The following is a 164,251-nucleotide window of genomic DNA, read 5'->3' as shown; positions in this document are numbered from 1 at the left end:
AGCGAAATAAAGGAGGAGCCGAAGGCGGGGGACATTCGCGGAGGGGAGTACCCGGTGGCCTTTGCACAAGCCCTGAACAGCAGCGCCCCGAACCAGCAACAGTCCCAAAAAGAAGCGCGGCCTCAGCGATTCGCTTCCAGAATCCACCCCACAGCCTTCTCGGCCATCATCAGCGTCGGGCTGTTCGTGTTGCCACTCGTAATGGTCGGCATCGCACCCGCGTCGACCACTCGCAGCCCCTGCACACCACGCACGCGCAGCTTCGAGTCGAGCACCGCCATCGGGTCGCCGTCGGCGCCCATCTTGGTTGTGCCCACCGGATGGAAGATCGTGGTTGCGATGTCGCCGGCGAGGCGCGCCAGGTCTTCATCGCTCTGGTACTGAACGCCGGGCTTCCATTCCTCTGGCTTGTACTTGGCGAGTGCGGGCTGCGATGCAATGCGGCGCGTTACGCGCAGCGAATCGGCCGCCACCTTGCGGTCTTCATTGGTGCTCAGGTAGTTGGGTGCAATGGCGGGCGCGTCCTGGAAGCGCGGACTCTTGATGCGCACGGTGCCGCGGCTCGTGGGGTTGAGGTTGCACACGCTCGCGGTAAAGGCCGGAAAGCTGTGCAGCGGCTCGCCGAAAGCGTCGAGCGACAGCGGCTGCACGTGGTACTCAAGATTGGGCCACTCATGCTCGGGCGAACTGCGCGTGAAGGCGCCCAACTGCGACGGCGCCATGCTCATCGGCCCGCTGCGCTTCATCAGGTATTCAAGGCCGATTTTTGCCTTGCCATACATCGACGACGCCAGCACATTGAGCGTGGGTGCGCCGTTGATCTTGTAGACCGCGCGAATCTGCAAATGGTCTTGCAGGTTGGCACCCACGCCGGGCGCGTCGACCACCACATCGATGCCATGCTGGCGCAGCAGCTCGGCCGGGCCGATGCCCGAAAGCTGCAGGATTTGCGGCGAGCCGATGCTGCCCGCGCAGAGCACCACTTCGCGCGTGGCATGCGCGGTGATCATCTCGTGGCCGTCCCACACCTGCACGCCGGTGCAGCGCTGGCTGCCGTCGGGCTGGGTCTCGATGATCAGCTTGGAGACGTGCGCATTGACCCACATCTCGAAATTGGGCCGGCCGTAGCACACGGGCCGCAAGAACGCCTTCGCCGTGTTCCAGCGCCAGCCGTTCTTCTGGTTGACCTGGAAGTAGCCAACGCCTTCGTTGCTGCCGCGGTTGAAGTCGGTGCTGTGCGGAACGCCAGCCTGCACGGCGGCTTCGGCGAACGCGTCGAGGATGTCCCAGCGCAGGCGCTGTTTTTCCACGCGCCATTCGCCGCCGGCGCCGTGCAGCTCGTCGGCGCCGAGGTAGTAGTCCTCGTGCTTCTTGAAATCGGGCAGCACGTTCTGCCACTTCCAGCCGTCGTCGCCCGTGAGCTGCGCCCACTGGTCGTAGTCGCGCGACTGGCCGCGCATGTAGATCATGCCGTTGATGCTGGAGCAGCCGCCCAGCGTCTTGCCGCGCGGGTAACGCAGCGTGCGCCCGTTGAGGCCCGCGTCGGGCTCGGTGCTGTAGAGCCAGTCGGTGCGCGGATTGCCGATGCAATACAGGTAGCCCACCGGAATGTGGATCCAGTGGTAATCGTCCTTGCGGCCGGCCTCGATCAGCAGCGTGCGCTGTTGCGATTTGCGGGTCAGCCGGTTGCACATCAGCGCGCCGGCCGTGCCGCCGCCGATGACGATGTAGTCGAATGTGTTGTCGCTCATGGCGCCTGCTTGTCTCCGGGGAACGATATTTTTGATGCTCATGGGCCCCGCGCGGGCCTCTTGGGCAAGTTTCGCCCAAGCTGCCGGCAAAAAGCCAATGATTTCGGCGTTGTTGGCTTATAAATCGTTCTTATATGACTGCCGCCGCCCTGGACCTCCAGATCTTGCGCGCCTTCGTGCTTGCGGCGCGCGAGGGCAGCGTGTCGCGCGCCGCCGAGCGGCTGCACCTGACGCAGCCCGCGGTGAGCCTGCAATTGAAGCGCCTGGCCGAAGAGACCGGGCTCCAGCTCTTCACGCGCACACCGCACGGGCTGGCGCTCACTGCCGACGGGGCCGCGTTGCTGCCGCAAGCCGAGCGCGTGCTTTCGGCCGTGGGCGACCTGCAGCAGGCCGCGCGCAACCTGCAGGGCACGGTGCGCGGGGCGCTGCGCATCGGCACCATCCTCGACCCGGAGTTCACCCGGCTTGGCGTGTTCCTGCGAGAGCTTGTCGAATCCGCGCCGCAGATCGAGACCGAGTTGCGCCACGGCATGAGCGGCACCGTGCTGGCCCAGGTGCTGCGCGGCGAGCTCGACGTGGGTTTTCATCTCGATACGGATGACGATGGCGAGGCCGCCGCGTCGCCGCTGCTCGCGGCACGCACGCTCACCCGCTTCACCTACCGCGTGGTCGCGCCCGCGGGCTGGGGGCCGCAGGTGCTGGGCCGCGACTGGAAAGCACTGGCCGCCTTGCCGTGGCTGGGCACGCCGCCGGAATCCGCGCACCACCGGCTGCTCAACAAGGTGTTCGGCCCGCTCGGGCTTTCGCCGCGACGTGCGGCGCTGGTGGACCAGGAAGCCTCGATGCTCGACCTGCTGAAGTCCGGCGTGGGGCTGAGCCTGCTGCGCGACTCCATCGCCATCCGCGAGAGCCAGTCGCACGGCCTGGTGATGGCCGACCGTGTGCAGCTCGACTGCGCGCTGCGCTTTGTCTCGCTGGCAGCCCGGCGCAACGAGCCGGTGATCGCGAGCGCGTGGAACGCTTTGGCGCGGGCCTGGAACTGACCGGAAAAAGGACACGCGTGGCCATTCGAACGGCGTTCCGCCCTACGCAAAGCACCGGCGCGGCGTACGGGAAAAGCCGATTCATCCGGTTACGATGCGCCCTTTCCGACCGCTTCTTTTTTCTTACTTCGCCCTGCCCCGCCGCACCATGCCCATAGCAACTTCGCCTGCCGACGACGCATCCGCCGCCGACAGCGTGTTGCCGCGTGTCGAGCAGCGCGAGCAGGACGGCCGCAGCTGGACCGTGGCGCGCGGCCGATGGACCACGCTGGCCATCTCGTCGCGGCCCGCGTGGCAAGCCCTCGAAAAAGACCTGGCAGGCGCACCGCCGTCGGACGACCGCGCCTGGGACCTGCGCCCCATCGAGCAGCTCGACCACATCGGTGCGCAGCTGCTGTGGGAACACTGGCGGCACGACTGGCCGGCCACGCTCGAGATGTCGCCGCAGCACAAGGCGGTGCTCGACCAGGTCGCCCAGTACACGGTCGGAACGCCCGAGGAGCCGCCGCCCACGCTGGCCGAGCGGGTGCGCCATTTCTCGCACACCGGCGCGCGCGCGCTCGAAGTGATGCGCGATTTCGTAGGGCTGGTCGGCCAGCTCGCACTCGACGTGGGTACGCTCCTGCGCGCGCCGCACCGCGCGCCCTGGCGCGATTTTTCGGGCCACCTTTACCAATTCGGCGCCACGGCCTTGCACATCACTGCGCTGGTGGGCCTGTTGATCGGCGTGGTGCTGGCTTACCTGATCTCGCAACAGCTTCGCCAGTACGGCGCCGAGGCTTTCGTGGTCAACATCCTCGGGCTGTCGCTGATCCGCGAACTCGGGCCGGTGCTGGCCGCGGTGCTCATCGCCGGGCGCTCGGGCTCAGCCATCACCGCGCAGATCGGCGTGATGCGCGTGACCGAAGAACTCGACGCCATGCGCGTGATGGGCATTCCGCACGGCTTCAGGCTGGTGATGCCGCGCGTGCTGGCGCTCGCCATCGCGATGCCGCTGATCAGCCTGTGGACGTCGATGGCGGCGCTTGCGGGCGGCATGCTGGCGGCTGATGCCGCGCTCGACATTTCACCGGCCTACTTTCTATCGGCACTCCCTCGCGCGGTGCCGATCGTCAATCTCTGGCTCGCGCTCGCCAAGTCGGCGGTGTTCGGCATCTTGATTGCGCTGATCGGCTGCTACTTCGGCATGAAGGTGAAACCCAACACCGAGAGCCTGGGACGCGGCACGACCTCGTCGGTCGTGGCCTCGATCACAGCGGTGATCCTGGTCGACGCGTTGTTCGCGGTGCTGTTCAAGGGAGTCGGGTTCAGAGCATGAGCGATCCGAACAACGTCGTCGACATCAGCAAGCTCTGGACGGTGTTCAAGAATGCCGAGGGCGAGCACGTGGTGCACCGCGACCTCGACCTGCACATCGGGCGCGGCGAAGTGCTCTCGCTCGTGGGCGGATCGGGCACCGGCAAGACGGTGCTGCTGCGCCAGATCCTCGGGCTCGAAAAACCGTCGAAGGGCACGGTCGAGGTGCTGGGCCGGGCGCCCGGCGAACTCAGCGCCAAGGGCGCGGCCAACGTGGGCATGCTGTTCCAGCACGGCGCGCTGTTCTCGGCCTTCAGCGTGCTCGAGAACATTGCCTTTCCGCTGCGCGAGCTCAAGCTGCTGCCCGACGAGTTGATTCGCAACGCGGCCCTGGTCAAGCTGCAGATGGTGGGCCTGCAGCCGCGGCACGCCAACATGAGCCCGGCCGACCTGTCGGGCGGCATGATCAAGCGCGTGGCGCTGGCGCGCGCGCTCATCATGGACCCGCCGCTGCTGCTGCTCGACGAGCCCACGGCCGGCCTCGACCCCGAGGCCTCCGACAGTTTCTGCGATCTGCTGCGCGGCCTGCACCGCGAACTGGGCCTGACGGTGGTCATGGTCACGCACGACCTGGACACGCTGTTCGACCTGAGCACCCGCATTGCAGTGCTGGCCGACCACAAGGTCATCGTCAGCGGCTCGGCGCGCGAAGTCATTGCGTATCCGCATCCGTTCATTCATGAATATTTTCTGGGAGGGCGCGGCCAGCGCGCCTTGGAGGCCCTGCATGACAAACCCTCCAACGCCGCGCCGCCAACTGCCGGCGCGGCCCACTGAAAGGTAGCCACACCATGGAAAACAAAGCCCATGCCCTCGCCGCCGGCGCCTTCGTGCTCGGCCTCATTGCCGTGCTCGTGGGGCTGGTGGTCTGGTTCACGCGCGACAACACCGTGCGCAACATCTACGAGCTCTCCACGCGCGATCCGGTCAGCGGCCTGCAGCCGCAGGCGATGGTGCGCTACCGGGGCATCGCGGTCGGCAAGGTGACCTCGATCGACTTCGACCCCAAGACCAAGGGCAACGTGCGCGTGCGCATCACGGTCGACCAGCGCGTGCCGCTCACCACGTCGAGCTTTGCCACGCTGAGCTACCAGGGAGTGACCGGCCTGGCCTTCATCGCGCTGGACGACAAGGGCGAATCGAACGTGGTGCTTGCGCCCAACAACGACGACCCGCCGCGCATTCCGCTCAAGCCCTCGATGCTCGCGCAACTGCAAGACCGCGGCGAAGCCATCATCAACCAGATCGACGAAGCCACGAAACGCGCCAACCAGCTGCTCGGCGACGGCAACCAGAAGCGGGTGGCCGATGCGCTGGAGAACATTGCAGCGGCGTCGTCTAGCGCCAACACGCTGCTCAAGCAGCTGGACAACACGGTGAAGACCGGGCTCAACCCGACGCTCGCGGCGCTGCCCGGCACGCTGTCGTCGGTAAAGACGGCGGCCGGCGATGTCTCGCGCGTTGCCAACAATTTCAACACCACGGTGAGCCGGCTCAATGCGCCCGAAGGCCCGATCGAACGCCTGGGCGACGGCACCAAGGCGCTGGCGCAGGCGGTCGACTCGTTCAACTCGGCCACGCTGCCGCGAGTGAACCGGGTGGCCGACGACACCTCGCGCGCGGTCCGCCGGCTGGGCCGCGCGGCCGACGGCATCAACGACAACCCGCAATCGCTGCTGTTCGGCAATGGCGGCACCGCGGCGGGGCCGGGCGAACCGGGCTTCTCCGCGCCGCCCGCCACCAACTCGCTGGGACGCCCCTGAAGTGATGACCATGAACAAGAACGCCATGCACTCCCGTCCATCCCACGGTCTTGGCCTGGGTTCCGTCCTGACACTGGGCCTTGCGCTGCTGCTTGCCGGCTGCGGCGCGCTGCCCGACAAGCCCGCGCGCGCCACGCTGTACGACTTCGGGCCCGGCATTGCCGCGCCGGCCGCGGCAGCCAATCCACCCGCTGCCGCGCTGCCCACGCTGGCGCTGGCCGAAATCGAGAGCAATGCGCGGCTCGACGGCACGCAGATTCTTTACCGGCTCGGCTATGCGGACGCCAACGAGCTGCGACCCTACGGCCAGTCGCGCTGGAGCCTGCCGCCGGCACAGCTGCTGCGCCAGCGGCTGCGCGATGCGCTCTCCGAACGGCGCACGGTGCTCGGCCCCGAAGAAAGCGCCACCATCGCGCGCACCGAGGGCCGCGTGCCCGACACGCTGCGCATTTCGCTCGACGAGTTCAGCCACTACTTCGAATCGGCGGGCAGCAGCGTCGGCTTGGTGCGCCTGCGGGCCACGCTGATCCGCGGCACCACGGGCGGCGACCGCGTGCTCGGCCAGCGCACCTTCACCGTGCGCCGGCCGGCACCGAGCGCCGACGCGCCCGGCGGCGTGAAGGCGCTGGCCGCAGCCACCGATGCCGCCGTGGCCGACATCGTGCAGTGGGTCGACCAGCAGCCGCGGCAGTAAGCTCTGTTTCGACTCGACGCCACCTACCAATAACCCCGAGGAGACCTCACCATGAACGCAACACGCATCGCCGGCATCCTGCTCATCGTGGCCGGCATCGCGGGCCTCGGGCTCGGCGGCTTCAGCTTTACCAAGGAAACGCATCAGGCCAAGCTCGGCCCGCTGGAGTTCTCGGTGAAGGAGAAGCAGCAGGTCAACTTCCCCGCCTGGGCGAGCGTGGCCGCCATCGTGGTGGGCGGCGCGCTGGTGCTGTTCGGCGGCAAGAAGAGCTGATCGACATTCAGGCCGGCGAGCCGCCGAGCCCCGCCAGCAACTGCGGCAGCAGGGTTTCGGATGGCCCGCGCAAGACCACGGCCGCCGCATCGTCCAGATGCGGCAACGGCTCCATGTTGAGCGTGATCAGCCGGCTGCCGTGCGACGCCGCCATCTGCGGCAGTTCGGCCGCCGGATACACGACGGCCGTGCTGCCGACCACCATGAACACGTCCGACTCCTGCGCGGCCGCCTGCGCGTCGAGCAGCACGCCCTGGTTCAGCATTTCCCCGAACATGACCACGTCCGGCCGGGCGCGCGAGGCGCAGCGCATGCAGCGGTGAAAGGGCCACGGCCCCTGGCGGTTGCCGCAATGGTCGCAGCGCCATCGGCGCAGCGAGCCGTGCAGTTCGAGCACATCGAGCCCGCCGGCCAGCGTCAGCAGCCCGTCGACGTTCTGCGTGATGAGGCGCGTGGCGGGCCGCAGCCGCTGCAGCAGCGCAAGCGCGGTATGCCCCGGGTTCGGCTGCGCGTCCTCCACCGCGGACAGCCGCCGCGACCAGAAGCGCGTGAATCCCGCCGGGTCGCGCTGCAGGTCTTCGGCATGCGAGTACTGCAGCGCGTTCTGGTTCATCCAGAGTCCGTCGCTGTCGCGATAGGTCGGAATTCCGGAGGCCTTTGAAAGGCCGGCGCCAGAGAACACGACGATGCGCCGGGCGGCGCTCAGCAGGGCAATGGCGGATTCGATCGGGGGAGTGGAAGACGAAGCGGTGATATCCAGGCTCATGGGTCCAGGTGTGCGGAAGCGTTTCTTCCGGCCGACGTTGCGCCCAGCCGCTCGGAGACCGTGCCCGCGCAGGCCTTGAGGGCGCGTGCGATTTCGCCGTCCCAGGCGGTGTCGAAGATGGCGGCCGGGCCGATGGCCGTGACCGAGAGCACGATGGCACCCGTGTGGTCGAACACCGGTGCCGCCATGGCGCTCACGCCTTCGATCACCTCGCCTTCCGAGCGGCTGATGCCGTGCACGCGCACTTCCTGCAGCTGGCGCTCGAATTCGTTCCACGACGGCAGGGGCGGCTGCGGCGGCATGCCAGCCGGCGGCGGCTGCTCGCCCGCCTTGCGCTGCTTTTGCCGCTGGCGCTCGGCGTCGAGCAATTGCTTGACTGTTTCGGCCTCCAGGTAGGCGGCGAACACGCGGCCGGAGGCCGTGTTGGTGAGCGAAAAAACCGTGCCGTGCCGCATGTTCACATGCACCGGCGAGGGCGATTCGGCCGTGCGCACGATGGTTGCGCCGCGTGCGCCCCACACCGCCAGCGCCACCGTGTGGCCGATGCGCTGCGCCAGTCCGGCGATGAGCGGCGTTGCAATGTGCACCGGGTCGGCTTGCTGAAGGCTGATGAGCCCCAGTTGCAAGGCCAGCGGGCCGAGCAGATAGTGGCCGCTGGCGCGGTCCTGCTCGATCAGGCCCAGCCGCCCGAAGCTCACCATGTACGGGTGGGCCTTGGCGGCCGTCATGTCGGCTTCCCGCGCCAGGTCTTTCAGGGCCATCGGCCGGCCGTGGTGCACCAGCGCGCGCAGCAGCTGGCCGCCCACCTCGATGCTCTGGATGCCGCGCTGGGCGGCGCGGTCGGTCTCATTGGCTGCCATGGCCGCCTTGGCGTCTGATTGTTCGTTCATGAAGAAGGGATTAGACATTAACTGATCTCGGGCTTACACTTCAGAAATTCGTTAACCGCAAATTCGTTTGCTTTAGACGAATCAAAATTTCGATCCACCCGACGGAGACACACGATGAGCCAAGCCAAGAAGTTCGCCAGCCAGGCCGACATGGAAGAAAAGAAGATCACCTTCAGCCAGATCTCGGAACACGCCTGGGCCTACACGGCCGAGGGCGACCCGAACACCGGCATCGTCATTGGCGACGACTGCGTGCTGGTGGCCGACACCCAGGCCACCCCCGCCATGGCGGCCGACGTAGTGCGCCGCATCCGCGAGGTGACCGACAAGCCCATCAAGTACGTGGTGCTGACGCACTACCACGCGGTGCGCGTGCTGGGCGCGGCCGGCTACGGTGCCGAGCACATCCTGGCTAGCCAGGACACGCGCGACCTGATCGTGGAGCGCGGCGAGGCCGACAAGGCCAGCGAAATCGGCCGCTTTCCGCGCCTGTTCCAGAACGTGGAAACGGTGCCTCCGGGCCTGACCTGGCCCACCATGACCTTCACCGGCAAGATGACGCTGTGGCTCGGCAAGCTCGAGGTGCAATTGATCCAGCTCGGCCGCGGCCACACCAAGGGCGACACGGTCGTGTGGCTGCCCGAGGAACGCACGCTGCTGTCGGGCGACCTGGTCGAGTTTGGCGCCACGCCGTACGCGGGTGACGCCTACTTCAAGGACTGGCCGCAAACGCTGGACAACATCGCCGCCCTCAAGCCCGCGGCGCTGGTGCCGGGCCGCGGCGCCGCACTCACCACGCCGGCCCAGGTGGCCGAGGGCCTGACCGGCACGCGCAACTTCATTTCCGACGTGTATGCGAGCGTGCAAGAGGGCGTGAAGGCCGGGCGCGACCTGAACACCGTCTACAAGAACACCTACGCCAAGCTCAAGCCCAAGTACAGCCAGTGGGTGATCTTCGACCACTGCATGCCGTTCGACGTGAGCCGCGCGTACGACGAAGCTTCTGGCCATGCCGATCCGCGCGTGTGGACGGCGGAGCGGGACATCGAGATGTGGAAGGCGCTCGAAGGCTGAAGTCCCGAGTCACGGAGACAAACGTGATCGACTATCAAAGCCTGCGCTTCGACTACAAGCGCCACGCCGACCAGGACGCGCCCTCGCCCGCCCGTCACCCGGTGGTCGTCGTCGGCGCCGGCCCGGTCGGCCTCACGCTGGCCATCGACCTTGCATTGCGCGAAATTCCCGTGGTGCTGCTCGACAACGAGAACACCCTTTCCAGCGGCTCGCGCGCGATCTGCTTTGCCAAGCGCACGCTCGAGGTGTTCGACCGCCTCGGCTGCGGCGACCGCATGGTCGGCAAGGGCGTGTCGTGGCATGTGGGCCGGGTGTTCTTCCACGACGAGCAGGTCTACAGCTTCGACCTGCTGCCCGAACCCGGCCACGAGCGCCCGGCCTTCATCAACCTGCAGCAGTACTACGTCGAGGGCTACCTCGTCGAACGCGCCGCAGCGCTGCCGCTGATCGACCTGCGCTGGAACAACAAGGTCACAGGCATCGAGCAGAACGACGAAGGCGCCGTTCTCACCGTGGAAACGCCCGAAGGCGACTACCGGCTGCAGGCGGGCTACGTTGCGGCCTGCGACGGCTCGCGTTCCAACGTGCGCCAGATGCTGGGCCTCGAAGCCAAGGGCCGCACCTTCCGCGACCGCTTCCTGATCGCCGACATCACGATGGATGCGCATTTGCCGACCGAGCGCCGCTTCTGGTTCGATCCGCCGTTCCACCCGGGCCAGAGCGTGCTGCTGCACAAGCAGGCCGACGGCATGTGGCGTGTCGACTTCCAGCTTGGCTGGGACGCCGATCCGGTGGAGGAGCGCAAGCCCGAGAACATCACGCCGCGCGTGCGCGCACTGCTCGACAGCATCGGATTCGAAGGCGTGCAGTTCACCATCGGCTGGGCCAGCGTCTACACCTTTGCGTGCCAGCGCATGGAGCGCTTTCGCCATGGCCGCGTGCTGTTTGCGGGCGACTCGGCGCACGGCGTGTCGCCCTTTGGCGCGCGCGGCGCCAACTCGGGCGTGCAGGACGCGGACAACCTTGCGTGGAAGCTAGCGGCCGTGCTCCAGGGCGAGGCACCCGATGCGCTGCTCGACAGCTACGCGAGCGAGCGCGAATTCGCGGCCGACGAGAACATCCGCAATTCCACGCGCGCGACCGACTTCATCACGCCCAAGAGCGAAGTGAGCCGCCTGTTCCGCGACGCGGTGCTGGAGCTGACGAAGCGCCATGCCTTCGCGCGCACGCTGGTCAACAGCGGGCGGCTCTCGGTGCCGGCGGTGCTGCGCGACTCGCCGCTCAACACGCCCGACGCCGATATCTTTGCCGGTGCGATGGTGCCTGGCGCCGCAGCGGCCGACGCCCCCGTGGTGCGCGCCGACGGCAGCAGCGGCTGGTTGCTGCGCGAATGCCATGTGGCGCAGTTCACGGCGCTGGTTTTCGGCCAGGGCGAAGCCGCCGAGCGCAGCCTGCAGGCGCTGAGGGCATGCGACTTTCCGCTGCACGTGGTGCGCGTGAAAGCCGCTACAACCGAAGGCGAACTCGCGACGCAACGCTACGACGCGCTACCCGGCACCGTGTACCTGCTGCGGCCCGACCAGCATGTGTGTGCGCGCTGGCGGCAACCCACGGCGGGGAACATCCGCGCGGCCATCGACCGCGCACTGGCAAAGGGATGAGCAGCACCATGCAACCACATCTGATCACCACGCCGAATCTCGAGGCGCCCGACGATTTCTACGAGGCGCTGATCGAGGCCCACCAGGGGCTTTCCACTGAGGAGAGCCATGCCTTCAACGCACGGCTCGTGCTCGTGCTGGCGAACCACGTCGGCTCGCTGGCCGTGCTGCGCGAGGCTTTCGAGGCCGCGCGCGACAGCTGAACACCTACCGGCGCCATCGCCCTGATTTTCGAAAAGAGAACACCATGACCCATCCAACCGCCAGTGCCGAACGGCGCTACCAGAGCGGCTTCGGCAACGAGTACGCCTCCGAAGCCGTGGCCGGTGCCCTGCCCCAGGGCCGCAACAACCCGCAGCGCGCCCCGTTCGACCTTTACACCGAGCTGCTCTCGGGCACCGCCTTTACCGCGCCGCGCCATGAAAACCGCCGCACCTGGCTGTACCGCCGCCAGCCCTCGGTGGTGTCCGGCCGCTACCAGCCGTATGCCCAGCCGCACTGGACCACCGGCGCGGACCGCGAGATCGCCTTGCCGCCCGAGCCGCTGCGCTGGCATCCGATGCCGCTCGACGGCGCGGCCGATGTGGACTTCATCGACGGCATGCACACCATTGCGGCCAACGGCGATGCGGAATCGCAGGTCGGCATCGGCTCGCTCATGTACCTTGCGGGCCGCTCGATGGAGAAGCGCGCCTTCGTCAATGCGGACGGCGAGATGCTCATCGTGCCGCAGCAGGGCCGCCTGGTCATCACGACCGAGCTCGGCGTCCTCGACGTGAAGCCCGGCGAGATCGCGGTGCTGCCGCGCGGCATGGTGTTCAAGGTGGCATTGCCCGACGGAATCTCCCGGGGCTATGTCTGCGAAAACTATGGCGCACATTTCCGCCTGCCCGAACTCGGCCCCATCGGCTCGAACGGGCTGGCCAATGCACGCGACTTCCAGGCGCCCGTGGCGGCCTTCGAGGAAGACGGCGGCGCCTACGAGCTGGTGAAGAAATTCGGCGGCCGCTTCTGGAAGGCGCCGACCAGGCAGTCGCCCTTCAACGTGGTCGCCTGGCACGGCAACCTGGCGCCGCTGAAGTACGACACGGCCAATTTCATGGTGATCGGCTCCATCAGCTTCGACCATCCCGATCCGTCGATCTTCACCGTGCTCACCTCGCCCAGCGACACGCCGGGCACCGCGAATTGCGATTTCGTGATCTTCCCGCCGCGCTGGATGGTGATGGAAAACACCTTCCGTCCGCCATGGTTCCACCGCAACCTCATGAGCGAGTTCATGGGCCTGGTGCTCGGCGAATACGACGCCAAGCCGGGCGGCTTCAAGCCCGGCGGCGCGAGCCTGCACAACTGCATGGTGCCGCACGGGCCCGACGAGGAAGCCTTCGACAAGGCCACGCACACCGACCTGAAGCCGCACAAGCTCGACAACACGCTGGCCTTCATGTTCGAGAGCCGCTTGCGCTTCATCCCCACGAACTTCGCGCTGCAGAGCCCCGCGCTCGACACCGACTACGCCGATTGCTGGGCTGGCCTCAAGGACCAGTTCAAGCCCTGACGGCCGACGAACAAGCGCCACATCCAAAGAAAGACATTCCATGACCATCGCACTCAACGCCACCCACGACCCGAAGCTGCGCAGCTGGGTTGCCTCGGCCAATGAAGCCGGCTGCGACTTCCCGATCCAGAACCTGCCCTTCGGCCGCTTTCGCGCGGCGGGCAGCAGCGAGGCTTTTCGCATCGGGGTGGCCATCGGCGACCAGGTGCTCGACCTGAAGGCCGCAGGCCTGGTCGATACCGACGACATGAACGCGCTGATGAACGCCAGCGTGAAAGACCGCCAGGCGCTTCGCGCGGCCATCTCGGCGGGCCTTGCGGAAGGCAGCGGCAAAGAGGCCGCATGGTCGAAGGCGCTGCTGCCTCAGGCCCGGGCCGAGCTCACCGTGCCCTGCCGCATTGGCGACTACACCGACTTCTACACCGGCATTCACCACGCCACCACCATCGGCAAGCTGTTCCGCCCCGACCAGCCGCTGATGCCCAACTACAAGTGGGTGCCCATCGGCTATCACGGGCGTGCGTCGTCCATCGGTGTGAGCGGCCAGGTCTTCAAGCGCCCCCAGGGGCAGACCAAGGCGCCGGATGCTGCAGAGCCGAGCTTCGGCCCTTCGAAGCGGCTCGACTATGAGCTGGAACTGGGTTTTCTGATCGGCCGCGGCAACGCACTCGGCGAGCCGATTGCCATCGGCGAGGCCGAAGAGCACCTGTTCGGCGTGACGCTGCTCAACGACTGGTCGGCGCGGGACCTGCAGGCCTGGGAATACCAGCCGCTCGGCCCGTTTCTCGCGAAGAACTTCGCCAGCACGCTGTCGCCATGGATCGTGACGATGGAAGCACTGGCGCCGTTCCGCGCCAGGTTCGAGCGGCCCGCGGGAGACCCTCAGCCGCTGCCTTACCTCGATGCGCCCGCGAACCGCGAAAGCGGCGCGCTCGACGTCACGCTCGAAGTGCTGCTGCAGACCGCAAAGATGCGCGCCGCGGGTGAAGCGCCCGCGAGGCTCACGCGCGGCAACACCACCGAAGCCGCCTACTGGACGGCCGCGCAGCTTGTCACGCACCACACGGTGAACGGCTGCAACCTGCAGCCCGGCGACCTGCTGGGCTCCGGCACGCTCTCGGGCCCCAAGCCCGACGAAGCCGGCTCGCTGATGGAGCTGACGCTCGGCGGCAAGCAGCCGATCACGCTGCCCAATGGCGAGAAGCGCACGTTCCTTGAAGACGGCGACACGCTGGTCATGCGCGGCTACTGCGTGCGTGAGGGCGCGATTCGCATCGGCTTGGGCGAGGTCAGCGGCACGGTGGCTGAGGCTTGAGGTGTTGTCCCCTCTCCCCCTGGGAGAGGGCTAGGGTGAGGGCTGTCGGCCTCACAACATCGCGCGGGCCCGACTGCCGCTTGCCCTCACCCCAACCCTCTCCCAGAGGGAGAGGGAGAGAGACCATCAAGGCGCGGCCGCGGCGGTCCCGGCCACCGGCCAAGCCACTTCACTCGCCACGCGCGGCTTGCCGATCGGCGCGCCGGCCTTGCCGATCCTGACGGCGGCCATGTCGGCCTCGCTCGGGTACTGGTCCATCAACACGTAGTCGAACACGCGGCGGGCAATGGGCGCCGCGGCGCCGGCACCCCAACCGGCGTTCTCGACGATCACCGCCACGGCGATCTTCGGGTTGCTGACGGGTGCAAACGCCATGAACAGCGCGTGATCGCGCTGATGCTCTTCGAGTGCGCGGGCGTTGTACTTGGTGTTCTGCGCCTGGGTCACGGCCTGCGCGGTACCCGTCTTGCCAGCCGCCTGATAGCCCGCGCCGGCAAACACGCTGCGCGCCGTGCCGCTGGTGACCACGCTGGTCAGGCCTTCGCGAATCACAGCGACGTTGGCCGCGGTGTAGCCCAGGTTCTCGGCCGGCGGCTGCGGCAGCGGGGCCACTTCGCCGCTGACGGTGTTTCGCGTGGCCAGCACCAGATGCGGTTTGCGCTTCAGCCCGCCGTCGGCCACGATGGCCGTGGCCTGCGCGAGCTGCAGCATGGTGAAGGTGTTGTAGCCCTGTCCGATGCCCAGCGAAATGGTTTCGCCCGCGTACCACTTCTTCTGCTCGGGCCGCTTGTAGGCGTTGCGCTTCCACTCGGTGCTGGGCAGCACGCCGCGCACCTCGCCGCCCAGGTCGATGCCTGTGAGCTGCCCGAAGCCCAGCGGCTTCATGAAGTCGTGGATCAGGTCCACGCCCATCTCGTTGGCGAGCGAGTAGTAATAAATGTTGCTCGACACCTGGATCGAACGCCGCATGTCGACGCCGCCCAGGTTGCCTTCGGGGCTGCCGAAGCGGTGGCCGCCGAAGTTGAAGTACCCCGGGTCGTTCACCACCACGCTGGCGCCGCGCTTGCCGGTTTGCAATGCGGCCAGCGCCATGAAGGGCTTGTAGGTGGAGCCGGGCGGGTAGGTGCCGCGCAGGGCCCGGTTGAGCAGCGGCTTGTCGAGCGATTCGCTGAGCTCTTTCCAGCTTTCGGTGTCGATGCCTTCAACGAAAAGGTTGGGGTCGAAGGTCGGCTTGCTCACGAAGGCCAGCACCTCGCCGGTCTTGGGGTCGATGGCCACCAGCGCGCCGCGGCGGTCGCCGAACATGTCTTCGACCAGCTTCTGCAGCTTGATGTCGAGCGACAGCATCACGGTGTTGCCCGGCGTGGCTGGATGGCTGGCAAGCCGGCGCACCGCGCGGCCGCCGGCCGAGGTTTCCATCTGCTCGACGCCGGTCTGGCCGTGCAGCGTTTTTTCGTAGCTTTGCTCGATGCCGAGCTTGCCGATGTAGTCGGTGCCCTTGTAGTTGGCCTGGTCTTCCTCGGCCCAGTCTTCCATCGCGGTCTTCTCGCGCTGGTTGATGCGGCCGATATAACCGAGCACGTGCGAGGCGACCTCGCCGTGCGGATAGTTGCGGAACAGCCGCGCCTTGATTTCCACGCCCGGAAAACGGTAGCGCTGCGCCGCGAAGCGGGCCACTTCCTCGTCGCTCAGGCGGGTGCGGATCGGAATGGAGTCGAAGCTGCGAGAGTCTTCGCGCAGGCGCTTGAAGCGGCGGCGGTCTCGCGGCGAAACCTCGAGCACCTGGGTCAGGGCGTCAATGGTCTCTTCGACGTCGCCCACCTTGGAAGGCGTGATCTCCAGCGTGTAGGCCGAGTAGTTGGAGGCCAGCACGATGCCGTTGCGGTCGAGGATGAGCCCGCGGTTCGGCACCACCGGCACGATGGCCGTGCGGTTGCTCTCGGCCTGCTCGGCCAGGTCGTCGTGCCGCACCACCTGCAGATAGAACAGCCGTGAGCCCAGCAGCCCGAAGGCGAAGAGCACCACCATGCCGATCACGATCACGCGGCGCTTGAAGCGCGCGAGGTCGGCGGCAACGTTGCGGATTTCGGTCATGGCGGCGTGAGCTTAGGCGCGTGCAAGTGCGTTGGCAAATGCATAGAAAGGTGGACTGCCAGGCTTAGAGGGGACGGTTCTCGTCGGGTTCCGGCGTGCGGCGCTGGGGCGCCAGCAGCAGCGCCGTTGCCAGCGGCCACAGCGCGGCCTCGATCACCGGGGAGGCCAGCACCCACCAGCCCGGAAAGATGCCGCCGCCGATCATGCGCGTCACCACCTCGATGAACTGCGACAGCGCAAAGAGCGGCAGCACCTGCAGCGCCTGCGACGCCACCGGATACCAGAGCAGGCGCCGGTGGATGGTGATCGCAAAGAAGCCCAGCGTGGTGTAGGACAGCGCATGCTGGCCCAGCATGGACGCCTGGTGCACGTCCATGCACAGCCCGAAGACGAAGGCCGCGCCAATGCCCACGCGCATCGGCTGGTGCACGCCCCAGAACACGATGGCCAGCGCGAGCAGGTCGGGCATCCACGCGGCGCGGCCGATCGGGATCATGTTGATGAGCAGCGCCACCACCAGGCTCGACCACATGAAGAGCGGGCTGACGGGCAGCAGCAGCTGCTGTTGGCCGGGGCGTTTGATCATCGGGCGCGCTCCGCGGCTTTCTTGTCGGCCTTGTCCGCCTTGGCGGCGGGCTTGGGCTCGGGCTTCTTGCCGCGCGCGGGAGCGGCCGGCGCTGGCGGTGCCGCGGGCGCCCCCGTGGGCGCCAGCACCAGCACGTAGCGCGCGGCCGTCACGCGGGCCAGCGGAACGCAGTAGATGCGCGCAAAGGCCGAATCGGCACGGCGCTCTATGCGTTCGATCTTGGCGACCGGCAGGCCGGGCGGATAGACGCCGTCGACGCCGCTGGTGGAGAGCAGGTCGCCCTCCTGCAGGTCGGCATTGGCGGCCATGAAGCGAAGCTCCAGCCCCGAGCCGTGCGCCGAGGCGTCACCGAAAGCCACGCTGCGCACGCCGGTGCGGGTGTTCTGCACGGGAATGGAAAGGTCGCGGTCGATCACCAGCGTGACCTCGCTCGTGAAGGGCAGCACCTGCGTCACCTGGCCGAGCACGCCGTCCGCGTCGATCACCGGCGAACCGGGCGCTACGCCGTGCGTGAGCCCCTGGTCGATGACGATCTTGCGCGTGTAGGGGTCGGCGGCGTCGTAGAGCACCTCGGCGGCGCGGCCCGGCGCCTGGGTCGTCTGGCGCAGTTCGAGCAATGCGCGAAGGCGCGCGTTGTCTTGTGCGAGCGTGTCGGCCTGGCTTGCACGCTCGGCCTGCTGCATGAGCGCCTTGCGGGCTTCTTCTTCGTTGCGCTGGGCCGTTTGCAGGTCTTCGAAGTAGCGGCTGCCGCCCACCACGAACTGCACCGGCTTGAGCGCGAGCCACTGCACCGGATAGAGCACCGCGCCGACGGCCGCGCGGATCGGCTGAACCAGATGGAAGCGCGCGTCGGCCACCATCAGGAACAGCGAGAGCGCACCGAAGAAAATCAACTTGCTCAGGGCCGACTGCCCCTGGTTGAACAGGGGCGGGGCTGTGCGATCGAGCGTGCCCAAGGGCATGGTTCAGGCCTGGCTGTGCAACGTCAGATGGCAAAAAGGCCGGCCTGCACAAGCAGGGCCGGCCGATGATGACAGTGGCGCATTCACTCGCTCGTGAAGATGCTTCCCAAGCGGTCCATGCGCTCGAGAGCAATGCCGCAGCCGCGCACCACGCAGGTCAGCGGGTCTTCGGCCACCAGCACCGGCAGGCCGGTTTCCTCGGCAAGCAGGCGGTCCAGGTCGCGCAGCAGTGCGCCGCCGCCGGTCAGCATCATGCCGCGCTCGGCGATGTCGGCGCCCAGTTCGGGCGGCGTTTGCTCCAGCGCGTTTTTCACGGCCGAGACGATGTTGTTCAGGGGGTCGGTCAGGGCTTCCAGCACTTCGTTGCTGCTGATGGTGAAGCTGCGCGGCACGCCTTCGGAAAGGTTGCGGCCCTTGACTTCCATTTCCTTGACTTCGGAGCCGGGGAAAGCCGAGCCGATGTTCTTCTTGATGACTTCGGCCGTCGGCTCGCCGATCAGCATGCCGTAGTTGCGGCGGATGTAGTTGATGATGGCTTCGTCGAAGCGGTCGCCGCCCACGCGCACGGAGCCCTTGTAGACCATGCCGCCCAGGCTGATGACGCCCACTTCGGTGGTGCCGCCGCCGATGTCGACCACCATCGAGCCTGAAGCCTCGCTGACCGGCAGGCCCGCGCCGATGGCCGCGGCCATGGGCTCTTCGATGAGGTAGACCGATGTAGCTCCGGCGGCTTCGGCCGCGTCCTTGATGGCGCGGCGCTCGACCTGGGTGGAGCCGCAGGGCACGCAGATGATGATGCGCGGGCTCGGCGTGAGCAGCGTGCGCGGGTGCACCATCTTGATGAACTGCTTGATCATCTGCTCGGTGATCACGAAGTCGGCAATCACGCCGTCCTTCATCGGGCGGATCGCCTCGATGTTGCCGGGCACCTTGCCCAGCATGGCCTTGGCTTCCCGGCCGACGGCCTGGATCACCTTCTTGCCGTGGGGACCGCCTTCGTGGCGGATGGCGACCACCGAGGGTTCGTCCAGCACGATGCCCTTGTTACGGGCAAAGATCAGTGTGTTGGCGGTGCCGAGGTCGATCGCGAGGTCGGTGGAAAAATACCGACGGAAAGCTCCAAACATGTGCGGAATCCTCTGGAGCACGCCTGCGCGTCGGCAAGTCGTCGCTCTCTGTTTTTTGGTCGTTTGACGGGGTGGATTGATCGTTTTTGGCGCAAAAGCCGGCGTGTTCGCGGGGGTTGCGGCAAAGGCGGGATAATACCTGAATCCCCCTCTGAATCCCGTGTCAGCACCCTCTCCGGCGTGCGAATACTCCCGGTTTTCCAGCCATTTCGACCCATGTCACTTTCCGCTTCAGATATTGCACGCATCGCCTCGCTGGCGCGGCTGCAGCTTGCTTCCGACGAAAGCGAGCGCATGCTCAGCCAGATTAACGGCTTTTTCGATTTAGTCGAACGTATGCGTTCGGTCGACACCGCCGGCGTCGAGCCGCTGGCCCACCCGGTGGCTGCCATCGAGGACATCACCCTGCGTTTGCGCGACGACGTGGTGAGCGAACCCGACAACCGCGAAGCCAACCAGAAGAGCGCCCCGGCCGTCGAAGCCGGCCTGTTCCTCGTGCCCAAGGTGATCGAATGAGCGGCGATTTGCATCAGATGGGCGTGGTCGCCCTGGCCAGGGCCCTGGCGGACCGCAAGGTTTCGGCCGTCGAGGCCTCCCAGGTTTTTCTGGGCCGCATGAAGGCCCACGAGTCTCTCGGCACCTTCGTGGATGTGAACGAGGACGTCACGCTGGCCCAGGCCCGCGCGGCCGACGCGCAACTTGCCACCGGCAACGCCCCGGCGCTGGCCGGCGTGCCGATTGCGCACAAGGACATTTTCGTCACCACCGATTTCGCCACCACCGCCGGCTCGAAGATGCTCGCGGGCTACCGTTCGCCCTTCGATGCGACCGTGGTGCGCCGCCTGGCCGAAGCCGGCGCGGTCACGCTGGGCAAGCTGAGCTGCGACGAATTCGCCATGGGCTCGGCCAACGAGAACGTGGCCGTGCCCGCCGTCGGCCATGACAAGGCCGTGCCGGTGCAAAACCCCTGGAACCGCGAGCGCATTCCGGGCGGCTCCTCGGGCGCCAGCGCGGCGGCCGTGGCGGCCCGCTTGGCGCCCGCGGCCACCGGCACCGACACCGGCGGCTCGATTCGCCAGCCGGCCTCGTTCTGCGGCATTACCGGCATCAAGCCCACGTACGGCCGCGCGTCGCGCTACGGCATGGTGGCGTTCGCATCGAGCCTCGACCAAGCCGGCCCCATGGCCCGCTCGGCGGAGGACTGCGCACTGCTGCTGTCGGCCTTCTGCGGCCCCGACCTGGACCGCGACTCCACCTCGCTCGACAGGCCCGCCGAAGACTTCAGCCGTTCGCTGAACGACTCGCTCGAGGGCCTGCGCATCGGCGTGCCGAAGGAGTTCTTCGGCGAAGGCGTGGCGCCCGGCGTTCGCGCCGCCGTCGATGCGGCGCTGGCGCAATACGAGAAGCTCGGCGCCAAGCGCGTCGAAGTGAGCCTGCCGCGCACCGAACTGTCGATCCCCGTGTACTACATCCTGGCCGCGGCCGAGGCGTCGAGCAACCTGAGCCGCTTCGACGGCGTGAAGTTCGGCCACCGGGCCAAGCAGTACAAGGACCTGGGCGACATGTACGAGCGCACGCGCGCCGAAGGCTTTGGCGACGAAGTGAAGCGCCGCATCATGATCGGCACCTACGTGCTCTCGCACGGCTACTACGACGCCTACTACCTGCAGGCGCAAAAGGTGCGCCGCATGATCGCCGACGACTTCCAGCAGGCCTTCAAGCAGTGCGACGTGATCGCCGGCCCCGCCGCGCCGACCACCGCCTGGAAGATCGGCGAGCATGGCGACGACCCGGTGGCCGACTACCTGGCGGACATCTTCACGCTGCCCGCCTCGCTAGCCGGCCTGCCCGGCATGAGCGTGCCCGCGGGCTTCGATGACAGCGGCATGCAAGGCTCGAAGCAGGGCATCGGCAAGCCGATGCCCGTGGGCCTGCAGCTGATCGGCAACTACTTCGGCGAAGCGAAGCTGCTGAACGCGGCCCACCGCTTCCAGCAGGCCACCGACTGGCACACGCGCACGCCGGAGGGCTTTTGAAATGAGCGAGACCGTGAACACCTTCGAAGCACAACAACAAGGCCGCCCGACCGGCCCGCTGGTGCGCGGCTATGAAGTCATCATCGGCTTCGAGACGCATGCGCAGCTGTCGACGAACAGCAAGATCTTCAGCCGCGCCTCCACCGCCTTTGGCGCCGAGCCCAACACGCAGGCCTGCGCGGTGGACCTGGCGCTGCCCGGCACGCTGCCCGTGATGAACAAGGGCGCGGTCGAACGCGCCATCAAGCTGGGCCTGGCGCTCGGCTCGCACATTGCGCCGCGCAGCGTCTTCGCGCGCAAGAACTACTTCTACCCCGACCTGCCCAAGGGCTACCAGATCAGCCAGTTCGAGATTCCGGTGGTGCAAGGCGGTTCGGTGTCGTTCTTCCTGGGCGAAGAAAAGAAGACGGTGCGCCTGGTGCGTGCCCACCTCGAGGAAGACGCGGGCAAGTCGCTGCACGAAGACTTCATCGGCCAGAGCGGCATCGACCTGAACCGCGCCGGCACGCCGCTGCTCGAAATCGTGACCGAGCCCGACATGCGCTCCACCGCCGAGGCCGTGGCCTATGCGCGCGAGCTGCACAAGATCGTCACGTGGATCGGCATCTGCGACGGCAACATGCAGGAAGGCAGTTTCCGCTGCGACGCCAACGTGTCGGTGCGCAGGCCCGGCGAAAAGCTCGGCACGCGTCGCGAGATCAAGAACCTGAACAGCTTCAAGTTCATGCAGCAGGCCATCGACTACGAGATCCGCTGGCAGATCGAGGAGATCGAAGACGGCCGCAAGATCGAACAGGCCACCGTGCTGTTCAACCCCGACACGGGCGAGACGCGTGCGATGCGCGCCAAGGAAGACTCGGCCGACTACCGCTACTTCCCCGATCCGGACCTGCCGCCGCTGGTGATCGCGGCTGACTGGATCGACCGGGTGCGTGCCACCATGCCCGAGCTGCCGCGCGCCATGGCCGAGCGCTATGTGCGCGACCACGGCATGTCGGAATACGACGCGGCGCAGCTCACGCAGAGCCCGGCGCTCGCGCGCTACTTCGACGACGCGGTGAAGGCCGGCGCAACGCCCAAGCTTGCAAGCAACTGGATCACCGGCGAAATGGCGCGCCGCCTGAACGCGCAGGAAATCGGCATCGAAGCCGCTCCGGTCACCGCTCAGCAGCTGGCCCAGCTGGTGCAACGCGTTGCCGACGGCACGCTGCCGAACAACGCGGCCCGGCAGGTGTTCGATGCGCTCTGGACTGGCGACGGCAGCAATGTCGACGCCATCATCGAGGCCAAGGACTTGAAGCCGATGAACGACACCGGCGCGCTCGACAAGATCCTGGACGAGGTGATTGCCAAGAACCAGAAGAACGTCGACGAGTACCGCTCTGGCAAGGAAAAGGCCTTGAACGGCCTCGTGGGCCAGGTGATGAAGGCGAGCGGCGGCAAGGCGAACCCCGCCCAGGTCACCGAACTGCTCAAGGCCAAGCTGGCCTGACTGGCTCCCTCTGGCGGCGGGCTACTTGTTCCCGCCGTTTTGAGGCGACCAGATCTGCTTGAGCCGCGCGCGCTCTTCGTCGAAGCGCGCGTTCACGCGCTTCTTCTCGTCTTCCTGCTCGCCGATGAAGCGGTTCTGCACCGCCACGCTCTGCGCGTTGTCTTCGAGCTTGCGGCGCACCGCGCCCGGCGCCTTGCTGATGTCGTGCTTGTAGAACTCAAGCTCTTCGTCGATCTTCTTGCGGTCTTCGGCAAGTTCAGCCAGGCGCTTCTGCGCGGCCTGGATCACCGCGTCGATCTGCACCAGCGCCTCCTTGCGCTCCCGTTCGTGCACAGTCACGTTGGGGTAGCGCACCAGCAATGCACGTTCGCGCCGGCGCTCGTCGATCAGGCGCGCGGCTTGCAGCGCCGCCTCGCGGGCCCGGTCTTCGCGCTCGGCCAGTTCTCGCGCGGTGTAGGTCGGTTCGATCTTGCGGCGGGTGGTGCCGCTCGGGCTCAGTTCGCGCTGCTCGCGGTCGATGCATTCGGCAATCGGCCGGTCGGCCGTGAGCGTGCGGCCGCGGGCGTCGGTGCAGGAATAGATGGCAGCCGGCGCCGGCGCGGGCTGTGCCGGCACCGCCACGGGCAACAGCGCCGCCGCGAGCGGCAGCAGCAGCGGCAACACCGCGGTGGCGAACGGCCGGGCCGCCTGGTCGAACTTGCGCACGGGCATGGCGGTGGCCTCAGTGAGCGCCGTAGCGGGCGCGGTAGGCAAGAACGCGCTCGCGATGCGCACCCAGGTCGGCGGCGGCGTTGCCCGACAGGTAGTTCAGCAAATCGTCGAGCGTGGCGATGGCCACCACCTGGAGGCCCAGCTGGTTGCGCACGTACTGCACCGCGCTGTGATCCACATCCACGCCGTTTTCGGTGGCCTTCTCCTGCCGGTCGAGCGCAATGGACACCGCGTGCGGGGTGGCGCCGGCGGCTTCGATGGCCGCAATCGATTCGCGCACCGCGGTGCCGGCCGACATCACGTCGTCGACGATGAGCACGCGGCCCTTGAGCGGCGCACCCACCAGGTTGCCGCCTTCGCCGTGGGCCTTGGCTTCCTTGCGGTTGTAGGCAAAGGGGTAGTTGCGCCCGCGCCGGGCCAGTTCGGCGGCCACCGTGGCGCCCAGCGGAATGCCCTTGTAGGCGGGGCCGAAGATCATGTCGAACTCGACACCGCTTTCGATCAGCCGGTCTGCATAGAATCCGGCGAGGCGCGCGATCTTGGCGCCGTCGTCGAAGAGGCCCGAATTGAAGAAGTAGGGGCTCAGTCGGCCGGCCTTGGTCTTGAACTCGCCGAAGCGCAGCACGCCGGAGTCGAGTGCGAACTGGACGAAGTCCTGCGCAACCGCACTGCTTTCCACACCATCTACAGCCATCGGAATTTCCTTGTGTTCAAACTAACCAGCCTCAATCTCAATGGCCTGCGTTCGGCCGCCACGAAGGGGGTGGCGGACTGGGTGGCCGAACTTGCGCCGGATTGTATTTGCATGCAGGAGATCCGGGTGCAGGCCAGCGACATCGAAGGCCGGTTCGAAGAAATGGCCGGTCTCAAGGGCTATTTCCACTTTGCCGAGAAAAAAGGCTACGCCGGCACCGCCATCTACACCAAGCACGCGCCAAGCGCCGTGGTCGTGGGCTGGGGCGACACCGAATTCGATGCCGAGGGCCGGTACCTCGAACTGCGCTTCGACACGCCCAAGCGCAAGCTCTCGATCATCAGCTGCTACTTTCCGAGCGGCAGCTCGGGCGAAGAGCGGCAGGAGGCCAAGTTCCGCTTCCTGAAGGGCTTCTTCCCGCACCTGGTTGCGCTCAAGAAAGAGCGCGAGTTCATCCTCTGCGGCGACATCAACATCGCGCACAAGGAAATCGACCTCAAGAACTGGCGCGGCAACCAGAAGAACAGCGGCTTCCTGCCCGAAGAACGCGCCTGGATGACCCGCCTGCTCGACGCCGGCACCGACGGCGCGGGCCTGGTGGACGTGTACCGCATGCTCAAGCCCGAGACCACGGCCGAGGCCTACACCTGGTGGAGCAACCGCGGCCAGGCCTATGCCAACAACGTGGGATGGCGGCTCGACTACCACCTGGCCACGCCGGCGCTCGGCGCGCTGGCGCGCAACGAGCAGATCTACAAGACCATCAAGTTCAGCGACCACGCGCCGATCACGGTCGACTACGACTTCACGCTGTAGCCGGGGCCCGCTTCAGCGCGTCGCCGTCTTTCCGGCATGCCGCGCCAGGTGCACCTGGTGCAGCGTGATCTTGCGCACCTCGGCCTGGCTGGTCTCGATGTGCGCGCGCAGCAGCATCGCGGCCTGGTCGCCGCGGTTGGCGCGAACGGCCTTCAGGATCTTGGCGTGCTCGTCGTAGGTGGCGTCGATGCGCGGCTGCTGCGTGAAGTCGAGGCGGCGGATGATGCGGATGCGGTCGGTCACGTCGCCATGAACGCGCGCCATCTCGGCGTTGCCCGCGGCAGCTACCAGCGAGCAATGAAAGGCCTCGTCCCATTGCGCCACCTGGGCGGTGTCGCTGCTGCGCTGGGCCGCGGGCACTAACCAGATGTCGGCCAGCGCCTCGAGCAGGCTGCGGTCGACGCGGCGGTCGGCCTCGCAAAGGCGATGCACGGCCGTGGTCTCGAGCACCATGCGCAGGTCGTAGAGCTGCTCGAACTGGTCGAAGTCGAAAGGCAGCACGCGCCAGCCGCTTCGGAACAGCACCTCGACGAAGCCCTCTTGCTGAAGGCGGAAAAGCGCCTGCCGCACGGGCGTGCGCGAAACGCCGAGCCGCTCGCTGATCTCGTTCTCGGTGAAGCGGTCGCCCGGCACGAGGATGAAATCGGCCACGTCGCGCTTGAGCTGCGCGTACACCTCGTCGGCGCGCGTGCGAAAAGCGGTTTCGCCGGCGGCGGAGACGGCGGATACCGGCGAGGCGGGGCGGGAACGAACAGTAGACACGTGGGGAATATTAGTCGCTGTCATTGCCCACCGCGAAGCGCAGCCAGCAGCGCCGTGCTCGGCGCGGTCCAGCCGACGATGCCGCCCTGGGCGCGAACCATGTCGAGCGTGGCAATCTTGAAGGCCGGAAAGTAGCTTTCGGTGCAATCTTCGAGCAGAAGGCAGTCGTAGCCGCGGTCGTTGGCTTCGCGCATGCTGGTCTGCACGCACACTTCGGTGGTCACCCCGCCGAACAGCAGGTGCGTAATGCCGCGCGCTTGCAGCAGTTCATGCAGGCCGGTAGCGTAAAACGCGCCCTTGCCGGGCTTGTCGATGACGATTTCGCCTTCGATCGGAGCCAGCGCGTCGATGATCTGGTTGCCCGGTTCGCCCGCCACAAGGATGCGGCCCATCGGACCTTCGTCGCCGATGCGCAATGCCGGGTTGCCGCGGTTGCGTTTGGCAGGCGGGCAATCGGAAAGATCCGGCTTGTGCGCCTCCCGCGTGTGCACCACGAGGCCGCCGACTTCCCGCCAAGCCTGCAAAGCCGCTCTTGTCGCCGGAACAATCGCTTCGAGCAGGGTCACATCGTTGCCCAGCGTTTCACCGAAGCCGCCGGGTTCGATGAAGTCGCGCTGCATGTCGATGAGGACCAGCGCGGCGTTCTTGATCCCAAACTCGTAGGGGAAAGGAGCAGCTTCTTCTATGCGCATGTTGTGCCTCGGATGTCTTGATGCACGGGGTGCGGCGACGGGCAAACACTCCACCGCACACCGAGCGGCCTTCCGATGAACAGCAGGGCACTCATGCCACAGCCTCCGAGGGCTCATGATGCCCGCCGCCCATGTGCGCCCCGATCACATGCCTTTCAGCGCCCGCGGCCAAAGTCTCGAACACGATGCGCCCTTCGCTCATCACGACGATGCGATCGGCCAGTTCCAGCAGTTCGTCGAGATCTTCACTGATGAGCAGCACCGCACCGCCCTTTTCGCGCACCTGCACGATGCGCTCATGAATCTCGGCCACGGCCGCAAAGTCGAGCCCGAAGACCGGATTGGCGGCGATCAGCACATTGATGTCGCCAGCGAGTTCACGCGCCAATACCGCACGCTGCACGTTGCCGCCCGAAAGGCTGCGAATCGGCGCGCCCTCGCCTTGGGTCTTGACGCCATACTCGGCAATCCACTCTCGCGCCCGATTGCGCCAGAAGGGAAAGTTCAACAGGCCGCCTCGCGACAAAGGCGGCCTGTCGAAATCGCGCAGCGCCATGTTCTCCGCCACGCTGAGATCTCCCACGCAGGCATTGCGCAGCGGCTCCTCGGGCAGGCTGCGTACCTTGAGTTTGCGGTTCTCTCCGCGCCGTGCGCTGTACGGCTGGCCCATGACGCTCACCTTGCCGGCAAGCCGCGGCCGCTGCCCGACAAGGGCCTCGACCAACTCGCGCTGCCCGTTGCCCGAGACGCCCGCCACGCCGAGGATTTCGCCCGCGCGCACCGAAAGCGCCAGGTCGTGCAGCGCCAAGGTGCCCCGGTCGCCCTGGGCCCGGAGACCTTCGACCTTCAATGCAATGGGCGCCGCAGTGGACACGGGTTTTCTGGCAACGGGCGATGCAGCCGGTGCGGGGGAAGCCTCGGCATCCTCGCTGCCCATCATGGCCCCTGCTAGCCGCGCCGGGCTCGTGTCCGCCACGCGGCAATGGTGCACCGCCTTGCCGCGGCGCAGCACCGTCACGCCGTCTGCATAGGCCATGACCTCGCGGAACTTGTGCGTGATGATGAGCACGGTGCACAACCCGCTGCGCGCGAACTCGCGCACATGGCCCAGCACCTCGTCCGCCTCCTGTGGCGTCAGCACCGAGGTCGGTTCATCGAGAATCAGGAGCCGCGGCTTAAGGTACAGCTGCTTGAGCAGTTCGAGCTTCTGTTTTTCGCCCGCGGCAAGCTCCGAAGGCCGCGCGTCCAGGTCGAGGCTGAAGGGCGTGGTCGCAAGAAAATCCTTCAGCTCCGCGCGCTTGGTTTTCCAGTCGATCAGCGCCGGCGTCTTGCCGCCCGCGAGCAGCAGGTTCTCGGCCACCGTCATGCCCGGCGCAAGCGTGAAATGCTGATAGACCATGCCGATGCCCAGCGCGCGCGCCACGATAGGGTTGGCAATATCCTGCTCGCGCCCGTCGATCAGGATGCTGCCCTCCTCCGCGCGCTGGAAGCCGGCCACGCATTTCACCAGCGTGCTCTTGCCCGCGCCGTTTTCGCCGAGCAGCGCATGCACCGTGCCGGGTTCCACGCGCATCGTCACGCGGTCCATCGCGGTGAAGCTGCCGAAGCGCTTGGTCAGCTCGTACGTGTCGAGCGCGAGTGCGCCGCTGCCGCCCGGAAGGGCGCCAATCGCGTGGGGCGCGGCGCTCATGCGTGCATCACCCAAGCGTGGCCAGCAGCTGCCGCGAGGTGGCGTGCGCGCCGAACACGCCCCCCTGCATCGTGATCATCTTCAGCGCCGCCAAGTGATTGCCGTGGTCGGTGGCGGCCGTGCAGTCGGACAGCAGCAGGCATTCGAAGCCGCGGTCGTTGGCGTCGCGCATGGTGGTGTGCACGCACACGTCGGTGGTGATGCCCGCAAGAATCAGGTTCTCGATGCCGCGCGTGCGCAAGATCAGTTCGAGATCGGTCGCGTAGAACGATCCCTTGCCGGGCTTGTCGATCACCACCTCGCCAGGCAGCGGCGCGAGTTCGGGAATGATCTCCCAGCCCGGCTCGCCGCGCACCAGGATGCGCCCGCACGGCCCGTCGTCGCCAATGCCCACGCCGCCGGCGCCAATCTGCCGCGAGCGCCAGCGCTTGTTGGCGGGCAGGTCCGCCAGGTCGGGCCGGTGGCCTTCGCGCGTGTGAATGATGTGAAAACCCAGCGGCCGCATTGCCGCGAGCGTGCGCGCGATAGGCTGGATCGGCGCCTGCACCAGCGAGAGGTCGTAGCCCATCACGTCCACGTAGCCGCCCTTGCCGCAGAAGTCGGTCTGCATGTCGATCACGATCAACGCGGTGTTGTCGGGCCGCAATGCGCCGTTGTAGGGCCAGGCATAGGGTTCGGCCTCAACGTGGCGGCCAGTTGTCGTTGTCATGGCGTTCAGTTCCTTGTCGATGAAAGTTCGCCGGGGCTGCCAAGTGCCGTGCTGCCGGGCTTGCAGGTGAACACAAGAATGACCAGCGTGAGCACGTAGGGCACGGTGTTGAACAGGTGATAGCCCCAGCCGATGCCGATGGACTGCAGCGCGGGCCCGATGGCCCCCGCGCCGCCGAAGAGAAACGCAGCGCCCACGCAGCGCAGCGGGCTCCAGCGCGCAAAGATCACGAGCGCCACCGCAATGAGGCCCTGGCCGCTGGAAATGCCTTCGTTCCAGCTGCCCGGATAGAACAGCGTGAGCGATGCGCCACCAAGCCCGGCGATGAAGCCGCCCGCCGTCGTCGCCGCGATGCGCAGGCCCGAGACCGAATAGCCGAGCGCGCGCGTTGCCTGCGCCGAATCGCCGGCCATCCGCACCAGCAGGCCGGCGCGTGTGCGCGCAAAGCCCCACCAGAGCAGCACGGCCAGCGCCACGCCAATGGGCACCAGCGCGTTGAGTTGCAGCGCCGAACGAACCACCGTGTTGTCGCTCCAGAAGCCCAGCGGTATGGCGGGAATCTGCGGCGCCTGCGGCTGGATGAGCGGCTTGCCAAGGTAGAAGGCGAGCCCCGTGCCGAGCAGCATCAGGGCGATGCCGGTGGCCACGTCGTTCACGCGGTCGAGCGAACACAGCAGGCCGTGCAGCAGCGCAAGCGCCGCGCCCGCCACCGCGCCAATCAGCACGCCGAGCCAGGCCGAATCGGTGAGATAGGCGCCGCCGAAGGCTGCCATGGCCGACAGCACCAGCACGCCCTCGAGCCCCAGGTTGATGCGCCCCGACTTCTCGGTCAGGCATTCACCCAGGCTCACGAAGAGAAACGGTGCCCCCACGCGCAGCGCACCGCCGACGATGCCGGCCACAAGCGCGATCCACTGATCCACCGTCATGCCGGGCTCCCCGAAGCACGGAGCACGCGGGCGCGCAACGCGCTCCAGTCGATCATGCGCAGGCCCTCGCTCGCAAGAATGAGCACGAACGCAATGCCCTGCAGCACCAGCACCGATGCATCGGGCAAGCCGAGCCGCCGCTGCAACAGGCTGCCCGCCGCGCCGAAGCCGCCGAACAGGATGGCCACCGGCACGATGGCCGCGGGGTTGTGCCGCGCGATGAACGACACCAGGATGCCCGCATAGCCGTAGCCCGCGATCAAGGAGGCATTCGCGTTGGTGTGAACCGCCGCCACCTCGACCGCGCCCGCGAGCCCCGCGCAGGCACCGCCGAGCGCGCAGGCGCCGAGGATGAGCCGTGTGGCCGGCAGCCCCACGAGCTGCGCCGTGCGCGGATTGCCGCCCACCACGCGCACCGAAAAACCCGAGGCGGTGGCGCGCAGCCACCACGCGAGCCCAAGGCAGGCGACCACGCCGATCACGAAGCCCCAATGCACGTCGGAGCCACCGATACCGCCGATCAGCAACCCCTCGTTCAGCGCATGCGTCGACGGCTTGTTGAGGCTGGCCGGGTCGCGCAGTGGCCCTTCGACCAGGTGCTTGAAGATGCCGATGGCGATGTAGGCCAGCAGCAGGCTGCTGATGGTTTCGTTGATGCCGCGGTACTGGCGCAGCCAGCCCGCAAGGGCGATCCACAGCGCCCCGGCAAGCGCGCCCGCAATGCACACTGCCGCCGTGCCCACGATGTTGCCCGGCAGCGGCAGCGCATGCGCGAACGCCGCCGCGGCCAGGCCGCCGAGCACCAGCGCGCCCTCCCCGCCGATGACGATGAGCCCCGCCCGCGCCGGCAGCGCCACGCACAGCGCGGTGAGCATCAGCGGCGCGGCTCGCTGCAAGGTGTTCTGCCACGAGAACCAGTCGCCGAACGCGCCCTTGAAGAGCGTCGCCCAGACCTCCACCGGATCGACGCCGGCAAAGGCCACCAGCACGCCGAAGAGCAGCAGCGCCGCCGCAATGGCGAACACCGGCAGGGCGAATTCCTTGAGCGCGTGGCGCATGGTGAGGATGAACCCGGAATCAGGCCGAGCCGATCACGCCTTCGACCAGGTAGTTCATCTTTTCCAGTTCCAGGTCGGTCTGCTTCAGCACCTTGCCGGCCGGGACCACGACGGCGCCCTTGTTGTCCTTGATGCCGTCCTTGAAGATGTCGAAGGTGCCGGCGATCATCCTGGCCTTGATCTCGTCGGCCTGCTTCTTTGCAGCGTCGAGCACCATGGGGCCGTAGGCGGACATCTTCACGTAGCCCTCCTTCAGGCCGCCGCGCAGGAAGTTCGGATGCGGCTTGCCGCTTTGCGCCGCCTCGATGGCCGCCTTGTAGGCCGTGAGCCAGTTCCACTCGGCACCGGTGAGGTACGCATTGGGCGCCAGCTTGGCCTGGCTCGCGTGGTAGCCGCAAACCATCTTGCCGCGCTTGGCCGCCGTCTCCACCACCACCTTGGGGCCGTCGACGTGCATGGTGAACACGTCGCAGCCCTGGTCGGCCAGGCTGTTGGTGGCCTCGGCTTCCTTCACGGCCATCGACCAGTCACCGGTGAAGATCACACTGCACGTGATGTTCGGCTTGACCGAGCGCGCGCCGAGCGTAAAGGCGTTGATGTTGCGCAGCACCTGCGGAATGGGCTTGGCGGCAACGAAGGCGATCTTGTTGCTCTTGGTCATGTGCGCGGCAATCACGCCGTTCAGGAACTGGCACTCGTCGATGTAGCCGAAGAAACTGCCGGCGTTCTTCGGGTGCTTGCCCTCTGTCCAGAGGCCGCCGCAGTGCGAGAAGCGCACGTCGGGGTTCTTGGGCGCCACGGCAAGGATGTGCGGATCGAAGTAGCCGAACGACGTGGGGAACAGCAGCTTGGCGCCGTCCTGCGAGATCATGCCGGTCATGGTCTTCTGCACGGCGGCGGTCTCGGGCACGTTCTCTTCTTCCACCACCTTCACTCCGGGTAGCTTCTTTACTTCGGCCGCCGCCATGGCGTGCGCCTGGTTGTAGCCGTAGTCGTCGCGTGCGCCGACGTAGATCACGCCGACTGTCAGCGGCTTGGCCTGTGCGTCGGCAAGGGCACTCCAGCCTCCAAGGGAACCGGCAGCGCCGAGCGCGGCCAGGGATTTGAGGGACTCGCGGCGATTGATGGGGCTGGTCATGGCGTTCTCCGGTCTTGGATACAAGGTGGGGTGCAAAAAATGTGCCTGTGTGTTCAGTCGATCAGGCTCACGTGCGCGGCGGCCACGCGCCAGCCATCGGCGGTGCGCAGCCAGGTCTGGCTCTGGCGGCCGGTCTGGCGGCTGCCTTCGCGACGGAACTCGGTATTGGCGGTCGCCAAGTCGCGGCCGTAGGTGGTGATGACAGTGCGCAGCAGCTCGCGCGGCGGGCTCTGCACCGGCAGCGACGCGCGAAAGGCGCTGATGGCCGCATGGCCGTAGTGGTTCTCGGCGTAGCCGTAGCGCAGCGTGTGCGGGCTGTTCCAGAACAGCTCGTCGAGCACATCGCGGCGGTTGGTCACCAGCGCCTCTTCGTAGCGCGCGAACACCGCGGTCACTTCGGCAAGCACTTCGGGGATGTTGATTTCCAGGGTCATCTGCGCACCTCGCGTTGAAAGATGTCGAGGCTGAGCTTCTTCATTGCAACAAAGCTCTCGGTGCTCAGCGTCTCGACCGTGCGCGGCCGTGCATCGCCGTAGCGCAGAATCTCGGCCACCTTGGTGGGCCGCTTGGTCAAAAGCAGCACCTCGTCGGCCAGGTACACGGCCTCTTCCAGGTCGTGCGACACCAGCAGCATGGTGGTGCCGGTCTGCATGAACACCTCCTGCAGCTTCTCGCGGATGAAGAGGGTCATCTCGAAGTCGAGCGCGGAGAACGGCTCGTCGAGAAACAGCACCTCGGGGTTGGGCGCAAGCGCCCGCATGATCGACGCGGTCTGCTGCTGGCCGCCCGAGAGCTCGTACGGAAAGCGCTTCAGGTCGAACTTGACGTCGAACGACGCCACCAGCTCTTCCATGCGCCGGTCGACCTCGGCCTTGCTGCGGCCTTCGAGCTTCAGCGGGTAGGCGATGTTGTCGATGGTGCGCATCCACGGGAACATCGCCTCGCGGTAGTTCTGGAACACGTAGCCGATCTTGGTGTCCTTGCGCTGCTTGCCGTCGAACAGGATTTCGCCCGCATCGATGGGAATGAGCCCGGCGATCATGTTGATGAGCGTGGACTTGCCGCAGCCGTTCGGGCCGAACACCGAAACGATCTTGTGCTTGGGAATGTCGAGGTCGAAGTTCTCGTACAGCGGCCAGCCCGCAAAGTACTTGGTCAGGCCGCGAATGGTGATGTGCGTGCCGGCCGGGCCCGGCTTGAACACGGGCTTGGGCACGTCGGCATACACCGGGCCGTTGACGACGATGTCGGGTGTCACTTTCATCGACCGCTCCAGTGCACGATGCGGCGCTCGGCCACAAGAAAAAGAATGTTGAGTGCATAGCCCAGCGCACCGGCGGCAAGAATGGCCGCGTACATGCTCTTCACGTTGAGCACCTGCTGCGCGTCGATGATGCGGTGGCCAAGGCCCGTGTCAGAGCCGATGAACATCTCGGCCACGATGACGATCACCAAGGCCATCGACACCGCCGAGCGCAGGCCCACGAAGCTGGGCTGCAGGCTTTCCCACACCAGCACGTCCTTGAAGATCTGCCAGCGCGAGGCGCCCATGACGCGTGCCGCCATCACGCGCTGCTTGCGCGCATTGATGACGCCGTAGGCACTGTTGAACACCACGATCAGCAGCGCGCCAAAGGCCGCGATGGCCACCTTGTTGACGTCCGACACGCCGAAGATCAGCAGGAACAGCGGAATGAGCGCGGACGAAGGTGTGGAGCGGAAGAAGTCGATCAGGAACTCGACGCTGCGGTAGGCCTTCTCATTGCTGCCGAGCAGCACGCCCAGCGGCACGCCGACCACCGCCGCAATCAGGAACGCCTGCAGCGTGCGCCACACGGTCATCGCAAAGTCGGTGAGCAGCGGCCCGCCCGCAAGCCCGGTGATCAACGCCGCAACGGTGTCGGCGGGCGTGGGCAGCAGGATCGGCTTGATGAAGCCGAGCCGCACCGCCAGGTCCCACACGATGAACAGCACCACGGGTCCGATGAAGGGCAGCAGCCGGTCGCGCAGTGGCGGCTTGGGCATGGCCGTAGCCGTGGCTCCGGCGGCGGGCGGCGTCCACGGCGCGGCCGTGGTCGTGCTTGCGTCGGCCATGGTCAGGCCTTGTAGAGCAGGCCGTCCACCAGCACCTTCTTCTCGAAGATGCCTTTCTCGGTGAACAGGTCGTAGAACTTCTGGAAGTACGCCACGTCGCTCGGCTTGAACTCGTTGTAGAGCATGTACGACGCGAGAGGCACTTCGGCCGTGAGCTTGCCCTCGATGGCGGTGTAGCCCTTCATGTGCTGGCGGGCGTCGTCGGGCTTGGTGCGCACCAGCTCGACGCCGCGCGCGTAGGCGGCGATGTACTTCTTGGCGACTTCCGGGTTCTTCTTGATGAACTCGCTGGTGAGGCTGGCCGCGCCGCCGTGCCACGGCGCCATCGGATCGCCCAGGATGTACCTGGCGACCACGCCGGCCTCGATGACACGCGTGGTGCCGTTCATGCGGCCCACGGTGCCGGTGGGCTCCAGCGTGTAGCAGGCGTCGACCTGGCCCGCGACGAGCGCGGCCACGTGCTGGCCGATGGGCAGCTCGCTCACCGTGGCGCCCTTGGCGCCCGCGCGTTCGAGCATGGTCTTGCACAGGGTCACGTTCTGGATGCCGGGGCCCGAAGCGATCTTCTTGCCGGCCAGCTCGGCCATGGTCTTGATCGGGCTGTCCTTGGCGACGATGAATTCGTCGAGCACGAACTTGGCGTTGCTCGGGTTGGTGCAGAAGATCTTGAAGAGGCCCGGCTGCGCGATCTCGCCGATGGCGAGGTTGGCCGAGCCCGTGCCGTTGGAACTGCCGTCGCAGCGGCCCGCCAGCATGCCTTCCATGACCTGCTGCGCGCCCGCGAACTTGAGCGGCTCCACGTCGAGGCCCGCTTCCTTGAAGTAGCCACGGTCCACCGCGGCAAAGAACGGCAGGCCCGCGGCCACCGGCCAGAAGCCGATGCGGATCTTCGGTGCGGCTTGCGCACGCACGATGGCCGGCGCGGCCAGCACGGCCAAGCCCGCTGCGCCGGCTTGCAACAACTGGCGGCGCGACGCGGCGGCGGGCGATTTTTCAGGGATGCTCATGAAGACTCCTCGATCGGTCAGGTTGAAATGGCTTGGGAAGAAACGGTGCGGCTCGCGATGTAGGCACGCCAGCCGCCGTGGTGGCTCACGTCTTCGGCGTCGGCCAGCGCATGGCCTTCGCAGATGAAGCCGTGCACCCAGCTGCCGTCGGCAAGCTCCACGCTGCCGAGCCCCAGCGGAGGCGGAATCAGGGCCAGGAAGCTGCCGACCTGCGCAACCGGAACCGACCACACCTCGAGTGCGATGGCGCTACCGCCGCCTGCGCTGCGCTGCAACCCCGGCTTGGGCGGCACGGTGCCGGGCAAGGCGTGGAGCCGGTAGCGTGGCGCGGTGGTCGTGGCACGCAGCAGCGTGGCGCCGCGGTCGGTGAGTTGGCTGTTGAGCGGCATGCCCGAAAGGTGTGCGCCGACGACGGCGATGGGCATCGTCTGCGCTTGCGAGACGCCAAGGCCCGCAATGGCGCGTGGCTCTGGCAGCGGCAAGCCGGTGGCGCCCTGCGACAGGCCGGTGGCGTGGTGATAGCGCTGGCCCAGATCGGCCAGCGCAAGATCGCTGCCGCAAGGGCCGATCAGCGTGATGCCGAACGGCAGGCCATCGGCACGCAGCGAACTCGGCACCGAGATGGCGGCGTAGTCCAGCAGGTTGACGAAGTTGGTGTACGCGCCAAGATTGCGGTTGAGCACGACCGGGTCGGCGCGCATCTGGTCGCGCGTGTAGTGCGTGGGCGCGGTCGGCACCAGCAGCACGTCGATGCCACGCCACATCGGCTCGACCTGTTGTGCGAGCGCGCGCAGTCTTGTCTGCGCCTCGAATACGTCGGCGGCGCTGTAGCCGCGGCCGCTCTCGAGAATGCCGCGCACCGGTTCGATGACCTGGGAGCCGTGCGCATCGAAGAACCCGCGCACCGCGGCATAGCGCTCGGCCACCAGTGCGCTTTCATAGAGCAGCGCGGCGGCCTCGGCCAGAGGGGCGAAGGGAATCGTCACGGGTGTGCCGCCGAGCGCCACGAGCCGCGCCTGTGCGTCGCGGAAGGCCGCTTCGGCCTCCACGTCACCGAAGAAGCTCAGCGTATCGGGCACGCCGAAGCGGAATGCCGACGGAAAGGGGTCGCTCCGCAAGGCAAGTTCGCGCGAATAGGGATCGCGCGCATCCGGGCCCGCGGCCGCAAGAAGCACGTCGACAGCCAGGCCGACCGTGCGCGCGAAGATCGACACGCAGTCCGCGCTCTGCGCAGCGGGCACCACACCAAAGGCGCTCAGCAAGCCGCGCGAGGGCTTGATGCCGACGATGTTGTTGAGCCCGGCGGGCACGCGGCCCGAGCCGGCCGTGTCGGTGCCGAGCGCAAAGTCGACCTCACCCGCGGCCACCACATAGGCCGAGCCCGAACTGGAGCCGCCCGAGACATAACGCGGGTCGAAGGCATTTGGCACTTCGCCATAGGGAGAGCGCGTGCCGTTCAGGCCGCAGGCGAACTGGTCGAGATTGGTCTTGCCGAGAAGCGATGCACCGGCATCGAGCAGTTTCTGCACCACGGCCGCGTGTGCCGAGGGTTTGCGGTCGAAGGCCGGACAGGCGGCGGTCGTGGGCACGCCGGCCACGTCGATGTTGTCCTTGACGGCAAAGCGCAGGCCGGCGAGCGGGCCTTTTCCCGTATCCGCGCCGGGCACGGGCCGAGGGAAGCGCGCGATCCACGCCGCGGCGGCCGATCCGTTTTCTTCATGCACCATATCAAAGCATCCAAACTTGTGTACAAGTCGAGATGCAAGCAGTGTGCCAAGGCGATCGGAGGTCCCGTTCAGCAGATTTTGTTCAGGGGGGTTTGCCCCCTCTCCCTCTGGGAGAGGGTTGGGGTGAGGGCTGCGTGCGGCCGATGAGGCGCGGCTGTTATATGAGGCCCGCTGCCCTCACCCCTGCCCTCTCCCAGAGGGAGAGGGAGTAATACACCAGCCCTACCCTTTGCCAGGGACAGGGCGATACCTCAGCTCCGCTTGGCTTCGCGGTAGAGCTTTTCCACCTTCGGCAGGTTGGCTTCGAGCTTCTGGATGCGGTCCGGCCCGCTCGGGTGGGTCGACAGAAAACTCAGCCCGCCCTGGTTCTTGGACGCCGTGGCCATCTTCTTCCAGAGCGACACCGAGGCCTGCGGGTCGTAACCGGCGCGCGCCGCCAGCTCCAGGCCGACGAGGTCGGCCTCGGTCTCATCGCTGCGGCTGAATTTGAGGGTGATCAGCTGCGTGCCGGCGCGGGCCGCCAGGTCGCCCATCTGGCCCAGGCCCAGCAGCTGCGCGCCGATGGAGAGCGCAGCGCCGGTGCCGGCGCTCTTGGCCATGCGCGCGCGCGCATGCTCGCGCAGCGCATGGGCCATCTCGTGGCCCATCACCATCGCCACCTCGTCGTCATTGAGCTTGAGCTGCTCGAGGATGCCGGTGAAGAAGGCGATCTTGCCGCCCGGCATGCAGAAGGCATTGATCTGCTTGCTGCCGATGAGGTTGACCTCCCACTTCCAATCGCGCGCCCGCGTGTTCCAGGGCGTGGCGAACGGAATCAGCCGGTTGGCAATGGTGCGCAGCCTTTGCAGCTGGGCGTTGCCGTCGCCCGCGAGCGCACCCTTGGCGCGCGCCTGCGCGAGCAGTTGCCCGTATTGCTGGACGCCGGCGGCCTCGATCCGGTCGGCCGGCACCAGGTTGCGCGCCACGGATGCATTGCCCACGTTGACCTGCGCCAGCGCCGGCCCCGTCAGTGCCACGCCAGCCGCGGCAAGCAGGAAGGCCCGCCGCGGCTGCCAGGCCGAGGAACGGGAGACTGAAGAAGCCGTGGAAGGAAGAAGGAGCTCGCATCGTGTGCACATGCGCGGATCATAGGAACAATTGCCGACAAAAAGACGGCTCGGCGCACGGCGCGCCCTCATGGACAATCCGGGGTTCATGTCTGCCCAGCCCGCCGAAACCTCCACCGCCTCTTCCCTGCCCTGGCGCGACGCGCTGAAGGTCTATCTCGAGCCTGCCACCCTGCGCATGCTGGCGCTCGGCTTTTCCGCCGGCCTGCCGCTGCTGCTGGTGCTGGGCACGCTGAGCTTCCGGCTGCGCGAAGCGGGCATCGACCGCACCACCATCGGCTACCTGAGCTGGGTGGGCCTGGCCTACGGCTTCAAATGGGTCTGGGCACCGCTGGTCGACCGGCTGCCGCTGCCGCCGCTCACCACGCTGCTGGGGCGCCGGCGCGGCTGGCTGCTGCTGGCGCAGGCGCTGGTGATCGTGGGGCTGATCGGCATGGCGCTCAACGACCCGCGCCACGGCCTCGCGCCGCTGATCTGGTGTGCCCTGCTGGTGGCTTTCGGCTCGGCCACGCAAGACATTGCGCTGGACGCGTTCCGAATCGAATCGGCCGAAACCCGGAAGCAAGCCGCGCTCGCCGCCGCCTATCAAACAGGCTATCGCCTCGCGATGATCTGGGCGGGCGCCGGCGTGCTGTGGGTGGCGGCCTGGGCCGAGGTGGCGCCGGTCGCAGGCGTCACGGGTGTGGCGGCCTACCAGAACGGCGCCTGGAAAACGGCCTACCTGGTCATGGCCGCCTCGATGGCGGTCGGCGTGCTCACGGTGCTGCTCTCGCCCGAGCCGGCGCGGCGCGTGCTGCCCAAAGCAAAGAACGCGGCCGAGTGGCTGCAGGGCGTGCTCATCGAGCCCTTTGCCGACTTCATTCGCCGCTACAAGTGGCAAGCCGCGCTGATCCTCGCGCTGATTGCCATCTACCGCATCAGCGACGTGGTGATGGGCATCATGGCCAACCCGTTCTACGTGGACATGGGCTTCACCAAGGACGAGGTGGCCACGGTCAGCAAGATCTACGGCGTGGTGATGACGCTGGTGGGCGCCTTTGTCGGCGGTGTGCTGTCGATGCGACTGGGCGTGATGCGCGTGCTGATGCTGGGCGCGGTGCTCAGCGCCGCCAGCAACCTGCTGTTTGCCTGGCTGGCCTCGCGCGGGCACGACCTCACGGCGCTGATTGCGGTGGTGTCGGCCGACAACCTGGCTGGCGGCATCGCCTCGGCGGCGTTCATTGCCTATCTCTCCAGCCTGACGAACATCAGCTACTCCGCCACGCAATACGCCCTGTTCAGCTCGTTGATGCTGCTGCTGCCGAAGTTCATTGCCGGCTACTCGGGTGTTTTTGTCGATGCCTACGGCTACGCCCCGTTCTTTACCGCCACGGCCCTGCTGGGGGTGCCGGTGCTGCTGCTGGTGGCCTTGGCCGCCCGAATCACCACGACCATAGCCCCTGCCGAGCGTCAATAGAGCACGGGCCCTATAGGAAAACAGCTGACGCTGGGGGCCCCGCACAACTGGTAGGCTTTCACTTTCCGGTTACCTTTCGCATCGCTTTCAAAGCGATTACCTTCGCCCGAAACCCACAAGCAACGTGCCGCCCCGCATTTCTCCCCTTCAGATCAGCGCCTTCACGGCCACTTCGGCCGTCGGTGTCGGCAAGGAGCCGCTCGCCGAGGCGCTCGCGCATTCGCGCAGCGGCTTGCGCGCCAACGATTTCGGCGATGCGCCGCTGCCCACCTGGATCGGCCGGGTCGACGGGCTCGAAGACATTCGCCTGCCCGAAGACCTCGCCCCCTGGGACTGCCGCAACAACCGGCTCGCCTGGCTGGGCCTGCATGCCGACGGTTTTCCCGAAGCCGTGGCAGCCGCGCGGGCCAAGTACGGGCCTTCGCGCATCGCGCTGATCCTGGGCACCTCCACATCCAGCATCGGCGAAACCGAACTGGCCTACACCCAGCTCGACGCCGACGGGCTCTTTCCCGTGAACCAGCGCCGCCCTGCGGTGCACACGCCGCATTCGCTGGCCATGTTCGTGCAGCAGGTGCTCGGGCTCACCGGCCCCAGCGAGACGATTTCCACTGCCTGCTCATCGAGCGCCAAGGTGTTCGCCTCGGCCGAGCGGCTGATCCGCCTCGGGCTGGCCGATGCCGCCGTGGTGGGCGGGGTCGACACGCTGTGCGGCAGCGTGCTGTTCGGCTTCAATTCGCTCGAACTGGTGTCCAGCGAGCCCTGCCGGCCTTTCGACGCCGGCCGCAAGGGCATCAGCCTGGGCGAGGCGGCCGGCTTTGCGCTGGTGGAGCGCGTGCAGGACGACGCAGCCGCGCCGCTGCGCCTCCTCGGCTACGGTGAAGCGAGCGATGCGCATCACATGTCGACGCCGCACCCGGAAGGCCTGGGCGCCGAACGCGCGCTCGACGAAGCGCTGGCACGCGCGGGCCTGGCGCCCGACGCCATCGACTACATCAATATGCACGGCACGGCGAGCCAGAAGAACGACGAGGTCGAAGGCGCGCTGGTGGCGCGCCGCTTCCCCGCCACCACGCACGCCAGTTCGACCAAGGGCTTCATGGGCCACACGCTGGGCGCGGCGGGCATCGTCGAATCGGTAATCAGCCTGCTGGCCATCGAACGCGGGTTGATGCCCGGCACCGTGAACACGAACGAGCTCGATACCGGCTTCGGGCCGCAGATCAAGCTGGAGCCCGCGCACGGCGAGGTTCGCTACGCGCTGACCAACTCCTTCGGTTTCGGCGGCAACAACTGCTCGCTGGTGTTCGGCAAGGCGGCCCGATGACCGCCGCGAACCAGGCTCCGAAGCCGCCCACCCTCTACATCGAAGGCCCGGCCTTCTGGACGCCCACGCTGCCAGGCTGGGAGGCCGCCCGCGCTGCCTTCCGCGGCGAAGGCACGCTCACTGATCCACCGGCCAAGCGCCCCTCGCCGCAGGTGCTGGCGCCGGCCGAGCGCCGCCGCGCACCCGATACCGTCGCTCTTGCGCTCGAAGTGGCGGCCGCGTCGATGGCAGGCGCGGGCCGCAATGCGGCGGACGTGCCCTGCGTGTTCGTCTCGGCGCACGGCGATCTTTCGATCAACGACTACATGTGCAGCACGCTCGCGACCGACCCAACGGTGCTGTCGCCCACGCGTTTTCACAACTCGGTGCACAACGCGGCCGTGGGTTACTGGACCATCGGCACGGGCTGCATGGCGGCCAGCAATTCGGTTTCAGCCTACGAGAACAGCTTTGCCGCCGGCCTGCTCGAAGCGGCGGTGCAATGCGCGGCCGACCACTCGCCGGTGCTGCTGGTGGGCTACGACACGCCCACAGTGGGCGCGCTGACCTCGGTAACCGACAGCCAGGGCCTGCTGGCCGTGGCGCTGGTGATTGCGCCCGAGCGCACCGAGCGCACCGTGGCGTCTTTCGACTGGTCGACGGAGAGCGGCGACGGCAGCGCGCCGGCGCCCCTGTCGGACGCCGCAAAGACGCTGGCGCACATCAACCCGATGGCGCATGCGCTCGGCCTGTTCGAATCGCTGGCGCGCGTGGCGGACGACGACCCGCCCGGGCCGCTGGACCTGCCGCTTTCTTCCACCCTGGCGCTGCGGTTGCAACTGCAGCGGGTCCGGGACTGAAGTTCCATGACCGGCACTGCGCATACATGTGACGCAGTGATCATGGGCGGCGGGCTCGCGGGCCTCACTCTGGCGCTGCAGCTCAAGCAGCGCTTTGACGACATCGACGTGCTGGTGCTGGAGCGGCGCAAGCACCCGGTGCCGCACGCGGCCCACAAGGTGGGCGAGTCGTCGGTGGAAATCGGCGCGCACTACTTCGACACGGTGCTCGGCCTCAAGCCGCACATGGACAGCGCGCAACTGCGCAAGTTCGGCTTTCGCTTTTTCTTCAGCGAGGGCCGGCGCGACATCGACCAGGTTACCGAGATCGGCGCGAGCCGCTACCTGGCGGTGCCCAGCTACCAGATCGACCGCGGCATCTTCGAGAACTATCTTGCCCAGGAGGCCGTTCGGCGCGGAGTGCGCTTCGACGATGCCGCGCTGGTGCGCCGCGTCGAACTGGCTTCGGACGCCAAGGCGCCGCATCGCATCGAATGGTCGCGTGGCGACCAGACGCACAGCGCCCAGGCGCGCTGGATCATCGATGCCTGCGGGCGGGCCGGGCTGCTCAAGCGCAAGCTGGGGTTGGCCGAGCCCAACGGGCACGACGTCAACGCGGTGTGGTTTCGCATCGGCGAGCGCATTGCCATCGACGACTGGAGCGACAACTCCGACTGGCAGGCGCGCTGCGATCCCCGCGCACGCTGGCTTTCGACCAATCACCTGTGCGGCGCCGGGTACTGGGCCTGGCTGATTCCGCTGGCTTCGGGTTCGCACTCGGTGGGCATCGTGGCGGACCCCAAGCTGCATCCGCTGGACACCATCGACACCTTCGAGAAAGCGATGCAGTGGTTTGCCGCCTACCAGCCGCGGCTGTATGAAGCGCTGGACGGCAAGCGGCACCTGCTGCAGGACTTCGCCTTTCTCAGGCACTTCTCGCACGGCTGCAAGCAGGTGTTCTCGGGCCAGCGGTGGGCGCTGACGGGTGAGGCGGGGCTGTTTCTCGACCCGTTCTATTCGCCGGGCAGCGACTTCATCGCGATCAGCAACACCTACATCACCGACCTGGTGGCGCACGACCGCGCGGGCCGCTCGGTGGAAGCGCGCGCGCAGCTGTACGACCAGATCTACCACTCGTTCTACGAGAGCACGCTGGCGCTCTACCAGGACCAGTACCCGCTCTTTGGCGACCCCGAGGTGCTGCCGGTGAAGGTGATATGGGACTACGCCTACTACTGGGGCGTGCTGTCGCAGATCTTCTTCCAGCAGCGGCTCACCGACCTGATGCTGCTTGGCAGCCTGAAGGAAGAACTGCAACACTGCCAGCGCCTGAACCTGGCGGTGCAGCAGCTGCTGCGCGCATGGTCCGCCGCAAGCGCCAGGCGCAACGCCCCGGTGCTGCTCGACCAGGCCGCAATGCCGTGGTTCGCCGAACTCAACCGGAGCCTGAAGGACCCGCGGCTGGACGATGCCGGGTTCAAGGAGCGCATCCGGGCCTCCACGGCGCAGCTGCGGCAGCTTGCACGCGAAATTCTCGAGCGGGCGCGGGCCGACAATACGGACCTGGGCGATTGCGCCCTGCCCGCTATCCTCGAAGAAAACATGTCGTCGCCGCCCGCACGCGCGGAAAGCGGCGCTATGCTTTTCGCAGCGCTTCCGGTTGACCACCGGGAGCCGCGTTTACCCAACTTTACGGAGCGTTCAAGCCCCGTTGCCCCCCGTGCACGACCATGAAGCGCATGAGCACCCCCCAACTTTTGATGATCGAAGACGACGCCCGCCTGGCGCAGATGGTAGGCGAATACCTGACGCAGTCGGGTTTTCTCTTCACCCATGCCGGCGACGGCGCCAGCGGCCTCGAGCAGCTGCAGCAGCACGCGCCCGACCTGGTGATTCTCGACCTGATGCTGCCCGACACCGACGGCCTTGAAATCTGCCGCCGCATCCGCTCGCTGCCCGCGCCGGCTTCGAAGGTGTCGGTGCTCATGCTCACCGCCAAGGGCGACCCCATGGACCGCATCATCGGCCTGGAGATCGGCGCCGACGACTACCTGCCCAAGCCTTTCGAGCCGCGCGAGCTGCTGGCGCGCATCCGCGCGGTGCTGCGCCGCCGCAGCGAGAACAGCGCCGACACCGAAGCCAGCACGGTGATGCGCTTCGGCACGCTCGAGATCGACCGCAATGCGCGCACCGTGGCGGTGGGCGGTGCGCTGGCCGACCTCACCTCCTACCAGTTCGACCTGCTGGTGGCCATGGCCGAGCGCGCGGGCCGCGTGCTCACGCGCGACCAGATCATGGAAGCCGTGCGTGGCCGCGAGCTCGAAGCCTTCGACCGCTCGATCGATGTGCACATGGGCCGCATCCGCGCCGCCATCGAGGTCGACGCCAAGAACCCCAAGCGCATCCTCACGGTGCGCGGCGTGGGCTACGTGTTCGCCAAGCAGCAGGACTGACCGGCCGATGCTGCGCAGCCTGTACTCACGCCATCTCTACGTCCGCATCTGGCTTGCGGTGGTGGGCGGCGTCGTCATCTTGACGCTGATGGCCAACTGGATCGTGCGCGAAGCCGCGGAGGCCGAGCGCGAGCGCCTGGCACCGGTGCCGCGCAACGTGGTGGTGCTCGATGCGCAAGACCGCACCATCGGCAGCGGCAAGGCGCTGCGCGTGCCGGGCCAGGGGCTGGAGTTCGATGTGACGCTGAGCGACGGCAAGGCCATCACGCTGCGCGTGGCGCCGCGCGACCGGCCCACCGGCACCGGCGGGTTCGCGCCCTGGCGCACGCCTTTCGGGCTGGGCTGGATGATTGCGCTCGTGGGCATTGCCGTGGCGCTGGGCGTGTACCCCATCGTGCGGCGCCTTACCCAGCGGCTGGAGACGCTGCAGCGCGGTGTGCAACGCTGGGGCGAAGGCGACCTTTCGGTGCGCGTGATCGAAGAAGGGCAGGACGAAGTGGCTGATCTCTCCAAACGTTTCAACGCATCGGCCGAACGCATCGAAAAACTGGTGCGCTCGCACAAATCGCTGCTGGCCAATGCATCGCACGAGCTGCGCTCGCCGCTCACCCGCATCCGCATGGGCCTGGAACTGATGGGCGACCGCCCGAGCCCCGCGGCGCGCGAGGAAATTTCGCGCAACATCGGCGAGCTCGACCAGCTCATCGACGAGATCCTGCTGGCCAGCCGGCTCGATGCGAGCGAGGCCGACATGGGCACCATCGAGGCGGTCGACCTGACCGGGCTCGCGGCCGAGGAGTGCTCGCAGGTGAATGCCGAGCTCGACCTGGTGGAAGGCACCGACAACGCCAGGCTCACCGTGCCGGGCGTGTCGCGCCTGCTGCGCCGGGCGATCCGCAACCTGCTCGAGAACGCGCGCCGCTATGGCAACGGCGACATCAGGGTGGAGCTCGGCAGCGCCAACGGCTTTGCCACGGTGCGCGTCACCGACCGCGGCCCGGGCGTGCCGCCTGCCCTGCGCGAACGCATCTTCGAGCCCTTCTACCGGCTGCCCGGCGCCAGCGAGCGCAACGGCGGCGTCGGCCTGGGGCTTGCGCTGGTGAAGTCGATTGCCGAGCGGCACGGCGGCAGCGTGCGCTGCGAAGACGGTCCGGAAGGCGGCGCGAGCTTCGTGATCCGCTTGCCAGCGGGCGCGCCCGCGCACTGAACCCGCCTTCCGGCGGCGGGCCGGGGCAAGTCAGGTGGGGGCCGCCCTGCCCCACCTAAAATCCCGCCCCTATGCAGAGATCGCACATCGTCAGGCCCGCGGCCGCGTTCTGGGGGCTGGTGGTGTTCATGCCCGTCGGCGTCACCTACCTTTCGGCCTTGCTGTTGCTCGCCACCATGCTGGTGGCCGGCAGCTACCGCGAGCGTTATGAGCGGCTGCGCGCCAACCCGCTGTGGTGGCCGCTGGTGGCGTACCTGGGGTGGACTTTCATCGTGCTGGCCATCGGGCCGCACTACCCCGAGACCGGCTCCAACCTCTTCCACGGCCTGCGCATCGGCATCACCATCTTGATGGCGCTGGCGCTCACGCGCGAGGAGGCGATCTGGGCGCTGCGCGGCTTCCTGCTGATCGCGGCGCTGAACATCGTGCTGATCGTCGCGTTCTACGCCACAGGCTTTCCTATCTGGTCGCCGCTGCGCGCGGTGGTCATGGAGGTGGGCAACAAGTCGATCAGCAACGCGCTGCTTTTCAGCGTGGTGGCCTCCACCGCTGCGGTATGGGGCATTGCGCAGATTGCCGCGCACAGGCCGCTGCGTGCCGTTCCCGCCTTTGTGCTGGTGCTCGGCCTGGGCCTGGTGGTGGCGCTGCCGCTCACCTCGCGCACCTCGGTGCTCGCGCTGATGCTGGTGATTCCGGTGGTGTGCATCCACCAATGGCGCAGCCACCTGAAGATGCTGGTGAGTTCGCTGGTGCTGGGCGCCGTGGTGCTGGCCGCCGCGCTCTACCAGTTGCCGCAGCTGCAACACAAGGTCGAGACCGGCATCGAGGAAATCGAAAAGGCGCAGGCCGGCGCGGTCTTCAAGGGCAGCTGGGTCATTCGCTACTACATGTACCGCGACACCGGCCTCATGATCGCCGACCGGCCGCTCACCGGCTGGGGCATCGGCGGCTGGACCGACCAGTGGCACAAGCGCGGACCGGCGATGTTTGCGGATTCGAACATGCCGCACAACGACTTCCTGTGGGTCGGCGCGCAGGGCGGCCTGCCGGCCTTGCTGAGCCTGCTGGTGATCATGGTGGGCGCCGTCTGGCAGGCGTGGAAGCGGCCCGACATTGCGGGCCGCTACGCGTTGGCGGCCACGCTGATCGCATTGATCGCATCGAGCGTGAATTCGGCCGTGCGCGATGCGCAGATCGGCCTGGCGCTGCTGTGGATTGCGATGGTGTACCTGCGGCTTGCGCAGGAACCCCGGAGCGTCCAGCCCTGGAACGACTTGTTGCCGGGAAGCCGCATGGCAGCGGTGCCCGAGGCTCCCGCTTCCAGCTAGATCGCTATCGGATAGCGGCCGCGCTCAGTGCCGCGACGACACCGTCTCGCCCGCCTTCAGGCGGTAGACGGTGCCGCAGTACGGGCACTTGGCCTCGCCGGTGCGCGCCACATCGAGGTACACCTTGGGGTGGGTGTTCCAGAGCTTCATGTCGGCCTTGGGGCTGGGGCAGAACACGCCGCCCTGGTGGTTGAGCTCCTTGGCCAGGAGTTCGACGACTGCGTTGGTAGACATGTTTCTCAGACTTTCGTGAGCCAGTGGGCGTACTTGGGGTTCTTGCCGTTCACGATGTCGAAGAAGGCCGTCTGGATCTTCTCGGTGATCGGGCCGCGCGAGCCGCCGTCGCCGCGATTGCCGATTTCCACGCGGTCGAGTTCGCGGATGGGCGTCACTTCGGCCGCGGTGCCGGTGAAGAAGGCTTCGTCGGCAATGTAGACCTCGTCGCGCGTGATGCGCTTTTGCACCAGTTCGAGCCCCAGGTCCTTGCACACGTGCAGGATGGTGTTGCGGGTGATGCCGTTCAGCGCGCCGGCCGACAGGTCGGGCGTGTAGACCACGCCGCCCTTCACCACGAAGATGTTCTCGCCCGCGCCTTCGGAGACGAAGCCGTTCGCATCGAGCAGCAGCGCCTCGTCATAGCCGTCGTCCAGCGCTTCCATGTTGGCCAGGATGGAGTTGGTGTAGTTGCTCACCGTCTTGGCCTGCGTCATCGTGATGTTGACGTGGTGGCGGGTGTAGCTGGAGGTCTTCACGCGGATGCCGCGCTTCATGCCCTCTTCGCCCAGGTAGGCGCCCCACGACCAGGCCGCCACCATGGCGTGCACCTTGTTGCCCTTGGGGCTCACGCCGAGCTTTTCGGAGCCGATCCAGATCAGCGGGCGCAGGTAGCAGCTTTCGAGCTTGTTCTCGCGCACGACCTGTTTCTGGGCTTCGTTCAACTGTTCCTGCGAGAAGGGGATCTTCATGCGCAGGATCTTGGCGCTGTTGAACAGGCGCTCGGTGTGCTCGGCCAGGCGGAAGATGGCTGTGCCTTCGGCCGTCTTGTAGGCGCGCACGCCCTCGAAGGCGCCGCAGCCGTAGTGCAGCGTGTGGCTCAGCACGTGGATCTTGGCGTCGCGCCAGTCCACGAGTTCGCCGTCCATCCAGATCTTGCCGTCACGGTCGTCCAGCGAGGGGGGGATCGAGCTCATTTCCTGATTCCTTTGGGGGGGCAGCTGTGTGGGGAGCGACCCGGGAGTCGCAAAAGCTTTCGATTTTACGGCGCCCGGCGGAACGGGGTGCCCGACAATGGCGGGTTGTCCAAACCAGTGGAAAAAGGGTTTCCGTGTCCGTATTCAAGAACGTCATCGTCTATCGCATCGAACCTGCCTGGTCCCAAACACTGACCGAGATCGAAGAAGGCCTCGGCAAGCAGCGCTTCGAACCCTGCGGCCCTTCGCAGGAAAAATCCGCCGGCTGGGTGGAGCCCCGCGGCGAAGCCAACGGCCCGCTGGTCGAATCCATCGGCGGCCAGTGGCTGGTCGAATACATGATCGAGAGCAAGCAGGTGCCCGGCTCCGTGGTGCGCCGCAAGCTCGACGAGCGCTGCGCGCAGATCGAGGCCACCACCGGACGCAAGCCCGGCAAGAAGGAAAAGAAAGAGCTCAAGGAAGACATCACCCTGGAGCTGCTGCCCATGGCCTTCACGCGCAGCGCGCGCGTGGCCGTGTGGATCGACCAGGCCGAGCGCCGCCTCGTGATCAACAGCGCCAATGCCGCCCGCGCCGACGAAGTGGTGACCAGCCTCGTGAAGTCGCTCGATGGCTTTGCCGTGGCCCTCATCAACACGCAGATCGAGCCCGCCGCGGCCATGGCCAACTGGCTGCTCACGCAGGAACCGCCGGCCGGCTTCACCATCGACCGCGAGTGCGAGCTCAAGGCGTCGGACGATTCCAAGGCCGTGGTGCGCTACGCCAAGCATCCGCTGGACATCGAGGAAGTGCAAAAGCACATCACCGACGGCAAGCGCCCCACGCGCCTGGCGCTCACCTGGGACGACCGCGTGTCCTTCGAGCTGACGCACGGCATGCTGATCCGCAAGATCGTGTTCCTCGAAGGCACGGGCGACGGTGCCTCGGGCGGCAAGAAGGAAGACAACTTCGACGCCGACGTGGCCATTGCCACCGGCGAGCTCGGCCAGCTGGTGCCGGCGCTGCTCGATGCATTGGGCGGCGAAGCAGCCTTCAGCGGTGCGCCGACCGATGCAGCCCCCAAGGCTGCTGCGGAGGCCCCCACGACCACCACCCCGGCGGACGCCGAGGTCGAGGAAGACGCGCCCTTCTGACCTGGCGGCGCCTCGCGGCGGCTCAGCCAGCCGTGTTTTCTTCGGAAGACGGAGCGACGTCAGGCTCCGCCTCAGGGCGCGTCAGCGTCCAGCTTTGCAGCTTGCCGCCGTTGAACACGGCGTCGACGTATGAGCCGCCCGTATCGGTCCACCGATAAAGCTCGGGCTGCTCGTCCTGCGGCGAGCGCAGTTCGCCAAGCGCGCGCGTCATGGCAATCACGTGCATCAGTGTCACGCCCTTCTTGAGCTTGGCGTTGAGCATCACCGAGCTTGCGACATAGCCGACCGGGCGATCGGCCGCGCGCTTGAGCACCTGCATGGCGCGGGTGAAGTGCATCAGCAGGAACATCACGATCACGCCGCCCGCCAGGGCGACGCCGCCCCATCCGCCGCTGCGCCAGGCCAGCCCTAGAAGGACGATGGCGCCCACGGGCACCAGCAATTTCTGGAAATTCATGGCGCGCATTGTCGCCGCGCGGCGGCCTGAGCCCCGCGGGCGTCATTCGAAAGTACGCATGTGAATCGGGGGCGATTTTTCGCCGCACTGGCACGGCCGGCGGCAGTAGCGGCCGTGGCTACCGCCGGGCGCGCGGCGCGGTACTCGCCCTGAAAAGCACCCGGCGCGGTGGCGTCAGGCGGCACATTTCATCTCACGGGCATCAGCCCGGGCCACTGAAAAGCGTATGAGCATTCCCCGATCCGTCACATTCGTTCGTCTCAGCCTTTGCGCCGCACTCACGGCCACCGCCCTCAGCGGTTGCTACGTGGTGCCGCTCGGACAACCCGCTCCCGCGGCGCCGCCTTCGCAGGCCTATGCCGTGGCACCGGGCCCGGTGGCGCAAAGCTTCAGTGCGCGGCTGTATCCGTCGAACGCCGAAGCGGCGCGCTACGGAACCATTGCAGGCACGGTGACCAACGACATGAACGGACGCGGACATTTCAACGCGCTGATCGGCAATGAGCAGTTTCAGGGAGAGGCGACCCGGGTTGCGGGCTCGCGAGGTGCCGGCCTGGCGAACGCCAGCGGCAATCGCGGCGGCAACCTGAGTTGCCAGTACACGATGAACTCGGCCACGTTGGGCAGCGGCCAATGCGTGCTCAACGGCGGACCGGCGTTCACGATGCACATCGGGGGGTAGGGAGGGTGGCCCGGCGCGTCACTGGCGCGCCGGGCATTTTTTTCCCCGAGGATCAATCGAGGCGGCGGACTACGTCCATCGCCTCTTCGATGCGTTCGACGGCGTGGATGGTCAGGCCTTCGATCTCCTTCGTGCCCTTGCGCGGCGCATTCGCCTTGGGCACCACGGCCACGCTGAAGCCCAGCTTGGCCGCTTCGCGCAGGCGCTCCTGCCCACGCGGCGCGGGGCGCACTTCACCCGCCAGCCCGACTTCTCCGAACGCGATGAAGCCCTTGGGGAGCGGCTTGCCGCGCAGGCTCGAGGTAATGGCGAGCATCACGGCCAGGTCGGCCGCGGGTTCGCTGATGCGCACGCCGCCTACTGCGTTGACGAACACGTCCTGGTCCATGCAGGCCACGCCCGCATGACGATGCAGCACGGCCAGCAGCATCGCGAGGCGGTCGCGGTCAAGCCCCACTGAAAGGCGGCGCGGGCTGGGCCCGCCGTTGTCGACCAGCGCCTGAATCTCCACCAGCATCGGCCGCGTGCCTTCGAGCGTGACCAGCACCACGCTGCCGGGCACCGGCTCGGCATGCTGGCTCAGGAAGATCGCGCTCGGGTTGGTCACACCCTTCAGGCCGCGCTCCGTCATGGCGAACACGCCGATTTCGTTCACGGCGCCAAAGCGGTTCTTGATGGCCCGCACGAGGCGAAAGCTCGAATGCGTATCGCCCTCGAAGTACAGCACCGTGTCCACCATGTGCTCGAGCACGCGCGGGCCGGCAAGCGCGCCCTCCTTGGTGACGTGGCCCACCAACACCACCGCCGTGCCGCTGGTCTTGGCAAAGCGCGTGAGGTGCGCCGCGCATTCGCGCACCTGCGCCACGGAACCGGGTGCCGAAGTGAGCTGGTCGGAATACACCGTCTGGATCGAGTCGATCACCGCAATGGCGGGCCGGTTGGCATCGAGCGTGGCGATGATCTTTTCAAGCTGGATTTCGGCCAGCACCTGCACCTGCGAGTGGTCGAGCCCGAGCCGCTTGGAGCGCAGCGCCACCTGCGCGCCGCTTTCCTCGCCGGTAACGTAGAGCGCGTTCTGCCCCGCGCGCTGCAGCGCATCGACGGCCTGCAGCAGCAGCGTCGACTTGCCGATGCCCGGGTCCCCGCCGATGAGCGTGACGCCGCCCGACACGATGCCGCCGCCCAGCACACGGTCGAGCTCGTCGAGCCCGGTGGGCGTGCGCGCGACGTCGGTCGCTTCTATTTCAGACAGCGTGGCGAGCTCGGAGACGCCCGCGAGCGCGGTGTACTGCGTGCCGAAGCGGTTGTTGGCCGGGCCGGTGCTGCCCGCCACTTGCTCGATGAGTGTGTTCCAGGCGCCGCAGCTCGGGCATTTGCCGAGCCACTTGGGGCTGGTGCCGCCGCATTCGCTGCAGACGAAGAGAGATTTTTCCTTGGCCATGCGTTGAGTTTAGGTGTCCGCACAAACCCTGATGGAAAACCGCTAGGAAAGAAAAATCGAATCATTTAACATGTTAACTAATTTGACGAGGCACAGCTCTTGAGCACCACCTTCACTCACCGCAACTTGCCGCGCCTGCTGCTGCAGGCCCGCGAAGCCGTGATGGCCCACACCCGGCCCAGCCTGCGCGAGCACGCGCTGTCCGACCAGCAATGGCGCGTGCTGCGCGTGCTCGGTGAGCACGGCGCCGTCGAAACGGGCCACGTCGCGCGAGAGGCCTTCATCCTCGGCCCCAGCCTCACGGGCGTGCTTGCGCGCATGGAGCGCGACAAGCTCATCAAGCGCAGCCGCGACCCCGCAGACCAACGCCGCACCGTGGTCGAAGCCACCGCGCACGGAATGAAGCTGGTGAAGAAGCTGTCGTCGAGCATCGAGGCGCACTACCAGTGGCTGGAGCAGTCGCTGGGCAAGACCAAGCTGACGCAGCTGTACGGGCTGCTGGACGAACTGATCGCGCTGGAGCAGCCCGAATGACCTCTTCTCCTTTCCTGCCCACCGGCACGGTGTACGGCACGCTGCTTAACTTTCGCGCGGAAGTCGAAGCGCTCGCCTCGCAAATGACACAGCCGCCGTACAAGGCACCGCCGAAAGCGCCGGTGCTCTATGTGAAGACCGCCAACACCTGGAGCCCGCACGGCAGCGCGATCACCGTGCCTGCATCGGTGCCCGAAGTGGAGATCGGCGCGAGCATCGGCATGGTGATCGGCGCCGAAGGTGACATCGAAGGCTTCGTGCTGATGAACGACCTCTCGATTCCGCATGCGAGCTTCTTTCGCCCGCCGGTGAAGTTCAAATGCGTCGACGGTTTTCTTGGCATCGGCCCGGCGCTGCGCGATGCGCAGGAAGTGGCCGACCCGGCAAACTTTCGCGTCGAGGTGCGCATCAACGGCGCGCTCAGGCAGTCGATCGACTTCTCGCTGCTTGTGCGGCCGGCCCAGCAACTGCTTGCCGATGTGGGCGAATTCATGACGCTCGCACACGGCGACGTGCTGCTGCTGGGCTGCGACGCGGGGCGGCCGCTGGCGCACGCGGGCGACCGCATCGAAATTTCTTCGCCCGGCTTCGAGACATTGATCAACACGCTGGTGCAGGAGACCGCCGCATGAAGCACGCACGCGTCATCTTCGAAGGCCGCGAGCACACCGGTGTCGCCCACGAATTCGGCGGCCAGCCCGACGCGGCCGTGCGCCTGGACGACGGCCGCGTCGTGCCGCAAGAGCAGCTCACCTGGCTGCCGCCGCTCGCACCCACGGCGCGGCCCCGCACCATCCTCGCGCTGGGCCTCAACTACGCCGACCACGCGAAGGAGCTCGAGTTCAAGGCGCCCGAAGAACCACTCGTGTTCGTCAAGGGCCAGAGCACGCTCATCGGCCACCGCCAGCACACGCACCGCCCGAGCGGCGTGCAGTTCATGCACTACGAATGCGAGCTCGCCATCGTGGTCGGCAAGACCGCGAAGAACGTGACGCGCGATGACGCCTACGACTTCATCGGCGGCTACACCGTGGCCAACGACTACGCGATTCGCGACTATCTCGAGAACTGGTATCGCCCCAACCTGCGCGTGAAGAACCGCGACACCTGCACGCCGCTCGGCCCATGGTTCGTCGATGCGGCCGACGTGCCCGACCCGATGGCACTTGCATTGCGCACCACGGTCAACGGCACGGTCACGCAGCAGGGCAGCACGCGCGACATGATCTTCGATGCGCCGTTCCTCATCGAGTATTTCAGCCGCTTCATGACGCTCTCGCCGGGCGACCTGATCCTCACCGGCACTCCGGACGGGGTGGTCGACTGCAAGCCGGGCGACGTGGTGGCGACCGAAATCGAGCGCATCGGCGCGCTGGTCAACACCGTTTCCGGCGATACCTAGTGACCTAGCCACCTAACGCCGCACCCGCCGCGCCGCCTGCTTCGCCCCAAATACCAACTACAGAAGAGACAAACCACATGACGATCAGGAACAAGCTCGGGCTCGCAGCAGCCCTGGTGGCTTTCGCCGCCGCCACCATCGCTCCCCATGCGCAGGCACAGGCCTTTCCCGCCAAGCCCGTGCGCTGGGTGGTGGGCTATCCCGCGGGCGGCGGCACCGACTTTCTCGCGCGCACCGCCGGCGCGCAACTCTCGCAACAGCTGGGGCAGCCGGTGCTGGTGGACAACCGCCCTGGCGCGGGCGCCATCATCGCGTCGGAGAACGTGGCGCGCTCGCCCGCCGACGGCTACACCGTGTTTTCGGCCGACAACGGCGTGCTGGTGTACAACCCCGCGCTCTACAAGAAGCTGCCCTACGACGCCGAAAAAGACTTTGCCATGATCGGCATGATGGGCCGCTCGACGCTGGTCATCACGGCCGCGCCCAATGCCGGCCTTGCCGATGCCAAGGCGCTGATCGCCGCGCTGAAGGGATCGCCGGGCAAATACAGCATTGCCACGCCGGGCGCCGGCAGCCCGCACCACCTGGCACTGGAACTCTTTCAGCGCGAAGCCGGCGTTTCGATGCTGCACGTGCCCTACAAGGGCGGCGCACCCGCCCTGCAAGACCTGATGGGCGGTCAGGTGCCGCTGATGATGCTCGACCTGCCCAGCGGCGTGAGCGCGGTCAAGGCCGGCAAGGTGGTGCCCCTCATCACGATGGGCGCCGAGCGCATTCCGCAGCTGCCCAATGTGCCAACCGCCAAGGAACTGGGCTACGCCGGTGTCGAGGCCTACACCTGGCAGGGCCTCGTGGTGCCCGCCGCCACGCCGAAGGACGCGCAGGCCCGCCTCGGCGCAGACCTGCAAAAGACCATGGCCGACGCCGGCGTGCGCCAGAAGCTCTTCGACGCCGGCTGGGAAGCACGCCCCGTCGACGGCGCCGAGATGGCGCGCTTCGTCGACGCCGAACGCAAGAAGTGGCATGCCTTGATCAAGGCGCGCGACATCAAACTCGACTGACCGACCCCGCAGGGCACCCATGCAACAGATTCATCACCTCATCGGCGGCAAGAGCGTTGCCGGCACCGACTACTTCGAAACCGTCAACCCCGCTACGCAGGAGGTGCTGGCAGAGGTTGCGTCGGGCGGCGAAGCCGAAGTGAATGCGGCCGTGGCCGCCGCCAAGGAAGCATTCCCCAAGTGGGCCGGGTTGCCCGCAACCGAGCGCGCGAAGCTGGTGCGCAAGCTCGGCGACCTGATTGCCATGCACGTGCCCGAGATTGCGCAGACCGAGACCAACGACTGCGGGCAGGTCATCTCGCAAACCGGCAAGCAGCTGATTCCGCGTGCGGCCGACAACTTCTACTACTTTGCCGAGATGTGCACGCGCGTCGACGGCCACACCTACCCCACGCCCACGCACCTGAACTACACGCTGTTCCATCCCGTGGGCGTGTGCGCGCTCATCAGCCCGTGGAACGTGCCGTTCATGACAGCCACATGGAAGGTCGCGCCCTGCCTCGCCTTCGGCAACACTGCGGTGCTGAAGATGAGCGAGCTCTCGCCGCTCACGGCCGCGCGGTTGGGCGAACTCGCGCTCGAAGCCGGCATTCCGCCCGGCGTGCTGAACCTGGTGCACGGCTACGGCAAGGAAGCGGGCGAGCCGCTGGTGGCGCACCCCGATGTGCGCGCAATCTCGTTCACCGGCTCCACAGCCACGGGCAACCGCATCGTGAAGAGCGCGGGCCTGAAGAAGTTCAGCATGGAACTGGGAGGCAAGAGCCCGTTCGTGATCTTCGACGACGCAGACCTCGACCGCGCGCTCGACGCGGCCGTCTTCATGATCTTCAGCAACAACGGCGAGCGCTGCACGGCCGGCTCGCGCATCCTGGTGCAGCAGTCGATCTACGCGGACTTTGCAGCGAAGTTTGCCGAACGTGCCAAGCGCATCGTGGTGGGCGACCCGCTCGACGAGAAGACCATCGTCGGGCCGATGATTTCGCAGGGCCACCTGGCAAAGGTGCGCAGCTACATCGAGCTCGGCCCGAAGGAGGGCGCGACGCTCTTGTGCGGCGGACTCGAGGTTCCAAGCAACCTGCCCGACCGCGTGAAGAAGGGCAACTATGTGATGCCCACGGTCTTCGCCGACGTCGACAACCGCATGCGGATTGCGCAAGAAGAAATCTTCGGCCCGGTCGCCTGCCTGATTCCATTCAAGGACGAGGCCGACGCGATCCGCCTGGCCAACGACATCGAATACGGCCTCTCGAGCTACGTTTGGACCGAGAACATCGGCCGTGCGCACCGGGTAGCGGCAGCGGTGGAGGCGGGCATGTGCTTCGTCAACAGCCAGAACGTCAGGGACCTGCGCCAGCCCTTCGGCGGCACCAAGGCCTCGGGGACGGGGCGCGAAGGCGGTACGTGGAGCTACGAAGTCTTTTGCGAGCCGAAGAATGTTGCGGTGTCGATGGGGTCGCACCATATTCCGCATTGGGGTGTGTGAGATGAACACGGGATACCTTCTTGGGGGCGCACCCGCCGACGGGGTACCTTGCTCCGCGAATGTCCCCCGGCCTGCGGCCTCCTCCTTTATTTCGCTGCGCAAGGCACCCCGCCAGCGGGTGCGTGATTCAGAGCAGTCGTTGATCAGCGGTGCACCCAGAGCGTGCCCAGGTGCACAGGGCATCGGGTGCTCCACGCAGCGAAATAAAGGAGGAGGGGCGCAGCCCCGGGGGACATTCGCGGAGGGGAGTACCCGGTGGCCTTTGCACGCGCCCTGAAAGAACACGCAAGGCAAACACCATGAGCCTCTACGCCATGCAGAAATTCCTGTTCGCCCTCAACCGCGACACAGAGGTACAACGCCGCTACGCAGAAGGCGGCGACACGCGCAAAGCCTTGCTGGCAGCCTATGATTTCAACGAAGAAGAGCGTGAAGCCATAGACAAAGGGGACATCGGAAAACTCTACGTGCTCGGCTGCAACGGACAACTGCTCATGCACTTCGCGCCGCTCTTGGGCATTGCATGGGCCGACTACCTCGAAGCCATGCGCGAAGGCGTACGCAAATACGGTCCCGTGCGCGCAGGCATCTACGCGATGACAACGGGCACAGACGAAAAGGTGGCAGGCGTATGAGTCTTGTATTTGCAGGCGTTTGCAGCCACGCCCCCGGCATCACCGGACGCGCCCACCTGGCCGATCCGGCCGTGAAGGACGAATTTCACGCGCAGTTTCATCGCTTCGGCGAAGCGATGCGCGCCACCCAGCCTGATGCCGTGATCGTTGTCGCAGCCGAGCACTTCGCGAATTTTTTCATGAACAACATGCCGGCCTACGCCATCGGCATGGCCGACAGCTACGAAGGCCCCATTGAAGACCCGAAGTGGCTCGGCATTGAAAAAACGAAAGTGCCGGGCGATGCCGCACTTTCGCAACGCCTGATCCGCGAAGTGATGCAAACGGTGGACGTGGCCTATGCGGAAGAATGGAAGTTCGACCACGGCATCATGGTGCCGCTGCACTTTCTCACGCCCCGGTTCGACACCAAGGTCATCCCCGTGAACATCAACTGCCAGGGCCCGCCGCTCACGCCGCTGCACCGTGCCTGGGCTTTCGGCGAGGCATTGCGCCGTGCCTGCGACAAGGCGCCCGAACGCATTGCGCTGGTGGGCACCGGCGGCATTTCGCACTGGCCCGCCACGCCCGATTCGGGCAAGGTCAACGCCGAGTGGGACGCGGAGTTCATGCGACGCTGGTGCGCCAACGACCGCGAAGCATTGCTCTCGCAGGCCGACTACAACGACGAAGCCACCTACCGCGAAGCGGGCCAGGGCGGCTTCGAGATTCGTACCTTTCTTAGCGTGGCTGCGGCCGCGCGCGGCAAGGGCCGCATCCTGCACATGAAGGCCATACCCATCTTCGCGGTGACATGCACCGCCGCGACGATGTCCATTGAATAAATGAACGGAACACCGGCATGCCGCACCTCGTCATTCTGTACACGCCCAACATCGAAGCCGAAACCGACATGTCGGCGCTTTGCCGCACGCTGGCCGACACCATGCTGAAGCAGCACGACGAGGCCGGCAAACCGGTGTTTCCCATCGGTGGCACGCGCGTGCTGGCCTACCCGGCCGCGCACTATGCGGTGGCAGACGGCAAGGCCGACTACGCCTTCGTGTACCTCAACATCCGCATGGCGGGCGGGCGCTCCGAAGCCGTGAAAAAAAAGGCCGGCGACGAACTGCTGGCCGACGTGCGCGCGCATTTCGAACCGATTTTCGACAAGCGCCACATAGGCATCACGCTGCAGATAGACGAAAGCCCGGGCCAGGTGTATGACGGCAAGCACAGCAACCTGCATCCCCTCTTCAACAAATAAGCTCATGCTCACCTCCGACACCATTGCCAGGCTGGCGGCCGAACTGCACGAAAGCGAGAAGTCGCGCGTGCAGGTCGAGCATTTTTCCAAGCGCTTCCCCGAAATGACGGTGGAAGACGGCTATGCCATCTCGCGCGAATGGGTCAAGGCCAAGATCGCCGAAGGCCGCACCGTGAAGGGCCACAAGATCGGCCTTACCTCGCGCGCCATGCAGCTGTCCAGCCAGATCGACGAGCCCGACTACGGCACGCTGCTCGACGACATGTTCTTCGAGCAGGGCAGCGACATTCCCTTCAAGCGCTTCATCGCGCCGCGCATCGAGGTGGAGCTGGCCTTCATCCTCGGCAAGAAGCTGCAAGGCCCGAACGTCACGATCTTCGACGTGCTGGCCGCCACCGACTACGTGGTGCCCGCCATCGAGATCATCGACGCGCGCATCGAGCAGTTCGACCGCCACACAAAAGCGCCGCGCAAGGTGTTCGACACCATTGCCGACAATGCAGCCAATGCGGGCATCGTGCTCGGCGGGCGCCCGGTCAAGCCCGATGCGGTGGACCTGCGCTGGGTGAGCGCGCTGCTCTACAAGAACGGCGTGATCGAGGAATCGGGCGTGGCCGCGGCCGTGCTCAACCACCCGGCCACGGGCGTGGCCTGGCTGGCCAACAAGCTTGCGCCGTGGGACGAATACCTCGAGGCCGGCGAAGTGGTGCTCGGCGGCTCGTTCACCCGGCCGACCACCGCCCTGCCGGGCGACACCTTCCATGCCGACTACGGCCCGCTCGGCAGCATCGCCTTTCGTTTCGCCTGAAAGACTTCCATGCAAACACCGCTCAACACCTTCAAGCAGGCCATGCAGGCCGGCGAACAGAAAATCGGCCTCTGGGTCGGCCTGGCCGATGGCTACGTGGCCGAGATCCTGGCCGGCACCGGCTACGACTGGCTGCTGGTCGATGGCGAGCATGCGCCCAACGACGTGCGTTCGGTGCTCGCGCAGCTGCAGGGCATCTCCAGCGCATGGTCGGCGCAGCCCGAGTCGGAGCGCTCGCACCCCGTGGTGCGCGTTCCGGTGGGCGACACCACGCTGCTCAAGCAATACCTGGACATCGGCGCGCAAACCATCCTGGTGCCCATGGTCGACACGGCCGAACAGGCCGCACGCATGGTGCAGGGCATGCGCTACCCGCCCGAAGGCATCCGCGGCATGGGCAGCGCCCTGGCGCGCGCCTCGCGCTGGCAGGCCTACCCCGGCTACCTGCATGAAGCCAACGCTCAGACCTGCCTGCTGGTGCAGGCCGAGACGGTCGAAGCCATGAAGAACCTCGACGCCATTGCCGCCACCCCCGGCGTGGACGGCGTGTTCATCGGGCCGGCCGATCTGTCGGCATCGATGGGCTTCGTGGGCCAGCCGAACCACCCCGAGGTGCAGGCCGTGATCGCCGACGCCATTGCGCGTATCCGCAAGGCCGGCAAGGCGGCGGGCATTCTCTCGACCACCGAGGAGCAAGCGCGCAAGTGGCTGGCCGCCGGCGCGCAGTTCGTGGCCGTGGGGGTGGACACCATTCTGCTCACGGCGGCAGCGAAACAGCTGGCGGCCAAGTACAAAACCGACAAGAACGCCGCCGGCGCCGCCACGCCCAACGGCTACTGAAACCCTTCGCTTGCCTGCGCCATGACTTCCCCGACCGACTCCAAGCTCAAGCGCTTCCGCTCCGCCACCATCCGCGAAGGCACGATCCGCGCGACCACGCGCAGCTTTCTGCATGCGCTGGGCCAGGACGACGAGGACATCGAACGCCCGCACATCGGCGTGTTCCACACCGGCGGCGAAATGAGCCCGTGCAACCTCAACCTGCGCGAGCAGGCGCAGCACGCCAAGACCGGCATCTACGCCGGCGGCGGCACGCCGCATGAATGCCCGGTGGTGTCGGTGAGCGACGGGCTCACCATGGCGCATTCGGGCATGCGCTTCTCGCTGATCTCGCGTGAGCTGATTGCCGACAGCGTCGAAGCCTCCACGCGCGGCCACCAGTGGGACGGCATCTTTGCCATTGGCGCCTGCGACAAGAACCTGCCGGGTTTGATGATGGGCATGGTGCGCTGCAATGTGCCGAGCGTGTTCGTGCATGGCGGCTCGGCGCTGCCGGGGCAGATGCCCGGGCCCGATGGCCGCGACCTCAACGTGGTCGACACCTACGAGACCATCGGCAAGGTACTGGCCGGCACCGCCACGCACGACGAACTCGACGCCATGAGCCGAGCCTGCCTGCCCACGGCGGGCGCCTGCGCGGGCCAGTTCACGGCCAACACCATGGGCATGGTGTCCGAGGCGCTGGGCCTTGCGCCCATCGGCTCGAGCATGGTGCCGGCGGTGTTCAGCGAGCGGGCGCCCTTGATGCGCCGCGCCGCGAAGAATCTCATGAAGGCGGTGATGGGAGACAGCCCCTTGCCACGCGACATCGTCACGCGCAAGGCGCTCGAAAACGCCTGCGCCGTGGTTTCGGCCACGGGCGGCTCGACCAACGCCGCGCTGCACCTGCCGGCCATTGCGCACGAAGCCGGCATCAAGTTCCACCTGGACGACGTGGCCGAGATCTTCGCGCGCACGCCGCTCATTGCCGACCTGCGCCCGGGCGGCCAATACCTCGCGCGCGACGTGTTCTATATCGGAGGCGCAGGCGTCATTCTTCGCACGCTGATGGAGCAAGGCTTTCTGCACGGCGACGCGCTCACCTTCACCGGCCGCACCATGGCCGAGGAGCTGGCCGATGCCGCCGCGCCCGACGGCCGCGTGGTGCGCGCAGCCGGCAACCCGATCACGCGCGATGGCGGCCTGGCCGTGCTCAAGGGCAATCTCTGTCCCGAAGGTGCGCTGCTCAAGACTGCAGGATTGAAGACGTTGGTGCACCGCGGCCCGGCGCGCGTTTTCAACTCCGAAGAAGAAGCCCAGACGGCGGTGCAGAACCGCCGCTACCAGCCCGGCGATGTGATCGTGATCCGCAACGAAGGCCCCAAGGGCAGCCCCGGCATGCGCGAGATGCTGGGCATTACCGCCCTGCTCTACGGCCAGGGCATGGGCGACAAGGTGGCGCTGCTGACCGACGGCCGCTTTTCCGGCGCCACGCGCGGCCTGTGCATCGGCTATGCCGGCCCCGAAGCAGCCGACGGCGGGCCGATTGCGGTGCTGCGGGACGGCGATGTGGTGGCCATCGACGCGCGCGCCGATGCGCGCAGCATTTCGGTGGAACTCACGCCCGAAGAAATTGCGCTTCGGCTCTCCAAACGTGAGGTAAACGCGGGGGTGGCGCACCGCGGCTTGCTGGAAAAATACGCGCTCACCGTGCGTCCTGCCCATCAGGGCGCAGTGACCCATTCGGGCGCAGTCACCTGGCTGCGCGACGAGTCGTAAACCCGCAACCAACCACCAACACCCGGAGACACACCATGACATTCACCCGCCGCCAGTTGCTGCAGACCACCGGCGCCTCGGCGCTGCTTGCCAGCCTGGGCCAGCACGCCTTCGCGCAAGCCTCGCTCGAAACCGCCACCATCGTCACCGGCTTTGCGGCCGGTGGCACCTCGGACACCACCTGCCGCCGCATCGCGCAGAAGCTCAGCCCCGACTACGCGAAATCCGCCGTGGTCGAAAACCGCACCGGCGCGGGCGGCCAGATCGCCGTGAGCTACGTGAAGGGCCGGCCCGCCGACGGCGCCACCATCCTGCAGACGCCGACCTCGATCCTCACGATCTATCCGCACATCTACAAGAAGCTGCCGTACGACCCGATGGTCGACCTCACGCCGGTCAGCATCGCCTGCATCTTCGACTTCGGCTTTGCGGTCGGCCCCTCGGTGCCTGCCAACGTGAAGACGGTGCCCGAGTTCCTGGCCTGGGCCAAGGCCAATCCGACCGGCGCCAATTTCGGCTCGCCCGCCGCGGGCTCCACGCCGCACTTCATCGGCGCGCTCTTGGGCAAGAAGGGCGGCGTCGAACTCAAGCATGCCGCCTACCGCGGCACGCAGCCGGCCATGCTCGACCTGCTGGGCGGCAACATCTCGGCCGTGTCGGGGCCCATCGGCGACATCACACAGCACCTGGCTTCGGGCAAGGTGCGCATCCTGGGCGTTTCGGGCTCCAAGCGCAGCCGCTTCGCGCCCGATGTGCCCACCTTCGGCGAGCAAGGCATCCAGGACATGGCGCACAGCGAGTGGTTCGCCTTTTTCCTGCCCGCCAAGGCATCGCCGGACGTGGTCGCGCGGCTGAACGCATCCATGAAGACCGCGCTGGCGCACAAGGACGTGATCGAAGGCCTCGGCAACTTCGGGCTGGAAGCCATGTCTTCCACACCCGGCGAGCTGACCGACCTGCTCAAGAAAGACACCGCGAAGTGGGCGCCGATCGTCAAGGAAGTCGGCTTCACCGCAGAGGGCTAACCATATGAAGGAACTGCAATGAACACACTCTCCACTCCCGCGGCGCCGTCGGCGCTGGTCCATCCCTCGATCCATCCGGACGAGCGCGCCGCGCGCGAACAGCTTGCGGCCTGCTATCGCGTCTTCGCGATGCTGGGCTGGACCGAGATGATCTACAACCACATCACGCTGCGGCTGCCCGACAGCGTGACGGGTGGAGAGAAGCAGTTCCTCATCAACCCCTTCGGGCTGCATTACGGCGAGGTCACGGCCAGCAACCTGGTGAAGATCGACCTGCAGGGCAAGGTGCTCGACGGCTCGACTTATCCGGTCAACCCGGCCGGTTTCACGGTGCACGCCGCCATTCATGACGGCCTGCCCGGCGCGCACTGCGTAATGCACACCCACACCACGGCCGGCGTGGCCGTGGCCTGCCTGCAGGGCGGCCTGCAGCAGACCAATTTCTATACCGCCCAGCTGCACGGCATGGTGGCGTACCACGACTTCGAGGGCATCACCATCCATGCCGACGAAGGCCCGCGCCTCCTCAAGAGCATCGGCAACCGCAACGCGGTGATCCTGCGCAACCATGGCCTGCTGGCCTGGGGCCAGACCCTGCCCCAGACCTTCGCCATTCTGTGGACCTTGCAGCGCGCCTGCGAGGTGCAGATGGCCACCTTTTCGATGGGCGCGGCCATTCCCGTGAGCGAAGAAATTGCCGAGCGCTGCACGCGCGATGCGCTGCAGTTCAGCCCAGAGCATGGCGCCGGGCAAGACGTGTTCGATGCACTGGTGCGCCAGGTCGATCGCATCGACCCGAGCTACAGAAACTGAGGCAGCCTCCTTTATGAAGATTTGCATCTACGGCGCCGGCGCAATCGGCGGATGGATCGGCGCCGGCCTCGCGCAGGCCGGCGAGCGGCTCAACGTGGTGGCGCGCGGCGCCACGCTCGCGGCATTGCAGCAGGACGGCCTCTCATTGATGCGCGGCGACGTGCGCACGCGCGTGCCGGTCAACGCGGTGGCCGAGCCCGAATCGCTGGGCACGCAAGACCTCGTGGTCATTGCGGTGAAGGCGCCCGCGCTGGCCGGCGTGGCCGAACGTATCGGCCCGCTCATCGGGCCCGACACCATCGTGCTGGTGGCGATGAACGGCGTGCCCTGGTGGTTTCTCGAAGGCGGGTTCGGCGGGGCCATCACCGGCCACCGCCTGGCAGCCGTCGACCCGGACGGCGCGATTGCCAAGGCCATTCCCGCGCGCAACGTGATCGGCTGCGTGGTGCATGCGAGCTGCTCGCTCGATGCGCCGGGCGTGGTGCGGCATCACTTCGGCAACGGGCTGATCGTTGGCGAACCCTCGGGCGAAGCCACGCCGCGCGTGAAGAAGCTGGTCGATTTGCTCAAGAACGGCGGCTTCGACGCCACGCTGTCGCCGCAGATCCAGAAGGATGTGTGGTTCAAGCTCTGGGGCAACATGACAGTGAACCCCATCAGCGCGCTGACGGGCACCACCACCGACCTGATCATGGGCGACGACTACGTGCGCGGCTTCATCTCGGCCGTGATGCTCGAGGCCAAGGAAATCGGCCGCCGCATCGGTATCGAGATCACGCAGAGCCCCGAAGACCGGCATGCGGTGACGATGAAGCTCGGCGCGTTCAAGACCTCGATGCTGCAGGACGTGGAGGCCGGACGGTCGGTGGAACTCGATGCGCTGGTCACGGTGGTGCGCGAACTGGGGGAGCTGACGGCGGTGGCCACGCCGTTCACCGATGCGCTGCTGGGGTTGGCTCGGCTCCGGATGCGGCAGCTCGGGTTGTATTGAGCGGCCGCTTCAGTTCTTTTTCTACAGCAGCAGCCGCACGGCCGCCATCAGCCAGCCTTCGCGCGCCACACACACACCGCGGCGCGAGCCGACACGCCCCACATCAGCAGCAGCGTGAAGGTACCGATCAGGATGCCGTGCGTGCGCAGGCTGTAGTTGCGATGAAGCTCGTGCTCGAGCCGGGTTTCCCACAGGCGCACCGAGCGCCAGTCGGAGAGAACCTTCATTCGTCGGCGGGAGCGAACGGCACGCGCGGTGCCACCGCGCACATGAGTTCATAGCCAACGGTGCCGGCGGCCTGCGCGACCTCGTCGATGGGCAGCACGGCGCCGGTTGCGGCCGAACGGCCCCACAGCGTGACCTCGGCGCCGAACTTCGCGTCGGGCACGGGCGTCAGGTCGACGGTGATCATGTCCATGCTCACGCGGCCCACCATGCGCGTGCGCACGCCGTTCACCAGCACCGGCGTGCCGGTGTTGCAGTGGCGCGGATAGCCGTCAGCGTAGCCTACAGCCGCCACGCCGATGGTGAGCGGCCCGTCGGCCGTGAAGTTGGAGCCGTAGCCGATGGTGTCGCCCGCCTTCAGCTGCTGCACGCCGATGAGCTTGGTCGCGAGCGTCATGGTGGGCTGCAGTTGCCAATGCGCGGTGTCGTGCTGCGGAAAGTCGGGCGCGCTGCCGTACAGCACGATGCCCGGGCGCACCCAGTCGCCGCGGGTTTGCGAGGCATGGCGCAAGGTGGCGGCGCTGTTCGCAATGGAGCGCTCGCCCGGCAGGTCGCGTGTGACGCGTTCGAACGCTTCGAGCTGGTGCGCAATGCCGCGCGGGCCGTCGGCGTCGCTGAAATGCGTCATCAGCGAAATCTCGTCCACCTGCGGCAGCGCGTTGAGCCGCGTCCAGGCCGAGCCGAAGCGCTCGGGCGCGAAGCCCAGGCGGTTCATGCCGGAATTCATCTTGAGAAACACGCGCTGCGGCTTGAGCGTCTTGTGGGCCGCGAGCATGTCGATCTGCTCGTCGCAATGCACCGTGTGCCAGAGGTCGAGGCGCGAGCACAGCTCCAGGTCGCGCGCGTCGAACACGCCTTCGAGCAGCAGCACGGGGCCGCGCCAGCCGAGTGCGCGCACCCGTTCGGCTTCGGCCAGGTCGAGCAACGCAAAGCCGTCGGCGCCGCGAAGGCCGTCATACACCCGCTCGATGCCGTGGCCATAGGCATTGGCTTTGACCACAGCCCAGACGCGGGCATCGACGGCGGCGCGGCGCACGCGGTCGAGGTTGTGGCGAAGTGCGGCGGTGTGGACGGTAGCAAGGATGGGACGCGGCATGGGGGACGTCGATTGGTAATAGATGGGTTTTAGCATCTTCCCGGGAAGAAACGTCCAGGGTGGCAACGCTGATTTCCCGGTCGTACCCCCATGCTATAACCGCCCATTCGCCAAAAAGACGCGACACTTTCTCACTACTGCCAGCACCCCACTGGCCAGCCAGCCCATCGATGAAGCGCGGTTTCTACACGATCATGTCGGCCCAGTTCTTTTCGTCGCTGGCCGACAACGCGATCTTTGTCGTGGCGGTCGAGCTCATGCGCAGCTCGGGAGCGGCCGAATGGCAGAGAGCGGCGCTGGTGCCGATCTTCGCCGTCTTCTATGTGGTGCTGGCGCCGCTGGTGGGCGCCTTTGCCGACGCCTTGCCCAAGGGGCGGGTGATGTTCATCAGCAACGCAATCAAGGTGGTCGGCTGCCTGATGATGCTGTTCGGCTCGCACCCGCTGCTTTCCTATTCAATCGTGGGGCTTGGCGCCGCGGCGTATTCGCCGGCCAAGTACGGCATCCTGACCGAGCTGCTGCCGGCCTCGCAGTTGGTAAAAGCCAACGGTTGGATCGAAGGCCTCACCATCGCCTCGATCCTGCTGGGCATCGTGCTCGGCGGCTCGCTGGTGGGGCACGCGGTGTCCACCCAGCTGCTGTCCTTCGACATGCCGCTCATCGACACCGGCATCGATTCGCCGGCCGAAGCGGCCATTGCGGTGCTGATCTTCGTCTACGCACTGGCGGCCTGGTTCAACACGCGCATTCCGCACACCGGCGTCGAAATGCGGCCGCTGCGCGCCATTCCGGAGCACGGCCTCGCGCGCAACATGCTGGCGCTGCTGCCTGACTTCTGGCATTGCAACGCACGCCTGTGGCGCGACAAGCTGGGGCAGATCTCGCTGGCCACCACCACGCTCTTCTGGGGCGCCGGGGCCAACCTCAAGTACATCGTGCTGGCCTGGGCCTCGCTCGCACTCAACTACAACACCACGCAGGCCACGGCGCTCACCGGCGTGGTGACCATCGGCATGGCGGTGGGCGCCATCGTGGCGTCGATGCGCATGCGCCTGGACATGGCCACCCGCGTGATCCCGATGGGCATTGCCATGGGCCTGCTGGTGATCAGCATGAACCTGATCGGCAACGTGTGGATCGCCGTGCCGTTCCTCATTCTGCTGGGTGGGCTGGGCGGCTTTCTGGTGGTGCCGATGAACGCGCTGCTGCAGCACCGCGGCCACAACCTCATGGGCGCGGGCCGTTCCATTGCGGTGCAGAACTTCAACGAACAGGCCTGCATCCTGCTGCTCGGCGGCTTCTACAGCGCCTGCACCGGGCTGGGCCTGTCGGCGTATGCGGCCATCGGCGCTTTCGGCGGAGTGGTCGCGGGCTGCATGTGGATCATCCAGCGCTGGCATCATCACAACCTGCGCAAATATCCCGAAGAAGTCGAGCACCTGCTCGCCATCGCCCGTAGCGACAAGCATCATTGACCTCCCCCAGGCTGCGCGCACTTCGTGTCGCTTCGCCCACCCCCTCACCGGGGGCAACACCGGTGGCCCGGCAAAGCCGGTTCCACGGTGTTCCACGAAAAATCCTCCACCATGGCTGCCCTCGCACTGATCTTCAACGCCTTTGTATGGGGCGTTTCGTGGTTTCCGTTCCGTCACATCGAAAGCCATGGGCTGCACCCGGTGTGGACCACCTGCCTCATCTACGTGGCGATATCGCTCGCGATGGGCTTCTTTCGCCGGCATGCCTGGCGCGGCTTTGCGGCGTTTCCCATGCTGGTGGCGCTGGGCCTTGCGGCCGGCTTTACCAACCTGGGCTTCAACTGGGCCGTCACGCAGGGCGACGTGGTGCGGGTGGTGCTGCTTTTCTACCTGATGCCGCTGTGGAGCGTGCTGCTGGGCTGGGCCGTGCTGGGCGAGCGGCCCACGGCCGGCGCGCTTGCGCGCGTGGCGCTGGCCCTCATTGGCGTGGTGGTGGTGCTCAAGGCGCCGGGCGTCGACTGGCCCGTGCCTTCCAGCCTGCCGGACTGGCTGGGCGTGGCGGCCGGCTTCAGCTTTGCCGTGACCAACATCCTGCTGCGCCACCTGCACAGCGCCCCCGGTGAATCGCGCGCGCTGGCCATGTTCTGCGGCTGCGCGATGGTGTCCGGCATCGCCGCGGCCGCGGGCACCCTGCTCGGTGCCTTTGGTTCTCCCCTGTCGGCCCAGCCGGGCTGGATCGGCTGGGCCGCATTGCTGGGCGTGGGTTTCGTGGCGGCCAACTTCTGCCTGCAGTACGGCGCAGCCCGGCTCGCGGCCAGCGCCACCGCGGTGATCATGCTGTCGGAGGTGCTGTTCGCCAGCGTTTCGTCGGTGGCGCTGGGCGCCGCCGACATGAGCCCGCGCATCCTGGCCGGCGGCGCGCTGATCGTGCTGGCGGCCGTGTGGTCGGCGTTTGCGCGAACGCCGGCAGAGGGCGATGATCGCCTTTCGTCTTCCACCACCTGAGGTACGCGCATGACCGGCATCTACGACTTCGAAGCCAGGCAAATCGACGGCAAGAGCGTGAAGCTCTCCGACTTCCGGGGCAAGGTGCTGCTGATCGTGAACACGGCCAGCAAGTGCGGCTTCACGCCGCAGTTCGCAGGCCTCGAGGCGCTGCACGAAAAGTATGCGGCCCAAGGGCTGGTGGTGCTCGGTTTTCCGTCGAACCAGTTCGGCTCGCAAGACCCGGGCACCAACGAGGAAATCGGCGCCTTCTGCACCACGAACTACGGCGTGAGTTTTCCGATGATGGAGAAGATCGACGTCAACGGCAGCGGCGCCGCGCCGCTCTACCAGTGGCTCACCAAGGAGAAGCCGGGCCTCCTGGGCAGCACGGCCATCAAGTGGAACTTCACCAAGTTTTTGGTGGGGCGCGACGGCAAGGTGCAAAAGCGCTATGCGCCGCTCGACACGCCCGCTTCGCTCACGCCTGATATCGAGGCCGCGCTGGCGGCGGGCTGAACCCCCGCAAGAACCCCGGTCAGAACCGGAAGCTGGCCGTCTTGGGGCTGCCGCCCACGGTCACCGATTGGCTCTGTGCGCTGCCGCCCGCCGTGGCGGCATCCACCGTATAGCGGCCCGCGGGCAAATCGACCAGGCAGACCGGCCCGCTGGCGCGCAATGCCAGCGAAGGCGCGCCGCCGGAGCCCTTGATGTCGACCTGCACATCCGCCAGGTAGGCACCATCGGAGCGCGCAAAAAGCAGCGCCATCGGATGCTCCTTCATGGCCGCGCGCATGGCGTTCGATTCGTCCGAACCGATGCCGCCGCACACATAGCGCACCGCGCCCTCCCCCTTCCACTGCGGCATGGCCGACTGCGCCTGCGCGCCAACGGCACCCACTGCGCAGGCAAAGGCCAGCAATGCGCGCCGCAAGTTCGCCTGGCCGATGAAAGCTTGAACGGAAGACATGAGGCTTGCTCCTTGGAAGAATCGGTGCCGCCATGATGCGGCGCAAGCCGCTTGCGCGCGAGTCGGACCAGGGCGCTCTTCGGTGTGCGATCAGGCCGGCGCCAGCGCGGCGTCCAGCAGCTCCACCCAGTGGCGCACGGGCGTTTCCTGGCTGCCGCTTTGCAGGTGCGTGATGCAGCCGATGTTGGCCGAAGCAATGACGCTCGGCTGCAATTGCCGCAGATGGCCGAGCTTGCGGTCGCGCAGCGGGTACGCAAGCTCTGGCTGCAGCACCGAATACGTGCCCGCCGAGCCGCAGCACAGGTGCGATTCGTTCATGGCCACGCGCATGTCGAAGCCCAGCGCGCGCAGATGCGTCTCGACACCGCCGCGCAGCTTCTGCCCGTGCTGCAGCGTGCAGGGCGGGTGATAGGCCACCACGCCCTGCGGCGCGCGCACGCGCGCCTTCAGGGCCGGCACCAGGTCGGGCAGCAGTTCGCTCAGGTCGCGCGTCAGCTGGCTGATGCGTGCCGCCTTGACCGCGTAGGCCGGGTCGTGCTGCAGGATGTGGCCGTACTCGCGCACGGTGACGCCGCAGCCTGAAGCGTTCATCACAATGGCTTCGACCTCGTTGCGTTCAACCCCCGGCCACCAGGCGTCGATGTTGGCGCGCATCTGCGCCTTGCCGCCTTCCTGGTCGTTGAGGTGGAACTTCACGGCGCCGCAGCAGCCGGCCTCCTTCGCGACTACGGCCTGAATGCCCGCCGCATCGAGCACGCGCGCCGTCGCTGTGTTGATGTTGGGCATCATCGACGGCTGCACGCAGCCCGCGAGCATCAGCACCTTGCGCGCGTGCGTGGCGGTGGGCCACGCGCCGGCTTCCTGCCTGGCCGGAACCTTGGCCTTGAGCGCATCGGGCAAGAGCCCGCGCACCGCCTGGCCGAGCTTCATCGCGGGCGCGAAAAGCGGCGACGGCAGGCCTTCTTTCAACAGCCAGCGCGTGACCGACTCCATCGCCGGCCGAGGCACCTTCTCGTCGACGATCTTGCGGCCGATGTCGACCAGGTGGCCGTACTGCACGCCGCTCGGGCAGGTGCTTTCGCAGTTGCGGCAGGTCAGGCAACGGTCCAGGTGCAGCTGCGTGCTGCGCGTGGGTTCCTTGCCTTCGAGCACCTGCTTGATCAGGTAGATGCGGCCGCGCGGACCATCGAGCTCGTCGCCCAGCAGCTGGTAGGTAGGGCAGGTGGCAGTGCAGAAGCCGCAGTGCACGCATTTGCGCAGAATGGCTTCGGCCTCGCGGCCTTCGTCGGTGTCGCGGAATTCGGGGGCGAGTTCGGTTTGCATCGCGGAAAGGGTGTCGGTTGTTTTTCTATTCGGCTGCGAGGAGCCGGCCGCGGTTGAAGATTCGCTGCGGATCGAACTCGTGCATCAGCGCGCGATGGATGCGGGCGACCGGGGCGCTCATGGCGTCGAAGCGGGGAACCGCTGCATCCGTCGTGTGGGAAGCGGGCATCCTGAACAGCGTGGCGTGCCCTCCCACCGCATGCGCAATGCCGCGGATTTGTGCGACTTGTTCGGGCGCCGCCTTGTACCAGCGCTGCGCGCCGTGCCACTCGACGAGCGGTGCGCTGCCATCCATGGCGAGCACCGGCGCGGTCTGCGGCACCGACAGGCGCCAGAGCGCCATGGAATCCACATCGCCGGCAAGCCAGGGATGCTGCTGGTCGCGCAGCAACTGCCAATGGAGCGCGGCACTTGCGTTGTCTTGGCGCTCGCCGCCCAGGTGCGTGCAAGCGGCTTCCACCGCCGCAACCGCACCACGCAGGCGCAGGTACAAGGTGCCCGCGCCGGCTTGCTCGACCCAGCAGCTCGCGTTCAGCGGCAGCGGCCGGCCGCCCCACTCGTTGAGCAGGCGCAGCGCATCCGCCTGGCTGCAGGCGAACGCCAGTGTGGCTTCGGCGGGCGCGACGGGCAGCACCTTGAGGCTGACCTCCGCGATCACGCCCAGCGTGCCGAGCGACCCCGCCAGCACGCGCGAAACGTCATAACCGGCCACGTTCTTCATGACCTGCCCGCCGAAACTCAGCACCTCGGCGCGGCCGTTGACCAGCGTCGCGCCGAGCACGTAGTCGCGCACCGCGCCTACGCTCGCGCGCGCAGGGCCGCTGAGCCCGGCGGCGACCATGCCGCCCACCGTGCCGCCGCCTGCGAAGTGCGGCGGCTCGAAAGGAAGGCACTGCCCTTTTTCGGCCAATGCAGCCTCGAGTTCGGCGAGCGGCGTGCCGGCGCGCACGGTAACCACCAGCTCGCTGGGCTCGTAGCTCGTGATGCCCGCAAGGCCGCTGGTGCCAAGGATTTCTCCTTGCAGCACCTCGCCGTGAAAGTCTTTGGTGCCGCCGCCGCGAATGCGCAGCGGCGTGGCATCAGAGGCCGCAGCGCGGATGCGCTCGACGATCTGGCTGAGGGCTTGATCCATGGTCTCTTTTGTTTTTTCAGAAGCGCGGCAGATCGGGGTGCGGCAGTTGCCCGCCGCGCACCACCTGCTTGCCGTATTCGGCACAGCGCTGCAGCGTGGGAATCACCTTGCCGGGGTTCAGCAGGCCGGCCGGATCGAACGCTCGCTTGACGCCGAACATTTGTTCGTTTTCGGCCGCGGTGAACTGCACGCACATGCTGTTGAGCTTTTCCACGCCCACGCCGTGCTCGCCCGACACGGTGCCGCCCATGGCCACGCTGGTCTCGAGAATGTCGGCGCCGAAAAGCTCGCAGCGGTGCAGCTCGTCGGGGTCGTTGGCATCGAACAGCACCAGCGGATGCAGGTTGCCGTCGCCCGCGTGGAACACGTTGCAGCAGCGCAGGTTGTATTTTTTCTCCATCTGCTGAATGGCGAGCAGGATGTCCGCGAGCCGCTTGCGCGGAATGGTCGAATCGAGGCACATGTAGTCGGGGCTGATGCGGCCCGACGCCGGAAAGGCGTTCTTGCGCCCGCTCCAGAACTTCATGCGCTCTTCTTCGCTGTTGCTCACCGCAATGGCGGTGGCGCCGCACCCGCGCAGCACCGCGGTCATGCGGCCGATTTCTTCTTCCACTTCTTCGGGCGTGCCGTCGGATTCGCACAGCAGGATGGCCGCCGCATCCAGGTCGTAGCCCGCGCGCACAAAGTCTTCGACCGCGGCGGTCATGGGCTTGTCCATCATCTCGAGCCCCGCGGGAATGATGCCGGCGGCAATCACCGCCGCCACCGCATCGCCGGCTTTGCGAACGTCGTCGAAGCTGGCCATGATGCAGCGCGCGAGCTGCGGCTTGGGCACGAGCTTGACGGTGACCTCGGTGGTCACGGCCAGCATGCCTTCGCTACCGATGACCAGCGCGAGCAGGTCGAGCCCCGGTGCATCGAGCGCCTCGCCGCCGAACTCGACGGCCTCGCCCTCGGCCGTGAAGCCGCGCACGCGCAGCACGTTGTGCAGCGTGAGGCCGTATTTCAGGCAGTGCACGCCGCCCGAATTCTCGGCCACGTTGCCGCCAATGGTGCAGGCGATCTGGCTCGACGGATCGGGCGCGTAGTAAAGGTTGAAAGGCGCGGCCGCCTCGCTGATGGCGAGGTTGCGCACGCCGCACTGCACCACGGCCGTGCGGCTCACCGGGTCGATCTTCACAATGCGGTTGAACTTGGCGAGCGAAAGCGTGACGCCCAGCGCATGCGGCATGGCGCCGCCCGAGAGCCCGGTGCCGGCGCCGCGCGCCACCACGGGCACACCGAGCTGGTGGCAGGTCTTGAGCACGGCGGCCACCTGGGCTTCGGTTTCTGGCAGCGCCACCACCAGCGGGCGCTGGCGGTAGGCGGTGAGGCCGTCGCACTCGTAGGGCGTGGTGTCCTCGGCGTGCCAGATGAGCGCATGCGCCGGCAGGTGGGCCTGCAGGGCGCGCACGACCTGCGACTGGCGTTCGGATTTCTGCAGCGAATCGTGCTGGGCAGGGGTAAGCGGCGCGTTCATGCGGCAAGCCTCTTTTTGTCGGGCGGATGTGTCTCGTGGTGTAGCGCACTCTACGCAAATGCGGCGGCGCCGGGTTGAAGCTTTTTTGCGTGGCGCTTGAGAGAACTTTGCCGCGCAGCGCCTTCTTCTTTTTTTTTCTTCAGCGCAGGCTCTGCGCCAGCCAGTCCACAAATGCGGCGCATTCCCAGCGCTCGAGCGTGCCGGGCTGCCAGCAGATGGTGTGGCGGTGCGGCGACGGCACGGGCCGGTCGGAAAGCGGCACCAGCCGACCCGACTCGAGCCATGCGGCACCCATCTTCAGCCGCACGAGCGCAACGCCAAAGCCGCTGGCGGCCGCGTCGTAGACCAGGCCCAGGTCATTGAATTGCGAGCCGACATGCGGTTCGGGCTGGTCGATGCCGCAGCTTGCAAACCAGGTGCTCCAAGGCTCGAGCGGGCTGCGAATGAGGCGGGCGCTGGCAATTTCGGCGGCGGTGCGAAAGCCGTCGAAGGGCCCGAACTCGTTGAGGAAGCTCGGGCTGCAGGCGGGCACCACCTCTTCTTCGAGCAGCAGGCGGTGTTCGCAATCGGCGTACGCACCGGTGCCGTAGCGCACTTCAAGATCGGCCTGCTCGGCGGTCACGTCGAGCAGCGGAATGGACACCTGCAGAACGAGTTCGATGTCCGGATAGATGTTGCGGAACAGTTCGAGCCGCGGCATGAGGAACTGGCGGCTGAAGGTGGGCGTGACGGCAATGCGAAGGCGTGTGGCGCGTTGCTGCGCCGCGTTGCCGGTGGGCATGGCTTGAAGCGCCGCAAGGCCGGTGCGCACGTTGGCAAGGTAGGCAGCGCCGTCAGCGGTGAGGCTGAAGTCGCTGCGGCCGAAGAGCTTGAAGCCGACGTGCGATTCGAGTTGCCGGATGCGGTGGCTCACGGCGCTGGGCGTTACGCACAGTTCGTCTGCAGCTCGTCCGGCATTTCGCAGTCTGGCCACGGCTTCGAACGTCAGGAGGCACTGGATGGGCGGGATGTGCTGGAGGGCCACTTTTGTCTAACCTCCTGGGAGGTTTTGTTGGCGCCGCTGTTCGGGGCGCGTGCACAGGCCACCGGGTACTCCCCTCCGCGAATGTCCCCCGCCTTCGCCTCCTCCTTTATTTCGCTGCGCGGAGCACCCGATGCCCTGTGCACCTGGGCACGCTGCTGGTGCAACGCTGATCAACGGCTGATCTGAATCACGCGCCCGTCGATGGGGTGCCTTGCGCAGCGAAATAAAGGAGGAGGCCGCAGGCCGGGGGACATTCGCGGAGAAAGGTACCCCGTCGGCGGGTGCGCACCCTGAATGCCCCATCTCAGTCCTCGAAGAAGCTGACAGGCAGCCCAGGCACATCGACGCGCATGGAAATCACCGTCCCCGATGCCGGCAACCGCTCGATCTCTGCTGCGGGCCGTCCCTTGCGGCCGCTGGTGACGAACAGCGTCTTTAGGTCGTCGCCACCAAAACACGGCATGGTCGGGCACTGGACTGGAACAGGGACGGACGCCACGATTTCACCGGACGGCGCGAAGCGCAGCAGCTGAGCACCTTCGAACATCGCGACCCAATAGTGGCCCTCCGCATCGACGGTGGCGCCATCCGGGCGGCCTTCGTAGCGCACCGGTGAGTCGGGCGTCCAGCCCTGCGGCTTGGCCTCGAACTGATGGAACACACGCGCGCGTGAAAGCGAATTGGCCTCGGTGTCCCAGTCCCAGGCGCACACCACATGCGCGGCAGTGTCGGCCCAGTAGAGCGTGCGGGCATCGGGCGAGAAAGCGAGCCCGTTGCCGGTGGTGGACTCGTTGGCCATTTGCGTCAACGTGGGCGACACACCGGTGTCGGTGCGGGCATCGAAGCAATAGAGCGCGGCATTGGCCCTGTCCTTGGCCTCGTTGAGCGAGCCGGCCCAGAAGCGGCCCAGCGCATCGCATTTGCCGTCGTTGAAGCGCATGGTGCGCGCATCGTGCTCCACACGCGCCACCGCAACCAGTTCACCGCCCCATTCGCGCGCCCGGTAAATGCCGTCGCGCAGCGCAAGCACCAACCCGCCGCTTCGCGCCGGAGCCATGCAGCCAGGCTCGGTAGCCAGGGCCCAGCGCTCCACCGTTGCGCCCGGCGTACCGATTTCGCCGCGCGTGCGCAGCACCGCGCGCCCCGGAATGTCGAGCCAGTAAAGCGAGCGTTCGTGCGGGTGCCAGAACGGCGATTCGCCGAGCTCGCAAAGGCTGTCTTCGAGGGTGGTCCACATGATTCCGGCATTGTGCATCCGCTCCCCCGCAGGCCAAAAAAAAGCCCGCTGACGCCGAAGCGCTCGCGGGCTGAACATCCAAAGGAGACCTTGCTGAAAAATTTATCCGTGTAGTTCTTATAAGCAGTCTTCGCGTCGCATGCCCCCTTCGTGGAACACCGAGGAACCGGCTTTGCCGGGCCTCTGGTGTTGCCCCCAGCAGGGGGGTTGGCGAAGCGACACGAAGTGCGCGAAGACTGGGGGGTTACCTGTTGTATGCGGTCTCGCCGTGCGAGGAGATGTCGAGGCCTTCGCGCTCTTCTTCTTCCGACACACGCAGGCCGATGGTGAGGTCGGCGATCTTGAAGGCGATGAACGCCACCACGCCAGACCAGACGATGGTCAGCAGCACGCCCTTGAGCTGGATCCAGACCTGGGCACCGATTCCGTTGGACACGATGCTGGCCGTGACCCAGTCGCCCACGAGGCCGGGGCCGCCGAGAGCCTGGGTGTTGAACACGCCGGTGAGCAGCGCGCCGACGATACCGCCGACACCGTGCACGCCGAACACGTCGAGCGAGTCGTCCGCGCCGAGCAGCTTCTTGAGGCCGTTGACACCCCAGAGGCAGGCGAAGCCGGCGATGAAGCCGATGATGATGGCGCCCATCAGGCCGACATTGCCGGCGGCCGGGGTGATGGCCACGAGGCCTGCCACGGCGCCCGAAGCGGCGCCCAGCATCGAGGCCTTGCCGCGCATCAGCGCTTCACCGATGCACCATGCGAGCACGGCGGCTGCCGTGGCGGTGAAGGTGTTCATGAAGGCGAGCACGGCGCTGGTGCCGGCTTCGAGGGCCGAACCTGCGTTGAAGCCGAACCAGCCGACCCACAGCAGCGAGGCGCCGACCATGGTGAGCGTGAGCGAGTGCGGCGTGAAGGCTTCCTTGCCGTAGCCGACGCGCTTGCCGATGACATAAGCGCCAACCAGGCCTGCAACGGCTGCGTTGATGTGCACCACGGTGCCGCCCGCAAAGTCGAGCGCACCCCATTGCCAGATCAGGCCGGCCTTGGCGTTGTTGGCATCCACCACGCTGGCGGCGGTGTAGGCGTCAGGGCCAAGCCAGAACCAGACCATGTGGGCGAGCGGCGCATAGCTGAAGGTGAACCAGATCACCATGAACAGCAGCACGGCCGAGAACTTGGCGCGCTCTGCAAAGGCACCCACGATCAGGCAGCAGGTGATGCCGGCGAACGTGGCCTGGAAGGCGGCGAACAGCAGCTCGGGGATATACACACCCTTGCTGAAGGTGGCGCCCGGTGCGAACACGCCGGTGGCCGGATCGAACACGCCCTTCATGAAGAGCCGGTCGAAGCCGCCGATGAAGGCATTTCCCTCGGTGAACGCAAGGCTGTAGCCATAGATGAGCCACAGCACGACGATCAGCGAGAAGGTGACCATCACCTGCATCAGCACCGACAGCATGTTCTTGCTGCGCACCAGGCCGCCGTAGAACAGGGCCAGGCCGGGAATGGTCATCATGATGACGAGCAGCGTGGACAGCATCATCCAGCTGGTGTCACCCTTGTTGAACGAAGGAGCGGGAGCCGCGCCCGCTGCTGCTTCGGCAGCAGCAGCGGGCGCCGCGGCGGCAGGTGCCGCGGCCGCGGGGGCTGCAGCGGGAGCCGGGGCGGTTGCAGCCGGTGCCGTGGCAGCCGGCGCTTCAGCCGCCGGCGCCTGTGCGAAGGAGGCGGTGCCGGCAGCGAGCAGGCTCAAGCCGAGCGCAAGAGAAACAAGCAGTTTTTTCATGGTTGTTTTTTTCCGGGCTGATCAGAGGGCTTCGCGGCCGGTTTCACCGGTGCGGATGCGAACGACCTGCTCGAGGTTGTAGACAAAAATCTTGCCGTCACCGATCTTGCCGGTGCGGGCAGCGCCTTCGACGGCTTCGATCACGCGGTCGACGAGGTCGTCGGACACCGCCGCTTCGATCTTGACCTTGGGCAGGAAGTCGACCACGTACTCGGCGCCGCGGTACAGCTCGGTGTGGCCCTTCTGGCGACCGAATCCCTTGACCTCCGTGACCGTGATGCCTTGCACGCCGATGGCCGACAGTGCTTCGCGCACTTCGTCGAGCTTGAACGGTTTGATGATGGCTGTGACCAGCTTCATGATGACTTTCTCCTTCTTGGATGGATGAATGGTGCGGCAGCTTGGGCCGCACCTTGTTCTTGTGCCTGCTTACAGGGTCTTGCTGAGCGTAACGATGAAGCGCGCCTTGTTGGGCGAGTAGTACTGCTCGCCAATCGGGCCGAAGCCCAGGTCCACGCCCGGGTTGCTCAGCGCGAGGTAAGAGCTCTTCTTGTTGGCGCCCTGCACCGAGCCGGCCAGTGCCAGGCCGTTGCCGAAGTCATACGACACGCCCACGTTGTAGTCCACGTAGCTCCTGTAGCCCAGGCTGCGGATGTCGCTGGACATGTGCGTGTAGCCCACGGCCGCCTTCAGCGTGAGCTTGGGCACGATTTCCTTGCTGTAGGCCAGGTTCAGGTAGCCGGTGTTGCGGCCCTTCAGGCCCGAGCCCGACTTGTAGCCGGCGTAGCCGAAGTAGTCCTTGGAAACCGTGTGCGAGTACTTCAGGGTGAACGAGCCGATGGCTTCGTCGGCCCAGGTGCCCGCGCCGTACAGCTCGGTGGTGTTGCCGATGGAGTTGCCCGGGTAGATGTAGGTCAGTGCGCCCACGTCCAGGTCGAACGGGCCGGCCTTGAACTTGTAGCCGCCGTAGAGGTCGCTCTCGATGCTGTTGCCCTGGAGCCAGTTGACGCTGGAGTTCCAGTTGCCCACATAGAAGCCGCTTTCGCCGAAGGCGTAGTCGAAGCCGCCCTGGATGGCGGGCTTGAAGCCCTTGGTCTTGGCGTAGTCGTTGTTCCCGATCATGTCCTGGTCCTGGCCGCGGAACTTGTAGTTGCTGGTCAGGGCCACATTCCCCGAGAGCTGGGCGCTCGCCAGCATCGGCAGGGCTGCAAGACCGGCCACGGCCACTGCCTGGGCGAATTTACGGTGCATCATCGAGACTCCTCGGAGTTGGTTGGATAGTTGGGGGACACCGTCTCATAGCAGGGAGCGTGCCAAAGTGCTCGTTCTTCCAGTCGCGCGGCGGCCGCCCCGTCATCCGCAATCCGCTTGAAAAGTTACAAGAGTGTTCAGGTGCGACGCCCCTCCGGGCGCCGCGGTGCACAAGCTCGACCACAAACGGGCGCACCATAATGGGGAGAGTAATAAGAATGAGCTTGTCTTTGGTGCAAAGTCGCGCTTTGCTTGGTCTGGAAGCGGCCAGTGTCACGGTCGAGGTGCATCTGGCGAACGGCCTGCCCAGTTTTACGCTGGTCGGACTGGCCGAAACAGAGGTCAAGGAAGCGCGCGAACGCGTGCGCTCGGCCATCCAGAACGCCGGCCTCGAGTTTCCAAATAACAAACGGATCACAGTCAACCTGGCGCCGGCAGACCTGCCCAAGGACTCCGGCCGGTTCGATCTGCCGATTGCGCTCGGCATCCTGGCCGCCAGCGGGCAAATACAGTCAGCAGGCCTGGCGGGGCATGAGTTTGCCGGCGAGCTTTCCCTTTCAGGAGAGCTCCGGCCCGTGCGCGGCGCGCTGGCCATGGCGCTTGCGCTGCACACCCGCGGCATCGCCACACGCCTGGTGTTGCCCACCGAAAGCGCCAAAGAAGCGGCCTTGGTGCCCGGGGGCGAGGTGTACGGCGCCAGGCACCTGCTGGATGTGGTGCAGCGCTTCATGCCGGCAGACGCCGCCGCACAGCAGGCCGAGCCAGCCGGGCCGCCCAGCGCGGACGGCTGGGCCCGCATCCACGCCGCTGCGGCCGGGGCCGCGCCCCTGTATGCCGACCTGTCCGACGTAAAAGGACATGCGAGCGCCAAGCGCGCGCTCGAAATCGCCGCCGCGGGCGGGCACAGCCTGCTGATGGTCGGCGAGCCGGGCTCGGGCAAGTCGATGCTGGCGCAGCGCTTTGCCGGGCTGCTGCCGCCGATGAGCATCGACGAGGCGCTGGAGACCGCCGCCGTGGCAAGCCTGGGCGGCAGCTTCTCGACCGAGCGCTGGATGAGCCGGCCGACCTCTTCGCCGCACCACACGTCCAGCGCGGTGGCGCTGGTGGGCGGCGGCTCCCCTCCGCGGCCGGGCGAAATCTCGCAGGCGCACCACGGCGTTCTCTTTCTCGATGAATTTCCGGAGTTCGCACGGTCCGCCCTCGAGGCGCTGCGCGAGCCGCTCGAAACCGGCACCATCACTATTGCGCGGGCCGCCCGGCGCGCCGAGTTTCCCGCGCGCTTTCAGCTCATCGCGGCCATGAACCCCTGCCCCTGCGGTTACCAGGGCTCGGCGCTGAAGGCCTGCCGCTGCACGCCGGACCAAGTGTCCCGCTATCAAAGCAAGCTCAGCGGCCCGCTGCTCGACCGCATCGACCTGCACATCGAAGTGCCCGCGGTGTCGGCGCACCAACTGCTCGGTGCGCCGGCCGGCGAGTCGACCGGCAGCATCCGCACCCGCGTGGTCGCCGCGCGCGAGTTCGCGCTGCAGCGCCAGGGCACCCCCAACCAGGCGCTGCAGGCCGGCGCCATCGACCGGCACGCGGCGCTGGACGATGCCGCGCGCAAGTTCATGGTCAACGCCGCCGCCAAGCTCGGCTGGTCGGCGCGCAGCACGCACCGCGCGCTCAAGGTGGCGCGCACGGTGGCCGACCTGGCCGGCGCCGAATCGGTGCAGGCCGTGCACGTGGCGGAGGCAGTGCAGTACCGGCGGGGGTTGCGAAACTGATGCCGGCGCCGCGGCCTCGGCGCTCTTACTTGAACTCGTGGCTCACCACGGGCGCCGAGCGGCTGTCCTGCACCGTCACGCGCTGCCGGTACACATCGAGGTCGCCGTTGCGCACTTCGATGTTGTAGATGCCCGGCCGCAGCGACAGTGACTTGAGCGGCGGACTCACGCCGCGGTCGGCGCCGTCGACGAACACCTGGCCCCAGGGACGGATGTTGAGCACCACGCGGCCATTGCCGGGCGGAGCGGCCGGCTGCGTGGGCGGCGTGGCGCCGCCGGCCACCACGGTGGGCACGGCATTGGTCGGTGTGGTGCCGGGGGCTGCGGGCACGGTGGGCGATAGCCGGTTCAGCTCGGCAATGGCGTTGCGCGCCTCGCGTGCATGCAGGCCGCGGCGGTACCGGCGCAGGTAGGCCTCGTAGCCTTCGCGCGTGTTCTCAGCCTGGGCCAGGTTCCAGTCTTCGACTTCGGAGGTGGCGAGAGCGGGCTCCGGCGGCGTGGTCGGTGTAGCCGGTGTGGTGGCCGTGGGCGGCACGGCCGCCGTGGGAGGCGCCGCAGGCGCGGGCGCAATCACGGGCACGTTGTCCAGCGGCGTCAGCGAACCGGCCGGCGCACTGGCCGCAGGCGCGGGCGGCGTGGTGCCGGCGGGCGCTGCCGCCACGTTGCCACCCGGTGCGCTTTCGCCCGGCGGCACGGCCGGAGGGGGTGCATCGGCAGACATCGGACCCGAAGGCGGAGGCACCGGGACCATGGCGGTGGATGTTTCCTGCCGGCCGGAGCTCAGGTGCAGGCCGATCCAGCCGCCCACGGCCACCAGCGCGATCACCAGCACGCCGACCAGCTTCCATGGCGGCTGCGACGATTTCCTGGCGGGCGAAGACGGCGGCTTGGCGGCGGTCGGTGCCGCGCGCGCGGCGGCGGGGGCGGCGGCCCTGGGTGGAGGCACGGGAGCCCGCTCCGGGCTGGCCTCGGGCTGAGGTGGCCTGGGCTTGACCGGTTCGGGCGAGGCGGCTTCGGCGGCTTCGGCGCCTGCGGTGCCCGCCAATGCAGCGGTCTCCTTCACAACGGCGGGTGCCGGCGCGGGCGCAGCTCTCTGCGGCTGCGGCACCACCGCAGGCGCGGCCTTGGCAGGTGGAGGAACAATGACGGTCGGCGCCGCCAGCCCGCTCACATAGGTATCGCCGAGCTTGGCCAGGCCCAGCTCGGCCGCGAATGCCGCCACGGTTTGCGTGCGGTCCTTGCTGTGCACGGCCAGCGTGTGGTCGACGGCGGCGCAGAACGCCGGGCTCAGGTCGCTACGGCCGAGCGAAGACAGCGGCACATACGCGTCCTGCACGCTGCGCACCACGGCCGAGGGCGGCGGATGCCCGGTGACCGCGCGGTACAGCACGGCGCCCAGCGCATACAGATCGGTCCATGCGCCCTGCAGCAGCGTGTTGTCGTCGGCGTACTGCTCGATGGGCGAGTAGCCCGACTTCACCATCACCGCCACTTCGTCGACCAGGTCGGCAATCGACTTGCGCGCCGCGCCGAAGTCGAGCAGCACCGGCAGGTCGTCCTGCTGGATGAAGATGTTGTCGGGCGCGATGTCGCGGTGAAAGCACTGGCTGCGATGCAGCGTTTCGAGCGCGCCGAGCAGCGGCCCCAGCATGCCGAGCAGCCAGGCCTCGGTGATCTTCGACGGCTCTTCCTCGGCCAGCCGGCGCAGCGTGCGGCCGCGGTAAAGCTGGATGGCCATGTAGGCGGTGCTGTTCTCCTCCCAGAAGCGATGCACCCGCACCAGCGCCGGATGGCTGAACTGCGCGAGCGTGCGCGCCTCGTTGATGAAGCTGCGCAGGCCTGCCTGGAAGGTGGCGGTGAGCCGGTCGGAACGCACATGCACGCTGTCGTCGCCCACGCGGCGCGCGAGCATCGACGGCATGTATTCCTTGATGGCCACTTCGCGCTGCAGCGAGTGGTCGTAGGCGCGGTAGACGATGCCGAAGCCGCCTTCGCCGATCACTTCGAGCAGCTCGAACTCGTCCAGCCTGTGGCCCGTGCCCAGCGGATGCGGCCGCTCTTGCGGATCGGCCGGCGCGCTGCTGCTGGCGTTGCTGCTGGCGTTCGTCGTCATGCATCTCCTCCCGCGGCGGGGGTCTCTTTAGTCATGCCCATGGCACATGCCCCTGTGAAAACAACTTCGAAAACAATGGCGTGTTCAGGCCGCCGCCATGCGCGGCGGTGCGCAGCGGCGAGCCGTCCGCCTGATTGGTCCACCAGTAGCTGGTGCTTCCGAAGGCATCGAAGCACAGCGGAAGTTCGGGCCAGCCCAGGCGTTGCTGCGCCGTCGCGCCACCACCGGCTGCGGCCCCGAGGATCGACAGGATGTCGTCCGAGCCGCCGCTCGCGGTCTGGAACCCGCCATGTGCGGCGGCCAGCACCTGCTGGTCGAACTGGTCGGGCGCCACGCTGTGGCGAATGGCCTGCAGCAAGGCGGTGCCGCATTGCCAGTACCAGGCGGCCGAGCCTTCGAGCATGGAAGGCCGGTAGCTCGACGCCGCCACCTGCACCGTGACGCACACAGGGTAATAGCGCCCCACGCGGTCGCAGCTTGGCGCAATGCAGCCGAACTGCACCGCGTCCACGCCCTGGGTGGCCGGAATCGCAAAGTTCCACACTGGCGCGACAACGTAGTGCCGCGTCATGGCGTCGGGCCAGCGCTTGAATGAACCCAGGCCGTTCTGCATCCAGCGGTCCCACCAGGCCTGCAGCTCGCGCGGCATGCGGCGGTAGAGAAAGTCGCCGGCGGCGGGCAGCTTGCCGTACCAGCCGATCTGCTCGTCGGCCGGCACCCACGCGTGCGGCGAAGGAAAGCCGCTGTTCATGTCACGACTTTCCCGGGCATGAGAAACCGCTCATCTGGCTCAGCCGCAGCGGGTTGTAGACGCTGTTGGCGGTCACCGCCAGCACCACCTTCTTGCCCTGCATGTCGAAAGTCGCGTTGAACGACTCGGGCGACCTGCCGGCCGAGACCGAGGCCTTGTCGAAAAGCCGGTGCAGCGCCCACGGCCCTTCAGTGACGATGCCGCCGGCCGGCGTGCCGTTGGCGGTGGTCACCTGCAGCCGCACCTGGTTGCTGTTGCGCGGGCCGGGCCACTTCACGGTGCTGGGCGCCTGCGGGCCGTGCGCATAGCGCACCGTCTGTCCGTCGATGTCGAGCGTGAACTGGGTGATGGCGGCGTCCATGTCCTCGGGCCGGATGTCGATGGTGAACGACGGCGTGCGCCCGCCGGCCATGCCGGTAAAGAACACGTCGCGGATCGCCTGCGCCTTCTGGAACGAATCGAGATACGACGAGCGCCCCGGCGAGCTGCCGTCCACGCCCTTCTTGAAGGCCCACGGGTTGACGGAGGTGTCGACCTGTGAGGCGAGGTTCTTCTGGAAGAAGTCGTCCATCATGCCGCCGGGCGAAAACAGCTGCGCGAAGTCGCCGGCCGCAACATCGCGGTTGGAGCCGCGCGAGAACGGATAACGCCCCGCAATGGCCTGGTTGCAGAACTGGCCGATAGTGGCCGCCGCACTCTGCCCGATGTTCTGCCGCGTCACGGCCGCGGCCTTGGACGACGCGGTGGCCGAGAGATCGTTCAGCATGCCCTGGAACGGCACCGGCAGCCGGCCCGCTTCCGCCTGCACCTTGGTAACGGCATCGCCCGACGGCGGAATGTTGCCGCTGCGCAATGCAGTGTCGGTGGCGGTAAGGAAGGTGTAGAGCTCGTTGATGAGCGCCGCCGTCGCGTCGATGGGCGCCTGCCCGCCGGCCTTGGGCGCGGTCACCATGCGGCGAAGCGGCGCAAAGTGGTTGTCCACCAGCGACTCGGGCCGGTCCGGCGCGGTGTTGCGGCGCTGGCTGCCGTCGGGCTGGCCAATGAGCTGCTCGATGCGCTCGCGCGTGCTGGCCACGCGGTTCTGCGCCTGGTCGAGCAGGCTGCGCGCGGCCTCGTCGTGGTTGCGCAGCAGGTCGGTCTCGCGCGCGGCGCCGCGAATGAGGCGCGACATGGGCGACTCCGAGGTCGAGAGCACGCGCGTCATCTGGATGCTCTGCAGCAGCGAGCGGCTGTCGGCCAGGCGAATGTCGGCCAGGTACTCGTCCCAGATGCGGATGTAGTCGGTGAGATACAGCCGGCGCACTTCGCGCAGCAGCAGCTCGCGCGAGGTGATGTCCGTCATGCCCGGTGCACGGATCTGCAGCACCCAGCGGTCTTCCTGCTCGAGCGCGAGCGTGGTCTCGGCCATGCGCTTGTCGAAGATGTCCCAGTAGCCGCGGTAGGTGAAGAGCGTCGGGATGCCGTCTGTCAGCGGCTTGCCGCTTGCGCGCTTGATGACCAGCGCCGACTCGGCACCGCCCGCCTCGGCAATGCTGAAGGCGTTGGGCGGGCTGGTCTGCAACAGGATGCGCCGCAGCCGCGCATAGGAGCGCTGCGCCAGCGGCACGCCGGCCAGGCGGTCGCGCGTCTGCACCACCAGCCGGTCGTCCTTGGCAAAGGGCGATGTCACCACGCGGCCCGCGAACAGCGCCTGCAGATGCGTCTCGAGGTTGGCGCGCTGCTCGCGCGTGAGTGCGGCGCCGATCTTGCGGTCGACGTCGGTGAGCAGCCAGGCCTGCAGAAAGTCGGCGTCGTAGCGCTCGGCGTCGTACAGCATGAGATAGGCCTTGAGCGCCTCGTAGCTGTATTCGGCATCGGTCTTCGAAGCTTCGCGCAGCGCCTGCTCCACGCGCTGGGCTGCTTGCGGCAGCAGCACGCTCTCGAGCGCCCGCTGGTAGACGCCATCGGTCGCCGCCTGCAGCTTCTCGCCCTGGTACAGGCCGAAGCGGTAGCTCACCGGCGGATCGCCGATGTCGAACTGGCTCGACTTCGGCAAGTCGCGCAGCCGGTCGAGCACCAGCAGCGAACTGGCGATGTCGCTGTTCGAATCGACCACGGTCGGCAGCTCGCCGCGCGCCGCGGCCTTGTTGAAGGCCTTGGCGTTGTTGTCGACCTCGGCCACGTAGTCGCTGTTGTTGCGCCAGCTGTTCACGCAGGCGCCCAGCAACACCACCAGCAGCACGCCGATGAGGCTGTAGCCGGCCAGGTCGATGGCCCGCTTGCGCCGGTACCAGCGCAGGTTGGTTCCGGCCACACCCGCGTCGCGGAAGATCACCTGCTGCAGCAGTTCCTTCAAAAAGTAGCTCTTGCCCGGGCCCGGCGGCGGCGCCGGCGGCGCGTTGACCTGCAGGTAGCGCTTGATGGCGCCCATCACGCGGTCGAAGGCCGTGCCCTCCTGCGTGCCGCTGGTGAAGTACACGCCCCGCAGCATCGGCGCCACTTCGAACTTGGACGGGTTGAACACGTCGGCCAGGAAGGTGCCCAGGATGTCCTCGAAGCTCGCGAACTGCTGCGGCAGCAGGTAGGCCTGCGCGCGGCGCATCTGGTCAGGCTCGGCTGCCAGCAGCTCGGGCAGGCGCTCGTCCAGGCGCTGGTGCAGCAGCTTGTATTCTTGATGAAAGCGTTCGCGCAGGTCGGCCTTGGCCGGGTCCGCCGGGTTAGCGTCGATCGGGAAGGTAAAGCCCCACACCTGCGAGCGCTCGGCCCGGCCCAGCGAGCCGAAGTACTCGTTGAAGCCCGCCAGCAAGTCGGTCTTGGTAACCAACACGTACACCGGAAAGTTGATGCCCAAGTCGTTGCGCAGCTCGAGCAGCCGCTTGCGCAGCGCCATGGCGTGGCGCGCGCGCTGGGCGTCGTCGGCCAGCGGCAGGTCGGCAATGCTGATGGTGAGGATTGCGCCGTTGATCGGCTGGCGCGGACGGAACTTCTTCAGCAGGTCGAGAAAGCCCTTCCACTCGCTCTCGTCGGTTTCGCGGTTGCTCTCGTGCGTGGTGTAGCGCCCCGCGGTGTCGATGAGCACCGCCTCGTTGGTAAACCACCAGTCGCAGTTGCGCGTGCCGCCAATGCCGCGCACCGCAGCCTTGCCGAGCTGGTCGGCCAGCGGAAAGTCGAGATCGGAGTTGACCAGCGCGGTGGTCTTGCCCGAGCCCGGCGCACCGATGAAGATGTACCAGGGCAGCTGGTACAGGTACTGCCGGTCGAACACCGCGAAACGGCCCGCGGCCTTGCCTTCGGCGCCCGAGCCGAAGCGCATGTTCTTCAGTATGGCCGTGGCATCGGTGAAGCCGCTTTGCAGCTCCTTGATCTCGGGTGCGTCCTCGGGCTTGGCGGCCTTTTCTTTCGCGGTGGGGGTGCGAAGCTGGTTGAGCAGTTGCGCGTTGAGGCGCCGCTCGCGCCATTTGCGGTACAGCACCCGCGCAATCCAGATCGTGAACATCAGCGCGATGACCACGATGCGGACGAACTCGCTTTCGAGCGGCCGGTAGCGGCCCACCGCAATGACGGGGCCGATGACCCAGATCAGGAACGCGACAGCCAGCAGACCGAAAAAGACCCACAGGTCGCGGCTCACGAGAAAACGGAAAATCGCGCGCAGCATCAGCGGGCTCCTCCCTGCGGCGCCGTTGCGTTGGCCGCGGCCACGGGCGCCACGAGCAGCGTCACTTCCACACGCCGGTTGCGCGCGCGGTTGGCCGGCGAATCGTTGGGCACCAGCGGATCGGCATCGCCCCGGCCTTCGGCGCGCAGGCGCTCGGGCCGCGTGACACGCGTGGCAATCATCTTCTTGACGGCATCGGCACGCGCCTGCGAGAGCTGCCAGTTGGACGGGAAGCGCACGCTGCGAATCGGCTGGTCGTCGCTGAAGCCGCTGATCAGCACGTTGCCTTCCACGGAATTGAGCGCGTCGGCCACGCGCGCGAGCACGGGCGCATAGCGGTCGAGCACGCGGTCGGAGCCCGACGCGAACAAACCGTCGCCGCGCAGCACCACCACGCTGCGGTCGGCCTCGTCGCGCACCGTCAGCAGGCCGTCGCGAATCTCGGGTTCGAGAAAGCGCTGCAGGCGCGGCTGCGGCGCGGGCAAGGCGACGGCACGCGCGGTCTGCGGCAGGCGCACCGCGTTCACGGCCGAGAACGCACCGTCGGAGCGGCCGGCCAGGCTGAAGGTGAGCACACCGAACACCAGCACCAGCAGCACTGCCGCCACGGCGCCCACGGCCCACAGCGGCAGCCAGTTGCGCGTGCGGCGCACCGGCGCGGTCGCGTCCTGCCAGTGCGGAGACAGCGGCACGGCAATTTCTCCGCGCGTTTGCCGAATGATCTGCAGCAGCCGCTGCTTGAGCGTTTCGAGCTGCGTGCGGCCGTTGTCGATGACGCGAAAGCGCCCTTCGAAGCCCATCGCCAGGCAGAAGTAGATGAGCTCGATGAGCTGCAGATGCTGCTGCGGGTTCTGCACCAGGCGCGACAGCAGCTGGAAGAATTTTTCACCGCCCCAGGTCTCGTTGTGGAACATCACGAGCAAGCTCTGCGACGACCAGATGCTGCCGCCCCAGGGCGTGAGCGCGGCCGCTTCGTCGACCGCGGTGCACAGGCAGTAGCGCGCGCCGATGATCACCTCGGGCGCAATGCCGCTTTGCTGCGCACGTGTTTCGAAGCGCCTGACCTCGTCGACCAGGTGCTCGCGCAATTGCGCGGGCGCGTCGTGGTGGCCCGTGGCGCGAATCTGCGGAATCAGGTCGAGCAGCGGGTTGGCCGCCGCCACGAGCGGGTTGTTGCCCGCGAGCGCCGTGTCGCCCGCATGCGGACGCCGCGCGTCATGCCATGCGGTGAATGACTGGGGTTGCTGGCCGAGGCCGCGCGATGCCGGGGACATGCCCGCGTCGCCGTTGCCAGTGCCGCCACTGTGGCCGCTATTGCCGTTGTTGCCGCCGCCCGGGTTCGGCGGCACGAAGCCACCCGGACCGACAGCCATGTCGTTGACACCGTTCATAGGGTCCCTCACGGACGAATGGCCCAGAACTCCATGGCCAGGCCTGGAAAGTCGCCGGCCAGGTGCATTGCAACGCCGCCCGATTTTTCGAGCTGGCGCCACATGTCGCCGGTCTTGTCGAGCTCGAAGTAGTGGTAGCCCGCGTTGTATGGAATCTGCCGCGGCGCCACCGGCAGCGGCCGCACCGTGACGCCGGGCAACTGCAGCTGCACCAGGTCGCGAATACGCTCGACCGAACCGATCTTGACCTGCGTCGGAAAGCGCTGCTGGATGGCATCGGCGGGCAGGTCCGCATGCACTGCGAGCACGAAGCCCGCGTTGCGCACCAGCACCGGGTCGGGCATGCGGCCCACGCGCACGCCGTGGCTGCGCTCTTCGAGCTCGATGGCAATGGCGCTCTGCTCGAGCACCGCCGACAGCGAGCGCCGCAGCTCTTCCATCAGCGGGCGGATGCTCTCGTTGAGGTTGTCGTGGTCGTACACCGGCCACACCACCGGGCGCCGCGTGGGCGATGTGTGCGTGGCCAGGTGGCAGGCCAGCTTGAGCCAATCGGTGAACAGCTGCTCCGGGTGCACCTGCACCGCCTGCTGCGCATGCCATGTGGTTGCAAGATAGCGGTTGACCAGCTCGAGCAAGAGAAAGTCGGACACCTCGCTCACGCCGCCGCGGCCCGGCTGCGAAAGGCGCGATGCCAAGGCTTCGGAGCGCTGCGTGAGCAGGCCATGCAGCTCGGCGATCATGCTGCGCAGCATGGCGTGCGCCGAAGCATCGAGCACCGGCGGAATGTAGTTGGCATCGACCACCAGCTTGTGGTCGGTGCGGCGCTCTATCACGCGCACCGCGCCAATGGCCTGCCACTCCGCCGACAGCGACGATGCGCGCGCCAGGCGCAGGCGCGGCTTTGCAAGCTGCAGCACCGCAGGGCCGAGCGCCACGGCGTTGCCGTCGGCCACCTCGCGCTCGATCACGCCGAAGCGCGCGGCCGAGCCTTCGTCCTCCGAGAAGATGACTTCTTCGCTGCCGGTGCGGCGCAGCGGCAATGCGAGCACGATGAGCTCGTCGGTCAGGTCGCTCGGCACTTCATAAGGAAGCGGCGCATCTTCGGCGCCGAACGAGAACGGCGTGCCGTCGGGCAGCACGCCCGCGCCGCCGAGCAACGACACGCGGCCGAGCGCATAGGCATCGCGGTCGATGTCCAGGTGAAGCCATCCCCAGTAGGCACCTTGCAGGCCCGCCGTGCGGCGAGTGACGTACTGCTCGACATAGCGCTCCAGTTGCTGGAAGTGCTGCGGCCGCAGGTACATGCCTTCGGACCACACCACACGATTCGCCAACGCCTGCGGATGGGCGCCCTGCTTGCCGGCGCCCGGATTGCGAACTGTCACCAAAGAACCTCCTGGGGAGTGCCCACACTGAAGCGGGAGGCGCTTGCTGACGTCCTCCCTATTGATTCATTATTTTTCTCTGATGCTACACGGCGCTTCTTACGTTTTGCACCGAATTTCTCGTGCGAATTGCTCGCACTTTTTAGCTACAAAGCAGAGAAATTAACGACTTGGTAGTAACTCGATGCCTGTCTTGCGAATGGCGATTCGCACGCTTTGCTCGCTCGGCGAAAACTGCCACACCTTGTACAGATTGGTTTGCTTCGGCTCCTTGAGCGGCAAGACGATGCGCCAGCGCGAAGCCTCCAGCTTGCGATAGCCGGCGATGATGCCGATGGCCCGCGAGTCGAGCCCCGCTTCACGCTTGAAGACACGCTCTTCGCCGCTGCGCATGATGGCCTGGTCGGCGTTCACGAGCTCTGTCAGAAGCGTTTCGCGGTCACGGTCCTGTAGTGCAAAGTAGTCTGCCGTCTCGAAGTTACCGGAAGATTTCAGTTCGAAGACTTTGACGAGAATCGGCGCCGGCTGGCCGCGCCCGTCGGGGTTGACGCCATCGTCGATGCGAATGGTGACTGCATAGGGTGTGGGCAATGACTTCGCCGTCGATGCGCATCCACTGAGGCCACCAAACAACGGTGCGGTTGCAAGTGCGCCTTGAAGCAAGGTTCGTCGATGCATGGGATCTCCCTCAATGGTTCGCGGCCTATATTATCGAAGTCGTGCGCACGAACGGAGTCGCATATCTCGTGCAACATCGCGAGTCTTATCAAGCATTGCCTTTCATTGCCTTTCGCAAGGTTGGAGAGAAGATTGAAGTCATGTCTGCCTGCTTTGGCGCTCACCTTATTTGTCGCTGCCGGTTGCACCACCACGCCTCCGCCCGAACCGCCGCAACCCGAACGCCTGAGCCAGCAAGTGGCGCGCACCACGCTCGAACGCGCGCAGCAGGCGTATGACGAAGGCGACTATGCCAAGGCCGTGACCACGCTGAAGAGCGGCGGCGTCTCGGTGTTCGACGCGGCGGAGCCCGGCACGCGGCTCGACGCGATGAAGCTTGAGGCGTTCAGCTACTGTGTGGCCAACCAGGTGCCCGAATGCCGCACGCAGTTTCGCAAGCTGCTTGATGCTTTTCCCAACTTCGACCTGAGCGTTGCCGAACGCAAGCACCCGGTGTGGGGCCCCGCGTTCGAGGCTGCCAAGCGGATGAAGCGTTGAGCGCCTGCAGCGCTTTGAGCGGCAGCACACCGCAGCTCGACATGAACACGGAGATGCCATGCGTTGGACGGTGATCGAACATGCCGGCAAGCCGGTGACATCGGGGCCTTCGGCCTTGCTCGCGGCGCCGGGCGGAACCATCGGGCGCAGCCCCGACAACCACCTGGTGCTGCCCGACGAGCAGCGTCAGATCTCGCGCCTGCAGGCCACCGTGCGCTTCGACGAGCAGGGCGTCGAGGTGCTTCGCAACATGAGCGCGGTGCTGCCCATCAGCGTGAACGGACGCACGCTGCAGCACGAGGAAGAATCGCCAGTGGCCGACGGCGACCGCGTCACCATCGGGAGCTATGTGCTCGAAGCCGCAAGCGGCAATCGCATGGCCGCAGCCGCACCCGTCGCAGCCATGATGCCGATGCCTTCACCACCGGCCGCCGCGCCGATGCGCGATGTGCCCGCGGCCGGCACGATGGCGCAGGCGCCCATGGATTCGCTGCTGCCGGCCGCACCGGTCTCCGACGTGTTCTCCGACCTCTTCGGGGCGGGTGCGCTGCCCATCGGCGATGCGCAACCTGTCACCGTGGCAATGCCGCCACCCGCATCGCCACCGTCGCCGCGCGCCGAGGCTCCTGCGCCCACGCCATTGCCGGCGATCCCTGCTGCCGCCCCCACGGTCGCTTCGCCGCCTGCACCGGTGCCGTCGCCATCGCAATCGCCATTGCCATCGCCGGTGAGCGCTCGCACGAGCGCCTCGCAAATTCCCTCCGCGGCTGACTGGGACGCCATCCTCGCCAATGCGCCGCGCCGCGAAAAGACTGCGCCCGAGCCCATGCCCGACCCCATGGCGCACGAACCTTTCGAGCTGCCTTCGCAGGCGCGCCGGAACCCGGTCGATCCGCTCTCCGAACTGAATCCCCACGCGGCCACCGACATGTCCGACGTGGCACTGAAGCGCGGCGTGGACCCGCTCTCTTTCTTTGCCGCCGACAGCAACGCGCCCTCGCCGCTATCCGATCCGCGCCCGACCGCGCTGACCCACGAAGACCCGCTGCGCGAGGTGCATCCCGCACTCGACCTGCTGGCCAGGCCGGCCGCCGCGCCGCAAGGGCACAGCCATTCGAACCATGCGCGCGAAGTGTCCGCGCAGTTCAGGCCGCCGAACCCGGTGGCCTTCGATCCGCCGCCTGCGGCGAAGCCGAAGAAGGCGGAAGTGGCTGCAGTGCCGGTGGAGGCGCCGCCACCGCCACCGCCAGCGCCAGCACCAGCACCAGCACCAGCACCAGCACCAGCACCAGCAGTATCGGCATCGAAACCTGCCGCGCCGCCTGAGCCAGCGACGCCGCCCCAGCCTGTCGCTCCCCCGCCGGCTGCTCCTTCGCCGGTAGCCGCCGCGGTGGCACCGACGGTAACGCCCGCTTCGCCGTCATCCTCATCGGACGATCTCTTCAGGGCCTTTCTCGAAGGCGCCGGCGTACCCGACGTCGCTGGCCAGCAACCGCTGGACGCCGAAGCCATGCGGCGACTCGGCCGGCTCATGCGCGCGTTCACCGACGGCACCATCGAGCTGCTCTCGTCGCGCGCCATGCTCAAGCGCGAAGTGCGCGCCGAGATCACGATGATCGTCGACGAGGAAAACAACCCGTTCAAGATTCTCCCCAACGGCCGTGCCGTGCTCATGCAGATGTTCGGCGCTCGCATGCCCGGCTTCCTGTCACCCGAAGCTGCCGTGCACGACGCGCTCGGCGACCTGCAATCACACCAGCTCGGCATGGTGGCCGGCATGCGCGCCGCGCTGCTCACCGTGCTCAAGCGCTTCGACCCCACCGCGCTGAACGACGCCACGCCGCACGACGGCGGCCTCGGCGAAAAGCTGCTGCCCGGCGGCCGCGAGGCGCGCCTTTGGCGCCAGTTGCAGAAGCTGCATGCGGAAACCACGGCGGCCGTCGAGGACGACTTCCAGGCGGTATTCGGCCGCGCCTTCCAGCAGGCCTACGACAAGGAAATGGAACGATTGAAGGAGGCACGCCGTGCTTGAAACCACCCGTGCTTTCGCGGTTCCCATTTCCACCTCGCAGTTCTCCTGCGTGGGCGAACGCAGCGGCAACCAGGACGCCATCGGTTATCACCTCGACGAATACAACGCCTGCTTCGTCGTGAGCGACGGCGTGGGCGGCAACGCGGGCGGCGAGCTGGCCGCGCGCATTGCGGTCGACACCGCGCTCAACACCTTCGTCGACAACCCGTCGGTCGAAAAAGAAGACATCCAGCACGCGGTAAAAGCCGCCAACGACGCCATCCTTGCCAAGCAGCGAGAGCTTGCCGACCAGAGCAGGATGAGCGCGACCATCGTCTCGCTCTTCGTCGACCGCAACAGCGGCCAGGCCTGCTGGGCCCACGTGGGCGACAGCCGCCTCTACTGGTTTCGCCGCGGCGCGCTGATGCAGCGCACCGAAGATCACAGCCTGTCGGAGCGCTCCGGCGAAGCTGCGCTGGGCAACGGAGCCAATGGCGGCGAGCGGCTGGTAAAGACCAACTTGCTGTACCGCGCCTTGGGTGCCCGCGCCACGGCCGAGACCACTGTCTCAACGCCGCAGCGGCTCGCCGATGGCGACGCCTTCCTGCTGTGCACCGACGGCCTGTGGCAGCTTATTTCGCAACAGGTCATGGAGCGCTCGCTACAGCTGGCCGACAGCGCGGAAGAGTGGCTCGCGCTGCTGCGGCGCGCGGCCGAAGCCAAGGCCGACGAATCGCGCGACAACTACTCGGCGCTGGCCGTGTGGGTGGGGTTTCCGCAGCAGGTGACGCTGGCGGGGACGGCGCGGCCTGCCTGACTCTCTCGCGCCCTCGTGGCCTCTTCAGGGTGCCAGCATCAGCACCTTGAACTGGCTCGGCACGACGCGCATGCCGACGATGTTGCAACGGTTCTGCATCGTGATGCTGGTAACCCGCGTGGCCGGCGTACCCTTGAGAAGCACGGTGAACGCGCCTGTCACATGCCGCGATTGCTGCATGAACGTCTGCGACACAACGCCGCCCAGTACCCCGGGCTGATCCCCCAGGGTGATGGGCGTGGTCGTCGCCATGTTGTGCGCGGGCATTGCCATGAAGAGGATGTTCCAGGCATTCGGAACAGCCATCGGCCCCATGGCCATGTTCGGATATGGAATGGGCACCGGCGTCTTGCAGACGTCGGGGAATGCCATGTCCATTCCCATGAGCTGGCAGTTGGCAAACATCTGGTATCTCCTCGTCTATCCCATGTGGATCTGAGCCGCGTCCACCTTTACCAGCTCCTGGCCGGTGACCATCGTGTGGTGGCCATGAATGCGCACCGTCTCGCTGGCCTTGTAGTCCATGTGGCCGGCGCGCACCTGGTCGACTTCATCCGTCAGGCGCAGCGTCTGGCGCGCCATCTGCACGATGCGATCGGCCACGGTCTCGAATACCTTGCCGACCAGCCGGACGCTTCCGGCCGCGGCCTGCACGGAGCGCGTCACCAGCCGCAGTTCACCGATGTCGCACTCGCCCTCTTCTGCCTTGAGTACGAAGCGCTTGTCCGCGCGAAGCCTGAGTTCCGAGGCACTCGCGATGGTCACCCGGCCGGTGCCGGCAGACGCGAAGGTGACGTCGCCCGCCGCCTCGATGCAGCTCGACGACGCATCGGCCTGCTCGATCACGGCGATCAGATAGGCTCGCGCGCTGTCGGGACCGGACACCAGCACGGTATCGCCGCTGGCCGGTTTGAGCAGGCAGCTCGCCGCGCGCCGGCAAACCCAGACATCACCCTGCTCGTCGTCGACGGTGACACGTCCATCCGGCAGCAACGCGGCGACCACCCCCTGGAAGTGAACCGGAGCCGTCAGCTTCGAGGCTTTGTGCAGTGAAACGACTGTCATGGAGATTTCCTTGTTTCGATGGGTAAACAGTGGAACGGACAGGTCTGGCGGCGTCAGCGCGGCGGAAGGATCTCTTGAGCCTTGAACAGCTCCGGATCGTTTTCGATGATGCCACCGCTTCCCGAGAAACGCGCATCTGCGCGCGCGGCCCGATGAAAGCGGGTGCGCAGAAAACGTGCATCGCGCAAATCCGCGGAATGAAGTTGAGCGTAGGAGAAATCGGCATCCTGCAGGTCCGCGTCGCGAAAGCTGGCACCCCTGGCCTGCGCGCGATGGAACACGCTCAGCGGCAGGCGCGAGCGGCTGAAATCGGCACCTTCGAGCTTGGCGTCGGCCCAGATCGACTGATCGAAGATGGCATCGCTGCAATTCGCTTCATGCAGATCGGCCTCCGGGAACATCGTCTGGGCGGCATCCACTCCGCTGAAGTTCGCCTTGGTCAGCACGGCGCCCTTGAAGTTGCTCTGGGTCAGCACGGCGCCGCTGAAATCAACACCTGCCATCGCGCTGTCGGTGAACTGGCAGCGCAGGAAGGCGGTGTGCGGCAAGCGCTGGCCTTCGAGATTGCACTCCATCAAGATCGAGCCATCGCATCGGGCCTGGGCGAACTCCACCGTGCGCAGATCCATGCGAAAGAACATCAGGTGCAACAGCTCTGCCCCACGGCAATCGAGCTGATCGACCCGTGATTCGGTGATGACGATCTGATCGCAAATGCTGGGCTTCAACACAGCATGCCCGAGCTCGCATCTGACAAATGCCACGCGCTCCATTTGCGCTTTTCCAAAATCCGCGTGAGCCAGCGAAGACTCGAAGAAGTTGGTGTCCTGCATGAACGCGCGGCCGAGTTGCGCGGACTCCAGCCGACACCGAAATACGCGCACGCCTCTCAAGCTGGCCGCCGACAGGTCGGCTTGATCGAAGTTGCATTGCGCCAGTGAACTGTCGTCGAGGCTGGCGCCGCGCAGATTCGTCCGGCTCAAGTCGACGTGCTCCATCTGTGCCCCCGACAAATCGACGCCGCTGAGGTCCTGCCCTGCGAGACTCGCTTTGACCACCGGTTCGCCATGCCGAATCTTGTCCAGAAGTTCTTCGACTGTCATCGAACCGGCTCAGTCCTTCGTGCGGGCAAGGTCTTGGCTCCTTGGGTGTAGGCGCCGATGAAGGTGGTCGAGCCGTCGATGGCGGCCTGCGACACGTCGGCGCGAAACAAATTGGCGTCCTGCAGGCTGGCAAAACGCAAGTCGGCCTTGGAAAGATTGGCGTCGATGAGGTTGGCACCGCGCAACGAGGCTTCGCGCAAGTCCGCGCGAATGAACAGGCTCTCGCCGGCGTGCAATTCCTCCAGCCGCGCGCGCCGCAGGTCGCACTCGGAGAAGTCGCAGCCTTCAAGGCGTGCTTTCGCGAGGTCAGCGCCGACCAAGAGGGCGCCGCGCAGGCCGCACTGCCTGAGCGAAGCGGCGCAGAACACGGCCTGAACCAGGCTGCAGCCATGGACGAAGGAACAGGTGACGAGGCTGGCCTCGGTGAAGTCGACCCCCTCCTGTGCATCGACGGTGACGAAAGCACAGGCGTTCAGCGCGGCGCGTACGAAGGATGTCCCCTTGAAGTTGCACTCGATCCAGCTCACCTGCTTGAACGTGGCGTTGTCGAAAGCGATGTCTTCCAGGGCCAGCTTGGTCATCGCCATTTGCTCCCAGTGCGAGCCGCGCGCATCGCAACGCACCCATTCGCTTTCGAACAGATCGGTTTGGTTGAACACGGCCTTCGCCAGCACGCAGGAACGAAAAATGGTCTTGCTGCAACGCGTCTGCACGAAGCTCGCACCCGTGAAGTTCGCGCCTTCGCATTGCGCGCCACCCAGATTGGCCTCGTCCAGCCGTGCATCGGTGAGCGAAGCCCGGACAAGCCGCGTCCGTGCAAGCACCGCGCGCGTGAAGTTGCAGCCATCGAGCCGCGCGTCGCTGAAGTCGACGTCTTCGAGGTTCGCTTCGGTGAAGTCGGCACCGCGCAGATCCAGGCCCGAGAGGTTGGCACCGACGAAGCTCATGCCTGCGAAGCGGCGCTCGCCGCTGGCTGCGGCCTCGAGACGCCGACGCAGTCGCCTGGAGCGCAGGCTGCTGGCCGGTGGCGCCGGCTCGAACAGGTGTGCGCCGTGGAGGTGCCCCATGCGCGCGCTGCGCCCGGCCTGCTCGCGCAGCCGCGCGCTTTCGGCGGCCTCGTCGGATGTGAGGGGTGTTCGGCGCTCGCGCGCCGCGTCTTCCTCGAGGCGCGCGAGGTCACGCAGCAGGCGGTCCGGGTCGAATCGGCGCTGCACAGGCTTGCCGGTCCGCGACGCCACCTCGGTCATGGCCTTGTCGATGCTCGCCTTGATCTCGCCCGACAGCTTGCGCGGATCGATCTGCGACAGCGGCGGGATATCGATATCGGGCTGGATGGCCGCGGGCATCCCGCGTGCGACGGCCTGAGCCAGGTCTTCGGCGCCGCGGGCAAGTGCCGCCTCGCGCATTTGCTCGAGGGCTTGATCGGCCTTCTCGGCGAAGTCGGGCAGATCGTCCATGGAGGCTGGCGGCTGCAAATCCGGTTCGGCCAAGGGCGGCAGATGCTGCTCGGGATCCAGGCCCTGCGCCAGCAGGCGGGCGCGCAGGCGTTCGTGCTCGCGCTGCCGGCCTGCGCGCAGGTTGCGCACCAGCGGAAGCGAGGCGAGATCGGGCATCTGGTCGCCTGCCCACGGCCCCATGACCGTCTTGGGGACCAGGTCGCTGTCGCGCAGGACCAGCACCGCCTTGGCGGGATCGATGCGCTGCTGCAGCACCTGCTGGTAGTGGGCGAGCGGCCGCGGCTGCCCGCGCAGCTCGAGCGCGGGCATGATGTGCTTGACGTCGGCCGCGTCATCCTCTGCGATGGGCGATGCCCCGTGCCAGACCAGGATGACGCGCTCGGCGTGCGGAAAAAACCAGGCCGTGCTCAGGCGCAGCGAAATTTCCGACAGCGCGCCACCGTCTTTCTGAAAGCTGGCGAAGCAGCGTGCCTGCCAGTCGGGCAGCTGGCCGCGCATCACCGGCTGCCGGGGGTGCATGTTCCAAAGCTCGTAGGCGGCGCCCGGCGGCAATTCGCGCTGGCCGGGCAGGCGCTGGTCGGTGGGCGCGGCATTGAAGTAGCGCCAGTCCATGTCCTCGGCGAAACCCGGGTACTCGTGCTGCAGCCACTGCTGGTCGTAGGCGCGCCCCATCAGCGCGAGCCGCTGCGGCCGATCGGGGGGTACGGCGCCGAAACCCGCAGGCACGATGCGCCGCCCGGGTGCGTCCTGACGCGCGCCCGGCAACTCGACATTGGGAAGCCGGCGCGTATGCACGCCGTTGATCGTTTCATCGAAGCTGCCGATGCCTTCCGGGTTTTCAGCCTCGCTCGGGCCGCCATAGGCATGCGCCCAATCGAGCCTCAGGCGCTCGAAAGGCTGGGGAGGCGTAGCGCGGCCGTCAAGCCAGTAGCGATCGCCGCTCACCAGCAATGACTTGGCCTGGCCATGGAAGACGGCCTGGGCCGCGCACAGTGTCTTGTCGTCCTGATGCGCCGTGTACGCATAGCCGCTGACCAGCCACTCCGGCTCGATCTTGGGCACGCCCAGGTCCAGCACGTTGCCGGGCCCGATTTCGTCGGCCGCCAGCTTCCAGAGGTCCTGGTCGGGCATCAGCAGGGGCTCGGGCGCCAGGCTGGCCATCGCGAACACCGAGACGCCCAGGTGGTCTTGCCGCTGCCGCCTGAAGGGCCGCGTGAGGATGCTCAGGCGAAAGGGCTTGATGGTCTTCATCGGGGGTAGCGCACCTGCTTCAGCGCATCGGCTGATCGATGGCGATCTCGCGCGAGACCGGGTCGAAGCGCAGCTTCACGGAGCGCCCCGGTGCGAAGTCGGCGAGCTTCACCGGGCTGATCGGGGCGACCAGCTCAGTCTCGAAGGCAGGCAATCCGCCCTCAGGCTGTACCTGCAGCTTGAGCCGCACGAGGATATAGATGCGCTCGACCCGCATGGCCGTGTCGTAGCTCTCGAGCACCATCGCCACCGCCGGCTGGCCCGTACGAAGCACTCGCTCGGCGCGGTCCGCACCCATTACTTGGCGGTTGACCGCACTCTGCAGATGCACCACGCGGAAGACATAGCGCTTGGCCAGCGTGGTCAGCACGAACGGCAGCAGCACGAAGACAGCGACGGAGACAATCAGGTACCAGTACTCGGTGAACCACATAGCGAAAAGATCCAACATGCGCCCCAGGCTCAGAGATAGACGGTGATGCCTCTGGGGTTCACCTTAATTTGCGACAAGTCGATTTTTGTCGCCTTGTTGTCCGTCGTGAAAAGCGTCTGGGTGGTGGTATAGAGGCCGATCGCACCGCTGGCGGAATACATGTCGAACTTGTTGATGGCGCCAGTGATCGAGTAGGCGTTGAAGCCGTAGTTCTGGGCGGCGACGCTGATCACCCTCCCGTTGATGAAGACGGCGACCCCGTTGATGCTCACGTTCATCCCGTTGAGCCCCATATTGAAGCCCTTGAAGGCAATGCCCCAGTCGGTGAACGTTACTTTTTTTGCCGACTTGTCCTCCACATGAGGTGCATCCAGGATGATCTTGGTCGGTGACTTGATCGTGATGTCCGCCGTGGTGCTTTCCAGGTTCATCGGGCCGTCCGTCGTGGCTTTCAACGACGTGTTCGCATGCACCTTTTGCGCTCCCTTGACGAGATAGTCCTCGTCGCCGTCGACCGTCACCTTCTTTCCCTTGGTTTCTTCGGTATACAGGCCGACCACCTTGGTGGTCTGCGGGCCATCGATGTCTTCCTTGAGCGACGTACCGATGATTCGCTCTTCACCGCTGTCTACCGTGTCCTTGCGCTTGCCGGTGACATGGATGGTCTGATTCCCGATGACATCGACCTGCTGGTTGCCGCCATCCACCTTGATGAACTGGTCGCCGCCGTTGACAGTGATCTTTTGCGGCGCGCCCTTGTTGACAGTCAGCGTGTGCGGCCCGTTGACCGTCTCGTCCAGGGAAGTGTTGGTGGTGTAGTTGTCCGCGCCTTCGATGGTCGTGGTTTTCTTGCCTGCGACCGTATCGGTTTCATCGGCTTCCACGTCGAGTTCGTAATTCTTCTCGGCGTGAATCCGCACCAGCTCGGAACCGGGCGCATCGTCCAGGATGAACTCGTTGGCATTCGCCGGCGTGCCGTCCTGGCTGCGGCTCACGAAGCCGCTCACCGTAACCTTCGCGGGCAACTCGAGCGGCGGCATCTGGTCCGAGTTGTAGACGCGGCCGATGATGATCGGGCGGTCAGGGTGGCCGCCGATGAAATCGACGATCACCTCCTGCCCCTTGCGCGGATGGTTCACGGCACCGTAGTTCGAGCCGGCCCATGCACTGGAAACGCGCACCCAGCAGGAGCTGTTCTCGTCGCTCTTGCCGTAGCGGTCCCAGCGAAACTGCACCTTCACGCGGCCGTATTGATCGACCCAATACTCCTGGCCGGCCTTGCCCACCACGGTGGCGGTCTGCGGCCCGTTGGTGCGGGTCATCGGCGTTACGCGCGGCGGACGGAACGGGTACGAGGTCGGCTGCACCGCAAAGCTGAAGCTGAAGTGGCTGTCGGCGGCGCCGCTCTCGTAGCCGCCTTCGCGCAATGCGTAGGCCACGGAGACGATCAGGTACTCGCGGTTGTCGTCCTGCCGCGGGCAGTTCTGCATCGTGAAGCGATAGCCCGGCGCCATGCCGCGCACGCTGCTGTGGCCGATGTCCCGCTCGGCTTGTGACTGCGCCTCTTCGAGCCTGATGCGCGAGTAATGCTCTCCCTGCTCAGCCTCGCTGAAGCCGCCGAGCCATTCGTAAATCTCGTAGGTGTCGTGCGGATTCCCGCGCGGCTGGCTGCGCATGCCCATCAGGTCGGCCTTCGACTTCTTGAAGTCGTAGTCGTCCACCACATAGGTGCCGGGGCGGATTTCCTCGGTGACCTGCCATTGGTCGATCACCTCCTGGAAAGGGTCCGGGTCCCGGTCGGCCGCAAGATAGCTGATCTTGGGATAGCCCGGCAGGGTTTCGTGCGCGCCGACGTCGTCCGCAAGCACCAGCGTGTGCTGGTTCTTCTCGTGCTTGAAGTAGTAGTAAATGCCCTCGTGCTCCATGAGCCGGCTGACAAAGGCGAAGTCGGTCTCCTGGTACTGCACGCAGTATTCCCACTGCCGGTAGCTTCCGCTGAGCTTCTTCTCGAACGCGAAGTTGTAGTCGGCAAACACCTCCTCGAGGATGTCGATGACCGACTTGTTCTGAAAAATCTTGCAGTCGCTGGTGCGCGTCAGGTACCAGAGCCAAGGCCGCACGGTGGCGCGGTACACCACATAGCGCGAAGTGCTGCTCTCCCTGCCCACCATGGTGAAGCGCACGATCTGCCCGTTGAGAAAACGCGGCTCGCCGACCGTCTGTATCTCAAGCGAGAGCGGCTTGCCCAGCACCGACTTCATGTCGAGCGACACGCTCGGGCTCAACAGATCCACCTCAAACTCGAACAGCTGCGACAGTCCCTCGGTGCCATGCATCGAGCGGAATATCAGCTGGTCTTCCGCCAGTGGCGTGTGGGCTTTGACGATTCGGGTGGCCATGGCTTACTCCCTTTCTTCGCTCAGCGTTCAGAAAATTCGTAGTGAAAGTCGTCGTTCGCCGCGCTCAGCCGCACCTCTGCAAGCTTGCGCGCGCTGACCGTTGCACCAATGACTTCTTCGCTCAGCCGCGGAAGAATGGTGTGCGTCAGGATGGCGTCGATCATCCGTCCGCCCGACTCGATGGCGGTGCAGCGGCGCGCCACCAGTTCGACGGCGCTGTCGTCGTAGTGCAGCGCAATGCCGTGGTTCGCATCGAGGCGAGCGGCAATGCGGTCGAGCTGAAGGCGGATGATGCGATGCAGCGCATCGGCGTGCAACGGGTAATAAGGCACCACAACCAGCCGTCCCAGCAGCGCCGGCGCAAACACCTTGAGCAGCGGTTCGCGCAGCGCGGCCGCCAGCGGCTCGGGGTCGGGGCGCAGGGTCGGGTCTTCGCACAGCTGCATGACCAGGTCGGTGCCGACGTTCGACGTCATGATGATCACGGTATTGCGAAAGTCGATGTGGCGGCCCTCGCCGTCTTCCATCCAGCCCTTGTCGAACACCTGGAAGAAGATCTCGTGCACGTCGGTGTGCGCCTTCTCGATCTCGTCGAGCAGCACCACGCTGTAGGGTCGGCGGCGCACGGCTTCGGTCAGCACGCCGCCTTCGCCGTAGCCGACGTAGCCAGGCGGCGCACCCTTGAGCGTGGAGACGGTGTGCGACTCCTGGAACTCGCTCATGTTGATGGTGACGAGGTTCTGCTCGCCACCGTAGAGCGCCTCTGAAAGCGCCAACGCGGTCTCGGTCTTGCCCACACCCGAAGGGCCGCACAGCAGGAACACGCCGACCGGCTTGTTCGGGTTGTCGAGCCGCGCACGCGCGGTGCGAATGCGGCGCGAAATGGTTTCGAGCGCATCGGGCTGCGCCACCACGCGGGCCGAGAGAATTTCGCCCAGGCGCAGCACCGACTGCGCGTCGTCGCGCACCATGCGGCCGATGGGGATGCCGGTCCAGTCGGCCACCACGGTGGCAATGGCCTGCGCATCGACTGCGGCCAGGATGAGCGGCGATTCGCCCTGCAGCTGCGCAAGCTTGTCTTGCGCCTGGTTGAGTTCGGCGCGAATCTCTTCGGGCGCTCGCTCGGGCTCGGACAGCGCGGCTTCGACCTGCGCCGAGGCGTCGACGTCGTCGCCCTCCACGTCTTCCGCCGCAGCCTCTTCTGCCTGCACGGGCACGGCAGCGGGCGACAGCTGCTTGCGCAACGCCACAATGCGCTCGACCAGCGTCGCTTCTTCCACGCGGCGCTTTTCCAGCAAGTCGAGTTCCGCCTGCGCGGCGGCCACCTCGCCCGCGATGTCGTCGACACGCTTCGCCTCGCCGACACCAATGGCGGCTTCGCGCTGCGCAATGCCCCGCTCGATGCCCAGCACCTCGATGCGGCGCTGCAGGTCTTCGATGGCGGCGGGCAGCGCATGCTGGCTCAGCGCCACGCGCGCACACGCCGTGTCGAGCAGGCTCACCGCCTTGTCGGGCAGCTGGCGTGCGGGAATGTAGCGGTGCGACAGGCTCACGGCCGCTTCGAGCGCGGCATCGAGGATGAGCACGCCGTGGTGCTTTTCGAGTTCGGCCGAAATGCCGCGCAGCATGACCACGGCCTTGGGCTCGGTGGGCTCGTGCACCTGGATGGTCTGAAAGCGCCGCGTGAGGGCCGGGTCTTTTTCGATGTACTTCTTGTACTCCGACCAGGTGGTGGCGCCGATGGTGCGCAGCCGCCCGCGCGCGAGCGCCGGCTTCAGCAGGTTGGCCGCGTCGCCGGTGCCGGCGGTGCCGCCCGCGCCGACGAGCGTGTGCACTTCGTCGACGAACAGCACGATGGGCTTGGGGCTCTTCTCGACTTCGTCGATCACCTGGCGCAGGCGTTGTTCGAACTCGCCCTTCACACCCGCGCCAGCCTGCAGCAACGTGGGGTCGAGCACCCACAGCGACACTTCCTTGAGCGACGGCGGCACATCGCCTGCCGCAAGCCGCGAAGCGAGTCCCTCGACGACGGCCGTCTTGCCCACGCCGGCCTCGCCGGTGAGCAGCGGGTTGTTCTGGCGCCGGCGCATGAGGATGTCGATGATCTGGCGGATCTCGTCGTCGCGCCCATAGACGGGATCGAGTTCGCCCGCGCGCGCCTTGGCCGTCAGGTCGCTTGCGTACTTGGCCAGCGCGGAGCCGCCGGCCGCCGCACCGTCGCCCTGGTGAGCCGCCGCAGGGGCCCCGTGGCCGCCGCCCTGCCCTTGCGGTGCGGCGTCGAAATCATCTTCGGGCGAACCTTCGGTCCACGCGGGGAGTTGGGCGACGAGCACGTCGGGCACGATCTTGTCGAACTCGCGCGAGATGCCCGAAAGCACCTGCCGCAGACCCGGCGTCTTCACGATGCCCGCGAGCAGATAGGCACCGCGGATCGACGTGGCCTCGAAGCGCAGGCTGGCATACACCCAGGCACGCTCCACCGCGTTGTCGACGTGCTCGGAAATGTCGCTGATCGACGTGGCGCCGTGCGGCAGGCGGTCGAGCGCGCGCACCAGGTCTTGCTCTACCGCATCGATGTTGAGGCCTGCGCGCTTGACGATGCGCAGCAGGTCACTGTCCTGCAGTTGCAATATCTGGTGCAGCCAATGCACCAGCTCCACATAGGCGTTGCCGCGCAGCTTGGCAAACGCCGTGGCGGTCTCCAATGCCTTGTAGAGCATCGGGTTCAGTTTGGAAAAAAGAGAGACGCGGCGAATATCGGTCATAAGGCCATGGAAGAAACTTCAGCCGCCACGGAAGCTGCCGATGCGGAACGGGAAAACAATGCTTCGGGCTGGAACACCATGTCGCCTGCATCGGTGTCAGAGAGGCGCGTGCCGAGCCAGCTGCCCCAGCCGAGCCGCTGCCCGCCGCTCAGTTGCATGCCGCGGGCTTCCTCTTTCTTGAGCACCAGCCGCAGCTCCCAGGCAAACTCGATGCCAACGTACTGGCGCACCCAGTCGACCACCTGCTGCAGCCGCTTGCTGCCTGGCAAGAACTGGCGGAATTCGTCTTGCGAGAGCGGGCCCAGCTCCAGGCGAAATTTGCTTTGCGCATCGCGCACCGCCAGGCCGATGGTCGCGCCGCCGCCCAGCTGGTGGTTGCGCCCGAAGAGGCCGAGCCGGCTCACCTGCCGGTCGTCGATCATCACCCAGCCGCTCACGAATTCGTCGACGCGCACAGGCACGCCGAAGTACAGCTTGAGTATCTGGATCAGCCCTTCGGGGTTGCGCGTCTGCCGCACCAGATGCCCGGCCATGAAAGTGCGCGCATGGTCGGCAATGCGGTCGCGCTCCTTGAGGCCCGGCTGCCCCATGTTCATGAGGCTGGCCACGTAGTCGACAAAGCGGTGGCCGTCGGGGCGGTCGAGGCTGTTGACCGACTGCGCATCGGCCCAGGCGCGGTAGAACAGCAGGATCAGCCGGTGATGGAACAGGTCGGCAAAGGCGCTGAGCGTGTTGTCGCTGTGATGGCGCTTGCGCTCGCGTGCGTACTCGGTCAGGTGCAGCGGCAGCGGCCCGTTGGGGCCGAACAGTCCGAAGCCGTAGATCGAGATGCGCGGCGGGCCGTCGCCGTCCACATCCACGCCGGAGACGTTCGACGGCGCGAACGCCATCGAGGGCTCCTGCCCCAGGCGCAGCGGCTCGTCGAGCGGGCGCGGCGCGCGGCCCAGCAAAGGATGGCCGCCTTGTGCATCGAGCCGGCGCAGCAGCATGAAGAGGTCATGCTCGAAAGGCTGGTCGACGAGGCCGGCCCACAAGACCGGATCGGCCTCTGGCGCGCCGCGCCGCGCAGGCTGAGCAACCGCAGTTGGCTCATCGGGCACGGTCGACGGTGCCGCCGAAGCATTGGTGGCGTGCAGCGCACTCATACGGCGGGGCGGCGTCCGATGCGGGGCGCCCATCGCGCGATTTCTCCGCGCTGCAGGCTGGAGAGCGCGAACTCGGTGAACGCGTTGAGCGACACATGCCGGCTGAAGAACTGCTCCAGCACAGCGCCGAAAAGATAGGGGCTCGAACCCGAGAAGGCGACCTCGTCGATCTTCAGCGCCACCTCCACGCCGCGGCCGAAGACAATCGGGCCCGGCTCGGGCAACCGGCGGAACACGGGCGCCAGCGCCATCGAGCGCACGCCCTGGATCTGCCGGCGCACCGCGGGGTCGGCCAGGTTGCCGTACAGGTCGAGCATCTCGCGCAGCGCGGCCGCGCCCTGGTTGGCATCGACGTCGGTCAGGCTCAGGTAGTTGAGGCCCAGGTGGCTGATGAGGCGCCAGGTGAGCGCGCCTTCCGCCAATGCGGGATACGGCCGCGACGGGCCGCGCAATATGCGCACCGCGCGCACCGGCGCCGATACGCGCAGGGTGAAATCGGACTCGAGCCCCGTGGGCAGCAGCAGCGGCAGGTCGCGGTTGGTGCACAGCGCATCGATGGTGATGTGCCGCAGGCTGTGTGGAAAGGGCGCGTCGTGCTGGTCGACCAGCGACACATACACCTCGCTGCCGGTGTAGCTGGTGCGGGTGCCTTGTGCGCGGGCGCGGTCGGACACCAGGCGCGGCTCGCGGCGCAGCGAAAAGTAAGAACCGAAGTCGCCGTCGTCGGCCGCGAAGGAGCCTAGGAACGGCCTGAACTCCCGCTCCTCGGAGCCGTTGCTCATGTGGCCCGTGACGCGCTCGACGGTAAATATCTCGAAGTCGCGCGGCCGGGTGCGGTCGATCACCGCATGGTGCTCATGCTGCCCCGGCCCGACCGGAATGCGGTCGCTGCGGCGCGGCACCAGGTTGATGATGGGCGTGCAGAAGAGCGAGAAGTGCCGCGCATCGACAACCCGTTCCAGGTCGCTGTCGGCGCGGTCAAGCAGGATGACGATTTCCATCGTGCCGCCGCTCATGGCGGCGGCCGCGGCGCGCAGGTTCTTCACGCTGAAGAACAGGTAGCGATCGGGGAAGGCGAAGTACTCGTGCAGCAGCCGGTAGCCCTGGAACGAGCGCGCGTCGTAGGGCAACAGCGACTGGTCGGGGTCGAAGCCTTCGTGGCGAATGGCCTCGTCGCCCAGCGGCACGATGCGCGCGGTGCTGCCCGGGCCGCTGCGGCACACGGCGCCCACGCTGTGGTGCACCGCCAGCTCGAGCACGCGCAGCGCATGCAGCTCGGCGCCTGAAAGAAAAAACTCGAGCCGGTCGAGCGGCATTTCGGCAAACCGGGCGCCGCCCACCGCTTCGAGCTTGATGGTGATGGCGCTCTTGGCCTGGCGCGCAACCACTGGCATGGCGTGCGCAATTTCCGCCGGCACGGGGCCGATGCCCGCCTCGGCAATCTTGATGGGCCACAGCGTGACAGCATGGCCGGTGCGAAATTCGCAGGCCGTCTGCTCGCCCTTGATCATGCGGCCGCGCAGGATGGTGTGGCGCGGCAGCTCGTACCCGGCCTTCAGCGAGCCTTCGTTGAGATTGCCGTCGATCTGCACCACGCCCATGGCGGGCAGCGGCGCAAGAAAGTTCGGGTACACCACCTCCAGCAGCCGCTGCGAGAAGCGCGGAAACTCCGCATCCATCTTGAGCTGGATACGCGCCGTGAGAAAACTGAAGCCTTCGAGCAGCCGCTCCACATAGGGATCGCTGACCTCGATGCCGCGCATGCCCAGCCGCCCGGCAATCTTCGGATACCGCTGCGCGAACTCGGCGCCGAGCTCGTGCATGTAGGTGAGCTCGCGGTTGTAGTAATCGAGCAGCCGCGCGTCCATCAGAGCCCTCCCGTCGGGCGCAAGATCATGTGGCCGCTTTCGAGGTCGAGCTCGGAGCGCAGGATGAATTCAATGGGGTAAGGCACCGACCACAGCGTGCCGCGGATCTCGAGCGCGAGCAGGTTGTGGTGCTCCAGGTCGGTGGAGTCGGTCACGCAGCGCACGTCGATGCTGTCTTTCATGATGCGTGGCTCGAAGTCGATGATGGCCGCGCGAATGGCGGCCTCGACGTCGGCAAAGTCGACTTCCGACATGCGCCCGCCGGCCCAGCCGCGCACGCCGTAGTTCACGACCGAGCGCCGCGCGCGCGGCATGGCGTTGATGTTGTGGTCAGCGCCGAAGTTGGTGGTGTTGAGCAGCCACTGCAAGTCGCGCAGCACCGAATCGCGCAGCAGCTTGCCGCTCATCAGGAACGCGCCCGCGCGCTCCTGGCGGGTCTGCGGCTGCTTGTCGGTCAGGCGGTCGAGCAGCACCGGCTGCAAGCGGTCGCGTGCAACGCTTTCTTGCTGGTGGTCGCCATCGGCCTCCATGGGCGAGCGGCTGGCTGGCAAAAGGGCACTCACTGGGCAACGCTCTCCGCTGCGGCAAACTCGACAAGGCGAATGTCGAGCAGCGAATGATCGCCGGCTTCGCTGATCAGCGTGCGCTGGCCCACGCCGGCGTATTGCTCTTCACCGGCCAGCGGCAGCCAGTCGGTGCGGCGGCCCAGTGCCGCTTCGTCTTCCAGCGCGTCGAGCGCGCCGGGGTAGCGCACCGGCACTAGGCCGTTGAGCCCGCGGCCGTCGTGCAGCACGATTTCGGCCGGCGCCCACAGCAGGTCGACCAGATGCTGCGGACGCGAAAACTTGAGGCGCCGCACCGCCGGCAGCGGCAGCCATGCATAGCCCGAAGGCGTGAGCAGTTCGAGCACGGCGCCAATGCGCACGTCGCCGTCGCAAAGCCATGCGAACTCGATGCTTTGCACCGGCTCGCCGTCAATGGCCTGCGCGGCGCGTGAATCGGACCGGTCGACACAGCTCAGGGTGCCCTGCAAGGCGGGCGCCGCCTGACGCGCAGCCTCGCGCAGGTCGGCCGCTTGCGCGGCCTGCTCGGGCGGCAGCGCCGCGGCGGCAATCAGCCCCGCGACCCAGTCTGCATCGCCGGCAATGACGGCCGGCGCACGGCCGCCGTTCCAGAATTCTGTTCGGTGGCGCTCGGCTGCCAGGGCCATCGCACAGGTGGCGCTGGCAGGAGCAAAAGAAGGATCGATCTTCGCGGCGAGCTTGAGCTGGTCTTCAGCCCGCTGCCATTCGCCGCGCAACGCAAGAAAGTGGCCGAGGGCAAGCCGCAGGCTGGCGTTCTGGGGCTGCGCGCGGATCTGCCGCTGTACCCATTCGGTGTGCTCGGCCACGGAGCGCTCGCCCAGCACTGCAAACCCATCGCCCATGAAACTTCCTCATTGACTCGCATGCGGCCGCAGGCCGCCGGTGAATATCTGCGGGTGACCGGAGCCCCGCGGCACGCCGCCATGCGGCGCGCGCGGAGTCGGTCAGGCAAGAACGGGAATCAGGCTTCCCGGTTTTCCTTGATGTTCCAGGCCAGAACGGTTTCGGCGCCCTTGCCGCCCTTGTCCGTCTGTTCCCAGTACTGCTGCTTCACCTTGGCGGCCTGGAAGGCAAATTGCACCAGCACCGCATCGCTGCCCTGCTCGGCCGTGTACTGCACCGAGGTCACCAGCACTTCTTCGAGCGTGACGCGGGTGTATTCGATCTGCGAGCCACCGGCCTTGCACACCGACACTTCGACCTTGCTCAGGTGCTTGCCGCTTGCGCAGTTCTTCATGACGGACGGGGCCGCCTTGTCGATGCGCGCAAGAACCTGCAGGTCGTTGAAGCTTGCCTTGCCCACACCGCCGCCACCGCCGCTGACCATGTTTCCAGGCTGCGTCGCTCCCCATGCAAACGACTTGATATCCGTCCAGTCCTTATGGTTCGAGTCCTTGGATTCGCCGTTTGCGCCCTCGACGCGCATGAACATGTCTACTGCCATGATTAACCCCCAAAGTTATATTTGCCCGATTTCGGGACACCGTTGAACTAGCTGCTGTCCTTCTTGTTGGATGGCAGCTTCGAAACCAGCCGCAACGACACCGTCAGCCCTTCAAGCTGATAGTGCGGCCGGAGAAAAAACTTGGCGGCGTAGTAGCCCGGGTTGTCCTCGATGGCTTCCACCTGGACTTCGGCCGCCGCCAGCGGCTTCATTGCCTTCGTGTCCTGCGACGACGTGCCTGGGCTGCCGTCCACGTAGTTCATGATCCAGTCGTTGAGCCAGCGCTCCATGTCCTCGCGCTCGCGGAACGAACCGATCTTGTCGCGCACGATGCACTTCAGGTAGTGCGCAAAGCGGCAGCATGCAAACAGGTACGGCAGGCGCGCCGCCAGGTTGGCGTTGGCCGTGGCATCGGCGTCGTAGTACTCGGCCGGCTGCTGCAGCGACTGCGCGCCGATGAAGGCCGCAAAGTCGGAGTTCTTGCGGTGCACCAGCGGCATGAAGCCGTTCTTGGCCAGCTCGGCCTCGCGCCGGTCGCTGATGGCGATCTCGGTCGGGCACTTCATGTCCACGCCGCCGTCATCCGTCGGGAAGGTGTGGGTGGGCAGGTTCTCGACCGCGCCGCCCGATTCCACGCCGCGGATCGACGTGCACCAGCCGAACTGCTTGAACGACCGGTTGATGTTCACGCCCATTGCATAGGCCGAGTTGGCCCATGTGTAGCGGTTGTGCAGCGCCGAATCGGTTTCTTCTTCGAACTCGAACTCGTCCACCGGATTGGTGCGCGCACCGTACGGCAGGCGCGCAAGAAAGCGCGGCATGGCCAGGCCGATGTAGCGCGCGTCTTCCGATTCGCGCAGCGACCGCCATGCGGTGTGCTCGGTGTTCTGGAAGATCTTGGTCAGGTCGCGCGGGTTGGAAAGCTCTTGCCACGAGTCCATCTGCATCACCGTGGGCGATGCGCCCGCAATGAAGGGGCAGTGCGCGGCCGCGGCAATCTTGGCCATTTCGCCGAGCATCTCCACGTCGGGCGGGCTGTGGTCGAAGTGAAAGTCGCCGATAAGCGCGCCGAACGGCTCGCCGCCGAACTGGCCGTATTCGGCCTCGTAGATCTTCTTGAACAGCGGGCTCTGGTCCCAACCGATGCCCTTGTGGCGCTTGAGCGAGCGCGCCACTTCGCGCTTGGAAGCGCACATCACGCGGATCTTGAGCTGCTCGTCGGTCTCGGTGTTGTTGACCAGGTAGTGCAGGCCGCGCCATGCACCTTCGAGCTGCTGGAAGTCTTCGTGATGAAGGATCTGGTTGATCTGCTCGGAGAGCTTGCGGTCGATCTCGGTGATGATCGCCTGCACGGTGCGGTAGGCGTCGTTCGAGATGGTGACGGTGCTTTCGAGCGCCTGTACCGCCAGCGTCTTGACGGCGCTTTGCACCGCGTCGCGGGCCTGGTCGGTCTTGGGCTTGAACTCTCGCTGCAGCAGGTCGGAGAACTCGTTGGGCTCGAGCGCTTCGATGGTGGCGGCTTGTGCGCGCGCTGTCTGTTTGGGTGCGGTGCTCATGATGGACGTCCTGTCGGCTTGCTCTGCTTATTCGGAAGAGGTGCCGGGGCCGCCCGACTTCTCGTTTGCCGCTTCCACCGCCTTGGCAACGGCGGGATTGGGCGCGGACGCGAGCGACTTGAGCAGCTCCGGGTTCTGCAGCGCCTGGGCAATCAGCTGCTCGGCGCCGTTCTTGCCGTCCATGTAGGACAGCAGGTTGGAAAGCTCGGTGCGCGCCTCGAGCAGGTGCTGCAGCGCGCCCACCTGGCGTGCAATGCGCGCGGGCGAAAAGTCGTCCATGCTGTCGAAGGTGATGTCGACGTTCATCTGCCCTTCGCCCGTGAGCGTGTTGGGCACCTGGAACGCCACGCGCGGCTTGATGGCCTTCATGCGGTCGTCGAAGTTGTCGATGTCCACGGCCATGAAGTCACGCTCCGCCAGGTCGGGCATCGGATCGACCTGCTTGCCCGCGAGATCGGCGATGACGCCCATCACAAAGGGCAACTGGATCTTGCGTTCGCTGCCGTAGATCTCGACGTCGTACTCGATCTGCACGCGCGGCGCGCGGTTGCGCGCAATGAACTTCTGACCACTGTTTCTGACACGGTTGTCTGCCATAAGCTTCCTCTTGAATCTCTATGCGTGTGGGTCGGAGTTGCCTCTGACTGATCTGACCTTGCGTTCTCGCGCTGCTTGCCGCCCTGCCACTTGTTCGCCGGCACTTCTATTCGGTGCCGGTACTCAGCGAGCGCCCCGCCAGGCTTTCAATCTTCTGCAAGCCCTCGGGTACGAGTTCTTCGATGATCTGGAAGAAGTTGAGGTCCAGCAGTCTTTGCGCTCTTCGGATGAGCATGGGTGCCGGATGGCTGGGTTCGGTGCGCTCCATGTATTGGCACGCCTTTTCCAGCAACAGCTGCACATCATCACGATTCGATATTTCAATATCTTTAATGCCCGCTACGCGCTGGCCGCTCGCACCATTGGCAGCACTGGCAGAGCCTTGTCCCGGCGAGGCCGATGGCGCGGCCTCACTGCCTTGCGCAACTTCAGATGCTTCGGCCAGTGCCTGCTGGGCCTGCTCTGGCAGCAGCTGCACCACAGTGCGAAGAGAACGTTCGAGCCTGGAAAAATCGGGCGCCCAGCTTTGGCCCAAGGCCCGCTCCGAGGTCTCGCGAATTCGCTGCAACAGCTCCAGGGCCGCATGCAATGCCAGCACCGGCGGCGCCGCTTTTTCTTGCGCACGACGCGCCACTTCGCGCAGCCGGCCGATGCCGCCCGGATAGTCGATCTGGTCGGCCTTGCTCGAGTCGAGCAGCGCCTCGACCTGCCGCAAGCTCATCGAAACGCCGGCGTCTTCGAGCAGGCGCGCATCGCGCACGCTGCGTCCCAATCCCTCGGCTTCGGCCAGTGCGGCCAACGCATTCATGCGCGGCAGCGGGTCTTCGAAACCTTCATCGACCACGCGCGGATGCACGTCGTCCCAAAACTTTTGCAACACGCCATCGACCACGCGCAGGCCGTCGACATAGCCGGGCAGCCCCCGGCTCTCGGTCCACGCCAGCGTGAGCGGAACCAGCACGCGCAAGTCGATCGTGCGCTGGCACAGTTGCTTTGCAATGCGTTCGACGCGAGCCCAGTCGGGCGGCTCGGCCGGAATGATGGTCGAGCCGAACTGCTGCTCCCGCTTCCCGGTCGTTGCTTGCTGCAACGCCATGAAGTCGGGGTCGTATTCGAGGTCTTCGCCGCACGGAAGCGGGCCTTCAACAGGCGACTGCAGTAGTTCGATCTCGCTTGGCGGCAACGCCATCTCCCTTTTATTAACAACCATCAACAATGGTTATCTTGAGGGGAACGCGAAGCGCGGTCAACAGCAACACATTGCTACGTGCTGCCTATGAATTACAAAGGAGTACAACTCCTTTTAAAGCGTAGAAAGAACGATTACAGCAATCCGCGCCCACCAAGATTGCGCATCAACGCGCTTAACCCAAAAGTCCACCGTGGCGCCTGGTCCGAATGAACCACGCGATTCACGAGGGCGCCGAGTTCCGGCGCGGCGATGCGGACGCGATCGCCGACGACATGGGTGAATCCTTGCCCAGGACCATGACGGTCTTGTGTCGGCGCGAACATCGTGCCGAGAAACAACATGAGCCCGTCGGGGTAGTCGTGGTGCACGCCAATGGCTTGCGACACCAGGTCGAGCGGATCGCGGCTGATCTTCGAGAGCGAGCTAGAGCCTTCGAGCTTGAAGCCTTCGGGGCCGGTGACTTCGAGTGCGACCGTGATGCGGCGCACGTCGTCGATGCCGAAGTGCGCATCGAACAAGCGAATGAACGGACCGATCGCGCAGGACGCGTTGTTGTCCTTCGCCTTGCCGAGCAGCAGCGCGCTGCGGCCTTCGAAGTCGCGCAGGTTAACGTCGTTGCCAAGCGCAGCGCCCAGCGTTTGGCCGCGGCTGTTCACGGCAAGCACGACTTCGGGCTCGGGGTTGTTCCACACCGAAGCCGCATGAATGCCGATGTCGGCGCCGGTGCCCACCGAAGAGAGCACCGGGGCCTTTGTGAAGATCTCCGCGTCGGGGCCAATGCCCACTTCGAGGTACTGCGACCATGCGCCCTGCGCAAGCAGCACCTCTTTCACCTTTGCGGCCTCGGCGGAGCCCGGCACGATGCCCGCGAGGTTGTCGCCGAGCACACCGCCCAGCGCGGCGCGCGTGGCCTCGGCACGCGATGCATCGCCGCGCGCCTGCTCTTCGATCACGCGCTCGAGCAGGCTTTCGACGAAGGTCACGCCGCTGGCCTTGATGGCCTGCAGGTCGCAAGGCGCAATCAGCCAGGGCTTGGATTCGTCGCGCGCCGTTGCGTCGCTGTTGGCAATGGCCTCGTCCAGCGAGGCGATGCGCGGCGCCTGGCCGCCCTGCAGCGCACGCCGCACCGCATCGGAAGGCGATTCCTTCGCTTCGAGCAGGTCGCTCATCGTGGGCGCGAGTCGGGAAAGGTCGTGCAGCCCGCCCTCATGGACGGCCACCAGCACCGGCCCGACGCCGGGCTGCCATAGACGGCCGACAAGCGTGGCACGCGCGGCGTCTTGCGGGAGGCTCGAGGAGGTGTCGAGGTTCAATGGCATGGGAGTTGTCTCTCTTGGGTTTGTCGGTAGATGGGTGATCGTAGCGCCATGCTTTGATGCAAGAATGCGGCCCGTCAGGCGCCGGGCGCCGGTCCGTTCCGGACGTGCGTTGCGGTCGTCGCGCGCGCTCCTGACAGAGAAGGACGCGGCGGCCGTGCGCTCGCTGACCCGCGCTGCCTATGCAAAGTGGGTTCCACAAGGCGGCGGGAAGATTGACTACAACCCTGGTTGTCTTGGCGCTTTCTGCAGCAGTTCCGAAAGCTGCGCCTTCCACCACGTCGCCTGGCCCGTGGTTCCGTGCCCGGTGGTCCGGTCGCTGGCCGGAATCAGGTAGTAGCGGCCATTTTTCACGCGCTTCATTTCGCGTTCCATGATGCCGGTCTCAGGCGGGTTGCGTTCATCATCGGCTGCGTTGATGGCGAGCACGGCCGCCTGAATGCGCTCCAGCCCGGGCGACGGGTTGTAGTCGGCGGACGCTTCCCATTGGTAGAGGATGTCGTTCGCATCCGCGGCAAAGGGGGCATTCAGGCGCGTCTCCAGCAGCTTGTCGGCCTGGGCACGCGTCGGCGCGGCCTTGTACATCGCCAGGTTGCCGCCGTTGGTGGCCGTGGCGAAGAACACGGAGGCAAGCTGGGCGCTGCGAGGCTGGGCGGTGTAGTTGCCGTTGTTCCATTCCGGATCCCTGCGGATGGACTCGGTCAGCAGCCGGCGCATCATCCAGTTGCGGCTGGACATCTCGGTGGGCTGGCACGCCATCGGCACCAGCGCGTCCATGGCGTTGGGGTACTTCACGCCCCACGTCCACGCGTGCATGCCTCCCATGGAATTGCCGACGATCGCCCGCAGGTGCTTGACGCCGAGGTGCTCGGTCACGAGCCGGTACTGCGCGTCCACCATGTCGTCGTAGTTGTAGCGGGGAAAGCTGGCGCGCAAGCCATCGGAGGGGCGAGCCGACTTGCCCGTTCCCAAACCGTCGGGAATGATGATGTAGTAGCGGGTGGCATCCAGCGGCTGGCCCACGCCGAAAAGCTCGCCGGCAAATGCAGGCGTCAGCATGCTTGCCGCCGAGCCGGCGGTTCCGTGCAGGATCAGCACCGGCTCGCCGCTGGGTGCGCCAATGGTGACGTAGTTCAGGCGCAGTTCCGGCATGACCTGGCCGGTGTGAAAGCGAAAGTCCTTCGCGATCCAGCTGCCCTCCTTGGGCGGCGGGTAGTCGGCGGCGCGGCTCGTCAAGGCAAGCATTGCCAGGCAGGAGTACAAGGCGGCCCGCAATGCGAACCGGTTGAAGTGCGGATTGGCGGGCATGTTTTGTCTCCTGTGGTTTGAGCGCAATTTACCGCGAAAGCCACATCCGCCGCGCCATGGAGGCGCCCGTCCTGGCCGCCCACCAGGGCGGATTCAGCCGACGGTGTACGGCGTCTCGGGCACCTGCATGTGGAAGCTCGCATTGAGCATGTTCCACGAACGAATGGCGCCGACCGCGAACGTAAGGTCTGCGATCTGCGCATCACTGAAGTGCCGCTTTACGGCCTCGAAGTCCGCGTCGCTGGGCGTGCGCTGCGGCACTGCGTTCACGGCCTCGGCCCAGTTGAGCGCGGCGCGCTCGCCTTCGCTGAAGAAGCGCTCCGCCTCGCGCCAACCCGCCACAGCGTTGACATGGCGCGGGTCCATGCCCTGCTTGACCAGATCGGCCCAGTGCATGTCGATGCAGAAAGCGCAGCCGTTGATCTGGCTGATGCGCAGGTTCACCAGTTCACGCAGGCGCTTGTCCAGCGTACTGCCGGCGGCGTGGGAAAACTGTGCGCCGGCGCGCGCGGCGGCGGGTGCGAGGGCGTGGTAGTCGAGTCGGGCTGAGGACATTTCGAGCTCCTTGTGGCTTAAGGGTTGAGGGAAACACCTCTTAGACGCGCAGGCACATCGTTTTGTGACAGGCAGCGGCAATCTTGACGCAGGTCAAGAGTTTTTCCTGCGATCGCCCGGACATTGCCCCTTCGGATCGATGGCATGCGAGTGCGGCGATTCGATGGCTTTCCACAACTACAGACTCCACAAAGAGACAAAGGAAAGGTTCTCCTCATGATCCCTCAGCCCAGGGATGGCACGCCTTCGCGCGCAGCCATCGCAACCACCCCCCGCGTGGCCGCCACGGCCACTACTACCCCCGCCACCACTACCGCCCCAAGCAGATCGTTGCGCTGGGTGCAGCTCGCGCTGGGCATCGTCTGCATGGCGATGATTGCCAACGTCCAGTACGGCTGGACCCTGTTCGTCGCCCCGATGGAAGCCAAGCATCACTGGGGGCTGGGCGCGATCCAGATTGCCTTCTCGATATTCGTCGTGGTGGAGACCTGGCTGGTGCCCGTCGAAGGCTGGCTCGTCGATCGCTTCGGTCCACGCCCGGTGGTCGCCAGCGGCGCCGTGCTCGCCGCGATGGGCTGGATTCTCAATGCCTATGCCGACGGGCTGACCATGCTCTATACGGCCGCCGTGATCTCCGGCGTTGGCGCCGGCTGCGTTTATGGCACCTGCGTCGGCAACGCGCTGAAGTGGTTCCCTGACAAGCGCGGCTTGGCCGCGGGCCTGACGGCGGCCGGGTTCGGCGCCGGCGCGGCGCTCACCGTGATCCCGATCGCGAACATGATCCAGAGCGCGGGCTACGAACACACCTTCGTGTACTTCGGCATCATCCAGGGAGGCTGCATCTTCGTGCTTGCGATGTTCATGGCAAAGCCCTGCGCGCCCAAGGGCGTGGCCGCGCAAGCACGCCTGGTCATGACCAAGGTCGACTACACGCCTGGGCAGATGATGAAGACGCCGGTCTTCTGGCTCACCTATCTGTTGTTCGTGCTGGTGGCCGCCGGTGGACTGATGGCAACGGCAGAGATCGGCCCCATTGCGAAAGACTTTCACATCGACAAGCTGCCCATGCACTTCCTCGGCATGTCGATGCCGCTGCTGACCATGACGCTTGCCATCGACAACCTGGCGAACGGCTTCACCCGGCCGCTGTGCGGCTTCGTCTCGGACAGGATCGGCCGGGAGAACACGATGCTGCTGGTCTTTGTCGGCGAAGGGTTGGCACTGCTCGGCTTGAAGATGTACGGCCATGAACCTGCGGCCTTCATGACCTTTGCGGCGCTCGTGTTCCTGTTCTGGGGCGAGATCTATTCGATCTTTCCGGCGCTGGTGGCCGACACCTTCGGCGGCAAGAACGCCGCGAGCAACGCCGGCACCATGTACACGGCCAAGGGCACCGCATCGCTGTTCGTACCGCTGGGCTCGTTACTCGCCGCCGGCGGCAACTGGGACCGCGTATTTCTGGTGGCCGCCGTCGTGTCGATCGGCGCAGGCATTGCCGCCAAGCTGCTCCTCGCGCCGATGCGCCGGAGGACGATCGAGGCGGGGAATGAGAGCCCGAGACGAAGGCGCTGAGAACCAGCGCGACGGATCAGCCGTGGTGCAGGTTAGGGCAGAACTTGCTTCGGAAGCGGCGTTGGAGTGAGAACGGCCACAAGCGGGCCTTCGCAGCAACTATGCTAGGCGGTCAAGAACAAGTCCCGCCCTGGCCACTGCCGCGAAATAACCCGACCATGCCCTCGACCGGAACCCTGCGCGGCATCACCGCGATGTTGTTGGCCTGCGCCTTTTTTGCCTGCATGGACGCGCTGCTCAAAAACCTGGCCGGACACTACCCGCCCGTGCAAGTGATGGCGCTGCGCGGACTCACGGCACTGCCCCTTGTGTGCCTGTACATCGCGTGGCGGCGCGAGGCAGCAGGCGTTTTCAGCCGTCGGCTGCGTTGGCGCCTGCACCTGCTGCGCACGGCGCTGAACATGACGATGCTTGTGCTCTTCGTCCATGGCCTGAAGTCCCTGGGCCTGGCAGAGGCCTACACACTCACTTTCATCGCGCCGCTGCTGATGGTGCTCATCGCCGTACCGATGCTGGGCGAGTCGGTCCAGCCGCGGCACTGGGTCGCCATCGGGCTGGGCTTCGTCGGTGTCGTGATCGCGCTGCGGCCCGAGCAGGGAGCCTTTCTCTCGGTGGGCGCCCTGGCGATCCTGGTGGCCGCGGTTTGCTACGCGCTGTCGAACATGCTGGGCCGACTCATCAGCCGCACTGAATCGAGCGCCGCCCTGGTCTTCTGGACCACCGCCGGCATGGCTGTGGGCGGTTGCCTGTTATCGGCCCCGCAATGGGTGCCCATACAAGCTCAACACACTTGGGTGCTGGCGGGTTTGGCCATCAGCGGCTTTCTGGGGCAACTGGCCATCGCCGAAGCCTTCCGCCACGGCCAGGCGGCTGCCATCGCCCCCTTCGAATACAGCGCCCTCGCCTGGGCGCTTCTGCTGGACTGGGTATTCTGGCAAGCCACGCCCGATGCATGGACGCTGGGTGGCGGCGCGTTGATCGTTGCGAGCGGACTGTGGCTGGCGCGAATCGAGGCGCCAGGAGCCGCGCAGCAAGAGCGGCAGACCGCCTGAGCCGCCGCCAAGTGCGCGTGCAAGGCCACATGCTTTTGCGGCAAACGCGAGGGCGTCAAGCAGCGGCGCCGAGCAGCGCATCCGCGACGTCGTCCGCGAACTGATAGCGCTTGTCTCCGATCAGGACGATGTCCGATCCGTTCGGGTCCGGCCGCGCAGGCGGCAGGCCATGTGCGCACAAGGCCCTTGCGCAGCCGACCCAGTCGCCGCCTTCGACCGGTTGGTTGAGCGACGCCCAGGACAGGCTGCCGCAAACGTTGTCGCCGAAGCCGTGCAGCGTCCGCCAATCGGCGCCGTGCTCCAGCAGGAAGTGCGTGAGCGCTGCATCACCACGAAAAACAGCGTGGTTGAGCGCTGATGCATCGATGTCGCCACCGCGGATCTCGATCGGCCAACCGCACCTCACCATCGCCTTGACGGCGGCGGCGCACCCCTGTGCAGCGAGTTCGGGGAGCAGGCGCAGCCGGGCATCGTCAAGGGCGTCGATCACGCCCGGGTGGGCCTGCTGAATTGCGCGAGCCGATTCCGCATCGCCGCGCGCGCAGGCAGCCACGAATGCTTCATCCGTTGCGAGCGGCTCACGGTCCGCGCCTGCACGCTCCAGGAGCGCGGCAACCTCGGCTTGCCCGAAGCGAAGCGCCAGTGTGCGGGCCGGAACGCCATCGGGTGTGCACGCGTCCGCCTTCGCGCCGGCCGCAAGCAGGGCTTGGACATGAGCAAGCGAGCGGCGACGGCGGATCGCCCACAGCAGCGGCGATCCCCAGTCGGATGTCGGCGGACCCAGCGGTGGCTCGTTGGGATCGCCACCGTGATCGAGCAGCAGCTGCAATACGCCGGCGTCGTCGAGATCGAGCGCGCGATACATCGCGTTCGAGCCGGTAATCCGCGCGCCGGCATCGAGCAGCAGCTTGGTACACGCGGGCGCTTCGAGTGAGTGATAAAGAGACTCGCCGTCGTTCGGATCCGCACCGGCCTCGAGCAGAAGTCGGGTCAGCTCCGGATCGAAAGCCTTGCCCGCGGCGCCGTAGAGCGCCGACAGCCGCTCGGTGGCCGAAGGCGCCTCGAGCGAAGCCGGGGGCCAACGGTTGCCGACGGACTGGTTGGGCGACGCGCCGGCGGCCAGCAGAAAACTCGCGCAATTGCGCAACCGCTCTCGAAAGCCCGGCCGGCTTGCCAACCCCGAATGAGTCACCGCCACCAGCGGAGGCAGGCGCAGCGGCCCACCCTCGCGGTGGACCCATGCGGGATCATGCAAGGTTGCGCGACGGAGGCCGGCCTCGTCCCCGATGGCACAAGCCAGATATGGATCGTCGCCGGGCAGCGCGGGGTTCTCGATGAGCAACCGTTCGGCCACAGCAGGCCGATGGGCGTTGTTGCCGCCAGCCACGTCGCCGGCATAGACCATGGATAGCCATCGGCGCACCGCCAGGCCCGGATCGTCGGCGAGCGCGCGGCGCGCATGCACGAAGAGCTGCAGGTCGACCCAAGAGGGAAAGCCATGCTCCCGCGCCAGGCACGACTGTGCGTCGTGCAGGCGCAAGGACATGGCGAGCAGGTCTTTGTTCTCCTTGCCGCGAGCCGCAGGCAGAGATTCGCGGAATCGCTGCATTGCCGCGGAATCTTCGCGGCGATAAAGGGAGAGCAATTCCTTGGCCTGCTTCTTCAGTTGGCCAATGTCGGGACGAGGGGGAACGCGCTTCATGGACACCTCCGTGCATCAGATGCCGATGACCCGCAGTGTCGGCTGCACAAAAGGCGTGGATGGGAGATGGAGGCAAGTGGGTTCAACCCTTCCCGCGGGCCCGGGCGCGTCTTGCACGCGGGGGAATCATAAAACATGCTGGGGCGGCGCGGACTTCTCGTGCCTGCTGCTGCAGCAGGCATTTTCTTGTGTCGAACCCTGAGGTTACAGTCGGCAAAAAAGCCGGACGCCGAGCGTCCGGTCCACATGAAAAGGCACGTATGGACTCGCCGCTGGGAACCGTCATCATCTACGCCAGAGACATGCAAAAGGCGGCTGCTTTCTATGCCCGGCATTTCGGCTTCCTGACAGATGGTGAGGTCGTCGAGGGCCTGATCGAGCTGAAGCATCCGACCGGCGGCGCCGGCATGCTTATCCATCAAGCAGCCAAGTCCGTGAAGCTTGGGCAAGTGGGCGTGAAGCTGAGTTTTCACGTGAAAGACGTAGCGGCCTTCGCTGCGCAAGCCAAGCTTGAAGGGTTGGTATTCGGTACGGTGCACGAAGCCAATGGCTATGCGTTTGCGAATGCGAAGGACCTCGACAAGAACTCCATCAGCATTTCGAGCCGGGCCCACCGTGCTACTGCGGGTAAGGGCGGCTGACCGCCAACAGCGGTCCTTCAGCGTCACCACCCAGGCGTTTGTGAGTGGGCCAGGAGAACTGCGCCGCACGGACAACCGACAACGGGCTCGTCACCACCGTTACGCAGGTCGCCAAGCGCGTAGACGACGTATTCATCGATCAGGGCCTCTCGCACCAATCAGATCGCGCACGGCAATGGCCAGCACCAAAAGCGCCAAGCCGGCGGCGGTCAGGGTTGCCGCCGTGTAGAAGCCGATCAGGGCCCAGTAAAAGACGGGCTGCTCGGCTGCAAGGATGTCAGGTCCTTTGCGGTTGTTGAGCACCCCGGTGCGCAGGCTTTCCACCACTTCGGTCGCTCCCATAAGGCAACCCCAGCCGATCAAGGCCACGACGGCGAGGGCCTGCATCGACTGTAGCCACGGCCGTCGGCGGCTCGGGGCATCCGGACGGCCCGTCACGTGCTCACTGCGTTGGCAAAGGTCAAGCGATTCCCAAAGGAATGCCGCACTGTCACCTCACGCGTGCACCAGGTCACGAGGCAGATGGTTCGGGGCAATGTCTTAGGCATGGCGGTTCGCTGATGCTGGCGGGAAAACCGAATTTACTCGAATGTCCTCTTTCGGATTTAGCGACCGGCTGCTTCGGGCCCTCACCAGCCGATCATCGCACCCCAAAGCAGTAGTTGCAGTCGCCCGGCATCCGAACTTGAAAGGAACTCGTGAAGCTTCGACAAGACGAACCACCGCAATCAAAGCCGTCAAATCGGAATTTGCTGTCCGCGATCCCTCACGCAGCCGCTAGCGACGCCGCCGAGCACACACGATTGCGGCCACCGGCCTTTGCCGCATACAGCGCCTTGTCGGCGGCTTGGATCAATTCCTTGGGCTGCTCTTTCCTGGCTGAGGGACTGAGCGCATCCACGCCGGCGCTCAACGTCACGAATCCATCGGCGGTGCCTGCGTGCTCGATGTTCAGATCTCGCACGGCGCTGCGGATGCGCTCGGCCAACATCGCGGCCCCCGCTACGTCGGTATTTGGCAGCAGCACAGCGAGTTCCTCTCCGCCATAGCGGGCCGCAAGGTCACCCGGCCGGTGACCTGCGATCTTGGCGACTGTGCGGCCGATGGTCTGCAGGCACTCATCGCCTGCCGCGTGGCCGTAGATGTCGTTGTATTGCTTGAAGCAATCCACATCCATCATGATCAGCGCGAGGGTGCTCGCATTGCGTGCAGCGCGGCTGAATTCGTTGTCCAGCGCCACGTCAAACTGCCTGCGGTTCGCGAGCCCCGTCAAGCCGTCTTCCATGGCAAGCGCGTTGAGCGTTTTGTTCAAGGTTTCCAGTGCATCGCGTGCCTGCCGCAACTCGGCCTCGGTACGGACCTGGAGCTGAAACTGCCTTACCAACCGCCAGCCGATGAAGCCGATGATCAAGGTCAGCAGAAAGACGCCACCCGAATGCCAAAGCGTCTCGCGCCACCAGTTGGCCAGAATCTCGTCCTTGGACAGCGCTGCGACCACGAAGAGCGGATAGTTGTCCAGGCGCTGGAAGCTGTTCAATCGCGTCACCCCATCCTGCACCGACTTGATGTAGGCGGTGCCGATCGGACCTTGCGTGGTGTAGGTACGGAAGAGTTCGGTTTCGCGCATGTCGCGGCCCACCGCGTCGGGGCTGTAGGGCCGCCGCATCATCATGGTTCCGTTCTCGTGCACCAGAGCAACAGCGCCGGCTTTCCCGATGTCGAGGCTGTCGTAGAACTTCGAAAAAAAGCCCACGTGGATCGTCGCGAGCGCCAAGCCGGCAAAACTGCCGTCCGCATGGTTGATGCGCCTGGAAACCGGAACCAGCAACCTGCCGGTGGTTCGACTCATTACGGGTATACCGATGTGGGGGCCGCGGTAATCGTGCGTTCGATGGAAGACGAAATATTCCCTGTTCGCGTTGTTCAGGTTTTCTGGCGCCGTGCGACGCGAGTTCGCGACCCAGTCGCCGTTCTTGTCGTAGATGTGTACGCCGTCGAGCTGCGGAAGCTCGGCGACACGCATGGCAAGCACCCTGCGAAACCGGGCCACATCTTCTGGATCGGTGCCATCGTGCTCCACGCGTTCGACCACGCCGACCAGCACCGTGTCGGCCTTCTTGATCGCGTCGTCTGCCTGCTGCGACATGGCGCGCGCAAGATTCGACGTGGCCACCCTCATCTGCTCAAGCTGATCGGAGCGCGACTGCCAGCTATTCCAGCCGTCGATCGCCAGCAGGATGGCGCAGACAACGACCACGAAGGCGGTCGTGCGAAAGGCGATTGAAAGTGGATGGGACATTCGTGCAGCGGCATTGACCCCCGAGCCTTGGTCGCACTTTGACACATATGCACAAGAATTGAAACTGCCCCATTGCTTTCATCGTTCCTTTCTTTTTCAAGCAAAGTTGTGTGCGGCGGCAATGGTCTTGGGCTCCAGGAATGCCTCCATGCCAAAGACGCCAAACTCCCTGCCGATGCCCGACTGCTTGACGCCGCCGAACGGCGCGCTCAGCTCGGGCACGATGCGGTTGACCAGCACGGTGCCGGCACGCAGTTGCGAAGCCACGCGCAGAGCGCGCTCCGGCTGCGACGAGAACACGTACGCCTGCAAGCCGTATGCGGAGTCGTTCGCGATGGCAATGGCTTCGGCCTCGTCGCCATAGCCGATCACCGAGAGCACCGGGCCGAAGATCTCCTCGCGCGCGATGTCCATGTGGTTGTGCACACCGGCAAACACGGTGGGCTGCACGAACCAGCCCTTGCCAAGGCCACTCGGGCGGCCTTCGCCGCCGGCCACGAGCATTGCGCCCTGCGCGAGCCCACGTCGAATGAAATGCTGCACGCGTTCGAACTGCGCCTTGCTCGCGAGCGGCCCGATGGCCGTGGCGGGGTCGCGCGGATCGCCCACGCGCATGGCGGCCACGGCTGCCTGCAAGTGTTCGATAGCCTCGGCCATGTGCACGTGTGGAACCAGCAGACGGGTGCCAGCCACGCAAGCCTGCCCGTTGTTCATGAAGGCGGCGTTCAGGGCCATGGGCAGCACCGCCGCCAGGTCGGCATCGTCGAGCACCACGGTAGCCGACTTGCCCGAGAGCGCGAGGCTCACGCGCTTCATGGTGTCTACCCCCGCGCGCGCAATCAGCTTTCCGGTCTGCGTGGAACCGGTGAACGAGATCTTCGCGATGTCCGGGCTGGTGGAAATCTCATCGCCCACGTCGTTGCCGCGCCCGAGCAGCACGTTGAATACACCAGCCGGCAAGCCCGCGTCGTGCAACGCCTCGGTGACGACCTGCGCCTGCAACGGGCCCAGCTCGCTGGGCTTGATGACCGAGGCGCAGCCCGCGGCAACGGCCGATGCCAGCTTGCTGCAGATGCTTCCGGCGGCGGCGTTCCAGGGCGCGATGAGGCCGGCAACGCCGACCGGTTCCATCACCACGGTGGCCTCGCCCAGGCGGCGCTCGAAGGCGTAGTCGCGCAGCGCCTGCGCCGTGGTGGCAAAGCACTGCGACGCGTAGTTGCTCACCCACTGCGAACGTGCGAGCGGGCCGCCGTACTCCTCGATGGTGGCATCGCGAATCTGGTTCGTGCGCGCCAGCACGGCGGCTTCGAGCTGCCTGAGCATCTCGATGCGCTGCGCCTTGGTGCTGGCCGCAAGCACGGGCTGAGCGCGGCTCGCGGCGGCAATCGCGCGCTTCGCGTCCTCGCGGTTGGCCAGCGTCACCGTGCCGATGGTTTGCTCGGTTGCCGGGTTGCCGATCTCCAGCCGCTCGCTGCCCTGCACGGGCACGAAGGCGCCGTCGATGTATGCGTGATCGATGCTCCACATGGGGTCCGCTCCTTCACGCGCGCACCACGTCGATCACGGCCTTGGCAAAGGCCTCGGGCGCTTCCTGCGGCAGGTTGTGGCCGATGCCGCCGCTGACCAGCCGATGCTCGTAGCGCCCGGAGAACTTGCTCGCATAGGCGCTCGGCTGCGGATGCGGCGCGCCGTTGGCATCGCCTTCGAGCGTGATCGTCGGCACGCCGATCACCGGCGCCTTGGCCAGCCGGTCCTCGAGTGCCTGGTACTTCGCTTCGCCATCGGCCAGGCCAAGGCGCCAGCGGTAGTTGTGCACGGTGATCGCCACGTGGTCGGGGTTGTCGAATGCCACGGCGCTGCGCTCGAAGGTGGCTGCATCGAAGTTCCACTTGGGCGATGCAAGCTGCCAGATGAGCTTGGCGAAGTCGTGGCGATTCTTCTCGTAGCCCACGCGGCCGCGCTCGGTTGCAAAGTAGTACTGGTACCACCACTGCAGTTCGGCCTCGGGCGGCAGCGGGTTCTTGCCGGCCGCCTGGCTGCCGATGAGATAACCGCTCACCGACACCAGCGCTTTCACGCGCTCGGGCCACAGCGCGGCCATGATGCACGCCGTGCGCGCGCCCCAGTCGCAGCCGGCCACCGTGGCGGTCTTGATCTTCAAGGCGTCCATCAGCGCGATGATGTCGACGGCGACGACAGACTGCTGCCCGTTGCGCGGCGTGTCCGCCGAAAGAAAGCGCGTAGTGCCGTAGCCGCGCAGATACGGCACGATCACGCGAAAGCCCGCGGCGGCAAGCTGCGGCGCGACGTCGACGAACATGTGAATGTCGTACGGCCAGCCGTGCAGCAGGATCACCGGCGCTCCATTGGCGGGGCCGGCTTCGTAGTAGCCGATGTCGAGGCTGCCGGCTTCGATGCTCTTGAGTGGCTCGAGCCGCCTGGCACTGCCTGCGGCCGTGGATTGGGCGAATGCAGGCATCATCGAAGTCAGCTGCACGGCGGCCATGCCGAAGGCGGCCTTGGCAAGAAAAGAGCGGCGGGGCAACTGGAGCGAAGCAGTCATTGGAGATTCCTTTCGGTGATGGGTGATGGCAAATCTGGAAGAGGGTTTGTCAGCCGGATCGATGCGCATCTCCCAACTGATGGAGCGATTCTTCGGCGTGAAGAGTGCTCGGCGGGCGGCTTTCGTATGCCTCTGTATCTGCGCCGGTTTCGCCAACAATAAATTTCAAATCGCGGCAACCGGGCAAGGTGTGATGCACCACTCATTCGCAAGGTAGTGTCGCAAGACCCTCCGTGGACACACAGGCATACAGAGAACGTCTGCCAGGCTGCATGCGCTCCTAGACTCGACTTGGTCGGTAGTTCAGCCGGCCTTTTCTCAACGTCGAACAAGGAAAAATCGTCATGACAAAGTTCTCCCGCCGCGTCGGCCTGTCGCTCATCGCCGCAGCAGCCGGCCTGGCGGCACTCGTGCCACTTCAATCCCTTGCACAGCCGGGTGCGGCCACCATGCAGCAGCCCAAGCCCACTGTGGTGCTCGTGCATGGGGCGTTCGCTGATTCGTCCAGCTGGGACGGCGTGGTGCGCGGCCTGCAGGCGCGGCACTACCCGGTCGTGGCCGCTGCAAACCCGCTGCGCGGGCCCAAGTCCGATGCAGCGGCAGTCGCGAGCGTGGTCGATTCGATCAAGGGGCCGGTGGTTCTCGTCGGCCATTCGTATGGCGGCTCGGTCATCTCGGCGGCCGCGAGCGGAAAGACCAATGTGAAGGCGCTGGTCTTCGTCGCGGCGTTCGCGCCTGATGCAGGCGAGACGGCGCTCGGCCTCACCGGAAAATTTCCGGGCAGCACGCTCGGCCCGACGCTTGCACCGCCGGTGCCGCTGGCCGACGGCGGCAAGGACCTGTACATCCAGCAGGACAAGTTTCCCGCGCAGTTCGCAGCCGATGTACCGGTCGGCAAGGCACGCCTGATGGCCGTGGGGCAGCGCCCTATTGCCGAAGCTGCGTTGAACGAACCTTCCGAGGCACCGTCTTGGAAGTCCGTGCCCTCGTGGTTTGTCTACGGCAGCGGCGACAAGAACATTCCGCCCGCGGCCTTGTCCTTCATGGCCGAGCGCGCGAAGTCAGTGAAGACCGTCGTGGTCAAGGGTGCGTCGCACGTCGTGATGACGTCGCATCCCGATGCGGTGGCAAAGCTGATTGCCGAGGCGGCATCGGCGCAGTGAGGACAGCCCGGTCTGCGCGCGGCGGCTCACCGGGCCGACGCAGCCCGCACGCGCGCCACTTGCGTCTGCAGGTCGGTCCATGCCGGCTCCTGCGGCGCGAACCGCGCACGCATGTAGCTGGCGAGTTCGGCAATCTGCCGGTCGTCGAGCGCGTCGCGAAACGCCGGCATGAAGCCGATGTCGCGGCTTGCGGGTTCGCGCACCCCGTCGAGAATGGTGCGCAGCAGGTTGTCCGGGCGCGTGCTCGTGAGGTTGCTGTTCAGTGCAAGCGGCGTGTTCACGCCGAGCAGCGTGGGGCCGTCGCCATCGTGATGGCATGACGCGCAGGCGCTGTCGAACATGCGCTGCGCGGGGCCGAGCAACTGGCCCTGCGCGCGCGCCGCGGCGTCAACAACCCGTTGCGCCGCGGCGTGCGGTTGCGCCACCGGCTCCGGGTTGAACGAGGCAAGGTAGGTGGCCATGGCGCGCACGTCGGCATCGGGCACCTGCGCCAGTTCGCGCACCACCTCCGTCATGGGGCCGCCCGCCATGCCGTGACGCTGCGTATGGCCCTGGCGCAGGTAGCGGTAGAGCTCGTCAGCGTCCCATGGCACCGCCGATTTCGAAAGGCTTGTGAGCGCGGGGGCTTCCCAGCCTTCGATCATCGCGCCCGAAAGGAATGCACTGCCGCCCTGCTCGGCGCCAAGCGCGTTGCGCGGCGTGTGGCAGGCGCCGCAGTGGCCCAGGCCGTTGACCAGGTAGGCGCCGCGGTTCCACTCCGCGCTTTGCGTGGCCACCGGCTGCAGCGGCGCCGGGTCATGAAAGAGCGCGTTCCAGCCCGCCATCAACGGCCGCACGCTGAACGGAAACTTCAGCTCGGCCTTCGGCGTTGCGGCGTGCACCGCCGGCATGGACATGAAGTACGCGTAGAGGGCCTGCAGGTCGTCGTCGCTCGTCTTGGCGAATGCCGTGTACGGAAAGGCCGGGTACAGGTGATGGCCATCGCGCGAGATGCCTTCGCGCATCGCGCGCTGGAAAGCGCTGAACGACCAGCGTCCCAGGCCCGTGTCGGCATCGGGCGTGAGGTTGGTGGTGTAGAGCGTGCCGAATGGTGTTTCCATCGCGCGGCCGCCCGCGTTGGGCGCACCGCCCGGCGCGGTGTGGCACACGGCGCAATCGCCCAGCGCGGCGAGCACGCGTCCGCGTTCGATGGTGGCTTCGCTGTAGACCGGGGCGCTGAGCGAAACGGGGGCGATGGCGGAGCGCCAGCCGAGCAGGCCGGCGATGAGGCCGATGCCGCCGATGAAGAGGGCCGCGCCGGTGGCCCAGAGGCCCTTGCGTCGCGGCCAGTCTGTATTGCTCCTTCTCCCTCCGGGAGAAGGCTGGGATGAGGGTGCGACGGCGTCAAAGTTCGAGCGCCGCTCGCCCTCACCCCCACCCTCTCCCAGAGGGAGAGGGGGCAAGTCCGAGGTCAACGGATTCAACGCAGCCAGCACCTTCTCCGGCGTGAACGGCGGCTCGCGAAACCTCACCCCCGTCGCATCGAAAATCGCATTCGCAATGGCCGCCGTCCCCGGCACCGAAGACGATTCGCCCGCACCCAGCGAAGGCTCGCCGGGACGCGGCATGTGCATGACCTCGATCACCGGCACTTCACGGAAGTTGATGATCGGGTAGCTGCCCCACTCGCGGCTTGCGACCACGCCGGTGGGCAACACACCCGGCAACTGCGCGCCGCCGTTCGAGCCCGCACCCTGCTGTTGCTGGGGTGCGAACTGCACCTCTTCCTTCAATGCACGGCTGGTGGTCTGGATCACGTTGCCATGCACCTGGTGCTCGACGCCCGCGGGGTTGATCATCAGCCCCGCGTCGTGCCCCACCACCACGCGGCGTACATGCACTTCGCCGGTCTTGCGATTGACCTCGACGTCGGCCACCCACGCGGCCCATGCGGCGCCGAAGCCGGGCCACTTGCTGTGGACGTAGCGTGCGTAGGCAAAGCCCTGGCCAAAGAGAATGTCGCCCCCCGCGCCAAGCCCGCCGTCGGCGTTTTCTTGCGGGCCGGTGCGCATGCGCCAGCCGGCCTTCTGCGCGGTGGCCTGCACCAGCTCGACGGCGCGCGGATCGGTCAGGTGGCGCAGACGGAACTGCACCGGGTCGACGCCCGCAGCGGTGGCGAGCTCGTCGATGTACGACTCGTGCGCGAAAGAACTCGGCAACGCCGACACACCGCGCAGCCACGAGGCCCGCACGATCGGTGCCATGTCGTTGACCTTCACGCGCAGGTTGTCGTAGCCGTAGGGCGGGCGTGCCGTGCGGTCACCCATCTCGAAGGCCTGCGCCACTGGCTCGATGGTGCGCGTGAGCAGCAGCGCGAGCGTCGGTGCGCCGTTCGATGGATACGAGGTCTCGAAGTCGTAGGCGGCAATGCGGCCGTCGGCCATCAGACCGCCGTCCACTTCCATGAGCTGCGCGGCGCCTTTGGGCTCCCAGGCATGCTCCTGCTCGCGCGTGAGCTGCACGCGCACCGGTGCACCCACTGCACGCGCCAGCAGCGCCGCATCGGCGGCCACGTCGTCGGCGCCGTTGCGGCCATAGCAGCCAGCGGCTTCCATGCGAACCACGTCGACCTGCACATCGTCCACGCCCATGAGCCTGGCGAGATCGGCGCGCAGCACATGCGGGTTTTGCGATCCGGCCCACACGCGAAGCTGTGTGCCGCTGCCGTCTTGCGGCTGCCAATCGGCCAGCGCGCACGAAGGCCCGATGGAGGCGTGCATCTGGTAAGGCCACACATAGGTGCGGTGCATCGGCTGCGCGGCGGCTGCAAGCGCGCCGTCGACATCGCCTTCGTCCACCAGCAGGCGCTGCGTCGACGGGTTGTCGCGCAAGGCCTGCGCCAGGTTGGAGAGGTCTGGCATGCCGGGCCAGGGCTTCCACGCCACGCGCAGTTCACGCAGTGCCTGCTCCGCGTGCTCTTCGCGCTCGGCCACGATGCCGACGAAGTCGCGGATCACTACCACCGCGCGAATGCCCGGTATGTGCGCAATGGACGATTCGTCCACCGACTCCAGCGTGTTGCCGATGAAGTCGCCATGGTCCGCACCGGCGTACGGCGGGCGCACCACGCGGCCATGCAGCATGCCCGGCACGCGCATGTCGTGCACGAAGACGCTCTCGCCCGCGAGCTTGGCCGGAATGTCCACACGCGGCTGGCGCGTGCCGACGATGCGGTAGTCAGCCGGGTTCTTGGGCTGCGCGCCGGGGTCGAGCCGCAGCACGGTACGCTGCCCTGCCAACAGGTCGGCATAGGTCACCCGGCGGTCGGGCTCTTCGATCACGCGCACCACGCCGTTGTGAATCTGCAGTGCGTCGGCGGCCGTGCCAAGGCGTTCGGCCGCGCGCGCCAGCAGCCATGCACGCGCTTGCGCGGCAGCCAGGCGCAGCGGCTGCGAATGGATCTGGATCGAGGCGCTTGCGATGGTTGCGCCCTGGTTGGGCGCGCGCGCGGTGTCGCCGAGCATCATGCGCACGCAGGGCATTCCCAGGTCGAGTTCTTCCGCCACGATCTGCGCGAGTGCTGTCTGTATGCCGGTGCCCAGATCGACGTGACCGTTGAGTGCCGAGGCGCTGCCGTCGTCCCATACCGCGAGCAGGATCTCGTCGCCTTCGATGGGATTGCCCGCTACGGCTGTGGGTTGGCCTTTGGCGGGTGGGGGCGCGGGTGGGGTTTCGCGCACCACCAGCAGCACGCCGTCGGCGGCGAGAAACTCCGCGCGGGTCCGGGGCAGGTCGGCGCGCCGCGTCATGGTCTTTGTTCCCCGCATTGCTCCCTCTCCCGCTGGGAGAGGGTTGGGGTGAGGGCCAGCGGCGGTAGCGGAGGCTGTGCTTGTGCGAAGGCCGATGCCCTCACCCTAGCCCTCTCCCAGAGGGAGAGGGGATAAGACGAGGCGTTCATGGACGGATCGCCTCTCGCATGCGCAGCGCAGCCCGCTGCACCGCGTCCAGAATTTCGATATGCGTTCCGCAGCGGCACAGGTTGCCCGACAGTTCGCTGCGAATCCGCGCCTCGCTCGCATGCGGGTCGCGCGCGAGCAGCGCCGCGGCCTGCATCACCATGCCGTTCAGGCAATAGCCGCACTGCGCAGCCTGTGCGTCTTCAAAAGCGGCCTGCACGGGGTGCCAGTGGCCCCGCGTGCCCAAGCCTTCGAGCGTGGTGACGGCACGGCCCGCCACGCCATGCGCGGGAATCACGCAAGCCCGCGCCGCCACGCCGTCGACGTGCACCGTGCAGGCACCGCACTGCCCCAGGCCGCAGCCGTACTTGGGCCCGTTCAGGCCCAGGTCGTTGCGCAGCAGGTGCAGCAGCGTGGCCTCGCGCGGCACGCCCGCAAGCGAACAGGCCTGTCCGTTGACCTGCAACTGCAGCGGTTCAGCGCCGCAAGTGGCCGTCACGGGTGTACATCTCCAGGTCGACGAACGTCGAGCCGTTGTGGTTCCTCGCGCTGTATTCGACCGGGAAATCGCCGAAGCGCGTGCTGCCGATGCTCTCCAGCCCGGCGATGAAGCTGTCGCGCGTGAGCGTCTTGCCGCCGCGGCGCAGGCCCTCGACCATCACGCGCGAGGCGATGTAGCCCTCCAGCGTGGTGTAGCTATCGATCTTTTCACCGAAGTCGGCGCGGTCGCGCTGGTAGTCGGCCACGATGGGCACGCGTACGGCTTCCGGCGGCGGCACGATGCTGGCCGTGACCAGGCCGGCCAGCTTGCCCTCGAGCCGCTTGGCGGAACCTGCCGCATCGGTAATGCCGACAGACAGCGTGTAGAGCGGCGCAGCCCCGCCGCTTGCGCGGTAGTCGCGAATGAAGACCTCGACCATGCGTCCGGCCATGATCATCAGCACCGCACCGGGCTTGGCCTCGGCCAGGCCGGCGACCACCTGCTTGGCGTCTTCGGCGGTAATGGCAAGCGGCAGCGTCTTCACGACCTGAACCTTGTAGTCGGCCGCCAGCTGCTCGCAGGTGGCGAGGTTCGACTTTCCGAAGGCGCTGTCCTGGTAGACCACCGCAATCGACGAGAGGCTGATGGTCGAGAGATGGCTGATGATCTTGCGCAACTCCAGGTCGTAGCCGGCGCGCACGTGGAACAGCAGGCGGTTGACCTTCGCACGGAACGAGCTGGTGCCCACCAGCGGTGCGAACATGGGCACACCGGCCTTCTCGGCCAGCGGCATCGCGGCCACCAGGTTGCCGGTGGCCACGTAGCCCGCGAGTGCAAAGACCTTGTCCTCGTCGATCAGCTTGGCCGTGTTGACGGCCGTCTTGGCGGGGTCATAGGCATCGTCGTACGTCACCAGCTCGAGCTTGCGCCCGTTGATGCCACCGGACTTGTTGACGCGATCGAAGTAGAGCTTGATGCCGGCACGGTAGTCGATGCCGAAGTCCTTGGCCGGGCCGCTGAAGACCGCCGACTGGCCTATGCGGATGATGCTGTCGGTGACGCCGTTTTCCGCGCGTGCCTGGCGCAGGAGCCCGGGTCCGAATGCCAGGGCTGCGCCGCCCGCCACGAGGGAGCGCCTCGAAATGGAAGTCTTCATGCGTCGTCGGTTTGTTGTGGTTGTTGTTGCCGTTGGAAGAATGAACGCGATGGCGGCACGTGCGCTCAGGCGGTCTGGATGTCGGCGGACTGGATGCGCTTGACGCCCTTGGCAGTCATTTGCTTCCATGCCGCGGCAAGCGAGCCGTTGAGGTCGATGGCGCGCGTGGCGTCTTCGATCACATACACCTCGAAGCCGGCCTTGCGCGCATCGAGCGCGGTCCAGGCCACGCAGAAGTCGGTGGCCAGGCCGGCCACGTACACCGTCTTGATGCCGCGCTGCCTGAGATAGCCGCCCAGGCCCGTGGCGGTCTTGCGGTCGGCCTCCTCGAAGGCCGAGTAACTGTCCACGCCCTTGTGGAAGCCCTTGCGGATGATGACCTGCGCGGTCGGCAGCTTCAGGTCCTTGTGCAGGGCCGCGTCGTCGGTGCCCTGCACGCAGTGGTCGGGCCAGAGCACCTGCGTGCCGTAAGAAAGCTTGATGCTGCTGAACGGCTTCTGGCCCGCATGCGCGCTCGCGAAGGACGCGTGGCCCTGCGTGTGCCAGTCTTGCGTGACGACGATGTTCTCGAACGACTCGGCCAGCTTGTTGATGACCGGCACCACCTCGGCGCCGCCCTTCACGGGCAGCGTGCCGCCGTCGACGAAACAGTTCTGCACGTCGATGACGATCAGCGCGGATTTGTCGTTCGGCTTGATCTTCGGCGCCGCGAACAGCGCCCCGGCCGCACCCAGCATGCTCAATGCAGCCGTGGACTTGAGAAGGTATCTTCGCTGCGTGTCGTGCATGGTGTGTGCTCCGGTGGTTGATGACAAAAAATCGAAGGAGCCCGCGGGCTAGACGCTCAGGTAGGCGCGGCGCACTTCCTCGTTGGCCGCAAGCTCCGCCATGGTGGCGTGATAGCGGATCTGGCCCTTCTCGAGCACATAGGCGCGGTCGGACACCAGCTCGGCAAAATGCATGTTCTGCTCCGACAGCAGGATGCTCACGCCCTGCGCCTTGAGCTCCAGGATCATGTTGGCCATCTGCTCGACGATGACCGGCGCCACGCCCTCCGAGGGTTCATCGAGCAGCACCAGGTACGGGTTGCCCATGAGCGTGCGCGCCACGGTCAGCATCTGCTGTTCGCCGCCGCTCATGCGGCCACCGGGGCGGTTGGGCATTTCGCCCAGGTTCGGAAAGAGCTTGAACAGCCGCTCGGGCGTCCACAGCGGCGCCTCGCTGCCGTCGGCCCAGCGGCGCGGCGCCTGCTTGCCGACCTCGAGGTTTTCCATCACCGTGAGGTCGGTGAACACGCGGCGGTCTTCGGGCACAAAGCCCAGGCCGAGCTTTGCCGCGTGATGCGGCTCGCTCTTCGAGATGTCGTGGCCCAGAAAGCTCACGCTGCCCTTGCGCTTGGAGAGCATGCCGATCAGCGTCTTCAGCGTGGTCGACTTGCCGGCGCCGTTGCGCCCCATGAGCGCGACGACCTCGCCCCGGCGCACTTCGAGATCGACGTCGTACAGGATTTGTGCGGCGCCGTACCAGGCGCACAGCGCATTGGCCTTCAACAGTGTTTCATGCGTTTTCATTGAATACCTCCGCCCAGCAGGCTGCGGTGCCGAGCGCCTTCGGGCGGCCGTACGGCGCTCATGCAACGGCTCCCACCGCCGCGTTCACCTCAGCGGCCTTTTCTGCAATCTTCTCGAAGGTCTTGCCGCTGCCGAAGTACACCTCCTGCACTTTCGGATGGTCGCGGATCTCGAGCGGCTTGCCTTGTGCGATGAGCCGGCCGCGCGCCAGCACGATCATGCGGTCGGCATACGCAAAGACCACGTCCATGCTGTGCTCGGTAAAGAGAACGGCCATGCCGCGGTCGATGACCAGCTGCTTGGTCAGCGCCATGAGTGAATTGCGCTCCTTGGGCGCCATGCCGGCGGTGGGCTCGTCCATCAGCAGCAGCTTGGGCGCGTTGGCCATTGCAATTGCGAGCTCGACGCGCTTGACGTCGCCGTAGGCGAGCTCGCTGCAGGGGCGGTCGGCTTGCGCCTTCATGCCGACCTGCTCGAGCAGCGCCAGGGCCTCGTCGCGCCGGTGGTCGGCGGCGCGGCGCCACATCGAGAACAGCTTGCCGTCGTGCGAGAGCAGCGCCATCTGCACGTTCTCGACCACGGTGAGCGATGCGAAGGTTTCGGCAATCTGGAAGGTGCGGCCCACGCCCATGCGCCAGATGGCGCGCGGCTTGCGGCCGATCAGCTCCTCGCCGCCGAAGCGTATGGAGCCCTGGTCGGCCTTGAGCTGGCCGTTCACCATGTTGAAGGTGGTCGACTTGCCGGCGCCGTTGGGACCGATCAACGCGAGCAGTTCGCCGGGCGCGAGATCGAAGCTGATGCCATCGACCGCCTTGACGCCGCCGAAGGACTTGCCCAGGTTCTCGACCTTGAGCAGGGGAGCGTGCGCGCTCATGCTTTCACTTCCTCGAGTTTTGCCGTTTCGCGTGCGCCGCGGGTGCGGATGCGGCCGGACAGCTGCTTGGCGAAGCCCGCAATGCCCTGCGGGAACAGCAGCACCAGCAGCAGGATGATGGCGCCGAGCATGGCGCGCCAATAGTCGGTGTTGCGCGCGACCGTGTCGTGCAGCCACGTGAAGGTGACGGCACCGACCACCGGTCCGGCCAGCGTCTGGATGCCGCCGAGCAGCACCATCACCAATCCATCGACCGACTTGCCGACGCTCAGGGATTCCGGCGAAATGCTTCCCTTGGAGAAGGCGTAGAGCGCGCCGGCCAGGCCCGCGGCGGTGCCCGCGATCACGAAGGCGACCCACTGCATGCGCTTGACGTCGATGCCGATTGCATCGGCGCGCAGCACCGAATCGCGCCCCGCCCGCAGCGCATAGCCGAAGGGCGAGAACAGCACGCGGCGCAGCCCCAGCACGCCCAGCGCCACCAATGCCAGCGTGAGCCAGTAGTACACGCGCTTGTCCGACAGCCACTCGGCCGGCCACACACCGGTGAGCCCGTTGCTGCCGCCGGTGAACGTGTCCCACTGGTAGGTGATGGCCCAGGTGATCTGCGCAAAGGCCAGCGTGAGCATGGCAAGGTACACGCCCGACAGCCGCACGGCGAACCAGCCGTAGACGAAGGCGCCGATGGCTGCAACCAGCGGCGCGACGACGAGCGCCAGTTCCATCGGCATGCCGCTTGCGCGCACCAGCAATGCCGCGCCGTAGGCCCCCAGGCCGAAGTACGCCGCATGCCCGAAAGAATGCATGCCGGCAGGCCCCATGATGAAGTGCAGGCTGGCCGCAAACAGCGCGGCGATCAGCAGGTCGATCATCAGCACCGTGGTGTAGGGCGAGTCCGCGGTGAGCAGCGGTGCCGCTGCCAGCACCAGGCCGAACACCGCCGCGGCCACCACGTAGGTCTTGCTGGCGCGGCGCAGCGGTTCTTCCTGCATGCCGACGTAGCGGCTTGGCGCCTGCGGCCGGCCGAAGAGGCCCCATGGCCGCCACACCAGCACCACCGCCATCACCAAAAAGTCCACCACCAGCGTGAGCTTGGAGAACGAGACGCTGATGCCGAACACATCGACCACGCCGAGCCAGATGCAGATCGCCTTGATCTCGGCGATCAGCAGCGCCGCGGCATAGGCGCCGGGAATCGACCCCATGCCGCCGACAACCACGACGACGAAGGCCGCGCCGATGGTGTTGAGGTCCATCTCGAGCGTGGCCGGCTCGCGCGGCAGCTGCAGCGCACCGCCAAGGCCCGCAAGCAATGCGCCGAGTGCGAACACCGCCGTGAACAGCCACGCCTGGTTGACGCCCAGCGCGCTGACCATCTCGCGGTCTTGCGTGGCGGCGCGCACCAGCGTGCCGAAGCGGGTGCGCGTGAGCAGCATCCACACCAAGCCAAGCACCAGCGGCCCGATGACGATAAGGAACAGGTCATAGGACGGGAACTGCCGCCCCAGGATCATGACCGAGCCCGACAGGCCCGGCGCCCGCGGCCCGAGCAGTTCGTCAGGGCCCCAGAGCCAGAGCACCGCATCCTTGATGACGAGGACGAGCGCAAAAGTGGCGAGCAGCTGAAACAGCTCGGGCGCCTTGTAGATGCGGCGCAGCAGCACCACCTCGATCACGGCACCCAGGATGCCGACCGCCACCGCCGCCAGCAGCAGCGCGGGCCAGAAGCCCAGGCTGCCGCCCAGCTTCTCGACCAGCGTGTAGGCGATGTAGATGCCCACCATGAAGAACGAGCCATGCGCGAAATTCACGATCCGCGTGACGCCGAAGATCAGCGACAGGCCGGCTGCCACGAGAAAGAGCGACGACGCGCTCGCAAGCCCGTTGAGCAGCTGGACGATGAAACCTGAAAAACTCATGACCCGTTCACCTTGCTGCCAGTTCAGTCCGCTGCGCGGGTTTTCTTGATTTCAGCCGGCGACGGCTGGTACTTGGCATCGGCCCCGTCCAGGTAGGTGTAGTTCACCATCACGCCCTTGCCGTTCTCGTTCTTGGTGCGGCCCACGAAGGCGCCCATGGTCGACTGGTGGTCTTCAGCGCGGTAGGTGATCTTGCCGAACGGCGAATCCACCTGCAGGCCCTTGAAGGCGGCCACGAGCTTCTCGGTGTCGGTGCTCTTGGCCTTGGCAATGCCCGCCGCGGCCGACTTGATCATGCTGTAGCCCACCACCGAGCCCAGGCGCGGATAGTCCTTGAACTTGGCCTGGTAGGCCTGCTCGAACTTCTTGTGCTCCGGCGTGGTGATGCCGTACCAGGGATAGCCGGTCACGATCCAGCCGTTGGGCGCTTCGTCCTTCAGCGGGTCGAGGTACTCGGGCTCGCCCGTCAGCACGCTCACCACCTCGCGGTCCTTGAACAGGCCGCGCGTGTTGCCTTCGCGCACGAACTTGGAAAGGTCGGCGCCGAACAGCACGTTGAAGATCGCGTCGGGCTTGGCATCGGCCAGCGCCTGCGCCACGCTGCCTGCATCGACCTTGCCGAGGGGCGTGGCCTGTTCGGCCACGAACTCCACGTCGGGCTGCGCGGCCTTGAGCAACTGCTTGAAGGCCGCCACGGCCGACTGGCCGTATTCGTAGTTGGGGTACACGATGGCCCAGCGCTTCTTCTTGAGCTTGGCGGCCTCGGGCACCAGCATTGCGGCCTGCATGTAGGTGCCGGGGCGCAGGCGGAAGGTGTACTGGTTGCCGCCCTGCCAGGTGATCTTGTCGGTCAGCGGTTCGCCGGCAAGAAAGAAGAACTTCTTCTGCTTGGCAAAGTCGGTCACCGCCAGGCCGGTGTTCGACAGGAAGGTGCCGGCCAGCATGTCGACCTTTTCGCGCGAGACGAGTTCTTCGGCCACGCGCACCGCGTCGCCCGGGTTGGCGTTGTCGTCGCGCGTGATCAGTTCGATCTTCTTGCCGTTGACGCCGCCCGCGGCGTTGATTTCATCGACGGCGAGTTCCATGCCCTTCTTGTAGGGCTCCAGGAAGGCGGGCTGCGCCTTGTAGCTGTTGATCTCTCCGATCTTGATGACGCCTTGCGCCTGCGCGACGGGAATCAGTGCGACGGTGAGCGCAGCGAGCGACACCACGTTGAAGGCAAAACGCATGGTCATGGGGAACTCCTCGTTGAAATGGTCAATGGAACCGAATAAATGCAATGGGCACAGGGCACACGCCTGCGGATGAGCGTCATTTCAGGCCGTCTTCGCCCTTGATGTCGGCGACCTGCAGGCCTCCGATGCGAGGCAGCGGACGGCCGCTGTCGGTGACGGCCACCGCCACCACGATTTCGTTGGCGCGTGGTGCGTCGGACACGCGGGCTTCGACGGCGTCGAAGTGGCTGCGCACGAACGCGGCGTCCTTGTGGCCGAGCGGCACGTCGATGGCGGTGCCCAGCGTGCCGCGCTTCTTGGCAGAAGGCACCAGCGCCGCGCCCTTTTCAACAGCCACGCGCAACGGCGCGCCGAGCTTGGGATGCAGGATGGCGGCGGCATGCTCGAGTTCGCCGTTCTCGCCGACGATGGCGGCCTTGCCGTAGCTCTGCGCCTGGCCGGGCTCGATGCCCAGCGCCTTCACGGCCTTCTGGCCCAGCAGCGCGCCCAGCTCTTCGCCGATGGCGATCAGCTCGTCGAGGTTCTCGCTGAAGCGGCCCGCATAGGGGTTCTCGATCACGGCGATGGCCACCGCGCGGCGCGTCGGCGGCGTGATGTCCTTGCCCATTTCCTTGCGGGTTTCGTCGACCTGGACGATGAGCTTGCGGATGTTGGCGGTCATGTCTTGTGTTCCTTCTTGTCTCTTCTGGGGCGGCTCAGCGCAGGCCGTCCCACTTGCTGATGTCCTTGGCGAGCAGCCCACCCACGCGCGCATGCACGCGGTAGCCCGTGCTCATGGCCAGGATGAAGACGATCTCGTCGGCCGCAGGTGCGCCGGGCACGCGCACTTCAATGGCGTCGAACTGGCCGCGCACATAGCTGGCGTTGATGTTGGTGAGCGGCACGTCGAGCGCCGCACCGGGCGGGCCGACCTTCTTGGTCGAGGGCACGATGGAAAGCGCGTTGCCGGGCTGGCCGGTTTTTTCTTCGGCCTTGCCGGCGGTGTAGGCGGCTCGGCTGCCCTTCCAGCCGAGCAGTTCGCGCATCGCGTAGCCGCCCGGCACATGCCAGAGCGCACCGTGCTCCAGCTCGCCCGCGGCACCGACGATGGCGCCCTTGCCGTAGGTGGCAATCTGCTCCAGAGGCACGTCCATGGCGGCGTGCAGCCGGTGCGCCATGTCGACGCCCACGGGGTCGAGCAGCGCCATCATCGGCAGGATGTCGGGCTCGTAGCGGCCCGCAAAAGGATTGGTCAGCACCGCGCCGATGGCACCGCGCACCAACGGGGTGTCGGCGCGCGGTCCGAACTCGTGGTGGATGTGCTCGACATGGGTGAAGACGCGGCGTATATCGATCATGAAAGGAACCTTGCTTTTCGTTAAGCAAATACTGAACCAACTGCCACGGAGGCCGCCGCCGGCAGCGCCTTCGAGCATAAGGGTTCGACAAGTCGCCACTGCCCCTGGCAAACGAGCAGAACGGCCCAGACGAGCCCGCCTTTTTGCAGCACCTTGGCGCAGACAGCCCCCGTATCGAGCGCGCTTTGCACCTGCGAAGGCGCCAGCGGCGGCACATCGACCGTGACCAGGATGTCGCCCAGGTCGCTATCGTCCTTGCATTCATTGGCGGGGCGCCGTTGGATGGCCGCATCGTCCACGTCGACAGCGTTGGCAATCACGGTGGCGGCCGCATCGGCTTGTGCCGCCGTGGCGGCAAGCACCGTCACGCTGTCGGCAATGCCCAGCGAGAAGCTGCGGCCGCGCCAGCCGCTCGTGGCCACGCCGCGCACCGGCTGCTCGGCCTTGATCTCGAACTGGCCGTCGGTGGTGAGGATGCTGCTTTCACCATCGACATGCTTGCGCCAATCGAAGCGCGCCAGGTCGGCATAAACACCCACGAGCGCCGACTGGCCGGGCGTGAGATGCAGCGCAATGTCGCCGCCGTTGTTGATCCAGGCGCGCTCGATGCCGGGACGGTCATAGAACGCAATGAGTTCCTGTGCCACGGAGCCGGCCACCGCCGCCATGGGCGTGACGAACATCGGCGAGAACGCGGCGCACGCATTCCACATGCGCTTGGCAACCACGCCGCGCGGGCGCATGTTGTCGCTGGCGGGCAGGCGCAGGAGCGGCAGTTCACGCACCAGTTCGTCGAGCACGTGAACGAAACGCGCCCAGGCCGCGTCGTGCGCGGCCGCAACGGCGTACGGGTCGCCATGCGCCTCGGCCACGATGTCGATCGGGCCATGGTTGAAGTGCCAGCGGTTCTTGTCGAGCGCGCTGCGTTGGGCGGTCATGGTTCAGCCCAGCATCGGAGCATGGCCGAGCGGCCATGGATTGGCATCGTCCATCACCACCCACTGCCGCGCCAGCGGTGCACCGTCTTCCTGCCACGCGCCGCGCGCGAGCGCCTGCTCGAGCGAGAAGATGTGCTCCATGTGGCCGCCGAGCGCTGCGTAGTCGTCCCGCCGCATGCTGAATTCGATGGGCGCCACGATGGCCGGCGTGGGCACGGTGCCAAAGCTGTTGTCGGGCATGCGCATGACGTCCGCCATCACGGTGATGCCGCCGCCGGGCCACACATAGGCCGGCGCACCGCCGCAGGTCACGTTGACGAGTGCGCGCTTGATGGCGCGCGTCAGCAGCACGGGGTTTTCAGTGACGCCGGCGCGCAAGGACCCGCCCGCACCGCCGAGGAACAGCACCGTGCACAGAGACGGTTCGCAGTTCTCGCCGATGCGCTCGACGATGCGCTTCACTTCGGCAGGCATTTCCTGCTCGACGGGCTTCAGCGCCTCGTCGAGCACGTACCACTGCGCATGCTCGCCGGTGGTCGATGTCATGAGCAGGCGCAGGCCCGGACGCGCAACGCCCTCCTCCCAGCCTTCGATGATGGAGAGCGGATCGGCGATGTCGGTGCCGCCCCAGCCGTTGCCCGGATTCGCCACCTGGAAATAGCGCCCCGGCGTGGATTTGCGCCCCAGCATCTGGATGCCCGAAGGTGCCATGTCGAGGCAGCGACCGGCCTGGTGCTCGGTCAGCACGCCGGTGATGTGGTCGTCGACCACCACCACCTCGTCGGCCACGCCCGCGAACTGGCGCGCGAAGATGCCGACCGCCGCCGAGCCGCAGCCCACGCGCATGCGCTGCTCTTCCACGCCGTTGACGATGGGCGCCTTGCCGGCCTGGATGACGAGCGTGGAGCCGCCGTCGATGGTGCACTCCACCGCCTTCTTGTTGCCCAGCAGCTGCATCAGCTCGGCCGTCATGCGGCCTTCCTTCTTGCTGCCGCCGGTGAGGTGGTGCACGCCGCCGAGCGAGAGCATCTGCGAGCCGTACTCGGCCGTGGTGACATGGCCGACCACCTCGCCGCGGTAGCGCACGTTGGCCTGTTCGGAGCCCAGGAAGCGGTCGGTGTCGATCTTCACCTTGAAGCTGCAGTAGCTGAAGATGCCTTCGGTAACCACGGTGACCATGTCGACGCCCTGGGCTTTGGAGGCCACGATGAAGGGGGCGGGCTTGTAGTCGGGGTAGGTGGTGGAAGAACCCACGCCGGTAACGAAGACTTCGTCGGCGTGCAGCAGGTCGCCGTTCCAGTCGGGAGTGCCTGTCTCGGCGGCTTCGGCCCTTTCGGCGGCAGGCCGGTCGAAAGGCACCAGCACGGGGGCTTCGCTCGCGATTTCGCGGCGCAGCAGCACCACGGGATCGACGCGCACCAGCACGCCTTCGCGGTTGGCGTAGCGGTCGCAGGCGCCGGTGCGGCCGTCGGAAATCTGGCACAGCACGGGGCAGGCGTTGCACTCGACCTTGGCCGTGCTCATGCGCTCGTTGCGCGGCGGCGCCTTGCCGAAGGCGCCGCTGCCGGCTTCTGCGACCACCGGCATGTCCATGCCGGGCATTCCGTCTGTCTTGGTGTGTTCGGTCATCGGGGCGATCTCGTGGGCAGTGTGTTGGGGCAATCCGGTGTGGCGGGGTTTGCAACAAACGTGCCGTCTGCCCGCTTGTGCCCCGTCTGCCGTTTGTGTAGCATTCCCTACACTTTCATGTTGCGTTCACTACATTCGCGGTCAATGTAGCAAACAGGCCCGATGCTTGCAATGGTGTTTTCTCGCGGTGTTCATCGGGGTTTTTCCGACCAACGACAATGGAGGGTTCGCAGCCGGCCGATGGCTAGCGCCCCAAAGGCGTGCATTTCGGCTCAGCCACCTTCCTCAGTTACCAACCAACTCTTGAGTTCCGTATGAGTGCATTCAGCGAAGAACGCGTCCTGAGCGTCCACCACTGGACCGACCGCCTGTTCACCTTCACCACCACGCGCGACCCGGCGCTGCGTTTCTCGAACGGCCATTTCACGATGATCGGCCTGAAGGTGAACAACAAGCCCCTGCTGCGCGCGTACAGCATCGTGAGCCCGAACTACGAGGAGCATCTCGAGTTCCTGAGCATCAAGGTGGAAGAAGGCCCGCTCACCTCGAAGCTGCAGCACATCCAGGTGGGCGACACCATCATCGTGGGCCGCAAGCCCACCGGCACGCTGCTGATCGACTACACGCTGCCGGGCAAGCGCCTGTACCTGTTCGGCACGGGCACGGGCCTCGCACCGTTCATGAGCATCATCCGCGACCCGGACACCTACGAGAAGTTCGAGCAGGTCATCCTGGTGCACGGCGTGCGCCAGGTCGACGAACTGGCCTATCACGACCTCGTGACCGACCACCTGCCCAAGCACGAGTTCCTCGGCGAAATGGTCGAGAAGCAGCTGCTCTACTACCCCACGGTCACGCGCGAGGAGTTCCGCAACCAGGGCCGCATCACCGACCTGATTTCGAGCAACAAGCTCACCGACGACCTCGGCCTGCCTCCCATCAACCCCGCGGAAGACCGCGTGATGCTGTGCGGCAGCCCCGGCCTGCTGGTCGACCTGAAGCACATCCTCGAGGCACGCGGCTTCAAGGAAGGCAACACGAGCACGCCGGGCGACTTCGTGGTCGAACGCGCGTTCGCTGAAAAATAAGCCAAGCCCCACGCGCACGATGGCCGACAGCCGCTCCGCCAGCACCAAGCCCCAGCGCCGCACCGGCGTGCGCGAGGCGGCGGCGCAGGCCACGCGCGACAGCATCCTGAAGGCGGCGACCAAGGTGTTCGCCAAGTACGGCTACGACGGCGGCAGCGTCGAGAAGATCTCGAAGGCCGCCAAGTCGTACGACCGGATGATCTACTACTACTTCGGCAGCAAGGAAGGCCTCTTCATTGCGGTGCTCGAAGGCATCTACCAGCGCATGGACGACGCCGAGGCCGCGATTGCGCTCGATGCGTCGCGGCCGGTGGAGGCGCTTACCGAAGTCATCCGCTTCGTGCTGGGCTACTACCGCAAGAACCCCGAGTTCGTCACGCTCCTGAACACCGAGAACCTGCACAAGGGCCGGCACATTTCCAAGTCTCTCAGGGCGCGCGAATACTCGTCGCGGGCGGTGGCAATCATTGCCGAGATACTGGCCAGCGGCGCCGCGCAGGGGCTGTTCCGCAAAGACCTGATTGCGCGCGACATCTACCTGCTGATTGCATCCACGGGCTACTTCTACACCTCCAACCGGCACACGCTCACTGCGTTCCTCGGCGAGCCGCTCGAATCGGCCGAGGCGATCACGCATTGGGAAGACTTCGTGATCGAGACCCTGCTGCGCACCGTGCGCGCGGACGAGGCGCAAGACAACAACATCCCACCCCACGACCAGGACCACACGAAATGGCAGAAATCGCAGCCGGCGGCAAGTCGGGCAAAGTCGTCATAAAGAACATCGGACTCTTGCTCTCGGGCGACATCGACAAGCCCATCCTCGACGCGGACACCATCGTGGTGAACGACGGCCTGATCGTTGCGGTAGGCAAGGAAAAAGACTGCGACCTCGAAGGCGCGAAGACCGTCATCGACGCGAAGAAGACCTGCGTGGCGCCCGGCCTGATCGACAGCCACGTGCACCCGGTGTTCGGCGACTGGACCCCGCGCCAGGGGCAGATCGGCTGGATCGACTCCACCATGAACGGCGGCGTGACCACCATGATCTCGGCCGGCGAGGTGCACCTGCCCGGCCGCCCGAAAGACATCGTGGGCCTGAAGGCGCTGGCCATTACGGCGCAGCGCGCGTTCGACAACTTCCGCCCCGGCGGCGTGAAGGTGCTGGCCGGCGCGCCGGTCATCGAAAAGGGCATGGTCGAGAGCGACTTCAAGGAGCTTGCCGAAGCGGGCGTGGGCCTGCTCGGCGAAGTGGGACTGGGCTCGGTGAAGGCGGGCTACGAGGCCAAGGAGATGGTGGCCTGGGCACGCAAGTACGGCATCCAGAGCACCATTCACACGGGCGGTCCGTCCATTCCAGGCTCGGGCCTGATCGACAAGGACGTGGTGCTCGAGGCCGACGCCGACATCATCGGCCACATCAACGGCGGCCACACTTCTTTGCCTGAGGCGCATGTGTGCGAGCTGTGCGAGAAGAGCTCGCGCGCCATCGAGATCGTGCACAACGGCAACGAGAAGGTGGCCATTGCGGCGGCCAAGGCGGCGCTCGAGCTCAAGTGCCCGCACCGCGTGATCCTGGGCACCGACGGGCCGGCTGGCTCGGGCGTGCAGCCGCTGGGCATCTTGCGCATGGTGGCCATGCTCTCGTCCATTGCCAACATTCCGGCCGAGCTGGTGTTCTGCTTTGCCACCGGCAACACGGCGCGCATCCGCAAGCTGAACTGCGGGCTGATCGAAGGGGGCCGCGATGCCGACTTCGTCTTCATGGACCGCGCGCAGCATTCGCCCGCGCCGGGCCTGCTGGAGAGCGTGCAGCTCGGCGACATTCCGGGCGTGGGCATGGTGATGATCGACGGCATCGTGCGCTGCGGCCGCAGCCGCAATACGCCGCCGGCGACCGAGATTCCGGTCGTCGTCTCAGGCGCGCACTGAGAGGCCAGCGCTTCTCTTTCTCCTTCCCCCTCTGGGGGAAGGTCGGGATGGGGGCGGGCAGAGCGCCCGATGGATGCGCCGCGTGCCCCCACCCCAGCCCTCCCCCAGAGGGGGAGGGAGCAATATTGCTACTTCGCGCGAAACACCAGATAGCGCGCGGACAGAAAGTTCACCACCAGCCCCGCGCAACTCCCCAGTGCCACGCCGGCCGCCGGCGCCCAGGGCCCGCTGACCCAATGCAGCACCAGCACATACGCCCCATAGTTGACGACCGCGCCGCCCAGCATCGTAACCAGGTAGCCGAGATACTCGCGCAGCACTGAGGCACCGGCGTTCCGCCCGCTGAAGGTATAGCGGCGGTTCAGCGCCCACGTGGCAGTGGCTGCGGCAAGAAACGACAGCACCCGCGCCCCGTACCAACCCAGCAGCGGCGCCGCAAGGTACAGCACGCTCACGTCGACCACGAAGCCGATCGCCCCCATCACGGCGAACGACAGGAACTCCCGGCCGAGCTTCATTTGGGTGCGCGGTGGCGCACGCCCGGTGTGGCAAGGTAGCGCAGGCGCTTGGCCTCGCGGCGGCCGAGCCGGATGGCGTGCATCACCACGCCGCAGACCATCGACAGCATCGCGGCCAGCATGGCGCCGGTGGCCAGCACCGCCGTGGGGAGCCGAGGCACCAGGCCGGTGTGCATGTAGGTGAGCAGCAGCGGAAAAGCCAGCGCGATGGCGCCCGCCGCCAGCAACGCCGCAATGATCGAGAAGAACTGCAGCGGCCGCTCGCTGATGAACAGCTTGCAGATGGTCTTCAGGATGCGCCAGCCGTCGCGGTAGGTCGAGAGCTTGCTGTGCGAGCCTTCGGGCCGCGTGCTGTAGGCGGTGTCGAGCTCGGCATAGGGCATGCGCAGCTCCAGCGCGTGCACCGTGAGCTCGGTCTCGATCTCGAAGCCGTGCGAGAGCGCCGGAAACGACTTGGCGTAGCGGCGCGAGAACACGCGGTAGCCCGAGAGCATGTCGGTCAGGCCGCCGCCGAAGAGCTGCGCCACGGCGCCTGTGAGCAGCCGGTTGCCGAAGCGGTGGCCGGCGCGGTAGGTGAGCGCGTTCTGCCCGTCGTCCACGCGGCAGCCCACCACCATGTCGAGGTTGCCTGCCACCAGCGCATTCACAAGCCGGGGCGCGCTGGCCACGTCGTAGGTGGCGTCTCCGTCGACGGTCACGTACACGTCGGCCTCGACATCGGCAAACATGCGCCGCACCACGTTGCCCTTGCCCGGCGCGGCCACGTGCGTCACGAATGCGCCGCTCGCACGCGCGATGGCGGCGGTGTCGTCGGTCGAGTTGTTGTCGAAGACGTGGATCTCGGCATCGGGCAGCGCCGCCTTGAATTGCGCGACCACCTGCGCGATGGACAGCGCCTCGTTGTAGCAGGGGATCACCGCCGCGATGCGCATCGGTGCGCGGGCTGCCGCGGGTTGGTCGAGATCGGTCATGGTGCGGGAGGAAGAATACGGTAGACCCGGCTGCCGTCTTTCTCGTACTGCAGGGTGAAATATTTGTCGAAGTCGGTTCTGCCGCTGAACACCGGCACCACCGAATTCGGAAGAACGACAGCCACGAAGCCGAGGCCGCCGAGCTTGCCCGCCAGGTCCTTGCCCGACAGGCGGCCGAAGTCGGTGTAGCGCCACGGCCCGAGGGTATCGCCCCAGATCGGATTGGGGCCGTAGTAGATCGCCTCGTTCAAGTTGATCTGGTAGACGCGGCCGGTGGCGGTGCGGCGCAGGTAGTCCATGACCGCATAGCCCGGCACGTTCTGGCGCAGGAAGGCCTCGCGCTGCTCCTGTGTGGGCGAGATCATCGCGACCTTGCGCGCGGTCTGGCTCACCGACACTGCGGCCAGCACGGCCAGCAGCAGCACGGCCACCCAGTCGCCGACAAGGCCCGCGCGGCCGGAAAGAGCCCCCTCGACGGGGTTGACGATGGGGTTCGCGATTTGCCCGGACTTGGGGCCGAAGAGGCGGCGCAAACCCGTGGCGATCCAGCCGAACAGCACCTGCCAGCCGATCGCCGCCGTGAACGCGAGCAACGGAAACGACGCCGTGAGATAGCGCGGATAGCGCGAGGTCACCAGCCACACCGCTATTGAATAAAAGCAGAACCAGCCCGCGGCACGCACCGCAGCGGAGCGTTTCCACATGGCGCTGAAGGGCAGCAGCACCACCGACCAGATCAGCACGTTGGGCCGCGCGGCATGGTCGCGCACGTCGGCCAATTGCTGCACGTAGTCGGCCGGAATCCAGTCGGTAAAGCCGAACACGCGCGCCCCGATCGGGTTGAACGGGTCGCCGGTCATGATGGCGTTGCGCGCATACCAGTACACGCACGGAATCAGAAAGCAAAGCAGCGCCAGCGCCCAGGCCTTGGGCCGGCGCTCGTGCCACACGACGAACAGCGCCACCAGCGGCAGAAAGGTGAGCGCCTGGTACTTGGAGCCCGCGGCCACGCCAAGGCAGAACGCCGCCACGCCGAGCCACCGCATGCCGCCTTGCACCGGCTGCGATTCGCGCCACCACCACAGCGCCACGCACGCGCTCAGTACGAAGAGCGCCACCCCCATGTCGATGAGCGCGTTCGAATAGTCGCCAATGCCGAGCCAGATGGCCGCGCCGATGCAGGCGGTGAGCCGGTTGGCATGCTGCATGCCAAGGCGGAAGACCATCACCACCGACAGCGCGCCGGCCAGCGCATTGAGGAAGTGCGGCAGCACGTCGTCGCCCACCTGCAGCGCGGCGGCATAAAGCAGGTTGTAGTTGTACGGAAACCAGGGGTAGCGCAGCCACTCGTGGATGCCCAATACGCCCTGCTCCGCCACCTGCCGCGCATAGGGCAGGTGGTACATCAGCTCGTCGAAGGCGACGGGCGGTGCGAGCGGCGCGACCAGCGCGGGCAGCGCCACCAGCGCCAATGCCATCGCGGCGATCTTGTCGGCGCGGGTCCACGGCGCGGCAGGTGCGGTGCCGGCCCGAAGCGTGCGCACTTCGCGCAGCCAGGGCCGCAGCTGCAACGCAGCCGCCAACACGCCGGCGGCAATCAGCGCGACGGTGGCGCCCACCTTGAAGGCACCGAAGATGGCCAGTGCCTGGAAGCCGCAGATGAAGATGCCCACGCCCAGTGCCGCGGACATCGAGGCTTCGAGCCAGGCGTCCCGGCGCGGCGGCGGCGCAAGGCGCGCCAGCACTGCGCGCCCGAAACCCCAGCAGCCGACGACAAAGACGGCCAGCGCCGCGTAGTGCGCGGCAGCAAATATCAACTTCTGAATAACAACTCCCGGCGCCGGTCGGCCATGCCGGCCGGCAGGTTCAAAGGTTCGGCGCCAGCAGGCGCTCGAGATCGGATTCGCTTTCCTTGCGCCGCGCGGCCTGGTCCTGCAGCTGGTCGTGCCCGATCTTGCCGACGTTGAAGTACGTCGAGTCGGGGTGGCTCAGGTAGAAACCACTGACGCTGGCGGCGGGCATCATAGCGAGGCTTTCCGTCAGGGTCATGCCAATGTCCGCGCAGTTCAGAAGGTCGAACATCGGGCGCTTCACGCTGTGGTCGGGGCAGGCCGGGTAGCCGGGCGCGGGGCGAATGCCGCGGTATTTCTCCGCGATCATGTCTTCGTTGCTCAGGCCCTCGTCGGGCGCGTAGCCCCACAGGTCGGTGCGCACGCGGTGGTGCAGCGACTCGGCAAAGGCCTCGGCCAGCCGGTCGGCCAGCGCCTTCAGCATGATGGCGGAGTAGTCGTCGAGGTCGTCGATGAAATACTTTTCTTTCTTTTCGACACCCAGGCCCGCGGTCACCGCGAACACGCCCACGTAGTCCTTCAGGCCGGTCTCTTTGGGCGCGACGAAGTCGGCGAGGCAGCGGCTCGGCCGGGTGACGCCGTCGATCACCTGCTTCTCGGTCTGCTGGCGCATGCCGTACCAGGTCATGGCAACTTCGCTGCGCGTCTCGTCGGTGTAGAGCTCGATGTCGTCGTCGTTCACCGTGTTGGCGGGCCAGAAGCCGACCACGCCACTTGCGCTGAGCCAGCGGCCCTCGATCAGGCGCTTGAGCATGCGCTGGCCGTCGGCGTACACGCGCACGGCTTCGGTGCCCACGATCTCGTCTTTCAGGATGGCGGGAAATGGGCCGGCCAGGTCCCAGGTCTGGAAGAAGGGGCCCCAGTCGATGTACTTCGCGAGCTCGGTGAGGTCGAAGTTCTTGAACACGCGGCGGCCGATGAACTTGGGCACGGGCGGCGTGTAGTGGGTCCAGTCGACGGGCGTCTTGTTGGCGCGCGCCTTGGCCAGCGGCCACATCGGCACCTGCTTCTTGTTGGCGTGCTGCGTGCGCACCTTCTCGTAGTCGGCGTTGATCTCGTCGATGTACGCGGTGGCCTGGTCGCTCAAGAGGCTCTGCGCCACGCTCACGCTGCGCGAGGCATCGGGCACGTAGACCACCGGGCCTTCGTAGTGCGGCGCAATCTTGACGGCCGTGTGCACGCGGCTGGTGGTGGCGCCGCCGATGAGCAGCGGAATCTTCTTGATGCGGAAGTGGTCGTCCTTCTGCATCTCGCCGGCCACGTACTGCATTTCTTCCAGGCTCGGCGTGATGAGGCCCGAGAGGCCGACGATGTCCGCGCCCTCGACCTTCGCCTTGGCCAGAATTTCGTGGCACGGGACCATCACGCCCATGTTCACCACCTCGAAGTTGTTGCACTGGAGCACGACGGTGACGATGTTCTTGCCGATGTCGTGCACGTCGCCCTTCACGGTGGCGATGATGATCTTGCCCTTGGTACGCACGTCGCGGCCCGCGGCCTCGTCCTGGCGCTTTTCTTCCTCGATGTAGGGAATGAGGTGGGCCACGGCCGACTTCATCACGCGCGCCGACTTCACCACCTGCGGCAGGAACATCTTGCCCTGGCCGAACAGGTCGCCCACGATGTTCATGCCGTCCATGAGCGGCCCTTCGATCACGTGCAGCGGGCGCCCGCCCTTGGCAAGGATCTGCTGGTAGGCCTCTTCGGTGTCTTCGACGATGAAGTCGGTGATGCCGTGCACCATGGCGTGCGACAGGCGCTGGTTCACGTGCACCGGGTTCTCCGGCGTGCCGCGCCACTCGAGCTTCTTGCTGTCGTCCTTGGCGCCGCTCTTGGCGGTCTCGGCCACTTCGACCAGTCGCTCTCCCGCATCGGGACGGCGGTTCAGCACCACGTCTTCCACGCGCTCGCGCAGGGTCGGCTCCAGGTCGTCGTACACGCCCACCATGCCGGCGTTGACGATGCCCATGTCCATGCCCGCCTTGATGGCGTGGTACAGGAACACCGTGTGAATCGCTTCGCGCACCGGGTCGTTCCCGCGGAAGCTGAAGCTCACGTTGCTCACGCCGCCCGACACCTTGGCACCCGGCAGGTTGGCCTTGATCCAGCGCACCGCGTTGATGAAGTCGACCGCGTAGTTGTCGTGCTCCTCGATGCCGGTGGCAATCGCGAAAATGTTGGGGTCGAAGATGATGTCCTCGGGCGGAAAGCCCACCTCGTCCACCAGGATGCGGTAGGCCCGTTCGCAGATCTCGATCTTGCGCTCGTAGGTGTCGGCCTGGCCCTTCTCGTCGAAGGCCATCACCACCGCGGCGGCGCCGTAGCGCTTCACCAGCTTGGCCTCTTGCTTGAACTTGTCGACCCCCTCCTTCATGGAGATGGAGTTGACGATGCCCTTGCCCTGGATGCAGCGCAGGCCGGCCTCGATCACTTCCCACTTGGAGCTGTCGACCATCACCGGCACGCGCGCAATGTCGGGCTCGCTCGCAATCAGGTTCAAGAAGCGGACCATCGCGGCCTTGCTGTCGAGCATGGCCTCGTCCATGTTGATGTCGATCACCTGGGCGCCGTTCTCGACCTGCTGGCGTGCAACGGCCAGGGCGTCTTCGAACTGGCCGTTCAGGATCATCCGCGCGAAAGCCTTGGAGCCGGTGACGTTGGTGCGCTCGCCGATGTTGACGAACAGCGACCCGGAATCGATGGCCACCGGTTCGAGGCCGGACAGCTTCATCGGGGGAACGGAGGGCGCGGGAACATCGCTCATGGGGGGCTCACCTGTGCAGGAAAAAACGTCAGGTGAGCGTCGTTTGCGGCTTGCGCCCCGGCCAACGGGGCGCCTTCCAAGCCTGACGGCGGGCCGGTTGACTGGGGCCGCCGCTGCAACGCTCCTTGGAAGGGAGCGCAATTTTACCGGCTGCGGCAAGGGCCGCGGCCGTGGGGGATGTTCAGGCCCCCTGCCCGGCCGTGGCGGCGGTGCCGATGGGCGCAGCCGAGGCCGGCAAGCCGAACACCCGGTCAAAGGCCCAATTGAAGACGAAGGTGTAGACCAGGAAGAACACCACCAGCCCCAAGTCCATGACCAGCGCCTGCCAGAGCGACACGCCCAGGCCCCAGGCAAAGAGCGGCACCAGGAAAGCAATCAGCCCGCCCTCGAAGCCGATGGCATGCGCAATGCGCCGGCGCACGCTGCGCCCGCGCACCGCCTGGCGCGACTCCCAGCGCTCGAACAGGGCGTTGAAAACCAGGTTCCAGATCACCGCGATGACCGAGGCCGCCACCGCCAGCACGCCGGAATGGCCCAACCCGGCATCCGTCATCAACGCCAGGCCGGCACTGGCGGCCACGATGGCGATTCCCTCGTAGAGAGTGATGTAGACAACACGGCGCTGAAACCCCTGCATGAACGTTTCCTCTGGCAAATGAAGGTGATGGCTGGACTTTATTTGCCTCGTGCTGATATAAAAAGTTAAGTTATTTCAATTTAATTGATAGATCGGAGCGGCTGAATGGCCTTTTCCAGCGACACCGTGGAAGTCTTCCTGTCCGTCATCGACCACGGCTCTTTTTCGGCGGCGGCGCGCGCGCTGCACAAGGTGCCCTCGGCCGTGAGCATGGCCATTGCCAACCTGGAGGCCGAGCTCGCGCTGCCGCTCTTCGACCGCAGCGGCCGCGAGCCGCAGCCGACCGCGGCGGCCCGCTCGCTGGAGCCGCAAGCGCGGCTCTTGGCGGCCCAGTTGAAGCAGCTGCAGGTGCAGGCCCTGGCGCTCACGCAGGGGCTCGAAAACCGCCTCACGCTGGCCATTGCGCCGGAGTTGCTGGCCGCGCCATGGAGTGCGCCGCTGGCTGCGCTGGCCGAGGAATATCCGCTGCTGCAGGTCGAGGTGCTGGCTGCTCCGCAGGCCGACGCGCTGGCGCTGCTGCACAGCGGGCGCGCCCAGCTGGCGCTGGTGTTCGAGCGCCCCAGCCTCGACGGCCGGGAGGGTTTCCAGGAAGTGGGCAGCGACACCATGGTGGCCGTGATGGCGCCGCACCATCCCGTGCTGCTTGCGGCGGCCGGTGAGCGCCTGCGCGAAGAACACCTCACCAACACCCGGCAGATCGTGGTGGCCGGGCGCGACCTGGCGACCAGCGACCCACGCTTCGTGTTCGCGCGCCATGTCTGGCGCACCGACAACGCGCTGGCCGCTCTCAGCCTGATCACCGCGGGGCTGGGCTGGGGCTGGCTGCCGCGCAACTTTGCCAAGCCCCACGTGGCCGCCGGTGCGCTGGTCGAGATTCCTTTTGAAAACCTGAGCAACGGGCTCGACCTGTGGGTCGACGTGGTGTGGTCGCGCGAGCGGCCGCTGGGGCTGGGCGCGCAGCGCTTCGTGGCGCTGATTGCGCGCGACCGGCAGGCCGCGGCGGGGATTCCGTCCGCGGGCTAGCTAGCTAGTCGCGGTGACCGTGTCCGCCGCCCTTGCCACCGCCTCCGCCGTGGCCTCCACCCTTGCCGCCGCCGTCGCCTCCGTGGCGACCGCCCCCTCCGCCACCACCGCCCCCGTCACCACGGCCGTGGCGTCCGCCCCCGCCGCCGCCTCCGGGGTGCATTTGCGGCTGGCCGGGCGGCGGTCCGGGCCGGAAGGCCGGCTGCGGCCGGGGCGGCTTGAAACCGGGGTCCGAAGGCGGACGGAAGTCCGGCCTGGGCTGCGGTGGGCGTTGCCCCTGTGCATGCTGCGGGCGAACGCCCGGCCCCGGCGCGGGCTTGAAACCCGGGCCTGGCCACGGCTTGGGTTGCCAGGCCGGCCGCACGGGCGGCGGCGGACGCCAGCCGGGCATCGGCGGAGGCGGCGGCCGGCTGCCCCACCAGCGCCGCTCGCCGTACCAGGGCCGGTCGCGGTAGTAGTTGGACCAGTAGTTGCCGATCACGAAGGTCACGACCGGCACGCCGATCACCGCCGCGTAGGTCGAGAGCGGCACGCGCTGCTCCTGGTAGGCGTAGTCGAGGCTGCGCGCCCAGACCCAGCCGCGCCCGCCGTCGGGCAGCACCACGTCGCACCAGCTATAGCCGCCGGTACAACCCATCACGTCGAGCGGCTGGCCCGGCGCGAGGCGTGCCACCAGCGGGTAGTCGCCTGAGGGGCCCGCGCGCATGTTGACGGTGCCGCGCGTGAAGGCCTGCTGCGCCGAGGCCGCCAAGGGCAGCGCCAAGGCAAGCGCGCCGATGCCGACCCAGCGCGTGGGAAATGTGTAGTTCATGAATAGGCTTCCTTTGCGCCGCCAGCCTAGGCGGCGGCCCGGATGCCGTCAATCAGCCGGGGGCGCGAACGCCCTGTGGGCCTGGTCAGGCCGCTTCGCGGTAGAAGCCGGCGTTGTTGTTCAACAGCCTTCCGGGCACAGGCGCCACGGCCTGGCCGATCGCCGCGATGTGGTCCGGCGTGGTGCCGCAGCAGCCGCCGACGATGTTCACCAGCCCTTCGGCCGCAAACTCGTGCAGCAGCCGCGAGGTGACGTCCGGCGTCTCGTCGAAGCCGGTTTCGCTCATCGGGTTGGGCAGGCCCGCGTTCGGGTAGCAGCTGATGAAGGTGTCGCCCGCCACCTTGGCCAGTTCCTGGATGTAGGGGCGCATCAGCGCCGCGCCCAGCGCGCAGTTCAGCCCCACGGCCAGCGGCTGCGCATGGCGCACGCTGTGCCAGAAGGCGGTCACGGTCTGGCCGCTCAGGATGCGGCCCGAGGCGTCGGTCACGGTGCCGCTGATGATGAGCGGCAGGCGCTGGCCGCTGTTGTCGAAATACTCGTCCACCGCGAACAGCGCGGCCTTGGCGTTGAGCGTGTCGAAAATTGTTTCGACCAGGATCACGTCGGCGCCGCCCTCGACCAGCGCCTCGGTCTGCTCGTAGTAGGCCGCGCGCAGTTGCTCGAAGTCGACATTGCGCGCACCCGGGTCGTTCACGTCGGGGCTGATGCTCGCCGTCTTGGGCGTCGGGCCCAGGGCGCCGGCCACGAAGCGGGGCTTGTCGGGCGTGCTGAACTTGTCGCAGGCTGCGCGCGCGAGCTTGGCGGATTCGAGGTTCATCTCGCGCGCCAGGTGCGCCATCTTGTAGTCCTCCTGCGCGATGGTCGTCGCGCCGAAGGTGTTGGTCTCGATGAGGTCGGCGCCCGCCGCAAGGTAGCCCTCGTGGATGTCGCGGATCACGTCGGGCCGGGTCAGCGAGAGCAGCTCGTTGTTGCCCTTCACGTCGCGTTCGAAGTCCTTGAAGCGCTCGCCGCGGTACTGCTCTTCGGTGAGCTTGAAGCGCTGGATCATCGTGCCCATGGCGCCGTCGAGGATGGCGATGCGCTTTTCGAGGATGCCGGCGAGTGCCTGGCCGCGGGTGTAGATGACGGGCTTCATAGGTCCCGATTGTAGGAAGCGGGGCTGCCCCTCGCGGCCGTCAGTGCTTTAGCGGCTTTCGACGAATGCCAGCACCGCCTCGATCATCCGCCGCACATGCGGCTGCACGCCCGCCGCCACCTCAGGCAGGTAGTCGAAGGGCAGCTTCTCCTGCATGTAGCTCGACTGCGTCATTTCCAGCTGCACCGCGTGCACCCCGGCGGCCGGGTTGCCGTACTGGCGTGTGATGTGGCCGCCCTTGAAGCGGCCGTTGAGCACGCCGGTGTAGCCGGTGGCCGATTCGGCGATGCTGAGCAGCGTGGCCGCCAGCGCCGGGTCGCAGCTCGTGCCGTTGCCGGTGCCCAGGTTCAGGTCGGGCAGCTTGCCTTCGAAGAAGCGCGGCAGCACCGAGCGGATCGAATGGGCGTCCCACAGCGCGATGGTGCCGTGTGCGGCCTTCAGGCGGTCGAGCTCGGCCTGCAGTTGCTGGTGGTACGGGCGCCAGACCGCTTCGCGCCGAGCGGCGACTTCTTCGTCGCCAGGCAGATCGTCGCTGGATGCGTAGACGGGCGTGTCGTCGAAGGTGTCGACGGGGCACAGGCCGGTGACGCTCTGGCCCGGGTACAGGCTTGCGCCGTCCGGCGGACGGTTCAGGTCGATCACGTAGCGCGAGTGCGTGGCAACGAGCACCGAGGCGCCGAGTTCGTCGGCAAAGTCGTAGAGCCGCTCGAGGTGCCAGTCGGTGTCGGGCACATGGCGCGCCTCTTCGGTAAAGCGGGCGGCCAGCGCGGGCGGCACGTAGGTGCCGACGTGCGGCATGGAGATGAGCAAGGGACGCGTGCCCTGGCGAAAGCGGAATGCGGGTTCTGTGGTGGTGAAACTCATGGGGCTCAATTTTCCAGAAGAAGCTGGCCGCGCGCGGCGACGAATGCGGCGGCGGCCTCGTTGTGCAATGCGTGGCGGCCCGCCTGCACGCGCGGCCGGCCCGCCACCCACACGGTGTCGATGGCCGAAGTGCGGTGGCTGGCAAAGACGTGCGACGACAGCATGTCGGGCGCTGGCAAGCCCTGCAGCGCGAGCTGCGCGGCGTCGAGCACGACGAAATCGGCTTGCTGCCCGACCGCCAGCCCGCCGATGGGCCGGCCCGCGGCCTGCGCGCCGCCGCGCACCGCTTCGAGCGTGAGCGCGGTGGCCACGTGCGGCTGCGCCGTGCTCGCGCCGACGTTGCGCTGCCTCTTGCCCAGGCGCTGGCTGTATTCGAGCATCAGCAGCTCTTCGGCCGCGTTCACGGTGGCATGGCTGTCGGAGCCCACGCCCCAGGCGCCGCCGTGGTGGCGCCATGCTGAAAAGTCGAAGATGCCGTCGCCGAGGTTGGCTTCGGTGGTGGGGCACAAGCCCGCCACCGCGCCGCTCTTTGCGCCACGCTCGTATTCGGCCATGTCCATGTGCGTGGCATGCACGAGGCACCAGCGCGCATCGACCGGCGCATGGTCGAGCAGCCAGGCCACCGGGCGTTGGCCGCTCCAGGCCATGCAATCGTCGACTTCCTTGGTCTGCTCGGCAATGTGGATGTGGATCGGCGCGGCGGAGTCGATGGCTTCGAGGCCCGTCACGGCTTCACGCAGGGCATCGGGGGGCACGGCGCGCAGCGAGTGCGGCGCAAGGCCCAGCCGCGCGCCCTGTGCATCGCACACGGGCTTGAGCGCCTCGAGCAGGCGCAGCATCGAATCGGTCGAGCGGATGAAACGGCGCTGCCCTTCGTTGGGCGGCAGGCCGCCGAAGCCGCTGGTCTGGTAGAGCACCGGCAGCAGCGTGAAGCCGATGCCCACCTTTTGCGCGGCGCGCAGCAGCGCGAGGCTCAGCGTCGCATCGTCCGCATAAGGGCGGCCGTCGGCATCGTGGTGCACGTATTGAAACTCGCACACGCTGGTGTAGCCGGCCTCGAGCATTTCGGCATAGAGCCAGGTGGCAATGGCTTCCATGTGCTGCGGCCCGAGACGCGCGGCAAAGCGGTACATCAGCGTGCGCCAGCTCCAAAAGCTGTCGTGCTGCTCTGCGCGGTGTTCGGTGAGGCCCGCAAAGGCGCGCTGGAAGGCGTGCGAATGCAGGTTGGGCATGCCGGGGATCACGGGGCCGTTTGCTACCTGCGCGCCGGCTGTCGGCTGAGCTGCGGACCGCACCTGCGTGAGCTGGCCGGCATCGTTCCACGTCAAGAGCACGTTGCTGGCCCAACCATCGGGCAGCAATGCGTCGGCTGCAAACAGCGTGCGCGTCATGCGGCGGCTCCCACGGCAATGCGGCCCTGCCGAACCACGGTGCGCACCGGGCGCTGGCCGAACCAGTAGGCCAGCTCGGCCGCTTCGCGCACGTTCCACAGCACGAAGTTGGCGGGCATGCCTGCGGCGATGGCGCCGTGCGTGTCCTGCAGGCCCAGCGCACGCGCCGCGTGCACCGTAACGCCGGCCAGCGCCTCGGGCACGGTCAGGCGGAACAGCGTGCATGCCATGTTCATCATCAACAGCAAGCTCAGCGCGGGCGATGTGCCGGGGTTGTGGTCGGTCGACACGGCCATCGGCACGCCGGCGGCGCGTAGCGCCTCGATGGGCGGCAGGTGCGTGTCGCGCAGCGTGTAGTAGGCGCCGGGCAGCAGCACGGCCACGGTGCCCGACCGGCGCATGGCTTCGATGCCCTCGGCCGACAGGTGCTCGATGTGGTCGCACGAAAGCGCACCGTAGCGTGCAGCGAGCGCCGCGCCGCCCATGTCGGAGAGCTGCTCTGCGTGCAGCTTGACCGGCAGGCCCAGCGCTTGGGCGGCCTTGAAGACCTGCTCGGTTTCGGCCAGCGAAAACGCGATGCGTTCGCAGAACACGTCCACCGCATCGACCAGCCCTCCGGCCGCGAGCGCGGGCAGCATCTGGCTGCAGACAAGGTCGATGTAGTCGCCGCTGCGGCCTGCGTATTCGGGCGGCAGCGCATGCGCGCCGAGAAAGGTGGTGCGCACGGTTACGCCGTAGGCCTCGCCAAGGCGCCGCGCCACACGCAGTTGCTTGCGCTCGTGCTCGAGCGAAAGGCCGTAGCCCGACTTGATTTCGATGGCGCAGACGCCGTCGGCCAGCAATTGCTCGAGCCGGGGCGCGGCTTGCGCGAAGAGCGTGTCTTCATCGGCTTCGCGCGTGGCACGCACCGACGAGACGATGCCGCCGCCCGCCTTGGCCACTTCTTCGTAGCTGGCCCCTGCGAGCCGCATCGCGAACTCGTTGGCACGCTGGCCGCCGTAGACCAGGTGGGTGTGGCAATCGACCAGCCCCGGCGTGACGAGCGCGCCGCCGCCGTCGTGCGGTGCAAGGCCGGCAAATTCGGCGGGCAGCGCCTGGCGTGCGCCTACCCAGCGGACCTTGCCCCCTGCCACCGCGATGGCGGCATCAGCAGCCGCTTCGGGCACTATGCCCGGCGCCGCATCGGGCGCCAGGCGAAGGCCAGTCCAGAGGCCATCGGCCGAGGGGAACGAGGTTGCGGATGTCATGGGTCTCTTTCGGTATTCCAGAGCTTACGCCGGCACGATGCGAACCGCCGCCAGCCGCGCGCCTTCTTCCTCCGGCACGGCTTGCCATGCCTGCGCGTCTTCGGCCCAGTACACGCCCTCGCCCTCGGCGCGCGCCTCGCCGTTCAGACGCCATGTGCCGCGCAGCGCAAGCAGCACGCCGTGCGGCGCGGGCTCCACCACCGAGGGCTCGGCAAGCACCTGCACTTCGGCGCGCCACCGGCCGCGCCGCGCCATGATGTTGAAGTCGTTCGACGCACCGCCGAGCAGCGCGCAATCGATCGCCTCGTCGCCGCTGAAAGTGAACGGCCGGTGCGGTGCGTCGAGCCGGTGGTCCGTTCGCCCGTCGGGCGTGAACAGCCGCACGCCGTCGCCTTCGAGCAGCATGATGCTGCGGTCGACGCCTTCGAACACCGAGAACGGCCCCGGCGCCGCGATGGTCGCGATGCTCGCGCGCCAGCTGAAGTCGTCGAGTCCCGCGCCCTCGGGCCAGCTGACGATTTCCTGCGTGGTGCCGCCGCCGTTCTTCCAGGGTTTGGCCGGGAGCTCGGTGCGGGAAAAGCGAACCACGTTCATCGCATCAGCCCGCCTTGCCGCAGCTTCTGCTCGAAGTGCCTGAGAACCAGCGTCATCGTGCCCGTGAGCACGAAGTACACGAGCGCGATGGCAAGGTACACCTCCAGCGAGCGGTAGGACACGCTGATGATCTTCTGCCCTTCATGCATCACGTCGTGAATGGTGAGCAGCGACACCAGTGCCGAGTTCTTGATGAGCGCGATGAACTCGTTGCCCAGCGGCGGGATCATGCGCACCACGGCCTGCGGCAGCACGATCTCGCGCATCGCCGTGGCGGGTGTCATGCCCAGCGACTGGGCCGCCATGGTCTGGCCCTTGTCGATCGACTGGATGGCGCCGCGCACGATCTCCGACACATACGCGCCCGAGTACACGCCCAGCCCCAGCACGCCGCACAGGAAGGCCGGCAGCAGGATGCCGAAATGCGGCAGACCGAAGAACAAGATGAACAGCTGCACCAGCAGCGGCGTGCCGCGAATCGCCGCCACATAGGCCGTGCATAGGCCGTAGAGCCAACGCCGCTTCGGGTTGAGCCGCCCGATGCCGACCACGAGGCCCAGCACGCAGCCGAGAGCAAGCGCGCAGGCGGTAATTTCTACCGTGACGAGCGCACCGCGCAGCAGGTCGGGCCAGCCTTGCCAGACCGGCGAGAAATCGAGATCCATGAGCCGACCGGGTTACTTCGCGCTGGCGTTGAACCACTTCGCGACGATTTGCGCATAGGTGCCATCAGCCTTGAGCTTCTCGATGGCGCCGTTCACGGCCTTGGTGAGCTCGGGCGTGTCCTTGCGGATGGCCATGCCGTATTCCTCGGTGGTGATCTGCTCGGGCAGCACCTTCAGGCCGCCGCGCGTGCGCACGTACTGGTAGGCGGCGGGCTTGCCGGTCACGGCCGCATCGGCGCGGCCGATGTCCACCAGGTTGAACATCTCCTGGTTCTTCTCGACTTCCATCAACTGCACCTGCGGATACTTTTCCTTGGTGTAGGAGACCGACTTGGTGCCAACCTGCACGCTGACCTTCTTGCCGTTGATGTCGGCCGGGGTCTTGATGGCGGTGTTGCCGTCCTTCACCATCACCACCAGGCCGCCCGCGTAGTAGGGCACCGTGAAGTCGACGACCTTCTTGCGCTCGTCGGTGATGTAGATGGCCGACACGGCCATGTCGAAGCGCTTGGAGATGAGGCCCGGCACCAGGCCCTTGAAGTCGATGTCGATCCATTCGATCTTGCGGCCCAGCGTCTTGCCGATCGCTTCGACCAACTCCACGTCGAAGCCCGTGCGCTTGCCGTTCTCGACGAACTCCATCGGCGGAAAGGTGGCATCGGTGGCCACGCGCAGCGGCTCGCCCTGCGCTTGCGCGGTGGCGGCAAAGCCGAAGAAGGCAAGGCTGGAGAGTGCGGCGGCAATGAGGGTGCGGCGGGTGTTCATGTGAAGGCTTCCGTGAGTTGAAAGAAAGAAAGAAAAATTTCGTGCAGCGTGGCCGACTACTGCAGCGCGCGTGAAATGCGTGCCGCCGTGACAACGGTCATGTGCAGCAATGCAGCTTCCATGCCCTCGACACGCGTGAGCGGGGCCATGAGCGTGATCGCGCCCCGCAGGCGCCGGCCCGATGCAAGCACCGGTGCGCTCGCGCCCCACACGCCGGCATCGACCTCGCCATGCGTCACGGCATGGCCGGCTTCGCGAATCGCATCGAGCTCTGCGGCACGCTGTGCGCGGCGCTCGGGGCTTTCGCCGAATGCGTCGAGCAGTGCATCGCGCTGGTCGGTCGGCATGTGGGCCAGCAGGCACTTGGCGCTGGCGCCGTCGCGCGCCGGCACGCTGCGGCCGCGGTCGAACGAACAGCGCAGCGACTGTTCGCTGTCGATCATCTCCAGGCACACCACGCGGTCGTTCACGGCCGTGATCAGCGCCACGCTTTCGCGGCTCTGCTGCGCGAGCGCGCGCATGTCGGCGCGCGCCGCCAACACGAGGTCGGAGTTGCCGTCGAAGCCGGTCGCAAGCTGCACGCTCACCGGCCCCGGCGAGTAGCGCCCTTCGGCCTCCATGACGAAGCCCCAGCGCCGCAGCGTGGCGATCTGCCGGTACAGCGTGCTCTGCGACAGGCCGGTGGCCTGCATCAGCTCGGCGGCCGACATGGCCGCCTTGCTCTGCGCCAGCACCGACAGCACCAGCAGGGCTCGGTCGTTGTGGGCAGAAGCTTCGGGCGGCGTCATCGGGAGCGGTCGCGAGAGGTCGAAAAGTGGGTGCGGCGTGCAGTATCTTGTCCGCCGTTCCCACGTCCAAGCCTTGATTCCCACTGAGTGGGAATCGGCGCGTTTTTTCTTTCTACCTTCGTCTTACTGCTTCACTCCGGGTCAGCGCACCATCGGCAACTTGAGGCCCTGCTTCTTCGCGGTGGCCACCGCAATGTCGTAGCCCGCATCGGCATGGCGCATGACGCCGGTGGCCGGATCGTTCCACAGCACGCGCTCGATGCGCTTGGCGGCCGCATCGGTGCCGTCGCACACGATGACCACGCCCGAGTGCTGCGAGTAGCCCATGCCCACGCCGCCGCCGTGGTGCAGGCTGACCCAGGTGGCGCCGCCCGCGGTGTTGAGCAGCGCGTTGAGCAGCGGCCAGTCGCTCACCGCATCGGTGCCGTCCTTCATTGCTTCGGTCTCGCGGTTGGGGCTGGCCACGGAGCCGGTGTCCAGGTGGTCGCGGCCGATGACGATGGGCGCCTTGAGCTCGCCGTTCTTCACCATCTCGTTGAAGGCCAGGCCGGCGATGTGGCGCTCGCCCAAGCCGAGCCAGCAGATGCGCGCCGGCAGGCCCTGGAAGGCGATGCGCTCGCGCGCCATGTCGAGCCAGCGGTGCGTGTGGGTGTTCTCGGGGAACAGCTCCTTGATCTTGGCGTCGGTCTTGTAGATGTCTTCAGGGTCGCCCGACAGCGCCACCCAGCGGAACGGGCCCTTGCCTTCGCAGAACAGCGGACGGATGTAGGCCGGCACGAAGCCCGGAAAGTCGAACGCGTTTTTCACGCCTTCGTCGAAAGCGACCTGGCGGATGTTGTTGCCGTAGTCGACCGTGGGAATGCCCATGGCCTGGAAGTCGAGCATGGCCTGCACGTGCACGGCGCACGATTTGGCGGCGGCCTTCTTGAGCGCGTCGTGCTGCGAGGCGTCCTTCATCGCGGCCTGCCATTGCGGCACGCTCCAGCCCGAAGGCAGGTAGCCGTTGATGAGGTCGTGCGCCGAGGTCTGGTCGGTCACGAGGTCGGGCTTGATGCCGCCGGCCTTCGCACGCTTCACCAGCTCGGGCAATACGTCGGCCGCGTTGCCGAGCAGCGCGATCGACACGGCTTCCTTCGCATCGCAATGCTGCTTGATGAGTTCGAGCGCATGGTCGATGTCGCGCGCCTGCTTGTCGACGTAGCGCGTGCGCAGGCGAAAGTCGATGCTGGTCTGCTGGCACTCGATGTTGAGCGACACCGCACCCGCCAGCGTGGCTGCGAGCGGCTGCGCGCCGCCCATGCCGCCGAGGCCGGCCGTGAGAATCCACTTGCCCGCAAGGCTGTTGTTGTAGTGCTGACGGCCGGCTTCGACAAAGGTTTCGAAGGTGCCTTGCACGATGCCCTGGCTGCCGATGTAGATCCAGCTGCCCGCGGTCATCTGGCCGTACATGAAGAGGCCCTGGCGATCGAGCTCGTTGAAGTGCTCCCAGTTGGCCCACTTGGGTACGAGGTTCGAATTGGCGAGCAGCACGCGCGGCGCGTTCTCGTGCGTCTTGAACACGCCGACCGGCTTGCCCGATTGAATGAGCAGCGTCTCGTCGTCGTTCAGCTCCTTCAGCGAAGCGAGGATCTGGTCGTAGCAGGCCCAGTTGCGCGCGGCGCGGCCGATACCGCCGTACACCACGAGATCTTGCGGACGTTCGGCCACCTCTGCGTCGAGGTTGTTCTGCAGCATGCGAAACGGGGCCTCGGTGAGCCAGCTCTTGCAGTTCAGTTCGCTGCCGCGCGGCGCGCGGATCACCCGCGTGGGGTCATGGCGCGGGTCGGTGTTTTGCAGCGGGAGCTTTTCGGGTGCGTTCATGGCGAGGTTCTCCTTGATCGGTGTGTTCAGGCGTGGCTGGGCAGGATGTTCAAAAGCGCGGCGGGCAACTCGGCCTTCAGTGCCCACTGGCGCATGGCTTCGATGTCGGGCGCGAGGTAGCGGTCGGTTTCAAGAAAAGCGACCTTCTGGCGGATGTTGGCGAATTCGGTTTCGACCAGGGGCGAGCTCTTGAGGTTTCGGTTGAGTTCGATGCCTTGCGCTGCGGCCATGGCTTCGATGCCGACCACGACTGCGGTGTTGTTGACCATGTCGCCGAGGCGCCGTGCCGCGAAGGTGGCCATGGACACATGGTCTTCCTGGTTGGCCGAAGTGGGCAGGCTGTCGACGCTGGCGGGATGCGCGAGCGACTTGTTCTCCGAAGCGAGCGCGGCCGCCGTGACCTGCGCAATCATGAAGCCCGAGTTCAGGCCGCCGTCGCGCACCAGGAACGGCGGCAGGCCCGAAATTCCGGTGTCGAGCAAGAGAGCGATGCGCCGCTCGGAAATGGCGCCGACCTCGCTCACGGCCAGCGCGATGATGTCGGCCGCAAAGGCCACCGGCTCGGCGTGGAAGTTGCCGCCCGAAATCACTTCGCCTGTGTCGGTAAAGACCAGCGGGTTGTCCGACGCGGCATTGGCCTCGATCACCAGCACGCGCGCAGCATGCGCGAGGTTGTCGAGGCAGGCGCCCATGACCTGCGGAATGCAGCGCACCGAGTACGGGTCTTGCACGCGGCCGCACGCTGCGTGCGACGGCACGATCTCGCTGCCCTCGAGCAGCGTGCGCACCGCGCCCGCCACCGCAATTTGCCCCGGCTGGCCGCGCGCTGCGTGAATGCGCGCATCGAAGGGCTTGATCGAACCCTGGATAGCCTCGAGCGAGAGCGCACCCGACATCAGCGCCGAGGCGAACACGTCTTCGGCGCCGAACAGCCCGGCGAGCGCGAGGGCGGTCGACACCTGCGTGCCGTTGAGCAGCGCCAAGCCTTCCTTGGGGCCGAGCACGAAGGGCTCCAGGCCGACGAGGCGCATGGCCTCGGCACCGCTGACGACGGTGCCGTCGGCAGTGGTTGCCTCGCCCTCGCCGATGAGCACGCAAGCCATGTGCGCGAGCGGCGCGAGGTCGCCCGATGCGCCAACCGAGCCCTTGCACGGAATGCGCGGCATGACGCCTGCATTGAACAGCGCCAGCAAGGCATCGACCAGCGCGGGCCGCACCCCCGAGTGGCCGCGCGCCAGGCTCACCGCCTTGGTGGCCAGCACCATGCGCACCACCGGCGCAGCCAGCGGCTCACCCGTGCCCACGCTGTGCGAGAGCACGAGGTTGCGCTGCAAGTCGGCCAGGTGGTCGTTGCCGATGCGCGTGCTCGCGAGCTTGCCGAAGCCGGTGTTGATGCCGTAGACCACTTGGTCGTTGTCGACGATGTGGCGCACCGCCGCTTCGGCGCGCGCCATGCCGTCCTGCACCGACGGGTCGAGCGCCAGCCGCACGCCGCCGGCCTGGATGCGGCGCAGCATGGCGAGGTCCACCTTGCCGGGCGTGAGAGTCAGGGTGGCGGGAGCGTGATTGTTTGTTGGCATATGAACCTGTCTATACAAGTGGTTGCGAGAGAAGACCTACGGTTTCCGCGACAAAAAAATCAGCCGAACGACGGGTTGCCGTCGGCTTTGAATCGGCTGCCGAGGCTGTAGCGCGAAGCGGGATGAAGGCACCGCACCCAGGTGACGGGCGTGTTGCGCGTCCATGTGCGGCGCGTGAGCAGCAGGCAGGGGTCGGTGGGTTCCATCACGAGGCGGCTCGCCTGCTCGGCGGTGGGCAGCACGGCATCGACGACGTGTTCGATCTGGTCGAAGGGCACGTTGCGCACCAAATATTCGCTGGGGGCAACGGCGGCAAAGTCCTGCTCGAGGTAATCGGGCACGACCTGCGGATTGACGTACCGTTCTTCGAGCTGCACCGGGGTGTCGTTCTCCAGGTGCAGGCAAACACTGTGGAACACCGAGGTGCCTGCGCGCATGTCGAGCCAGGCCGCCACGTCGGGCGAAGCGGCAATGCGTTCGACTGCAAGCATCTCGCAGCGGTAGTCATGGCCGCGCTGGCGGATTTCGCTGGCAATGTTAGCGATCTGCAGCAACGTGGACTGGGGCTTGTTCTCGGCGACGAAGCTGCCAACACCGGCCATGCGCACGATGCGGCCCTGTTCCATCAACTCGCGCAACGCGCGGTTCACGGTCATGCGGGAAATGCCGAACTGCGCAACCAATTCGCTTTCGGAGGGCAGGCGGTGGCCGGCGGGCCAGGTGCCGTCCTGGATCTTGCGGGAGATGTGATCCTTGACTTGCGCATAGAGCGCGAGGGAGGGGAGGTCGCGCTTCATGTCAGCGTTCCTACGCGCCGCTGTTCAGGGCGTGTGCACAGGCCACCGGGTACTCCCCTCCGCGAATGTCCCCCGCCTTCGGCTCCTCCTTTATTTCGC

148 protein-coding genes and 1 riboswitch are annotated in these 164,251 nt (G+C 66.6%); of the genes, 53 read left to right on the top strand and 95 right to left on the bottom strand.

All coding sequences use genetic code 11. The features are described 5' to 3' along the window. Positions 1-122: 122 nt before the first annotated feature. Positions 123-1,751 (bottom strand): GMC family oxidoreductase, encoded by a 1,629-nt coding sequence (locus tag V9L21_RS14120; protein ID WP_337312813.1) that lies wholly within the window; start codon positions 1,749-1,751, stop codon positions 123-125. A 134-nt stretch (positions 1,752-1,885) separates the two neighbouring features. Here V9L21_RS14120 and V9L21_RS14115 point away from each other — a divergent pair, with 134 nt between their 5' ends. From V9L21_RS14115 to V9L21_RS14090, 6 genes are all read left to right on the top strand, one after another. Continuing rightward, complete coding sequence (locus V9L21_RS14115; protein ID WP_337312811.1) at positions 1,886-2,794, top strand: LysR family transcriptional regulator; 909 nt, start codon at positions 1,886-1,888, stop codon at positions 2,792-2,794. Between the two features lie 148 nt (positions 2,795-2,942). After that, the gene (locus V9L21_RS14110) at positions 2,943-4,112 is read left to right on the top strand and encodes an MlaE family ABC transporter permease (RefSeq protein ID WP_337312809.1); all 1,170 of its coding nucleotides are present in this window, start codon (positions 2,943-2,945) and stop codon (positions 4,110-4,112) included. Next, positions 4,109-4,927 (top strand): ABC transporter ATP-binding protein, encoded by an 819-nt coding sequence (locus V9L21_RS14105; protein ID WP_337312807.1) that lies wholly within the window; start codon positions 4,109-4,111, stop codon positions 4,925-4,927. Before V9L21_RS14110 ends, V9L21_RS14105 begins: the two co-directional genes overlap by 4 nt. Positions 4,928-4,941: 14 nt before the next feature. After that, entirely contained in the window at positions 4,942-5,913 is a 972-nt protein-coding gene (locus tag V9L21_RS14100; protein WP_258503511.1) for an MlaD family protein, read from the top strand. A 25-nt stretch (positions 5,914-5,938) separates the two neighbouring features. Further along, complete coding sequence (locus V9L21_RS14095; protein WP_337312804.1) at positions 5,939-6,607, top strand: ABC-type transport auxiliary lipoprotein family protein; 669 nt, start codon at positions 5,939-5,941, stop codon at positions 6,605-6,607. 51 nt (positions 6,608-6,658) lie between these two features. Continuing rightward, positions 6,659-6,880 (top strand): hypothetical protein, encoded by a 222-nt coding sequence (locus tag V9L21_RS14090; protein ID WP_157611485.1) that lies wholly within the window; start codon positions 6,659-6,661, stop codon positions 6,878-6,880. Positions 6,881-6,887: 7 nt separating this feature from the next. On the opposite strand, the gene V9L21_RS14085 is transcribed toward V9L21_RS14090, so the two are convergent. Next, positions 6,888-7,646 (bottom strand): SIR2 family NAD-dependent protein deacylase, encoded by a 759-nt coding sequence (locus V9L21_RS14085; protein ID WP_337312802.1) that lies wholly within the window; start codon positions 7,644-7,646, stop codon positions 6,888-6,890. Beyond that, positions 7,643-8,506, bottom strand: a complete 864-nt coding sequence (locus tag V9L21_RS14080; RefSeq protein WP_337312817.1) for an IclR family transcriptional regulator — start codon at positions 8,504-8,506, stop codon at positions 7,643-7,645. Before V9L21_RS14080 ends, V9L21_RS14085 begins: the two co-directional genes overlap by 4 nt. A gap of 144 nt (positions 8,507-8,650) precedes the next feature. On the opposite strand from V9L21_RS14080, the gene V9L21_RS14075 reads away from it, so the two are divergent. From V9L21_RS14075 to fahA, 5 genes are read left to right on the top strand one after another with little or no spacing between them, the layout of a single operon-like run. Continuing rightward, positions 8,651-9,610 (top strand): MBL fold metallo-hydrolase, encoded by a 960-nt coding sequence (locus tag V9L21_RS14075; RefSeq protein ID WP_337312800.1) that lies wholly within the window; start codon positions 8,651-8,653, stop codon positions 9,608-9,610. A 23-nt stretch (positions 9,611-9,633) separates the two neighbouring features. Then, entirely contained in the window at positions 9,634-11,271 is a 1,638-nt protein-coding gene (locus tag V9L21_RS14070; RefSeq protein WP_337312798.1) for an FAD-dependent oxidoreductase, read from the top strand. Between the two features lie 8 nt (positions 11,272-11,279). Beyond that, positions 11,280-11,474, top strand: a complete 195-nt coding sequence (locus tag V9L21_RS14065; protein WP_337312796.1) for a DUF2783 domain-containing protein — start codon at positions 11,280-11,282, stop codon at positions 11,472-11,474. Positions 11,475-11,518: 44 nt separating this feature from the next. After that, entirely contained in the window at positions 11,519-12,829 is a 1,311-nt protein-coding gene (hmgA, locus tag V9L21_RS14060) for a homogentisate 1,2-dioxygenase (protein ID WP_337312794.1), read from the top strand. 40 nt (positions 12,830-12,869) lie between these two features. After that, the gene (fahA, locus tag V9L21_RS14055) at positions 12,870-14,144 is read left to right on the top strand and encodes a fumarylacetoacetase (protein ID WP_337312792.1); all 1,275 of its coding nucleotides are present in this window, start codon (positions 12,870-12,872) and stop codon (positions 14,142-14,144) included. A gap of 126 nt (positions 14,145-14,270) precedes the next feature. Here the strand turns inward: fahA and mrdA are convergent, their stop codons facing one another. The 4 genes from mrdA to V9L21_RS14035 all read right to left on the bottom strand — a co-directional run bounded on the left by mrdA (position 14,271) and on the right by V9L21_RS14035 (position 18,913). Then, positions 14,271-16,238, bottom strand: a complete 1,968-nt coding sequence (gene mrdA, locus V9L21_RS14050) for a penicillin-binding protein 2 (protein ID WP_337312790.1) — start codon at positions 16,236-16,238, stop codon at positions 14,271-14,273. Between the two features lie 64 nt (positions 16,239-16,302). Further along, on the bottom strand, positions 16,303-16,824 hold the full coding sequence (gene mreD / locus V9L21_RS14045; protein WP_157611469.1) for a rod shape-determining protein MreD: 522 nt from the start codon (positions 16,822-16,824) through the stop codon (positions 16,303-16,305). Next, positions 16,821-17,786, bottom strand: coding sequence for a rod shape-determining protein MreC (gene mreC, locus V9L21_RS14040; RefSeq protein WP_337312788.1), 966 nt, complete (start codon positions 17,784-17,786; stop codon positions 16,821-16,823). Before mreC ends, mreD begins: the two co-directional genes overlap by 4 nt. Before the next feature lie 83 nt (positions 17,787-17,869). Continuing rightward, positions 17,870-18,913 (bottom strand): rod shape-determining protein, encoded by a 1,044-nt coding sequence (locus tag V9L21_RS14035; RefSeq protein WP_007833435.1) that lies wholly within the window; start codon positions 18,911-18,913, stop codon positions 17,870-17,872. A gap of 216 nt (positions 18,914-19,129) precedes the next feature. On the opposite strand from V9L21_RS14035, the gene gatC reads away from it, so the two are divergent. Genes gatC through gatB form a run of 3 tightly spaced genes read left to right on the top strand, consistent with a single transcriptional unit; the run spans position 19,130 to position 22,441 of the window. Then, positions 19,130-19,429: an Asp-tRNA(Asn)/Glu-tRNA(Gln) amidotransferase subunit GatC gene (gene gatC / locus V9L21_RS14030; protein ID WP_126747838.1), complete on the top strand. Its 300-nt coding sequence runs from the start codon at positions 19,130-19,132 to the stop codon at positions 19,427-19,429. Continuing rightward, positions 19,426-20,949 (top strand): Asp-tRNA(Asn)/Glu-tRNA(Gln) amidotransferase subunit GatA, encoded by a 1,524-nt coding sequence (gene gatA, locus V9L21_RS14025; protein ID WP_337312784.1) that lies wholly within the window; start codon positions 19,426-19,428, stop codon positions 20,947-20,949. The genes gatC and gatA overlap by 4 nt, the downstream gene beginning before the upstream one ends. A 1-nt stretch (position 20,950) precedes the next feature. Then, positions 20,951-22,441: an Asp-tRNA(Asn)/Glu-tRNA(Gln) amidotransferase subunit GatB gene (gene gatB, locus V9L21_RS14020; RefSeq protein WP_337312782.1), complete on the top strand. Its 1,491-nt coding sequence runs from the start codon at positions 20,951-20,953 to the stop codon at positions 22,439-22,441. Between the two features lie 21 nt (positions 22,442-22,462). Here gatB and V9L21_RS14015 read toward each other — a convergent pair whose 3' ends face one another. Next, positions 22,463-23,152 (bottom strand): DUF4124 domain-containing protein, encoded by a 690-nt coding sequence (locus tag V9L21_RS14015; protein WP_337312780.1) that lies wholly within the window; start codon positions 23,150-23,152, stop codon positions 22,463-22,465. Positions 23,153-23,162: 10 nt separating this feature from the next. Next, complete coding sequence (gene pyrE / locus V9L21_RS14010) at positions 23,163-23,846, bottom strand: orotate phosphoribosyltransferase (protein WP_337312778.1); 684 nt, start codon at positions 23,844-23,846, stop codon at positions 23,163-23,165. A 12-nt stretch (positions 23,847-23,858) separates the two neighbouring features. On the opposite strand from pyrE, the gene V9L21_RS14005 reads away from it, so the two are divergent. Continuing rightward, positions 23,859-24,662: an exodeoxyribonuclease III gene (locus tag V9L21_RS14005; protein ID WP_337312776.1), complete on the top strand. Its 804-nt coding sequence runs from the start codon at positions 23,859-23,861 to the stop codon at positions 24,660-24,662. Between the two features lie 12 nt (positions 24,663-24,674). Here the strand turns inward: V9L21_RS14005 and V9L21_RS14000 are convergent, their stop codons facing one another. From V9L21_RS14000 to V9L21_RS13940, 13 genes are all read right to left on the bottom strand, one after another. Continuing rightward, positions 24,675-25,448: a GntR family transcriptional regulator gene (locus V9L21_RS14000; protein ID WP_337312774.1), complete on the bottom strand. Its 774-nt coding sequence runs from the start codon at positions 25,446-25,448 to the stop codon at positions 24,675-24,677. After that, complete coding sequence (locus V9L21_RS13995; protein WP_337312773.1) at positions 25,445-26,116, bottom strand: cysteine hydrolase family protein; 672 nt, start codon at positions 26,114-26,116, stop codon at positions 25,445-25,447. Before V9L21_RS13995 ends, V9L21_RS14000 begins: the two co-directional genes overlap by 4 nt. Before the next feature lie 91 nt (positions 26,117-26,207). Next, a complete protein-coding gene (locus V9L21_RS13990; protein WP_337312771.1) occupies positions 26,208-27,806 on the bottom strand; it encodes an ABC transporter ATP-binding protein in 1,599 nt (532 codons plus the stop codon). 7 nt (positions 27,807-27,813) lie between these two features. Then, positions 27,814-28,515 carry a biuret amidohydrolase gene (gene biuH, locus V9L21_RS13985; RefSeq protein WP_337312769.1) on the bottom strand — a complete coding sequence of 234 codons (702 nt, stop codon included), beginning with the start codon at positions 28,513-28,515 and terminating at the stop codon, positions 27,814-27,816. Positions 28,516-28,520: 5 nt separating this feature from the next. Beyond that, positions 28,521-29,444 (bottom strand): ABC transporter permease, encoded by a 924-nt coding sequence (locus V9L21_RS13980; RefSeq protein ID WP_337312767.1) that lies wholly within the window; start codon positions 29,442-29,444, stop codon positions 28,521-28,523. Then, entirely contained in the window at positions 29,441-30,502 is a 1,062-nt protein-coding gene (locus V9L21_RS13975) for an ABC transporter permease (protein WP_337312765.1), read from the bottom strand. The genes V9L21_RS13980 and V9L21_RS13975 overlap by 4 nt, the downstream gene beginning before the upstream one ends. A 19-nt stretch (positions 30,503-30,521) precedes the next feature. After that, positions 30,522-31,640, bottom strand: a complete 1,119-nt coding sequence (locus tag V9L21_RS13970; RefSeq protein WP_337312763.1) for a BMP family ABC transporter substrate-binding protein — start codon at positions 31,638-31,640, stop codon at positions 30,522-30,524. 53 nt (positions 31,641-31,693) lie between these two features. Beyond that, positions 31,694-32,074 carry an oxalurate catabolism protein HpxZ gene (gene hpxZ, locus V9L21_RS13965; protein ID WP_337312761.1) on the bottom strand — a complete coding sequence of 127 codons (381 nt, stop codon included), beginning with the start codon at positions 32,072-32,074 and terminating at the stop codon, positions 31,694-31,696. Then, entirely contained in the window at positions 32,071-32,904 is an 834-nt protein-coding gene (locus V9L21_RS13960) for an ABC transporter ATP-binding protein (RefSeq protein WP_337312759.1), read from the bottom strand. Before V9L21_RS13960 ends, hpxZ begins: the two co-directional genes overlap by 4 nt. Then, on the bottom strand, positions 32,901-33,734 hold the full coding sequence (locus V9L21_RS13955) for an ABC transporter permease (protein WP_337312758.1): 834 nt from the start codon (positions 33,732-33,734) through the stop codon (positions 32,901-32,903). Before V9L21_RS13955 ends, V9L21_RS13960 begins: the two co-directional genes overlap by 4 nt. A 2-nt stretch (positions 33,735-33,736) precedes the next feature. Continuing rightward, the gene (locus V9L21_RS13950; protein ID WP_157611434.1) at positions 33,737-34,741 is read right to left on the bottom strand and encodes an ABC transporter substrate-binding protein; all 1,005 of its coding nucleotides are present in this window, start codon (positions 34,739-34,741) and stop codon (positions 33,737-33,739) included. A 17-nt stretch (positions 34,742-34,758) separates the two neighbouring features. Continuing rightward, a complete protein-coding gene (atzF, locus tag V9L21_RS13945) occupies positions 34,759-36,468 on the bottom strand; it encodes an allophanate hydrolase (RefSeq protein ID WP_337312755.1) in 1,710 nt (569 codons plus the stop codon). A gap of 251 nt (positions 36,469-36,719) precedes the next feature. Further along, positions 36,720-37,586 carry a M48 family metallopeptidase gene (locus V9L21_RS13940; RefSeq protein WP_337312753.1) on the bottom strand — a complete coding sequence of 289 codons (867 nt, stop codon included), beginning with the start codon at positions 37,584-37,586 and terminating at the stop codon, positions 36,720-36,722. 58 nt (positions 37,587-37,644) lie between these two features. On the opposite strand from V9L21_RS13940, the gene V9L21_RS13935 reads away from it, so the two are divergent. From V9L21_RS13935 to V9L21_RS13905, 7 genes are all read left to right on the top strand, one after another. Then, a complete protein-coding gene (locus V9L21_RS13935) occupies positions 37,645-39,030 on the top strand; it encodes an AmpG family muropeptide MFS transporter (protein ID WP_443304853.1) in 1,386 nt (461 codons plus the stop codon). A gap of 124 nt (positions 39,031-39,154) precedes the next feature. After that, on the top strand, positions 39,155-40,357 hold the full coding sequence (locus V9L21_RS13930) for a beta-ketoacyl-[acyl-carrier-protein] synthase family protein (protein WP_337312749.1): 1,203 nt from the start codon (positions 39,155-39,157) through the stop codon (positions 40,355-40,357). After that, positions 40,354-41,196, top strand: a complete 843-nt coding sequence (locus V9L21_RS13925) for a beta-ketoacyl synthase chain length factor (protein WP_337312747.1) — start codon at positions 40,354-40,356, stop codon at positions 41,194-41,196. Before V9L21_RS13930 ends, V9L21_RS13925 begins: the two co-directional genes overlap by 4 nt. Before the next feature lie 6 nt (positions 41,197-41,202). Continuing rightward, positions 41,203-42,909: an NAD(P)/FAD-dependent oxidoreductase gene (locus V9L21_RS13920; RefSeq protein WP_337312744.1), complete on the top strand. Its 1,707-nt coding sequence runs from the start codon at positions 41,203-41,205 to the stop codon at positions 42,907-42,909. Next, complete coding sequence (locus V9L21_RS13915; protein ID WP_337312742.1) at positions 42,906-43,628, top strand: response regulator transcription factor; 723 nt, start codon at positions 42,906-42,908, stop codon at positions 43,626-43,628. Before V9L21_RS13920 ends, V9L21_RS13915 begins: the two co-directional genes overlap by 4 nt. Before the next feature lie 7 nt (positions 43,629-43,635). Continuing rightward, a complete protein-coding gene (locus V9L21_RS13910; protein WP_337312740.1) occupies positions 43,636-44,835 on the top strand; it encodes an ATP-binding protein in 1,200 nt (399 codons plus the stop codon). A 71-nt stretch (positions 44,836-44,906) separates the two neighbouring features. Further along, the gene (locus tag V9L21_RS13905; RefSeq protein ID WP_337312738.1) at positions 44,907-46,163 is read left to right on the top strand and encodes an O-antigen ligase family protein; all 1,257 of its coding nucleotides are present in this window, start codon (positions 44,907-44,909) and stop codon (positions 46,161-46,163) included. Between the two features lie 24 nt (positions 46,164-46,187). Here the strand turns inward: V9L21_RS13905 and V9L21_RS13900 are convergent, their stop codons facing one another. Continuing rightward, positions 46,188-46,397 (bottom strand): zinc-finger domain-containing protein, encoded by a 210-nt coding sequence (locus V9L21_RS13900; protein WP_126747864.1) that lies wholly within the window; start codon positions 46,395-46,397, stop codon positions 46,188-46,190. Between the two features lie 5 nt (positions 46,398-46,402). Beyond that, positions 46,403-47,353 (bottom strand): branched-chain amino acid transaminase, encoded by a 951-nt coding sequence (locus V9L21_RS13895; RefSeq protein WP_258503455.1) that lies wholly within the window; start codon positions 47,351-47,353, stop codon positions 46,403-46,405. Positions 47,354-47,487: 134 nt separating this feature from the next. Between V9L21_RS13895 and V9L21_RS13890 the strand changes: the two genes are divergently transcribed. Continuing rightward, a complete protein-coding gene (locus V9L21_RS13890; protein ID WP_258503453.1) occupies positions 47,488-48,486 on the top strand; it encodes a recombination-associated protein RdgC in 999 nt (332 codons plus the stop codon). 22 nt (positions 48,487-48,508) lie between these two features. On the opposite strand, the gene V9L21_RS13885 is transcribed toward V9L21_RS13890, so the two are convergent. Further along, a complete protein-coding gene (locus V9L21_RS13885) occupies positions 48,509-48,952 on the bottom strand; it encodes a glycerate kinase (protein WP_337312736.1) in 444 nt (147 codons plus the stop codon). Positions 48,953-49,169: 217 nt separating this feature from the next. Here V9L21_RS13885 and V9L21_RS13880 point away from each other — a divergent pair, with 217 nt between their 5' ends. Then, on the top strand, positions 49,170-49,625 hold the full coding sequence (locus V9L21_RS13880; protein WP_337312734.1) for a hypothetical protein: 456 nt from the start codon (positions 49,170-49,172) through the stop codon (positions 49,623-49,625). Positions 49,626-49,677: 52 nt separating this feature from the next. Here the strand turns inward: V9L21_RS13880 and radA are convergent, their stop codons facing one another. After that, positions 49,678-51,066 carry a DNA repair protein RadA gene (gene radA, locus V9L21_RS13875; RefSeq protein WP_337312732.1) on the bottom strand — a complete coding sequence of 463 codons (1,389 nt, stop codon included), beginning with the start codon at positions 51,064-51,066 and terminating at the stop codon, positions 49,678-49,680. A gap of 99 nt (positions 51,067-51,165) precedes the next feature. On the opposite strand from radA, the gene hpaR reads away from it, so the two are divergent. From hpaR to V9L21_RS13805, 14 genes are all read left to right on the top strand, one after another. Further along, positions 51,166-51,600, top strand: coding sequence for a homoprotocatechuate degradation operon regulator HpaR (gene hpaR, locus V9L21_RS13870; protein WP_337312730.1), 435 nt, complete (start codon positions 51,166-51,168; stop codon positions 51,598-51,600). Next, on the top strand, positions 51,597-52,232 hold the full coding sequence (locus V9L21_RS13865; protein ID WP_337312728.1) for a fumarylacetoacetate hydrolase family protein: 636 nt from the start codon (positions 51,597-51,599) through the stop codon (positions 52,230-52,232). The genes hpaR and V9L21_RS13865 overlap by 4 nt, the downstream gene beginning before the upstream one ends. Then, on the top strand, positions 52,229-53,002 hold the full coding sequence (locus V9L21_RS13860; RefSeq protein WP_337312726.1) for a fumarylacetoacetate hydrolase family protein: 774 nt from the start codon (positions 52,229-52,231) through the stop codon (positions 53,000-53,002). Before V9L21_RS13865 ends, V9L21_RS13860 begins: the two co-directional genes overlap by 4 nt. A 77-nt stretch (positions 53,003-53,079) precedes the next feature. Continuing rightward, positions 53,080-54,063 (top strand): Bug family tripartite tricarboxylate transporter substrate binding protein, encoded by a 984-nt coding sequence (locus V9L21_RS13855; protein WP_337312724.1) that lies wholly within the window; start codon positions 53,080-53,082, stop codon positions 54,061-54,063. 19 nt (positions 54,064-54,082) lie between these two features. After that, on the top strand, positions 54,083-55,546 hold the full coding sequence (hpaE, locus tag V9L21_RS13850) for a 5-carboxymethyl-2-hydroxymuconate semialdehyde dehydrogenase (protein ID WP_337312722.1): 1,464 nt from the start codon (positions 54,083-54,085) through the stop codon (positions 55,544-55,546). Between the two features lie 299 nt (positions 55,547-55,845). Next, a complete protein-coding gene (locus V9L21_RS13845) occupies positions 55,846-56,181 on the top strand; it encodes an aromatic ring-opening dioxygenase subunit LigA (protein WP_337312720.1) in 336 nt (111 codons plus the stop codon). Further along, positions 56,178-57,005, top strand: coding sequence for an extradiol ring-cleavage dioxygenase (locus V9L21_RS13840; protein WP_337312718.1), 828 nt, complete (start codon positions 56,178-56,180; stop codon positions 57,003-57,005). Before V9L21_RS13845 ends, V9L21_RS13840 begins: the two co-directional genes overlap by 4 nt. Positions 57,006-57,022: 17 nt before the next feature. Continuing rightward, positions 57,023-57,427: a 5-carboxymethyl-2-hydroxymuconate Delta-isomerase gene (locus V9L21_RS13835; protein WP_126747876.1), complete on the top strand. Its 405-nt coding sequence runs from the start codon at positions 57,023-57,025 to the stop codon at positions 57,425-57,427. A gap of 4 nt (positions 57,428-57,431) precedes the next feature. Then, entirely contained in the window at positions 57,432-58,235 is an 804-nt protein-coding gene (hpaH, locus tag V9L21_RS13830; protein ID WP_337312715.1) for a 2-oxo-hept-4-ene-1,7-dioate hydratase, read from the top strand. Between the two features lie 9 nt (positions 58,236-58,244). Continuing rightward, positions 58,245-59,075 (top strand): 4-hydroxy-2-oxoheptanedioate aldolase, encoded by an 831-nt coding sequence (gene hpaI, locus V9L21_RS13825; RefSeq protein ID WP_337312713.1) that lies wholly within the window; start codon positions 58,245-58,247, stop codon positions 59,073-59,075. A 21-nt stretch (positions 59,076-59,096) separates the two neighbouring features. After that, positions 59,097-60,833: a dihydroxy-acid dehydratase gene (gene ilvD / locus V9L21_RS13820; protein WP_337312711.1), complete on the top strand. Its 1,737-nt coding sequence runs from the start codon at positions 59,097-59,099 to the stop codon at positions 60,831-60,833. Positions 60,834-60,868: 35 nt separating this feature from the next. Next, positions 60,869-61,858, top strand: coding sequence for a Bug family tripartite tricarboxylate transporter substrate binding protein (locus tag V9L21_RS13815; protein WP_126747880.1), 990 nt, complete (start codon positions 60,869-60,871; stop codon positions 61,856-61,858). 18 nt (positions 61,859-61,876) lie between these two features. After that, positions 61,877-62,671: a class II aldolase/adducin family protein gene (locus V9L21_RS13810; RefSeq protein WP_337312708.1), complete on the top strand. Its 795-nt coding sequence runs from the start codon at positions 61,877-61,879 to the stop codon at positions 62,669-62,671. Between the two features lie 13 nt (positions 62,672-62,684). After that, a complete protein-coding gene (locus V9L21_RS13805) occupies positions 62,685-63,662 on the top strand; it encodes a 2-dehydropantoate 2-reductase (protein WP_337312706.1) in 978 nt (325 codons plus the stop codon). Between the two features lie 47 nt (positions 63,663-63,709). Here V9L21_RS13805 and V9L21_RS13800 read toward each other — a convergent pair whose 3' ends face one another. Together V9L21_RS13800 and alr are read right to left on the bottom strand one after the other, a co-directional pair. After that, positions 63,710-63,889 carry a hypothetical protein gene (locus V9L21_RS13800; RefSeq protein ID WP_337312704.1) on the bottom strand — a complete coding sequence of 60 codons (180 nt, stop codon included), beginning with the start codon at positions 63,887-63,889 and terminating at the stop codon, positions 63,710-63,712. Next, positions 63,886-64,983 (bottom strand): alanine racemase, encoded by a 1,098-nt coding sequence (gene alr, locus V9L21_RS13795; RefSeq protein ID WP_337312702.1) that lies wholly within the window; start codon positions 64,981-64,983, stop codon positions 63,886-63,888. Before alr ends, V9L21_RS13800 begins: the two co-directional genes overlap by 4 nt. Positions 64,984-65,153: 170 nt before the next feature. Between alr and lplT the strand changes: the two genes are divergently transcribed. From lplT to V9L21_RS13780, 3 genes are all read left to right on the top strand, one after another. Further along, entirely contained in the window at positions 65,154-66,458 is a 1,305-nt protein-coding gene (gene lplT / locus V9L21_RS13790; RefSeq protein ID WP_258503423.1) for a lysophospholipid transporter LplT, read from the top strand. A gap of 111 nt (positions 66,459-66,569) precedes the next feature. Further along, positions 66,570-67,463 carry a DMT family transporter gene (locus tag V9L21_RS13785; RefSeq protein ID WP_337312700.1) on the top strand — a complete coding sequence of 298 codons (894 nt, stop codon included), beginning with the start codon at positions 66,570-66,572 and terminating at the stop codon, positions 67,461-67,463. A 9-nt stretch (positions 67,464-67,472) separates the two neighbouring features. Beyond that, positions 67,473-67,961: a glutathione peroxidase gene (locus V9L21_RS13780; protein WP_337312698.1), complete on the top strand. Its 489-nt coding sequence runs from the start codon at positions 67,473-67,475 to the stop codon at positions 67,959-67,961. A 19-nt stretch (positions 67,962-67,980) separates the two neighbouring features. Here V9L21_RS13780 and V9L21_RS13775 read toward each other — a convergent pair whose 3' ends face one another. The 9 genes from V9L21_RS13775 to V9L21_RS13735 all read right to left on the bottom strand — a co-directional run bounded on the left by V9L21_RS13775 (position 67,981) and on the right by V9L21_RS13735 (position 77,684). Next, entirely contained in the window at positions 67,981-68,412 is a 432-nt protein-coding gene (locus V9L21_RS13775; RefSeq protein ID WP_337312695.1) for a carboxypeptidase regulatory-like domain-containing protein, read from the bottom strand. 90 nt (positions 68,413-68,502) lie between these two features. Next, positions 68,503-69,735, bottom strand: a complete 1,233-nt coding sequence (glcF, locus tag V9L21_RS13770; RefSeq protein ID WP_337312693.1) for a glycolate oxidase subunit GlcF — start codon at positions 69,733-69,735, stop codon at positions 68,503-68,505. 25 nt (positions 69,736-69,760) lie between these two features. Next, the gene (glcE, locus tag V9L21_RS13765; protein ID WP_337312691.1) at positions 69,761-70,867 is read right to left on the bottom strand and encodes a glycolate oxidase subunit GlcE; all 1,107 of its coding nucleotides are present in this window, start codon (positions 70,865-70,867) and stop codon (positions 69,761-69,763) included. A gap of 16 nt (positions 70,868-70,883) precedes the next feature. Then, complete coding sequence (locus V9L21_RS13760) at positions 70,884-72,386, bottom strand: FAD-linked oxidase C-terminal domain-containing protein (protein ID WP_337312689.1); 1,503 nt, start codon at positions 72,384-72,386, stop codon at positions 70,884-70,886. 139 nt (positions 72,387-72,525) lie between these two features. Continuing rightward, complete coding sequence (locus V9L21_RS13755; protein ID WP_337312687.1) at positions 72,526-73,410, bottom strand: LysR substrate-binding domain-containing protein; 885 nt, start codon at positions 73,408-73,410, stop codon at positions 72,526-72,528. A 304-nt stretch (positions 73,411-73,714) separates the two neighbouring features. Beyond that, complete coding sequence (locus V9L21_RS13750; protein ID WP_337312685.1) at positions 73,715-74,647, bottom strand: SMP-30/gluconolactonase/LRE family protein; 933 nt, start codon at positions 74,645-74,647, stop codon at positions 73,715-73,717. Positions 74,648-74,891: 244 nt separating this feature from the next. After that, complete coding sequence (locus tag V9L21_RS13745; RefSeq protein ID WP_337312683.1) at positions 74,892-76,430, bottom strand: ammonium transporter; 1,539 nt, start codon at positions 76,428-76,430, stop codon at positions 74,892-74,894. A 21-nt stretch (positions 76,431-76,451) separates the two neighbouring features. After that, positions 76,452-76,790: a P-II family nitrogen regulator gene (gene glnK, locus V9L21_RS13740; protein WP_007833403.1), complete on the bottom strand. Its 339-nt coding sequence runs from the start codon at positions 76,788-76,790 to the stop codon at positions 76,452-76,454. Between the two features lie 69 nt (positions 76,791-76,859). Further along, positions 76,860-77,684: a TorF family putative porin gene (locus V9L21_RS13735; RefSeq protein WP_337312680.1), complete on the bottom strand. Its 825-nt coding sequence runs from the start codon at positions 77,682-77,684 to the stop codon at positions 76,860-76,862. A 215-nt stretch (positions 77,685-77,899) separates the two neighbouring features. Here V9L21_RS13735 and V9L21_RS13730 point away from each other — a divergent pair, with 215 nt between their 5' ends. Further along, the gene (locus V9L21_RS13730) at positions 77,900-79,447 is read left to right on the top strand and encodes a YifB family Mg chelatase-like AAA ATPase (protein WP_337312678.1); all 1,548 of its coding nucleotides are present in this window, start codon (positions 77,900-77,902) and stop codon (positions 79,445-79,447) included. Positions 79,448-79,472: 25 nt separating this feature from the next. On the opposite strand, the gene V9L21_RS13725 is transcribed toward V9L21_RS13730, so the two are convergent. From V9L21_RS13725 to tssJ, 6 genes are all read right to left on the bottom strand, one after another. Beyond that, positions 79,473-81,560: a serine/threonine-protein kinase gene (locus V9L21_RS13725; protein WP_337312676.1), complete on the bottom strand. Its 2,088-nt coding sequence runs from the start codon at positions 81,558-81,560 to the stop codon at positions 79,473-79,475. A 31-nt stretch (positions 81,561-81,591) separates the two neighbouring features. Further along, complete coding sequence (gene tagF, locus V9L21_RS13720; RefSeq protein WP_337312674.1) at positions 81,592-82,311, bottom strand: type VI secretion system-associated protein TagF; 720 nt, start codon at positions 82,309-82,311, stop codon at positions 81,592-81,594. A 1-nt stretch (position 82,312) separates the two neighbouring features. Next, positions 82,313-85,948, bottom strand: a complete 3,636-nt coding sequence (gene tssM, locus V9L21_RS13715) for a type VI secretion system membrane subunit TssM (protein WP_337312672.1) — start codon at positions 85,946-85,948, stop codon at positions 82,313-82,315. Further along, positions 85,948-87,339, bottom strand: a complete 1,392-nt coding sequence (locus V9L21_RS13710) for a DotU family type VI secretion system protein (protein WP_337312670.1) — start codon at positions 87,337-87,339, stop codon at positions 85,948-85,950. The genes tssM and V9L21_RS13710 overlap by 1 nt, the downstream gene beginning before the upstream one ends. Positions 87,340-87,347: 8 nt before the next feature. Beyond that, on the bottom strand, positions 87,348-88,727 hold the full coding sequence (gene tssK / locus V9L21_RS13705) for a type VI secretion system baseplate subunit TssK (protein ID WP_337312668.1): 1,380 nt from the start codon (positions 88,725-88,727) through the stop codon (positions 87,348-87,350). A gap of 159 nt (positions 88,728-88,886) precedes the next feature. Then, positions 88,887-89,402, bottom strand: a complete 516-nt coding sequence (gene tssJ, locus V9L21_RS13700) for a type VI secretion system lipoprotein TssJ (protein WP_157611340.1) — start codon at positions 89,400-89,402, stop codon at positions 88,887-88,889. A 153-nt stretch (positions 89,403-89,555) separates the two neighbouring features. Between tssJ and V9L21_RS13695 the strand changes: the two genes are divergently transcribed. The 3 genes from V9L21_RS13695 to V9L21_RS13685 are packed head-to-tail and all read left to right on the top strand — an operon-like array spanning position 89,556 to position 92,767. After that, complete coding sequence (locus V9L21_RS13695; RefSeq protein WP_337312665.1) at positions 89,556-89,939, top strand: TssQ family T6SS-associated lipoprotein; 384 nt, start codon at positions 89,556-89,558, stop codon at positions 89,937-89,939. Positions 89,940-89,997: 58 nt separating this feature from the next. Continuing rightward, the gene (gene tagH, locus V9L21_RS13690; protein ID WP_337312663.1) at positions 89,998-91,971 is read left to right on the top strand and encodes a type VI secretion system-associated FHA domain protein TagH; all 1,974 of its coding nucleotides are present in this window, start codon (positions 89,998-90,000) and stop codon (positions 91,969-91,971) included. Further along, positions 91,964-92,767, top strand: a complete 804-nt coding sequence (locus V9L21_RS13685) for a PP2C family protein-serine/threonine phosphatase (RefSeq protein WP_337312661.1) — start codon at positions 91,964-91,966, stop codon at positions 92,765-92,767. The genes tagH and V9L21_RS13685 overlap by 8 nt, the downstream gene beginning before the upstream one ends. A gap of 24 nt (positions 92,768-92,791) precedes the next feature. Here V9L21_RS13685 and V9L21_RS13680 read toward each other — a convergent pair whose 3' ends face one another. From V9L21_RS13680 to V9L21_RS13595, 18 genes are all read right to left on the bottom strand, one after another. Next, positions 92,792-93,172 carry a DUF4150 domain-containing protein gene (locus tag V9L21_RS13680; protein ID WP_337312659.1) on the bottom strand — a complete coding sequence of 127 codons (381 nt, stop codon included), beginning with the start codon at positions 93,170-93,172 and terminating at the stop codon, positions 92,792-92,794. Between the two features lie 15 nt (positions 93,173-93,187). Next, positions 93,188-93,832, bottom strand: coding sequence for a DUF3540 domain-containing protein (locus tag V9L21_RS13675; RefSeq protein ID WP_337312658.1), 645 nt, complete (start codon positions 93,830-93,832; stop codon positions 93,188-93,190). Positions 93,833-93,885: 53 nt separating this feature from the next. Next, positions 93,886-94,935: a pentapeptide repeat-containing protein gene (locus tag V9L21_RS13670; RefSeq protein WP_337312656.1), complete on the bottom strand. Its 1,050-nt coding sequence runs from the start codon at positions 94,933-94,935 to the stop codon at positions 93,886-93,888. Continuing rightward, on the bottom strand, positions 94,932-97,643 hold the full coding sequence (locus V9L21_RS13665; protein WP_337312654.1) for a DUF2169 domain-containing protein: 2,712 nt from the start codon (positions 97,641-97,643) through the stop codon (positions 94,932-94,934). The genes V9L21_RS13670 and V9L21_RS13665 overlap by 4 nt, the downstream gene beginning before the upstream one ends. Positions 97,644-97,662: 19 nt before the next feature. Continuing rightward, complete coding sequence (locus tag V9L21_RS13660) at positions 97,663-98,076, bottom strand: hypothetical protein (protein ID WP_337312652.1); 414 nt, start codon at positions 98,074-98,076, stop codon at positions 97,663-97,665. A 29-nt stretch (positions 98,077-98,105) separates the two neighbouring features. Continuing rightward, complete coding sequence (locus V9L21_RS13655) at positions 98,106-100,475, bottom strand: type VI secretion system Vgr family protein (RefSeq protein WP_337312650.1); 2,370 nt, start codon at positions 100,473-100,475, stop codon at positions 98,106-98,108. 20 nt (positions 100,476-100,495) lie between these two features. Further along, positions 100,496-103,240 carry a type VI secretion system ATPase TssH gene (gene tssH / locus V9L21_RS13650; RefSeq protein ID WP_337312648.1) on the bottom strand — a complete coding sequence of 915 codons (2,745 nt, stop codon included), beginning with the start codon at positions 103,238-103,240 and terminating at the stop codon, positions 100,496-100,498. Continuing rightward, on the bottom strand, positions 103,237-104,385 hold the full coding sequence (gene tssG / locus V9L21_RS13645) for a type VI secretion system baseplate subunit TssG (RefSeq protein WP_337312646.1): 1,149 nt from the start codon (positions 104,383-104,385) through the stop codon (positions 103,237-103,239). The genes tssH and tssG overlap by 4 nt, the downstream gene beginning before the upstream one ends. Further along, the gene (gene tssF / locus V9L21_RS13640; RefSeq protein WP_337312643.1) at positions 104,382-106,253 is read right to left on the bottom strand and encodes a type VI secretion system baseplate subunit TssF; all 1,872 of its coding nucleotides are present in this window, start codon (positions 106,251-106,253) and stop codon (positions 104,382-104,384) included. Before tssF ends, tssG begins: the two co-directional genes overlap by 4 nt. After that, the gene (gene tssE / locus V9L21_RS13635; RefSeq protein WP_337312815.1) at positions 106,253-106,783 is read right to left on the bottom strand and encodes a type VI secretion system baseplate subunit TssE; all 531 of its coding nucleotides are present in this window, start codon (positions 106,781-106,783) and stop codon (positions 106,253-106,255) included. Before tssE ends, tssF begins: the two co-directional genes overlap by 1 nt. Positions 106,784-106,812: 29 nt before the next feature. Next, positions 106,813-107,679: a type VI secretion system accessory protein TagJ gene (locus V9L21_RS13630; RefSeq protein WP_337312641.1), complete on the bottom strand. Its 867-nt coding sequence runs from the start codon at positions 107,677-107,679 to the stop codon at positions 106,813-106,815. Positions 107,680-107,798: 119 nt separating this feature from the next. Beyond that, positions 107,799-108,281: an Hcp family type VI secretion system effector gene (locus V9L21_RS13625; protein WP_126746719.1), complete on the bottom strand. Its 483-nt coding sequence runs from the start codon at positions 108,279-108,281 to the stop codon at positions 107,799-107,801. A gap of 47 nt (positions 108,282-108,328) precedes the next feature. Beyond that, a complete protein-coding gene (tssC, locus tag V9L21_RS13620) occupies positions 108,329-109,837 on the bottom strand; it encodes a type VI secretion system contractile sheath large subunit (RefSeq protein WP_157611312.1) in 1,509 nt (502 codons plus the stop codon). A gap of 27 nt (positions 109,838-109,864) precedes the next feature. Next, entirely contained in the window at positions 109,865-110,434 is a 570-nt protein-coding gene (gene tssB, locus V9L21_RS13615) for a type VI secretion system contractile sheath small subunit (RefSeq protein ID WP_126746717.1), read from the bottom strand. Positions 110,435-110,540: 106 nt separating this feature from the next. Next, complete coding sequence (gene tssA / locus V9L21_RS13610; protein ID WP_337312637.1) at positions 110,541-111,623, bottom strand: type VI secretion system protein TssA; 1,083 nt, start codon at positions 111,621-111,623, stop codon at positions 110,541-110,543. Positions 111,624-111,757: 134 nt separating this feature from the next. Continuing rightward, the gene (locus V9L21_RS13605; protein ID WP_337312635.1) at positions 111,758-112,945 is read right to left on the bottom strand and encodes a fumarylacetoacetate hydrolase family protein; all 1,188 of its coding nucleotides are present in this window, start codon (positions 112,943-112,945) and stop codon (positions 111,758-111,760) included. Between the two features lie 216 nt (positions 112,946-113,161). Beyond that, positions 113,162-114,250, bottom strand: coding sequence for an alpha/beta fold hydrolase (locus tag V9L21_RS13600; protein ID WP_337312633.1), 1,089 nt, complete (start codon positions 114,248-114,250; stop codon positions 113,162-113,164). Positions 114,251-114,343: 93 nt separating this feature from the next. Continuing rightward, a complete protein-coding gene (locus V9L21_RS13595; protein ID WP_337312631.1) occupies positions 114,344-114,805 on the bottom strand; it encodes a carboxymuconolactone decarboxylase family protein in 462 nt (153 codons plus the stop codon). Between the two features lie 216 nt (positions 114,806-115,021). On the opposite strand from V9L21_RS13595, the gene oxlT reads away from it, so the two are divergent. Beyond that, positions 115,022-116,377, top strand: a complete 1,356-nt coding sequence (gene oxlT, locus V9L21_RS13590) for an oxalate/formate MFS antiporter (RefSeq protein ID WP_337312629.1) — start codon at positions 115,022-115,024, stop codon at positions 116,375-116,377. A gap of 158 nt (positions 116,378-116,535) precedes the next feature. Further along, the gene (locus V9L21_RS13585) at positions 116,536-117,429 is read left to right on the top strand and encodes a DMT family transporter (protein ID WP_337312627.1); all 894 of its coding nucleotides are present in this window, start codon (positions 116,536-116,538) and stop codon (positions 117,427-117,429) included. Between the two features lie 55 nt (positions 117,430-117,484). On the opposite strand, the gene V9L21_RS13580 is transcribed toward V9L21_RS13585, so the two are convergent. Continuing rightward, positions 117,485-119,131: an ankyrin repeat domain-containing protein gene (locus tag V9L21_RS13580; protein WP_337312625.1), complete on the bottom strand. Its 1,647-nt coding sequence runs from the start codon at positions 119,129-119,131 to the stop codon at positions 117,485-117,487. A 260-nt stretch (positions 119,132-119,391) separates the two neighbouring features. Between V9L21_RS13580 and V9L21_RS13575 the strand changes: the two genes are divergently transcribed. After that, the gene (locus tag V9L21_RS13575; RefSeq protein WP_337312623.1) at positions 119,392-119,772 is read left to right on the top strand and encodes a VOC family protein; all 381 of its coding nucleotides are present in this window, start codon (positions 119,392-119,394) and stop codon (positions 119,770-119,772) included. 132 nt (positions 119,773-119,904) lie between these two features. Here V9L21_RS13575 and V9L21_RS13570 read toward each other — a convergent pair whose 3' ends face one another. The 4 genes from V9L21_RS13570 to V9L21_RS13555 form a co-directional block, all read right to left on the bottom strand. Further along, positions 119,905-120,159 carry a hypothetical protein gene (locus tag V9L21_RS13570; protein ID WP_337312621.1) on the bottom strand — a complete coding sequence of 85 codons (255 nt, stop codon included), beginning with the start codon at positions 120,157-120,159 and terminating at the stop codon, positions 119,905-119,907. Between the two features lie 379 nt (positions 120,160-120,538). After that, positions 120,539-122,071, bottom strand: a complete 1,533-nt coding sequence (locus V9L21_RS13565; protein WP_337312619.1) for a sensor domain-containing diguanylate cyclase — start codon at positions 122,069-122,071, stop codon at positions 120,539-120,541. Positions 122,072-122,167: 96 nt separating this feature from the next. Then, positions 122,168-123,598 (bottom strand): aldehyde dehydrogenase family protein, encoded by a 1,431-nt coding sequence (locus tag V9L21_RS13560; protein ID WP_337312617.1) that lies wholly within the window; start codon positions 123,596-123,598, stop codon positions 122,168-122,170. Between the two features lie 13 nt (positions 123,599-123,611). Next, complete coding sequence (locus V9L21_RS13555) at positions 123,612-124,634, bottom strand: alpha/beta fold hydrolase (RefSeq protein WP_337312615.1); 1,023 nt, start codon at positions 124,632-124,634, stop codon at positions 123,612-123,614. 344 nt (positions 124,635-124,978) lie between these two features. Here V9L21_RS13555 and V9L21_RS13550 point away from each other — a divergent pair, with 344 nt between their 5' ends. Beyond that, positions 124,979-125,797 carry an alpha/beta fold hydrolase gene (locus tag V9L21_RS13550; protein WP_337312613.1) on the top strand — a complete coding sequence of 273 codons (819 nt, stop codon included), beginning with the start codon at positions 124,979-124,981 and terminating at the stop codon, positions 125,795-125,797. Between the two features lie 26 nt (positions 125,798-125,823). On the opposite strand, the gene V9L21_RS13545 is transcribed toward V9L21_RS13550, so the two are convergent. The 12 genes from V9L21_RS13545 to V9L21_RS13490 form a co-directional block, all read right to left on the bottom strand. Next, entirely contained in the window at positions 125,824-129,585 is a 3,762-nt protein-coding gene (locus tag V9L21_RS13545) for a molybdopterin cofactor-binding domain-containing protein (RefSeq protein WP_337312611.1), read from the bottom strand. 145 nt (positions 129,586-129,730) lie between these two features. Continuing rightward, entirely contained in the window at positions 129,731-130,231 is a 501-nt protein-coding gene (locus V9L21_RS13540; RefSeq protein ID WP_337312609.1) for a (2Fe-2S)-binding protein, read from the bottom strand. After that, the gene (locus V9L21_RS13535) at positions 130,209-131,369 is read right to left on the bottom strand and encodes an ABC transporter substrate-binding protein (protein ID WP_337312607.1); all 1,161 of its coding nucleotides are present in this window, start codon (positions 131,367-131,369) and stop codon (positions 130,209-130,211) included. Before V9L21_RS13535 ends, V9L21_RS13540 begins: the two co-directional genes overlap by 23 nt. Positions 131,370-131,434: 65 nt before the next feature. Next, positions 131,435-132,157, bottom strand: coding sequence for a bifunctional nicotinamidase/pyrazinamidase (gene pncA, locus V9L21_RS13530; RefSeq protein WP_337312605.1), 723 nt, complete (start codon positions 132,155-132,157; stop codon positions 131,435-131,437). A gap of 48 nt (positions 132,158-132,205) precedes the next feature. Further along, positions 132,206-132,940, bottom strand: coding sequence for an ABC transporter ATP-binding protein (locus tag V9L21_RS13525; protein ID WP_337312603.1), 735 nt, complete (start codon positions 132,938-132,940; stop codon positions 132,206-132,208). Between the two features lie 58 nt (positions 132,941-132,998). Continuing rightward, positions 132,999-133,814, bottom strand: a complete 816-nt coding sequence (locus tag V9L21_RS13520; RefSeq protein WP_337312601.1) for an ABC transporter ATP-binding protein — start codon at positions 133,812-133,814, stop codon at positions 132,999-133,001. After that, the gene (locus V9L21_RS13515) at positions 133,811-135,733 is read right to left on the bottom strand and encodes an ABC transporter permease (protein WP_337312599.1); all 1,923 of its coding nucleotides are present in this window, start codon (positions 135,731-135,733) and stop codon (positions 133,811-133,813) included. The genes V9L21_RS13520 and V9L21_RS13515 overlap by 4 nt, the downstream gene beginning before the upstream one ends. Positions 135,734-135,756: 23 nt before the next feature. Then, positions 135,757-136,962: an ABC transporter substrate-binding protein gene (locus V9L21_RS13510; RefSeq protein WP_443304870.1), complete on the bottom strand. Its 1,206-nt coding sequence runs from the start codon at positions 136,960-136,962 to the stop codon at positions 135,757-135,759. An 82-nt stretch (positions 136,963-137,044) separates the two neighbouring features. Beyond that, entirely contained in the window at positions 137,045-137,629 is a 585-nt protein-coding gene (locus V9L21_RS13505; protein ID WP_337312595.1) for an amino acid synthesis family protein, read from the bottom strand. Between the two features lie 34 nt (positions 137,630-137,663). Then, entirely contained in the window at positions 137,664-138,305 is a 642-nt protein-coding gene (locus tag V9L21_RS13500) for an amino acid synthesis family protein (RefSeq protein ID WP_126746691.1), read from the bottom strand. A 20-nt stretch (positions 138,306-138,325) separates the two neighbouring features. Beyond that, positions 138,326-139,243, bottom strand: a complete 918-nt coding sequence (locus tag V9L21_RS13495) for a UPF0280 family protein (RefSeq protein WP_337312593.1) — start codon at positions 139,241-139,243, stop codon at positions 138,326-138,328. A gap of 3 nt (positions 139,244-139,246) precedes the next feature. Continuing rightward, a complete protein-coding gene (locus V9L21_RS13490; protein ID WP_337312591.1) occupies positions 139,247-140,872 on the bottom strand; it encodes a 6-hydroxynicotinate reductase in 1,626 nt (541 codons plus the stop codon). A gap of 314 nt (positions 140,873-141,186) precedes the next feature. On the opposite strand from V9L21_RS13490, the gene V9L21_RS13485 reads away from it, so the two are divergent. Genes V9L21_RS13485 through V9L21_RS13475 form a run of 3 tightly spaced genes read left to right on the top strand, consistent with a single transcriptional unit; the run spans position 141,187 to position 143,892 of the window. Continuing rightward, a complete protein-coding gene (locus V9L21_RS13485; RefSeq protein WP_258503341.1) occupies positions 141,187-141,960 on the top strand; it encodes a ferredoxin--NADP reductase in 774 nt (257 codons plus the stop codon). Positions 141,961-141,979: 19 nt separating this feature from the next. Continuing rightward, positions 141,980-142,738: a TetR family transcriptional regulator gene (locus V9L21_RS13480; RefSeq protein ID WP_337298696.1), complete on the top strand. Its 759-nt coding sequence runs from the start codon at positions 141,980-141,982 to the stop codon at positions 142,736-142,738. Beyond that, complete coding sequence (locus V9L21_RS13475; RefSeq protein ID WP_337312589.1) at positions 142,693-143,892, top strand: amidohydrolase family protein; 1,200 nt, start codon at positions 142,693-142,695, stop codon at positions 143,890-143,892. The genes V9L21_RS13480 and V9L21_RS13475 overlap by 46 nt, the downstream gene beginning before the upstream one ends. A gap of 128 nt (positions 143,893-144,020) precedes the next feature. Here the strand turns inward: V9L21_RS13475 and V9L21_RS13470 are convergent, their stop codons facing one another. From V9L21_RS13470 to V9L21_RS13450, 5 genes are all read right to left on the bottom strand, one after another. Next, positions 144,021-144,410, bottom strand: a complete 390-nt coding sequence (locus V9L21_RS13470) for a GtrA family protein (RefSeq protein WP_337312587.1) — start codon at positions 144,408-144,410, stop codon at positions 144,021-144,023. Continuing rightward, on the bottom strand, positions 144,407-145,381 hold the full coding sequence (locus V9L21_RS13465; protein ID WP_337312585.1) for a glycosyltransferase family 2 protein: 975 nt from the start codon (positions 145,379-145,381) through the stop codon (positions 144,407-144,409). Before V9L21_RS13465 ends, V9L21_RS13470 begins: the two co-directional genes overlap by 4 nt. After that, complete coding sequence (locus V9L21_RS13460; RefSeq protein ID WP_443304868.1) at positions 145,378-147,195, bottom strand: ArnT family glycosyltransferase; 1,818 nt, start codon at positions 147,193-147,195, stop codon at positions 145,378-145,380. Before V9L21_RS13460 ends, V9L21_RS13465 begins: the two co-directional genes overlap by 4 nt. 52 nt (positions 147,196-147,247) lie before the next feature. Next, positions 147,248-149,962 (bottom strand): methionine synthase, encoded by a 2,715-nt coding sequence (metH, locus tag V9L21_RS13455; protein ID WP_443304866.1) that lies wholly within the window; start codon positions 149,960-149,962, stop codon positions 147,248-147,250. A gap of 60 nt (positions 149,963-150,022) precedes the next feature. Then, positions 150,023-150,128: riboswitch (S-adenosyl-L-homocysteine riboswitch) on the bottom strand. Between the two features lie 48 nt (positions 150,129-150,176). After that, complete coding sequence (locus V9L21_RS13450) at positions 150,177-150,632, bottom strand: PACE efflux transporter (protein ID WP_337312579.1); 456 nt, start codon at positions 150,630-150,632, stop codon at positions 150,177-150,179. A 105-nt stretch (positions 150,633-150,737) separates the two neighbouring features. Between V9L21_RS13450 and V9L21_RS13445 the strand changes: the two genes are divergently transcribed. Beyond that, positions 150,738-151,655: a LysR family transcriptional regulator gene (locus tag V9L21_RS13445; protein ID WP_337312577.1), complete on the top strand. Its 918-nt coding sequence runs from the start codon at positions 150,738-150,740 to the stop codon at positions 151,653-151,655. Between the two features lie 4 nt (positions 151,656-151,659). Here V9L21_RS13445 and V9L21_RS13440 read toward each other — a convergent pair whose 3' ends face one another. The 12 genes from V9L21_RS13440 to hutC form a co-directional block, all read right to left on the bottom strand. Continuing rightward, complete coding sequence (locus V9L21_RS13440) at positions 151,660-152,466, bottom strand: SH3 domain-containing protein (protein ID WP_337312575.1); 807 nt, start codon at positions 152,464-152,466, stop codon at positions 151,660-151,662. An 85-nt stretch (positions 152,467-152,551) separates the two neighbouring features. Continuing rightward, positions 152,552-153,601, bottom strand: coding sequence for a homocysteine S-methyltransferase family protein (locus V9L21_RS13435; protein ID WP_281149082.1), 1,050 nt, complete (start codon positions 153,599-153,601; stop codon positions 152,552-152,554). A gap of 48 nt (positions 153,602-153,649) precedes the next feature. Beyond that, complete coding sequence (gene hutG, locus V9L21_RS13430; RefSeq protein WP_337312573.1) at positions 153,650-154,465, bottom strand: N-formylglutamate deformylase; 816 nt, start codon at positions 154,463-154,465, stop codon at positions 153,650-153,652. A 5-nt stretch (positions 154,466-154,470) separates the two neighbouring features. Then, complete coding sequence (locus V9L21_RS13425) at positions 154,471-155,856, bottom strand: formimidoylglutamate deiminase (protein WP_337312571.1); 1,386 nt, start codon at positions 155,854-155,856, stop codon at positions 154,471-154,473. After that, positions 155,853-157,103 (bottom strand): imidazolonepropionase, encoded by a 1,251-nt coding sequence (gene hutI / locus V9L21_RS13420; RefSeq protein WP_337312569.1) that lies wholly within the window; start codon positions 157,101-157,103, stop codon positions 155,853-155,855. The genes V9L21_RS13425 and hutI overlap by 4 nt, the downstream gene beginning before the upstream one ends. Before the next feature lie 24 nt (positions 157,104-157,127). Then, on the bottom strand, positions 157,128-157,697 hold the full coding sequence (locus V9L21_RS13415) for a HutD/Ves family protein (protein WP_337312566.1): 570 nt from the start codon (positions 157,695-157,697) through the stop codon (positions 157,128-157,130). After that, complete coding sequence (locus V9L21_RS13410; protein ID WP_337312564.1) at positions 157,694-158,362, bottom strand: amino acid ABC transporter permease; 669 nt, start codon at positions 158,360-158,362, stop codon at positions 157,694-157,696. Before V9L21_RS13410 ends, V9L21_RS13415 begins: the two co-directional genes overlap by 4 nt. A 12-nt stretch (positions 158,363-158,374) precedes the next feature. Further along, positions 158,375-159,127 carry a transporter substrate-binding domain-containing protein gene (locus V9L21_RS13405; protein ID WP_157611260.1) on the bottom strand — a complete coding sequence of 251 codons (753 nt, stop codon included), beginning with the start codon at positions 159,125-159,127 and terminating at the stop codon, positions 158,375-158,377. A gap of 56 nt (positions 159,128-159,183) precedes the next feature. Next, entirely contained in the window at positions 159,184-159,915 is a 732-nt protein-coding gene (locus V9L21_RS13400; protein ID WP_337312561.1) for an IclR family transcriptional regulator, read from the bottom strand. A gap of 141 nt (positions 159,916-160,056) precedes the next feature. Next, positions 160,057-161,775 (bottom strand): urocanate hydratase, encoded by a 1,719-nt coding sequence (hutU, locus tag V9L21_RS13395; protein WP_337312559.1) that lies wholly within the window; start codon positions 161,773-161,775, stop codon positions 160,057-160,059. A gap of 26 nt (positions 161,776-161,801) precedes the next feature. Beyond that, complete coding sequence (hutH, locus tag V9L21_RS13390) at positions 161,802-163,355, bottom strand: histidine ammonia-lyase (RefSeq protein ID WP_337312557.1); 1,554 nt, start codon at positions 163,353-163,355, stop codon at positions 161,802-161,804. Positions 163,356-163,414: 59 nt separating this feature from the next. Beyond that, on the bottom strand, positions 163,415-164,152 hold the full coding sequence (gene hutC, locus V9L21_RS13385) for a histidine utilization repressor (protein ID WP_337312555.1): 738 nt from the start codon (positions 164,150-164,152) through the stop codon (positions 163,415-163,417). Positions 164,153-164,251: the final 99 nt, after the last annotated feature.

It is taken from the genome of Variovorax sp. CCNWLW235 (assembly GCF_037204085.1).
In the GTDB taxonomy this organism is placed as follows: domain Bacteria; phylum Pseudomonadota; class Gammaproteobacteria; order Burkholderiales; family Burkholderiaceae_C; genus Variovorax.
The sequence above is the reverse complement of the archived record's forward strand: the minus strand, read 5'-3'. Positions and strand labels throughout refer to the sequence as shown.

Excerpts from the sequence above, each read along its gene's own strand:
- gatB (WP_337312782.1), top strand. The coding sequence starts at position 20,951 with ATGAGCGAGACCGTGAACACCTTCGAAGCACAACAACAAGGCCGCCCG.
- V9L21_RS13475 (WP_337312589.1), top strand. The coding sequence starts at position 142,693 with ATGGCAGAAATCGCAGCCGGCGGCAAGTCGGGCAAAGTCGTCATAAAG.
- V9L21_RS14105 (WP_337312807.1), top strand. The coding sequence starts at position 4,109 with ATGAGCGATCCGAACAACGTCGTCGACATCAGCAAGCTCTGGACGGTG.
- V9L21_RS13585 (WP_337312627.1), top strand. The coding sequence starts at position 116,536 with ATGCCCTCGACCGGAACCCTGCGCGGCATCACCGCGATGTTGTTGGCC.
- tagH (WP_337312663.1), top strand. The coding sequence starts at position 89,998 with ATGCGTTGGACGGTGATCGAACATGCCGGCAAGCCGGTGACATCGGGG.
- V9L21_RS14095 (WP_337312804.1), top strand. The coding sequence starts at position 5,939 with ATGCACTCCCGTCCATCCCACGGTCTTGGCCTGGGTTCCGTCCTGACA.
- V9L21_RS13810 (WP_337312708.1), top strand. The coding sequence starts at position 61,877 with ATGAACACACTCTCCACTCCCGCGGCGCCGTCGGCGCTGGTCCATCCC.
- lplT (WP_258503423.1), top strand. The coding sequence starts at position 65,154 with ATGAAGCGCGGTTTCTACACGATCATGTCGGCCCAGTTCTTTTCGTCG.
- V9L21_RS13600 (WP_337312633.1), bottom strand. The coding sequence starts at position 114,250 with ATGCCCGCCAATCCGCACTTCAACCGGTTCGCATTGCGGGCCGCCTTG.
- atzF (WP_337312755.1), bottom strand. The coding sequence starts at position 36,468 with ATGGTGCATGAAGAAAACGGATCGGCCGCCGCGGCGTGGATCGCGCGC.
- V9L21_RS13570 (WP_337312621.1), bottom strand. The coding sequence starts at position 120,159 with ATGCAGGCCCTCGCCGTCGTGGCCTTGATCGGCTGGGGTTGCCTTATG.
- mrdA (WP_337312790.1), bottom strand. The coding sequence starts at position 16,238 with ATGACCGAAATCCGCAACGTTGCCGCCGACCTCGCGCGCTTCAAGCGC.
- hpaI (WP_337312713.1), top strand. The coding sequence starts at position 58,245 with ATGCAAACACCGCTCAACACCTTCAAGCAGGCCATGCAGGCCGGCGAA.
- V9L21_RS13575 (WP_337312623.1), top strand. The coding sequence starts at position 119,392 with ATGGACTCGCCGCTGGGAACCGTCATCATCTACGCCAGAGACATGCAA.
- tssE (WP_337312815.1), bottom strand. The coding sequence starts at position 106,783 with ATGGAGGCCGATGGCGACCACCAGCAAGAAAGCGTTGCACGCGACCGC.
- metH (WP_443304866.1), bottom strand. The coding sequence starts at position 149,962 with ATGAAGCTGTCCGGCCTCGAACCGGTGGCCATCGATTCCGGGTCGCTG.
- V9L21_RS13665 (WP_337312654.1), bottom strand. The coding sequence starts at position 97,643 with ATGAAGACCATCAAGCCCTTTCGCCTGAGCATCCTCACGCGGCCCTTC.
- alr (WP_337312702.1), bottom strand. The coding sequence starts at position 64,983 with ATGCCGCGTCCCATCCTTGCTACCGTCCACACCGCCGCACTTCGCCAC.
- hutI (WP_337312569.1), bottom strand. The coding sequence starts at position 157,103 with ATGACATCCGCAACCTCGTTCCCCTCGGCCGATGGCCTCTGGACTGGC.
- V9L21_RS13990 (WP_337312771.1), bottom strand. The coding sequence starts at position 27,806 with ATGAGCGCCGCGCCCCACGCGATTGGCGCCCTTCCGGGCGGCAGCGGC.
- mreC (WP_337312788.1), bottom strand. The coding sequence starts at position 17,786 with ATGCCCTTGGGCACGCTCGATCGCACAGCCCCGCCCCTGTTCAACCAG.
- V9L21_RS13625 (WP_126746719.1), bottom strand. The coding sequence starts at position 108,281 with ATGGCAGTAGACATGTTCATGCGCGTCGAGGGCGCAAACGGCGAATCC.
- V9L21_RS14080 (WP_337312817.1), bottom strand. The coding sequence starts at position 8,506 with ATGGCAGCCAATGAGACCGACCGCGCCGCCCAGCGCGGCATCCAGAGC.
- tssH (WP_337312648.1), bottom strand. The coding sequence starts at position 103,240 with ATGACCGATATTCGCCGCGTCTCTCTTTTTTCCAAACTGAACCCGATG.
- V9L21_RS13555 (WP_337312615.1), bottom strand. The coding sequence starts at position 124,634 with ATGACTGCTTCGCTCCAGTTGCCCCGCCGCTCTTTTCTTGCCAAGGCC.
- V9L21_RS13630 (WP_337312641.1), bottom strand. The coding sequence starts at position 107,679 with ATGGGCGATGGGTTTGCAGTGCTGGGCGAGCGCTCCGTGGCCGAGCAC.
- V9L21_RS13880 (WP_337312734.1), top strand. The coding sequence starts at position 49,170 with ATGAGCATTCCCCGATCCGTCACATTCGTTCGTCTCAGCCTTTGCGCC.
- V9L21_RS13480 (WP_337298696.1), top strand. The coding sequence starts at position 141,980 with ATGGCCGACAGCCGCTCCGCCAGCACCAAGCCCCAGCGCCGCACCGGC.
- V9L21_RS13730 (WP_337312678.1), top strand. The coding sequence starts at position 77,900 with ATGAGCTTGTCTTTGGTGCAAAGTCGCGCTTTGCTTGGTCTGGAAGCG.
- V9L21_RS13920 (WP_337312744.1), top strand. The coding sequence starts at position 41,203 with ATGACCGGCACTGCGCATACATGTGACGCAGTGATCATGGGCGGCGGG.
- V9L21_RS13510 (WP_443304870.1), bottom strand. The coding sequence starts at position 136,962 with ATGCGTTTTGCCTTCAACGTGGTGTCGCTCGCTGCGCTCACCGTCGCA.
- radA (WP_337312732.1), bottom strand. The coding sequence starts at position 51,066 with ATGGCCAAGGAAAAATCTCTCTTCGTCTGCAGCGAATGCGGCGGCACC.
- V9L21_RS14000 (WP_337312774.1), bottom strand. The coding sequence starts at position 25,448 with ATGACAGCGACTAATATTCCCCACGTGTCTACTGTTCGTTCCCGCCCC.
- hmgA (WP_337312794.1), top strand. The coding sequence starts at position 11,519 with ATGACCCATCCAACCGCCAGTGCCGAACGGCGCTACCAGAGCGGCTTC.
- V9L21_RS13815 (WP_126747880.1), top strand. The coding sequence starts at position 60,869 with ATGACATTCACCCGCCGCCAGTTGCTGCAGACCACCGGCGCCTCGGCG.
- V9L21_RS13745 (WP_337312683.1), bottom strand. The coding sequence starts at position 76,430 with ATGAAAAAACTGCTTGTTTCTCTTGCGCTCGGCTTGAGCCTGCTCGCT.
- oxlT (WP_337312629.1), top strand. The coding sequence starts at position 115,022 with ATGATCCCTCAGCCCAGGGATGGCACGCCTTCGCGCGCAGCCATCGCA.
- V9L21_RS13515 (WP_337312599.1), bottom strand. The coding sequence starts at position 135,733 with ATGAGTTTTTCAGGTTTCATCGTCCAGCTGCTCAACGGGCTTGCGAGC.
- tssB (WP_126746717.1), bottom strand. The coding sequence starts at position 110,434 with ATGGCAGACAACCGTGTCAGAAACAGTGGTCAGAAGTTCATTGCGCGC.
- hutU (WP_337312559.1), bottom strand. The coding sequence starts at position 161,775 with ATGAACGCACCCGAAAAGCTCCCGCTGCAAAACACCGACCCGCGCCAT.
- mreD (WP_157611469.1), bottom strand. The coding sequence starts at position 16,824 with ATGATCAAACGCCCCGGCCAACAGCAGCTGCTGCTGCCCGTCAGCCCG.
- V9L21_RS13995 (WP_337312773.1), bottom strand. The coding sequence starts at position 26,116 with ATGCGCATAGAAGAAGCTGCTCCTTTCCCCTACGAGTTTGGGATCAAG.
- V9L21_RS13865 (WP_337312728.1), top strand. The coding sequence starts at position 51,597 with ATGACCTCTTCTCCTTTCCTGCCCACCGGCACGGTGTACGGCACGCTG.
- tagF (WP_337312674.1), bottom strand. The coding sequence starts at position 82,311 with ATGAACAGCGGCTTTCCTTCGCCGCACGCGTGGGTGCCGGCCGACGAG.
- V9L21_RS13860 (WP_337312726.1), top strand. The coding sequence starts at position 52,229 with ATGAAGCACGCACGCGTCATCTTCGAAGGCCGCGAGCACACCGGTGTC.
- V9L21_RS13925 (WP_337312747.1), top strand. The coding sequence starts at position 40,354 with ATGACCGCCGCGAACCAGGCTCCGAAGCCGCCCACCCTCTACATCGAA.
- V9L21_RS13435 (WP_281149082.1), bottom strand. The coding sequence starts at position 153,601 with ATGAAGCCCGTCATCTACACCCGCGGCCAGGCACTCGCCGGCATCCTC.
- V9L21_RS13910 (WP_337312740.1), top strand. The coding sequence starts at position 43,636 with ATGCTGCGCAGCCTGTACTCACGCCATCTCTACGTCCGCATCTGGCTT.
- V9L21_RS14110 (WP_337312809.1), top strand. The coding sequence starts at position 2,943 with ATGCCCATAGCAACTTCGCCTGCCGACGACGCATCCGCCGCCGACAGC.
- V9L21_RS13750 (WP_337312685.1), bottom strand. The coding sequence starts at position 74,647 with ATGTGGACCACCCTCGAAGACAGCCTTTGCGAGCTCGGCGAATCGCCG.
- V9L21_RS13655 (WP_337312650.1), bottom strand. The coding sequence starts at position 100,475 with ATGGCCACCCGAATCGTCAAAGCCCACACGCCACTGGCGGAAGACCAG.
- tssG (WP_337312646.1), bottom strand. The coding sequence starts at position 104,385 with ATGAGTGCGCTGCACGCCACCAATGCTTCGGCGGCACCGTCGACCGTG.
- pncA (WP_337312605.1), bottom strand. The coding sequence starts at position 132,157 with ATGCACGACACGCAGCGAAGATACCTTCTCAAGTCCACGGCTGCATTG.
- V9L21_RS14115 (WP_337312811.1), top strand. The coding sequence starts at position 1,886 with ATGACTGCCGCCGCCCTGGACCTCCAGATCTTGCGCGCCTTCGTGCTT.
- V9L21_RS14085 (WP_337312802.1), bottom strand. The coding sequence starts at position 7,646 with ATGAGCCTGGATATCACCGCTTCGTCTTCCACTCCCCCGATCGAATCC.
- V9L21_RS13935 (WP_443304853.1), top strand. The coding sequence starts at position 37,645 with ATGGACAATCCGGGGTTCATGTCTGCCCAGCCCGCCGAAACCTCCACC.
- V9L21_RS13450 (WP_337312579.1), bottom strand. The coding sequence starts at position 150,632 with ATGCAGGGGTTTCAGCGCCGTGTTGTCTACATCACTCTCTACGAGGGA.
- V9L21_RS13885 (WP_337312736.1), bottom strand. The coding sequence starts at position 48,952 with ATGCGCGCCATGAATTTCCAGAAATTGCTGGTGCCCGTGGGCGCCATC.
- tssM (WP_337312672.1), bottom strand. The coding sequence starts at position 85,948 with ATGCTGCGCGCGATTTTCCGTTTTCTCGTGAGCCGCGACCTGTGGGTC.
- tssC (WP_157611312.1), bottom strand. The coding sequence starts at position 109,837 with ATGAGCACCGCACCCAAACAGACAGCGCGCGCACAAGCCGCCACCATC.
- hpxZ (WP_337312761.1), bottom strand. The coding sequence starts at position 32,074 with ATGACCCTGGAAATCAACATCCCCGAAGTGCTTGCCGAAGTGACCGCG.
- V9L21_RS13505 (WP_337312595.1), bottom strand. The coding sequence starts at position 137,629 with ATGACCGCCAACATCCGCAAGCTCATCGTCCAGGTCGACGAAACCCGC.
- V9L21_RS13495 (WP_337312593.1), bottom strand. The coding sequence starts at position 139,243 with ATGACCGCCCAACGCAGCGCGCTCGACAAGAACCGCTGGCACTTCAAC.
- V9L21_RS13400 (WP_337312561.1), bottom strand. The coding sequence starts at position 159,915 with ATGACGCCGCCCGAAGCTTCTGCCCACAACGACCGAGCCCTGCTGGTG.
- V9L21_RS13550 (WP_337312613.1), top strand. The coding sequence starts at position 124,979 with ATGACAAAGTTCTCCCGCCGCGTCGGCCTGTCGCTCATCGCCGCAGCA.
- fahA (WP_337312792.1), top strand. The coding sequence starts at position 12,870 with ATGACCATCGCACTCAACGCCACCCACGACCCGAAGCTGCGCAGCTGG.
- V9L21_RS13895 (WP_258503455.1), bottom strand. The coding sequence starts at position 47,353 with ATGAGCTCGATCCCCCCCTCGCTGGACGACCGTGACGGCAAGATCTGG.
- V9L21_RS14120 (WP_337312813.1), bottom strand. The coding sequence starts at position 1,751 with ATGAGCGACAACACATTCGACTACATCGTCATCGGCGGCGGCACGGCC.
- V9L21_RS13410 (WP_337312564.1), bottom strand. The coding sequence starts at position 158,362 with ATGGATCTCGATTTCTCGCCGGTCTGGCAAGGCTGGCCCGACCTGCTG.
- V9L21_RS13960 (WP_337312759.1), bottom strand. The coding sequence starts at position 32,904 with ATGAAAGTGACACCCGACATCGTCGTCAACGGCCCGGTGTATGCCGAC.
- V9L21_RS13470 (WP_337312587.1), bottom strand. The coding sequence starts at position 144,410 with ATGAAGCTCGGCCGGGAGTTCCTGTCGTTCGCCGTGATGGGGGCGATC.
- glnK (WP_007833403.1), bottom strand. The coding sequence starts at position 76,790 with ATGAAGCTGGTCACAGCCATCATCAAACCGTTCAAGCTCGACGAAGTG.
- V9L21_RS13710 (WP_337312670.1), bottom strand. The coding sequence starts at position 87,339 with ATGAACGGTGTCAACGACATGGCTGTCGGTCCGGGTGGCTTCGTGCCG.
- V9L21_RS13580 (WP_337312625.1), bottom strand. The coding sequence starts at position 119,131 with ATGAAGCGCGTTCCCCCTCGTCCCGACATTGGCCAACTGAAGAAGCAG.
- V9L21_RS13915 (WP_337312742.1), top strand. The coding sequence starts at position 42,906 with ATGAAGCGCATGAGCACCCCCCAACTTTTGATGATCGAAGACGACGCC.
- V9L21_RS14035 (WP_007833435.1), bottom strand. The coding sequence starts at position 18,913 with ATGTTTGGAGCTTTCCGTCGGTATTTTTCCACCGACCTCGCGATCGAC.
- V9L21_RS13805 (WP_337312706.1), top strand. The coding sequence starts at position 62,685 with ATGAAGATTTGCATCTACGGCGCCGGCGCAATCGGCGGATGGATCGGC.
- V9L21_RS14100 (WP_258503511.1), top strand. The coding sequence starts at position 4,942 with ATGGAAAACAAAGCCCATGCCCTCGCCGCCGGCGCCTTCGTGCTCGGC.
- V9L21_RS13445 (WP_337312577.1), top strand. The coding sequence starts at position 150,738 with ATGGCCTTTTCCAGCGACACCGTGGAAGTCTTCCTGTCCGTCATCGAC.
- glcF (WP_337312693.1), bottom strand. The coding sequence starts at position 69,735 with ATGCAAACCGAACTCGCCCCCGAATTCCGCGACACCGACGAAGGCCGC.
- V9L21_RS13855 (WP_337312724.1), top strand. The coding sequence starts at position 53,080 with ATGACGATCAGGAACAAGCTCGGGCTCGCAGCAGCCCTGGTGGCTTTC.
- V9L21_RS13940 (WP_337312753.1), bottom strand. The coding sequence starts at position 37,586 with ATGTGCACACGATGCGAGCTCCTTCTTCCTTCCACGGCTTCTTCAGTC.
- V9L21_RS13800 (WP_337312704.1), bottom strand. The coding sequence starts at position 63,889 with ATGAAGGTTCTCTCCGACTGGCGCTCGGTGCGCCTGTGGGAAACCCGG.
- V9L21_RS13405 (WP_157611260.1), bottom strand. The coding sequence starts at position 159,127 with ATGAACACCCGCCGCACCCTCATTGCCGCCGCACTCTCCAGCCTTGCC.
- V9L21_RS13485 (WP_258503341.1), top strand. The coding sequence starts at position 141,187 with ATGAGTGCATTCAGCGAAGAACGCGTCCTGAGCGTCCACCACTGGACC.
- gatC (WP_126747838.1), top strand. The coding sequence starts at position 19,130 with ATGTCACTTTCCGCTTCAGATATTGCACGCATCGCCTCGCTGGCGCGG.
- V9L21_RS13440 (WP_337312575.1), bottom strand. The coding sequence starts at position 152,466 with ATGAACTACACATTTCCCACGCGCTGGGTCGGCATCGGCGCGCTTGCC.
- V9L21_RS13565 (WP_337312619.1), bottom strand. The coding sequence starts at position 122,071 with ATGTCCCATCCACTTTCAATCGCCTTTCGCACGACCGCCTTCGTGGTC.
- V9L21_RS13545 (WP_337312611.1), bottom strand. The coding sequence starts at position 129,585 with ATGACGCGGCGCGCCGACCTGCCCCGGACCCGCGCGGAGTTTCTCGCC.
- V9L21_RS13975 (WP_337312765.1), bottom strand. The coding sequence starts at position 30,502 with ATGCGCCACGCGCTCAAGGAATTCGCCCTGCCGGTGTTCGCCATTGCG.
- V9L21_RS13670 (WP_337312656.1), bottom strand. The coding sequence starts at position 94,935 with ATGACAGTCGAAGAACTTCTGGACAAGATTCGGCATGGCGAACCGGTG.
- V9L21_RS13905 (WP_337312738.1), top strand. The coding sequence starts at position 44,907 with ATGCAGAGATCGCACATCGTCAGGCCCGCGGCCGCGTTCTGGGGGCTG.
- hutC (WP_337312555.1), bottom strand. The coding sequence starts at position 164,152 with ATGAAGCGCGACCTCCCCTCCCTCGCGCTCTATGCGCAAGTCAAGGAT.
- V9L21_RS13605 (WP_337312635.1), bottom strand. The coding sequence starts at position 112,945 with ATGCCATTGAACCTCGACACCTCCTCGAGCCTCCCGCAAGACGCCGCG.
- V9L21_RS14065 (WP_337312796.1), top strand. The coding sequence starts at position 11,280 with ATGCAACCACATCTGATCACCACGCCGAATCTCGAGGCGCCCGACGAT.
- V9L21_RS13955 (WP_337312758.1), bottom strand. The coding sequence starts at position 33,734 with ATGGCCGACGCAAGCACGACCACGGCCGCGCCGTGGACGCCGCCCGCC.
- tssJ (WP_157611340.1), bottom strand. The coding sequence starts at position 89,402 with ATGCATCGACGAACCTTGCTTCAAGGCGCACTTGCAACCGCACCGTTG.
- V9L21_RS14090 (WP_157611485.1), top strand. The coding sequence starts at position 6,659 with ATGAACGCAACACGCATCGCCGGCATCCTGCTCATCGTGGCCGGCATC.
- V9L21_RS14015 (WP_337312780.1), bottom strand. The coding sequence starts at position 23,152 with ATGCCCGTGCGCAAGTTCGACCAGGCGGCCCGGCCGTTCGCCACCGCG.
- V9L21_RS13735 (WP_337312680.1), bottom strand. The coding sequence starts at position 77,684 with ATGATGCACCGTAAATTCGCCCAGGCAGTGGCCGTGGCCGGTCTTGCA.
- V9L21_RS13970 (WP_337312763.1), bottom strand. The coding sequence starts at position 31,640 with ATGACCAGCCCCATCAATCGCCGCGAGTCCCTCAAATCCCTGGCCGCG.
- V9L21_RS13840 (WP_337312718.1), top strand. The coding sequence starts at position 56,178 with ATGAGTCTTGTATTTGCAGGCGTTTGCAGCCACGCCCCCGGCATCACC.
- V9L21_RS13465 (WP_337312585.1), bottom strand. The coding sequence starts at position 145,381 with ATGACCGATCTCGACCAACCCGCGGCAGCCCGCGCACCGATGCGCATC.
- glcE (WP_337312691.1), bottom strand. The coding sequence starts at position 70,867 with ATGGATCAAGCCCTCAGCCAGATCGTCGAGCGCATCCGCGCTGCGGCC.
- V9L21_RS13785 (WP_337312700.1), top strand. The coding sequence starts at position 66,570 with ATGGCTGCCCTCGCACTGATCTTCAACGCCTTTGTATGGGGCGTTTCG.
- hutH (WP_337312557.1), bottom strand. The coding sequence starts at position 163,355 with ATGCCAACAAACAATCACGCTCCCGCCACCCTGACTCTCACGCCCGGC.
- tssF (WP_337312643.1), bottom strand. The coding sequence starts at position 106,253 with ATGGACGCGCGGCTGCTCGATTACTACAACCGCGAGCTCACCTACATG.
- V9L21_RS13950 (WP_157611434.1), bottom strand. The coding sequence starts at position 34,741 with ATGAGCATCCCTGAAAAATCGCCCGCCGCCGCGTCGCGCCGCCAGTTG.
- V9L21_RS13535 (WP_337312607.1), bottom strand. The coding sequence starts at position 131,369 with ATGAAGACTTCCATTTCGAGGCGCTCCCTCGTGGCGGGCGGCGCAGCC.
- V9L21_RS13775 (WP_337312695.1), bottom strand. The coding sequence starts at position 68,412 with ATGTCTTCCGTTCAAGCTTTCATCGGCCAGGCGAACTTGCGGCGCGCA.
- pyrE (WP_337312778.1), bottom strand. The coding sequence starts at position 23,846 with ATGGCTGTAGATGGTGTGGAAAGCAGTGCGGTTGCGCAGGACTTCGTC.
- V9L21_RS13660 (WP_337312652.1), bottom strand. The coding sequence starts at position 98,076 with ATGTGGTTCACCGAGTACTGGTACCTGATTGTCTCCGTCGCTGTCTTC.
- V9L21_RS13525 (WP_337312603.1), bottom strand. The coding sequence starts at position 132,940 with ATGAAAACGCATGAAACACTGTTGAAGGCCAATGCGCTGTGCGCCTGG.
- V9L21_RS13835 (WP_126747876.1), top strand. The coding sequence starts at position 57,023 with ATGCCGCACCTCGTCATTCTGTACACGCCCAACATCGAAGCCGAAACC.
- V9L21_RS14075 (WP_337312800.1), top strand. The coding sequence starts at position 8,651 with ATGAGCCAAGCCAAGAAGTTCGCCAGCCAGGCCGACATGGAAGAAAAG.
- V9L21_RS13680 (WP_337312659.1), bottom strand. The coding sequence starts at position 93,172 with ATGTTTGCCAACTGCCAGCTCATGGGAATGGACATGGCATTCCCCGAC.
- V9L21_RS13520 (WP_337312601.1), bottom strand. The coding sequence starts at position 133,814 with ATGAGCGCGCACGCTCCCCTGCTCAAGGTCGAGAACCTGGGCAAGTCC.
- tssA (WP_337312637.1), bottom strand. The coding sequence starts at position 111,623 with ATGGCGTTGCCGCCAAGCGAGATCGAACTACTGCAGTCGCCTGTTGAA.
- biuH (WP_337312769.1), bottom strand. The coding sequence starts at position 28,515 with ATGACAACGACAACTGGCCGCCACGTTGAGGCCGAACCCTATGCCTGG.
- V9L21_RS13900 (WP_126747864.1), bottom strand. The coding sequence starts at position 46,397 with ATGTCTACCAACGCAGTCGTCGAACTCCTGGCCAAGGAGCTCAACCAC.
- V9L21_RS13415 (WP_337312566.1), bottom strand. The coding sequence starts at position 157,697 with ATGAACGTGGTTCGCTTTTCCCGCACCGAGCTCCCGGCCAAACCCTGG.
- gatA (WP_337312784.1), top strand. The coding sequence starts at position 19,426 with ATGAGCGGCGATTTGCATCAGATGGGCGTGGTCGCCCTGGCCAGGGCC.
- hutG (WP_337312573.1), bottom strand. The coding sequence starts at position 154,465 with ATGAGTTTCACCACCACAGAACCCGCATTCCGCTTTCGCCAGGGCACG.
- V9L21_RS13675 (WP_337312658.1), bottom strand. The coding sequence starts at position 93,832 with ATGACAGTCGTTTCACTGCACAAAGCCTCGAAGCTGACGGCTCCGGTT.
- V9L21_RS13595 (WP_337312631.1), bottom strand. The coding sequence starts at position 114,805 with ATGTCCTCAGCCCGACTCGACTACCACGCCCTCGCACCCGCCGCCGCG.
- V9L21_RS13725 (WP_337312676.1), bottom strand. The coding sequence starts at position 81,560 with ATGACGACGAACGCCAGCAGCAACGCCAGCAGCAGCGCGCCGGCCGAT.
- V9L21_RS13760 (WP_337312689.1), bottom strand. The coding sequence starts at position 72,386 with ATGAACGCGCCGCTTACCCCTGCCCAGCACGATTCGCTGCAGAAATCC.
- V9L21_RS13490 (WP_337312591.1), bottom strand. The coding sequence starts at position 140,872 with ATGACCGAACACACCAAGACAGACGGAATGCCCGGCATGGACATGCCG.
- V9L21_RS13845 (WP_337312720.1), top strand. The coding sequence starts at position 55,846 with ATGAGCCTCTACGCCATGCAGAAATTCCTGTTCGCCCTCAACCGCGAC.
- hpaE (WP_337312722.1), top strand. The coding sequence starts at position 54,083 with ATGCAACAGATTCATCACCTCATCGGCGGCAAGAGCGTTGCCGGCACC.
- V9L21_RS13500 (WP_126746691.1), bottom strand. The coding sequence starts at position 138,305 with ATGATCGATATACGCCGCGTCTTCACCCATGTCGAGCACATCCACCAC.
- V9L21_RS13425 (WP_337312571.1), bottom strand. The coding sequence starts at position 155,856 with ATGACGCGCACGCTGTTTGCAGCCGACGCATTGCTGCCCGATGGTTGG.
- hpaH (WP_337312715.1), top strand. The coding sequence starts at position 57,432 with ATGCTCACCTCCGACACCATTGCCAGGCTGGCGGCCGAACTGCACGAA.
- V9L21_RS13780 (WP_337312698.1), top strand. The coding sequence starts at position 67,473 with ATGACCGGCATCTACGACTTCGAAGCCAGGCAAATCGACGGCAAGAGC.
- V9L21_RS13980 (WP_337312767.1), bottom strand. The coding sequence starts at position 29,444 with ATGACGGTGGATCAGTGGATCGCGCTTGTGGCCGGCATCGTCGGCGGT.
- V9L21_RS13560 (WP_337312617.1), bottom strand. The coding sequence starts at position 123,598 with ATGTGGAGCATCGATCACGCATACATCGACGGCGCCTTCGTGCCCGTG.
- ilvD (WP_337312711.1), top strand. The coding sequence starts at position 59,097 with ATGACTTCCCCGACCGACTCCAAGCTCAAGCGCTTCCGCTCCGCCACC.